The 168,875-nt window shown below is 68.8% G+C and carries 170 protein-coding genes, 4 tRNA genes and 5 pseudogenes; 56 read left to right on the top strand and 123 right to left on the bottom strand.

The window, feature by feature from the left end:
* Positions 1-175: 175 nt before the first annotated feature.
* The 4 genes from glmM to ACWGJY_RS06710 form a co-directional block, all read right to left on the bottom strand.
* Positions 176-1,534, bottom strand: a complete 1,359-nt coding sequence (glmM, locus tag ACWGJY_RS06725) for a phosphoglucosamine mutase (RefSeq protein WP_453259679.1) — start codon at positions 1,532-1,534, stop codon at positions 176-178.
* A 138-nt stretch (positions 1,535-1,672) separates the two neighbouring features.
* The gene (gene rpsI, locus ACWGJY_RS06720) at positions 1,673-2,185 is read right to left on the bottom strand and encodes a 30S ribosomal protein S9 (RefSeq protein WP_018090882.1); all 513 of its coding nucleotides are present in this window, start codon (positions 2,183-2,185) and stop codon (positions 1,673-1,675) included.
* A gap of 43 nt (positions 2,186-2,228) precedes the next feature.
* On the bottom strand, positions 2,229-2,672 hold the full coding sequence (rplM, locus tag ACWGJY_RS06715) for a 50S ribosomal protein L13 (protein ID WP_042155907.1): 444 nt from the start codon (positions 2,670-2,672) through the stop codon (positions 2,229-2,231).
* A 412-nt stretch (positions 2,673-3,084) separates the two neighbouring features.
* On the bottom strand, positions 3,085-4,719 hold the full coding sequence (locus ACWGJY_RS06710; protein WP_453259678.1) for an ABC-F family ATP-binding cassette domain-containing protein: 1,635 nt from the start codon (positions 4,717-4,719) through the stop codon (positions 3,085-3,087).
* Between the two features lie 56 nt (positions 4,720-4,775).
* Between ACWGJY_RS06710 and ACWGJY_RS06705 the strand changes: the two genes are divergently transcribed.
* Positions 4,776-5,648, top strand: coding sequence for a hypothetical protein (locus tag ACWGJY_RS06705; protein ID WP_453259677.1), 873 nt, complete (start codon positions 4,776-4,778; stop codon positions 5,646-5,648).
* 61 nt (positions 5,649-5,709) lie between these two features.
* Here the strand turns inward: ACWGJY_RS06705 and truA are convergent, their stop codons facing one another.
* The 32 genes from truA to rpsJ form a co-directional block, all read right to left on the bottom strand.
* Positions 5,710-6,573 carry a tRNA pseudouridine(38-40) synthase TruA gene (gene truA, locus ACWGJY_RS06700; RefSeq protein ID WP_453259676.1) on the bottom strand — a complete coding sequence of 288 codons (864 nt, stop codon included), beginning with the start codon at positions 6,571-6,573 and terminating at the stop codon, positions 5,710-5,712.
* Between the two features lie 157 nt (positions 6,574-6,730).
* Entirely contained in the window at positions 6,731-7,198 is a 468-nt protein-coding gene (gene rplQ, locus ACWGJY_RS06695) for a 50S ribosomal protein L17 (protein WP_392379742.1), read from the bottom strand.
* A gap of 139 nt (positions 7,199-7,337) precedes the next feature.
* Positions 7,338-8,360: a DNA-directed RNA polymerase subunit alpha gene (locus ACWGJY_RS06690; RefSeq protein WP_003956430.1), complete on the bottom strand. Its 1,023-nt coding sequence runs from the start codon at positions 8,358-8,360 to the stop codon at positions 7,338-7,340.
* Between the two features lie 109 nt (positions 8,361-8,469).
* A complete protein-coding gene (gene rpsD, locus ACWGJY_RS06685) occupies positions 8,470-9,096 on the bottom strand; it encodes a 30S ribosomal protein S4 (protein ID WP_453259675.1) in 627 nt (208 codons plus the stop codon).
* Between the two features lie 26 nt (positions 9,097-9,122).
* Positions 9,123-9,527, bottom strand: a complete 405-nt coding sequence (rpsK, locus tag ACWGJY_RS06680; protein WP_004571845.1) for a 30S ribosomal protein S11 — start codon at positions 9,525-9,527, stop codon at positions 9,123-9,125.
* Between the two features lie 96 nt (positions 9,528-9,623).
* On the bottom strand, positions 9,624-10,004 hold the full coding sequence (gene rpsM / locus ACWGJY_RS06675; protein WP_453259674.1) for a 30S ribosomal protein S13: 381 nt from the start codon (positions 10,002-10,004) through the stop codon (positions 9,624-9,626).
* 195 nt (positions 10,005-10,199) lie between these two features.
* Entirely contained in the window at positions 10,200-10,313 is a 114-nt protein-coding gene (gene rpmJ, locus ACWGJY_RS06670) for a 50S ribosomal protein L36 (protein WP_003956441.1), read from the bottom strand.
* A gap of 60 nt (positions 10,314-10,373) precedes the next feature.
* On the bottom strand, positions 10,374-10,595 hold the full coding sequence (infA, locus tag ACWGJY_RS06665; protein WP_003956442.1) for a translation initiation factor IF-1: 222 nt from the start codon (positions 10,593-10,595) through the stop codon (positions 10,374-10,376).
* 207 nt (positions 10,596-10,802) lie between these two features.
* The gene (map, locus tag ACWGJY_RS06660; RefSeq protein ID WP_453259673.1) at positions 10,803-11,645 is read right to left on the bottom strand and encodes a type I methionyl aminopeptidase; all 843 of its coding nucleotides are present in this window, start codon (positions 11,643-11,645) and stop codon (positions 10,803-10,805) included.
* Between the two features lie 122 nt (positions 11,646-11,767).
* Positions 11,768-12,424: an adenylate kinase gene (locus ACWGJY_RS06655; RefSeq protein WP_453259672.1), complete on the bottom strand. Its 657-nt coding sequence runs from the start codon at positions 12,422-12,424 to the stop codon at positions 11,768-11,770.
* Positions 12,424-13,737, bottom strand: coding sequence for a preprotein translocase subunit SecY (gene secY, locus ACWGJY_RS06650; RefSeq protein WP_453259671.1), 1,314 nt, complete (start codon positions 13,735-13,737; stop codon positions 12,424-12,426). The genes ACWGJY_RS06655 and secY overlap by 1 nt, the downstream gene beginning before the upstream one ends.
* A gap of 227 nt (positions 13,738-13,964) precedes the next feature.
* The gene (rplO, locus tag ACWGJY_RS06645; RefSeq protein WP_453259670.1) at positions 13,965-14,420 is read right to left on the bottom strand and encodes a 50S ribosomal protein L15; all 456 of its coding nucleotides are present in this window, start codon (positions 14,418-14,420) and stop codon (positions 13,965-13,967) included.
* Between the two features lies 1 nt (position 14,421).
* Positions 14,422-14,604, bottom strand: a complete 183-nt coding sequence (gene rpmD / locus ACWGJY_RS06640; RefSeq protein ID WP_052859629.1) for a 50S ribosomal protein L30 — start codon at positions 14,602-14,604, stop codon at positions 14,422-14,424.
* Complete coding sequence (gene rpsE / locus ACWGJY_RS06635) at positions 14,604-15,206, bottom strand: 30S ribosomal protein S5 (protein ID WP_393906380.1); 603 nt, start codon at positions 15,204-15,206, stop codon at positions 14,604-14,606. The genes rpmD and rpsE overlap by 1 nt, the downstream gene beginning before the upstream one ends.
* A gap of 46 nt (positions 15,207-15,252) precedes the next feature.
* Positions 15,253-15,636, bottom strand: coding sequence for a 50S ribosomal protein L18 (rplR, locus tag ACWGJY_RS06630; RefSeq protein ID WP_453259669.1), 384 nt, complete (start codon positions 15,634-15,636; stop codon positions 15,253-15,255).
* Positions 15,637-15,639: 3 nt separating this feature from the next.
* Positions 15,640-16,179 (bottom strand): 50S ribosomal protein L6, encoded by a 540-nt coding sequence (gene rplF / locus ACWGJY_RS06625; RefSeq protein WP_453259668.1) that lies wholly within the window; start codon positions 16,177-16,179, stop codon positions 15,640-15,642.
* A gap of 22 nt (positions 16,180-16,201) precedes the next feature.
* The gene (gene rpsH / locus ACWGJY_RS06620) at positions 16,202-16,600 is read right to left on the bottom strand and encodes a 30S ribosomal protein S8 (protein ID WP_127151657.1); all 399 of its coding nucleotides are present in this window, start codon (positions 16,598-16,600) and stop codon (positions 16,202-16,204) included.
* 238 nt (positions 16,601-16,838) lie between these two features.
* Positions 16,839-17,024 carry a type Z 30S ribosomal protein S14 gene (locus tag ACWGJY_RS06615; protein WP_004571834.1) on the bottom strand — a complete coding sequence of 62 codons (186 nt, stop codon included), beginning with the start codon at positions 17,022-17,024 and terminating at the stop codon, positions 16,839-16,841.
* Positions 17,025-17,026: 2 nt separating this feature from the next.
* The gene (gene rplE / locus ACWGJY_RS06610; protein ID WP_030074789.1) at positions 17,027-17,587 is read right to left on the bottom strand and encodes a 50S ribosomal protein L5; all 561 of its coding nucleotides are present in this window, start codon (positions 17,585-17,587) and stop codon (positions 17,027-17,029) included.
* Entirely contained in the window at positions 17,587-17,910 is a 324-nt protein-coding gene (gene rplX, locus ACWGJY_RS06605; protein WP_453259667.1) for a 50S ribosomal protein L24, read from the bottom strand. The genes rplE and rplX overlap by 1 nt, the downstream gene beginning before the upstream one ends.
* A gap of 3 nt (positions 17,911-17,913) precedes the next feature.
* Positions 17,914-18,282, bottom strand: coding sequence for a 50S ribosomal protein L14 (gene rplN / locus ACWGJY_RS06600; RefSeq protein ID WP_003992364.1), 369 nt, complete (start codon positions 18,280-18,282; stop codon positions 17,914-17,916).
* Positions 18,283-18,388: 106 nt separating this feature from the next.
* Entirely contained in the window at positions 18,389-18,670 is a 282-nt protein-coding gene (gene rpsQ, locus ACWGJY_RS06595; protein WP_006604882.1) for a 30S ribosomal protein S17, read from the bottom strand.
* The gene (gene rpmC, locus ACWGJY_RS06590; protein WP_030074787.1) at positions 18,670-18,894 is read right to left on the bottom strand and encodes a 50S ribosomal protein L29; all 225 of its coding nucleotides are present in this window, start codon (positions 18,892-18,894) and stop codon (positions 18,670-18,672) included. Before rpmC ends, rpsQ begins: the two co-directional genes overlap by 1 nt.
* Positions 18,894-19,313 (bottom strand): 50S ribosomal protein L16, encoded by a 420-nt coding sequence (gene rplP, locus ACWGJY_RS06585; protein WP_006604880.1) that lies wholly within the window; start codon positions 19,311-19,313, stop codon positions 18,894-18,896. Before rplP ends, rpmC begins: the two co-directional genes overlap by 1 nt.
* 5 nt (positions 19,314-19,318) lie before the next feature.
* Complete coding sequence (gene rpsC, locus ACWGJY_RS06580; RefSeq protein WP_127151659.1) at positions 19,319-20,146, bottom strand: 30S ribosomal protein S3; 828 nt, start codon at positions 20,144-20,146, stop codon at positions 19,319-19,321.
* Positions 20,146-20,493: a 50S ribosomal protein L22 gene (gene rplV / locus ACWGJY_RS06575; RefSeq protein WP_037839423.1), complete on the bottom strand. Its 348-nt coding sequence runs from the start codon at positions 20,491-20,493 to the stop codon at positions 20,146-20,148. The genes rpsC and rplV overlap by 1 nt, the downstream gene beginning before the upstream one ends.
* 43 nt (positions 20,494-20,536) lie before the next feature.
* Positions 20,537-20,818: a 30S ribosomal protein S19 gene (gene rpsS / locus ACWGJY_RS06570; RefSeq protein WP_018090899.1), complete on the bottom strand. Its 282-nt coding sequence runs from the start codon at positions 20,816-20,818 to the stop codon at positions 20,537-20,539.
* 12 nt (positions 20,819-20,830) lie between these two features.
* Entirely contained in the window at positions 20,831-21,667 is an 837-nt protein-coding gene (rplB, locus tag ACWGJY_RS06565) for a 50S ribosomal protein L2 (protein ID WP_018090900.1), read from the bottom strand.
* A 39-nt stretch (positions 21,668-21,706) separates the two neighbouring features.
* Positions 21,707-22,030, bottom strand: a complete 324-nt coding sequence (rplW, locus tag ACWGJY_RS06560) for a 50S ribosomal protein L23 (protein ID WP_006604875.1) — start codon at positions 22,028-22,030, stop codon at positions 21,707-21,709.
* Positions 22,030-22,680, bottom strand: coding sequence for a 50S ribosomal protein L4 (gene rplD, locus ACWGJY_RS06555; RefSeq protein WP_453259666.1), 651 nt, complete (start codon positions 22,678-22,680; stop codon positions 22,030-22,032). The genes rplW and rplD overlap by 1 nt, the downstream gene beginning before the upstream one ends.
* A gap of 8 nt (positions 22,681-22,688) precedes the next feature.
* Positions 22,689-23,333, bottom strand: coding sequence for a 50S ribosomal protein L3 (rplC, locus tag ACWGJY_RS06550; RefSeq protein WP_030986140.1), 645 nt, complete (start codon positions 23,331-23,333; stop codon positions 22,689-22,691).
* A gap of 14 nt (positions 23,334-23,347) precedes the next feature.
* Positions 23,348-23,656 (bottom strand): 30S ribosomal protein S10, encoded by a 309-nt coding sequence (gene rpsJ, locus ACWGJY_RS06545; RefSeq protein WP_014054162.1) that lies wholly within the window; start codon positions 23,654-23,656, stop codon positions 23,348-23,350.
* Positions 23,657-24,158: 502 nt separating this feature from the next.
* Here rpsJ and ACWGJY_RS06540 point away from each other — a divergent pair.
* Positions 24,159-24,336 (top strand): annotated as a pseudogene (locus ACWGJY_RS06540) (ATP-binding protein); the annotation flags it as partial.
* 64 nt (positions 24,337-24,400) lie between these two features.
* Complete coding sequence (locus ACWGJY_RS06535) at positions 24,401-25,120, top strand: hypothetical protein (RefSeq protein ID WP_453259665.1); 720 nt, start codon at positions 24,401-24,403, stop codon at positions 25,118-25,120.
* A 329-nt stretch (positions 25,121-25,449) separates the two neighbouring features.
* Here the strand turns inward: ACWGJY_RS06535 and ACWGJY_RS06530 are convergent, their stop codons facing one another.
* The 5 genes and pseudogenes from ACWGJY_RS06530 to ACWGJY_RS06510 form a co-directional block, all read right to left on the bottom strand.
* The gene (locus tag ACWGJY_RS06530; RefSeq protein WP_453259664.1) at positions 25,450-25,974 is read right to left on the bottom strand and encodes a hypothetical protein; all 525 of its coding nucleotides are present in this window, start codon (positions 25,972-25,974) and stop codon (positions 25,450-25,452) included.
* Positions 25,975-26,227: 253 nt separating this feature from the next.
* Complete coding sequence (locus tag ACWGJY_RS06525) at positions 26,228-26,728, bottom strand: lactococcin 972 family bacteriocin (RefSeq protein ID WP_453259663.1); 501 nt, start codon at positions 26,726-26,728, stop codon at positions 26,228-26,230.
* Between the two features lie 327 nt (positions 26,729-27,055).
* Positions 27,056-27,333 (bottom strand): annotated as a pseudogene (locus ACWGJY_RS06520) (hypothetical protein); the annotation flags it as partial.
* A 145-nt stretch (positions 27,334-27,478) separates the two neighbouring features.
* Positions 27,479-27,685 carry a DUF397 domain-containing protein gene (locus ACWGJY_RS06515; protein ID WP_453259662.1) on the bottom strand — a complete coding sequence of 69 codons (207 nt, stop codon included), beginning with the start codon at positions 27,683-27,685 and terminating at the stop codon, positions 27,479-27,481.
* Entirely contained in the window at positions 27,685-28,569 is an 885-nt protein-coding gene (locus ACWGJY_RS06510; RefSeq protein ID WP_453259661.1) for a helix-turn-helix domain-containing protein, read from the bottom strand. The genes ACWGJY_RS06515 and ACWGJY_RS06510 overlap by 1 nt, the downstream gene beginning before the upstream one ends.
* 158 nt (positions 28,570-28,727) lie before the next feature.
* On the opposite strand from ACWGJY_RS06510, the gene ACWGJY_RS06505 reads away from it, so the two are divergent.
* The 3 genes from ACWGJY_RS06505 (at position 28,728) to ACWGJY_RS06495 (ending at position 31,042) form a co-directional block, all read left to right on the top strand.
* Entirely contained in the window at positions 28,728-29,201 is a 474-nt protein-coding gene (locus ACWGJY_RS06505) for an ATP-binding protein (protein WP_453259660.1), read from the top strand.
* Positions 29,202-29,433: 232 nt separating this feature from the next.
* Positions 29,434-30,405: a helix-turn-helix domain-containing protein gene (locus ACWGJY_RS06500; protein WP_453259659.1), complete on the top strand. Its 972-nt coding sequence runs from the start codon at positions 29,434-29,436 to the stop codon at positions 30,403-30,405.
* Positions 30,406-30,454: 49 nt separating this feature from the next.
* On the top strand, positions 30,455-31,042 hold the full coding sequence (locus ACWGJY_RS06495) for a Uma2 family endonuclease (protein ID WP_453259658.1): 588 nt from the start codon (positions 30,455-30,457) through the stop codon (positions 31,040-31,042).
* An 11-nt stretch (positions 31,043-31,053) separates the two neighbouring features.
* On the opposite strand, the gene ACWGJY_RS06490 is transcribed toward ACWGJY_RS06495, so the two are convergent.
* Positions 31,054-31,254: a hypothetical protein gene (locus tag ACWGJY_RS06490; protein WP_453259657.1), complete on the bottom strand. Its 201-nt coding sequence runs from the start codon at positions 31,252-31,254 to the stop codon at positions 31,054-31,056.
* A gap of 372 nt (positions 31,255-31,626) precedes the next feature.
* On the opposite strand from ACWGJY_RS06490, the gene ACWGJY_RS06485 reads away from it, so the two are divergent.
* From ACWGJY_RS06485 to ACWGJY_RS06470, 4 genes are read left to right on the top strand one after another with little or no spacing between them, the layout of a single operon-like run.
* Positions 31,627-33,363 (top strand): YwqJ-related putative deaminase, encoded by a 1,737-nt coding sequence (locus ACWGJY_RS06485; protein WP_453259656.1) that lies wholly within the window; start codon positions 31,627-31,629, stop codon positions 33,361-33,363.
* 30 nt (positions 33,364-33,393) lie between these two features.
* Complete coding sequence (locus ACWGJY_RS06480) at positions 33,394-33,870, top strand: SUKH-3 domain-containing protein (protein WP_453259655.1); 477 nt, start codon at positions 33,394-33,396, stop codon at positions 33,868-33,870.
* The gene (locus tag ACWGJY_RS06475) at positions 33,863-34,252 is read left to right on the top strand and encodes a YwqJ-related putative deaminase (RefSeq protein WP_453259654.1); all 390 of its coding nucleotides are present in this window, start codon (positions 33,863-33,865) and stop codon (positions 34,250-34,252) included. The genes ACWGJY_RS06480 and ACWGJY_RS06475 overlap by 8 nt, the downstream gene beginning before the upstream one ends.
* 7 nt (positions 34,253-34,259) lie before the next feature.
* Positions 34,260-34,850, top strand: coding sequence for an SUKH-3 domain-containing protein (locus ACWGJY_RS06470; RefSeq protein WP_453259653.1), 591 nt, complete (start codon positions 34,260-34,262; stop codon positions 34,848-34,850).
* Positions 34,851-35,115: 265 nt separating this feature from the next.
* On the opposite strand, the gene tuf is transcribed toward ACWGJY_RS06470, so the two are convergent.
* The 15 genes from tuf to ACWGJY_RS06395 all read right to left on the bottom strand — a co-directional run bounded on the left by tuf (position 35,116) and on the right by ACWGJY_RS06395 (position 53,877).
* On the bottom strand, positions 35,116-36,309 hold the full coding sequence (gene tuf / locus ACWGJY_RS06465; protein ID WP_453259652.1) for an elongation factor Tu: 1,194 nt from the start codon (positions 36,307-36,309) through the stop codon (positions 35,116-35,118).
* Positions 36,310-36,464: 155 nt separating this feature from the next.
* Positions 36,465-38,585, bottom strand: a complete 2,121-nt coding sequence (gene fusA / locus ACWGJY_RS06460; protein ID WP_330317515.1) for an elongation factor G — start codon at positions 38,583-38,585, stop codon at positions 36,465-36,467.
* A gap of 39 nt (positions 38,586-38,624) precedes the next feature.
* A complete protein-coding gene (rpsG, locus tag ACWGJY_RS06455) occupies positions 38,625-39,095 on the bottom strand; it encodes a 30S ribosomal protein S7 (RefSeq protein WP_085925683.1) in 471 nt (156 codons plus the stop codon).
* 2 nt (positions 39,096-39,097) lie between these two features.
* Positions 39,098-39,469, bottom strand: coding sequence for a 30S ribosomal protein S12 (rpsL, locus tag ACWGJY_RS06450; protein WP_003948652.1), 372 nt, complete (start codon positions 39,467-39,469; stop codon positions 39,098-39,100).
* A 392-nt stretch (positions 39,470-39,861) separates the two neighbouring features.
* On the bottom strand, positions 39,862-40,341 hold the full coding sequence (locus ACWGJY_RS06445; protein WP_453259651.1) for a DUF1707 and DUF4190 domain-containing protein: 480 nt from the start codon (positions 40,339-40,341) through the stop codon (positions 39,862-39,864).
* A 230-nt stretch (positions 40,342-40,571) separates the two neighbouring features.
* Positions 40,572-44,471, bottom strand: a complete 3,900-nt coding sequence (locus ACWGJY_RS06440) for a DNA-directed RNA polymerase subunit beta' (RefSeq protein ID WP_018090913.1) — start codon at positions 44,469-44,471, stop codon at positions 40,572-40,574.
* A 96-nt stretch (positions 44,472-44,567) separates the two neighbouring features.
* A complete protein-coding gene (gene rpoB / locus ACWGJY_RS06435; RefSeq protein WP_453259650.1) occupies positions 44,568-48,053 on the bottom strand; it encodes a DNA-directed RNA polymerase subunit beta in 3,486 nt (1,161 codons plus the stop codon).
* Between the two features lie 621 nt (positions 48,054-48,674).
* Entirely contained in the window at positions 48,675-49,061 is a 387-nt protein-coding gene (gene rplL / locus ACWGJY_RS06430) for a 50S ribosomal protein L7/L12 (protein ID WP_453259649.1), read from the bottom strand.
* Between the two features lie 84 nt (positions 49,062-49,145).
* Positions 49,146-49,697 (bottom strand): 50S ribosomal protein L10, encoded by a 552-nt coding sequence (gene rplJ, locus ACWGJY_RS06425; RefSeq protein WP_453259648.1) that lies wholly within the window; start codon positions 49,695-49,697, stop codon positions 49,146-49,148.
* Positions 49,698-50,012: 315 nt separating this feature from the next.
* Positions 50,013-50,876 (bottom strand): hypothetical protein, encoded by an 864-nt coding sequence (locus ACWGJY_RS06420; protein ID WP_453259647.1) that lies wholly within the window; start codon positions 50,874-50,876, stop codon positions 50,013-50,015.
* A 148-nt stretch (positions 50,877-51,024) separates the two neighbouring features.
* On the bottom strand, positions 51,025-51,741 hold the full coding sequence (gene rplA, locus ACWGJY_RS06415) for a 50S ribosomal protein L1 (RefSeq protein ID WP_340484989.1): 717 nt from the start codon (positions 51,739-51,741) through the stop codon (positions 51,025-51,027).
* A gap of 80 nt (positions 51,742-51,821) precedes the next feature.
* Positions 51,822-52,256 (bottom strand): 50S ribosomal protein L11, encoded by a 435-nt coding sequence (gene rplK, locus ACWGJY_RS06410; protein ID WP_453259646.1) that lies wholly within the window; start codon positions 52,254-52,256, stop codon positions 51,822-51,824.
* 168 nt (positions 52,257-52,424) lie between these two features.
* A complete protein-coding gene (gene nusG, locus ACWGJY_RS06405) occupies positions 52,425-53,327 on the bottom strand; it encodes a transcription termination/antitermination protein NusG (RefSeq protein ID WP_453259645.1) in 903 nt (300 codons plus the stop codon).
* Between the two features lie 73 nt (positions 53,328-53,400).
* Entirely contained in the window at positions 53,401-53,697 is a 297-nt protein-coding gene (gene secE, locus ACWGJY_RS06400; protein ID WP_453259644.1) for a preprotein translocase subunit SecE, read from the bottom strand.
* 107 nt (positions 53,698-53,804) lie between these two features.
* Positions 53,805-53,877: transfer RNA gene (locus ACWGJY_RS06395), tRNA-Trp, on the bottom strand.
* Between the two features lie 182 nt (positions 53,878-54,059).
* Between ACWGJY_RS06395 and ACWGJY_RS06390 the strand changes: the two genes are divergently transcribed.
* Both ACWGJY_RS06390 and ACWGJY_RS06385 read left to right on the top strand, forming a co-directional pair.
* On the top strand, positions 54,060-55,298 hold the full coding sequence (locus ACWGJY_RS06390) for a pyridoxal phosphate-dependent aminotransferase (protein ID WP_453259643.1): 1,239 nt from the start codon (positions 54,060-54,062) through the stop codon (positions 55,296-55,298).
* A 240-nt stretch (positions 55,299-55,538) separates the two neighbouring features.
* Positions 55,539-56,558, top strand: coding sequence for an adenosine deaminase (locus ACWGJY_RS06385; protein ID WP_453259642.1), 1,020 nt, complete (start codon positions 55,539-55,541; stop codon positions 56,556-56,558).
* 79 nt (positions 56,559-56,637) lie between these two features.
* Here ACWGJY_RS06385 and ACWGJY_RS06380 read toward each other — a convergent pair whose 3' ends face one another.
* From ACWGJY_RS06380 to ACWGJY_RS06355, 6 genes are all read right to left on the bottom strand, one after another.
* The gene (locus tag ACWGJY_RS06380; RefSeq protein WP_453259641.1) at positions 56,638-57,693 is read right to left on the bottom strand and encodes a UDP-N-acetylmuramate dehydrogenase; all 1,056 of its coding nucleotides are present in this window, start codon (positions 57,691-57,693) and stop codon (positions 56,638-56,640) included.
* A 60-nt stretch (positions 57,694-57,753) separates the two neighbouring features.
* Positions 57,754-58,188, bottom strand: coding sequence for a MaoC family dehydratase (locus tag ACWGJY_RS06375; RefSeq protein ID WP_453259640.1), 435 nt, complete (start codon positions 58,186-58,188; stop codon positions 57,754-57,756).
* A 1-nt stretch (position 58,189) separates the two neighbouring features.
* Positions 58,190-58,642, bottom strand: coding sequence for an FAS1-like dehydratase domain-containing protein (locus ACWGJY_RS06370; protein ID WP_453259639.1), 453 nt, complete (start codon positions 58,640-58,642; stop codon positions 58,190-58,192).
* An 84-nt stretch (positions 58,643-58,726) separates the two neighbouring features.
* Complete coding sequence (gene rpmG, locus ACWGJY_RS06365; RefSeq protein ID WP_006604855.1) at positions 58,727-58,891, bottom strand: 50S ribosomal protein L33; 165 nt, start codon at positions 58,889-58,891, stop codon at positions 58,727-58,729.
* Positions 58,892-58,980: 89 nt separating this feature from the next.
* Positions 58,981-59,053: transfer RNA gene (locus tag ACWGJY_RS06360), tRNA-Met, on the bottom strand.
* 46 nt (positions 59,054-59,099) lie between these two features.
* Positions 59,100-59,172 (bottom strand) — tRNA-Thr (locus ACWGJY_RS06355).
* Between the two features lie 182 nt (positions 59,173-59,354).
* Between ACWGJY_RS06355 and ACWGJY_RS06350 the strand changes: the two genes are divergently transcribed.
* On the top strand, positions 59,355-60,617 hold the full coding sequence (locus ACWGJY_RS06350) for an amidohydrolase family protein (protein ID WP_453259638.1): 1,263 nt from the start codon (positions 59,355-59,357) through the stop codon (positions 60,615-60,617).
* Between the two features lie 76 nt (positions 60,618-60,693).
* Positions 60,694-61,362 (top strand): NAD(P)H-binding protein, encoded by a 669-nt coding sequence (locus tag ACWGJY_RS06345; RefSeq protein WP_453259637.1) that lies wholly within the window; start codon positions 60,694-60,696, stop codon positions 61,360-61,362.
* 300 nt (positions 61,363-61,662) lie between these two features.
* Here ACWGJY_RS06345 and ACWGJY_RS06340 read toward each other — a convergent pair.
* Positions 61,663-61,744: transfer RNA gene (locus ACWGJY_RS06340), tRNA-Tyr, on the bottom strand.
* 189 nt (positions 61,745-61,933) lie between these two features.
* Between ACWGJY_RS06340 and ACWGJY_RS06335 the strand changes: the two genes are divergently transcribed.
* Positions 61,934-62,422 (top strand): YajQ family cyclic di-GMP-binding protein, encoded by a 489-nt coding sequence (locus ACWGJY_RS06335; RefSeq protein WP_018090929.1) that lies wholly within the window; start codon positions 61,934-61,936, stop codon positions 62,420-62,422.
* 111 nt (positions 62,423-62,533) lie between these two features.
* Here the strand turns inward: ACWGJY_RS06335 and ACWGJY_RS06330 are convergent.
* The 3 genes and pseudogenes from ACWGJY_RS06330 to ACWGJY_RS06320 all read right to left on the bottom strand — a co-directional run.
* A pseudogene (locus ACWGJY_RS06330) lies at positions 62,534-62,823 on the bottom strand (YccF domain-containing protein); the annotation flags it as partial.
* A gap of 111 nt (positions 62,824-62,934) precedes the next feature.
* Complete coding sequence (locus tag ACWGJY_RS06325; protein WP_453259636.1) at positions 62,935-63,327, bottom strand: YccF domain-containing protein; 393 nt, start codon at positions 63,325-63,327, stop codon at positions 62,935-62,937.
* Between the two features lie 159 nt (positions 63,328-63,486).
* Entirely contained in the window at positions 63,487-63,963 is a 477-nt protein-coding gene (locus ACWGJY_RS06320; protein ID WP_453259635.1) for an NUDIX domain-containing protein, read from the bottom strand.
* Positions 63,964-64,073: 110 nt separating this feature from the next.
* Between ACWGJY_RS06320 and ACWGJY_RS06315 the strand changes: the two genes are divergently transcribed.
* The 4 genes from ACWGJY_RS06315 (at position 64,074) to ACWGJY_RS06300 (ending at position 67,098) form a co-directional block, all read left to right on the top strand.
* On the top strand, positions 64,074-65,285 hold the full coding sequence (locus ACWGJY_RS06315) for a helix-turn-helix domain-containing protein (RefSeq protein ID WP_453259634.1): 1,212 nt from the start codon (positions 64,074-64,076) through the stop codon (positions 65,283-65,285).
* A gap of 173 nt (positions 65,286-65,458) precedes the next feature.
* The gene (locus ACWGJY_RS06310; protein ID WP_453259633.1) at positions 65,459-65,848 is read left to right on the top strand and encodes an ATP-binding protein; all 390 of its coding nucleotides are present in this window, start codon (positions 65,459-65,461) and stop codon (positions 65,846-65,848) included.
* 202 nt (positions 65,849-66,050) lie between these two features.
* Positions 66,051-66,287, top strand: coding sequence for a DUF7848 domain-containing protein (locus tag ACWGJY_RS06305; RefSeq protein WP_453259632.1), 237 nt, complete (start codon positions 66,051-66,053; stop codon positions 66,285-66,287).
* Between the two features lie 472 nt (positions 66,288-66,759).
* Positions 66,760-67,098, top strand: a complete 339-nt coding sequence (locus ACWGJY_RS06300; RefSeq protein WP_453259631.1) for a hypothetical protein — start codon at positions 66,760-66,762, stop codon at positions 67,096-67,098.
* A gap of 345 nt (positions 67,099-67,443) precedes the next feature.
* Here ACWGJY_RS06300 and ACWGJY_RS06295 read toward each other — a convergent pair whose 3' ends face one another.
* Entirely contained in the window at positions 67,444-67,896 is a 453-nt protein-coding gene (locus tag ACWGJY_RS06295) for an RICIN domain-containing protein (RefSeq protein WP_453259630.1), read from the bottom strand.
* A gap of 970 nt (positions 67,897-68,866) precedes the next feature.
* A complete protein-coding gene (locus ACWGJY_RS06290; protein WP_453259629.1) occupies positions 68,867-69,640 on the bottom strand; it encodes a GntR family transcriptional regulator in 774 nt (257 codons plus the stop codon).
* Between the two features lie 169 nt (positions 69,641-69,809).
* Here ACWGJY_RS06290 and ACWGJY_RS06285 point away from each other — a divergent pair, with 169 nt between their 5' ends.
* The 4 genes from ACWGJY_RS06285 to ACWGJY_RS06270 all read left to right on the top strand — a co-directional run bounded on the left by ACWGJY_RS06285 (position 69,810) and on the right by ACWGJY_RS06270 (position 75,557).
* Positions 69,810-70,172 carry an SCO3933 family regulatory protein gene (locus tag ACWGJY_RS06285; RefSeq protein WP_453259628.1) on the top strand — a complete coding sequence of 121 codons (363 nt, stop codon included), beginning with the start codon at positions 69,810-69,812 and terminating at the stop codon, positions 70,170-70,172.
* Entirely contained in the window at positions 70,172-71,659 is a 1,488-nt protein-coding gene (locus ACWGJY_RS06280) for an FtsK/SpoIIIE domain-containing protein (RefSeq protein ID WP_453259627.1), read from the top strand. Before ACWGJY_RS06285 ends, ACWGJY_RS06280 begins: the two co-directional genes overlap by 1 nt.
* 312 nt (positions 71,660-71,971) lie before the next feature.
* The gene (locus ACWGJY_RS06275; protein ID WP_453259708.1) at positions 71,972-73,354 is read left to right on the top strand and encodes a replication initiator; all 1,383 of its coding nucleotides are present in this window, start codon (positions 71,972-71,974) and stop codon (positions 73,352-73,354) included.
* A 229-nt stretch (positions 73,355-73,583) separates the two neighbouring features.
* A complete protein-coding gene (locus ACWGJY_RS06270) occupies positions 73,584-75,557 on the top strand; it encodes a recombinase family protein (protein ID WP_453259626.1) in 1,974 nt (657 codons plus the stop codon).
* Here the strand turns inward: ACWGJY_RS06270 and ACWGJY_RS06265 are convergent.
* The 12 genes and pseudogenes from ACWGJY_RS06265 to ACWGJY_RS06210 form a co-directional block, all read right to left on the bottom strand.
* Positions 75,538-75,654, bottom strand: a pseudogene (locus ACWGJY_RS06265) (YccF domain-containing protein); the annotation flags it as partial. The gene ACWGJY_RS06270 and the pseudogene ACWGJY_RS06265 overlap by 20 nt on opposite strands.
* 123 nt (positions 75,655-75,777) lie before the next feature.
* Positions 75,778-76,641 (bottom strand): zinc metalloprotease HtpX, encoded by an 864-nt coding sequence (htpX, locus tag ACWGJY_RS06260; protein WP_453259625.1) that lies wholly within the window; start codon positions 76,639-76,641, stop codon positions 75,778-75,780.
* A 236-nt stretch (positions 76,642-76,877) separates the two neighbouring features.
* The gene (locus ACWGJY_RS06255) at positions 76,878-78,431 is read right to left on the bottom strand and encodes an NADH-quinone oxidoreductase subunit N (protein WP_453259624.1); all 1,554 of its coding nucleotides are present in this window, start codon (positions 78,429-78,431) and stop codon (positions 76,878-76,880) included.
* Positions 78,431-80,125 (bottom strand): complex I subunit 4 family protein, encoded by a 1,695-nt coding sequence (locus tag ACWGJY_RS06250; RefSeq protein ID WP_453259623.1) that lies wholly within the window; start codon positions 80,123-80,125, stop codon positions 78,431-78,433. Before ACWGJY_RS06250 ends, ACWGJY_RS06255 begins: the two co-directional genes overlap by 1 nt.
* Positions 80,126-80,224: 99 nt before the next feature.
* Entirely contained in the window at positions 80,225-82,222 is a 1,998-nt protein-coding gene (locus ACWGJY_RS06245) for an NADH-quinone oxidoreductase subunit 5 family protein (protein ID WP_453259622.1), read from the bottom strand.
* Positions 82,219-82,581, bottom strand: coding sequence for an NADH-quinone oxidoreductase subunit NuoK (gene nuoK / locus ACWGJY_RS06240; protein WP_453259621.1), 363 nt, complete (start codon positions 82,579-82,581; stop codon positions 82,219-82,221). The genes ACWGJY_RS06245 and nuoK (ACWGJY_RS06240) overlap by 4 nt, the downstream gene beginning before the upstream one ends.
* Positions 82,581-83,204, bottom strand: a complete 624-nt coding sequence (locus tag ACWGJY_RS06235; protein WP_453259620.1) for an NADH-quinone oxidoreductase subunit J family protein — start codon at positions 83,202-83,204, stop codon at positions 82,581-82,583. Before ACWGJY_RS06235 ends, nuoK (ACWGJY_RS06240) begins: the two co-directional genes overlap by 1 nt.
* Positions 83,201-83,875 carry a 4Fe-4S binding protein gene (locus ACWGJY_RS06230; protein ID WP_453259619.1) on the bottom strand — a complete coding sequence of 225 codons (675 nt, stop codon included), beginning with the start codon at positions 83,873-83,875 and terminating at the stop codon, positions 83,201-83,203. The genes ACWGJY_RS06235 and ACWGJY_RS06230 overlap by 4 nt, the downstream gene beginning before the upstream one ends.
* Positions 83,872-84,840, bottom strand: a complete 969-nt coding sequence (locus tag ACWGJY_RS06225; protein ID WP_453259618.1) for a complex I subunit 1/NuoH family protein — start codon at positions 84,838-84,840, stop codon at positions 83,872-83,874. The genes ACWGJY_RS06230 and ACWGJY_RS06225 overlap by 4 nt, the downstream gene beginning before the upstream one ends.
* Entirely contained in the window at positions 84,837-86,297 is a 1,461-nt protein-coding gene (locus tag ACWGJY_RS06220) for an NADH-quinone oxidoreductase subunit C (protein WP_453259617.1), read from the bottom strand. The genes ACWGJY_RS06225 and ACWGJY_RS06220 overlap by 4 nt, the downstream gene beginning before the upstream one ends.
* Positions 86,294-86,956 (bottom strand): NADH-quinone oxidoreductase subunit B, encoded by a 663-nt coding sequence (locus ACWGJY_RS06215; RefSeq protein WP_453259616.1) that lies wholly within the window; start codon positions 86,954-86,956, stop codon positions 86,294-86,296. The genes ACWGJY_RS06220 and ACWGJY_RS06215 overlap by 4 nt, the downstream gene beginning before the upstream one ends.
* Complete coding sequence (locus ACWGJY_RS06210) at positions 86,947-87,348, bottom strand: NADH-quinone oxidoreductase subunit A (protein ID WP_453259615.1); 402 nt, start codon at positions 87,346-87,348, stop codon at positions 86,947-86,949. The genes ACWGJY_RS06215 and ACWGJY_RS06210 overlap by 10 nt, the downstream gene beginning before the upstream one ends.
* A gap of 503 nt (positions 87,349-87,851) precedes the next feature.
* Between ACWGJY_RS06210 and ACWGJY_RS06205 the strand changes: the two genes are divergently transcribed.
* The 6 genes from ACWGJY_RS06205 (at position 87,852) to rarD (ending at position 96,163) form a co-directional block, all read left to right on the top strand.
* Positions 87,852-89,153: a sensor histidine kinase gene (locus ACWGJY_RS06205; RefSeq protein ID WP_453259614.1), complete on the top strand. Its 1,302-nt coding sequence runs from the start codon at positions 87,852-87,854 to the stop codon at positions 89,151-89,153.
* A gap of 253 nt (positions 89,154-89,406) precedes the next feature.
* The gene (locus ACWGJY_RS06200; RefSeq protein WP_453259613.1) at positions 89,407-90,720 is read left to right on the top strand and encodes a sensor histidine kinase; all 1,314 of its coding nucleotides are present in this window, start codon (positions 89,407-89,409) and stop codon (positions 90,718-90,720) included.
* A 176-nt stretch (positions 90,721-90,896) separates the two neighbouring features.
* A complete protein-coding gene (locus tag ACWGJY_RS06195; RefSeq protein ID WP_453259707.1) occupies positions 90,897-91,556 on the top strand; it encodes a LuxR C-terminal-related transcriptional regulator in 660 nt (219 codons plus the stop codon).
* Positions 91,557-91,850: 294 nt separating this feature from the next.
* Positions 91,851-93,803, top strand: a complete 1,953-nt coding sequence (locus tag ACWGJY_RS06190) for a 2-oxoacid:acceptor oxidoreductase subunit alpha (RefSeq protein WP_453259612.1) — start codon at positions 91,851-91,853, stop codon at positions 93,801-93,803.
* Positions 93,796-94,890, top strand: coding sequence for a 2-oxoacid:ferredoxin oxidoreductase subunit beta (locus tag ACWGJY_RS06185; RefSeq protein WP_453259611.1), 1,095 nt, complete (start codon positions 93,796-93,798; stop codon positions 94,888-94,890). Before ACWGJY_RS06190 ends, ACWGJY_RS06185 begins: the two co-directional genes overlap by 8 nt.
* A 244-nt stretch (positions 94,891-95,134) precedes the next feature.
* Positions 95,135-96,163, top strand: coding sequence for an EamA family transporter RarD (gene rarD, locus ACWGJY_RS06180; protein WP_453259610.1), 1,029 nt, complete (start codon positions 95,135-95,137; stop codon positions 96,161-96,163).
* Here rarD and ACWGJY_RS06175 read toward each other — a convergent pair.
* The 6 genes from ACWGJY_RS06175 to ACWGJY_RS06150 form a co-directional block, all read right to left on the bottom strand.
* Positions 96,153-97,025, bottom strand: a complete 873-nt coding sequence (locus tag ACWGJY_RS06175; protein ID WP_453259609.1) for an ABC transporter permease — start codon at positions 97,023-97,025, stop codon at positions 96,153-96,155. The two genes, rarD and ACWGJY_RS06175, sit on opposite strands and share 11 nt — an antisense overlap.
* Positions 97,012-98,076 (bottom strand): ATP-binding cassette domain-containing protein, encoded by a 1,065-nt coding sequence (locus ACWGJY_RS06170; RefSeq protein WP_453259608.1) that lies wholly within the window; start codon positions 98,074-98,076, stop codon positions 97,012-97,014. Before ACWGJY_RS06170 ends, ACWGJY_RS06175 begins: the two co-directional genes overlap by 14 nt.
* A gap of 92 nt (positions 98,077-98,168) precedes the next feature.
* Positions 98,169-99,437, bottom strand: a complete 1,269-nt coding sequence (locus ACWGJY_RS06165; RefSeq protein ID WP_453259607.1) for a LolA family protein — start codon at positions 99,435-99,437, stop codon at positions 98,169-98,171.
* Positions 99,438-99,807: 370 nt separating this feature from the next.
* A complete protein-coding gene (locus tag ACWGJY_RS06160) occupies positions 99,808-100,821 on the bottom strand; it encodes a polyprenyl synthetase family protein (RefSeq protein WP_453259606.1) in 1,014 nt (337 codons plus the stop codon).
* A 564-nt stretch (positions 100,822-101,385) separates the two neighbouring features.
* A complete protein-coding gene (locus ACWGJY_RS06155) occupies positions 101,386-102,588 on the bottom strand; it encodes an FAD-dependent oxidoreductase (protein WP_453259605.1) in 1,203 nt (400 codons plus the stop codon).
* Positions 102,585-103,865: a carboxylate--amine ligase gene (locus ACWGJY_RS06150; RefSeq protein ID WP_453259604.1), complete on the bottom strand. Its 1,281-nt coding sequence runs from the start codon at positions 103,863-103,865 to the stop codon at positions 102,585-102,587. Before ACWGJY_RS06150 ends, ACWGJY_RS06155 begins: the two co-directional genes overlap by 4 nt.
* Before the next feature lie 275 nt (positions 103,866-104,140).
* Between ACWGJY_RS06150 and fahA the strand changes: the two genes are divergently transcribed.
* The 3 genes from fahA to ACWGJY_RS06135 all read left to right on the top strand — a co-directional run bounded on the left by fahA (position 104,141) and on the right by ACWGJY_RS06135 (position 106,669).
* Complete coding sequence (fahA, locus tag ACWGJY_RS06145; protein WP_453259603.1) at positions 104,141-105,343, top strand: fumarylacetoacetase; 1,203 nt, start codon at positions 104,141-104,143, stop codon at positions 105,341-105,343.
* Entirely contained in the window at positions 105,340-105,993 is a 654-nt protein-coding gene (locus ACWGJY_RS06140; protein ID WP_453259602.1) for a GOLPH3/VPS74 family protein, read from the top strand. The genes fahA and ACWGJY_RS06140 overlap by 4 nt, the downstream gene beginning before the upstream one ends.
* A gap of 172 nt (positions 105,994-106,165) precedes the next feature.
* Complete coding sequence (locus ACWGJY_RS06135; protein ID WP_453259601.1) at positions 106,166-106,669, top strand: hypothetical protein; 504 nt, start codon at positions 106,166-106,168, stop codon at positions 106,667-106,669.
* Positions 106,670-106,753: 84 nt separating this feature from the next.
* Here ACWGJY_RS06135 and nuoN read toward each other — a convergent pair whose 3' ends face one another.
* The 14 genes from nuoN to ACWGJY_RS06065 are packed head-to-tail and all read right to left on the bottom strand — an operon-like array spanning position 106,754 to position 123,024.
* Positions 106,754-108,406 carry an NADH-quinone oxidoreductase subunit NuoN gene (gene nuoN, locus ACWGJY_RS06130; RefSeq protein ID WP_453259600.1) on the bottom strand — a complete coding sequence of 551 codons (1,653 nt, stop codon included), beginning with the start codon at positions 108,404-108,406 and terminating at the stop codon, positions 106,754-106,756.
* On the bottom strand, positions 108,403-110,088 hold the full coding sequence (locus tag ACWGJY_RS06125; protein ID WP_453259599.1) for an NADH-quinone oxidoreductase subunit M: 1,686 nt from the start codon (positions 110,086-110,088) through the stop codon (positions 108,403-108,405). Before ACWGJY_RS06125 ends, nuoN begins: the two co-directional genes overlap by 4 nt.
* Before the next feature lie 3 nt (positions 110,089-110,091).
* Positions 110,092-111,975, bottom strand: a complete 1,884-nt coding sequence (gene nuoL / locus ACWGJY_RS06120; RefSeq protein ID WP_453259598.1) for an NADH-quinone oxidoreductase subunit L — start codon at positions 111,973-111,975, stop codon at positions 110,092-110,094.
* Positions 111,976-111,988: 13 nt separating this feature from the next.
* Entirely contained in the window at positions 111,989-112,288 is a 300-nt protein-coding gene (nuoK, locus tag ACWGJY_RS06115; protein WP_453259597.1) for an NADH-quinone oxidoreductase subunit NuoK, read from the bottom strand.
* Complete coding sequence (locus ACWGJY_RS06110) at positions 112,285-113,154, bottom strand: NADH-quinone oxidoreductase subunit J (RefSeq protein WP_453259596.1); 870 nt, start codon at positions 113,152-113,154, stop codon at positions 112,285-112,287. Before ACWGJY_RS06110 ends, nuoK (ACWGJY_RS06115) begins: the two co-directional genes overlap by 4 nt.
* Positions 113,151-113,741: an NADH-quinone oxidoreductase subunit NuoI gene (nuoI, locus tag ACWGJY_RS06105; RefSeq protein WP_453259595.1), complete on the bottom strand. Its 591-nt coding sequence runs from the start codon at positions 113,739-113,741 to the stop codon at positions 113,151-113,153. Before nuoI ends, ACWGJY_RS06110 begins: the two co-directional genes overlap by 4 nt.
* Positions 113,734-115,122, bottom strand: a complete 1,389-nt coding sequence (gene nuoH / locus ACWGJY_RS06100; protein WP_453259706.1) for an NADH-quinone oxidoreductase subunit NuoH — start codon at positions 115,120-115,122, stop codon at positions 113,734-113,736. The genes nuoI and nuoH overlap by 8 nt, the downstream gene beginning before the upstream one ends.
* Positions 115,122-117,653: an NADH-quinone oxidoreductase subunit G gene (locus ACWGJY_RS06095; RefSeq protein WP_453259594.1), complete on the bottom strand. Its 2,532-nt coding sequence runs from the start codon at positions 117,651-117,653 to the stop codon at positions 115,122-115,124. The genes nuoH and ACWGJY_RS06095 overlap by 1 nt, the downstream gene beginning before the upstream one ends.
* Positions 117,650-119,032 carry an NADH-quinone oxidoreductase subunit NuoF gene (gene nuoF / locus ACWGJY_RS06090; protein ID WP_453259593.1) on the bottom strand — a complete coding sequence of 461 codons (1,383 nt, stop codon included), beginning with the start codon at positions 119,030-119,032 and terminating at the stop codon, positions 117,650-117,652. The genes ACWGJY_RS06095 and nuoF overlap by 4 nt, the downstream gene beginning before the upstream one ends.
* Positions 119,032-119,883: an NADH-quinone oxidoreductase subunit NuoE gene (gene nuoE / locus ACWGJY_RS06085; protein WP_453259705.1), complete on the bottom strand. Its 852-nt coding sequence runs from the start codon at positions 119,881-119,883 to the stop codon at positions 119,032-119,034. Before nuoE ends, nuoF begins: the two co-directional genes overlap by 1 nt.
* A gap of 35 nt (positions 119,884-119,918) precedes the next feature.
* The gene (locus tag ACWGJY_RS06080) at positions 119,919-121,295 is read right to left on the bottom strand and encodes an NADH-quinone oxidoreductase subunit D (RefSeq protein ID WP_453259592.1); all 1,377 of its coding nucleotides are present in this window, start codon (positions 121,293-121,295) and stop codon (positions 119,919-119,921) included.
* The gene (locus tag ACWGJY_RS06075; protein ID WP_453259591.1) at positions 121,295-122,104 is read right to left on the bottom strand and encodes an NADH-quinone oxidoreductase subunit C; all 810 of its coding nucleotides are present in this window, start codon (positions 122,102-122,104) and stop codon (positions 121,295-121,297) included. The genes ACWGJY_RS06080 and ACWGJY_RS06075 overlap by 1 nt, the downstream gene beginning before the upstream one ends.
* The gene (locus ACWGJY_RS06070; protein ID WP_453259590.1) at positions 122,101-122,655 is read right to left on the bottom strand and encodes a NuoB/complex I 20 kDa subunit family protein; all 555 of its coding nucleotides are present in this window, start codon (positions 122,653-122,655) and stop codon (positions 122,101-122,103) included. The genes ACWGJY_RS06075 and ACWGJY_RS06070 overlap by 4 nt, the downstream gene beginning before the upstream one ends.
* A gap of 9 nt (positions 122,656-122,664) precedes the next feature.
* Complete coding sequence (locus ACWGJY_RS06065) at positions 122,665-123,024, bottom strand: NADH-quinone oxidoreductase subunit A (protein WP_006604811.1); 360 nt, start codon at positions 123,022-123,024, stop codon at positions 122,665-122,667.
* A gap of 726 nt (positions 123,025-123,750) precedes the next feature.
* Here ACWGJY_RS06065 and ACWGJY_RS06060 point away from each other — a divergent pair.
* Complete coding sequence (locus ACWGJY_RS06060; protein WP_453259589.1) at positions 123,751-124,548, top strand: C40 family peptidase; 798 nt, start codon at positions 123,751-123,753, stop codon at positions 124,546-124,548.
* Positions 124,549-124,728: 180 nt separating this feature from the next.
* Here ACWGJY_RS06060 and ACWGJY_RS06055 read toward each other — a convergent pair whose 3' ends face one another.
* Positions 124,729-125,184 (bottom strand): carboxymuconolactone decarboxylase family protein, encoded by a 456-nt coding sequence (locus ACWGJY_RS06055; protein ID WP_453259588.1) that lies wholly within the window; start codon positions 125,182-125,184, stop codon positions 124,729-124,731.
* Positions 125,185-125,430: 246 nt separating this feature from the next.
* On the bottom strand, positions 125,431-126,732 hold the full coding sequence (locus ACWGJY_RS06050) for a geranylgeranyl reductase family protein (RefSeq protein WP_453259704.1): 1,302 nt from the start codon (positions 126,730-126,732) through the stop codon (positions 125,431-125,433).
* Positions 126,733-126,891: 159 nt separating this feature from the next.
* Between ACWGJY_RS06050 and ACWGJY_RS06045 the strand changes: the two genes are divergently transcribed.
* A complete protein-coding gene (locus ACWGJY_RS06045) occupies positions 126,892-127,401 on the top strand; it encodes a GNAT family N-acetyltransferase (RefSeq protein ID WP_453259587.1) in 510 nt (169 codons plus the stop codon).
* Between the two features lie 29 nt (positions 127,402-127,430).
* Here ACWGJY_RS06045 and ACWGJY_RS06040 read toward each other — a convergent pair whose 3' ends face one another.
* The 5 genes from ACWGJY_RS06040 to ACWGJY_RS06020 all read right to left on the bottom strand — a co-directional run bounded on the left by ACWGJY_RS06040 (position 127,431) and on the right by ACWGJY_RS06020 (position 133,440).
* Complete coding sequence (locus ACWGJY_RS06040; RefSeq protein WP_453259586.1) at positions 127,431-128,132, bottom strand: demethylmenaquinone methyltransferase; 702 nt, start codon at positions 128,130-128,132, stop codon at positions 127,431-127,433.
* A gap of 68 nt (positions 128,133-128,200) precedes the next feature.
* Positions 128,201-128,767: a hypothetical protein gene (locus tag ACWGJY_RS06035; protein WP_453259585.1), complete on the bottom strand. Its 567-nt coding sequence runs from the start codon at positions 128,765-128,767 to the stop codon at positions 128,201-128,203.
* A gap of 7 nt (positions 128,768-128,774) precedes the next feature.
* Positions 128,775-129,974, bottom strand: coding sequence for a cyclic dehypoxanthinyl futalosine synthase (gene mqnC / locus ACWGJY_RS06030; RefSeq protein ID WP_453259584.1), 1,200 nt, complete (start codon positions 129,972-129,974; stop codon positions 128,775-128,777).
* 261 nt (positions 129,975-130,235) lie between these two features.
* Entirely contained in the window at positions 130,236-132,314 is a 2,079-nt protein-coding gene (locus tag ACWGJY_RS06025; RefSeq protein ID WP_453259583.1) for a protein kinase domain-containing protein, read from the bottom strand.
* A 226-nt stretch (positions 132,315-132,540) separates the two neighbouring features.
* Complete coding sequence (locus ACWGJY_RS06020; protein WP_453259582.1) at positions 132,541-133,440, bottom strand: menaquinone biosynthetic enzyme MqnA/MqnD family protein; 900 nt, start codon at positions 133,438-133,440, stop codon at positions 132,541-132,543.
* Positions 133,441-133,689: 249 nt separating this feature from the next.
* Between ACWGJY_RS06020 and ACWGJY_RS06015 the strand changes: the two genes are divergently transcribed.
* Positions 133,690-133,893 carry a cold-shock protein gene (locus ACWGJY_RS06015; protein ID WP_003984261.1) on the top strand — a complete coding sequence of 68 codons (204 nt, stop codon included), beginning with the start codon at positions 133,690-133,692 and terminating at the stop codon, positions 133,891-133,893.
* A gap of 282 nt (positions 133,894-134,175) precedes the next feature.
* On the opposite strand, the gene eccCa is transcribed toward ACWGJY_RS06015, so the two are convergent.
* Positions 134,176-138,132 (bottom strand): type VII secretion protein EccCa, encoded by a 3,957-nt coding sequence (gene eccCa / locus ACWGJY_RS06010; protein ID WP_453259581.1) that lies wholly within the window; start codon positions 138,130-138,132, stop codon positions 134,176-134,178.
* Between the two features lie 174 nt (positions 138,133-138,306).
* Here eccCa and eccD point away from each other — a divergent pair, with 174 nt between their 5' ends.
* The 13 genes from eccD to ACWGJY_RS05945 all read left to right on the top strand — a co-directional run bounded on the left by eccD (position 138,307) and on the right by ACWGJY_RS05945 (position 151,062).
* Positions 138,307-139,773, top strand: a complete 1,467-nt coding sequence (gene eccD, locus ACWGJY_RS06005) for a type VII secretion integral membrane protein EccD (RefSeq protein ID WP_453259580.1) — start codon at positions 138,307-138,309, stop codon at positions 139,771-139,773.
* Positions 139,774-139,858: 85 nt separating this feature from the next.
* Positions 139,859-141,406 (top strand): type VII secretion protein EccB, encoded by a 1,548-nt coding sequence (gene eccB, locus ACWGJY_RS06000; RefSeq protein WP_453259579.1) that lies wholly within the window; start codon positions 139,859-139,861, stop codon positions 141,404-141,406.
* Between the two features lie 69 nt (positions 141,407-141,475).
* On the top strand, positions 141,476-142,711 hold the full coding sequence (gene mycP / locus ACWGJY_RS05995) for a type VII secretion-associated serine protease mycosin (protein WP_453259703.1): 1,236 nt from the start codon (positions 141,476-141,478) through the stop codon (positions 142,709-142,711).
* Between the two features lie 214 nt (positions 142,712-142,925).
* Positions 142,926-143,384: a hypothetical protein gene (locus ACWGJY_RS05990; RefSeq protein WP_453259578.1), complete on the top strand. Its 459-nt coding sequence runs from the start codon at positions 142,926-142,928 to the stop codon at positions 143,382-143,384.
* Between the two features lie 17 nt (positions 143,385-143,401).
* Positions 143,402-145,093, top strand: coding sequence for a hypothetical protein (locus ACWGJY_RS05985; protein ID WP_453259577.1), 1,692 nt, complete (start codon positions 143,402-143,404; stop codon positions 145,091-145,093).
* A 40-nt stretch (positions 145,094-145,133) separates the two neighbouring features.
* On the top strand, positions 145,134-146,321 hold the full coding sequence (mycP, locus tag ACWGJY_RS05980; RefSeq protein WP_453259576.1) for a type VII secretion-associated serine protease mycosin: 1,188 nt from the start codon (positions 145,134-145,136) through the stop codon (positions 146,319-146,321).
* 158 nt (positions 146,322-146,479) lie between these two features.
* Complete coding sequence (locus tag ACWGJY_RS05975; RefSeq protein WP_453259575.1) at positions 146,480-146,842, top strand: WXG100 family type VII secretion target; 363 nt, start codon at positions 146,480-146,482, stop codon at positions 146,840-146,842.
* Positions 146,843-146,932: 90 nt separating this feature from the next.
* Positions 146,933-147,205 (top strand): WXG100 family type VII secretion target, encoded by a 273-nt coding sequence (locus tag ACWGJY_RS05970; protein ID WP_453259574.1) that lies wholly within the window; start codon positions 146,933-146,935, stop codon positions 147,203-147,205.
* A gap of 394 nt (positions 147,206-147,599) precedes the next feature.
* The gene (locus ACWGJY_RS05965; protein ID WP_453259573.1) at positions 147,600-148,055 is read left to right on the top strand and encodes a hypothetical protein; all 456 of its coding nucleotides are present in this window, start codon (positions 147,600-147,602) and stop codon (positions 148,053-148,055) included.
* Between the two features lie 8 nt (positions 148,056-148,063).
* Complete coding sequence (locus tag ACWGJY_RS05960) at positions 148,064-149,863, top strand: alpha/beta hydrolase (RefSeq protein ID WP_453259572.1); 1,800 nt, start codon at positions 148,064-148,066, stop codon at positions 149,861-149,863.
* Between the two features lie 61 nt (positions 149,864-149,924).
* On the top strand, positions 149,925-150,362 hold the full coding sequence (locus ACWGJY_RS05955) for a hypothetical protein (protein WP_453259571.1): 438 nt from the start codon (positions 149,925-149,927) through the stop codon (positions 150,360-150,362).
* A 234-nt stretch (positions 150,363-150,596) separates the two neighbouring features.
* A complete protein-coding gene (locus ACWGJY_RS05950; protein WP_453259570.1) occupies positions 150,597-150,734 on the top strand; it encodes a hypothetical protein in 138 nt (45 codons plus the stop codon).
* Between the two features lie 16 nt (positions 150,735-150,750).
* Positions 150,751-151,062, top strand: a complete 312-nt coding sequence (locus ACWGJY_RS05945; RefSeq protein WP_453259569.1) for a hypothetical protein — start codon at positions 150,751-150,753, stop codon at positions 151,060-151,062.
* Between the two features lie 64 nt (positions 151,063-151,126).
* On the opposite strand, the gene ACWGJY_RS05940 is transcribed toward ACWGJY_RS05945, so the two are convergent.
* A complete protein-coding gene (locus ACWGJY_RS05940; protein ID WP_453259568.1) occupies positions 151,127-151,345 on the bottom strand; it encodes a DUF397 domain-containing protein in 219 nt (72 codons plus the stop codon).
* Positions 151,326-152,177: a helix-turn-helix domain-containing protein gene (locus ACWGJY_RS05935; protein WP_453259567.1), complete on the bottom strand. Its 852-nt coding sequence runs from the start codon at positions 152,175-152,177 to the stop codon at positions 151,326-151,328. The genes ACWGJY_RS05940 and ACWGJY_RS05935 overlap by 20 nt, the downstream gene beginning before the upstream one ends.
* Positions 152,178-152,294: 117 nt before the next feature.
* Here ACWGJY_RS05935 and ACWGJY_RS05930 point away from each other — a divergent pair, with 117 nt between their 5' ends.
* Together ACWGJY_RS05930 and ACWGJY_RS05925 are read left to right on the top strand one after the other, a co-directional pair.
* Complete coding sequence (locus ACWGJY_RS05930) at positions 152,295-152,510, top strand: hypothetical protein (RefSeq protein ID WP_453259566.1); 216 nt, start codon at positions 152,295-152,297, stop codon at positions 152,508-152,510.
* 2 nt (positions 152,511-152,512) lie between these two features.
* Complete coding sequence (locus tag ACWGJY_RS05925; protein ID WP_453259702.1) at positions 152,513-152,887, top strand: ATP-binding protein; 375 nt, start codon at positions 152,513-152,515, stop codon at positions 152,885-152,887.
* A 100-nt stretch (positions 152,888-152,987) separates the two neighbouring features.
* Here ACWGJY_RS05925 and ACWGJY_RS05920 read toward each other — a convergent pair whose 3' ends face one another.
* Entirely contained in the window at positions 152,988-154,973 is a 1,986-nt protein-coding gene (locus ACWGJY_RS05920; RefSeq protein ID WP_453259565.1) for an AMP-dependent synthetase/ligase, read from the bottom strand.
* A 449-nt stretch (positions 154,974-155,422) separates the two neighbouring features.
* Here ACWGJY_RS05920 and ACWGJY_RS05915 point away from each other — a divergent pair, with 449 nt between their 5' ends.
* Positions 155,423-155,686, top strand: a complete 264-nt coding sequence (locus tag ACWGJY_RS05915) for a TetR-like C-terminal domain-containing protein (RefSeq protein ID WP_453259564.1) — start codon at positions 155,423-155,425, stop codon at positions 155,684-155,686.
* Positions 155,687-155,784: 98 nt separating this feature from the next.
* Here the strand turns inward: ACWGJY_RS05915 and ACWGJY_RS05910 are convergent, their stop codons facing one another.
* A complete protein-coding gene (locus tag ACWGJY_RS05910) occupies positions 155,785-156,474 on the bottom strand; it encodes a TetR/AcrR family transcriptional regulator (protein WP_453259563.1) in 690 nt (229 codons plus the stop codon).
* A 181-nt stretch (positions 156,475-156,655) separates the two neighbouring features.
* Between ACWGJY_RS05910 and ACWGJY_RS05905 the strand changes: the two genes are divergently transcribed.
* Complete coding sequence (locus ACWGJY_RS05905) at positions 156,656-157,534, top strand: alpha/beta fold hydrolase (RefSeq protein WP_453259562.1); 879 nt, start codon at positions 156,656-156,658, stop codon at positions 157,532-157,534.
* Positions 157,535-157,634: 100 nt separating this feature from the next.
* On the opposite strand, the gene ACWGJY_RS05900 is transcribed toward ACWGJY_RS05905, so the two are convergent.
* Entirely contained in the window at positions 157,635-157,979 is a 345-nt protein-coding gene (locus ACWGJY_RS05900) for a helix-turn-helix domain-containing protein (RefSeq protein WP_453259561.1), read from the bottom strand.
* Here ACWGJY_RS05900 and ACWGJY_RS05895 point away from each other — a divergent pair.
* Positions 157,938-158,582 (top strand): SDR family oxidoreductase, encoded by a 645-nt coding sequence (locus tag ACWGJY_RS05895; protein ID WP_453259560.1) that lies wholly within the window; start codon positions 157,938-157,940, stop codon positions 158,580-158,582. The genes ACWGJY_RS05900 and ACWGJY_RS05895 overlap by 42 nt on opposite strands.
* A gap of 586 nt (positions 158,583-159,168) precedes the next feature.
* On the opposite strand, the gene ACWGJY_RS05890 is transcribed toward ACWGJY_RS05895, so the two are convergent.
* From ACWGJY_RS05890 to ACWGJY_RS05870, 5 genes are all read right to left on the bottom strand, one after another.
* Positions 159,169-160,524 carry a dicarboxylate/amino acid:cation symporter gene (locus tag ACWGJY_RS05890; protein ID WP_453259559.1) on the bottom strand — a complete coding sequence of 452 codons (1,356 nt, stop codon included), beginning with the start codon at positions 160,522-160,524 and terminating at the stop codon, positions 159,169-159,171.
* 519 nt (positions 160,525-161,043) lie between these two features.
* Entirely contained in the window at positions 161,044-161,334 is a 291-nt protein-coding gene (locus ACWGJY_RS05885; RefSeq protein ID WP_453259558.1) for a DUF4229 domain-containing protein, read from the bottom strand.
* Positions 161,335-161,426: 92 nt separating this feature from the next.
* Positions 161,427-161,951 carry an N-acetyltransferase family protein gene (locus ACWGJY_RS05880; protein WP_453259557.1) on the bottom strand — a complete coding sequence of 175 codons (525 nt, stop codon included), beginning with the start codon at positions 161,949-161,951 and terminating at the stop codon, positions 161,427-161,429.
* Positions 161,952-162,072: 121 nt separating this feature from the next.
* Positions 162,073-163,236, bottom strand: a complete 1,164-nt coding sequence (gene mqnE / locus ACWGJY_RS05875) for an aminofutalosine synthase MqnE (RefSeq protein ID WP_453259701.1) — start codon at positions 163,234-163,236, stop codon at positions 162,073-162,075.
* A 263-nt stretch (positions 163,237-163,499) separates the two neighbouring features.
* Complete coding sequence (locus tag ACWGJY_RS05870; protein ID WP_261956973.1) at positions 163,500-163,958, bottom strand: Lrp/AsnC family transcriptional regulator; 459 nt, start codon at positions 163,956-163,958, stop codon at positions 163,500-163,502.
* A gap of 117 nt (positions 163,959-164,075) precedes the next feature.
* Between ACWGJY_RS05870 and ACWGJY_RS05865 the strand changes: the two genes are divergently transcribed.
* Complete coding sequence (locus ACWGJY_RS05865; protein WP_453259556.1) at positions 164,076-164,210, top strand: hypothetical protein; 135 nt, start codon at positions 164,076-164,078, stop codon at positions 164,208-164,210.
* Here ACWGJY_RS05865 and ACWGJY_RS05860 read toward each other — a convergent pair.
* Complete coding sequence (locus tag ACWGJY_RS05860; protein ID WP_453259555.1) at positions 164,207-164,935, bottom strand: UbiX family flavin prenyltransferase; 729 nt, start codon at positions 164,933-164,935, stop codon at positions 164,207-164,209. The two genes, ACWGJY_RS05865 and ACWGJY_RS05860, sit on opposite strands and share 4 nt — an antisense overlap.
* Positions 164,936-165,051: 116 nt before the next feature.
* Here ACWGJY_RS05860 and ACWGJY_RS05855 point away from each other — a divergent pair, with 116 nt between their 5' ends.
* Positions 165,052-165,645, top strand: coding sequence for a rhomboid family intramembrane serine protease (locus ACWGJY_RS05855; RefSeq protein ID WP_453259554.1), 594 nt, complete (start codon positions 165,052-165,054; stop codon positions 165,643-165,645).
* Between the two features lie 157 nt (positions 165,646-165,802).
* On the opposite strand, the gene mqnP is transcribed toward ACWGJY_RS05855, so the two are convergent.
* Both mqnP and ACWGJY_RS05845 read right to left on the bottom strand, forming a co-directional pair.
* Positions 165,803-166,705 (bottom strand): menaquinone biosynthesis prenyltransferase MqnP, encoded by a 903-nt coding sequence (gene mqnP, locus ACWGJY_RS05850; RefSeq protein ID WP_453259553.1) that lies wholly within the window; start codon positions 166,703-166,705, stop codon positions 165,803-165,805.
* Positions 166,702-168,162: a menaquinone biosynthesis decarboxylase gene (locus ACWGJY_RS05845; RefSeq protein ID WP_453259552.1), complete on the bottom strand. Its 1,461-nt coding sequence runs from the start codon at positions 168,160-168,162 to the stop codon at positions 166,702-166,704. The genes mqnP and ACWGJY_RS05845 overlap by 4 nt, the downstream gene beginning before the upstream one ends.
* Positions 168,163-168,250: 88 nt before the next feature.
* On the opposite strand from ACWGJY_RS05845, the gene ACWGJY_RS05840 reads away from it, so the two are divergent.
* Entirely contained in the window at positions 168,251-168,700 is a 450-nt protein-coding gene (locus ACWGJY_RS05840) for a PLD nuclease N-terminal domain-containing protein (protein WP_453259551.1), read from the top strand.
* Between the two features lie 19 nt (positions 168,701-168,719).
* Here the strand turns inward: ACWGJY_RS05840 and ACWGJY_RS05835 are convergent.
* Positions 168,720-168,875: pseudogene (locus ACWGJY_RS05835) on the bottom strand (IS5/IS1182 family transposase); the annotation flags it as partial.

The following is a 168,875-nucleotide window of genomic DNA, read 5'->3' as shown; positions in this document are numbered from 1 at the left end:
CGCACCACACAACCCCCCCCCCGCACCCCCGCCGCACGGCGCCCGCCCCCGCCCCCCCCCCCCCCCGGTCCCCCCCCCGCCCGGCGTGGCCCCGGCCCGGGGCGAGACCGGGGGTTCAGCGGCGGGAGGAACCCCCGGGCGGTTCAGCGGCGGCCGCGGCCACCGCCCCTGCCGCTCAGCCCAGCGCGGACTTGACCGCGTCGGCCAGCCGCTCGGCAACGGCCCGTGCCTGCTCGATGTCCGCGGCCTCCACCATCACCCGCACCAGCGGCTCCGTGCCGGACGGCCGCAGCAGCACCCGGCCGGTGGCGCCCAGCTCCCGCTCGGCCTCGGCGACCGCCGCGGTCAGCTGGGGAGAGGTGGTCACCCGCGACTTGTCGACGTCGGGGACGTTGATGAGGATCTGCGGCAGCCGCTCCATGACGCCCGCCAGTTCGGCCAGCGGCCGTCCGGTCGCGGCGACCCGGGCGCCCAGCATCAGACCGGTCAGCGTGCCGTCACCGGTCGTCGCGTGGTCCAGCACGATCACATGCCCGGACTGCTCACCGCCCAGCGCGAGGCCGTGCGCCTTCATCTCCTCCAGGACGTAGCGGTCGCCGACCGCCGTCTGGACCAGCTCGATGCCCGACCGCTCCATGGCGAGCTTGAAGCCCAGGTTGGACATCACGGTGGCGACGACGGTGTTCTTGCGCAGCATCCCCGCCTCGTGCATCCCGAGCGCCAGGACGGCCAGGATCTGGTCGCCGTCGACCTCGTTGCCCTCGCGGTCCACGGCAAGACAGCGGTCCGCGTCCCCGTCGTGCGCGACCCCCAGGTCGGCGCCGTGCTCGACCACGGCGGCGCGCAGCAGCCCCAGGTGGGTGGAGCCGCAGCCGTCGTTGATGTTCAGGCCGTCGGGCTCGGTGCCGATCGTGATGACCTCGGCGCCGGCCCGCGCGAAGGCCTCGGGCGAGACCCGCGCCGCCGCGCCGTGGGCGCCGTCGATGACGATCTTCAGCCCGTCCAGACGGTTGGGCAGGACGCCGACGAGATGGGCGACATAGTTGTCAAAGCCCTCGTCGTAGACGGTGACCCGGCCCACACCGGCGCCGGTCGGCCGCTCCCACGGCTCACCGGCGCTGTGCGCGCGGTAGGTCTTCTCGATCCGGTCCTCCAGCTCGTCGGCGAGCTTGTGGCCGCCGCGGGCGAAGAACTTGATGCCGTTGTCGGGCATCGGGTTGTGGCTGGCGGAGAGCATCACGCCGAGGTCCGCGCCGAGCGAGCCGGTCAGATACGCGACCGCCGGGGTCGGGAGCACGCCCACCCGCAGCACGTCCACGCCGGCGCTGGCCAGGCCCGCGACGACCGCGGCCTCCAGGAACTCCCCGGACGCGCGTGGATCGCGTCCGACCACCGCCACCGGCCGGTGACCTTCGAACGTGCCCACTTCCGCGAGCACATGCGCCGCAGCGACCGACAGACCGAGCGCCAGCTCCGCCGTCAGATCCGCATTGGCGACACCGCGCACACCGTCCGTGCCGAAGAGTCGTCCCACTGGTGTCCTCCGAGTAGATGAGCTTGGACCAGAGCATGAAGTCCAGGTATACGCCCCTGGTCCCGGATAGCCGAACGCCCCGGCAGCACGGAAGGTGCCACCGGGGCGTTCGCCAAGAGCTGCATGTGCAGCGCGCGGTTAGCGCTTGCTGTACTGCGGCGCCTTACGGGCCTTCTTCAGACCGGCCTTCTTGCGCTCGACCGCACGGTCGTCACGCTTGAGGAACCCGGCCTTCTTCAGCGCGCCGCGGTTGTTGTCCACGTCCGCCTCGTTCAGCGCACGGGCCACGCCCAGGCGCAGCGCACCGGCCTGGCCGGAGATGCCGCCGCCGGAGATGCGGGCGACCACGTCGTAGCGGTTGTCGAGCTCGAGCACCTTGAAGGGCTCGTTGACTTCCTGCTGGTGCACCTTGTTGGGGAAGTAGCCCTCAAGGGTGCGACCGTTGATCTTCCACTGGCCGGTGCCCGGAACGATCCGGACGCGGGCGATGGCGTTCTTGCGACGGCCCAGGCCGGCCGCCGGCTGCGGGTCGCCGAAGCGGGAGGCGAGGGACTCGGAGGTGTACTCCGACTCCACGACCTCGGTCTCAGTGGTGTATTCCTCGACGGCGTCGTCGTTCTCGATGACGGTCTCGGGAGTGGTCTCGGCCACGATGCTCCTCAGAATTCTCTGTCGTCTTAGGGGGTGGCCGGACTTACTGCGCGACCTGGGTGATCTCGAACGGGACCGGCTGCTGCGCAGCGTGCGGGTGCTCGGCGCCCGCGTAGACCTTCAGCTTCGAGAGCATCTGACGGCCGAGGGTGTTCTTGGGGAGCATGCCCTTGATGGCCTTCTCGACGGCCTTCTCGGGGTTCTTGTCGAGCAGCTCGTCGTAGCGGACGGAGCGCAGACCACCCGGGAAGCCCGAGTGGCGGTAGGCCATCTTCTGGGTCCGCTTGTTGCCGGACAGGTGCACCTTGTCGGCGTTGACGATGATGACGAAGTCACCCATGTCAACGTGCGGCGCGTAGACCGGCTTGTGCTTACCCCGCAGGAGGGACGCGGCCTGGCTGGCCAGACGGCCCAGGACAACGTCCTGCGCGTCAATGATGTGCCACTGGCGCTGGACATCGCCGGGCTTGGGGCTGAACGTACGCACGGTTAGCCTTCGCTTCTTCAGAGGTGGGGTATCCCCTGGCCGTGAGGCCTTGGGGAAGGGTCCTGTACTGGTCACCACAACCGACACACCAGCAGGAGCGGCACTACGGGTGACGCAACCCGATCGTCCGTCGCTGGTCATCGGCCCGGTGGACCGCGTAAGGGCCCCCTCACGTGAGATAGAGCAAGCCAATACGCATAACGAACAGGCAGAATACCGGCCCGGCCCCGGTGGGGTCAAAACGCCCCCCGAACCGGCGTACGGCACCGGCCCGCCGGCCCCTCCACGGTCACCGTGAGTACCGGCCGCCACACGGTCCCCCTCCGCACCGTCCCCACCGGCACCGGCAGCCGGCGCGCCACCGGTGCCCCCGGGACACCCGGCCGCGGCGCGCCCGCCGCCGCGCCACCCCCTAGCGCTCCCGCGCCACCCGCCGCTCGTCCCACACCGGCTCGGCGGTCTCCCGCACCAGCCCGTCCGAGCCGAACACCAGGAACCGGTCGAAGGAGCGGGCGAACCACCGGTCGTGCGTCACCGCCACCACCGTCCCCTCGTACGCCTCCAGCCCTTCCTGCAGCGCCTCCGCCGACTCCAGGTCCAGGTTGTCCGTCGGCTCGTCGAGCAGCAGGGCGGTCGTACCGGACAGCTCCAGCAGCAGGATCTGGAAGCGTGCCTGCTGGCCGCCGGAGAGCCGCTCGAAGCGCTGCTCGGCCTGCTTCTCCAGCTCGTAGCGGCGCAGCGCCGACATGGCCTGGCCCTTGTCCTTGGCGTGCTCGGTCCACAGGATGTCGAGCAGGGGGCGGCCCATCAGCTCGGGATGGGCATGTGTCTGGGCGAAGTGGCCGGGGACCACGCGGGCGCCCAGCTTCCAGGCACCGCTGTGCTCGACGGGACGGTCGGCGTCCCCCGCCAGCAGCCGCAGGAAGTGGGACTTGCCGGAGCCGTTGGAGCCGAGGACCGCGACCCGCTCGCCGTAGAAGATCTCCAGGTCGAAGGGGCGCATCAGGCCGGTCAGCTCCAGGCCCTCGCAGGTGATCGCCCGTACGCCGGTGCGCCCGCCGCGCAGCCGCATGGTGATCTCCTGCTCGCGCGGCGGCTCCGGCGGCGGCCCGGCCTCCTCGAACTTCCGCAGCCGGGTCTGCGCCGCTGCATAGCGCGAGGCCAGCTCATGGCTGACCGAGGCCGCCTGCCGCAGCGAGATCACCAGCTTCTTCAGCTGGGCGTGCTTCTCGTCCCAGCGCCGCCGCAGCTCCTCGAAACGGGCGAAGCGCTCCTTGCGGGCGTCGTGATAGGTGTCGAATCCGCCGCCGTGCACCCATACGTCGGAGCCCGCCGGCCCCGGCTCGACGCTGACGATCTTCTCCGCGGCACGGGCCAGCAGCTCCCGGTCGTGCGAGACGAACAACACGGTCTTCCGGGTCGTCCTCAGCTGCTCCTCCAGCCACCGCTTGCCCGGCACATCCAGATAGTTGTCCGGCTCGTCCAGCAGCAGCACCTCGTCCGTGCCACGCAGCAGCGACTCCAGCACCAGCCGCTTCTGCTCACCCCCGGACAGCGTGCGCACCTGCCGCCACTGCGCCTTCTCGTACGGCATCCCGAGCGCCGCCATGGTGCAGATGTCCCAGGCCGTCTCGGCCTCGTAGCCGCGTGCCTCGGCCCAGTCGCTGAGGGCCTGGGCATAGGCCATCTGCGCGGCCTCGTCGTCGCCGTCGGCGGTCATCATCGCCAGCTCGGCGGCGTCCACCGCTGCCGCGGCCCCTCTGATCTGCGGCTGGGCGACGGAGACCAGCAGGTCGCGCACCGTGCGCTCATCGCGTACGGAGCCCACGAACTGCGGCATCACGCCCAGCCCGCCGCTGACCGTCACCGCCCCGCCGTGCGGCTGCAGCTCCCCCGCGATCAGCCGCAGCAGCGTCGTCTTGCCGGCGCCGTTGGCCCCCACCAGCGCGACCGACGCGCCCTCCCCCACCCGGAAGGACACATCCCCCAGCAGGACCCTCCCGTCCGGCAGGTAGTACTCCAGATGTCCGGCCTCAAGATGTCCCATGAGCGGGATTGTCACCGGTCGTTCCGCATTCCACCAACCCCATTAGGATGCGCGGCATGAGCTTTGGGCAAGGGGGGCCGTTCGACGGCCCCGGGGGTTCTTCGTCGTCCACCCCGGACTGGGGCGCGCTCGCCGAGGAGAGCGAGGCACAGGCCCGCCGCAAACGCCGGCTGTGGATCGGGGGCGGGGCGCTGGCGGCCCTCGCAGTGGCCGGCATCGTCACCGTCGCCGTCATGGCCGGCGGCAGCGGCTCCCCGGGCGGCGGCCCGACGGCGGCGCCCACGGCGTCCGGCCAGACCGCGGTGCCGGACGACAAGCCGTCCTTCCCCGACGTCTCCGTGCCGCCCCCGCCCAACCCGCAGGACTTCATCTCCGACCCCAAGAAGGACACGGCGCCGCTCACCCCGGCCACCCTCTTCGCGCAGAAGAGCATGGTCGTCGGCGAGCACACCTACCCCCGCACCAACACCGCCACCACCAAGGACTGCACCGCCGGCGCCCAGGGACCGCTCGTCTCCTCGCTGTCCCACAACGGCTGCAAGCAGCTGCTGCGCGCCACGTACGCCAAGGACGGCGTCGCGGTCACCCTCGGCATCGCAGTCTTCGACTCGCCCGCGAAGGCCACCAAGGTCATGAACGAGAACCGGGCCAACCTCATGCCGCTGCCCGGCGGCGGTGTCCCCGCGGACTTCTGCCAGGGCACGAAGTGCCGGATGGCGGCCAATGCCACCGGCCGCTACGCCTACTTCACGATCGCCGGCTACCTCAACGGCAAGGACGTCACCAACACGGAGACCAAGGCCCGGCAGATCGCCCGGGACGGCGGCTCCTACGCGTTCACCCAGATCACCCAGCGCGGCAAGGACCAGGCCGCGAAGGCCGCCGAGCAGCAGCTGAAGGAAGCCCAGAAGAAGGCCGGTACGTCCTGACCGCCTCCGGTGGCGCCGCCCGTCCTGGCGGCGCCACCACCGAAGCCTCCCGGGCCGCCGGTCAGCAGCAGCCCCCGGCCCCGGCCCCGGGAAGCGTCCGCTTGTTCCGCGCCTCCTGGTTGCGCGCCATCAGCAGCTCATCGGCCGGGTAGCCGACCTCCTCCAGCGTCAGCCCGTGCGGCCGTACGACATGCACGGCGGAGTCCCGCACCCCCGCGGCCAGCACCTTCCCGGGCCACTCCACCGGCCGGTGCCCGTCCCCCACGAACAGCATCGCCCCCACCAGCGACCGCACCATGTTGTGGCAGAACGCGTCCGCCCGCACGGTCGCCGTGATGATCCCGTCCGCCCCCCGCGACCAGCTCAGCTCCTGCAGCGTGCGGATCGTCGTCGCACCCTCCCGCCGCTTGCAGTACGCCGCGAAGTCGTGCTCCCCCAGCAGCGGCCGCGAGGCCTCGTTCATCGCCTCGACGTCCAGCTCCCAGTCGTGCCACAGCACATGGCCCCGCAGCAGCGGATCCACGCCCCCGTGGTGATCGGTCACCCGGTAGGCATACCGCCGCCAGACCGCCGAGAACCGCGCATTGAACCCGTACGGCGCCTCGGCCAGCCGCCACACCCGCACATCCTTCGGGAGCCGCCCGGCCAGCCGCCGCAGCAGCCGGTCCCGGTGCTCGGCCCACACCGCCCCGGGCAGATCCACATGCGCCACCTGCCCCCGCGCATGCACCCCCGCGTCCGTCCGCCCGGCCACGGTGAGCTCATACGGCTCCCCGGACCGCGTCACCGTCCGCAGCGCGTCCTCGATCTCCCCTTGGACGGTCCGCCGCCCGCCGGCCTGCTTCGCCCACCCGGAGAAGTCCTTTCCGTCGTAGGAAAGATCCATCCGCACCCGGACGAACCCGGGCTCCACTTCATCGCTCACGTCAGCAATCCTCCCTCACCCCGTGGGCCGCCGGTCCGCGCGGGCGCACCCCGGGGACCCAGCGGTCCCGCCCGCCGCCGACGGGGCGGCGAGGCCCGCCCGCGCACGCGAAAGCGGGCCCGCCCCGAAGGGCGGACCCGCTCACGCAAGGCAGGACTCAGGCGTCCTTCGACTCCTCGGTCGCCTCGACGGCCTCGGCCGCCTCCGCGTCCTTGGCCGCACGCTTGGTCGCGGCCTCGGCCTCACCGGTGGCCTGCTGGGCCACGGTCAGCGCCTCCACCAGCTCGATGACGGCCATGGGCGCGTTGTCGCCACGGCGGTTACCGATCTTGGTGATACGGGTGTAGCCACCCGGACGGTTCTCGAACCGCGGGGCGATCTCCGTGAAGAGCGTGTGCACGACGCTCTTGTCCGAGATCAGCTGCATGACCTGACGGCGGTTGTGAAGGTCGCCCTTCTTCGCCTTGGTCACCAGACGCTCCGCGTACGGACGCAGACGACGGGCCTTGGCCTCGGTCGTCGTGATGCGGCCGTGCTCGAAGAGCGACGTGGCCAGGTTGCGCAGCATCAGGCGCTCGTGCGCAGCGCTGCCGCCCAGACGGGCACCCTTGGCGGGCTTCGGCATGGTGTATCTCCTTCATTGCTGCACCGGCCGTATCAGGTACCGGTGACAGTTCCCACGAGGCGGCCGCCCCGCGGAAGAACAAAAATCAAGCCCGTCCGGCGAGTGAGGACAACGCCTCAGCCGCAACGAAGCCGCAGGCTCAGTACTGCTCGGTCTCGACGAAGCCCGCATCGGCGTCGTCATCGGCGCCGAACGCGTCCGCGGCGGCGGTCGGGTCGAATCCGGGCGGGCTGTCCTTGAGGGCCAGGCCCATACCGGCCAGCTTCGCCTTGACCTCGTCGATCGACTTCGCACCGAAGTTGCGGATGTCGAGCAGGTCGGCCTCGGAGCGCGCCACGAGCTCACCCACGGAGTGGATGCCCTCACGCTTGAGGCAGTTGTACGAGCGGACCGTGAGCTCCAGCTCCTCGATCGGCAGCGCCAGATCGGCAGCCAGGGCGGCGTCCGTCGGGGACGGGCCCATGTCGATGCCCTCGGCGTCGATGTTGAGCTCGCGCGCCAGACCGAACAGCTCGACCAGGGTCTTGCCGGCAGACGCCATGGCGTCACGCGGCCGCATGGCCTGCTTGGTCTCGACGTCGACGATCAGCTTGTCGAAGTCGGTGCGCTGCTCGACACGGGTCGCCTCGACCTTGTAGGTGACCTTGAGCACCGGCGAGTAGATGGAGTCGACCGGGATACGGCCGATCTCCTGGCCCACCTGCTTGTTCTGGACGGCGGAGACATAGCCGCGACCGCGCTCGACGGTCAGCTCCATCTCCAGCTTGCCCTTGCCGTTGAGGGTGGCGAGGACCAGGTCCGGGTTGTGCACCTCGACACCGGCCGGCGGGGCGATGTCCGCAGCGGTGACCAGGCCGGGGCCCTGCTTGCGCAGGTACATCACGACCGGCTCGTCGTGCTCCGAGGAGACGACCAGCTGCTTGATGTTGAGGATGAGGTCGGTGACGTCCTCCTTGACGCCCGGCACGGTGGTGAACTCGTGCAGGACACCGTCGATGCGGATGGACGTGACCGCCGCACCCGGAATCGAGGACAGGAGGGTACGACGCAGAGAGTTGCCGAGGGTGTAGCCGAAGCCCGGCTCCAGCGGCTCGATCACGAACCGGGAGCGGTACTCGTCGACGACCTCTTCGGTCAAAGAGGGACGCTGAGCAATCAGCATGGTGTTCGATCCTTCAGTCGTGGACGCCCGCTATTTGACGTCCGCTGTACTGACAAGGGTACGGGCGGCACGGCGCATATCGCTCCGTACCGCCCCCACCCGTCAGCTCTTACTTGGAGTAGAGCTCAACGATCAGCTGCTCCTGCACCTGGGTGTCGATCACCTGGCGCTCGGGCATGCTGTGCACGAGAATCCGGAGGTTCGACGGGATCGCTTCCAGCCAGGCCGGAACGGTCCTGTCGCCGGCCTCGGCCTGCGCCACCGCGAACGGGGTCAGGTTCCGGGAGCTCTCGCGGACCTCGATGATGTCGTTCGCAGCCACCCGAGCCGACGGGATGTCGGTCTTGCGGCCGTTCACGGTGATGTGTCCGTGACGGACCAGCTGACGCGCGTGGTCACGGGACTTGGCGAAGCCGGCCCGGTAGACCACGTTGTCGAGACGAGTCTCAAGGATGCGCAGAAGGTTCTCACCGGTCTTGCCGGACTTCTGGTTCGCTTCCTTGTAGTAGTTCACGAACTGCTTCTCCAGGACACCGTAGATACGGCTGCACTTCTGCTTCTCACGAAGCTGGAGCAGGTACTCGCTGTCCTTGGTGCGCCCGCGACCGTGCTCACCCGGGGGGTAAGGACGGATCTCGATCGGGCACTTTGCGCTCTCGCACTTGCTCCCCTTGAGGAAGAGCTTCTGCTTCTCCCGACGGCAACGCTTGCAGTCGGCCCCGGTGTAACGCGCCATATTGTCTTGTCTCCTACTTCAGCTGGTCAGACGCGGCGGCGCTTGGGCGGGCGGCATCCGTTGTGCGGGGTGGGGGTGACGTCCTGGATCGAACCCACCTCGAGGCCGGTGGCCTGGAGGGAGCGGATCGCGGTCTCACGGCCGGAGCCGGGACCCTTGACGAAGACGTCGACCTTGCGCATGCCGTGCTCCTGCGCGCGGCGGGCGGCCGACTCGGCGGCCATCTGCGCGGCGAAGGGGGTGGACTTGCGCGAGCCCTTGAAGCCGACGTGGCCGGCAGAGGCCCAAGAGATCACGTTGCCCGTGGGGTCGGTGATCGAGACGATCGTGTTGTTGAACGTGCTCTTGATGTGAGCGTGCCCGTGGGCGACGTTCTTCTTCTCCTTGCGGCGCACCTTCTTGGCGCCGGCCGTACGGCCCTTCGGAGGCATTCATTACTCCCGTGGAGGTGGTCGGTCCTACAGCGAAGACCGCTTGCAGGGGCCTGAGGGGTGTCCCCCAGGGCACACAGTGCGTCCTGCTGAGGACTACTTCTTGCCCGGCTTCTTCTTGCCGGCGATCGCGCGACGCGGACCCTTGCGGGTACGGGCGTTCGTGCTGGTGCGCTGACCGTGCACCGGCAGACCGCGACGGTGGCGCAGACCCTGGTAGCAGCCGATCTCGACCTTGCGGCGGATGTCGGCCTGGATCTCGCGACGGAGGTCACCCTCGGTCTTGAGGTTGTTGTCCACGTACTCGCGGATCTTGACGAGGTCTTCCTCGGCCAGGTCGCGAACACGGGTGTTCGGGTCCACGTCGGTGGCGGCGAGGGTCTGCTGCGACAGCGTCCGCCCGATACCGAAGACGTAGGTGAGGGCGACCTCCACACGCTTTTCGCGCGGGAGATCAACGCCTGCGAGGCGTGCCATTGATGTGGCTCCTGATGGCTATTCGGAGGTCTTCCGCAGCACCGTTCCCGTAAGACTCTGCAGAATTACGAGCCGGGTCCCCGGCCTCCGAGCCGGGGGTGTCGTCCCACGCGAAATGCGGGGGTCGGGTGACTGCGTATGTACGTATGTGCTTGCGTCGCGCGAAAACTGCGAAATGCAGGTGGTCGGCGTGCGTCAGCCCTGGCGCTGCTTGTGGCGCAGGTTGTCGCAGATGACCATGACCCGGCCGTGGCGGCGGATCACCTTGCACTTGTCGCAGATCTTCTTGACGCTCGGCTTGACCTTCATGGGATGTGAGGTTCTCCGGGTCAGTGCCGTCACCCCACGGGAGCGGGGCGGCGACAAGATCTACTTGTAGCGGTAGACGATCCGGCCACGCGTCAGGTCGTAGGGAGAGAGCTCCACGACGACCCGGTCATCCGGGAGGATGCGGATGTAGTGCATCCGCATCTTGCCGCTGATGTGCGCGAGGACCTTGTGACCGTTCTGGAGCTCCACCTTGAACATGGCGTTCGGGAGGGACTCGATCACGGTGCCCTCGATTTCGATGGCACCTTGCTTCTTGGCCACGCTTCGCCCTTCGAATCGGCTACCTTGATCGACTATCCCGCACCTCGCCCTCGACCAAGAGGGCATACGGATGCACGAGAGCCGACGCGTTAGTCTACGTCAGCGCCCGGGAAAAGACGAATCCAGGATTATTGCCCACTCGGGAGATCCTTACGCCCACGGCCCGCCGGAGCGGCAGGCCCGGACCCTGGGGTTCTCCGCCGGTCCTCAGGACCGTGCGGCGGGGTCCGGCGCCACCGTGATGCCCAGTTCGGCCAGCTTGGCCTTGCCGCCGTCCGGCGCGGTCAGCACCAGCGGGCCGTCCTCGGTCAACGCGACCGAGTGCTCCCAGTGCGAGGACCAGCTGCCGTCGTTCGACTTGACCGTCCAGTCGTCGTCGAGGACGTGGGTCTTGGCGGTGCCGAGATTGACCATCGGCTCGATGGCGATGCAGAAGCCGGGCACCAGCTTCGGGCCGCGGCCGCGCTTGCGGTCGACGTAGTTCAGCAGATGCGGGTCCATGTGCATCTGCGAGCCGATGCCGTGGCCGCCGTAGTCCTCGACGATGCCGTACTTACCGCTCGCGGGGCGCGGCTGACGGCGGATGTAGCCCTCGATCGCCCTGGAGATGTCCACCAGCCGGTTGCCCTTGGCGACCGCCGCGATGCCGGCCCACATCGACTCCTCGGTGACCCGGCTCAGCTCGACCAGCTCCGCGGAGTGGCCGGAGCCGACGAAGGCGGTGTACGCCGCGTCGCCGTGCCAGCCGTCGATGATCGCACCGCAGTCGATGGAGATGATGTCGCCGTTCTGCAGCACCGTCCCGGTGTCGGGGATGCCGTGGACCACAACATCGTTGACCGAGGTGCAGATCGTCGCGGGGAAGCCGCCGTAGCCGAGGAAGTTCGACTTCGCCCCGTGCTCGGCGAGCACCTTGCGCGCGGCGTCGTCCAGGTCCTTGGTCGTGGCGCCGGGCACCGCGGCCTTCCGGGTCGCCGCGTGAATGGCGGCGACCACCAGCCCCGCCTCGCGCATCTTCGCGATCTGCTCGGGGGTCTTGATCTCCACCATTGCGGCTGGCGCCTTCCTGAACCGACTACAACGCATCTCCGGCGGCCGTCACGACCGCCCCGTACACGATACGGCCGCGGCCCCCTTGCGGGCACCGCGGCCGTATCGGAAGCCGTGTGCTGCTACGCGTCCCGGGGCGGCAGGGCCGCCATGGCACGCCGGGTGACCTCGTCGACCTTCCCCATCGCCGGGATCGTGACGACCAGGTCCTGGTTCTTGTAGTAGTCGATGATCGGCTCGGTCTCCGTGTGGTAGACCTCCAGCCGCTTGCGGACGGTCTCCTCGCGGTCGTCGTCACGCTGGTACAGCTCGCCGCCACAGGCGTCGCAGACGCCCTCGGCTTCCGGCTTGTTGTACTCGGCGTGGAAGACGTGACTGCTGTCGTTGCGGCAGATGCGCCGGCCGGCGATCCGCTTCACGACCTCGTCCTCGGGGACCTCCAGGTCCAGGACGGCGTCCAGCGTGAGGTTCTTGTCCTTGAGGTACTCGTCCAGCGCCTTGGCCTGGCCAAGATTGCGCGGGAAGCCGTCCAGGAGGAAACCGCCTGCCGCGTCGGGCTGCTCCATACGGTCTTCGGCCATCGCGATGGTGACCGAGTCGGGCACCAGGTTGCCGGCGTCCATGTACGACTTCGCCTCACGGCCGAGGGGCGTCCCCTGGCTGATGTTGGCGCGGAACAGGTCCCCCGTGGAGATGTGCGGGATCGCGAGGTTCTTGGCAAGGTACGCAGCCTGCGTACCCTTGCCGGCCCCCGGGGGTCCGACGAGGACGATTCGCATCAGCGGAGGAACCCTTCGTAGTTGCGCTGCTGAAGCTGGCTCTCGATCTGCTTCACGGTCTCCAGACCCACACCCACGATGATGAGGATGCTTGTCCCGCCGAACGGGAAGTTCTGGTTCGCGTTGAAGAGCACCAACGCCACTGTTGGTACGAGCGCGATCAGCCCCAGGTACAGCGAGCCCGGCCACGTGATCCGGTTGAGCACGTAGCTGAGGTACTCGGCCGTCGGGCGACCAGCCCGGATACCCGGGATGAAGCCACCATACTTCTTCATGTTGTCGGCAACTTCTTCGGGGTTGAAGCTGATGGCCACGTAGAAGAAGGCGAAGAATACGATGAGCAAAAAGTACGTAGCGATGTAGACCGGGTGATTTCCCTTGGTGAAGTTGGTGGCGATCCACGTCGCCCATGCCGCCTTCGACCCGCTGAACTGTGCAACGAGGGCCGGAATGTAGAGCAGCGATGACGCGAAGATGACGGGAATCACACCCGCCTGGTTCACCTTGAGCGGGATGTAGGTGGACGTACCGCCATAGGACCGGCGGCCGATCATCCGCTTCGCGTACTGCACCGGAATACGTCGCTGGGCCTGCTCGACGAAGACCACCAGGGCGACCATCGCCAGGCCCACCGCGATCACCGCGAAGAACTCGATCCAGCCGTCGGCGAGCTTGCCGGTGAGCTTGATCTGCCACAGCGCGCCCGGGAAGCCGGCCGCGATCGAGATGAACATCAGGATCGACATGCCGTTGCCGATACCGCGGTCGGTGACGAGTTCACCGAGCCACATGATCAGGCCGGTGCCTGCGGTCATCGTGATGACCATGGTGATGGTGGTGAAGATCGAGTCGCTGGGCACGATCTCGCTGGCGACCGGGCAGCTCTGGAAGAGCGCACCGCTGCGGGCGGTGGCCACCAGGCCGGTGCCCTGCAGGATGGCGAGCGCCACGGTCAGATAGCGGGTGTACTGGGTGATCTTCGCCTGCCCGGACTGCCCCTCTTTCTTGAGGGCTTCCAGCCGCGGGATCACCACAGTCAGCAGCTGGAGGATGATGCTCGCCGTGATGTACGGCATGATCCCCAGCGCGAAGATCGTGATCTGCAGCAGCGCACCACCGCTGAACATGTTCACCAGGGCGAACAATCCGCTGTTGCCTCCGGCCTGCTTCATGCAGGTCTCGACGTTCGCGTAATTCACCCCGGGGACCGGGACATGTGCGCCGATCCGGTAGAGCACCACGATGCCCAATGTGAACAGCAGCTTCTTGCGCAGGTCGGGCGTCTTGAACGCTCGGGCGAACGCGGTGAGCACGGTGCCTCCTGCGCCTCTCGCCTTGAATGCGAGAGGTGACGGTCTTGAGGATCGACGAATACTTGGCGGCCAAAAACCGCGCGGACTCGGCCCGCGCGGCGGGGGTCCGGGACCGGGGCCCCGGAAAACTACAGTCCATCCCACCTTACCGGCGACCGTACCCCCGTGGAACGACCAACCGGGGATGCCCAAACGATGGGCATCCCCGGTCAGTTGAACCGACGAACTCAGATGAGCTCGGTGACGGTGCCGCCGGCAGCGGCGATCTTCTCCTTGGCGGAGCCGGAAACGGCGTCAACCGAAACCTGCAGCGCCACGGAGATCTCGCCGGCGCCGAGCACCTTGACGAGCTCGTTCTTGCGCACCGCGCCCTTGGCGACCAGGTCGGCCACCGTGACCTCGCCACCCTGCGGGTAGAGCTCGGCCAGCTTGTCCAGGTTCACGACCTGGAACTGCTTGTGCGCGGGGTTCTTGAAGCCCTTCAGCTTCGGGAGGCGCATGTGGAGGGGCATCTGCCCGCCCTCGAAGCGCTCCGGAACCTGGTAACGGGCCTTCGTGCCCTTGGTACCACGACCAGCGGTCTTACCCTTGGACGCCTCACCACGACCCACACGGGTCTTGGCGGTCTTGGCGCCCGGGGCGGGCCGGAGGTTGTGGACCTTCAGCGGGTTGTTCTCCGCCATGTCAGTCGACCTCCTCAACCGTCACGAGGTGGCGGACGGTGTGCACCATGCCGCGGAACTCGGGGCGGTCCTCCTTGACAACCGAGTCGTGCAGGCGCTTGAGCCCGAGCGACCGAAGGGTGTCACGGTGGTTCTGCTTGCTACCGATGTAGGACTTCGTCTGCGTGATCTTGAGGTGCGCCATTACGCGGTCACCCCGGCACGCGCCCGCAGCAGAGCGGCGGGAGCAACGTCCTCCAGCGGCAGGCCACGACGGGCCGCGATCTCCTCGGGGCGCTGAAGGCCCCGAAGCGCGGTCACCGTGGCGTGCACGATGTTGATCGGGTTCGACGAGCCGAGCGACTTGCTCAGCACGTCGTGGATGCCCGCGCACTCCAGAACGGCACGCACGGGGCCACCGGCGATCACACCGGTACCGGGGGAAGCCGGCTTGAGCAGGACGACGCCCGCAGCCTTCTCGCCCTGGATGGGGTGAGGGATGGTGCCCTGGATACGGGGGACCTTGAAGAAGTTCTTCTTGGCCTCTTCCACGCCCTTGGCGATGGCAGCCGGAACTTCCTTGGCCTTGCCGTAACCGACACCTACGGTGCCGTCACCGTCGCCCACCACGACCAGCGCGGTGAAGCTGAAGCGACGGCCACCCTTGACAACCTTGGCGACACGGTTGATCGCGACAACGCGCTCAACATATGCGGTCTTCTCGGCGGCAGCGCCACCGTCGCGACCCTTCCGGTCCCGCCGCTCGCCGCCACCGGCACCGCTCCCGCGGCGCTGGGGTCCAGCCATTGGATTTACCTCTCTCTGTTACGTCCGCTAGCTCCGGAACCGGGGCTTAGAACTTCAGCCCGGCTTCGCGGGCGGCGTCGGCCAGAGCGGCAATCCGCCCGGCGTACTGCTTGCCACCACGGTCGAACACGACGGCCTCGACACCGGCGGCCTTGGCACGCTCGGCAACCAGGGAGCCGACCTTCTTGGCCTGAGCGCTCTTGTCGCCCTCGCCACCACGGATCGACGCGTCCAGGCTCGACGCCGAGGCCACCGTGTGGCCCGCAATGTCGTCGATGACCTGCGCGGTGATGCCACGGTTGGACCGCGTCACCACCAGACGCGGACGGTCCGGGGTACCCGAAATCCGCTTACGGATGCGGATGTGGCGCCGCTTCGCGGCGGCCCGCTTGTAAGCGTCGCCCTTGGCGATCTTCACACCGTATGCCATGGCTTACTTACCAGCCTTTCCGACCTTGCGGCGGATGACCTCGCCGGCGTACTTGACGCCCTTGGCCTTGTACGGGTCAGGCTTGCGCAGCTTGCGGATGTTCGCCGCAACCTCGCCGACCTTCTGCTTGTCGATGCCCTCGACGCTGAGCTTGGTCGGGGACTCGACCTTGAAGGAGATGCCCTCGGGTGCCTCGATCAGGATCGGGTGGCTGTAGCCCAGGGAGAACTCCAGGTTGGAGCCCTTCGCCTGGACGCGGTAACCGACACCGCTGATCTCGAGCGCCTTGCTGTAGCCCTGGGTCACGCCGGTGATCATGTTCGCCACCAGCGTGCGGGACAGGCCGTGCAGGGCCTTGTTCTGACGCTCGTCGTTCGGGCGGGTGACGCTGATGACGCCGTCCTCACCCTTGGCGACCTCGATGGGCGCCGCGACGGTGTGCGAGAGGGAACCCTTGGGGCCCTTCACCGCGACCGTACGGCCCTCGATGGTGACGTCCACACCAGCGGGAACCTGGATGGGCAGCTTGCCAATACGCGACATTAGCTATTCCTCCGTTCCCTGGTTACCAGACGTAGGCGAGGACTTCCCCACCCACGCCCTTCTTGCTGGCCTGCTGGCCGGTCAGGAGACCGTGGGACGTGGAGATGATCGCCACGCCCAGGCCGCCGAGAACCTTCGGCAGACTTGTGGACTTTGCGTAGACCCGCAGGCCCGGCTTCGAGATCCGCTTGATGCCGGCGATCGAGCGCTCGCGGTTCGGGCCGAACTTCAGCTCGAGGACGAGGTTCTTGCCCACCTCGGCGTCCTCGACGCGCCAGCCGGTGATGTAGCCCTCCTGCTGGAGGATCTCCGCGATGTGCGACTTGATCTTGCTGTGCGGCATCACGACGTCGTCGTGGTATGCCGAGTTCGCGTTACGCAGACGGGTCAGCATGTCTGCGATGGGATCAGTCATGGTCATGAATTGGCCTTCGGCCTCTCTCGCCGGGGTTTCCTATGTGCGCCATCCCTCTCCCCGATCAGAGTCGGGACGGGTGCGGCGCGGGGACCTACGGCGTAGTAAGCGACTTTATGCGGGCTCGGCCCGCGGTCGGTCTCGGGCGGCGGGGCCCCAAACCCTTCTACCCTACGGGAAAGAAGGGGTGGGGCGCCCACCGGCCGAATGCTTACCGAGAGCCCTGGTCATCCCAACTAGGGATTTACCAGGAGCTCTTGGTCACGCCCGGCAGCTCGCCACGGTGAGCCATCTCACGAAGGCACACGCGGCACAGGCCGAACTTGCGGTAGACGGAGTGCGGACGGCCGCAGCGCTGGCAACGCGTGTACGCGCGGACAGCAAACTTCGGCTTACGAGCCGCCTTAGCGATCAGAGCCTTCTTCGCCACGGTCAGTTCTCCTTGAACGGGAAGCCGAGGTGACGAAGCAGGGCGCGGCCCTCATCGTCGTTGGACGCCGTGGTGACCACGGTGATGTCCATGCCCCGCGTCCGGTCGATCTTGTCCTGGTCGATCTCGTGGAACATGACCTGCTCCGTGAGACCGAAGGTGTAGTTGCCCCGACCGTCGAACTGCTTCGGGGACAGACCACGGAAGTCGCGGATGCGCGGCAGCGCCAGCGACAGCAGGCGGTCCAGGAACTCCCACATGCGGTCACCACGGAGGGTGACGTGGGCACCGATCGGCTGGCCCTCACGCAGCTTGAACTGCGCGATGGACTTACGGGCCTTGGTGACGGCCGGCTTCTGTCCGGTGATCGTGGTGAGGTCGCGGATGGCGCCCTCGATCAGCTTGGAGTCGCGGGCGGCGTCGCCCACGCCCATGTTGACCACGATCTTGGTCAGACCGGGGATCTGCATGACGTTCTCGTAGGAGAACTCGTCCTTCAGCTTCCCGGCGATCTCTTCGCGGTAGCGCGTCTTGAGACGCGGCGCGTTGGTGGTGGCAGTCATCAGATGTCCTCACCGGTCCGCTTGGCAACGCGGATCTTGTTGCCCTCGTCGTCGAAGCGGTATCCGACGCGGGTGACGACCTTGTTTCCGTCCTTCTCCACGACGAGCTGAACGTTGCTCACGTGGACAGGGGCTTCGGTCGTCACGATGCCGCCGGTCTTCGAACCACGAGCGGACTGTCCGGCCTTGGTGTGCTTCTTGACCCGGTTGACACCCTCGACCAGGACACGGTCCTCGCGGGGGAAGGCCTGGATGACCTTGCCCTGCTTGCCCTTGTCCTTACCGGTGATGACCTGGACCAGGTCGCCCTTCTTGATCTTCATCGGTTACAGCACCTCCGGCGCGAGCGAGATGATCTTCATGAACTTCTTCTCGCGCAGCTCCCGGCCCACGGGGCCGAAGATGCGGGTGCCGCGGGGGTCGCCATCGTTCTTGAGGATGACGGCCGCGTTCTCGTCGAAGCGGATGTACGAGCCGTCCGGACGGCGGCGCTCCTTGACGGTGCGAACGATGACCGCCTTGATGACGTCACCCTTCTTCACGTTGCCACCGGGGATCGCATCCTTCACGGTGGCGACGATGACGTCACCGATGCCCGCGTAGCGGCGACCGGAACCACCGAGAACACGAATGCAAAGGATCTCCTTCGCACCAGTGTTGTCGGCGACACGCAGTCGCGACTCCTGCTGGATCACGTCTATCTCCTGTTTGTCTGCCGGTTCCCGGCAGGGGCGTCCTCTGACGAGTCGAGCCCCTGCCGAGCCTGGCGGAACTGTTCCTAGGGGGTCCCCCTAGGAGGGATTACTTGGCCTTCTCGAGGATCTCGACGATGCGCCAGCGCTTGGTGGCGGACAGCGGCCGGGTCTCCATCAGGAGGACGCGGTCGCCGACGCCGGCAGCGTTCTGCTCGTCGTGCGCCTTGAGCTTGTTGGTACGGCGGATGACCTTGCCGTACAGCGCGTGCTTGACGCGGTCCTCGACAGCGACGACGACGGTCTTGTCCATCTTGTCGCTGACGACGAGACCCTCACGGGTCTTGCGGAAACCGCGCTCGTTCGTCTCAGTCACATTCTTCTCGCTCATCAGGCGCTCTCCACCGTCTCGATGCCCAGCTCGCGCTCACGCATCAGGGTGTAGATCCGGGCGATGTCCTTACGGACGGACTTGAGCCGACCGTGGTTCTCGAGCTGTCCGGTCGCCGCCTGGAAGCGGAGGTTGAACAGCTCCTCCTTGGCCTCACGAAGCTTGCCGACGAGGTCCTCGTCATTCAGCTCGCGCAGCTCGGTCGCCTTGATACCGGCCGCCATCACGACTCACCTGCCTCGCGCCGCACAATGCGGCACTTCATCGGAAGCTTGTGGGCGGCGCGGGTCAGCGCCTCCTTGGCAACCTTTTCGTTCGGGAAGGACAGCTCGAACATCACCCGACCGGGCTTGACGTTCGCGACCCACCACTCCGGAGAACCCTTACCGGAACCCATGCGGGTTTCGGCCGGCTTCTTCGTGAGCGGGCGGTCCGGGTAAATGTTGATCCAGACCTTGCCGCCACGCTTGATGTGACGGGTCATCGCGATACGAGCGGACTCGATCTGACGGTTCGTCACGTAAGCCGGGGTGACGGCCTGAATGCCGTACTCACCGAAGGCCAGCTCGGTGCCACCCTTGGCCATACCACTGCGCTTCGGGTGGTGCTGCTTGCGGTGCTTGACCCTGCGAGGGATCAGCATGTCGGTCAGGCCTCCGTTCCGGGGGTCTCCGCCGGAGCAGCGGCAGCAGCCTCGGCCTTGGGGGCCTCGGCAGCGGCGCTCTGCTGCTGCGGCTTGCGGCCGCCGCGGCCACCGCGCTCGCCACCGCGACGCGGGCGGTCGTTGCCGCCACCGCGGGCCGGGCGGTTACCCGCACGGGCGGCAGCGTTCTCGGCGCGAACCTCGGCGATGTTCTTGACGTCGCCCTTGTAGATCCAGACCTTCACACCGATACGGCCGAAGGTGGTCTTGGCCTCGAAGAAGCCGTAGTCGACGTTCGCACGGAGCGTGTGCAGGGGCACACGGCCCTCGCGGTAGAACTCCGAGCGGGACATCTCGGCGCCGCCGAGACGGCCACCGCACTGGATCTTGATGCCCTTGGCGCCGGCCTTCATCGTCGACTGCATGCTCTTACGCATGGCGCGACGGAAGGAGACGCGGGAGGACAGCTGCTCGGCGACGGCCTGGGCCACCAGCTGAGCGTCCACCTCGGGGTTCTTGACCTCGAGGATGTTCAGCTGGACCTGCTTGCCGGTCAGCTTCTCCAGCTCGCCGCGGATGCGGTCGGCCTCGGCGCCGCGGCGGCCGATGACGATGCCCGGACGAGCGGTGTGGATGTCAACGCGGACGCGCTCACGGGTGCGCTCGATCTCCACCTTGGAGATACCGGCGCGCTCCATGCCCTTCGTCATCATGCGACGAATGGCGACGTCTTCCTTGACGTAGTCCTTGTACAGCTTGTCGGCGTACCAACGCGACTTGAAGTCGGTGGTGATGCCGAGCCGGAACCCGTGCGGGTTAACCTTCTGGCCCATTACCGGGTTCCTTCCTTGCTGCTGACGACCACGGTGATGTGGCTGGTCCGCTTGCGGATCCGGTAGGCACGGCCCTGGGCACGCGGACGGAACCGCTTCAGGGTCGGGCCCTCGTCGACATATGCCTCGGAGATGACGAGGCTGCCGGCGTCGGTGTGGTCGTAGTTGTGCGCGGCGTTGGCAATGGCGCTGTCGAGCACCTTGCCCACCGGCACGCTCGCGGCCTGCGGGGCGAAACGCAGGACCGCCTGAGCCTCCGTGGCATTCATGCCACGGATAAGGTCCACCACGCGGCGGGCCTTCATGGGCGTGACGCGGATGTACCGCGCCTGGGCCCTGGCTTCCATGGTTGTCCCTTCGGTGTCAGTCATAGTCTTCGCACTCCGCCGATCAACGACGCCGCGACTTGCGGTCGTCCTTCTCGTGGCCGCGGAAGGTGCGGGTCGGCGCAAACTCGCCGAGCTTGTGGCCGACCATCGACTCGGTGACGAACACCGGGACGTGCTTGCGGCCGTCGTGCACCGCGATCGTGTGGCCGAGCATGGCCGGGACGATCATGGAGCGGCGGGACCAGGTCTTGATGACGTTCTTGGTGCCGGCATCGTTCTGAACATCCACCTTCTTGGAAAGGTGGTCGTCGACGAAGGGCCCCTTCTTGAGACTACGCGGCATCTAAACCCGCTCCTAGCGCTTCTTGTTCGTCTTGCGGCGGCGGACGATGTACTTGTTGCTTGCCTTCTTCGGCGAGCGAGTACGACCCTCCTTCTGGCCCCAGGGCGAGACCGGGTGGCGACCACCGGAAGTCTTGCCCTCACCACCACCGTGCGGGTGGTCAACCGGGTTCATCACGACACCACGCACGGTCGGGCGGACGCCCTTCCAGCGCATACGGCCGGCCTTGCCCCAGTTGATGTTCGACTGCTCGGCGTTGCCGACCTCGCCGACGGTGGCGCGGCAGCGCACGTCGACCAGGCGGATTTCACCGGACGGCATACGAAGGTGAGCCATGCGGCCCTCCTTCGCCAGCAGCTGCACGGAGGCACCGGCCGAGCGGGCGAACTTCGCACCGCCGCCCGGACGCAGCTCGATCGCGTGGATCGTCGTACCCACGGGGATGTGGCGCAGCGGCAGGTTGTTGCCCGGCTTGATGTCGGCGCCAGGGCCGTTCTCAATCCGAGCACCCTGGGCCAGGCCACGGGGCGCGATGATGTAGCGCTTCTCGCCGTCTGCGTAGTGCAGCAGCGCGATGCGCGCGGTGCGGTTCGGGTCGTACTCGATGTGCGCGACCTTGGCCGGCACGCCGTCCTTGTCGTGACGACGGAAGTCGATCACTCGGTAGGCGCGCTTGTGGCCACCGCCCTGGTGGCGAACGGTCACACGACCGGCGTTGTTACGGCCGCCCTTGCTGTGCAGCGGGCGGACCAGCGACTTCTCCGGCGTGGACCGCGTGATCTCGACAAAGTCGGCGACGCTGGAGCCACGACGGCCCGGGGTCGTCGGCTTGTACTTGCGGATACCCATTTCTCAGTCCTCGTCCGATTCCGGACGACTCGGACTCCGTTAGGAGACCGGGCCGCCGAAGATGTCGATACGGTCGCCCTCGGCGAGGGTCACGATGGCGCGCTTGGTGTTGGCCCGCTTGCCGTAACCGGTACGGGTGCGCTTGCGCTTGCCCTGCCGGTTGATCGTGTTGACCCCGGTGACCTTGACCGAGAAGACCGCCTCGACGGCCTGCTTGATCTGGGTCTTGTTCGAGCCCGGTGCGACGATGAACGTGTACTTGTTCTCGTCCAGCAGGGCGTAGCTCTTCTCCGAGACAACCGGCTTGACGAGCACGTCGCGCGGGTCCGAGAAGGTCTTGCTGGTGACGACGGCCTCAGTCATCAGGCGTCGCTCCCTTCGGTCTCAGCGGCCTTGGGGCCAGACACGAAGGACTCGAAGGCGGCCTTGGTGAAGACCACGTCGTCGGAGACGAGCACGTCGTACGTGTTCAGCTGGCCCGGCTCCAGGATGTGAACCTGGGGCAGGTTGCGGGCGGACAGCCACGCGGCCTCGTCGCTGCGCTCGACGACCAGCAGCACGTTCTTGCGCTCGCTGACCTTGCCGAGGAGAGTCTTGGCGGCCTTGGTGGAGATGTCGCCCTCGACCACGCCGGCAACGACGTGGATACGGCTGTTGCGGGCCCGGTCGGTGAGGGCACCGCGCAGGGCGGCGACCTTCATCTTCTTCGGGGTCCGCTGGCTGTAGTCACGCGGCACGGGGCCGTGGACGACGCCACCGCCGGCGAACTGCGGCGCACGGGTCGAACCCTGGCGCGCGCGGCCGGTGCCCTTCTGGCGGTACGGCTTCTTGCCACCGCCGCGGACCTCGCCGCGAGTCTTGGTCTTGTGCGTGCCCTGACGGGCAGCGGCCAGCTGGGCGACAACGACCTGGTGGATCAGCGGAATGCTGACCTTGGCGTCGAAGATCTCCGTGGGGAGCTCGACGGTACCGGCCTTGTCGCCTGCCGGCGAAAGGATGTCAATGGTGCTCATCGGTTACCTCAGGCCCCCTTGGCCGCGGTACGGACCAGGACGAGGCCGCCGTTCGGACCAGGAACTGCGCCCTTGATGAGCAGCAGACCCTTCTCCGCGTCAACGGCGTGGACGGTCAGGTTCTGGGTGGTGACCCGCTCATTGCCCATACGGCCGGCCATCCGCATGCCCTTGAACACGCGGCCCGGGGTGGCGCAGCCACCGATGGAGCCAGGCTTACGGTGCACGCGGTGGGCACCGTGGGACGCCTTGCCGCCGTGGAAGCCGTGACGCTTCATGACGCCGGCGAAGCCCTTGCCCTTGCTCTTGCCGGTCACGTCCACCTTGACGCCGGACTCGAAGGTCTCAGCGGTCACTTCCTGGCCGAGGGTGTACTCACCGGCATCGGTGGTACGGACCTCGACAAGGTGGCGACGGGGGGTGACGTCGGCCTTCGCGAAGTGGCCCTTGAGGGGCTTGTTCACCTTGCGCGGGTCGATCTCGCCGAAGGCGATCTGGACGGAGTCGTAACCGTCCTGGTCATTGGTGCGCACCTGGGTAACGACACAGGGGCCGGCCTTGACCACAGTGACCGGGACGACACGGTTGTTCTCGTCCCAGACCTGGGTCATGCCGAGCTTCTCGCCCAGGATGCCCTTGATCTGCTTAGCCATCTCTTCCGCGCCTCTCAGAGCTTGATCTCGATGTCAACGCCGGCCGGAAGGTCCAGGCGCATCAGCGAGTCAACGGTCTTGGGCGTCGGGTCGAGGATGTCGATCAGGCGCTTGTGCGTGCGCATCTCGAAGTGCTCGCGCGCGTCCTTGTACTTGTGCGGCGACTTGATGACGCAGTACACGTTCTTCTCAGTGGGCAGCGGCACCGGGCCCGCGACCGACGCACCAGTACGGGTCACCGTCTCGACGATCTTCTTCGCCGAAGAGTCGATGACCTCGTGGTCGTAGGCCTTGAGCCGGATGCGGATCTTCTGTCCCGCCATGGCTACTTCGTAGTCCTGTCTCTCGTAAACGCTCTGGGACCCGATGCGCTGTGCTCCGTGAGGAGCACCGTCCCACCTCCGACCCCCGCGGTCGGGCGTGTCGCGCGCCTTCCGGAAAATCCCCACAAGGGGGATCCTTCTAGAAGGAATGCGTGGGGGTAGGACACCCACCGGGCGCCTGGCTGAGGCACCCCGCTGACGCTTCCCGGAAGATTCCCGTATTTCCGGCCCTGAGAAGGGACGACGAATACCTGGGACTCGCTTCCAGTCCTCCCGGCGGGAGGCGCGCAGCATCGGCACTCAACCGAGCAACCTGGACAGTGTGCCATACGCGCGACACAGCTGGCCAACTGAAGCGGGAGAGACTACCCGACCATCGGGCAGAACGGCGCCCCCTCGGGTGGTGCGCACGCGGAAATCTGCTGAGCGCCGACGACGTGGGCCTGGGCAAGACCACCCCTGTGCCCCTTCCGGCACCGGCGCCAGCACCCAGCGGTTCACCATCCAGATCCAGCTCTCCGCCACCCGCTGAGGCGCCCGGCTCGCCCGGCTGCTCGCGACCGAACAGCTCCGTTCCTGGGGGGGCTCCCCCTGGATGCCGCCGCCCATGTGTCGTCGGGGAGCTGGCCGCCAACGCGGCGCTCCACGGGCGCGTGCCGGGACGGGACTTCCGGCTCATCCCAAGGAGTACATCAGCGGCCCGTTCCCCACTTCCGGGCCCTAAGAGGAGAGAGGAAGAGTTCCGTGCCCGATATCTCCGCCGCATGGCAGCCGAGCGCCCTCCTGCGATCCCTGCTCTTTACAGACTTTGACGGTGAATCCGCCGACCCGGACGATGTAATCGCCGAGGCGCTCGACGGAGGATATGTCGAGCGTACCGATGGCCTCGTGGAAATCCTGCAGGACGAATCCGTAGACCCAATCGAACGGTTCCTTGCTTGCTGCGCATTGACTAGTTGGGCAGACCCAATTGGGTACGGGGCGGTCGTCACTGCTGCATCTGCTCCGGAGAACGTGGTCTGGAAAGACGCGTCGTACGACCGAATTCACAGCGAGGACGACACCTTCGGGCAACTCGCCCAAGCTGTCGGCAGCAGTGCAGACATGATCGATGAGCGGAGCAGCGCCGCAGATCGAATCGCGGCAGCCCGCACCCTGTTCAAGATCGTGGATCTCGTGCAGTTCGATCAGCACGTTAGCGCGATCCTGCGGCGCGATATCATTGGTTCCTGCCTGGACGATATCTGCGCAGCCATTGAACGTGGCATCGCGCGACTGGCGATCCGTAAGCAGCTCACCTTTGACCTCGGTTTCCAGATTGCCCTCCTCGTCGTCGCCATCGCACCTTTCGACGAGCCGATGTCCACGGAAGCGGCGCGCCGCCTTGCCGCAGCAGACCCCGGAGAGCGTGCACTCCGTGAACTGTTGTCAGCCAGAGCCTTCGCCATCTGTCGACAGGCGTGAGCCGTCTCCGACAGCCAACCCTTACTCCCATTCTTGTAGCGGTGCCAGAAGGCCTCAAAGGCATCAATGGATTTGCCATGGGCCCCCTCTACGACACATTTTTCTGCGTTGTTGCATGACGCTGCGACGTCATCGAAAGCAGCCGCGCCGCGTTTTTGATCAAGCCTCGGACAGCTCGCTTCGTGAAAGCGCGAGGCTAAGGCGCGACCGCGAGTGGGGGTGATGCGTAAGCGCTGTACCTTATCGCATTGCGGCGCAACCTGTAGTTGCGGCTGGACGCGCCGACGCGCGCACCGGGATTAGGGTGCCGTCCGCGAATTCAACTCAGCTCACCTCTCGGGCTTGTCGGCAATCAAGTCTTCAGATCTCGAAGAACGAGTACGTCGAGCGTGCCACCAACTCCAGATTGTGTGCCCCACCAGAGCGAACGCAACAGCCACTGCGATGAATCGAACAGCATTCCAGGTATTTGTGACAACCAAACCTTGCCCACGCGACTCCCCAGCCAAGCGCATAGAGGTCTCGTAAAAGGCTACGAGCGGAATAAGCAGCCGAAAGAAGAGACCACCAATGCCTGGCACTCGCGCGACGTTACCCAAGAGACCAAGAGGTGCCCCGAATACAAACGCCAGCACTCCCCATACCCCAATTTTAGAACCTGAACCTGAGGTGTCGGCTTGCAATCCGTCCGGGGCGGCGGCAAGAATCGAATCCTTAAATAGGTAGTAAGTAACCACCCCGATAGCCAGTCCAAGAGGCGCAAGAATGACTGATTCAATTTTGGATTGACGGAAATAGCCCACCAGAAATGCGTAACAGGCCCATGACCACCCGCCGGAGAAAATTACATCCACGACTACACTGGCGGGACTGTCCCACTTTCCAGCAAGAGGGCCTAGTAGGCCAAGCAGCAAACCAACCCCGAGTGGTGCTGCCAGCGACAAAGCACGAGCGCCCGGAAAGTTTCCGATTTCTCTTCCCCATCCAGTCTGAGCCCAAGCGGAGACAGCAGAGCCCTGGGTCCACACGGTTGCCCGTGTGGACCCAGAGTCGCACGCCAGCCCACCCCGCCTAGCAGGAATTCACCCCGCAACGCGGGGGTCGCATTTAAGCGTTATTGTAGTAGGCGTAGCAAGTATATGCCAGGCCAATGGTTACATTGGCGTAGGAAGTCGCGTTCTTCGCCACCCAGCCGCTTGAATAGTCGACGTTACGAACCCTCACTGTAGTAAGGTGGCCCGTATCCGCGCGGTAGTTCGAATAGCACTTCTTTCCATTCACACCCGCCGACTCCCACCCATAGCACCACGTGCCATGAGTGACTTCTTTGCAGGCATTTCCCAACGGCCGGACAACCGAATCGTTGATTTCGATCTTTACTACACCCCACTCAGAGGGGTTACCCAGATCCGCGGGCGGCTTCACCCCGTCGCCGCGTGTGTGGATTACGGGCTGCCCGGCCGTGAGACCGTCGGTGGCTTCAATTCCGGTATTACCGGTGGCGGTGTCACCCTGAGGGCTGTATGCAGCTGCCGGGGCGGCAAAGCTGCAAACCGCGAGCGCCACGCTCACAAAGACAAAAATTATCGCTCTTCCGAATTCCTTCACGATATCCCCCTGTTCGACCCTCGTGTGAGGTTTCGGAAGGATCCTCCATGCAGGAATGGCGGCAGTCAAGCAGATTGAACGTCGCCGAAAACTACTTTGACTGGTTCATGGACCCGACTTGGTGCACACTCTCCACCTTTCACCCGAATTTAGCGAATTGATTTCACCCTTCCCTCCAGTAGGAACTGTGACAGATGGCTTGATCTTTGCGCACCTACTCAACGGCTGTCCCGTAACTCAGCACGGAACTGGCCTCGATCCGTCAGTGGTGAGCGCCGCTTGAGCGTGGAGTCACTGAGGCTGAATTCGTGAGGGCGTGACTCAACGGCCCGCATTACGCGACAGCCACCGTCCACGCGCGGTGAGCCAGTCGAGGAACTTATGGGTGCCGCCGGCGGAGTCGGTGCGGATCAGTCCAGCAAGGCCTCGCCTGGGTCGTGCACCGTCCGTGGCTTGCACCACGGCACGAGCGCCGCCGACAACGCAGCATCCACGCCGCTCTTGCGGACCGTCTCCACCAGCAGGACAGCACCGGACTGCGAGACCACCGCACGGCCGTTGCCCTCAACTCGGACAGGCGGGTACGACCCGCTACGCTTCTTCACCCGGGAAGTGCTTCTCTCCCGGCGACGAGCAGGACCTTTGACAAGTCCTATCGTCCCAGCTCAGAGGCACTCCTCGCCTATTTGATCAGCCCTCGGACAGCCCCCTTCGTGAAAGCCCGAGGCTAGCCGTGGGGTCGGTCGGCGTTCAGCGCTCGGTCGTGTACGAGAGGAAGTCGGCCCATGCGCCGGGCGTGAAGCCGAGCCGAGGCCCCTGGGTGACCTTGGAGTCACGGACAAGGACCGTGCCGGGGGTGCAGGCGACCTCAACGCACTCGCTGCTGTTGCTGCTGTCGCTGTAGCTGCTCTTGAACCACTCCAGCGCGGAAGCGTCCCCGGCAGATGCCTTGCGCATCACGTCTCTCCCAGCACTCGCTCGATGAAGGCCAGCGACTCCCCTGGCGTGAGAGCCTGGGCCCGGATCATGCCATACCGCAGCTCAAGGATCCGGAGCTGTTTCAGGTCGGAGATTGCACGGCCAGCGAACGCCCCCTCGGAGCGCCCCACCGCCGTTCCGTCCCCGAACTTCAGCACCTGCGTCTCACCCTGCATTCCGGCGTGCTCCACTCGGGCGGTCGGCATGACCTGGATCGTGACATGCCGCAACTGCCCCACCTCCAGGAGACGTTCGAGCTGTCGGCGTAGCACCATTCTGCCTCCGAGCGGGCGGCGCAGTGTCACCTCTTCCTGCACGAAGCTCAGCGCAGGAGCAGGCGACCGCTCGAAGATGGACCGCCTGGCCACGCGACCGGCAACCGCCCGTTCGATCTCATCCTGCCCGTACGCGGGCTGCCGCATCTCAAAGAGTGCTCGCGCATAGTCATCCGTCTGCAATAGCCCGTGCAGATTGTGGTCGCCGTACGAGAGCAACTCGACCGCCCTGGCCTCCAGCTTCGCCAAGTCCCGCACCTTCTTCGGATACCGGGCCTCCGCCACATCCTGCTTCATCACGGCGAGCTTGCCGCCCGCCCCCAGCACCTCGTCCGCCCTGTCCAGGAGCTCCGGCCGGGGGATGCGGCGTCCGCCCTCCACCTTGTAGATCAGGTCCTCCCCGTACCCGATCGCCGCCCCGAACTCACCGGCCCGCAGCCCGGCCGCCTCACGCCACGCCTTGAGCTGGCGGCCCACCGTCGCCACCACCGCCGCCCCCGACTCGTCGTCCGGATCGACGTCCCAGCCCGGCTCGTCCGCCCCGCTGTCCACGTCGTCGCCGCCCACGTTCCCGCCGTCCACGCCCATCCGTGACCACCTCCGAGATCCCGTTCCTGGTCAACGCCCTCCCTTACCGCGATGTCACTCCCGACAGCCGGGACAGGACCGGACAAGCCCGGGACAGTCTCCGTACGCATGGGCGTCACCACTTCTCGCTGTGCACGCACATCACCACGCTGAGTGACATGAATCGAGAAATCACCCGCCCTGACAGCAGCACACGACAGTTCGCCATCCAGCTCTCCGCCACCCGCCGAGGCGCCCGGCTCGCCCGGCTCGCCCGGCTCGCCCGGCTGCTCGCGACCGAGCAGCTCCGTTCCTGGGGGCTCCCCCTGGATGCCGCCGCCCATGTCATCGGGGAGCTGGCCGCCAACGCGGCGCTCCACGGGCGCGTGCCAGGACGGGACTTCCGGCTCACGCTCACCGTCCACGGCGACACGCTCCGTATCGAGGTGACCGATGCACGCGCCGAACGGCTGCCCGTCCCCCTGGAGCAGACCGCCGACGGCACATCGGGGCGTGGCCTCCTGCTCGTCGAAGCGCTCGCCGACCGCTGGGGCGTGCTCTTGGGGCCCGTCCCCTGCAAGACGGTGTGGGCGGAAATCGACCTCTTCACCGGATCACATCTGCCGCGACCCGGTGGCGGACGACGCGGCTGAGCGCGACCCGGCGTTGCACGACATCAAGGAGTCAAAGACCGGAGGAAAAGTACCCTTCCCGACCCCTCCGGCCTCCCGTCACTCACTCGGGTGACATCGGCCAACTGGGCTGGATTTCGGGCGGGTTGACCGGCATATGCTCGCCGCGACAACTCCAGACATGCGACGGCCCCCGGCCGGGACTGCGAATCCCGATCGAGGGCCTGACCACCGAGGAAGTAGGAGCTTCCCGATGGCTTTGCAGCACCCTAGCGCGCCCTCGCGCGCCTCGTCAGCCGATCCCCGCCCGACCGCCCGATCCGGTGTCGTCCACCTCAACACCCGGCACACCGCCCGCTACACGGTCGTCGGCAATCACCTCGCCCAGCACCGCGAGCTCTCCCTCCTCGCGATCGGGCTCGCCTGCCACATCCAGTCGCTGCCCGCCGGCGCCCTGGTCGGCATCAAGTTCCTGGCCGCCCGCTTCCCCGAGAGCGAGCACCGCATCGCCGGAGCCCTGCGGGAGCTTGAAGCCCACGGCTACTTGAAGCGCACCCGGGAACGGCTTCCTGGCGGCAAGGTCGTCACCCGCACGGTCTCGTACAACCAGCCGAAAGCAGTCACCGCCGCGGTGCACGAACCGGCTCCACAGCCCACACCGACCGCGGAGCCCACACGCGCCGCCGAGCCCGCACGCGCTCCGGAGCCCGCACGCGCTCCGGAGCCCACACGCGCCCCCGGGCCCACACACGCCCCGGAGCCTGCGCCCGCACCCGTACAGCCGGCGGCGCCTGCACCCTCGCCGACGCCTGGCCCCGCCCCACAGGAACCGCTCCCCCAGCCGCACACCACCGACCCGGAGCGCCACCGCACCGCCGCCGCCCTCCTCGCCGAGCTGCGCCGCCACGAACCCCGGCTGCTGCTCGCCGAGCGGGACGTACGCCACCTGGCCCCGGCCGCAGCGGCCTGGCTGGAGCGCGGGGTCAGCCCCGATGCCCTACGCCGCACGCTGACCGCTCGCCTCCCAGGCGACCTGAAGCACCCGGCCGCCCTGCTCGCGCACCGCCTCACCGCGCTGCTGCCGGCGCCCCTGCCCACCGCGGTCGTACGTCCGGCCTTACGGCCCGACCCGTTCCAGACCTGCGAGAGCTGCGACCGCGCCTTCCGCGCTCCGGAGCCGGGGCACTGCCGCGACTGCCGAACCGACCAGAGAAAGGCCGCTTAGCATGACCGTGACGACCCTTGCCCGTGAGCACAGACGAGGAGCGCACGCCATGACCATCGCCCCGGACGATGCCCGGCGAGGCACTCATCTGTACCAGGTGATGAAGGCATTCGTTCAGTCGACGGACGACACCCTGCCGGGCAAATTCGAGATCACGAAGGAAGGGATCGTCCTCGACATGACGTCGCCCGTCAAGCCACACGAACTCACCGCGCTACGCCTCCGGAAACGCCTGGAAAAGGTCATGCCGGAAGAGCTCGTGGCTCACACGGGGGAACCGGATGTCGAAAACGAACCTGAGGGCATCATGCGTCGCCCTGACGTGATGGTGATCGCCGAAGCGGATATGGAAGGGGACGGGTCCTTCGACCCGCATACGCTCATCGCCGCCATCGAGATCGTCTCTCGCTCCAACCCGGACAACGACTGGGTGAGCAAGATGCGGGACTATCCACTGCTCGGCATCCCCCTTTACGTGATCTTCGATCCGCGCGAGGGGGCAGGAGCCGTCCTCTCCGACATCCACTCCACACCCGATGGCCCCCGGTACGCCACCCGCAAGGACTTCGTCTACGGCGAGGACGTCACCATCGGCGAGTGGACGATCTCGACCGACGGTCTGCCCCGCTATTCATAGGGCTCCCAGGGTCAGTCTTCCGGGCGCTGGATGACGAACTCGACGATCCGCTCCATCCGAGGAGCGGTCCCCAGCGCCGTCAGATCGCCCTTCACCACCACGTCGTCACCCACCCGATGGGCCTCGGCCGCCCGCTGGTAGTCCTGCTGCTCCAGTCTCATCCGCACCCGGCGGAAGCGGCCGTCGTCCCGGCCCTCGAAGGAGCCGGCCACGGTGGCCTGTCTCGGCCACCGCGACCGCCTCGGGCCAGTCATCGACCAGGCACTCGAAGAGGCCCGTCTGTGCAGCTCCGACCCGATGTGCGCGGAACACGACCCACGGATCCACAGCCGACTGCACGGCGCCGCCTGCCATGCCTGTCTCTTCGCCGCTGAGACCTCCTGTGAACGCAGAGGGCGCATCCAGAGGCAAGCAGAGCCCGGCCCAAGCGCTTTCTTGCCTCATAAGCAACTTGAGGAAGGATTTTCACTGCTGAGAAGATCTTGAAGGGGAGCAGACTTTCAACGGGGGGATTGCGCATGGGTGTAGTACTGCCTGGCTGGGCAGACGAAGTTCTTGACGTCATTGGGGTGTCGTGGCCGAATGTGGACGAAGACGACTACCGCGCTATGGCCGACGCCATGCGGGAGTTCGCCGACGACATCGACAGCGGCTCGAACGAAGCGCACCAAGCCATCCAAGGGCTGGTCTCGTCCGCGGGGGGCTCGCTCGCCGTAGAGGCCCTGAATACCCACTGGGGAAAGATCAACGGTACTCACCTGAGGAATCTGGGTGAGTGCGGCCGACTGACAGCCACAGCCTTGGACGGCGTGGCGCTGCTCATCGAGGGCGCCAAGCTCGGTGCGATCGTCCAACTGGGCATCCTCGCGGCAGAGGTCGTTGCCGCGCAGGCAGCCGCCCCGTTCACCCTCGGCCTCTCGGAGATCGGCGCTCTGGCGGGGACGCAGATCACTCGCCTCGCAGTACGGCGGATCTTCAAGGAGGTCTGCCAGCAGGTCGCCGAGCAAGTCATCAGCATCGCCCTGACGCCTGTCGAGGAAGCACTCGGCGCCATGGTCGGCGACCTGGTCGTGCAACTGGGCGCCAACGCTCTGGGAGTGCAGAGCGGTGTAGACCTCGGACATGCGGCACAGGCGGGCAAGGAAGGGTTCAAACAGGGCGTCCAGGACGCCAAGTCCTCGGCAAAGTCAGCCGCCGACAGCCCGATGGAGCTGCTGAGCGCCGGTGGCAGCAGTGGCGGGGGCGGCGGAGCCGACGGCAGCGGCGGCTTCAGCTTTGACCCCGACGAACACGACCGGGTGGTCACTGGACTGGAGAGTGCGGGCGGCACCTTCCGGAACAAGGCCGGCGGCAAAATCGGCAGAGCCAAGAGTCACCACGGCCGCACCCGCGGCAAAGACGCCATCGCCGACGCGGCAAACACGATGCTCGACAAGGTCATCGAAGGCATCGAGGACGGCGTCAAGAAGACCGCGAAGCATCTCGACGACAACATGACTCGCGGCGTCAAGCAGATGGCCAAGAACCATCACGAGAACGACCAGAAGCTCTCCGACCACTTCAAACGTCTAGGCAAGGACGACAAGAAGGAACCCCGGAGACCACAGCCCCCGAGCGGCGGCGGGCATGGTGGTGGCGCGAAGGGCGGCCAGGCCAGCCCCTCTGGTGGCAACCCCGACCACTGGCACGGACGGAGCGCGGGAGAAATGAGGCATCATCGCCGCGACCCCGTCGATGTGTCTCATCTGGATGAGGACGCCCGCATGGAAATGCTGAGCAATGAGTCACGACGCTTGGCCGATGACGCACGCGACGCTGACCCCAACAATCGGACACCGGGCGGTGACCGGAAAGTCGAGGGGTGCGCAGGGAGCCTGCTGCACAACGGAACGGTGACGTCGCACACCAGCACCAATAAGCGTAAGCCCATCATCACGCCGACAGTGAAGAAAATGATCGACAAGGGGGAGATGGAGAAACCAAAACCGCAGACGAATCCGGAGGCACATCCCGTAGTGCAGCAGGTCCTCGACGACATCGCGTCGGACCCGTCGATCGAACGGGGGCGAGGCCACGGAAACTGTGCCGAGGTCTCACTCATATCTGACCGTCTGCATCAGCTGGACCCAGACGGCACACAAATCACCACGCCCGAGCACGCCCGAGAGGCACTCGCCGGCAGCGCGATACATACCAGGCAGATCGGGGAGGAACGAGACCGGGAAACAGGTGAAATAAACTTGGGGCATGGCGACTACAAGGCGCCCTGCCGTTCCTGCGAAACAATGCTTCCCAGACTGGGCGTGCGGCCCCACAAGTAAAACCGCTCTGCAGCATGAAAGGATTCTATTATGTCATCCGGGCCAACGCATGAAGAAATCGATCAGCTCTTGACTGCCGCGGGATGGCATCCCGATCGCGATATGTCCGACAGGGTGCCGGAGCTGACAGAGTTCGTCATTGACGACCTCGCGTCCCATGACTGCCAAGTCGAACTGTTTCCAGAGGCGGAAGCCTTCCTTCGCTCCTACGGGTTCTTGACCGTAGAGTTCCCCTACAGCGCAGAGCGCACAGATCACTTCAACACCTGCGCCAAGTTCTGTAGCGACAAGGCCGAAGAGATCTCGGAGCTCATGGATGAGCTACAGCAACCAATTTTTCCCGTCGGATGGGACAAGGTGGAGAACGGGCTTGTAGTGATGACCCCCGCTGGACGCATGTTTTACCTTCATCACTCGGGCACATATTACGCAGGAACGGGAATCCATGAAGTGATCTCCAGCCTGTACACCGGACGCCTTCAACCTATCGAGGATTACCATGCCTAACGTCGTTCCCGGCGTTGCTTCATCCTTGCTCGTGGGCAATCACGTCGTGAGCCACACCAACTTGAGTGGCGACGGAGAACCCAACCTTCACCCCGCCGTGCAGGAGTACTTCGACGCACTTCCCGTTGCACAACAGGAGCCCTTCCTCGGGTACTGCGCGGAATCGGCATTGGTATCCGACCAACTCTGGGAAGTGGATTCCCGGCGTGCGGGACGGCCCCCGATCTCACTGGAGGAGGCAGCGCCGCACTTCGCCGGGGCAGCCATGGTCTCGAAGCTGATCCGGGAGCACGGGGACCCGGATCACGGCCGTCCCACCGTGCCGTGCAGTGCTTGCCAGCGTCTTCTTGACAAACTCGGCATCAGATTCATCGAGGGGTGACTGCGGCATGGACGCCGAGCAGCACGAGCGGGCGCTTCAAGGCGTCGTAGAAGTGTTGACCAAAGCCGGTTGGTCACCCGGCAGGGAAGCCGGCTCGTCGTGGCAACTCGCCGCCCTGGAAACCGTCAGCACGGTCAGCCACCAAGGCGGAGAGGCATGGGAGCTCTTTCCGGCCGCCGAGAAGGCGCTACAGGAGTTTCACGGAATCGAGCTGCTCCTTGCAGGACCCGGTCTTGAGGTAGCCCGGCACGGCCTGGTGGTCGATCCCCGAGAGGGCCGCTTCGCGCTGTCGGCAATGAGGGACCTCACGCAGCGCATCGGAAACAAGGCCTTCCCTTTCGGCTCCCACGGGGAGCAATCACTCATCGCGGTGGACGAACTGAGCAGGCTCTTTCTGCTGAATCACGGCGGCTGGTGGTTTCTTGGTGACTCGGTCTTGGCCGGTTTGGCGACGCTCATTCAGGGCCGACGCCCGCACCGTGTCCGTGCAGACGGGTCCTGGGGAGACGCACCGTCTCCGGGACCGACGGCGGCCTCCTCCGCCGGCCCCGCGGACGTCGTCCGGACCGAGAAGGGCATACAGCAGGCGTTCGGATAGATGCGAGGGGAGCGGAGCCCCTCCTGCCCCAGGTCGGGCTCGACCAGAGTTCCTGGCGCCCTCTCCGGGGCCCGCCGAGGCCATGCCCCTGAGGCTTTGTACCGACCCCGAGAACGGGCCGCTGCGGCACGTATCAGCCGTCTGGCCGCCCAGACGGAAAGCCTGCAACAGCACACCGAACGTCAAGGAGCCCCGCCCACCTGATGGTGGACAGGGCTCCTCGTAAGCTCCGGGGAGCTATGACCGGATCAACCGGATCAGCGAATTACTTCGTGATCTTGGTGACCTGGCCGGCGCCGACGGTCCGGCCACCCTCACGGATGGCGAACTTCAGACCCTCTTCCATCGCGACGGGCTGGATGAGCTCAACGGTCATCTCAGTGTTGTCGCCCGGCATGACCATCTCGGTGCCCTCGGGGAGGGTCACGACGCCGGTCACGTCGGTGGTGCGGAAGTAGAACTGCGGGCGGTAGTTGTTGAAGAACGGGGTGTGGCGGCCACCCTCGTCCTTCGACAGGATGTACGCCTGCGCCTCGAACGAGGTGTGCGGCGTGACCGAACCCGGCTTGATGATGACCTGGCCGCGCTCGACGTCCTCGCGCTTGATGCCACGGAGGAGCAGACCGACGTTCTCACCGGCCTGGCCCTCGTCGAGGAGCTTCCGGAACATCTCGATGCCGGTGACCGTGGTGGTGGTCTTCTCGGTCTTGATGCCGATGATGTCGACGGTCTCGTTGACCTTGAGGACACCACGCTCGATACGACCGGTGACAACGGTGCCACGGCCGGTGATCGTGAAGACGTCCTCGATCGGCATCAGGAACGGCTTGTCGACGTCACGCTCGGGCTGCGGGATCGACTCGTCGACGGCGGCCATGAGCTTGAGGACGGAGTCGCCCCACTCCTTGTCGCCCTCGAGCGCCTTGAGCGCCGAGACCTTGACGACCGGAACGTCGTCGCCGGGGAACTCGTACTCGGAGAGGAGCTCACGGACCTCGAGCTCGACGAGCTCCAGGATCTCCTCGTCGTCCACCATGTCGGCCTTGTTCAGGGCGACAACGATGTACGGAACGCCGACCTGGCGGGCCAGGAGCACGTGCTCCTTGGTCTGCGGCATCGGGCCGTCGGTGGCGGCAACCACGAGGATGGCGCCGTCCATCTGCGCCGCACCCGTGATCATGTTCTTGATGTAGTCCGCGTGACCGGGGCAGTCGACGTGGGCGTAGTGACGGCTCTCCGTCTGGTACTCGACGTGCGCGATCGAAATCGTGATACCGCGCTGGCGCTCCTCAGGAGCCTTGTCGATCTGGTCGAAGGCCGAGGCCTCGTTCAGGTCCGGGTACGCGTCGTGCAGCACCTTGGTAATGGCGGCCGTGAGGGTCGTCTTACCGTGGTCAATGTGACCGATGGTGCCGATGTTGACGTGCGGCTTAGTCCGCTCGAACTTCGCCTTCGCCACTGGTTCCTCCTGAAGTGGTTCTGTACGCCTTACTCATCGGCGCCAGGTGATCTTTGCTGGGATGCCGGCTGACGGGGCAATCCTCACGGTTTGCAGGGATTACCCCATCAGACGGTGTCAAGCCTAAAGCGTGTTCCGACTCTCGGGAGACGGAGCTATTCGCCCTTGGCCTTCGCGATGATCTCCTCGGCGACGTTCCGGGGAACCTCGGCGTAGGAGTCGAACTGCATCGAGTAGCTTGCGCGACCCGAGGTCTTGCTGCGGAGGTCGCCGACGTAGCCGAACATCTCCGACAGGGGGACCAGGCCCGTGACGAGCTTGGCGCCGCTGCGCTCCTCCATGGACTGGATCTGTCCACGGCGGGAGTTGATGTCGCCGATCACATCGCCCATGTAGTCCTCGGGCGTGGTGACCTCGACCTTCATCATCGGCTCGAGCAGGGCCGGGGAGGCCTTGCGCGCGGCCTCCTTGAAGGCCATCGAACCGGCGATCTTGAAGGCCATCTCCGAGGAGTCGACCTCGTGGAACGCACCGTCGAGCAGCGTGACCTTGACGCCGGTCAGCGGGTAGCCGGCGAGAACACCGAACTCCATGGCCTCCTGGCAGCCCGCGTCCACGGACGGGATGTACTCCCGCGGGATACGGCCACCGGTGACCTTGTTCTCGAACTCGTACCCGTCGCCCTCGAGGGGCGCGATCGCGATCTGCACCTTCGCGAACTGGCCGGAACCACCAGTCTGCTTCTTGTGCGTGTAGTCGAGACGCTCGACGGCCTTGCGCAGGGTCTCGCGGTAGGCGACCTGCGGCTTGCCGACGTTGGCCTCGACCCGGAACTCGCGCTTCATACGGTCGACCAGCACGTCGAGGTGCAGCTCGCCCATACCCGCGATGATGGTCTGGCCGGTCTCCTCGTCGGTGTGCACCTGGAACGAGGGGTCCTCTTCGGCGAGTCGCTGGATGGCGACACCCAGCTTCTCCTGGTCGCCCTTGGACTTGGGCTCAATGGCGACCTGGATGACCGGGGCCGGGAACTCCATCGACTCCAGGATGACCTGGTTGGCGGAGTCACAGAGGGTCTCACCGGTGGTGGTCTGCTTCAGACCCATGACGGCGACGATGTCACCGGCACCCACCGACTCGATCTCCTCACGCTTGTTCGCGTGCATCCGGTAGATCTTGCCGATGCGCTCCTTCTTGCCCTTCACCGAGTTCTGCACCTGCGAGCCGGCCTCAAGGCGGCCCGAGTACACCCGGATGAAGGTGAGCTTGCCCAGGTGGGGGTCGCTCGCAATCTTGAACGCAAGGGCGGCCAGCGGCTCGTCCTCGGACGGCTGGCGCTTGATGACCTCTTCCGGGTCCTTGACGGAGTGGCCTTCGATGGCCTCGACGTCCAGGGGGGAGGGGAGGTAGCGCACGACCGCGTCGAGCAGGGGCTGAACGCCCTTGTTCTTGAACGCGGTACCGCAGAACACCGGGGTGACGGTGGTGTTCTCGGCCTTGCCCGAAGCGATGGTGATCCGGCGGATCGCCGCGTAGAGCTGCTCCACGGTGGGCTCCTGGCCCTCCAGGTACAGCTCCATGACCTCTTCGTCGTTCTCGGCAACGGCCTCGAGCAGCTTGCCGCGCCACTCGTCGGCAGCCTCGATGTGCGTGTCCGGGATGTCGACGGTGTCGTACATCTCGCCCTTGGCGGCCTCGGCCGACCAGACCAGGGCCTTCATGGTGACGAGGTCGACGACGCCCTTGAAGTCCGCCTCGGTGCCGATCGGCAGCTGCATCACGATCGGGGTCGCGCCCAGGCGGTCCACGATCATGTCGACGCAGCGGTGGAACTCGGCACCCGTACGGTCGAGCTTGTTGACGAAGCAGATACGCGGCACGCCGTAGCGGTCCGCCTGACGCCAGACGGTCTCGGACTGGGGCTCGACACCGGCAACGCCGTCGAACACCGTCACCGCACCGTCCAGGACGCGCAGCGAACGCTCCACCTCGACGGTGAAGTCGACGTGTCCCGGGGTGTCGATGATGTTGATGGTGTTGTCGACGTCTTCCAGCGGCCAGTGGCAGGTCGTCGCGGCAGACGTGATCGTGATGCCGCGCTCCTGCTCCTGCTCCATCCAGTCCATCGTGGCAGCGCCGTCGTGGACTTCACCGATCTTGTACGAAACGCCGGTGTAGAACAGGATCCGCTCGGTGGTGGTCGTCTTGCCCGCGTCGATGTGGGCCATGATCCCGATATTGCGGACCTTGGCCAGGTCAAGCGAAGTGGTGGCCATAGTGGCTCAATCTTCTCTCGGTCTCGATGTGGGTTGCGACTACCAGCGGTAGTGCGCGAAGGCCTTGTTGGACTCGGCCATCTTGTGCGTGTCCTCACGCTTCTTGACCGAAGCGCCGAGGCCGTTGGAGGCGTCGAGCAGTTCGTTCATGAGGCGCTCGGTCATGGTCTTCTCGCGACGGGCGCGGGAGTAGCCCACGAGCCAGCGCAGCGAGAGGGTGCCGGCACGGCCGGGCTTGACCTCGACCGGAACCTGGTAGGTCGCGCCACCGACACGGCGGGACTTGACCTCAAGGGTCGGCTTGATGTTCTCGAGCGCGCGCTTGAGCGTGATGACCGGGTCGTTACCGGTCTTCTCGCGCAGACCCTCCATGGCGCCGTAAACGATGCGCTCGGCGGTGGAGCGCTTTCCGTTCAGCAGCACCTTGTTGATGAGGGAGGTCACCAGAGGAGAACCGTAGACCGGGTCGATGATGACCGGGCGCTTCGGGGCGGGGCCCTTACGAGGCATTCTTACTTCTCCTTCTTGGCGCCGTAGCGGCTGCGAGCCTGCTTGCGGTTCTTGACGCCCTGCGTGTCGAGGGAGCCGCGGATGATCTTGTACCGAACACCCGGCAGGTCCTTCACACGACCGCCGCGCACGAGCACGATCGAGTGCTCCTGCAGGTTGTGGCCCTCACCCGGAATGTAAGCGGTGACCTCGATCCCGCTGGTCAGACGCACACGCGCGACCTTACGCAGGGCCGAGTTCGGCTTCTTCGGGGTGGTCGTGAAAACACGCGTGCAGACGCCACGGCGCTGGGGCGAACCCTCGAGCGCGGGCGTCTTGTTCTTCTCGACCTTGTCCTGCCGGCCCTTGCGGACCAGCTGCTGGATCGTAGGCACCGTTTCTCCGGTTTCTGTGTGCCAGTCTCGGTAAAGCTAACCTGGAACATTCCCCGACCCACGCGGTCGGGTGTGTCGAATACTGCAGTCCGGTCCCTCGCTGGAACGAGTGAGGCGGCAGATTGCGGTGTCAAAACCCGGCTTCCGTGCTGTGGCTCTCCCGGCCGGGGGCCGAGGAGATTGCGGGCACGGCAGCCCAGGGACACCCCAGGCACAAGGTCAGAGCGTACCTACCGCATGGGCTGCGGTCAAAACAAATGCACACGCGAAGGACACGCCGGACTCCTCACGGCGTTGCGGCCACCGTAGTGCGAACCATGGCTGTACGGAAGAAGGCGCCACGCCCCTGCGGCGGCCCTCCCCCGACGGCCGCCGGCACCGTCGTACGCGTCCTAAAGACGGGTCGCGGCCAGCAGGACGGACACCAGGAGGAACAGCGCCCAGCCGCCGATCGCCAGCCAGCCCAGGACCAGCCCCGTGAGTGCCTGGCCGTCCCCGCGCTCTCCGGTCCGGCGCATCTCGGCCCGCGCCTTGTGCCCCAGGATCACGGCCGGGATCGCCGTCAGCCCCCAGGTCACCGGCGTCAGGATCCCGCAGACCAGCGCACCCGTCGCCGAGCTGTTGGTGTGCACCGGCGCCGGCATCTGCATCGGCATGAAGGTCGCCGGCACCGGCCGCTGCGGCATGAACTGTGCCTGCGGCACCGGCCCCTGCGGAAGGTCCGCCACCAGCATCTGCAGCTCGGCATGCGTCTGCGCCTGATAAGCCCGCGCGATCCGCTGCTCGTACTCCGGCTGCTGCAGGCGCCCCTCGGCAAAACCCGCCTTCAGTACATCGACCGCCCGCTCACGATCGGCGTGCGAGGCACGCATGACCGGCACCTGATTCGGCGGCTGAGCGGGCTGCCCACCCTGCCACGGCTGGAATGCCACCCCGCGAACCTCCCCCCGCTCGACAGTTCTCCCCATCTTCTCATCACAGACGCAGCAATGGCAGGACAAGTTCCCCCGCGCGGCCCCCGACCCGCAAGACGGCCGGACAACGCCGCAGGGCGGCCACCCCGTAAGGGATGACCGCCCTGTTGCTGTCCTACGGACCAGGCTTACTGGTTGTACGGACCGTAGTCGTAGTCCTCCAGCGGGACCGCCTGGCCGGAGCCGGTGCCGAAGGGCGAGTAGTCGATGTCGTCGTAACCGACGGCCGAGTACATCGCGGCCTTCGCCTCCTCGGTGGGCTCGACCCGGATGTTGCGGTAGCGGGACAGGCCCGTACCGGCCGGGATGAGCTTACCGATGATGACGTTCTCCTTGAGGCCGATCAGGGAGTCCGACTTGGCGTTGATCGCCGCGTCGGTCAGGACCCTGGTCGTCTCCTGGAAGGACGCCGCCGACAGCCACGACTCGGTGGCCAGCGACGCCTTGGTGATACCCATCAGCTGCGGACGGCCGGAGGCCGGGTGGCCACCCTCCGCCACGACCCGGCGGTTCTCACCCTCGAACTTCGTGCGCTCCACCAGCTCGCCCGGCAGCAGCTCCGCGTCGCCGGACTCGATGATCGTCACACGGCGCAGCATCTGCCGGATGATGATCTCGATGTGCTTGTCGTGGATCGCCACGCCCTGGCTGTTGTAGACCTTCTGGACCTCGCCGACCAGGTGGACCTGGACGGCACGCTGGCCGAGGATCCGCAGCACGTCGTGCGGGTTGACGGCACCCACGGTCATCGGCTGGCCGACCGTGACGTGGTCGCCCTCGCCCACCAGGAGACGGGCACGCTTGGAGACGCCGTACGCCATCTCGTCGCTGCCGTCGTCCGGGGTGACGACGACCTTCTTGGTCTTCTCGGTCTCCTCGATCCGGACGCGGCCTGCCGCCTCCGAGATCGGGGCGACACCCTTGGGCGTACGGGCCTCGAAGAGCTCGACGACACGCGGCAGACCCAGGGTGATGTCGTCACCGGCCACACCACCGGTGTGGAAGGTACGCATCGTCAGCTGGGTGCCGGGCTCACCGATGGACTGGGCGGCGATGATGCCGACCGCCTCACCGATGTCGACCAGCTTGCCGGTGGCCAGCGAACGGCCGTAGCAGAAGGCACAGGTGCCGACCGCGGACTCACAGGTCAGGACCGAGCGGGTCTTGACCTCCTCGACGCCCGCATTGACCAGCGCGTCGATGAGCACGTCACCGAGGTCGACGTTGGCCGGCGCGACGACCTTGCCGTCGACGACGACGTCTTCGGCCAGCATCCGTGCATAGACGCTGGACTCGACGTCGTCCGCCTTGCGCAGGACACCCGCGGCGTCCTTCGAGGCGATCCGCAGCTTGAGGCCACGCTCCGTGCCGCAGTCCTCCTCGCGAATGATGACGTCCTGGGAGACGTCGACCAGACGACGGGTGAGGTAGCCGGAGTCGGCGGTACGCAGAGCGGTGTCCGCCAGACCCTTACGGGCACCGTGGGTGGAGATGAAGTACTCCAGCACGGACAGACCCTCGCGGAACGACGCCTTGATCGGACGCGGGATGGTCTCGTTCTTCGCGTTCGACACCAGACCACGCATACCGGCGATCTGCCGCATCTGCATCATGTTTCCTCGGGCACCCGAGTCAACCATCATGAAGATGGGGTTCGTCTTGGGGAAGTTCTCGTTCATCGCCTCGGCGACCTCGTTGGTCGCCTTGGTCCAGATGTTGATCAGTTCCTGAGTGCGCTCGTCCTTGGTGATCAGACCGCGCTCGTACTGCTTCTGGACCTTCTCGTCCTGGGCCTCGTAGCCCGCGACGATGGCCTTCTTGGCCTCCGGCACGACGATGTCCGAGACCGCGACGGTGACGCCGGAACGGGTCGCCCAGTGGAAGCCGGCCGCCTTCAGGTTGTCGAGCGTCGCCGCCACGATGACCTTCGGGTAGCGCTCTGCCAGGTCGTTGACGATGGCGGAGAGCTGCTTCTTGCCCACCGAGTAGTCGACGAACGGGTAGTCCTCGGGCAGCAGCTCGTTGAAGAGCGCACGGCCCAGGGTCGTCCGCAGCCGGAAGCTGTCGCCCTGCTGCCACTCGGGCTCGCCCTCTTCCGGAACCGGCGGGGTCCAGCCACGGGGCGGGACGGTGCCGATCGGGAAGCGGATGTCGACCTTCGCCTGGAGCGAGAGCTCCTTGGCGTCGAACGCCATGATCGCCTCGGCGGCCGAACCGAACGCGCGGCCCTCACCGATGACCTTGCGCTCCTCTTCATCCGTGGTGAGGAAGAAGAGGCCGAGCACCATGTCCTGGGTCGGCATGGTGACCGGACGGCCGTCGGCCGGCTTGAGGATGTTGTTCGAGGACAGCATCAGGATGCGGGCCTCGGCCTGGGCCTCCGCGGACAGCGGGAGGTGGACGGCCATCTGGTCACCGTCGAAGTCCGCGTTGAACGCGGTGCAGACGAGCGGGTGAATCTGAATGGCCTTGCCCTCGACCAGCTGCGGCTCGAAGGCCTGGATGCCCAGACGGTGCAGGGTGGGTGCACGGTTCAGCAGCACCGGGTGCTCGGCGATGACCTCTTCGAGCACGTCGTAGACGACCGTGCGGCCGCGCTCGACCATGCGCTTCGCGCTCTTGATGTTCTGCGCGTGGTTGAGGTCCACCAGGCGCTTCATCACGAACGGCTTGAAGAGCTCCAGCGCCATGGCCTTGGGCAGACCGCACTGGTGCAGCTTGAGCTGCGGGCCGACGACGATGACGGAACGCGCCGAGTAGTCGACTCGCTTACCGAGCAGGTTCTGACGGAACCGGCCCTGCTTGCCCTTCAGCATGTCGCTGAGGGACTTCAGCGGGCGGTTGCCGGGACCGGTGACCGGACGGCCGCGGCGGCCGTTGTCGAACAGCGCGTCGACGGCCTCCTGCAGCATCCGCTTCTCGTTGTTCACGATGATCTCGGGGGCACCGAGGTCAAGGAGACGCTTGAGGCGGTTGTTGCGGTTGATCACGCGGCGGTACAGGTCGTTCAGGTCGGAGGTCGCGAAGCGGCCACCGTCCAGCTGCACCATCGGACGCAGGTCCGGCGGGATCACCGGGATGCAGTCCAGCACCATGCCCTTGGGGCTGTTGCGGGTCTGCAGGAAGGCGGAGACGACCTTGAGGCGCTTGAGCGCACGGGTCTTCTTCTGGCCCTTGCCGGTACGGATGATCTCGCGGAGGCGCTCGGCCTCCTCGTCGAGGTCGAAGGTCTCCAGGCGCTTCTGCAGGGCAGCGGCACCCATGGAGCCGTCGAAGTACGTGCCGAAGCGGTCCCGCAGCTCGCGGTAGAGCAGCTCGTCGCCCTCCAGGTCCTGGACCTTGAGGTTCTTGAAGCGGTTCCAGACCTCGTCGAGACGGTCGATCTCGCGCTGCGCACGGTCGCGCAGCTGCTTCATCTCACGCTCGGCGCCCTCGCGCACCTTGCGGCGCACATCGGCCTTGGCGCCCTCGGCCTCCAGCTCGGCCAGGTCGGTCTCGAGCTTCTTGGCGCGGGCCTCCAGGTCGGAGTCGCGGCGCTGCTCGATCTGCTGACGCTCGACGGAGACGTGCGCCTCCAGCGAGGGCAGGTCGCGCGTACGGCGCTCCTCGTCCACCCACGTGATCATGTAGGCGGCGAAGTAGATGACCTTTTCGAGGTCCTTGGGCGCGAGGTCCAGCAGGTAGCCCAGCCGGCTCGGCACGCCCTTGAAGTACCAGATGTGGGTCACGGGAGCGGCCAGCTCGATGTGCCCCATCCGCTCACGACGCACCTTGGCGCGAGTGACCTCGACGCCGCAGCGCTCGCAGATGATGCCCTTGAAGCGGACGCGCTTGTACTTACCGCAGTAGCACTCCCAGTCCCGGGTCGGACCGAAGATCTTCTCGCAGAAGAGTCCGTCCTTTTCGGGCTTGAGGGTGCGGTAGTTGATGGTCTCGGGCTTCTTGACCTCGCCGTGGCTCCACTGACGGATGTCGTCAGCGGTCGCCAGACCGATCCGGAGCTCATCGAAGAAGTTGACGTCGAGCACTATGCGTCAATCCCTCTCAGGGTTGTAAGTCTGTGGTCTGAAACGGGGGTCTTGGGGCCGACGGAGCCCGGCGGGCCGGGCTCCGTCAGACTCCCGTCAGACCTCTTCGACGCTGCTCGGCTCGCGCCGGGACAGGTCGATGCCGAGCTCCTCCGCCGCGCGGAAGACGTCCTCGTCGGTGTCGCGCATCTCGATGGACATGCCGTCCGAGGACAGCACCTCCACGTTGAGGCACAGGGACTGCATTTCCTTGATGAGCACCTTGAAGGACTCGGGAATGCCGGGCTCGGGGATGTTCTCGCCCTTGACGATGGCCTCGTAGACCTTCACGCGGCCGGTCACGTCGTCGGACTTGATCGTCAGCAGTTCCTGGAGGGCGTATGCGGCGCCGTAAGCCTCCAGCGCCCACACCTCCATCTCACCGAACCGCTGGCCACCGAACTGAGCCTTACCACCCAGCGGCTGCTGGGTGATCATCGAGTACGGACCGGTCGAACGCGCGTGGAGCTTGTCGTCGACCAGGTGGTGCAGCTTGAGGATGTACATGTACCCGATCGAGATCGGGTCCGGGAACGGCTCACCGGAGCGGCCGTCGAACATCCGGGCCTTGCCGGAGCCCTTGACCATCCGCTCACCGTCACGGTTGGGGATCGTCGACTCGAAGAGACCGGAGATCTCGTCCTCGCGCGCACCGTCGAACACCGGGGTGGCGACGTTGGAGCCGGGGGCGACCTCGTCGGCGGAGATGGAGTGGAGACGCTTCTGCCACTCCTCCTCGACACCCTCGACCTTCCAGCCCTGGCTGGCGAGCCAGCCGAGGTGGATCTCCAGGACCTGTCCCGGGTTCATTCGGGACGGGACACCCAGCGGGTTGAGGATGATGTCGACCGGGGTGCCGTCCTCCAGGAACGGCATGTCCTCGACCGGCAGGATCTTCGAGATGACGCCCTTGTTGCCGTGCCGGCCGGCGAGCTTGTCGCCGTCGGTGATCTTGCGCTTCTGGGCGACGTAGACGCGGACCAGCTGGTTCACGCCCGGGGGAAGCTCGTCGCCCTCTTCGCGGTCGAAGACGCGGACGCCGATGACCTTGCCGATCTCACCGTGCGGCACCTTCAGCGAGGTGTCGCGCACCTCGCGCGCCTTCTCACCGAAGATCGCGCGGAGCAGACGCTCCTCGGGGGTCAGCTCGGTCTCACCCTTGGGCGTGACCTTGCCGACGAGGATGTCGCCGGCGACGACCTCGGCACCGATCCGGATGATGCCGCGCTCGTCGAGGTCGGAGAGGACCTCCTCGGAGACGTTCGGGATGTCTCGGGTGATCTCCTCGGGGCCCAGCTTGGTGTCACGGGCGTCGACCTCGTGCTCCTCGATGTGGATCGAGGAGAGGACGTCGTCCTGCACGAGGCGCTGCGACAGGATGATCGCGTCCTCGTAGTTGTGGCCCTCCCACGGCATGAACGCCACGAGCAGGTTCTTGCCGAGCGCCATCTCGCCTTCGTCCGTGGACGGACCGTCGGCGAGGACCTGGCCCTCGATGACCCGCGCGCCCTCGTCCACGACGACCTTCTGGTTGAAGGAGGTGCCCTGGTTGGAGCGGGTGAACTTGGCGACGCGGTACGTGGTGTACGTGCCGTCGTCGTTGGCGACGGTGATGTAGTCCGCGGAGACCTCCTGGACCACACCGTCCTTCTCCGCCTTGATGACGTCACCGGCGTCGACCGCACAGCGGTACTCCATGCCGGTGCCGACCAGCGGCGACTCCGCCTTGATCAGCGGAACGGCCTGGCGCATCATGTTCGATCCCATGAGCGCGCGGTTGGCGTCGTCGTGCTCGAGGAACGGGATCATGGCGGTCGCGGCCGACACCATCTGGCGCGGCGAGACGTCCATGAAGTCCACCTCGTCGGCGGGGACGAGGTCGACCTCGCCGCCACGGCGGCGGACCAGCACACGCTGCTCGGCGAAGCGCATGTCGTCGCTGAGCTTGGCGTTGGCCTGGGCGATCAGGAAGCGGTCCTCCTCATCGGCGGTGAGGTAGTCCACCTCCTCGGTGACCTGGCCGTCGACGACCTTGCGGTAGGGCGTCTCGATGAAGCCGAAGACATTGACCCGGCCGTAGGAGGCCAGCGAACCGATCAGACCGATGTTCGGACCTTCGGGGGTCTCGATCGGGCACATGCGGCCGTAGTGCGAGGGGTGCACGTCACGGACGTCCAGGCCGGCCCGCTCACGGGAGAGACCACCCGGGCCCAGCGCCGACAGGCGGCGCTTGTGGGTCAGACCCGACAGCGGGTTGGTCTGGTCCATGAACTGCGACAGCTGGCTGGTGCCGAAGAACTCCTTGATGGAGGCGACGACCGGCCGGATGTTGATCAGGGTCTGCGGCGTGATCGCCTCGACGTCTTGGGTGGTCATGCGCTCACGCACGACGCGCTCCATCCGCGCCAGGCCCGTACGGACCTGGTTCTGGATGAGCTCGCCGACGTTGCGCAGACGACGGTTGCCGAAGTGGTCGATGTCGTCGGTCTCGACGACGATCGAGCGGCCGGACTCACCCATCGTCTCGGTCTCGCCGGCGTGCAGCTTGACCAGGTACTTGATCGTCGCGATGACGTCATCGGTGGTCAGCACACCCGCGTCGAGCGGCTCGTCGCCGCCGAGCTTCTTGTTGACCTTGTAGCGGCCGACCTTCGCGAGGTCGTAGCGCTTGGGGTTGAAGTAGAGGTTCTCCAGCAGCGTCTGCGCGGCCTCACGGGTCGGCGGCTCGCCCGGACGCAGCTTGCGGTAGATGTCGAGCAGCGCGTCGTCCTGGCCCTGGGTGTGGTCCTTCTCCAGGGTGGCGCGCATGGACTCGTACTCGCCGAACTCCTCGAGGATCTGCTCGGTCGTCCAACCGAGAGCCTTGAGCAGAACGGTCACGGACTGCTTACGCTTGCGGTCGATGCGGACACCGACCATGTCGCGCTTGTCGATCTCCATCTCCAGCCAGGCACCCCGGGACGGGATGATCTTGGCCGAGAAGATGTCCTTGTCGGACGTCTTGTCGATGGAGCTGTCGAAGTACACGCCCGGCGAGCGCACCAGCTGGGACACGACGACACGCTCGGTGCCGTTGATGCAGAAGGTGCCCTTGTTGGTCATGAGCGGGAAGTCGCCCATGAAGACCGTCTGGGACTTGATCTCGCCGGTCTCGTTGTTCGTGAACTCAGCGGTGACGAAGAGCGGAGCCGCGTACGTGAAGTCGCGCTCCTTGCACTCGTCGATGGAGTTCTTCGGGGGCTCGAAGCGGTGGTCGCGGAACGTCAGCGACATCGACCCGGAGAAGTCCTCGATCGGGGAGATCTCTTCGAAGATCTCTTCAAGACCGGACTTGGTGGGGACTTCCTGCCCACTCTCCAGCGCAGCCTCGACGCGACCCTTCCATGCGGCATTGCCGAGCAGCCAGTCGAAGCTTTCGGTCTGCAGCGCAAGGAGGTTCGGAACCCCGAGGGGCTCCTTGATCTTCGCAAAAGAGATGCGCAGCGGGGCGGTGCTGTCGCCGTTGTTCGTATTGGCAGTCGAGGCGTTGCGCGAGGCGGCCAAGAGGGGGTCCTTCCGAGGGCTCGGACTCACTACGCGCGTACCGGTCCCGAATCGAGCAGACTGAGGGAAAGCCCAGGTCAGGGCGTATCATTCAGCTTTGCTCGGGCTCGGGTATGCCCCTGGTGACGGGCAGGGAGCAGCTAACAGGCAGCGCAAAGGGTCAGTGTAGCCACTTGGCACACTGATGTCCAGAGCGAGTTTCCGGAGACCGGTTCAGCGCCGTGATACCGATCTTCTCCCTCCGGGAGGTCATGTCCTCCGCACCGGAGGAAGTCCTCGTTTGTTCGCCTCAATGCCCTGCGCCTGCCGAAAGCCCTGCGCCAGTGGCGCACACCGATGCTTCCCTCTTCGTCCGCGATCCATGCCTCGAACCCTGGATCGCTTCTGCGTCGCGTCCCGAGAATTGCGCGCCGCGTCCGGTTCGTCAAGGCCCCCCACCTCTGGGAGATCGTCACATGGGGGCACGTCCGGGCAACGAAGATCACCATACTCGCACGCAGGCGCGAGACAACGCAGCCGTGACGAGCACGCCGAAGGGCGACCACCCGCATGGGTGATCGCCCTTGGCTGGTGTCCTGAGCGCCTCAGGCGCCGTGGACGTGAGTCAGAGACTCAGTGGGGTCACTTGACCTCGACGGAGGCGCCGGCGCCCTTGAGGGCCTCGGCAGCCTTCTCGGCGGCAGCCTTGTCGACCTTCTCCACGACGGCCTTCGGGGTGCCGTCGACGAGGTCCTTGGCCTCCTTCAGACCCAGGGAGGTCAGCTCACGCACGACCTTGATGACCTGGATCTTCTTGTCGCCCGCACCGGTGAGGATGACGTCGAACTCGTCCTGCTCCTCGGCCTCGGCGGCGGCCGGGGCGCCCGGGGCACCGGCGGCGGCAACGGCGACGGGGGCAGCAGCCTCGACGTCGAACTTCTCCTCGAACAGCTTCACGAACTCGGAGAGCTCGATGAGGGTCATCTCTTCGAACTGCGCGAGCAGGTCTTCCTGGCTGAGCTTCGCCATGGTGGCGGTCCTTCCACTAATTCGGCTGGTGCCGGATGTACATGTCTGGCGGGCGTACTACGGGCCCGCTGGGCGTCCGAGTGACTACTCGGCAGCCTCGGCGGGAGCCGGCGTACCGGCACCGCCCTGCTCGACCTTGCTGCGAAGCGCGTCCGCGGTGCGGGCGAACTTCGTGAGCGGGGCCTGGAAGGTCGCCGCGGCCTTGGCCATGGACGCCTTCATGCCACCCGCCAGCTTGGCGAGCAGAACCTCACGGGACTCAAGGTCCGCAAGCTTCTTGATCTCGTCGGCGGACAGCGCCTTACCGTCAAGGACACCGCCCTTGATGACGAGAGCGGGGTTCTCCTTGGCGAAGTCACGAAGACCCTTCGCCGCCGTGACCGGGTCACCGGTCACGAAGGCAACAGCGGTCGAGCCCTTGAGGTGCTCGTCCAGCTGAATCCCGGCCTCCTTGGCCGCGATCTTGGTCAGCGTGTTCTTCACCACACGGTACTGAGCGTTCTCGCCGAGAGAACGACGCAGCTCCTTGAGCTGCGCCACAGTCAGTCCGGTGTAAGAAGTCACAACAGCTGCGTGGGAGTCACGGAGCTTCCCCGTGATCTCCGCAACGGCTGCGTTCTTGTCAGACGTCGCCATGAGCCTCGGCCTCCTTCCGGGTGATGAGGACCGCGCAGAAGGGGCTGGGCAAAACAAACGCCCCGGCGCAGGCGCACGGGGCGTACTCAACCGGAACGGAGTCCGTCCGGGAGTTCATCCTTACACACCTGCGCAGGCCGTCCGCAGCTAGCGGATCCTTCGGCCACCACACGTCCGGGACCGGACGCGCAGAGACAACCAGCGGTCTTTGGCTTCCGGGAAAAGATACGGGAGCGGACCGCGGTCAGGCAAATCGGCCCGAGCGGGGACATCGGTGCGCCCCCGCCCAGGCCAACGCAGGCTCCGCCGTGCCGGTCAGGCGCCCGGCGCGGTCGCCGTCCGGCCCGCCGGCGGCGGGGACACGTCGACCTTGGTTCCGTAGTCCGTGAAGAACGCCGTGGAGTTGCTCGGCTGCTTGCCGCCGAGCTTCTCGGTCTTCTTCACCAGCAGGTTGTCGGCGTCGATCCAGACGTCGAGCTGCTCGCTCTTCGCGCCGCCCTTCGCCAGCTGCTGCTGGACCAGGTCGCGGACCGACTTGCTGACCTTGCCGCTCAGCTGGTCCATCGTGACCGTGCCGGTGTAGTGCGTCGCCTGGACGCCGTTGACGTCCTCCTTGCCGACGGCCTTGGCCGTGCCGGAGGCGACCAGCAGCTCGATGGGCCGGCTGGGGTCGGCGTTCTGCAGCACGTCCTGGAACAGCGTGCCCGAGCCGCCCAGCTGCTTCGACAGGGCCGTGTACGTGTACTTCATCCAGGGCTTGCCGCCCGCACCCGGCATGGCCGCGCCCATGTCCAGGTACACGGCGTCCTTGGTGTAGACCGCCTTGACCGGCTTACCGGGGCTCCCCCCGGCGGCCATGGTGGTCTCCACGTTCATCTGCATGCCCTGCGTCCAGTCCAGCCCGCCCTTGGTGGACAGCGTCAGCCGGCCGCGGGGGGTGGTCGTGGTCGCGGAGCCGTCGATCTTCGCGGTCTTCTTGCCCTCGGTCGCCGTCCGGGCCGCCTTCAGCGCGTCCACCGGGTTCCGCGCCGGGTCCTGCTTCCCGCCCGCCGCGTCGCTGCTTCCGCCACCACTGCTCCCGCTGCCGGACGACTTGCCGCCGTCGTTGTTACAGGCGCTCAGGCCGCCCACCAGAATGACGGCACCCGCCACAGCGGCGGCAATACGCGTGCTCCGCACGTGAGGCTCCCCCTTAGATCTTCTTTCCGGACCTCGGGGCGACTGTAAAGGAGCCCACTGACCGCACATGCGTCAGGCCCCGTCTCTCCGTGGGGAGAAACGGGGCCTGACGCATGCATCACGCGCTACGAGGCGTCGATCAGGGAGATCAGACGGCCTCGTCCTCGACGAGGAGGTTGCGGGTGCGGTTGGCGTCCAGCGGGATGCCGGGGCCCATCGTGGTGGTGATGGTCGCCTTCTTGATGTAGCGGCCCTTGGCGGCGGACGGCTTGAGGCGGTTGATCTCCTCGAGCGCCGCGGCGTAGTTCTCCACCAGCTTGGTCTCGTCGAAGGAGACCTTGCCGATGATGAAGTGGAGGTTCGCGTGCTTGTCCACGCGGAACTCGATCTTGCCGCCCTTGATGTCGGTGACGGCCTTGGCGACATCCGGGGTGACGGTGCCGGTCTTCGGGTTCGGCATCAGACCACGCGGACCGAGCACGCGGCCGAGGCGGCCGACCTTGCCCATGAGGTCCGGGGTGGCGACGACGGCGTCGAAGTCCAGACGTCCCTTGGAGACCTCGTCGATCAGTTCGTCCGAGCCGACGATGTCGGCGCCGGCGGCTTCCGCGGCCGCAGCACGGTCACCGGTCGCGAAGACCAGGACCCGGGCGGTCTTACCGGTGCCGTGCGGGAGGTTCACGGTGCCACGGACCATCTGGTCGGCCTTGCGCGGGTCGACACCCAGACGCATGGCGACCTCGACGGTCGCGTCGAACTTGACGGAGGTGGTGTCCTTGGCGAGGCGGACGGCCTCGAGGGGGGCGTACACGCGCTCCCGGTCGATCTTCGCGTCCGCGTTGCGAAGAGTCTTGCTGCGCTTCACTTCTGCTCCTGGTGCAGTGGGGTGGAGTCGTGGTGCGGACCAGCGCCTGGTCCTGCCACGGGGTGCCGGAAGGCTGAGGATCAGCCCTCGACCGTGATGCCCATGGAACGGGCGGTGCCGGCGATGATCTTCTCGGCGGCGTCCAGGTCGTTGGCGTTCAGGTCGGGCATCTTGGTGGTGGCGATGTCACGGACCTGGTCGCGCGTGATCTTGGCGACCTTGGTCTTGTGCGGCTCGCCGGAGCCCTTGTCCACGCCCGCGGCCTTCAGGATGAGCTTCGCGGCCGGCGGAGTCTTGGTGATGAAGGTGAAGGAACGGTCTTCGTAGACCGTGATCTCCACCGGCACGACCATGCCACGCTGCGACTCGGTCGCGGCGTTGTAGGCCTTGCAGAACTCCATGATGTTGACGCCGTGCTGGCCCAGCGCGGGGCCGACCGGCGGAGCCGGGTTTGCGGCGCCGGCGCTGATCTGGAGCTTGATAAGCCCCGTGACCTTCTTCTTCTTGGGAGGCATGCTCTCTCCGGGTCCTAGTGAGAGGTGTTTCGCCGATCCATCCGGTCATCCGGATGGAGGCATACCGCACAACGATAACGGGTATAGTCGCGCGGCCAAAAACCGAGCAGGTCAGACCGGCTATGAGCCCGTCTGACCTGCTGGGTTCGGCTGGTGTTCCGGAAGAACCTAGTTCTTCTGGATCTGGTCGAAGCTCAGCTCGACCGGGGTCTCGCGGCCGAAGATCTCGACGAGGCCCTTGACCTTCTTCGAGTCGGCGTTGATCTCGTTGATCGTCGCCTGCAGCGTCGCGAACGGGCCGTCGGTGACGGTGACGGAGTCGCCCACCTCGAAGTCCAGCACCTGGACCTCGACCTTGCGGGACGGCGCCGGCTTGCCCTCGGCCGCGGCGGCCTCCTTGGCGGCCTTCTCCTCGGCCTCCGGGGCGAGCATCTTGACGATCTCGTCCAGCGTCAGCGGGTAGGGGTCGTAGGCGTTGCCGACGAAGCCGGTGACACCCGGGGTGTTGCGGACGACGCCCCAGGACTCGTTCGTCAGGTCCATGCGCACGAGGACATAGCCCGGGAGCTTGTTCTGGCGGATGGTCTTGCGCTCGCCGTTCTTGATCTGCGCGACCTCTTCCTGCGGCACCTCGGCCTGGAAGATGAAGTCCTCGACGTTCAGCGAGACGGCACGCTGTTCGAGGTTGGTCTTCACGCGGTTCTCGTAGCCCGCATAGGTGTGGATGACGTACCACTCACCGGGCAGACCACGGAGTTCGTCGCGGAGGGCGGCCACCGGGTCGACCGGCTCCTGCTCCTGCTCCTCGTCCTCGGCGACCTCTGCGGTGGCCTCGGCGTCCTCGGCGACCTCTGCGGTGGCCTCGGCATCCTCGTCGACGTGCACCGCGGCCGTTTCGGCGGGCTCGCCGGCGGCAGCGTCCTCGGCGTCGAGCTCATCGACCTCGTCGACGGCTTCGACGATCTCAAGTGCGGTGTCGTCGCCCTCGACCTCGGCCGAGGCAGCCGCGTCAACGTCGGCCGCTGCCGTCTCGGCGGAGTCGGCGGCGTCGTTCAGGTTCGGGTCAGACACGGTGGCTGCTTCTTCCTGGCTTCAAGGGGTTGAACATGCGAAAGGGGCGCCCGCTGAGGCGCCCTCCGCGGGATCAGCCGAAGACGTACCCGACGACTCGGTTGATTCCCAAGTCAATCACGGTTACGAGACCGATGATGATGACAACGAAGACGATCACCACGCTGGTGTACGTCGACAACTGGCTGCGCGTGGGCCAGACGACCTTGCGCAGTTCCGCGACGACCTGGCGGTAGAAAAGCGCGAGACGCGCGAAGGGGCCCTTCTTGCCGCGCTTGCCGCCACGGCGGGGCTTCTTCTGGGATTCCGCGGCTTCGTCCTCGGAATGACCGCGCTCAGGCATGTCGATGGAGCCCAGGGCGTCCGTCACTCGTCCTCACCTGAATCCGGGTCGTGGCCGTGCCGCGCCCGGTTGAGCCGCACGGCGGTGCATTTCATACGTACGCGTGCACGCACTGCGGTGGAGAGTGCGTCTAGCAGGGCCGGAGGGACTTGAACCCGCAACCGCTGGTTTTGGAGACCAGTGCTCTACCAATTGAGCTACGACCCTTTGTGGTTCCCCCAACCTACCGCATGCGGTCGGCTGCACTAAGTTCGTGCGCCGCGGCGATCTGTTGGGAGCCAACGGTCAGCGAGTGTACGTGCTTCGGAGCCGGGCGTCGAACAGGATCCCCCGGGCCGCGCCCGCGAAGCCGGGCGCCGGGCTCGTCAGCGGTCTGCAACGATGCATATATGAGCGCTGCAACCCCTTCCGCACCGTCCCCCACCGACCGCCGGGTCTCAGCCCGCGTCGGTTCGATCTCCGAGTCCGCGACCCTCGCCGTCGACGCCAAGGCGAAGGCCCTCAAGGCCGCCGGGCGTCCGGTGATCGGCTTCGGCGCCGGTGAGCCCGACTTCCCCACGCCCGACTACATCGTCGAGGCGGCGATCGAGGCCTGCCGCAACCCGAAGTACCACCGCTACACCCCGGCCGGCGGCCTCCCCGAGCTGAAGACCGCGATCGTCGCGAAGACACTGCGCGACTCCGGCTACGAGATCGAGGCCGCGAACGTCCTGGTGACGAACGGGGGCAAGCAGGCGATCTACGAGGCGTTCGCGGCGATCCTCGACCCGGGCGACGAGGTCATCGTCCCGGCGCCGTACTGGACCACCTACCCCGAGTCGATCCGTCTCGCCGGCGGTGTGCCGGTCGATGTGGTCGCGGACGAGACCACCGGCTACCGCGTGAGCGTGGAGCAGCTGGAGGCGGCCCGTACGGAGCGCACCAAGGTGCTGCTCTTCGTGTCGCCGTCGAACCCGACCGGCGCGGTCTACACCCGCGAGCAGGTCGAGGCGGTGGGCCGCTGGGCCGCCGAGCACGGCCTGTGGGTGCTGACCGACGAGATCTACGAGCACCTGGTCTACGGCGACGCCGAATTCTCGTCACTGCCGGTGGTCGTGCCCGAGCTGCGCGACAAGTGCATCGTCGTCAACGGCGTGGCGAAGACGTACGCGATGACCGGCTGGCGGGTGGGCTGGGCGATCGGCCCCAAGGACGTCATCAAGGCCGCCGCGAACCTCCAGTCGCACGCCACGTCCAACGTCTCGAACGTCGCCCAGGCCGCGGCCATCGCGGCGGTCTCCGGCGATCTGGCGGCCGTCGAGGAGATGAAGGTGGCCTTCGACCGCCGCCGTCGCACCATCGTGCGGATGCTCAACGAGATCGACGGGGTGCTGTGCCCGGAGCCGGAGGGCGCGTTCTACGCGTACCCGTCGGTGAAGGAGCTGCTGGGCAAGGAGATCCGCGGCAAGCGCCCGCAGAGCAGTGTGGAGCTGGCCGGGCTGATCCTGGAGGAGGCGGAGGTCGCCGTCGTCCCGGGCGAGGCCTTCGGCACCCCCGGCTACCTGCGGCTTTCGTACGCGCTGGGTGACGAGGACCTGGTCGAGGGCGTGTCCCGGATCCAGAAGCTGCTGGCGGAAGCCCGCCCGTAAGTCATCGCGCTTGCGCACGAGCGGTCTCCGGGGCTCCCCGGGGGCCGCTTGTGCGTTCAGGCAAGCGCTCATTCGGTGAACTCGGCTGCCTGCGCCAAGATCTACGGCAAGATCTTGGGGTGACTCCTCCCCCTGGCGTCAGGGGGCTTCTCATTCGGTCGCCATGGCGGCTTTCATGACGGACAAGCCCTGCCCGACACCTTACGGCACAGAGCGGAGCTTATCGACTACGGAGGGTATATGGAGACGGTTCGGGATGTCCGGCTTCTACCGAAGGCCCATCTGCACCTGCACTTCACCGGTTCGATGCGGTCCGCGACCCTGCTGGAACTCGCCGACAAGTACGGCGTCCATCTGCCGGAGGCGCTGCGCAGCGGCGAGCCGCCCGAGCTGCGGGCCACGGACGAGCGCGGCTGGTTCCGGTTCCAGCGGCTGTACGACATCGCGCGGTCGTGTCTGCGGGAGCCCGAGGACATCCGGCGGCTGGTGCGCGAGGCCGCCGAGGAGGACGTCCGCGACGGGTCGCAGTGGCTGGAGATCCAGGTCGACCCGACCTCGTACGCGCCGAGGCTGGGCGGGCTGATCCCGGCCCTGGAGATCATCCTGGACGCGGTGCACGGCGCCTCCCGTGAGACCGGGCTCGGCATCCGCGTCGTGGTCGCCGCGAACCGTATGAAGCATCCGCTGGACGCCCGCACGCTGGCGCGTCTCGCGGTGCGCTACGCCGACCGGGGTGTGATCGGATTCGGGCTGTCCAACGACGAACGCCGGGGTTTCGCCCGGGACTTCGACCGCGCCTTCGCCATCGCCCGGGAGGGCGGTCTGCTGGCGGCGCCGCACGGCGGTGAGCTGTCGGGACCGGCGAGCGTCCGGGACTGCCTGGACGATCTGCACGCCGGCCGGGTGGGGCACGGCGTACGGGCCGCGGAGGATCCCGTGCTGCTGCGCCGGCTGGCCTCACGCGGGGTGACCTGCGAGGTGTGCCCGGCGTCGAATGTGGCACTGGGGGTCTACGAGAAGCCGGAGGACGTGCCGCTGCGGACGCTCTTCGAGGCGGGCGTGCCGATGGCGCTGGGCGCGGACGATCCGCTGCTGTTCGGCGCGCGGCTGGCCGCGCAGTACGAGATCGCGCGCACCGCCCACGGCTTCACGGACGCCGAACTCGCCGAGTTGGCCCGGCAGTCGGTGCGCGGCTCGCGCGCCCCGCAGGACGTGCAGCAGCGGCTGCTGGCGGAGATCGACGCCTGGCTGGCCGCGTAGGGCGTCCGCGGAGGCCGCCGGGCCCCTACGGCGGCCAGGGCCCGCAGAGGCCGACGCGGCCCAGAGGCTCCGGCGCGGCCTAGAGGCTGACGCCGACGGTGACCGGTTCGTTGACGAGGGTGACACCGAAGGCCGCATGGACGCCGTCGCGGACCTCGCGGGCCAGTGCGAGCAGATCCTCGGTGGTGGCGCTGCCGCGGTTGGTGAGCGCGAGGGTGTGCTTGGTGGAGATGCGGGCCGGGCCGCTGCCGTAGCCCTTGGTGAAGCCGGCCCGGTCGATGAGCCAGGCGGCGGAGGTCTTCACCAGGCCCTCGCCGGCCGGGAAGGCGGGCGGGGCGACGTCGGGGCCGAGGCGGTCCTGGACGCGCCGGAGGAAGACGGCGTGCTCGTCCTCGGTGAGGATCGGGTTGGTGAAGAAGGAGCCTGCCGACCAGGTGTCGTGGTCCGCAGGATCGAGAACCATGCCCTTGCCGGCGCGCAGCGCCAGAACGGTCTGCCGGGCGACGGCGGCCGGGACCCGGTCGCCGGCCTCGACGCCGAGGGCACGGGCGGTCTCGGCGTACTTCAGGGGCGCGGAGAGGCCTCCGGCGTCCTCCAGGGCGAACCGCACCCGCAGCACCACGAACCGGTCGGGGTGCTGCTTGAAGCGGCTGTGGCGGTAGGAGAAGCCGCACTCCTCGCCCGGGATCGTGACGGTCTCGCCGGTACGGCGGTCGTAGGCGGTGACCTCGGTGATCGTCGAGGAGACCTCCTGGCCGTACGCACCCACGTTCTGGATCGGTGTGGCGCCGGCCGAGCCGGGGATGCCGGCCAGGCACTCCACGCCGGCCAGTCCGGCCTCGACCGTACGGGCGACCGCGTCGGACCAGTTCTCGCCCGCGGCGAGCGTGAGGGACGTACCGTCCAGGGCGAAGCCGCGGGTGGCGAGGCGCAGGGCCGTGCCGTCGAAGCCCTTGTCGCCGATGACGAGGTTGCTGCCGCCGCCGATGATCAGCAGCGGGGTCCCGGCCTGGTCGGCCGCGCGGACCGCCGCGATCACCTCGTCATCGGTGGTGGCCGTGACGAGGCGGGTGGCCGGGCCGCCGAGGCGGAAGGTGGTCAGCGGGGCGAGGGGCGCGTCGTGGAGTTCCTGCACGCGCCCAAGGGTACGGGGGCGGTCCGGCACTGCCCGGCGGCCGCCCCCGGAAGGAACGCCTCAGGCGAGACGGACCACGGCGCGGGACATGCCCAGCACCTTCTGGCCCGCACTCGTCGCGGTGAGATCGACGCGGACCGTACGGTCGTCGTCGTCCAGTTTGGCGGCCACCTTGGCGCTGACCTCGATCAGCGCACCGGTCTCGTCGTCGGGGACGACGACGGGCTTGGTGAAGCGCACGCCGTACTCGGCGACCGCGCCCGGGTCACCGGCCCAGTCGGTGACCACCCGGATCGCCTCGGCCATGGTGAACATGCCGTGGGCGATGACGTCCGGCAGCCCGACCTCCTTGGCGAACTTCTCGTTCCAGTGGATCGGGTTGAAGTCGCCGGAGGCGCCCGCGTACCGGACGAGCGTGGCGCGGCTCACGGGGAAGGTCTGCGCCGGGAGTTCCGTGCCGACCTCGACCTCGTCGTAAGAAATCTTGGCGGTCATCTCAGGCCTCCTTCGCGGCGCGGGCCACCAGCTTGGTGAAGGCCGTCACGACATGTTCGCCCGCCTCGTCGTGGACCTCACCGCGGATGTCGATGATGTCGTTGCCGGCCAGGGACTTGATGGCCTCGATGGTGGAGGTGACGCTCAGCCGGTCCCCGCTGCGCACCGGCCGGGTGTAGGCGAACTTCTGGTCGCCGTGCACCACCCGGCTGTAGTCCAGACCGAGTTGCGGATCCTCGATGACCTGCCCCGCGGCCTTGAAGGTGATCGCAAACACGAAAGTCGGCGGTGCGATCACATCGGAGTGCCCCAGCGCCTTGGCCGCTTCGGCGTCCGTGTAGGCGGGGTTGGTGTCACCGATCGCCTCGGCGAATTCGCGGATCTTTTCCCGGCCGACCTCGTACGGGTCGGTGGGCGGGTACGTGCGTCCGACAAAAGACTGGTCGAGCGCCATGGGCTCGCAACCTCCCTGTACTGATGGTGATAACGCCGTGAGGCCGCCCCCACCAATGGGGACGGCCTCACGAACGAGCCTGTGTTATCGCGTCTCGCGGTGCGCGGTGTGCGAGTTGCAACGGGGGCAGTGCTTCTTCATCTCAAGACGGTCCGGGTCATTACGCCGGTTCTTCTTGGTGATGTAGTTCCGCTCCTTGCACTCCACGCAGGCCAGCGTGATCTTCGGGCGGACGTCGGTGGCAGCCACGTGAGTGCTCCTTGGACGGACGGGCGGTCGGATTAACGCATAAAAGAGTAGCCGATCGGAGGACCGACCCCACAATCGGCTACTGTCAGTAGCGGTGACCGGACTTGAACCGGTGACACAGCGATTATGAGCCGCTTGCTCTACCGACTGAGCTACACCGCTGTGATGCGAGGGGACCCCGCCCGAAGACGGGAACCTCACACATCAGAGCCCCAATACGGAATCGAACCGTAGACCTTCTCCTTACCATGGAGACGCTCTGCCGACTGAGCTATTGGGGCGAGCGATGAAGACATTACACGGCCCGCCGCCAAACGTGAAATCCGTATCCGGGCCGTGCCCCAACGGCCCCGCGCACCACACCGGTACGACTATTTCGCGCCTGCGCGAAGCTCTCCCGGCAGCGCCCTAGGCTCGGAAGAACGCTGCGTGATCTTGCACGCCGGTGGCTTCGAGGAGCGCGATGTCCGACAGCAGTTCGCCGCAGCCCCAGCCGGGAAAGCCGGGCGGCGCCGGCCGGTACGCCAGGTCGGACAGCGGTGCGCTGGTTCTGTGCGGCGCCCGGCTCGCCGATGGCCGGACGGTGGACGTACGGCTCGGCGGCGGACGCATCGAGGCCGTCGGGACGGCCGGCAGTCTCGCCCCGCAAGGTGCCCGCGTCGACCTCGCCGGCTACCTCCTGCTCCCCGCCCCCGCCGAACCCCACGCGCACTGCGACACCGCCCTGACGGCGGACTCCGACGGCCCTGCCTCCGGCTCCCCCGAGGACGTCCAGCGGCGGACGACCGAGGCGGCACTGCTGCAGCTGGGGCACGGCGCCACCGCATCGCGCAGCCACGTCAGGATCGGTGACGTACAGGGACTGCGTTCGCTGGAGGCGGTGCTGCAGGCCCGCAGGTCGCTGCGCGGGCTGGCCGATCTGGCGGCGGTCGCGGTGCCGCGGGTGCTGACCGGGGTGGCCGGTGCGGACGGGCTGGCGATGCTGCGGGACGCCGCGAAGATGGGCGCCTCCGTCATCGGCGGCTGCCCGGATCTCGACCCCGACCCGGCCGGGTACGTCGAGACGGTCCTGGAGTTGGCCGGGGAGCACGGCTGTCCGGTGGATCTGCACACCGACGGCGACGATCCGGCGCGGCTGGCGCGGTTCGCGGCGATGGCGGGCGGGCTGCGGCCCGGGGTCGCGCTCGGGCCGTGCGCGGGGATGGCGCGGATGCCACGGAGCGTCGCGGCGCGGGTCGCCGAGCAGTTGGCGGCCGCCGGGGTCGCCGTCGTCTGTCTGCCGCAGGGCGACTGCACGGGACTGGAGCGGTACGGCTCACGGGTGTCGCGGCCGGCGCCCGTACGGCTGCTGCGGGCGGCCGGGGTGCGGGTGGCGGCGGGCAGCGGGGCGCTGCGGGACGTGGCCAACCCGGTGGGGCGCGGCGACCCTTTGGAGGCCGCCTATCTCCTGGCCTCGCTGGGTGAGGCCACGCCGGAGGCGGCGTACGAGACCGTGAGTGCGGCGGCGCGGGCGACCCTGGGCCTGCCGGAGGTACGCGTCGAGGCGGGCTTCCCCGCGGAGCTGCTGGCGGTGCGCGGGGAGCGGATCGCCGGGGTGCTCTCGCTGGCCTACAGCCGGATCGTGATCCACCGCGGGCGGGTGGTCGCGCGTACCAGTGCGGTGCGGGAGTACTGCGACTCGGCGGCGGAGGTGGCGCTGGAGCTGCCGCGGCAGTCGCAGCGCTGAGCCGCGGCGGCGAGAAGGCGGCGGCCACCGGCCGGTCCCGCACCGCGCGGCGGCCCTTCGGCGTACGGTCGGGATCATGCGCATTGTCATCGCAGGTGGACATGGTCAGATCGCGCTGCGGCTGGAGCGGTTGCTCGCCGGGCGCGGGGACGAGGTCGCGGGCATCATCCGCCGGCCGGAACAGGCCGGCGACGTGCTGGCCGCGGGGGCCGAGCCGGTGGTCTGCGACCTGGAGTCGGCGTCGGTGGAGGACGTAGCCCGGCACATGGAGGGCGCCGACGCGGCTGTCTTCGCGGCGGGTGCGGGACCGGGCAGCGGCGTCGAGCGCAAGGAATCGGTGGACCGCGGCGCGACGGTGCTCTTCGCGGACGCGGCCGAGGCGGCGGGCGTACGGCGCTTCCTCGTCATCTCCTCGATGGGCGCGGACCGCGAGCCCCCCGAGGGCACCGACCCGGTCTTCGCCGCCTACCTGCGGGCCAAGGCCGCCGCGGACACGGACATCCGGTCCCGCGCCGGCCTGGACTGGACGATCCTGCGGCCCGGCCGGCTGACGGACGACCCCGGAACGGGCCGGGTGAAGCCGGCCGAGAAGACCGGTCGCGGCGCAGTCCCCCGCGATGATGTCGCAGCCACCCTGATGGCGCTGCTCGACGAACCGGGCACCATCGGCCGGACGTTGGAGCTGATCAGCGGGGAGGTGCCGGTGGCGGAGGCGGTGCGGGCGGTGGCGGCGCACCGCGGGTAGCGCGCCGGCCGGGAGTACGGCGGCGCTGCCGGGCCCCGGTCCGCCGGTGCGGGCCGGGCCGGCCGGGGGCCGCTGACCGGCCTCCAGCGCAGGCCCGGACCGCGGCAGTTGCGGCACCGTGCAGGAGAAACGGACGCCGTACGGGCGAGGGGGGCGAGCGGGCTGAGGGGGCGAGCGGGCGCCGGGTGGCGTCGCCGACACGTGAACCGCTGGGCCACTCGGAGCGCCCCGGGAAGGAAAACGGCCAAGAAAACGGCCCCTGATCCGCATTTCTGCAGATCAGGGGCCGTTCACAACCTGTGGCGGCGCCAGGATTCGAACCTGGGAAGGCTGAGCCGGCAGATTTACAGTCTGCTCCCTTTGGCCGCTCGGGCACACCGCCTGGGTTTGCTGCCGAGAGAACCGCTGTGGGCGGTGCTCGGTGGCAACGACGTAAACCATACCCGATGGCTGGGGGTGGTTCGCCACTCGATTCGGGAGCGCTGGATCTTGGCCGGGTGGCTAGGCTTGGCAGGCGGTCCGGGGACGGGCCGCGCCCCTGACAGATCTACGTACGAGGAGCCAACTCAACATGGCCGACTCCAGTTTCGACATCGTCTCGAAGGTAGAGCGGCAGGAGGTCGACAACGCCCTCAACCAGGCCGCCAAGGAGATCTCGCAGCGCTACGACTTCAAGGGCGTGGGCGCGTCGATCGAGTGGTCGGGCGAGAAGATCGAGATGCGGGCCAACGCCGAGGAGCGGGTGAAGGCCGTACTCGACATCTTCCAGTCCAAGCTGGTCAAGCGCGGGATCTCGCTGAAGGCGCTGGACGCCGGCGAGCCGCAGGCCTCGGGCAAGGAGTACAAGATCTTCGCCTCGATCGAGGAGGGGATCTCGCAGGACAACGCCAAGAAGGTCGCCAAGATCATCCGCGATGAGGGCCCGAAGGGCGTCAAGGCGCAGGTGCAGGGCGACGAGCTGCGGGTCAGCTCGAAGAGCCGGGACGACCTGCAGGCGGTGCAGCAGCTGCTGAAGGGCAAGGACCTGGACTTCGCCCTGCAGTTCGTGAACTACCGGTAGCGGCCCGGCTTCCGGGTGCCACGGGATGGGGCGGCGCGCTTCGGCGTGCCGCCCCACCCGTGTGTCCGGGCCGGATGCGGGGAGCGGAACCGGGCCGGGGACCGGCCGCGGTCAGCGGGCGGCGAACGGCTCGTCGGTGGGGACGATGTCGCGGCCCAGGGGCATCAGGGAGATCGGGATCATCTTGAAGTTGGCGATGCCGAACGGGATTCCGATGATCGTCACGCACAGGGCGATGCCGGTGAGGATGTGCCCCAAGGCCAGCCACAGCCCGCGAAGATGATCCAGATGACATTGCCGATCGCCGAGCCGACGCCGGCGTCGTGGCGTACGACGGTCGTGCGGCCGAAGGGCCACAGGGCGTATCCCGCGATCCGGAAGGACGCGATGCCGAACGGGATGCTTCACTGACGGGCAGGATCGCGCAACAAAGCCGATCCGGTTCTCCGTCACGGTCTGACCAGGGGATTTGCCAGTGAGGGCGGGTGCACCGGGCACCCGTCCTCACCCATTCAGCGGGTCGCGAAGGGCTGCTCCGTGGGGACGATGTCGCGGCCCAGTGGCATGAGGGAGATCGGGATCATCTTGAAGTTGGCGATGCCGAACGGGATGCCGATGATCGTCACGCACAGGACGAGGCCGGTGACGATGTGGCCCAGGGCCAGCCACCAGCCCGCGAAGATGATCCAGATCACGTTGCCGATCATCGAGCCGGCGCCAGCATCGCGGCGCTCCACGGTCGTCCGACCGAACGGCCACAGGGCGTAGCCCGCGATACGAAAGCTGGCAATGCCAAATGGAATAGTAATGATCAAGACGCAGCAGATGATGCCCGCGAGGACGTAGCCGAGCGCCAGCCAGAAGCCGCTGAGGACCAGCCAGATGACGTTGAGGATGGTTTTCATGATCGGCAGCCTTCCACGGGCACATCGGAGAAACGATCTGCCCTGCTAGACGCACCCACACCGGTAAACCGTTGCGGGCGGTGACCCCCATCTCGAATGTCTCGCAACTGTGTGGACACGGCCACTCGCTGCCCGGTCACGTGACGCCAGCGGTCGCCCTCAGCTCGCGGGGAGCTGGCCGTGCTCAAGGTACTGAGGGTGTGCCTGCGCACGCGCCGCGATCGCTGCCTTCACCCGGCGAGCGAGACGAGGAATCAAGAGGTCGTCGAGCTCTTCGACCGGGTGGAACTCGGCGGCCAGCAGTTCGTCAGGTGCAAGGGTGATCGCGGCCACCTCGTCTGCGAGGAGCTGGCCGCCGTTGAAGACGTACAGAACCTTGTCACCCTCGGCATCGCTCGGCGCCCAGTCGACTACCAGCAACGGGCCGATGCCGGGACTGATGCCCAGCTCTTCCTTGACCTCACGACGGCAGGCGGCCAGCGGCGACTCACCATGCTCGATGTACCCGCCCGGGATCTCCCACTTCGGCTTGTACGACGGCTTGACCAAGAGGACCTGGTCCTGGTCGTTGAAGAACAGCGCGCCCGCTGCCATCCGAGGGGTCGCCATGCGCTGTTCCTGCTCGTTCTCGGCCATGTCGCCGACCCTATCGGCCGTCGTCTGGCGGTCGAGAGATGCCTTGGCCTCTGTCATTCGTTGTGCACAGCGTGTGACACTCAGTCGGGCATAGTGAGGGGAGCGCGGCCATGCGCGGCATGACTGACCATCTTGAGTTCGGCAAACGCGTGAAGTTCTACCGCAAGCGTCGGGGGCAGAGTCAGCTGCAACTCGGCGAACTGGTGAGGCGATCCGAAGACTGGGTGTACCGGGTCGAGTCCGGCCGGATTCCCGTGAACAACGTCAAGATGCTGGCGGATCTGGCCGATGCACTGCGCGTTCCCATCGAAGATCTGCAAGGTGTTCCGGTGCTGCTGGAGGACCACAACGGGTTCGTCGGCGGCGTGCCCGCCATACGAGCCGCGCTGATGCAGTCCCGGCGATTGGCCGGGTCACTGGTCGCCGACCGGGAACCGATGCGGCTGGAACGGCTGGCGGTGGAGGTCGCGGACGCATGGGAGCGGTATCAAGCCGGGGAATTCGCCGCGCTGGCCGAGCGGCTGCCCGGATTGCTGGCTGATGCGCGGCTCGCGATGAATGAGCGGGGGTCTGGGAACGAACGCGTTCAAGCGCTTCGACTGTTCGCGCTGACGTGCCATGTGGCGACGGCGGTACTGAGGAAGCTGGGCGAGACCAACTTGGCGTGGACGGCTGCGGATCAAGGTGAGATCGCGGCGCTTGAGTCGGGTGACCCCGCAGTCATCTTGTCTTTGAGGCGGGCAATCGCCCACGTCCAGCTCGGGGCGAGCATGGCGGCGGAAGCGGTGAACAGCACGCTGGACAGTACTGACGACCTGGAGCAGAACTGGTGGAAGTCCTCGCCGACGGCGTTGTCGTTGTACGGCTCACTGTTCCTCAACGGCTCCATGGCTGCCGCCCGGATGCGGAATCGGTCGATGACCGACTACATGATCGGCAAGGCTCAGGAGGCGGCCGACCGGCTGGGCACTGACGCGAATGAGATGTGGACTGCCTTCGGACCTGCGAACGTAGGGATCCATCGGCTGGCGACCGCTCTTGAGTTCCAGGACGTTCAACTGGCCGTGGCTATAGCGCCCACGGTGCGGGCGGTCGGTCTTCCCAAGGAGCGGCGGGCTCGGCTACGACTGGACGTCGCTCGCGCCTACGGGGAAGCTGGACAGACCGATGACGCGGTGGACAATCTCAAGCGGGCCTACGCCACTGCCCCGGAGCAGATGAGGGCCCACGAGTTCGCGCGAGACCTGGCACGTAGGCTGCACAAACGCACCCGGCGACGGGATGCGCAGCAACTCGCCGTCGCCCTCGGGGCGATCGCGTAACGCGACACCGAAGAAGAATCACGGACCCGGAATTTCCTTCCGGGTCCGCTGCTGTTTGAGGGCTTACCGTCACGCCATTCGACGTCCCGTTGGCGTCTGGAAGGCGGTGAGCGACGGTGAATCGCAGGGTGACGGTCGCCCGAAGAAGCACAACCGGGGCCGGGAGCCGGCTGGTGGTGAGCCGCTGGGCTCGGCATCCGCGCTGCGTCGCGCTGGCACGGGCTGAGTTGCGCCAGCTGCTGGCTCGTTGGGGTCTGGCCACGCTTACCGACGATGCCCTCTTGGTGCTGTCCGAGCTGCTGACCAATGCCGTGCGCCATGCACGTGTCTCCCGCGGTCGGGAGATCGAGACGCGGTTTTCCCGGGAGCCACGAGGCATTCGTATCGAGGTGCATGACGCTGCCCAGAACTGGCCGCAACCGCGTATGCCCGACGACTGCGGTGGCCGGGGTCTGACGGTCGTCGCCGAGCTGGCTGCTTGCTGGGGCACGGAAGTGCGGGATGGCGGCATCGGGAAAGCGGTATGGGCCGTTGTCGCGGTCCCCGGCGGAGGTGAGGCGTGATGGCGCGGTTGTCGGTGCTGAGGGTGCGGGATGGCGACATGGTGCGCGTCGGCGGTCGGTGGCGAGAGGTCAGGGGCGTCCGTTCCGGCCTTCGTGCGTCGGGGCGTCCTGCGGTGGTGCTGAGTTTCAAGGACGGGCCGTCGCTCCGTTTCGATGCCAGGGAAGAACTGGCCGTGTGTCGTGACGGACGGAGGCGGCGGTAATGGCGCTCACCAAGATCTGGCGCTTCGCGGACTGGGTGCTGAAGCTGGAGACGTCCGACAGCGTGCCGATATTCGAGATGGAATGCATGTCGTGCGACGCCACCTCAGAGGCGGCGGAGGAGCCGGGCAGCCCGCAGGACTGGGCGCTCAAGCACGCCGGGCGCACCCACCACAAACTGTTCCGCGCCGTGCACACCTGCTTCTTCCACGCCGTTCCGAAGACAGTGCGGGAGTGAGCACGCGCGCTGTGCTGCGCAGGCCTCGCCCTGCTGCCGTGGCCTGCGCAGCACAACCCTGAACCCCGCCTGACGGCTCCTGTGCCGCTCTCGTATCTGCACGGGAGCCACCAGGCGCCTGCCACACACCCCACTCCTACGAAAGGAAGGCGCCATGCCGCCGAACTGCCCCATCTGCGGGCCTCACCCCAACTGCCCCCACAAGCCGTGGGTGAGGTGACCCCGTCGCGACTGCCCTTTTGGGCATGCAACGGACACCGCGATGAGCGGCCCTGCGACGGGGTGCGGGTCCTCGCGCCCTAGCCGCGCCGATCCCCCGCCGTAGCGCGTTGTGCGCGCCAAATGTCCGTAATAGCAAGACCGGACCACCCCCGCGCCGGCCAGCAACCGGGGTGGTCCGGAGGGATCCGCGAGGACCCCGGTGCCAGATGGTACCGGGGCTCTCGTCGTGCGCTCGTGCGATTGCCCCTTTTTGATCAAGAACAAACCGCAAGGGTGGAAGGGGTGGCACGTGTTGTTCGGGCCGGGGGATGAGGCGTTCGGGTTCGAGGGTGAGCAGTTCGACCCTGACGCGATGCTCTGGGTGCGTGGGGTGGACTACGTAACCGGCTGGCGAGATGCGACGCAGGCGGCGGGGGAGCTGGGTGACGCGCTGACGGCGGCTGGTGTGGATGTGGCGGGAGCGAAGCTCCAGGCCAGCACGGCCACAGACGGTTCCGGGGTGGTGCGGCTGGAACTGTCGTCCGCGACTGCGCGGGAGGTGGCCAAGTTGGCGCGTGTGGCAGCTGCCCAGTGGCGTAAGGCGGGGTGAGGGGTAGGCGGTGCGGGACGCGCGGTGCCCGGCTGGTGCACTGTGGAAGCGCCGGTGGTCGTGGAGACTTTGGGCGGGAGCTGCCACGGGGCGAGAGAACAGGGGTCTTAGAAGCTGTTGTCTTTCCGAACCTGATGGCAGCGTATTCGCTGGTCAGGGATAGGGCTGGTGGTTCCGTGGGAGTGGCGACCTGTCGTGTCGTTGCTCCAAGGGAGGTTGCGGATGCCGTCGGCCTCCTTGCCGCGCCGGTCGGTGCCGCGGGAAGCGGGGCGCTGGGGCCCAGCTAAGGCCCCGGCAGCACCGGCCCAAGCCCACCGTGTCCAGCCCCGACCAGCGCTGTAGGAGTCAGCTCACGTAGAACTGCTGGATCGCCTCCCCCGTGCAGGGGTACAGGTGGAGGCGCGCGCCAGGCACGTTGCCGTCGATCGCAGTCAGGCACCAGCCTAGGTTAGTGCGGATCTCGTACCTCCCGCCTCCGGTGGGAACGAACCTGAACCTCTGGTTCGCGGCACCGTTGCAGTAGTACTGGATGACCCCGTACTGGTGACCGTTGCCCGGGATGTCCCAGCACTTGCCTGTGAACGTATTGACCTGTTGCTCATACAGGGAGCCGGAGTCGAAGCTGAAGTTCTGACTCCCCGCGCCCGTGCAGTTGTTCTGGACGAGCTGCGCGCCGTCCTGGGGGCTGCCGGCCGCGATGTCCAGGCACTCGCCGGCGTAGTTGATTACCCGGTGCCCAGCCGGGGCGCTCGCGGCTGCCGTCGCGGTCGCCGTCGACAGCGTTCCGGCCAGCGCCACCGCTCCTGCGGCGACCGCCGTCCATCGACGTGCCGCCGTCCAACCTCGTCGTGCCTTCATTCGGTCCTCCAAGGGTGATGGTTCCTGCGGTTCGGGTCCGGCACGAGTGCACCAGGGCTACCCGCAGCAGGACATCGCTGCCGGACGACGTCACCCGTCAGTGCCGTCCACACCACCGACGAGGGTGAAGCCGCAGCACACCTCCAAGAGGCGCGCTACGGCGCGCGCCCCAGGGGCTCGCCCCTCGGAAGATCACCGCCATTTGCGGCCGGTGACAGCGTTCTTACCGACACCCCAACTCGGTTGGCTTCGCAACCCCGCGCTACCAAGAGGCCCTGTTCCCCTGCCCCGGCCAGCTGCGATCACCCGATCGAGGCCCCCGTTCGAAGCCCACCCCTCAAGATCGGAACGACAACAGCTACTTACGCTGGCCGCGAATCGGGCTGGCACCTCTGATGAAGACACCGTTGCCGCACTGCACCTTGCCACCCACACCCCGCAGCCGAACGCGTCACCACCATGTCGCCGCGCTGAGCGGAGCGCCCATGACGGGCTCAGCCACAGCGCGGCAGCTGCCCGCTCCCCCTCGGCCACAGCCGGGCCGTTCGGTCTCCTCACGCGCCTGCATCGGTGACGGCGGGAGTACGGTGCCCAGCTTTCACGGCCGGGGCAGTGCGATCTCCAGACCCGCGCCCCCACCTCTCCCCTCGCAGCCAGCCGCCTTGGCGCGCGCAACGATGAGAGCGGCACTCGGCGGAGCGCCCGCCATGTGAGCCGCTCGATGGTTCTGCCGTGCCCGAGGCGTAGATGGAGTCTTCAGACGTTCAGGGCCGTGTTGGTGCGGGCGGTGGGCGTCCGCCGGGACCGGCCGGCAGGCCGCAGCCCGGCGGGGCGGCCTGACCGCCCGGCGCGCCAGGGGCGCGCCCTTGAGTAAGTGAAGACAGGTTTCGACAGACGCCGGGCGGCGGGCTCAGACGGCGTGGAGGGCGCGGGGGCTGTCGGCGGTGAGGTGGTAGGCGAGTTGGGCGCGGTCGGCGCCGGTGCGCAGCTCTTCGAGGATCAGGGGGCGGCGGTCGGTTCCGAGGGTCACGCGTGAGGCCTGGAGGATCGGGGTCGCATCGGGGACCCGTAGCGCGTCGCGTTCGTCGGGCAGGGGCATGCGGGCGCTCACGGTCTCGTCCCAGGTGAGCTTGTGCCCGGCCGCGGTGAGAAGGGCGTAGATCTGCTCCGGTTCGGTGTCCGGGGCGTCGCCGAGCTGGTCGGCCTCGTCGGCGGCCGTGGCGAACGGGATGAGCACGCGGTGCAGGGCGCGTGTGTCGGTGCCCGGGTCGGACAACAGCCGGTCGACGGCGAACAGTGCTTCCCCTTCGGCGAGTCCCAGTAGCGGGCCCGTGGTCGCCGTGGTCTTGGTCCGGTAGACGGTGGGGGCCTCGATCTGCTGCCAGTCGTGGTGGCCGGTGCGGAAGGTCTTGCCGCTGCGGGTGATGGTCCGCGCGATGTTCACCGCTGGAGCGGGGAGAGCGCGGACGTAGCTGCCCTTGCCGTGGATCACTTCGATCAGCCCTTCGGCGCGGAGCGCGGAGATGGCCTTTCGCACGGTCGGGCGGCTGACCCCGTACCGCTCGATGAGCTGGGCTTCGGAGGGGAGAGGGGCGCCGGGCTTGTACTCGCCTTCGACGATGCCGTTGCGGATCTCGGCGGCAACCTGCTGGTACAGCGCGCCGGGTCGCTGGATCTCTGCCATGGCGGGTCTCCTCATCACCTGTTGTCGGCTGTCGTGACGTTATCTGACGTCACTCGTAAGCATAAGTTCTTGCCCTGGCGGGTCAAGGTGTGCATAGTGGAGGCAACTCGTAAGTACGAGTGACGTCACATGACGTCCCATATCTGCACGGCCAAGGAGGCCCAGACTCATGCAGTCCATCCCTGTGGACACCTCTCGGCTCGGCGTACTGCGGTGCGCGGTCGAGCCTGAACCGAAGATCGCGGACTTCGAAACCAAGCAGGTCAAGAAGGACCGCGACGGAAACACCATCTACACCGTTGGCGTGACGGTCCGTCAGGACGGGCGTCGGGTCTCGGTGATCGAGATCGCCGTTCCCGGCGAGCCCAAGGGAGTCGTGGAAGGCACCGAAGTGCGCGTGACCGGCATGGAAGCCTTCGCGTGGGCCATGGGCGACCGGCACGGAATCAGCTTCCGAGCGTCCGCCGTCACCCCCGTACCCGTTGCGCCTGCCGCGGCTGCCGGCTCTGCGGGCAAGGGGGGTGGCGCCTGATGGGGTCGATCCTGTTCACCTGTGCCCTCGCGCTGCTGATCTGGGTGCTGGTCTTCGGCAACGAGCTGCAACGGCGGCAACCGCAGAGGCACTGGTACCTCGCCGCCTACCCCCTCACCGCGCTGCGCGTGGTGTTCACCTGGCGCCGGGTCGCCTACCTCAACGGCCTGACCGTCTCCCACAAACCGAACAGGCGCGTCCTGGGTGACCTGGAGGTCAAGGGCGAGCCGCTGCGCACACGCACCCCGCGCCTCTCCTTCCCGCGCGCCACACCGTACGGACTGGAAGCGCGCGTCCGGCTACATGCGGGGCAGACTCCGGCGCCCTTCCTCGCGTCGTCCGACGCTTTCGCGCACGCCTGGCGCGTCCATACAGTGCGCGTCGTCTCCCCGGAACGTGGCGTCGTGTTGATCACGGCAACGGCCCGTGACCCGTTGGAGCACACGGACCACCCCGCGGCGGGGTCGGCGGCGCTGCTGTCGGCGACGGTCGGCACGCTGGAGAGCGGCCGTGCCTGGGGGATGGACTTCCGGCGGGTGCCGCACTGGCTGATCGTCGGCGCAACGCAATCGGGGAAGTCCACGCTGCTGGCGCGGCTGGTCACCGAGCTTGCTCCGCAACCGGTCGCCCTGGTCGGTATCGACTGCAAGGGAGGCATGGAACTGGGCCTGCTGGAAATGCGGCTCTCGGCTCTGGCCACCTGCCGCAGCGAGGCGGTGACCGTGCTGGCCGCGCTGGTCACCGAGATGCAGGACCGCATGAGGACCTGCCGTTTTGCGGGGGCCCGCTCGATCTGGGAGCTACCTGAGAAGGCGCGGCCGGTCCCGGTCGTCGTGATCGTCGATGAGCTGGCGGAGCTGTACCTGACCAACGGCAGCAAGGAACAGCGCGCCGAAGCCGAGGAGTGCACGACCTACCTCTTGCGGCTTGCCCAGCTCGGCGCAGCCCTCGGCATGCACCTGGTGGTGGCCGGCCAACGCGTGGGCTCGGACCTCGGGCCCGGCGTCACCGCACTACGGGCCCAGCTCAGCGGCCGGATCTGCCACCGGGTCAACGACCCCGGCACCGCCGAAATGGCACTCGGCGACTTGAACAAGGACGCGGTAGTTGTCGCGCAGTCCATCGGTGAGGCCGAGCGCGGAGTCGCGGTCACCACCGGCGACATGGGCGGCTGGATGCGTGGCCGGTCCCATCTGACCACGCCGGCCGAAGCGCGAGCGGCAGCGGCGGAGTTCGCCAGGATGACGCCTCGTCCGCCGTTCCTGGCACACACCCGGAGGGGGGACGCTCGTATGACCGAGCAGTCAGCCGTACTGCTGGCCCTGGTCTTCGGGATCATCACCGTACTCCTCGTCCGCTCCCGCGACGTCAAGTGGTGGGAGGCGGCCCTGATCGGCCTGTTCGGCATGTACGTGGGCCAGACCCCCTTGGTCTTCGCCGCAGACGGCCTCGTGCACTGGTTCATCTCCATCGCCACCCGCACCTGACAACCAGAAAGACGCCAAGCGATGCCCATGTGCCGCGTCCGCTGCCCCGTCTGCAAGGGGCAGCGCTACCGCAAGACCCCCACTGGCCACCGGCGGCGCTGCCGCTGCTGCCGGGGCACCGGAACCATCCGCTAACCACCCACCCGACCCAGCCCAAGGAGTGATCGCCATGGACCCATCCCACCCAACCGCCACCATCCGCGCCGCCTCGGCGGCCCACCCCGGGAGGTCCCCACCATCACCGCCGAGACCACCTCGGCTGACCGGCGCGCCGCACTCAACCGCGCGGCGCGCCTCCGTCAGCTCTCCGAGATCGACCGCGATGCCATCCTGCTGGCCCAGGACTCGCAGTTTTCCCGTTGGCTCGCCCAGGTCACCGCTACCGGCGGCTGCGCCCACCCGATCCACCTCAAGGGCGCCACCACCACCCGCGACGGCGCGACCGGCGAGATCCTGCACCACTACGACACCGCGCACGAGCCGGGCGAGCGGCTGCTGGTCCGCTGCCGTAACCGCCGCGAGACCGTATGCGCCCCCTGCTCCCGCCTCCACGCCGGCGACACCTTCCACCTCGTCCGCGCGGGACTCGTCGGAGGCAAGACCGTACCGGCGGACGTACGGGAACACCCCCGGCTGTTCGTGACCCTCACCGCCCCCTCATTCGGGCCCGTGCACCGCGTCACCGCAGACAACGAGCGGTGCCACCCCCGCCGCAACGCCGGCCACTGCGAACACGGTCGGCCGCTCGGCTGCCCCGCCACCCACGACCCCGCCGATCCGCTCGCCGGACAATCCCTGTGCCCCGACTGCTACGACTACCCGGCCCACGTCCTATGGCACGCGCACGCCGGACGGCTGTGGAAGGCATTCACGGACAACCTCTACAACCACCTCGCCGCCCGCACCGGGCGCACCCGCACCGGCCTGCGCCGTGCGGTCCGCATCTCCTACGCCAAGGTCGCCGAGTACCAAAGGCGCGCCGCCCTCCACGTTCACGCGGTGGTGCGTCTTGACGGCGCGAACGGACCTGGTGATCCGCCACCGGCATGGGCGACTTCTGACGCCCTCGGCACCGCTGTACGTACGGCTACCGCGGCCGTTCACCTGTGTGCCGCGCACAGCCGGGCTCTGGGAGAACACGAACTGCGCTGGGGCTCCCAACTCGATGTCCGGCCGCTCCGAGCCTTCGGCGGAAGTGAAGGTCTGGCCGACGACGCCGTAGCCGCCTACGTCGCCAAATACGTCACCAAGGGCGCGGCCGAGACCGCTATCGGCCTGGATCACCCGATCACCAGCCCGGACGACATCACCGCGGGCCGGTTGTCAGCTCACGTCCGGACCCTTATCTCTACGTGCTGGAGGCTCGGCGGCCTCCCCGAGTTGGCGCCGTTGCGCTTGCGCGCTTGGGCTCACACCCTCGGCTACCGGGGCCACATCCTCACCAAATCTCGTGTCTACTCGACGACTTATGCAGCTCTGCGCGCCGAGCGTGCCGAGCACCAGGGCGCCACCACCAGGGAGCACGTCGCCGGCATTCCCGATGCCGTAACCGATGCGCACTGGCGCTATGCCGGATCCGGCCACTCCCCCGGTGCGGCCCTCATCGCCGCCGGTGTCGCCGAAGACCTCGCCCGCAGTCGCGAGATAGCGCAAGAGGAACGTATTTCAGACCGGCATTGGCGGTGGAGCGGTTGACGGGGGTCGGCATGCAACGAGTTGAGGTAGTGCTCAAGAAGGGAGAGAAGCTAACTCCAGCTGAGTGGCAGCGACTTTTGCGGTTGCTCTTCGGCTCCAGCACACGCAGCGCGGGCAATATCCGATAGTCCCAACTCAGCCTCAGTTCTGGGCGATACGCTGTCGTACAACAAAGCGCCCCGGCGACGGCTGCAACCGTCCCGGGGCTGGCCGACTGGTAGGAGTCGACATGGCCAATAGAACCACACTGAAGCGCGGAGCAACCGATGTAGCCTCCCGCGCGGTCGCCGGGCGTACCCTCAGGGCGGTTGACTACCTCCGGGTGTCAACCGAAGAACAGCGGAAGGGCTACGGCGTCGCGAGCCAGGGCCGGAAGACTGCCAAGTACATTGCGAGCAAGCAATGGGAGCACGTCGACACATATGTCGACGACGGCGTCAGCGGAAGCCTGGCTGCGGAAGACCGCCCCCACCTCAACCAGCTGATGGCAGACGCCCACGACCGCGCTTTCGACGTAGTGGTCGTTAAAGAAGGGCGCGCGATCGGACGTAACGGGCGCGCCTTCTGGCGGTGGGTCTGGGCGCTGGAAGATATCGGCATCTTCGTCGCCATCTCGGAAGACGACATCGACAACACCACTGCCGGTGGCCGCAAGGAAATGCGGCGCCAAGCGGACTACGCCGAAACCGAGTGGGAAACGATCCGCGAGCGCACGCAGGGCGGCCTTCAAGAAAAGGCGGAAGACCCGAACTCTCCGCACATCGGGGGGCGGCCTCCTTACGGCTACCGAATCGAGGATCAGGGAAAGGTCGGGCTCTCACGTCTCGTCATCGACTCGGCGGAGGCCGCGGTGATCGGCCGTGTTCATGATCTGGTGGTGAACGACGGACTGAACTTGCGGCAGGTCGCGATCCGGCTGAACGCCGAGGGTGTCACTACTCGCTCCGGGCGACCGTGGTCCCGCGAAAATCTCCGCGACCGGATCATGTCGCGCGCGGTGCTCGACGGGGTGATGCTGTTCCGCGGCCACCACGCGGCGACCGATGCCGACGGCAACACCGTGTGGGGGGACCGTGTCGTCATCCCCCTCCCCCGCATCCTCGCCGAAGGGGAAGCGGCGGCGCTGCGTCGAGGGGTGGTTTCGACAGCCAAGAAGAGTTCCGGCAACCGTGCCTTCTACCCCGTGTCCGGCCGGGTCATCGGCCTGTGCGGGGCTCCTTACACCGGGCACAGCCGCGAATCGATGGAGCCGAGAGGTCGCTTCTACCGGTGCAGCGGGAAGAAGGACAAGGACCTCACGGCTGAGGTGTGCGAGTGCTCGTACATCAACGCCCCGGCCCTGGAATCCGCAGTGTGGGCCGAGATCGTGAAAGCACTCGGTGACTCCAACAAACTGGAAGAACTGGCGGCCGAATGGGTGGGCATGGCCGACGGCGACGTCTCGGCGCACGAACAGCGCATCGCTGACCTCGATCAGCAGATCGCGCGTCTTGACTCCTCCATCACGGCAGTGATCGTCGCCACCGCCAAGAGCACGGCCGGGCAGGACGACGCTCCTCAGGCCATCCAGGCCGCCACCGATGCCCTGCAAACCGAGCGTGCACAGTTGCAGGCCATGCGCGACGATGCGGCCGACTGGCTGGCGGAGAAGGAAGCCGCGGGAAACAGGGCTCGTGAGCTGGCGGAGATCGCCAAGATGGCTCGCGAGGAACTCGCCGCAGTGGATGCGCACCGGCAGGCGGACTACATGTCGCTGCTCAAAGTGCAGGTGTTCATCACGGGGCCGGTACCCGTGCGCAAGGGCGGCGTGCCCTGCCCCGTCCAGCGGTGGTACCGGTCGGCGGGCCTCACCACGGTTCCGGCCGCCGAACTCTCCGACGCCGACTGGGAACGGATCGCGCCTCTGCTGCCGAAGGGGCGCCGGGACACCGTCCGCCGTTCGGTGAACGCGATCTTCTGGAAGGCCCGTACCGGGGAGTCGTGGAACGCAGTTCCCTCCGAGACCGCCCGACCGCACTCGGCCGCCTGTCACTTCCTGGCCTGGTCCAAGAACGGCACCTGGGCCCGGGTCTCAGCAGCGCTCAACGGGACCGCCCAGTGCCCGCTGCCCGCCGATGAGTTGCTGCCTCCTATGCGGGTAGAGGTGGAGCTCGACCCGCGTCTGATGCTGCTACCCGAGGAACTATCCCGAACGGGATGGTGATGATCAGGATGCAGCAGATGATGCCCGCGACGACGTAGCCGATCGCCAGCCACAAGCCGCTGAGGACCAGCCAGAGGACGTTAAGGATGAACTTCATGATCGGCAGCCTTCCACGGGCACGACGGAGAATGTCTCTGCCGTGCCAGACGCGCTGAGCCGGGTGAACCGTTGCACTCATGATGCGACGGGCGCCTGGTGACGGCCACCGGTCCCCGGGGGGTCAGGGGCGGCGGCCCGCCAGCTGTTCGAGGCGGGCGATACGTTCGTCCATCGGGGGGTGGGTGGAGAACAGCCGGGACAGGCCGTCGCCCGGCCGGAACGGGTTGGCGATCATCATGTGGCCGGCGGTTTCCAGGCGCGGCTCGGGCGGGAGCGGCAGCTGCCGGGTGCCGGCCTCCAGCTTGCGCAGGGCGGAGGCCAGGGCCAGCGGGTCGCCGGTGAGCTGGGCACCGGAGGCATCGGCCTGGTACTCGCGGGAGCGGCTGACGGCGAGCTGGATGAGCGAGGCCGCGACCGGCCCGAGGATCATGACCAGCAGCATGCCCAGGAGGCCGGGGCCCTCATCGTCGTCGGAGCGGCCTATGGGGATCAGCCAGGCGAAGTTGACGAGGAACATCACGACGGAGGCCAGCGCGCCCGCGACGGAGGAGATGAGGATGTCGCGGTTGTAGACATGGCTGAGCTCATGGCCGATGACGCCGCGCAGCTCGCGTTCGTCGAGCAGCTGGAGGATGCCGTCGGTGCAGCAGACCGCGGCGTTGCGGGGGTTGCGGCCGGTGGCGAAGGCGTTGGGCGCCTGGGTCGGGGAGATGTACAGGCGCGGCATGGGCCGGCGGGCCGTGGTGGAGAGCTCACGGACCATGCGGTAGAGCTGCGGTGCCTCGAACTCGCCGACCGGGCGGGCGCGCATCGCCCGCAGGGCCAGTTTGTCGCTGTTCCAGTACACGTAGGCGTTGGTGCCCAGGGCGACGACGACGGCGATGATCAGGCCCGTACGGCCGAACAGGCTGCCGATGACGATGATGAGGGCGGACAGTCCCCCGAGGAGTACGGCGGTCCTGAGCCCGTTGTGCCGGCGGTGCACCGTACGCCCTCCAAGCGGTGCGGCAGGGGAACCCTGTGCTGCGTTTCTCCACTCTCCGGTGGACCCTTACTCACTGGTCAACGCGAGATGAGGGAGCCTGGTTCCCCGGTGCCCGGGAGGCGGGCCGGGCGGGGCGCCCGGTGGCGGCCGGTGGGGCGTACCGCCGTACGGATGCCGGGGGCCGGTGCGGGACGGGCAGGGCGGGCGGGACGGGTCCGGGCGGCCGCGCCCGGCCGTCAGAGCAGCGAACCGGAGGCGAAGCGCAGGACGAGCTGCGGGGCGCCGGAGAGGGCGATGCCGAGGACGGCGGCGAGCGCGATGGCGGTGGCGAGGGGCGCCGGGACCCCGGCGTGCGGCGGCTGCCCCGTGCGCGCGGCCTCGGACGCCTCGGCGTCCTCCGCGGCCTCCGCTTCCCCGGCTCCCCGGAAGAGGAGCGTGGTCCACTGCAGGTAGTAGTAGAGCGCGATCACGACATTGACGGCCATGATCACCGCGAGCCAGGCCAGTCCCGCGTCGACGGCCGCGGAGAACACCGTGACCTTGGCGAACAGGCCGATGACGCCGGGCGGCAGACCGGCCAGGCAGAGCAGGAAGAAGCCGAGGGCGAGCGCTGCCAGGGGGCGGCGGGCGTACAGGCCCCGGTAGTCGGTGAGGCGGTTGGCGGGGTGCGTACGGGCCACCAGGGCGGCGACGGCGAAGGCGCCGAGGTTCACGACCGCGTACATCAGGGCGTAGGCGACGGTGGAGCCGATGGCGCGCGCCGGGTCGTGGAGGTAGCCCGCCGCCGCGATCGGGACCAGGAGGTAGCCGGCCTGGCCGACCGAGGACCAGGCGAGCAGGCGTACGGCGCTGTGGGCGCGGCGGGGGTCCTGGCGCAGGGCGGCGACATTGCCGACGGTCATGGTGAGCGCGGCGAGGACGGCCAGTGCCGGGCCCCAGACGTGCGCGTACGAGGGGAAGCCCTGGACCGTGACGAGGATCAGGCCGGAGAAGCCGACGGCCTTGCCGACCACGGAGAGGTAGCCGGCGACGGGGAGCGGCGCGCCGACGTAGGTGTCCGGCACCCAGAAGTGGAACGGGGCGGCGGCCGTCTTGAAGGCGAACCCGACCAGGGTGAGGGCGGCTCCGGCGCTCGCCAGGGTGGCCAGGCGCGGGTCGGGGAGGGCGGCGAGGGCGTGCGCCACCTGGGAGAGGTGCAGGCTGCCGGTGGCCGCGTACAGGAAGCTCACGCCGAGCAGCATCACGGCGGTGGCCGTCACGGAGGACAGGAAGAACTTGAGGGCGGCCTCGGAGGAGAGCCGGTCGCCGCGGCGCAGCCCGACCAGGGCGAAGGCGGGCAGCGAGGCGACTTCGAGGGCGATGACGAGGGTGGCCAGGTCCCTGGAGGCGGGCAGCAGGGCCGCGCCGGCCGCCGAGGACAGCAGCAGGAACCAGTACTCGCCGGCGGGCAGGTCGCAGTCCTTGAGGGTGTCGATGGACAGCAGGGCGGTCAGCAGCGCCCCGCCGAGCACCAGGAACTGGATGACCAGGGCGAACGGGTCGGCCACATAGCTGCAGACGTCGGGGTGGCCGGGCAGGCAGAAGGTGCGGCGGTCGCCGTTCAGGAGGGGCAGCAGGGACAGCGCGGCGAGCGCGAGGCCCGCCGTCGCGATCCACCCCAGCAGCGGCTTGCGGGCCGCCGGGAGGAAGAGGTCGGCGACGAGGACGACCAGGGCGACGGCCGCGGCGAGGGTGGGCGGCGCGAGGGCGAGCCAGTCGACGGACTGGACCAGAGAGGTGACCGTGCTCATCACTTACCGCCTCCGAGGAGCTGCTGGACGGCCGGGTCGGTGAGGCCGAGGAGGGCCGCGGGCCACAGTCCGGCGAGGACGGTGAGGACGGCGAGGGGGGTCCAGGCGGCGTACTCGTAGCGCGCGAGGTCGGGGATGACGGGGGCCGGTGCGGCCGGGACCACCGTGACCGCTTCGGCCGCGGTGGCGGTGCCTTCCTCGATCGCCGGGACGGCTTCCGCGACCGTCGGGGTGCCGCCCATGCAGACGCGGCGGACGACGAGCAGCAGATAGGCGGCGGTCAGCAGGGTGCCGAGGCCGGCCATCACCATGAACGTCAGGAAGGCGGGGCGGCTGAGGCCGGCGGCCGGCCGGAAGGCGCCGAACATTGCCAGCATCTCGCCCCAGAAACCGGCCAGCCCGGGGATGCCCAGCGAGGCGACCGCCCCGAAGGCGAGCAGGCCGCCGAAGCGGGGGGCCTTGCCGTAGAGGGCGGCGCCGGTGCTGCCCGAGAGGGCGTCGAGGTCGGTGCTGCCGTAGCGGTCCTTGAGCGCGCCGACGAGGAAGAAGAGCAGGCCGGTGATCAGGCCGTGGGCGATGTTGGCGAACAGCGCGCCGTTGACGCCGGTGGGGGTCATGCTCGCGATGCCGAGCAGCACGAAGCCCATGTGGCCGACGGAGCTGTAGGCGATCAGGCGCTTGAGATCGCCCCCCGCGCCCTTGCGGACGAGGGCGAGGCAGGCGAGCGAGCCGTAGATGATGCCGACGGCGGCCAGCGCGGCGAGGTACGGCGCGAAGGTGTGCATGCCCTCGGGCGTGATGGGCAGCGCGATCCGTACGAACCCGTAGGTGCCCATCTTCAGCAGGACGCCGGCCAGCAGCACCGAGCCGACGGTGGGGGCGGCGGTGTGGGCGTCGGGCAGCCAGCTGTGCAGCGGCCACATGGGGGACTTGACGGCCAGTCCGATGCCGATCGCGAGCACCGCCAGCAGCTGGACCGTGTGGCTGAGCTGGCCTTTCGGCCCGTTGTCAGTGGCGAGTGCCACCATGTCGAACGTGCCGGATTTCACGCCGATGAGGAGGAGGCCGAGCAGCATCACGACGGAGCCGAGCAGCGTGTAGAGGATGAACTTCCAGGCCGCCGCCTGCCGTTGTGCGCCGCCCCAGCGGGCGATGAGGAAGTACATCGGGATGAGGACCGTCTCGAAGGCGAGGAAGAACAGCATCAGGTCGAGGACGGCGAAGGTGGCGAGGGTGCCGGCCTCAAGGGTGAGCAGCAGGGCCACAAACGCCTTGGGAGACGGGCCCCGATGGGCACGCGTAGCGCGCAGCGCTTCCTTCGGAGGGCGGTGCTGGGTGACGGGCGGGTGGAAGTAGCTGTAGAGCGCGCAGAGAAAGGTCAGCAGCGCGGTCAGCACGACAAGGGGGAGCGAGATGCCGTCGATGCCGAGGTGGATGCGGATGTCCAGCGCCGGGATCCAGCTGATGTCGGTGGTGGCCTGCATACGGGCCGGGTGGTCGTGGTCGAAGCCGATGGCCAGCGCCAGGGCGGCGGCGAACACGACGCCGGTGACGGTCACGCCGTGGCGCAGTACGGCCTGGTCGGGGTTGCGGCCCCGGAGACCGGGGGGCGCTGGGAGCAGGGCGCCGACCGCTCCCAGCAGGGGGAGGACGACGACCGCCACGAGGAGGTACTGCAGAGCGGTGGGGTTCACGGGTCAGGCCCTCCTCAGGGTTCCGGCTCCGGCGAGCCCGGCCGTACGGGGTGCCGGACGGTGGCGCGGGGTGGGTGCACCGGGGGTGTGCGGCATCGGTCAGGCTCCCGTGCCCGTAGCGACGAGGACGGCGGCGACGGCCAGCACGAGCGAGCCCGCCAGCAGCGCGGCGAGGTACGTCTGCACGTTTCCGGTCTGGGCGCGGCGGACCGCGGCGCCCAGCAGACGGGGTGCGGTGCCCGCGCCGCGGACGTAGGTGTCGACGACCTCGCGGTCGAGGAAGCGGACGAGTGTGGCGGCGGCGCGTACGGGCCGGACGAAGAGGGCGGAGTAGACGGCGTCGAGATGGAAGCCGACGGCCGCGTGGCGGTGCAGCGGGCCCAGGAGGAGACGGCCGGGGTCGGCCGGGTCCGGGGCGGCGGCGTTGTCCCCGTAGACCGGGGTGTGGATGTCGATGGCCACCTCCTCGGCGAGCGCGGGGGTGGCGTCCGCAGCTGCGGCGACCGCACCGAGGGGGGTGCGGGCGGCGAGCGTGGTGGTGTGCCGCCAGGCGGCATAGGTGACCAGGCCGCCGACGAGGGCGATACCGGTGCCCAGGACGGAGGTGGTCAGGGTAGGTGCAAGCGAACGCCCGTCGAACCAGCCGGGCAGGAAGGGGGCGGCGAGGCCGAGCGCGACGGTCGGGACGAAGAGCACCCACAGGACGGCGTTCATGGCGACCGGCTGCGGGCCGTGGTCGGGGACTTCGGCGCCCTTGCCCTTGAAGGCCAGCAGCCACAGGCGGGTGGCGTAGGCCGCGGTGAGCAGGGCGGTGAGCAGTCCGGAGACCAGTACGGTCCAGCCGGCCGCGCCGGGGATGCCGTGCGCGGCGCCGGTGGCGGCGTGTTCGGCGGCGCCCAGGACGGCTTCCTTGGAGAAGAAGCCGGCGAACGGCGGGATCGCGGCGAGCGCGAGCAGCGCGACGGTCACCGTCCAGTAGGCGTCCGGGATGCGCCGGGCCAGGCCGCTCATCCGGGACATGGCGGCCAGCGAGTTGGTGCCCGCGGCGTGGATGATCACGCCCGCGCCGAGGAAGAGGAGGGCCTTGAACGCACCGTGCGAGATGAGGTGGAAGACGGCGGCGCCGCGGTCGCCGACGGCCAGCGCGCCGAGCATGTAGCCGAGCTGGCCGACCGTCGAGTAGGCCAGGACGCGCTTGATGTCGTCCTGGGCCAGCGCGGCCAGGCCGGAGCCGACCATGGTGATCGCGGCCATGACGGCGAGGACGACCAGCGCGGCCGCGGAGGCGGCGAAGACGGGGAGGAGACGGGCCACCAGATAGACACCGGCCGCCACCATCGTCGCGGCGTGGATCAGCGCGGAGACCGGCGTCGGGCCGGCCATCGCGTCCGGCAGCCAGGTGTGCAGCGGGAACTGCGCCGACTTGCCCGCGACGCCCGCCAGCAGCAGCAGCGCGATCAGCGTCGGGTGGTCCAGGCCGCCGGCGGCGACGGAGCCGAGGATGCCGGTGATACGGAACGTCCCGGCGTCGGTGGCCAGCGCGAAGATGCCGAACAGGAAGGGGACGTCGCCGAGCTTGGTGACCAGGAACGCCTTGAGGGAGGCGGAGCGGGCCGCCTCGGTCTCCCAGTAGTGGCCGACGAGGAAGTAGGAGCAGATGCCCATGACTTCCCAGCCGACCAGCAGCACCATCAGGTCGCCGGTGTAGACGACCAGCAGCATCGCGGAGGTGAAGAGCGAGACCAGCGCGGCGTAGGAGGGGTAGCGCGGATCCTCGCGCAGATAGCCGGTGGAGTAGATCTGCACACAGGTCGCCACGACACCGACCAGGACGGCGATGAGCGCGGCGAAGCCGTCGATGTGCAGGGCCAGGTAGAGGGGGATCGAGCCGGTCGGGGTGAACTCGGTGGCGACGTCGGTGGCCGGGCCGGTGCCCTGTCCGACGGCGACGCACACGGTGAGCGCGGCCGCGGCCAGCGTCGGCAGCACGGCCAGCGGCCGGACGAAGCCGGGCGCGCGACGTCCCAGGAGGAGGCCGGCGACGGCCCCGAGGAAAGGCAGGAGGGGAACGAGTACGGCGGTGGTCGTGAGGGTCACGCGGCGGCCTCCGCCGTGGTGTCCGGCTGCGGGTCCCCGTCCGCGGCACCCGGCTTCTCGGCGAGGTCACGGAGCCGGTCGATGTCGGAGCTGCCGCGGTTGCGGTAGACGAGCAGCACGATCGCCAGGCCGATGCCGATCTCGGCGGCGGCGATGGCGATGGTGAAGAGGGTGAGGGCCTGGCCGGTGTGCAGGGTGTCGCGCAGCCAGACGTCGAAGGCGACGAGGTTGAGATTGACGGCGTTGAGCATCAGCTCGACGGACATCAGCACCAGGACCGCGTTGCGTCGGGCGAGCACGCCGTACAGCCCGGTGCAGAAGAGGAGGACGGCGAGGACGGCCGGGTAGACGAGATGCATCAGCGCTGCTCCTCTCGCGGGGCGGGGGGCGCGGGGGCGCGGAACGCCCCGTCCTTGAGAGCCGCCGCCCCGGGCTTGCCCTCGCCCGTCTTGCGCGACAGCACGATCGCCCCGACGAGCGCGGCCAGCAGCAGCACGGACAGCGCCTCGAAGGGCAGCACCCAGTACTGGAACAGGCTGCGGCCGGAGACTTCGGCGGTGCCCTGCGCGGCGCCGTCGAGGTTGACCCAGGTGGCGCGGAAGGCATCCACGACGACCCAGACCAGCGCGGCGGCCGAGGCGAGGGCCACCGTGAGCGCGGCCCAGCGGTTGCCCGAATCGGCGTCCGGGGAGCGGCCGATGGGCGCCTTGGTGAGCATCAGCCCGAAGAGCAGGAGGACGACGACCGAACCGACGTAGATCAGCACCTGCACCCAGGCGATGAACTCGGCCGTGAGCAGCAGGTATTCGACGGCGATCCCGCCGAGGGCGACGACCAGCCAGAGGGCGGCGTGCACCAGCTGCCGGGTGGTGACGGTGACGACGGCCGCGCCGAGGGTGGCGATACCGACGAGGACAAAGGCGATCTCGACACCCGTGGCCGAGAGGAAGCCATGGCCGGCTGCGGTGGCGGCGAGCGTCACGTTCCCTCCCCTGGGGTATCCGGTCGGTTCTGGTCTTCTGCCTGGTCCGGGGCCTGGCCCGGGGCCTGGTCCGGGGCCTGGTCCGGGGCCTGGCCCGGCGCCTGGCCCGGCGCCTGGCCCGGCGCCTTGGCCGCTTCGGCTTCGGCCTGCTGCCGGGCAGCGAGCTTGTCCGCGGCCTTGCGCGCGGCGGCGAGCTCCTTGGGCTCCTCGGCCGCCGGGTCGAGCGCCGGCGGCTCCGGCACCGTCCACATCCACTCGCGGAGCTTGTCGCGCTCATGGGTCAGCTCGCGGATGTCCGTCTCGGCGTACTCGAACTCCGGTGACCAGAAGAGCGCGTCGAAGGGACAGACCTCGATGCAGATCCCGCAGTACATGCACAGCGCGAAGTCGATCGCGAAGCGGTCCAGCACATTGCGGCTGCGCTCCCGGCCTCCGGGGGCGGCCGGCGGCACCGTCTCCTTGTGGGAGTCGATGTAGATGCACCAGTCCGGGCACTCCCGGGCGCACAGCATGCAGACCGTGCAGTTCTCCTCGAACAGCCCGATGACGCCACGGGTCCGGGGCGGCAGGTCGGGCTGGACGTCCGGGTACTGCGCGGTGACCGATCGTTTCGTCATCGTCCGCAGGGTGACGGCCAGCCCCTTGGCGAGGCCGGATCCGGGGAAGCTCATGACGAGATCACCACCTTGACGACGCCGGTGACGGCGATCTGGGCGAGGGCGAGCGGGATGAGGACCGTCCAGGCGAGCTTTTGCAGCTGGTCCTCGCGCAGCCGCGGGTAGGTCACCCGCAGCCAGATGACGATGAAGGCGAGGAGCACGGTCTTCAGCAGCGTCCACAGCCAGCCCAGGCCGTCGGCACCGAACGGGCCGTGCCAGCCGCCGAGGAAGAGGACGGAGGTCAGGGCGCAGAGGACGACGATGCCCGCGTACTCGGCGAGCAGGAAGAGCGCGAAGCGCAGCCCGGTGTACTCGGTGTACGCACCGAAGATGATCTCCGAGTCGGCGACCGGCATGTCGAACGGCGGCCGCTGCAGCTCGGCGAGCCCCGCGGTGAAGAAGACGACGCCGCCGACGATCTGCCACGGCACCCACCACCAGTGGAAGGCCTCGACGATGCCCGGCAGCGAGAGCGTGCCGGCCGCCATCGCGACGGAGGCCGCCACGAGCAGCATCGGCAGCTCGTACGCGAGCAGCTGCGCGGCCGTCCGCAGGCCGCCGAGCAGCGAGAACTTGTTGGCCGAGGCCCAGCCGGCCATCAGCGAGCCGAGCACGCCGACGCCCATGACGGCGAGGACGAAGAAGATCCCGGCATCCAGGGCCTGTCCGACGGCATGGTGCGGGCCGATCGGGATAGCGACCAGGACCAGGAGGTACGGCAGCAGGGCGACGGCGGGCGCGAGCTGGAAGATCCGCCGGTCGGCGCCGGCCGGGACGATGTCCTCCTTCTGCGCGAACTTCACCCCGTCGGCGACCAGTTGGGCCCAGCCGTGGAACCCGCCCGCGTACATCGGGCCCAGCCGGCCCTGCATATGGGCCATGACCTTGTGCTCGGTCTGCCCGATGACCAGGGGGAAGACCAGAAAGACGACGAAGACGGCGATGAGGCGCAGCCCGATGTCGAGAGCGTCGCTCATGGGGTGTCGCCTCCTGCCGGGTCTTGGGGGGTGTCCTGCTGGGGTCGGGGGGTGTCCTGCTGGGGTTGGGGGGCGGGGGCCGGGTTCGGCTTCGGCTCGGATGCGGTCTGCGGACCGAGCTCCGGGGTCGGCTCGGGTTCCGGTGCCGCCTCCTTCGCAGGCGCTGCCTTCTCCTCCGGCGCCGCCTTCTTCTCGGGCTCGTCGAAGGCGGGCCGGGCATGGTGCCAGGGCGCGTCCGAGGAACGCGGGGCCGTCTCCTTCGCGGAGGCCGCCGCCGGGCCTTCCTTGGCCGGGGTCTCCTTGGCCGGGGTCTCCGCCGACGGGACCTCATCGGGCGAGGCCGTGCCCGAAGTGGCCTTGGGCGCGGCCATCCCGGACGTCTCTTCGGCCCCGGCCGCCTCCGCCGCCGCCCGCCGCTGGGCTGCCGAGCCCTCGCTCGCCGACCGCGTACGCCGGGCCGGACGCTCCGCCCGCCCGGGACGTCCCTCGGCCACCGGGGTCTCGGCCACCGGGGTCTCGGCCACCGGTGTCCCGGCCGACTCCGCCGCCGTCTGCTGCTGGCCGGCCGAACCCGCGCTCGCGGTCCGCGTACGCCGGGCCGGACGCTCGCCCGCCGCCGCACCGGCACTACCGGCACCACCGGCCGCACGTGCACCACCGGCCGCCCGCACACCCCGCGCCGGACGCGCGGGCGCAGGCGGCAGCTGGCCCTTCAGCGGGCCCCACTCGTTCGGGTCCGGGACGCCCGGGGGCAGCATCTGACGACGCTTGGGCCCGCCGTGCTCGGACTCCCCCGGCTCCTTGGCCCCCGGCCACGCCTTGGCGACCCGCGCCGCCAGCACGAAGTCCTTGCGCAGCGGGTGCCCCTCGAAGGTGTCCGGAAGCAGCAGCGGTACGAGGTGCGGATGGCCGGTGAAGTCGACGCCGAACATCTCGTGGGTCTCCCGCTCGTGCCAGCCCGCACCCGCGTACACGCCGACGGCGGTGGGCAGCACGGCAGCCTCGTGCGGCACGGTCGTCCGCACGATCAGCCGGTGGACGGTGCCGGGACGCGCCACCTCCACGAGATGCGCACAGATCCGGAAGCCGGTGCCGGGCTCGTCGACGGCGCTCAGCCAGTCGAAGTAGCGGCAGCCGAGCCCGTCGCGGGCGGCCGTCAGCGCGGTGAGCCAGCCGTCCGCCGGGACGTCGACGGTCAGCAGGTCGTACGCCAGCTCCGCCGTGGCCCCGGCTCCGAAGATCTCGCTCGTGGGCCGCGGCAGCCAGCCGACAACGGGCTCGGCGACGGACTGTTCCGGCTGCTCGGGCTGCTCCGGCTGCTCCGGCTGCTCGGGGGTCTCGGTCGGCTGCCCGGGGGTCTCCGTCGGCTGCGCGGGCTGCTGGGGCTGCTCGGGCTGCTCCGGGGTCTCGGTCGGCTGCCCGGGGGTCTCCGTCGGCTGCTCGGGCTGCTCGCTCATCGAGGCTCCTCCCCCGGCGCCTTCGGATCGTCCGCCGGCTCCGGCGCGGGCGGTGTGACCAGCCCGCTGCGCAGTGCGGCCGCGGAGGGCCGGGCGGCGCCGCCCGTCGCGTACCGCTCCCCCAGCGACTCGCGCGCGATCTTCTCCTGAAGCTTGAGGATGCCCTGCAGCAACGCCTCGGGGCGCGGCGGGCAGCCCGGTACGTACACATCCACCGGGATGATCTGGTCGACGCCCTTGGTGACCGAGTACGAGTCCCAGTAGGGGCCGCCGCAGTTGGAGCAGGCGCCGAAGGAGATGACGTACTTCGGCTCGGGCATCTGCTCGTAGAGCCGCTTGACCGCGGGCGCCATCTTGTCGGTGACCGTGCCGGAGACGACCATCAGGTCTGCCTGGCGGGGGCCGGGTGCGAAGGGGATCACGCCGAGCCGGATGAAGTCGTGCCGTGCCATGGACGCGGCGATGAACTCGATCGCGCAGCAGGCGAGACCGAAGTTGAAGACCCACAGGCTGTAGCGGCGGCCCCAGTTGAGGACCACCTTCATCGGTTCGGGCGCGAGCCGGGCCAGGGCTCCCAGGCGCCGCGGCTCCGGCAGGAACTGCGGAGCGGCGCCCTCGGACGCGGCTGCGGAGCTGTGGGAGGCGGGGGTCACGTCCATTCCAGGACGCCCTTCTTCCATGCGTAGAGCAGGCCGACGGTGAGGAAGCCGAGGAAGATGAACATCTCCACGAGCGTCACACCACCGAAACCGGGGGCGGCGAAGATCGTCGCCCAAGGGAACAGGAAGATCGAGTCGACGGCGAAGACGACGTAGAGGAAGGCGTACACGTAGTAGCGGACCTGGGTGTGCGCCCAGCCCTCGCCGACCGGGTCCACGCCGCACTCGTACGTCAGCAGCTTCTCGGGCGTCGGCACCACGGGCCGCAGCAGCCGCCCGGCACCGAAGGCCACCGCGACGAAGAGCACCCCGATCACGGCGATGATGCCGACGACCGAGTAACCCTGGAAATAGTCCGCGGCGACGGTGGTGCGTACGGTCGCGTCCGGCACGTCCGCCCCTCGCTCCCTGACTGCGCTTGTTCAAACGACTTAGACGATCTGTACGCACGGGAGTCTAGGCCCTGCCCCGGCCGCGCCCCGCAGCCGCGTCGTCGCGGACGGTGGGCTTGTCCCTACTTCGCCCTACCTGGGCGGCAGGGAGCGGGGACGGTTGTCTCAGAAGGCGTCTCACGGACCGGACGAACCGGGGTGGTGCGGGCGGGACGGTCCGCCCTGTGCCTGGCCATCGGGACGGAGTGCCGTAGGGGCCGGCGGGGCGGAGGAGGGTCCGTGAGCCGCGGAGGGTCCGTAAGCGGGGGAGGGTCCGTATGCGGAAGGGGCTCCGTAAGACGTGGGACGGACCGGCCCCGGGGCGGACACGGGTGGGCACGGCGGACACGGGTGGCACGGCAGGCACCGGTGGGCACGGCAGGCACCGGTGGTGGGGAAAACCCCACCCCCACCACCCCAGCCACCCCATGGCACACGGAGCGGCCACCGGGCAGTCTGGGCGCATGACGGACAGATCCCGGCCCCGTGCTGCTGATGTTGCTGATGAGGGCTCTGACGGTGCCCCGCCACCGCCGCCCAGAGGGGCACTCAGCGGCACGACATGGCGGGAGATCGCCTACCTGCTGTCCAATCTCCCGTTGGACGTCGCCGGGTTCGTGGTGCTGGTGGTCTGGCTGGCCCTCGGGGCCGCGCTGTCCGTCACCGTGATCGGGCTGCCGCTGCTGGCGAGCGGCCTGGTGGCGTGCCGGAAGTACGGGAAGCTGGAACGGGCGCGGGCGCGGGCCCTGCTCGGGGTCCAGGTGGCGGAACCGAGTCCGCTGCGGGTCCGGGAGCGGGGGTTCCTGCCCTGGCTGTGGACGTGTCTGAAGGACCCGGTCGCCTGGCGGCATGCACTGTTCGCGTTCCTCCGGCTGCCATGGGTCGTGTTCACCTTCTCGGTGACCCTGGTCTCGTTCTTCGTGGCGTGGCCGGCGCTGCCGTGGCTGGCTCGCTGGCTGTCCAACGTGGACCGCGCCATGGTGCGCGGACTGCTCTCGCCCTCCGACGAGTTGGAGCGGCGGATCGTTGAGCTGGAGTGGGACCGGGTGACGGTCACCGACACCGCGGCCGCCGATCTGCGGCGCATCGAACGGGATCTGCACGACGGCGCACAGGCCCGGCTCGTGGCGCTCGCCATGGGGCTCGGACTGGCGAAGGAGAAGCTGCTGGAGGGCCGGGCCGACGAAAGCGTGGCGGCGATGGTGGACGAGGCGCACGGCGAGGTGAAGCTCGCGCTGCAGGAGCTGCGGGATCTGGCCCGGGGCATCCATCCGGCGATCCTCACCGACCGCGGACTGGGGCCCGCCCTGGCCTCACTGGCCGGACGCTGCACGGTGCCCGCCACCACGGCCGTGGACCTGGACGAGCGGCCCGCACCCGCCATCGAGGGCATCGTCTACTTCACGGTCTCCGAGCTGCTGCAGAACATCTCCAAGCACAGCGCGGCGCGGCAGGCGTCCGTCGAGGTGTGGCGGGTCAGGGGGGGCGGGCCCGCAGAGCCCTCGGACAAGGGCGGTGGCGGGCGACGGGCGGGCGACCGGCTGCTGATCCAGGTGGCGGACGACGGAAAGGGCGGGGCGCGGCTGGACGGCGGCAGCGGGATGGCCGGGCTCGCCGAGCGGCTGGGCTCGGTGGACGGGCTGTTCGTGCTGGATTCGCCGGTGGGCGGGCCCACCCGGGTCACGGCGGAGCTGCCGTGGCGGGCGCGGACGGACGCGGGGACGGGGCCGAAGACCGGCCCCGGGGCGGGACCGGGAGGCCGCTGACGGGCCGCCGTCAGCCCGGCCCGGCGTGTCCGGCCGGCCGAGGCGTGTCCGTCCGGCCGAGGGCGGGTGGTGGCGGCCTCAGCTCCGGGGGGGGGTGGGGAAAACCCCCGGCGAAGACTGCGACGACCCTCATGGTGCGGGGGACGCCGGAGGCGGACCCTGGTCACAGCGGAAATACGCCGCACGGCCTGCAGTTGAGGCAGCGGATCACGACAGGGCAAGGGCCGCATCCGGCAGAACGGACGACGAGACGATGGACACCGCATACGCACCGCCTCCCCGCGGCTCCCGTGTGCCCGTGGGGCTGCGCGCCCCGTTCTCCGGGCGCACCTGGCGGGAGTTCCTGTACCTCTTCCTCAGCCTCCCGATGTCCATCGTGATGTTCACCTACGCGCTGGTGGTGACGACACTGGGCGCCGGTCTGCTGGTCACGTTCCTCGGCATCCCGGTGCTGGCGGGCGGTCTGGCCGGCGGCCGTGCGCTGGGCGGTCTGGAGCGCGCGCGGGCCCGTGCGCTGCTGGAGCTGGACGTCGCCGATCCGGAGCCCGTCCGGCCCTCCAAGGCGACGCTGATGGGGTGGGTCGGGGCCGTACTGAAGAGCGGGGCGTCCTGGCGGCACCTCCTCTACTCCCTGCTGCACTTCCCGTGGGCGCTCTTCTCCTTCATCTTCTCGGTGACGTTCTGGACCGTCGGCTGGGGGCTGCTGACCTCTCCGCTGTGGTGGTGGACGCTCCCCGCGGACGCCGCCCGGCCGGAGATCCAGATGTGGAGTGACGGCAGCGGCCACGGCATCTCGCTCGACACTCCGGCGGGCGCCGCGGCCACCAGCGGGGCCGGGCTGCTGCTGGTGCTGGCCGGGCCGTGGGTGATCCACGGGCTGACGCAGATGGACCGGGTGATGGTCCACGGCCTGCTGGGGCCCTCCTCCCTCGCCACCCGCGTTTCGCAGCTGGAGTCGGACCGTGGGGTGGTGGTGGACACCGCGGCGGCCGATCTGCGGCGCATCGAGCGCGATCTGCACGACGGCGCACAGGCCCGGCTGGTCTCGCTCGCCATGGACCTGGGCCTGGCCAAGGAGAAGCTGGCACAGGATCCGCAGGCCGCCGCGAAGATGGTGGACGAGGCGCACGGCGAGGTGAAGATCGCGCTCCAGGAGCTGCGGGATCTGGCCCGCGGCATCCACCCGGCGATCCTCACCGACCGGGGTCTCGGCCCGGCGCTGTCCGCGCTGTCCGCACGGTGCACGGTTCCGGTGACGGTGACCGTGGACCTGGATCACCGGCCGGCCGCGGCGATCGAGGGCATCGCGTACTTCACCGCCTCCGAGCTGCTGCAGAACGTCTCCAAGCACGCCCGCGCCACCAGCGCGACGCTGGACGTCTGGCACACCGCCGACCGGATCATGGTGCTGGTCGCCGACGACGGCCGGGGCGGCGCGCACACCGGCACCGGCACCGGCCTGGCCGGCCTCGCCGAACGGCTGGATGCGGTCGACGGCCTGCTGATCGTGGACTCTCCGGCCGGCGGCCCGACCTGCGTCACCGCCGAGCTGCCGTGGCGCGGGTGACGGCCGGACCGCCGTCGCACGAGTGATCGAAAATCCGCCACGGCACGGGTGCTCCTGCGCCATCTCCGCCCTTGATCCCCTCATCCCTCTCGCCGTCGTCCGAATGCTGGGATGCTGAAGCCCGGCAGGGGTGGGATGCGATGAGGTGTGGGGGAATCTAAGCCGTGGAGGACAAGGTGCGCGTGGTCATCGCCGAGGACTCGGTGCTGCTCCGGGAGGGCCTGACCCGGCTGCTCACCGACCGGGGGCACCAAGTCGTGGCGGGTGTCGGGGACGCCGAGGCGCTGATCAAGACGATCGGGGAGCTGGCGGACGAAGGGGCGCTGCCGGATGTGGTGGTGGCGGACGTACGGATGCCGCCGACGCACACCGACGAAGGGGTGCGGGCCGCGATCCGGCTGCGCCGGGACCACCCCGGCCTCGGGGTGCTGGTGCTCTCGCAGTACGTCGAGGAGCAGTACGCGACGGAGCTGCTGGCCGGTTCGAGCCGGGGCATCGGCTATCTGCTCAAGGACCGGGTGGCCGAGGTGCGGGAGTTCGTCGACGCGGTGGTCCGGGTCGCCGGGGGCGGGACGGCGCTGGACCCGGAGGTGGTGGCGCAGCTGCTGGGCCGCAGCCGTAAGCAGGATGTGCTGGCCCATCTGACCCCCCGGGAGCGGGAGGTGCTGGGCCTGATGGCCGAGGGCCGGACGAACTCCGCGGTCGCCCGGCAGCTGGTGGTCAGCGACGGTGCGGTCGAGAAGCACGTCAGCAATATCTTCCTGAAACTGGGCCTGTCGCAGAGTGACGGGGATCACCGCAGGGTGCTGGCGGTGCTCACCTACCTCAACGGCTAGCGGTCTGACACCCTGTCAGATAGCCCGCCCGAGGCGTTTCCCACCGAGGACCAGGACTTTGGTCGTAGAACCAATGGACGAGTCCGGAGCGTCATGAACGGGGGGCCACGGGGGTGGTGATTTCATGACAATACACACCAGACCGGTGTCTCGTAGGAACATCCAGCATACGAGCGACCCAGGGAAGGCCACCCTTACCCACGTACGATGCTTATGGGACAACCGGTCGGTACGACACGTCCCAAGCCCTGCCTCCGGCGGGGACGCCGCACCCCTCGAGGGAGGTCCGAAGCAGTGACCAGCCAGGTCAGTAGCACAGCCGAGCAGACCGACGCAGCGCTTGTCGGGGAACAGCGCGCTTCCGGTGACGGCGGCGAAGGCAAAGAAGTCCGACGCCTCGACCGGGTGATCATCCGGTTCGCCGGTGACTCCGGTGACGGTATGCAGCTCACCGGTGACCGGTTCACCTCCGAAACCGCGTCGTTCGGTAACGACCTGTCGACGCTGCCGAATTTCCCCGCCGAGATCCGGGCGCCCGCCGGGACCCTGCCGGGCGTCTCCAGTTTCCAGCTGCACTTCGCCGACCATGACATCCTCACGCCCGGTGACGCGCCGAATGTGCTGGTGGCGATGAACCCGGCCGCGTTGAAGGCGAATATCGCGGATGTGCCGCGGGGCGCGGACATCATCGTCAACACCGATGAGTTCACCAAGCGCCCGATGGCGAAGGTCGGGTATGCGACCAGTCCGCTGGAGGACGGCTCGCTGGAGGCCTACCACGTCCATCCGGTGCCGCTGACGACGCTGACGGTCGAGGCGCTCAAGGAGTTCGGGCTCTCCCGCAAGGAGGCCGAGCGCAGCAAGAACATGTTCGCGCTGGGGCTGCTGTCGTGGATGTACCACCGGCCGACCGAGGGCACCGAGACGTTCCTGCGGGCGAAGTTCGCGAAGAAGCCGCAGATCGCGGAGGCGAATGTCGCGGCCTTCCGGGCGGGCTGGAATTTCGGTGAGACGACGGAGGATTTCGCCGTCTCCTACGAGGTCGCGCCGGCCACGAAGGCCTTCCCGACCGGCACCTACCGCAATATCTCCGGGAACCTCGCGCTGTCCTACGGGCTGATTGCGGCGGGCCGGCAGGCGGATCTGCCGCTGTATCTGGGCTCGTACCCGATCACCCCGGCCTCCGACATCCTGCACGAGCTGTCCAAGCACAAGAATTTCGGTGTGCGCACCTTCCAGGCGGAGGACGAGATCGCCGGAATCGGTGCGGCACTGGGCGCCGCGTTCGGCGGTGCGCTGGCGGTGACGACCACCTCGGGCCCCGGTGTGGCGCTGAAGTCGGAGACGATCGGTCTGGCGGTCAGTCTTGAACTGCCGCTGCTGATCGTGGACATCCAGCGCGGCGGCCCCTCGACGGGCCTGCCGACGAAGACCGAGCAGGCCGATCTGCTGCAGGCGATGTACGGCCGCAACGGCGAGGCCCCGGTGCCGATCGTGGCGCCGAAGACCCCCGCCGACTGCTTCGACGCGGCGCTGGACGCGGCCCGGATCGCGCTGACCTACCGCACCCCCGTCTTCCTGCTCTCCGACGGCTACCTGGCCAACGGTTCGGAGCCGTGGCGGATCCCCGACGTCGGCGAACTGCCGGATCTGCGGGTCCAGTTCGCCTCGGGCCCCAACCATCAGCAGGCGGACGGCACCGAAGTCTTCTGGCCGTACAAGCGCGACGAGCAGACGCTCGCCCGGCCCTGGGCGGTGCCGGGCACACCGGGTCTGGAGCACCGTATCGGCGGCATCGAGAAGCAGGACGGCACGGGCAACATCTCCTACGACCCGGCCAACCACGACTTCATGGTGCGCACCCGCCAGGCGAAGGTCGACGGCATCGACGTCCCCGACGTCGAGGTCGACGACCCGACCGACGACAGCGGCCGGGGCGCCACGACCCTCGTACTGGGCTGGGGGTCGACCTACGGGCCGATCACCGCGGCGGTACGGCGCGTCCGGGGCGCCGGGGAGCGCATCGCCCAGGCTCATCTGCGCCACCTCAACCCCTTCCCGCGGAATCTCGGCGAGGTCCTGGCGCGTTACGACAAGGTGATCGTGCCGGAGATGAACCTCGGACAGCTCGCCACGCTGCTGCGCGCCAAGTACCTCGTCGACGCGCAGTCGCACACCCAGGTCAGCGGAATGCCGTTCAAGGCCGAGCAGCTCGCGGAGGTCTTTAAGGAGGCCATCAATGACTGAGACGATCGCGGAGGGGTCCTCGCAGATCGAGGCGCTCTCCCTGGTACCCAAGGCCGACGCCAAGCAGTCCATGAAGGACTTCAAGTCCGATCAGGAAGTGCGCTGGTGCCCCGGCTGCGGTGACTACGCCGTCCTTGCCGCCGTACAGGGCTTCATGCCCGAGCTCGGCCTGGCCAAGGAGAACATCGTCTTCGTCTCCGGCATCGGCTGCTCCTCCCGTTTCCCGTACTACATGAACACCTACGGGATGCACTCCATCCACGGCCGCGCCCCCGCCATCGCCACCGGCCTGGCCTCCTCACGGCGTGACCTGTCCGTCTGGGTCGTCACCGGCGACGGCGACGCGCTCTCCATCGGCGGCAACCACCTCATCCACGCCCTGCGGCGCAACGTCAACCTCAAGATCCTGCTCTTCAACAACCGGATCTACGGCCTGACCAAGGGCCAGTACAGCCCCACCTCCGAGGTCGGCAAGATCACCAAGTCGACGCCGATGGGCTCGCTGGACGCCCCCTTCAACCCGGTCTCGCTGGCGCTGGGCGCCGAGGCGTCCTTCGTCGCGCGCACCGTCGACTCCGACCGCAAGCACCTCACCTCGGTGCTGCGCGAGGCCGCCGCCCACCCGGGCACGGCGCTGGTGGAGATCTACCAGAACTGCAACATCTTCAACGACGGCGCCTTCGAGGTCCTCAAGGACAAGGAGAAGGCCGAGGAGGCCGTCATCCGCCTGGAGCACGGACAGCCGGTCCGCTTCGGCCCCCTGGCTCCCGACGGCTTCGGCTCCAAGGGCGTGGTCCGCGACCCGGCCACCGGCGACCTCAAGGTCATCGACGTACGGGAGGAGGGCACCGGCGGCGTGCTGGTGCACGACGCACACAACCCCTCGCCCACCACGGCCTTCGCGCTCTCCCGGCTCGCCGACCCCGACACCCTGCACCACACCCCCATCGGGGTCCTGCGCAGCGTCAACCGGCCGGTCTACGACACCCTCATGTCCGACCAGCTCGACGACGCCATCGAGCAGAAGGGCAAGGGCGACCTCGCCGCCCTGCTGACCGGCAACGACACCTGGACGGTCGTCGGCTGACGGTCCGTCCACGGCAGAGACGGCCGGCCCGGCAGGAACCGTCAGCGGTTTCCCGGGCCGGCCGCCGCAGCGGGCTGCCGGCGTACACCGGCGTGCCGGGCGGACCGGTCGCCGGGGCGAGCACAGAGGCCCCTTCTGTCATGCCTGTCATGCCTGTCATGACCGTATGGCAAGACAGGCATGACAGCCGGGCCGGGCGGCGCTACTTTCGCAGCGGCGGCGAAGCATCCTGAGGAGGTCCCCCTTGCAGCCTCGAAGCGATCGGCGTGCCGGACTCGGCTACGGTCTCGCCGCCTACACCATGTGGGGCCTGCTGCCGCTGTACTGGCATCTGCTGGACGCCGCCTCGCCGTCCGAGATCCTGGCCCATCGCATGGTGTGGTCACTGCCCGTCGCCGTCGTCATCCTGGCCGTGCTGCGCCGCTGGTCCTGGATCGGGCCGCTGCTGCGGCAGCCCGGAAGGCTCGGGCTGATCCTGGTCTGCGCCGTGGTCATCTCGGTGAACTGGTTTCTCTACATCTGGGCGGTCAACACCGGGCACGTCCTGGAGGCGTCGCTCGGCTACTTCATCAATCCGCTGGTCAGCATCGCCTTCGGCGTCCTGGTGCTGCGCGAGCGGCTGCGGCCGCTGCAGTGGACGGCGGTGGGGATCGGCCTGCTCGCCGTGCTCGTGATGACCGTCGCCTACGGCAAGGTGCCCTGGATCGCGCTCACCCTGGCCTTCGCGTTCGCGACGTACGGACTGGCCAAGAAGGGCATCAAGCTCGACGGGATCGAGGGCTTCAGCGCCGAAACGGCCCTGCAGGCGCTGCCCGCGCTGGGCTTCCTGGTCTTCCTCGGCCTGCGCGGCGAGTCCGGCTTCCTCACCGGCGGGGCGGTCCAGGCGCTGCTGCTCGCGGGCTGCGGTGTCGCGACGGCGGTGCCGCTGATCTGCTTCGGCGCCGCGGCGGTGCGGCTGCCGCTGACGACGGTCGGGATGTTGCAGTATCTGGCGCCGACCTTTCAGTTCGTGCTGGGGCTCACCGTCTTCCACGAGACGATGCCGCCGGAGCGCTGGGCCGGGTTCGCGCTGGTGTGGCTGGCGCTGGCGGTGCTGACCTGGGACGCGCTGCGCACCGCAGGGCGGGCGCGGACGGCACTGGCCGCTGCCGCGGCCCGCGCGGGCGAGGCCACCGCCCAACAGGCCACGCAGACGGCAGGGACCGCACAGAGCACACAGACGGCACAGACGGCAGGGACGGCAGAGCCGCAGCCTCCCGGCATCACGCAGTGATGTCCCGGGTGGTGAAGCGCGCCCAGGCCGCCGAGCCGAACACCAGGGCGTACAGCGCCTGCAGGCCGATGTTCTTCTGCAGCTGGTCCCAGTAGACGGGGTCGCGGAGCAGGTCCGCGAACGACAGCCAGTAGTGCGGGAAGAGATAGGGCTGGATCGCGTGCAACTGCGGGATGGTGTCCAGGATCTGCACGGTGATCAGCAGCCCGACCGTCGTCGCCATGGCGGCGATACCGCTGGTGGTGAGGGCCGAGACGAACAGGCCGACGGCGGCCACCCCGACGAGGGACAGCGCCACCACGACCGCGATGGCCAGCGCCCGCAGCAGCCCCTCACCGAAGGAGACGGAGGTGCCCGAGAGCAGGGTGACCTCGCCCAGGGGGAAGAGCAGCGCGCCGGTCAGCAATGCGGAGAGCGCCACGACGAGGGTGCCCACCAGACAGAACGTCAGGGTCGCGGCGTATTTGACCAGCAGCAGACGGGTGCGGCCCGCGGGGGCGACCAGGAGATAGCGCAGCGTCCCGCCGTGCGCCTCCCCGGCGAGGGAGTCGCCCGCGATCACGCCGATGGCCATCGGCAGGAAGAAGGGCAGCGTCACCGCGAGCGAGGTGAAGACCAGGAAGAGGCCGTTGTTGGTGATCTGGGAGAGGAACGCCGGGCCCCCCGGCCCGCCGCCACGCCCCGGCCCGCCGTCGCCGGTCTCGATCTTGACGGCGATACCGACCAGGACCGGTACGCCCGCGAGCACCGCCAGCAGCGCGAGGGTGCGCCAGCGCCGGAACGTCATCCCGATCTCGCTGCGCAGCAGACCCAGTGACCACAGCAGCCGGGGTGCGCGCGCTGCCGCCTCAGCCTGCGACATCGAAGCCCTCCCCGGTCAGCTGCACAAACACATCCTCCAGCGAGGCGCGCTCGGTACCGAAGCCGCGGACCCGTACACCGGCGTGCACCAGCGCGGCGTTGAGATCCGCCAGGTCCAGCGGCGGCCCGCCGTCCGGCGCGCCCAGGGGCGTGTCCGTATCCGGCAGTTCGCCCGTCACCCGGTCGTCGGTCACCTCCACACCGGTCAGGCCGTGCTCCTTCAGGACGCGGACCGCCTCGCCCGGGTCGGGGGTGGTCACCGTCAGCCGGCCGCGTCCCCGTGAGTCGAGGACCGTGGCGGAGAGGTCGGCGACCGTGCCCTGGGTGATCAGCCGGCCGCGGGCCATCACCGCAGCATGGGTGCAGACCTGCTCGATCTCGTCGAGGAGATGGGAGGAGAGAAAGACGGTGGTGCCGTCCGCCGCGAGTCCGCGGACCAGGGCGCGGATCTCCCGTATGCCCTGGGGGTCCAGGCCATTGGTCGGCTCGTCGAGCACCAGCAGTTCACGGGGCTGGAGCAGAGCCGCGGCCAGCCCGAGACGCTGCTTCATGCCGAGGGAGTAGGCACGCGCCTTCTTGCCGGCCGCGGCGGCCAGCCCCACCCGCTCCAGCGCACGGCCGACCCGCTCGGCACGGGTACGGGGATCGGCGGCCGGGTCGGCGGCGTCGAACCGCCGGAGGTTGTCCCGCCCGCTGAGGAAGCCGTAGAGCGCCGGGCCCTCGATGAGGGCGCCGACCTTCGGGAGCACCCGGCGGACCGCGCCGGGCATCGGCTGCCCGAGCACCCGGGCGCTGCCGGCGGTGGCGTCGATCAGGCCCATCAGCATGCGGATGGTGGTGGTCTTGCCGGAGCCGTTGGGGCCGAGGAAGCCGAAGACGCTGCCGCGCGGTACGGCCAGGTCGAGGCCGTCGACGGCGAGCCGGCCGCCGCGGTACGCCTTGGTCAGCCCCCGCGTCTCGATCGCCGGGTCCCCGGCCGGCACCCGACGGGGGCCGGGCCGGCCGGCGGGCGGACGAGCCCCGTCGGGCCCTGCGGCGGGCGGCTGTGGCATCGGCTCCCCCAACGTCGTACGGATGGGCCCACGGGCCGCGCCGCGCCACCCGCTGAGGGGTGGCGCGGCGGTCCCGCGGCTGCGGTGGCCCGTTACTTGGCGGCGTCGGCCGCGTCGATCAGAGCCTGCTTGTCGACGGCGCCGACGTAGACCGTGCCGTGGTCCGTGATCAGGGCGTTGACCAGGCGGGTGCTGAAGACCCGGCCGGAGCCGAAGGAGCCGTGCACCTTCTCGCCGAGGCTGTCCAGGAACTTACCGGCGTCGCCGCCGGCGCCCTGGCCGCCCTTGCCGGCGGGCAGGCCGGTGCCGTTGCCCTTGATCGTGGCGATGGACGTCCAGCCCTTGCCGAGGACGTTCAGCCCGCCCATGTCCTTCTTGGCGTCCTTCATGTCCTTGTGGGGCGGGGCGTTCCTGCCGTGCTCGCGCTGCGCCTTCGCCCGCTCCTTGTCGCCGTCGACGACCTTGGCGCCCTTGGGCGGGGTGAAGGAGAACGTGCTCGCGGCGGGCTTGGCGAAGTCGACGTTCGTGTAGCCGACGTCGACGGCGGCCGCGCCACCGCTCTTGGGGGTCAGGGTGAACTTCAGCGGCACACCGTTGGCGGCGTCCACCGCGACCCGGATCGAGCCGACCGTCGAGGCGGCCTGCTTGGGCTTGATCAGCAGCTGGTAGGCGTCCCGCCCGGCGACCTTGGCGGTGCCGTCGACGGTGACCGAGGTCGTGTCGCCGGCCGCCTTCAGGGCCTGCTTGGCGAGGTCCTGCGGGGTGGCGTTCTTCAGGTCCTCGGGGAGGCCCTTGGGCGCCCGGTGGTGCTTGCCGGGCCGGCCGGTGTCGGGCGCGGTGCTGTGCATGGCGGTGTTGCTGCCGCTGTCGTAGGCCCAGATCTCGTTGCCGTTGTGGATCAGGCTGTACTCGGCGGCCTTGTCGACGATCGACACCCGCTGCTTTTCCGGGCCGTCGGCCGCGACGCGCAGCGTGTGCGCACCGGATGCCAGCTCCATCAGCTTGTTCTGGGGCGATGCGGAGGCGCTGTCGCCGCCCTTGCCGCCGCCCTGGGCCCCGCCGAAGCCGCCCGCTCCGCCACCGGCGCCCGGCAGGGAGGGCAGCCCGAGGTCCGTGGTGACCCGCACCGTCCCGGAGAGCTGCTGGACATCCGACTTGGCGATCTTGGCTATCAGGTCCTGTGCCGAGATCTTCGGCAGGTCCGGAGAACCGGAGCCGGCGAACGCCGGGACCAGCCCGATCGTGGCCGCCGCCAACCCCGCCACCGCGACCGGTACGCCGTACCGCACCGCCTTACGGCGCCCCGGGGAGCGCCCCCCGTCCCATCCTTCGGTGACCTGCGTCGGTTCGTTCCGTGGCATCTGCCCTACCTCCGTCGTGTGCGGCGGTTGCTGCGCTGTCCACTCGTCCACCCCTGGGGCTGATTGTGACCCGTCCGCCGCGCTCTGGTGCTTTCCATCTCACCAAATCCCGGCGCGGATAACGTCACCCCGCGGGAGCAACTCGTCCTACTGCTGAGGTATGACACACGCTCATCTCAGGGCGCAGTCCGTACAACAGGAGTCTGACCATTCCCTAGGGGACGGGTGGCGGACACCCCGGGATGCACGGACGGGATTCCGGGGATGGACGGGCTCCCGGGGATGGACGGGCTCCCGGGGATGGACGGGCCGACTCCCGGGGACGGACGGACTGCCGGGAATGCGGGGCGGGCTGCGGAGGGGGAGCGCTTCAGCCCGCCCGGTGCACCACGGCGTCGCAGAGCCCTTCGAGGGCCGCCTTCGCCGTGCAGGACCGCAGCGGGGCCAGCATCGCGCGGGCCTCCTCGGCATAGCGCACGGTGTCGCGGCGGGCCTCTTCGAGCGCCGGGTGGGCGCGCAGGCCGGCCAGCGCCTCGGCGTGCCGGGCGTCGTCGGTGAGGTCGCCGGCCAGCAGCTCGCACAGGGCGCGGTCCTCGGGCGTAGCGGCGTCGCTCTCGGCGCGGGCCCGCAGATGCAGCACGGGCAGCGTCGGAATGCCCTCCCGCAGGTCCGTACCGGGCGTCTTGCCCGATTCATGCGAATCGCTGGCGATGTCCAGTACGTCGTCGGCGAGCTGGAAGGCGGTGCCCAGCCGCTCGCCGTACTGGGTGAGGATGTTGACCGTCGACTCCTCGGCGCCCGACATCATCGCGCCGAAGCGGCAGGCGACGGCGACCAGCGAGCCGGTCTTGCCGGCCAGGACGTCCAGGTAGTGGCTGATGGGGTCACGGCCGTCGCGCGGGCCCGCGGTCTCCAGGATCTGGCCGGTCACCAGGCGTTCGAACGCCTGGGCCTGGATCCGGACCGCCTCCGGCCCGAGGTCGGCGAGGATGTGCGAGGCACGGGCGAACAGGAAGTCGCCGGTCAGCACCGCGACGGAGTTGCCCCAGCGGGCGTTGGCGCTGGCCACCCCGCGGCGCACATCGGCCTCGTCCATCACGTCGTCGTGGTACAGCGTCGCCAGATGCGTCAGCTCCACCACGACCGCGGAGGGCACCACACCCGGGCTGTAGGGGTCACCGAATTGGGCGGCCAGCGTCACCAGCAGCGGACGGAACCGCTTACCGCCCGCACGCACGAGGTGCTGCGCGGCTTCGGTGATGAACGGCACGTCGCTCTTGGTGGCCTCCAGCAGGCCCTCCTCGACAGCCGCCAACCCGGCCTGGACATCGGCCTCAAGAGCCTGGTCCCGCACGCTCAGCCCGAAGGGCCCGACGACGGTCACGAGGGGTACTCCTGTCTGCTGACGATCAAACTGAATGTCGATCTGTCGCTGTCTCCACCGTTGGCCAGCGTATCCGGTCGCAGTTCGATCACCGTGAGCGCCCGCCCCCAGAACCGCCCGGGAAGCACAGCGCCCCCCGGTCGGCAGGTTCTGTGTCACCCGTTGACGCGAGTGTGGCGCGAGAGCGTGGGGCCGGCAACGACAAGAGTATTTCCGGCCTCCTTCTTCTCGGGCAAGACCGGCCATCCGGCGCGGGCACGACACGGCCATTCCGGCGCGGGCACGGCCCGGCCCGCCGCGGCCGCCACGGTCCTGAACACCCGCGCCCCGGCCCGGAAGCCCGCCGCCGCTTGTCCCCCGCTCGCCCCGCCGCCGACGCCGGCCACACGCCCCCGCCGCCGACGCCGGCCCCACGCCACCGCCGCAGGGGCGGCCCTCGGCGGCAGCACACGGTGTGCCGTCCCGCGAAATCACCGCGGCGCAGCATGACTTCCCTCACCGGACAGGGGCCAGGGGCCAGGGGCCCCGCCGGGACCGCCGGCCCCGGCCTCCGCCCCGGCCGCCTCACCCGTATGCCCGCGCCACCGCCCGTGCCAGCCGCGGCGAGGCGAACTCCGTGCCGCACACGAAGCGCATCACCGGCCCGAACGAGGCGGCCGCCGGCAGCCCCGTGAAGTACAGCCCCGGTACGGACGAGCCGAAGCCGGCGTCCAGCAGCGGCCCGCCGGCCCGCGTCACGATCCCGGTGCGCAGCCCCTGGCCCAGGAAGTCCAGCGCCGCCAGATCCATCCGGTATCCCGTCGCGGCCAGCACATGGTCGGCGGCGAGTTCCCCGCCCTGCCCGTCGGCGCCGCGCAGCGCCAGCACGGGGCGGCCGTCACGGACCGTGGCCCGGACGATCCGCCGCCCCTGGGTCACCTGCACCCGGCCGGTGAAACGGTCCCGCAGCCACCACGCGCCCAGCGGGCCCAGCACCCGCCGCACCAGATACCGCCGGGCGGGCACCGGCAGCCGGCGGAAAGCACCGGCGTGGTGCGTCAGCGCATACAGCGACCAGGCGTTGCCGAACGGCGACGATGGCCGCAGCCGGGGCTGCCGGTCCGGCGGCGCGCCGAAGCCCACCGCGGCGGGGCCGCGCGCCACCACCCGTACGGACGCCGCGCCCGCCTCGGCGAGCAGCACCGCGCTCTCCAGCGCCGACTGCCCGGCGCCGATCACGACGACCTGCCGGCCGGCCGGCGCGGACAGGTCGTGGTGCTGTGAACTGTGCGAGACCGGCCCGGTGGCGGACGGCCCGTCCGGGATCGCGGCGGCGAGTTCCGGCGGCAGGTGCGCCAGCCCGCTCAGGCCGGTGGCCACGACGACCGCCCGCGCGCCGACCTGTTCCCCGCTGTCCAGTTTCAGCTCGAAGCCGTCGTCCCGGCGGTCGACCGAGACCACCTTGACCTGTTCCAGACCGGGCACCAGCCGCTGCTGCACCCACTGGCCGTACCGGACGAACGTCTCGACGGGGATGAGGTCCCAGTCGGACACGTAGGGGCCCTCCCCCGTCGCCGCGCAGAAATCGCCGAGGGCGTGTCCGGGCTGCGGGGCGTCGATGCCGGAGGCCGCCGGCGTCGACTTGAGCAGCATGCCCGCGGGCATCTGCGTGCGCCAGCTCGCCATCGGCTGCCCGAAGACCCGCACCGGCAGGCCGCGCGCCCGCAGATGCGCGGCCGTCGACAGGCCGTACGGGCCGGCCCCGATGACCGCTACCGGAGTGCTCACTTCGGTCCCTCCCCTTGCCTGGATGATGACTCGGTACCCGCCCGGCGGGCCGCCCGGCGCAGCTGCACCAGATGTCTGGCGCCGGGCCCGACGGACCGCGCGAGCATCGTGAAGAACGGCAGCGGGTCATCGCCCGCGAACCACGCAAGCTCGGTGCCGGAGGCCCGCGCCGGAGCGTGCGGCGCACGGGAGCCGCTGCGCCGGTACGCGAGCTGCGCGGGCAGATCGACGTTCTCCACGACGAAGCGCCGCCCGTTCCGCTGCGCGCCCCCGGGGACGGCGCGCCCGGTGAGATCCAGATGCTGGGCACGGACGACGTCCACCCCGGCCGTGTTCTCGAAGAGCCGGAACTGGGCGCCCATCCGGGGATTGAAGTCCAGCAGCTTGTACCGGCCGTCGCGGCGGTCGAACCGCCAGTCCAGATCGGCGGTCCCGGTGAACCCGATGTGGTGGCTGAACTCCGCCGTGAGGGTGGCCAGTTCCGGGTTGTCGACGACATACGCGCAGGCCGTCATGCCGGCGTGCGGCGGCCAGGAGCGCACCTTGACGCCGGTGAACAGCGCCAGCGGCGACCGGTCCGCGCCGAAGCAGGCGTGCACGATCCAGTCCTCGGCCTGCTCCCGCGGCAGATACTCCTGCAGGATCACGCCCGGCCGCGGACCCCAGTCACGGGCCAGGTCGAGCAGCTGGTCCGGTCCCCCGATCCGGGTCGTGCCGCGGACGGCGGGCCTTGCGCGCCGTACGAACGCCTCGCGGTTCTTGGCCACCACCGGGAAGCGCGCCCGCCCGGCGTACGCCTCGATGTCCGCGTACGAGCGCGGGAAGACGGCGGCGGGCGAGGGCACCCCGTGCGCGGCACACAGTTCGTGCAGGCCCTGCTTGCTGGCCAGCCGCCGCGGCAGCCCGGAGGCGACCCGGGGGAAGAGGAACGCCCCGGCGAGCGCCCCGGCGTGCTCGGCTATCAGCACGGCCGCCTCCTCGTCGGTGGGGATCAGCAGCGCCGGCCGGCCGATCCGCCGGCCGATCCGCAGCAGTCCCCTCACCAGCCGCTCCGGGTCCTCCCGCCCGGTGGTCGGCCAGACGAAGCGGCCGCGGAGGTAGCGGGAGGCCGCCGCCGGTGTGAAGCGGTCCTCCGTCACGGCGTACATAGGCACGCCGAGCCGCCCCAGACTGCGGATCGCCCCCACGCCACCGTGGTGCAGGGGATAAGCCCCGATCTTCACGATCAGCCCCGGAACACTCCGGTCGACCGCGAGCCGTGTGCCACTGCGAGCCACGTGTCCCCCCAACGGAACTCCCCACCCCGGCCCGTACCAGGAAAGGAAGCTAGGCCCGAATTGCGCAGCACAGCAAGGCTTTTCCGGACATTGCCGATGCTTGGGGGCGCAGCACCCGGCGCGTCCGCCGTCCATGTGCGTACGCATCCACGCCCTCGCGCCCCATGACCGCCCCACCGGCCCCCTCCCGGCCGTACGCTGATCGACGGCCCCACCGGCCTGCGGGCCACCCGGCCCGCCCGCCCACCGGCGACGACGAACGCGAGGAGCTGTCCATGCCCGAGCAGAGCCCGTTCGACCTGGCGGAAGGCGATCCCTTCGGCCCGCACAACCTGCCCTACGGCGTCTTCAGCACCCCCGACGCGCCCGGCCAACGTCGCCTCGGCGTCCGCTACGGCACCCACGTCCTCGATCTGAGCGCCCTGCCGAGCGCGCTGCCCGCCGCCATCCATCCGCACGCCGAACTGCTCGCGGCCCCGAACCTCAACCCGCTGCTGGCCGCCGGCCGGCCCGTCTGGCAGCAGATCCGGGCGGCCGTCCGCAGCGCCGTGACCGACCCCGCGCACCGCGACGAGGTGGCCCCGCTGCTCCATCCGCTGGCCGGGGTCACACTGCACCTCCCCTTCGAGGTCGCCGACTACGTCGACTTCTACGCCAGCGAGCACCACGCCACCAACGTCGGCCGGATCTTCCGCCCGGACGCCGCCGCGCTGACCCCCAACTGGAAGCATCTGCCGATCGGCTACCACGGCCGGGCGGGCACGGTCGTGGTCAGCCAGACCCCGGTCGTCCGGCCGCACGGCCAGCGCAAGGCGCCCGCGGACGACGCGCCCACGTTTGGCCCCTCCCTCCGCCTCGACATCGAGGCCGAGGTCGGCTTCGTCGTCGGCACGCCCTCCACGCTGCACGAGCCCGTCGCGCTGGGCGCCTTCCGTGACCATGTCTTCGGCGTCTGCCTCCTCAACGACTGGTCCGCACGCGACATCCAGGCCTGGGAGTACGTGCCGCTCGGCCCGTTCCTCGGCAAGTCCTTCGCCACCTCCGTCTCCGCCTGGATCACCCCGCTCGACGCCCTCGACGAGGCCCGTACGCCGCCGCCCGCCCGGGATGTCCCGCTGCTGCCCTACCTCGACGACGCGGACGCGGAGCCCGGCGGCATCGACCTGCGGATCGAGGTACGCATCAACGGCGAGGCCGTCTCCCGGCCGCCGTTCTCCACCATGTACTGGACGGCCGCCCAGCAGCTCGCCCATATGACCGTCAACGGCGCCTCGCTGCGCACCGGCGATCTCTTCGCCTCCGGCACCGTCTCCGGGCCCGACCCCGACCAGCTCGGCTGTCTGCTCGAACTCACCCAGGGCAAGGGCCCCTACCTCCAGGACGGCGACGAGGTCACCCTCACCGCCTGGGCGCCCGGCCCCGGGGGCGCCCGGATCGGCCTGGGCGAGGTCACCGGCCGCATCCTGCCCGCCGTATGACCGACGCGCCGCTCACCCTCCCGGAGGAGCTGCTGCTGCTCGCCCTCGACCCGGTCCGCGGCCGCTCGCTGAACCCCACCAAGTACCTGCGGTACGGGCTGGCCGGCGCGGCGCTCGCGGAGCTGGAGGAGGCCGGACGGATCTCCGCCGAGGGCCGCGACCGGGTCATGGTGACCCATCCGCTGCCGCTGGGCGATCCGGTGCTGGACGGCGCGCTGGCGGCGCTGCCGGGCCCGGCCAAGCAGCGCCGGGGCGTGCGGGCGCAGCGCTGGGTGCGCAGCACCGGCCGGCCGGTGCACGAGCTGTGTCTGCGCCGGCTGGAGGAGCGCGGCGCGCTGCGCAGGGAGACCCGGCGCGCCCTCGGGCTCTTTCCTTACGAGCGCTTCCCGGCCGGGGCGGTGGACCTCATCGGCCCGGCCCGGGACCGCTTCGCCGCGGCGCTCGGAGCCGGGTTCCCGGACCGCCGCAGTCGGCTGCTCGCCGCACTGGCCTCGGCGACCGACCTGGACCGCAGACTCCTGCCGAGCCGGGAGTACCGCCCCGTACGGCGCGAGATGAAGCGGCTGGCGCGGGAGATCTGGACGGTGCATGCGGTGGAGCGCGCGGTACGGCAGGACAAGGAGGCGGCGTCGAATGCGGCCTCCGGCTGAGCCGGACCGGGAGGTCCGGGGTGTCCCCGCTCGCCGGCTTCCGCCCCGCCCTGTGTCACAGCCCCACACCATGTCCGTACCGGCGTTGCCGCAATCCGGACCACGCCACGGACCGCTGTCCCAGACCGCTGCTAGCCTCACGTCTCCCTGTCCCACAACGGAGGAGACGTACGTGCGCAAGGCAGCGCAGATCGCCGGGGCGGCAGCCATCGCCGCGATGCTGCTCAGCGGCTGCGGAAGCAGCGGCGGCAACGGCGGCAACAGCGGCAACGGCGGCGACAGCAAGCCGGGCAAGACGCCCGAGGCCGCGCCGTCGAGTCCGGGAGGCGCCGGCGAGTCCGCGGGCGCGGGCGGGGTCGAGGGCGCCTGGAAGTCCGGCTCGGGCAGCAGCCCACTGGTCCTGGTGATCAGCAAGGGCACCGTCGCCTTCAGCAACGGGCACAAGTCCGCCTGCCTGGGCAAGGTCCAGGAGATGGCCGGGGTGACCATGGCCGCGGTCAAGTGCACCGACGGGGACACCACCCGCACCATGGGCACCTTCAAGCCCGGCTCCGACGGCAAGACCCTGACCGTCGACTGGAAGAACGGGCCCACCGAGAAGTACACCAGGTCCAGCGACGGCAGCGTGAAGATCCCCGACATGCCGCAGCTGCCGAGCGGTATGCCCAAGAGCTGACCGCCCGCCGTACCGCGAACGGCCGCCGCCCGGAATCCCCCGAGGGCTCCGGGCGGCGGCCGCTGCCGTACGGGCCGCCGGTCCTCAGCGCACGAAGACCGCGGCCTGGCCGGCCAGTTCGAGGAAGTACTGCGGCGCCAGGCCGAGTACCAGGGTGGCCGTGACGCCGACGGCGATGGCCGTGGTCGTCAGCGGGCTGGGCACCGCGACGGTCGGGCCGTCCGCCTTGGGCTCGTTGAAGAACATCAGCACGATGACGCGGATGTAGAAGAACGCGGCGATGGCCGAGGAGAGCACACCGACCACCACCAGCCAGCCCGCGCCGCTCTGCGCCGCCGCCTTGAAGACCGCGAACTTCCCGGCGAACCCGGAGGTCAGCGGGATACCGGCGAAGGCCAGCAGAAAGACCGCGAAGACCGCGGCCACCAGCGGCGACCGCCGGCCGAGCCCGGCCCACTTGGACAGCGCAGTGGCCTCACCGCCCGCGTCCCGCACCAGGGTGACGACGGCGAAGGCGCCGAGCGTCACGAAGGAGTAGGCGGCGAGGTAGAAGAGCACCGAGGAGATGCCGTCCTTGCTGGTGGCGATGACACCGGCGAGGATGAAGCCGGCGTGCGCGATGGAGGAGTAGGCCAGCAGCCGCTTGATGTCGGTCTGGGTGATGGCGACGATCGCCCCGCCCAGCATCGTGATGATCGCGACGCCCCACATCACCGGCTCCCAGTCCCAGCGCAGGCCCGGCAGGACGACATACAGCAGACGCAGCAGCGCGCCGAAGGCCGCGACCTTGGTGGCCGCCGCCATGAAACCGGTGACCGGGGTCGGGGCGCCTTGGTAGACGTCCGGGGTCCACATATGGAAGGGGACCGCGCCGACCTTGAACAACAGCCCCATCAGCACCAGCGCCGCACCGATCAGCAGCAGGGCGTCATTGCCCATCGTGCCGGCCAGCGCCGGATCGATCTGCTTGGCGCCGTCCGAGACCACCTCGGCGATCCCGGCGTAGCCGACCGTGCCCGCGTAGCCGTACAGCAGGGCCACGCCGAACAGCAGGAATGCCGAGGAGAAGGCGCCGAGGAGGAAGTACTTCAGCGCGGCCTCCTGCGACAGCAGCCGCTGGCGGCGGGCCAGCGCACACAGGATGTACAGCGGGAGGGAGAAGACCTCCAGCGCGATGAAGAGCGTCAGCAGATCGTTGGCCGCCGGGAAGACCAGCATGCCGCCGACCGCGAAGAGCACGATCGGGAAGACCTCGGTGGTGGTGAACCCGGCCCTGACGGCGGCCTGTTCGGCGGCGCCGCCGGGGACCGCCGCGGGCTGTGCGGCGAAGGAGTCCACGGGGTTGCCGTGCGCCGCCGGGTCGAGCCGGCGCTCGGCGAAGGTGAAGACGGCGATCATGGACACCAGCAGGATCGTGCCCTGCAGGAACAGCGCCGGGCCGTCGACGGCGATGGCCCCCATGGCGGCGATATGCGCCTTGGACGAACCGAAGCCGCCGGCCGCCAGGCCGATCACCGCGGCGAACGCGGCGGCCAGCGCCACCACGGTCAGCAGCAGCTGGGAGTAATAGCGGTTGCGGCGCGGCACGAAGCCCTCGACGAGGATGCCGAGCACCGCCGCACCGAGGACGATCAGCGTCGGCGACAGCTGGGTGTACTCGATGTGCGGCGCCGGGATCTTGCCCGGTGCGCCGGCCGCCACTGTCCACAGGCTGTGGACACTTGCCACGGAACTCACTTCGCGGCCTCCACGTCTTGATCACGCACGGCGTGGCCGGGCCGGCCTCCGCCGGGCACGGCGTCCACCTGCACAGTGGGCTTGGGGTCCTTCTTGTCCACGACGGACAGGGTGTGGTTGACCGCCGGGTTGACCAGGTCGGTGAGCGGCTTGGGATACACCCCGAGGAAGAGCAGCAGCACGATCAGCGGCGCCACCACCACCAGCTCCCGCACCCGCAGGTCCGGCATGCTCTTCACCTCGGCCTTCACCGGACCGGTCATCGTCCGCTGGTAGAGGACGAGGACGTACAGCGCGGCGAGGACGATGCCGAGGGTGGCGATGATGCCGATCACCGGATAGCGGCTGAACGTGCCGACCAGGACCAGGAATTCGCTGACGAACGGCGCCAGTCCGGGCAGCGACAGGGTGGCGAGGCCGCCGATGAGGAACGTACCGGCGAGGAGGGGGGCGACCTTCTGGACGCCGCCGAAGTCCCCGATCAGACGGGAGCCGCGGCGGCTGATCAGGAAGCCGGCCACCAGCATCAGCGCGGCGGTCGAGATGCCGTGGTTGACCATGTAGAGCGTCGCGCCGGCCTGGCCCTGGGACGTCATCGCGAAGATGCCGAGGATGATGAAGCCGAAGTGGGAGATCGAGGCGTAGGCGATCAGCCGCTTGATGTCCCGCTGGGCGACCGCCAGCAGCGCGCCGTACAGCACGCTGATCAGCGCGAGAACGAGGATGACCGGGGTGGCCCAGCTGCTGGCTCCGGGGAAGAGCTGGAGGCAGAAGCGGAGCATCGCGAACGTGCCGACCTTGTCCACCACCGCGGTGATCAGCACCGCGACCGGAGACGTCGTCTCGCCCATGGCGCCGGGCAGCCAGGTGTGCAGCGGCCACAGCGGCGCCTTCACCGCGAAGGCGAAGAAGAAGCCGAGGAAGAGCAGCCGTTCGGTGCCGGTGGCGATGTGCAGCCGGCCCGCCGCCCGCGCCTCGACGATCTGCTGCAGCGAGAAGGTGCCCGTACCGAGCTGGTGGGCGGTGACCGCATAGAGGCCGATCACCGCGGCCAGCATGATCAGGCCGCCGGCGAGGTTGTAGAGCAGGAACTTCACCGCGGCGTACGACCGCCGGCTCGCGGCCTGCTCCTCGCCGTCCCCGCCCGCCCGGTCCCCGAAGCCGCCGATGAGGAAGTACATCGGGATCAGCATGGCTTCGAAGAAGAGATAGAAGAGGAAGACGTCGGTGGCCTCGAACGAGATGACCACCATCGCCTCGACGGCCAGGATCAGCGCGAAGAAGCCCTGGGTGGGCCGCCAGCTGTAGCGCTGGGGCGTGCCCGTGGCGGAGCCACTGTCGGACGCTGTCTCCAGGGGGTCGGCGTCATGCCAGCCGGCCAGGATGACGAACGGGATCAGCAGGGTGGTCAGCGCGATCAGGGCGACCGCGATGCCGTCCACGCCGAGTTCGTAGCGGACGCCGAAGTCGCTGATCCAGGCGTGCGATTCGGTGAGCTGGAAGGGGCCCTTGGCACCGGGGTCGAAGCGGAACGCGACCACCAGCGACAGCGCGAAGGTGACCAGCGAGAACAGCAGCGCGAGCCATTTGGCCGCGGTGCGCTTGGCGGCGGGCAGCGCGGCGGTGGCGATCGCACCGATCGCCGGCACCACGGCCACCACCGTCAGCAGGGGAAACGACATGGCTCAGACACCCCTCATCAGCAGGGTCGCGGCGACGAGAACGGCGGCCCCGCCCAGCATCTGGACCGCGTACGAACGGACGAATCCGGTCTGCAACCGGCGCAGCAGGCCGGAGAGTCCGCCCATCGAGGCCGCCGTGCCGTTGACCGCGCCGTCCACCAGGGAACGGTCCACCTGGACGAGTGTGGTGGTGAGGTGGCCGCCGCCGCGGACGAAGACGACATCGTTGAAGTCGTCCTGGAGCAGATCGCGGCGGGCGGCCCGGGTCAGCAGCGAGCCGCGCGGGGCGAGCGCCGGAACGGGCTTGCGGCCGTACATCAGCCAGGCGATGCCGACCCCGATGACCAGCACCACCATCGTGGCGGCGGTGACGGTGGTGGCGCTGACCGGGGAGTGGCCGTGCGCGAACGAGGTGACCGGCTCCAGCCACTTCACAAAGGCCTCGTTGATGCTGAACAGCCCGCCCGCGAAGACCGATCCGACGGCCAGCACGATCATCGGGATCGTCATGACCTTCGGCGACTCGTGCGGATGCACCTCGTCGGGGTTCCAGCGCTTCTCGCCGAAGAACGTCATCAGCATCACCCGGGTCATGTAGAACGCAGTGATCGCGGCGCCCAGCAGGGCCGCGCCGCCGAGGATCCAGCCCTCGGTGCCGCCCCGGGCGAACGCCGCCTCGATGATCTTGTCCTTGGAGAAGAAGCCGGACAGCCCCGGGAAGCCGATGATCGCCAGATAGCCGAGCCCGAAGGTGACGAAGGTGACCGGCAGGTACGTTCGCAGGCCGCCGTAACGGCGCATGTCCACCTCGTCGTTCATGCCGTGCATCACGGATCCGGCGCCGAGGAAGAGACCCGCCTTGAAGAAGCCGTGGGTGACCAGATGCATGATCGCGAAGGCATAGCCGATCGGGCCGAGGCCGGCGGCCAGGATCATGTAGCCGATCTGCGACATCGTCGAACCGGCCAGCGCCTTCTTGATGTCGTCCTTGGCACAGCCGACGATCGCGCCGTAGAGGAGGGTGACCGCACCGACCACGACGACCGCCAGCTGGGCGGTCGGCGCGGCGTTGAAGACCGCCCCGGAGCGGGTGATCAGATACACCCCGGCAGTGACCATCGTGGCGGCGTGGATCAGGGCCGAGACCGGGGTCGGGCCCTCCATCGCGTCGCCGAGCCAGGACTGCAGCGGCACCTGCGCCGACTTGCCGCAGGCGGCCAGCAGCAGCATCAGCCCGATGGCGGTCAGCTTGCCCTCGGAGGTGGCGCCGGTGGCGGCGAACACCGGCCCGAAGGCAAAGGTCCCGAACGTCGTGAACATCAGCATGATCGCGATGGACAGGCCCATGTCGCCGACCCGGTTGACCAGGAAGGCCTTCTTGGCGGCGGTGGCCGCGCTCGGCTTGTGCTGCCAGAAGCCGATGAGGAGGTACGAGGCGAGGCCGACGCCCTCCCAGCCGACGTACAGCAGAAGGTAGTTGTCGGCGAGGACCAGCAGCAGCATCGCCGCGAGGAAGAGATTGAGATAGCCGAAGAAGCGGCGGCGCCGCTCGTCGTGCTCCATATAGCCGATCGAGTAGATGTGGATCAGCGATCCGACACCGGTGATCAGCAGCACGAAGGTCATCGACAGCTGGTCGAGCTGGAAGGCGACATCGGCCCGGAAGCCGCCGACCGGGATCCAGCTGAACAGATACTGATGCAGGGTACGGTCCTCGGCGCCCCTGCCGAGCAGGCCGGCGAAGAGCACCACCCCGACGGCGAACGACGCCACCGCGAACAGCGTGCCGATCCAGTGGCCGGTGCGGTCGAAGCGTTTTCCGCCGCACAACAGCAGGGCCGCACCGACCAGCGGTGCCGCGACGAGCAGCGCGATCAAGTTCTCCACTTTGTGCGACCCCTTACAGCTTCATCAGGCTGGCGTCGTCGACCGAGGCCGTATGACGGGTGCGGAAGATCGACACGATGATCGCCAGGCCGACGACGACCTCGGCCGCCGCGACGACCATCGTGAAGAAGGCGATGATCTGGCCGTCCAGATTCCCGTGCATCCGCGAGAAGGTGACGAAGGCGAGATTGCAGGCGTTGAGCATCAGCTCGATGCACATGAACACCACGATGGCGTTCCGCCTGATCAGCACCCCGGCCGCGCCGATGGTGAACAACAGGGCGGCGAGATAGAGGTAATGGACCGGGTTCATTTCTTGGCCTCCTCCTTGCGCTCCTTCGGCGTCGCGTCACCGGACGACGAGGGCCGGGGCTCCTCGGGACCCCGGCCCAGCCAGTCTTCGGAGCGCTCTTCCAGCGCCTTCAGCTCGGCGAGCGACTCCCCGGAGACATCGCGGATCTGGCCGCGCTCCCGCAGCGTCGGACTGACGCTCAGCTCGGACGTGGTGCCGTCGGGCAGCAGGCCCGGGATGTCGACGGCGTTGTGCCGGGCGTAGACGCCCGGGGCGGGCAGCGGAGGTACCTGCTTGCCCTCGCGGATGCGCGCCTCGGACTGCTCGCGCTGGGACTTGGCGCGCTCCGTGCGCTCCCGGTGGGTGAGCACCATCGCGCCGACGGCCGCCGTGATCAGCAGCGCGCCGGTGATTTCGAAGGCGAAGACGTACTTGGTGAAGATGAGCGCGGCCAGGCCCTGCACATTGCCGCCGGCGTTGGCCTCGCCCAGGCCGTTGAACTCCTTGAGCGAGGCGTTGCCGATGCCGGCGATCAGCAGGATGCCGAAGCCGAGGCCCAGTCCGGCGGCGAGCAGGCGCTGCCCCTTGAGCGTCTCCTTGAGGGAGTCCGCGGCCGTGACACCCACCAGCATCACGACGAACAGGAACAGCATCATGATCGCGCCGGTGTAGACGACGATCTGCACGACGCCGAGGAAGTACGCGCCGTTGGCCAGGTAGAAGACCGCCAGGACGATCATGGTCCCGGCGAGCGAGAGGGCGCTGTGCACGGCCCGCTTCATCCAGATCGTGCCCAGCGCGCCGCTGACGGCGACGATGCCCAGGATCCAGAACTGCACGGCCTCTCCGGTGGAGGTCGTGGAGGCCGCGGCGGCGAGGCCGGTCATGCGTCCGCCTCCTTGTCCTGGGCGTTCCCGTCGGCCTTCTCGCCCTTGGAGACCGCGACCTGACGGACGGTCCCCGGGGCGGCCTCGGTCACCAGGCCCTGGTAGTAGTCCTTCTCCGTCATGCCCGGGTAGATCGCATGCGGTGAATCGACCATCGTCTCCTCCAGGCCCGCGAGCAGCTCCTGCTTGGTGTAGATGAGCGATTCACGGGACCGGTCGGCGAGTTCGTACTCATTGGTCATCGTCAGCGCGCGGGTCGGGCAGGCCTCCACGCACAGGCCGCACAGGATGCAGCGCAGATAGTTGATCTGGTAGACGCGTCCGTAGCGCTCGCCCGGGGAGTAGCGCTCCTCGTCGGTGTTGTCCGCGCCCTCGACGTAGATCGCGTCCGCCGGGCAGGCCCAGGCGCACAGCTCGCAGCCGATGCACTTCTCCAGCCCGTCCGGATGGCGGTTGAGCTGGTGCCGGCCGTGGAAACGCGGCGCCGTCGGCTTCTTCTCCTCCGGGTACTGCTCGGTCAGCCGCTTCTTGAACATGGCCTTGAAGGTCACGCCGAAGCCGGCCACGGGGTTCTGGAACTCAGGCACCGTCGCCCCCCTTTCCGTCGTTTCCGATTCCGTCACTGACAGTGTCCGCCCCGCCACTGACAATCAGCTCGCGCTCATGGCGCGGCCGGCGCCGCGGCACGGGCGGCAGGCTCTGTCCGGGCAGCGGCGGCACGGGGAAGCCGCCGGCCATCGGGTCGAAGGCCCCGTCGCCGTCCGTCTCCTCCTCCGCTTCACCGCGCCGGAAGAAGTCCACGAGGAGGGAGATCAGCAGCAGCGTGACGGCGCCGCCGGCGACATAGAGCACGATCTGGGAGAAGTTGTAGCCCTCGTTCTTCAGCGCCCGGACGGTGGCGACCAGCATCAGCCAGACCAGCGAGACCGGGATGAGCACCTTCCAGCCCAGCTTCATGAACTGGTCGTAGCGCACCCGGGGCAGGGTGCCGCGCAGCCAGATGAAGAAGAACAGCAGCAGCTGCACCTTGAGGGTGAACCAGAGCAGCGGCCACCAGCCGTGGTTGGCGCCTTCCCAGAAGGTGGAGACCGGCCAGGGTGCCCGCCATCCGCCCAGGAACAGGGTGATCGCGACCGCCGAGACGGTGACCATGTTGACGTACTCGGCGAGCATGAACATTGCGAACTTGATCGACGAGTACTCGGTGTTGAAGCCGCCGACGAGGTCGCCCTCGGACTCCGGCATGTCGAACGGCGCGCGGTTGGTCTCGCCCACCATCGCGACGATGTAGATGATGAAGGACACCGGCAGCAGCAGGACGTACCACCGGTTCTGCTGCGACTCCACGATGGTCGACGTCGACATCGACCCGGAGTAGAGGAACACCGCCGCGAACGACATGCCCATCGCGATCTCGTACGAGATCATCTGCGCGCACGAGCGCAGCCCGCCGAGCAGCGGATAGGTCGAACCGGACGACCAGCCGGCCAGCACGATGCCGTAGATACCGACCGAGGCCGTGGCCAGGATGTAGAGGATGCCGATCGGCAGGTCGGTCAGCTGCATCGGGGTGCGGACGCCGAAGATCGAGATCTCGTTGCCGGCCGGCCCGAAGGGGATCACCGCGATCGCCATGAAGGCCGGGATGGCCGCCACGACCGGCGCGAGGATGTAGACCACCTTGTCGGCCCGCTTGACGACCAAGTCCTCCTTCAGCATCAGCTTGATGCCGTCGGCCAGGGACTGGAGCATGCCCCAGGGACCGTGCCGGTTAGGGCCGATGCGCAGCTGCATCCAGGCGACGACCTTGCGTTCCCAGACGATCGAGAACAGCACCGTCAGCATCAGGAACGCGAAGCAGAAGACCGCCTTGATGACGACCAGCCACCACGGGTCGCGGCCGAACATCGACAGGTCTTCCTGGGCCAGCGCGCCGCCGGCCGCGGCGAGTTGATCGAGCTGCTGCATCATGCGTCCACCTCCTCGGCCGGCTCCGGGGTGCCCGGGACGGCGGAGATCTTCACCAGGTCACCGGGTTGCGCCCCGGTGTCGGCGGCGACGCCACCGCCCGTGGAGTTGAGCGGCAGCCACACCACCCGGTCGGGCATCGGTGTGACCCGCAGCGGCAGGTGGACCGAGCCCGCCGGTCCGGTGACCGCCAGCAGGTCGCCGTCCTTGACCCCGGTCTCCTGCGCGGTGGCCTGCGACAGCCGGGCGAGGGCGGCGTGCCGGGTGCCGGCCAGCGCCTCGTCGCCCTCCTGCAGCAGCCCCTGGTCCAGCAGGAGCCGGTGCCCGGCGAGTACGGCCTCGCCGCTGTCGGGGCGGGGCAGCGGGCGCCCGGACTCCAGGGGCTCGCTCGCGTACGGGCCGTCCCAGCCGCCGAGCCGGTCCAGTTCGCGGCGCACGGAGCCGACGTCCGGCAGCCCGAGGTGGACATCGAGCGCGTCGGCGAGCATGTGCAGCACCCGGGAGTCCGGCAGCAGATGCCGGCGGGTCATCTGGTCCGGCTTGAGGGCGGCCTCGAACTGCCGCGCCCGGCCTTCCCAGTTGAGATAGGTGCCGGCTTTCTCGACCACGGCCGCCACCGGGAGGACCACATCCGCCCGGTCGGTGACCTGCGAGGGCCGCAGCTCCAGGCTGACCAGGAAGCCGACCTCGTCCAGGGCGGTCAGCGCACGGGCCGGGTCCGGAAGGTCCGCGACCTCGACGCCCGCCACGAGCAGCGCGCCGATCTCACCGGCCGCCGCGGCCTCGATGATCTGGCCGGTGTCCCGGCCGTGCCGGTGCGGCAGCGCGGCCACGCCCCAGGCGGCGGCGATCTCGTCGCGGGCCCGCGGGTCGGTGGCCGGCCGGCCGCCGGGCAGCAGACCGGGCAGCGCGCCCGCCTCGACGGCGCCGCGTTCGCCCGCCCGCCGCGGGATCCACACCAGTCGGGCGCCGGTGGCGGTGGCGGCGCGGACAGCGGAGGTCAGCGCGCCGGGCACCGCCGCCAGCCGCTCGCCGACGACGATCACCGCGCCGTCGGCCCGCAGCGCCTCGGCCGCGGCCTGCCCCGCGCCCTCCAGGCCGACGCCGCCCGCGAGCGCCGTCAGCCATTCGGTCTCGGTGCCGGGCGCGGCCGGCAGCAGCGTGCCGCCGGCCTTGATCAGCCCACGGGAGGCATGGCCGGCCAGCCCGTAGGTGCGCTGTCCGCTCTTGCGGTGCGCCTTGCGCAGCCGCAGGAAGACGCCGGGGGCCTCCTCCTCGGCCTCGATACCGGCCAGCAGGACGGCCGGTGCCTGCTCCAGCGCGGTGTAGGTGACGCCTTGGCCGTCCAGGTCATGCCCGCGCCCGGCGACCCGGGACGCCAGGAAGTCGGCCTCCTCGGCGCTGTGCACCCGCGCCCGGAAGTCGATGTCGTTGGTGCGCAGCGCGATCCGCGCGAACTTGGCGTAGGCGTAGGCGTCCTCGACGGTCAGCCGGCCGCCGGTCAGCACGCCCGCGCGCCCACTGGCCGCGGCCAGTCCGCGGGCCGCCGCCGCCAGCGCCTCGGGCCAGCTCGCCGGCTCCAGTTCACCGGACTCCGGGTGGCGTACGAGGGGGTGCTCCAGCCGGTCACGCTGCTGGGCGTACCGGAAGGCGAACCGCCCCTTGTCGCAGATCCACTCCTCGTTGACCTCGGGGTCGTTGGCCGCCAGCCGCCGCATGACCTTGCCGCGCCGGTGGTCCGTACGGGTCGCGCAGCCGCCCGCGCAGTGCTCGCACACCGACGGCGAGGAGACCAGGTCGAAGGGGCGGGAGCGGAAGCGGTAGGCGGCGGAGGTGAGCGCGCCGACCGGGCAGATCTGGATGGTGTTGCCGGAGAAGTACGACTCGAAGGGGTCGCCCTCGCCGATGCCGACCTGCTGGAGGGCGCCGCGCTCGATCATCTCGATCATCGGGTCGCCGGCGATCTGGTTGCTGAAGCGGGTGCAGCGCGCGCATAGCACGCACCGTTCGCGGTCCAGCAGCACCTGGGTGGAGATCGGCACCGGCTTGGCGAAGGTGCGCTTCTTGCCCTCGAAGCGCGACTCCGGGTCGCCGACCTGCATCGCCTGGTTCTGCAGCGGGCACTCGCCGCCCTTGTCGCAGACCGGGCAGTCCAGCGGGTGGTTGATCAGCAGCAGCTCCATCACCCCGCGCTGGGCCTTCTCCGCCACCGGGGAGGTCAGCTGCGACCTGACCACCATGCCGTCGGTGCAGGTGATGGTGCACGAGGCCATCGGCTTGCGCTGGCCCTCGACCTCGACGATGCACTGCCGGCAGGCGCCCGCCGGGTCGAGCAGCGGGTGGTCGCAAAAGCGCGGGATCTCGATGCCGAGGAGTTCGGCGGCACGGATGACCAGCGTCCCCTTGGGGACGGAGATCTCGATGCCGTCGATCGTCAGGGTGACGAGGTCCTCCGGCGGGACTGCCGCCGCGCCGCCCCCGGTGGGGCCCGTGGCGGAGCCGCTGTTCGATCCCGTGGTCGTGACGGTCATGCTTTCACCCCCAGGTGAGCGTCGTTGTCGGCCCACAGGGTCGACTTGGCCGGGTCGAAGGGGCAGCCCTTGCCGGTGATGTGCTGCTCGTACTCCTCGCGGAAGTACGCCAGCGAGGAGAAGATCGGCGAGGCGGCGCCGTCACCGAGGGCGCAGAAGGACTTGCCGTTGATGTTGTCGGCGATGTCGTTCAGCTTGTCGAGGTCGTCCATCCGGCCCCGGCCGGCCTCGATGTCGCGCAGCAACTGCACCAGCCAGTAGGTCCCTTCGCGGCAGGGTGTGCACTTGCCGCAGGACTCGTGCGCATAGAACTCGGTCCAGCGGGTGACCGCCCGTACGACACAGGTGGTCTCGTCGAAGCACTGCAGCGCCTTGGTGCCGAGCATCGAGCCGGCCGCGCCGACGCCCTCGTAGTCGAGGGGGACATCGAGGTGCTCGTCGGTGAACATCGGCGTCGAGGAGCCGCCCGGCGTCCAGAACTTCAGCCGGTGGCCGCGGCGCATCCCGCCGCTCATGTCCAGCAGCTGGCGCAGGGTGATCCCCATCGGGGCCTCGTACTGGCCGGGGTGGGTGACGTGGCCGCTGAGCGAGTAGAGCGTGAAACCCGGGGACTTCTCGCTGCCCATCGACCGGAACCAGTCCTTGCCCCTGTTCATGATCGCGGGAACCGAGGCGATGGACTCGACGTTGTTCACGACAGTGGGGCAGGCGTAGAGGCCGGCCACCGCCGGGAAGGGGGGACGCAGCCGGGGCTGTCCGCGACGGCCCTCCAGGGAATCGAGCAGCGCGGTTTCCTCACCGCAGATGTACGCGCCGGCGCCCGCGTGCACGATCACGTCCAGGTCGAGCCCCGAGCCGAGGATGTTCTTCCCGAGGTAGCCCGCCGCGTAGGCCTCGCGCACGGCCTCGTGCAGCCGGCGCAGGACGGGGACGACCTCGCCGCGCAGATAGATGAAGGCGTGGTGCGACCGGATCGCATGGCAGGCGATCACGATCCCCTCGATGAGGGAGTGCGGGTTCGCGAAGAGGAGGGGGATGTCCTTGCAGGTCCCGGGCTCGGATTCATCGGCGTTGACGACCAGGTAGTGCGGTTTGCCGTCGCCCTGCGGGATGAACTGCCACTTCATCCCGGTCGGGAAGCCCGCGCCGCCGCGGCCGCGCAGCCCGGAGTCCTTGACGTAGGCGATGACGTCGTCCGGGGGCATCGCGAGCGCCTTGCGCAAGCCTTCGTAGCCCTGGTGCCGACGGTAGGTCTCCAGCGTCCAGGGTTCGGGCTGGTCCCAGAAGGCGGACAGGACCGGCGTCAGAAGCTTCTCGGGGTTGGTCTCCCCGCCGGCCTCCGGCCGGGAGGCACCCCCGTGTTCGGCTGCCACGGTCATCACTCCCCCTCCTCTGCTGTGGGACCGGCCGGGTGCTGCGGATCCGAGGCCGAGGTCTGCTGCGGTGCGTCGTGGGAGCTGGGGTGGCCCGCGGGCGGCTCGTCGGCGGGGGAGCCGGACGGGGCCTCGTCGGCCGGGCCGTCGGTGGTGGTGCGCGGCGCGATGACGTGGTCGGCGCCGCGGCCGGGGGCGGCTTCGCCCTTGGCGAGCCGCAGCCCGATCAGCGAGGCGGGGCCCGCTGCGCCGGTGGCCTCGACGGCGCCCGGCCGCTCGTCCGGGAAGCCGGCGAGCATCCGGGCCGTCTCCTTGAACGTGCACAGCGGTGCGCCGCGGGTGGGCCGGACGCTGCGGCCGGCCCGCAGGTCGTCGACCAGTTGCCGGGCGGACTGCGGCGTCTGGTTGTCGAAGAACTCCCAGTTGACCATCACGACCGGGGCGAAGTCGCAGGCCGCGTTGCACTCGATGTGTTCGAGGGTGACGGCGCCGTCCTCGGTGGTCTCGCCGTTGCCGACGCCGAGGTGCTCCTTGAGCTCGTCGAAGATGGCGTCGCCGCCCATCACCGCGCACAGGGTGTTGGTGCAGACCCCGACCTGGTAGTCGCCGCTCGCCTTGCGGCGGTACATGGAGTAGAAGGTCGAGACCGCGGTGACCTCGGCGGTGGTGAGGTCGAGCAGCTCGGCGCAGAAGCGGATGCCGGTGCGGGTGACGTGCCCCTCCTCGGCCTGGACGAGGTGCAGCAGCGGCAGCAGCGCCGAGCGCGAGCCGGGGTAGCGGGCGATCACCTCCTTGGCGTCCGCTTCGAGCCGGGCCCGTACGTCCGCCGGGTAGTCAGGAGCGGGGAGCGCGGGCATTCCCAGCTGCACGTCGTGGTTTGCCTCGGTGGAGTTCACCGGTCGACGCCTCCCATCACGGGGTCGATGGACGCGACGGCGACGATGACGTCGGCGACCTGGCCGCCCTCGCACATCGCCGCCATGGCCTGCAGATTGGTGAAGGACGGGTCGCGGAAGTGCACCCGGTAGGGGCGGGTGCCACCGTCGCTGACCGCGTGCACGCCCAGCTCGCCCTTGGGTGACTCGACGGCGGCGTAGGTCTGTCCCGGCGGAACCCGGAAGCCCTCGGTCACCAGCTTGAAGTGGTGGATCAGGGCCTCCATCGAGGAGCCCATGATCTTCTTGATGTGGTCGAGGGAGTTGCCGAGGCCGTCCGGGCCCAGGGCCAGCTGGGCGGGCCAGGCAATCTTCTTGTCCGCGACCATCACCGGGCCGGGCGCCAGCCGGTCCAGGCACTGCTCGACGATCCGCAGCGACTGGCGCATCTCCTCCAGCCGGATCAGGAACCGGCCGTAGGCGTCACAGGTGTCGGCGGTCGGCACCTCGAAGTCGTAGGTCTCGTAACCGCAGTACGGCTGCGTCTTGCGCAGATCGTGCGGCAGTCCGGCGGAGCGCACGATCGGCCCGGTGGCGCCGGTGGCCATACAGCCGGCCAGATCGAGATAGCCGATGCCTTCCATCCGGCCCTTGAAGACCGGGTTGCCGGTGGCGAGCTTGTCGTACTCGCCGATGTTCTTGCGCATCTTCTTCACGAACTCGCGCACCTGGTCGACCGCGCCCGGGGGCAGGTCCTGCGCGAGGCCGCCGGGGCGGATATAGGCGTGGTTCATCCGCAGGCCGGTGATCAGCTCGTAGAGATCGAGGATCAGCTCACGGTCGCGGAAGCCGTAGATCATGATCGTGGTGGCGCCCAGCTCCATCCCGCCGGTGGCGATCGCCACCAGGTGGGAGGACATCCGGTTGAGCTCCATCAGCAGCACGCGGATGACCGTGGCCCGGTCGGGGACCTGGTCGGTGATCCCGAGCAGATTCTCCACGGCCAGGCAGTACGCCGTCTCGTTGAAGAAGGGGGTGAGGTAATCCATCCTCGTGACGAAGGTGGTGCCCTGCGTCCAGGTCCGGTATTCGAGGTTCTTCTCGATACCGGTGTGCAGATAGCCGATGCCGCAGCGGGCCTCGGTGACGGTCTCGCCGTCGATCTCCAGGATGAGCCGGAGCACACCGTGGGTGGAGGGGTGCTGCGGCCCCATGTTGACGATGATCCGCTCGTCGTCGGACTTCACGGCGGCGGCCGCGATCTCGTCCCAGTCGCCGCCGGAGACGTTGTAGACGGTGCCCTCGGTGGTCTCCCGGGCCAGGGACTCGGTCGTGTCGAAGTCGCTGGAGGTGCGGTGGCCGTCCGGGGAGTGGGAGTGCGGTGCAGTAGTCATCAGCTGTACGACCTCCGCTGGTCGGGAGCCGGAATCCGGGCGCCCTTGTACTCGACGGGGATGCCGCCGAGCGGGTAGTCCTTGCGCTGCGGGAAGCCCTGCCAGTCGTCCGGCATCATGATCCGGGTCAGCGCCGGGTGGCCGTCGAAAACGATTCCGAAGAAGTCGTAGGTCTCGCGCTCGTGCCAGTCGTTGGTCGGATAGACCGCCACGAGCGAGGGCACGTGCGGGTCGGCGTCCGGGGCGGACACCTCCAGCCGGATGAGCCGGTTGTGGGTGATCGAGCGCAGGTGGTAGACGGCGTGCAGCTCGCGGCCCTTGTCGCCGGGGAAGTGCACCCCGCTCACGCCCGTGCACAGCTCGAAGCGCAGCGCCGGATCGTCGCGCAGGGTCCTGGCGACCACCGGCAGACAGCTGCGCTCGATATGGAAGGTCAGCTCACCGCGGTCCACGACCGTCTTCTCGATGACGTTCGCGGGGATCAGCCCCTGTTCGTCGAGGGCGCCCTCCAGCTCGTCGGCGATCTCGTCGAACTCCCCGTAGCCTCCCCCGCTCTCGTCTCCGGCCGAGCGGGAGGTGCCCCCCTCGCCGCGGGGCCCGCCGTACGGCCGCCGGCTCGCCCCGGGCAGCCGGACGGTCCGTACGAGGCCGCCGTAGCCGGTGGTGTCGCCGCCGTTTTCGGCGCCGAACATGCCGCGGCGGGTGCCGATCACCTCGCCGGTGTCGTCGCGCTGCGCGGGAACGGCTTCGTCCTGGCCGTTCTGGCCGTTCGGCTCGTCGGGACGCCCGGGGTTCTTCTGCTCACTCACCGCAGCAGCCCCTTCATCTCGATCAGCGGAAGCGCCTTGAGCGCCGCTTCCTCCGCCTCGCGGGCGGCCTGCCGCTGATTGACCCCGAGCTTGGTGTTCTGGATCTTCTGGTGCAGCTTGAGAATGGCGTCCATCAGCATCTCGGGACGCGGCGGGCAGCCCGGCAAATAGATGTCAACGGGAACAATGTGGTCGACGCCCTGCACAATCGCGTAGTTATTGAACATTCCGCCCGATGAGGCGCACACCCCCATGGAGATCACCCACTTCGGGTCCGGCATCTGGTCATAGACCTGCCGCAGGACGGGCGCCATCTTCTGGCTCACCCGGCCGGCCACGATCATCAGATCCGCCTGCCGTGGTGAACCGCGGAAGACCTCCATCCCGAAGCGGGCGAGGTCATAGCGCCCGGCGCCGGTCGTCATCATCTCGATGGCGCAGCAGGCCAGCCCGAAGGTGGCGGGGAAGACCGATGATTTGCGTACCCAGCCCGCGGCCTGCTCGACAGTGGTCAGCAAAAAGCCGCTCGGCAGCTTCTCTTCAAGTCCCATGTGTGACCCCTAGTCCCATTCCAGGCCGCCACGACGCCAGACATAGGCGTAGGCGACGAAGACGGTGAGCGCGAAGAGGAGCATCTCGACGAGCCCGAACAGCCCCAGGGCGTCGAAGGTGACGGCCCAGGGGTAGAGGAAGACGATCTCGATGTCGAAGACGATGAAGAGCATCGCCGTCAGGTAGTACTTGATCGGGAAGCGACCGCCACCGGACGGATGTGGCGTCGGCTCGATTCCGCACTCGTACGCCTCGAGCTTGGCCCGGTTGTAGCGCCTGGGCCCGACGAGGGTGGCCATCACGACGGAGAAGATCGCAAAGCCTGCCCCGAGGGCTCCCAGTACGAGGATGGGCGCGTAAGCGTTCACCGTCCTCGCTCCCTTCAGTCGACGATGACTGGATGGCGGTCCGCTCGGGCCCTGTGACCGCCCCACGGAGATCGTGCACATGTGAGGCAGTTCACAAGCCCGAACCGCCAGCATCTTATGCCCGTCGGTCTGTGATCTGCGACACGGGAGTGAACAACGTCTTTGTGATCTCCACCACCCGGCGAAGGATCATGAAGTCGGATGAGCGGTGATCTTCATACGTGAAGCGCGCGAGTGATCACGAGAGGTGACAATCGTCAGGGTTACCGCTGGTCAGGGCGGGGTTGCCATTATCAAGTGGTAGCCGCTATGGGCAAATTGGCGCCGGGTGCGGCCAACTGCTATACGCGGGTGGCCCGTAGGCGTGATCCGCTCGCGACCGGGCCGTGATCACCGGTTCGTGCTTCGCTTCACGAGCGGCCGCACCGGTATCAGGTCACGGGAACATAACGGACACTCAAGAGTGACCTATCCCACGCTATTTCAGGCACTAAGTCCTTGACGCCCGGGAAGCCTTGGCGTGGCGGATGGGGAAGTGATAGGCCCCCGTCACCCCCGCGGCGGGCAGCAAATGCCATGCGTAGGAACATGATCGCGAAATTCGGACACCCCCTCGCCGGCTCCGCGGGCGGTCAAAAGTCCGTTCTATTCGCCGCGTACACGTCAAGTGTGGCGCACTGCACCTTTCTTGGCAGCAACCTGTGGCTCCTGATAGCCGTTATTGCCATGTCCCCGAACGCACTCATACCCAGCCACCGGAAGCCCCGCCGTTCCGCGTCCTCGCGGGCCCTGCGTGCGGGCGTGACCGGTGGCTTCCTCACCCTTGCGGTGACCGGCGCCACCGTCCCGGCCAACGCCGCGGAAAAGCCCGTCTCTGAAACCCAGGAGATGCCGACGATCACGACGGCGCTGGCCACCAGCGCCGCCAAGAGCGCCGACACCGCCCAGCAGGTCGCGTTCAACTACGAGCGCCAGGCGCTCCAGGACGACGCGTTCTCCAAGGCCTCCAAGGCCGCGGAGAAGGACAAGGCCGAGGCCGTGAAGCAGGCCAAGGCCAAGGCCGAGGCCAAGAAGAAGGCCGAGGAAGCCCGCAAGGCCAAGGAAGCCGCGCAGGCCCGTGCCTCGCGCTCCTCCGAGCGGTCGACCCTGTCCGCCCCGTCCACCGCCACCGGCAGCACCGCCGCCCTCGTCGCCTTCCTGAAGGCGCAGCTCGGCAAGGCCTACGTGATGGGTGCCACCGGCTCGTCGTCGTACGACTGCTCCGGCCTGACCCAGGCCGCGTTCCACCAGATCGGCGTCGACCTGCCGCGGGTCTCCCAGGCCCAGTCCACCGCCGGCACCCAGGTCGGCCTGGACAACCTCCAGGTCGGCGATCTCCTGTACTGGGGCAGCGCGGGCAGCGCCTACCACGTCGGTGTCTACGTCGGTAACGGCAACTTCATCGGCGCCCAGAACCCGAGCACCGGCATCGTCGAGCGCCCGCTCAGCTACGACATGCCGACCGGCGCGGTGCGCGTCCTCTAGGACCGCCGCGTTCCTGGTGCCTCGTGAGGACCGTCTCTTCCGCCGCTCGGGAGGGACGGTCCTTCGGCACGCCGGCATCCGGCAGGCCGGCAGCGGCCCGCCGGATGCACCGACGGGCCGCCGGGACTCTTCAGGGCCGTCGCCGGCCCGCCGGCCGCAACGGGCCGCCCCCGGGCACGGTTACCAGCCCGCCCCCGCCGGCTGCTTGATGGTCGCGTTCAGCCGGTTGAAGAGGTTGGTGATACCGATGGCCAGGATGATCGCCGACAGCTGCCGCTCGTCGAAGTGGCCGGCGGCGGCGTCCCAGATGTGGTCCGGAACCGGGTCGGAGCTGTCGGCGAGCCGGGTGGCGGCCTCGGTGAGGGCGAGGGCGGCGCGCTCGGCGTCCGAGAAGTACGGCGCCTCCCGCCAGGCCGCGACCGCGAACAGCTGGTCATCGCTGACGCCCGCCTTCCTGGCGTTCTTCACGCCCCCGTCGACGCAGAAGCTGCAGCCGTTGATCTGGCTCGCGCGCAGATGCACCAGCTCCAGCGTGGCCTCCGGCACCCCGCCCTGGCGGGTCGCCTTGACCACGTCGAGGAGGGGCTGCAGGGCCTCGGGGAGGACCATCGCGGGGTTCTTCATCCGTGCGTCCATCACTGCTCTCCTTGAGAAATCTCGTCGTCACTGCGCTGTCGTGACTGCACAGTCGTGACTGCACAGTCATCACTGCGCTCTCGTGACTGCGCTGTCGTGACTGCGCTGTCGTCACTGCACTGACGGATTCCGTCCGGAGAATGTGACAGCGGCGGCCCGGGAGTTTTTCCCGAGCCGCCACCAGGACCCTCACCCGAGCCCGCGTCAGGGCCACCACCAGGCCTTTCGCCCGGTGTGGCCCCCGTGTCAGGCCTTCGGCGCGACCTTGCTCAGACCATTGATGATGCGGTCCATCGCGTCACCGCCCGTGGGGTCGGTGAGGTTGGCGAGCATCTTGAGGGTGAAGCGCATCAGCAGCGGGTGGGTCAGGCCGCGCTGGGTGGCGATCTTCATGACCTTGGGGTTGCCGATGAGCTTCACAAAGGCGCGGCCGAGGGAGTAGTAGCCGCCGTAGGTGTCCTTGAGGATCTTGGGGTAGCGCTGGAGGGCCAGTTCGCGCTGTGCGTACGTGGCGCGGGCGTGCGCCTGCACGATGACCTCGGCGGCGATCGCGCCGGACTCCATGGCGTAGGCGATGCCCTCACCGTTGAACGGGTTGACCAGCCCGCCCGCGTCACCGACCAGCAGCAGGCCCCTGGTGTAGTGCGGCTGGCGGTTGAAGGCCATCGGGAGCGCGGCGCCGCGGATCGGGCCGGTCATGTTCTCCGGGGTGTAGCCCCAGTCGGCGGGCATCGAGGCGCACCACGCCTTGAGGATCTCGCGCCAGTCCAGCTCCTTGAAGGCGGAACTGGAGTTGAGGATGCCGAGGCCGACATTGCTCGTGCCGTCGCCCATGCCGAAGATCCAGCCGTAGCCGGGCAGCAGCCGGTCCTCGGCGCCGCGGCGGTCCCACAGTTCGAGCCAGGACTCCAGGTAGTCGTCGTCGTGGCGGGGCGAGGTGAAGTACGTCCGCACGGCCACGCCCATGGGCCGGTCCTCGCGCCGGTGCAGGCCCATGGCCAGCGAGAGCCGGGTGGAGTTGCCGTCGGCGGCGACGACCAGCGGGGCGTGGAAGGTGACCGGGGTCGTGTCCTTCGCACCGGCCCCGGCCTCGCCGAGCTTGGCATGGACGCCGGTGATGTGACCGGTCAGCTCGTTGACGATCGGCGCACCCACATTGCAGCGCTCGTAGAGCCGCGCGCCGGCCTTCTGCGCCTGCCGGGCCAGCTGCTCGTCGAAGTCATCGCGCTTACGGACCAGGCCGTAGTCGGGGTAGGAGGCCAGCTCCGGCCAGTCGAGCTGGAGGCGGGAGCCGCCGCCGATGATCCGCAGGCCCTTGTTGCGCAGCCAGCCCGCTTCCTCGGAGATGTCGATGCCCATCGCGACCAGCTGCTTGGTGGCCCGGGGCGTCAGCCCGTCACCGCAGACCTTCTCGCGCGGGAAGGCGGTCTTCTCCAGAAGGAGCACGTCCAGCCCGGACTTGGCGAGGTGGTAGGCGGTCGCCGAGCCCGCGGGCCCGGCACCGACGACGATCACATCCGCACTGTGCTCCGAGCGGGCTGTGGTCACGGAATCGGTCACGGACGCGGACTCGGTCACGGCGAAGTCTCCCGGAAGTCGATATCTGGATATCTGGGTGCCGACCGGCACTGGGCACGTGCAGTCTATGGGGGCCGTGGTGATCAGAACCTGAAGGGTTGTGCCGTGAACTCCGTGAACACCCCGCCCGTGAACCGACCGCTCCCCGCCGTCGAACTGCGCGTGCCCACCGAGGAGGACGCGTGGAACTGGCACCGGGTCTTCGACGACCCGGACGTCATGGAGTTCTACGGTGGCGTACCGGCCGAACCCTCCGTGTACGAGGAGCTGACCGCGCGCCAGCGCAGGCACCACGCCGAGCTCGGCTTCTGCCTGTACACGCTGCTGGATCCGGCGGACGGCGCGGTCATCGGCTTCACCGGCGCCCAGCCGTGGCCGCGGGACTGGGGCCCGGCGGGCGAGATCGAGATCGGCTGGCGGCTCGGCCGCGCGTACTGGGGCAAGGGCTATGCCACGGCCGCGGCGCAGGCGACGCTGGCGTCGGTACGCACGGCCGGAATCCGCCAGGTGGTCGCGATGGTGGATGCGCACAACGCGCGGTCGATCGCGGTGACCCGGCGGCTGGGAATGCGGCGGGCGGAGCCCGTGATCACGCCGCGGGGGAACCGGACGGCGTACTGCCACCGGCTGGATATCTGAGCGGTACGGCGAGCCCGGCGGGCCGGCCGTCAGCTGTCGGCCGGCCTGCGTCCCCGGTGCAGCGCCACGATGCCGCCGGTCAGATTGCGCCAGGCCACCTCGGTCCAGCCCACGCCCTGCAGCCGGGCGGCGAGTTCGGGCTGGTTCGGCCAGGTGCGGATGGACTCGGCGAGATAGACGTAGGCGTCCGGGTTGCTGCTGACCGCGCGGGCGACCGGCGGCAGCGCACGCATCAGATACTCGGTGTAGACGGTCCGGAACGGCGCCCAGACCGGCTCGCTGAACTCGCAGATCACGACCCGGCCGCCGGGCTTGGTGACCCGGTACAGCTCGGCCAGCGCGGCGTCGGTGTCCTGGATGTTGCGCAGCCCGAAGGAGATGGTGACGGCGTCGAACACCCCGTCAGCGAACGGCAGCCGGGTGCCGTCGCCGGCCGTGAACGGCAGCCACGGATGCCGCTTCTTGCCCTCTCCCAGCATGCCGACGGAGAAGTCGCACGGCACGACATAGGCACCGGTCCGGGCGAACGGCAGCGAGGAGGTGCCCGTACCGGCCGCGAGGTCGAGCACCCGCTCGGCGGGCCGGGCGGCCACCGCGCGGTCCACCTCCTTGCGCCACTGCCGCGCCTGCCCCAGGGAGAGCACGTCGTTGGTGAGGTCGTACCGCGCCGCCACGTCGTCGAACATCGCGGCGACTTCGTGCGGCTGCTTGTCCAGGGATGCTCGGGTCACCCGGCCATTGTCCACCGTGCCGGGGCCGGCGCCCGCACCGGGCACGGCCGGACCGCCGGGTGGCGGATTCAGCGGCGGCGGAAGACGAGACGGCCGCGGAGTGCGGTGGCCAGAGCGCTGCCGTCCGCGGCGAGGACGGCGAAGCGGGCGGGGCCGCCGGGCACCAGGGCGCGCGGGATACGTCCGCCCAGTTCCTGCAGGCCGGAGCGCTCCACGACCGTGCGGACCGCGGGGCGGGCGAACGGCCCGGTCAGCGCCGTGGTCCCGCCGGCCATCAGGCGTTGCAGTCCGCGCCGGGCACTGGCGCCCCAGCGGGCCTCGGTCATGCCGAGGGCGGCGAGCGCCGCGCCGGTGACCGGTTCGCTGCCGAGGGTGTCCGCCTCGCGCGGGTCGGGGTGGTAGGCGGCCTCCAGCAGGGCGGCGGCGTCCGGTTCGTAGCGGCCGGGCGTCAGCACACCGTCCCACTCCCGGACCCGGGCCCGCGCGCCGTACTCGGCGAACAGCTCGTCGAACGGTCCGACGGCGGCGAGGCGGTCGCCCATGACGACGACCGCGTGCCCGGCGTCGTCGGGACGGTCATGATCCGGACGGTCCACGACCGGCCGGACCGCCCGCGCCCGGTGAATCGTCAGCACGGCAGGCTCAGTTGGCCTCGACGAGCTTCAGCTCCGGATGCGCCGTGCCCCCCTCGATCGCCGTCGACGACAGATGCGAGACGACCTTGTCGTCGACCGGGTCGTGGGCCGGGTCGTCGTGCACGACCAGGTGCTCGTACGTGGTGGCGCGCTGCGCCGGGACCCGGCCCGCCTTGCGGATCAGGTCGATGATCTCCCTGCGGTTGGAGCGGTGCTTGGCGCCGGCCGAGGAGACCACGTTCTCCTCCAGCATGATCGAGCCGAGGTCGTCCGCACCGTAGTGCAGCGACAGCTGGCCGATCTCCTTGCCGGTGGTCAGCCAGGAGCCCTGGATGTGCGCCACGTTGTCGAAGAAGATCCGGGCGATGGCGATCATGCGCAGGTACTCGAAGAGGGTGGCCTGCGTCTGGCCCTTCAGGTGGTTGTTCTCCGGCTGGTAGGTGTACGGGATGAAGGCGCGGAAGCCGCCCGTACGGTCCTGGACGTCGCGGATCATCCGCAGGTGCTCGATCCGCTCGGCGTTGGTCTCGCCGGTGCCCATCAGCATCGTGGAGGTCGACTCCACGCCGAGCCGGTGGGCCGCCTCCATGATCTCCAGCCAGCGCTCGCCGGACTCCTTCAGCGGCGCGATGGCCTTACGGGGGCGGGCGGGCAGCAGCTCGGCGCCGGCACCCGCGAAGGAGTCCAGGCCGGCGGCGTGGATGCGCTGGATCGCCTCCTCGACGGACACCTTGGAGATCCGGGCCATGTGCTCGACCTCGGACGCGCCGAGGGAGTGGATGACCAGCTGCGGGTACGCCTTCTTGATGGCCGAGAAGTGCTCTTCGTAGTACTCGACGCCGTAGTCCGGGTGGTGGCCGCCCTGGAACATGATCTGGGTGCCGCCCAGTTCGACGGTCTCCGCGCAGCGGCGCAGGATGTCGTCGAGATCGCGGGTCCAGCCCTTGGCGGTGTCCTTGGGCGCGGCGTAGAAGGCACAGAACTTGCAGGCCGTCACGCACACATTGGTGTAGTTGATGTTGCGCTCGATGATGTACGTCGCGATGTGCTCGGTGCCCTCGTAGCGGCGGCGGCGCACGGCGTCGGCCGCCTGGCCCAGCGCATGCAGCGGAGCGGAGCGGTACAGGTCGAGCGCTTCCTGTGGCGTGATGCGGCCGCCCTGCGCGGCGCGGTCGAGTACGGACTGGAGGTCGGCGTTCTCGGTCACCGGGGCGTCCCTTTCGCAGGCGGGCATCACGAACTGAACCAGCGTACGTCAGGGGTCCGACAGCCACGCCGCCGGTCGGCCGACGCTCTTCGGCCCGTCCCCGGCCGGAGGCGGGCCGGGAACCGGCCGGGGGCGGGCGGGCGGGTCGGTGGCTTGTCCCGATGCCTCGTCCCGGCTTCCCGTCCCGGCTTCCCGCCCCAGCTCCCTGTCCGTACTTGATCGGTCTTGGTCGGTCTTGGTCAGTGCTTGGTCAGTGCTTGGTCAGTGCTTGGCCAACGTCGCCTTGGGCGTGCCGCCCGCATCGTCGTCCGAGGCGAAGCCGAGCGTGCCGTCCTTGCCGAGCGTGTACGTCACACGGGACTTGTTGCCCGTACAGCCGGGCCCCTGCTTGCCGTCCGGCTGCTCCATGAGCACCAGCCGCTGTTCCGTGGCCGATTCCAGCTTCGCCTTCGCCCGGCACTTCACCAGCACCGCGTCGTAGGTGGTGTGGATGACGTAGTCGCCCTTGCCGCCCGGCGTGATGGCGCTGGTGATCGTGCCGTTGGGGATGCCGTGCACCGTCGTGACGCTGCCCGACCAGGTGCCGAGGAAGGCCTTCGCCACCGTGGCCCGGCCGGTGCCCGGGTCCCCCGGACGGGTGGGCCGGGCCGTCGGCGGGCCGCCGGCCGGCGGCTTGGCGCCCTGCTGCGCCCCGCTGTCCGTGCCGCCGCCGGTGCCCGGCATCAGCCGGAAGACGAACCCGGCCGTCGTCGCGACGGCGAGCGCACCGGCCACCGACAGCACCAGCGTGCAGCTCATCCGCCGCGGCCGGTCCTTGCCGGTGACCACACCGGACAGCGCGATCCGCCGCTCCTTGGGAGCGGCCGGCGGCGCCCCGGTGGGCAGTTCGGCGATTCCGGGGGCACCGGCCGGCGGACGGTCCGGGCCGGTTGCCGCGGGGTGGCCGGCACGGGCCGGCGCGGGGTGGCCGTGCTCCGCAGTCGCGGGATGACCGTGGTCCACCGCCGCCGGGTGGCCGTGGCCGGTTGCCGGCGGATGACCGTGACCCGCCGTCGCGGGATGACCGTGGCCGGTTGCCGAGGCGGACGGTGCACCGCCGGCCGCCGGCCAGGACGCCGGCTGCGGCGGAGGGCCGGGCGGCCGGGCGGGGAGGCCGGGAAGGCCGGAGGCGCCTGGCGGAGGGCCGGGAGGCCCGCCCGGAAGCACACTGTCGAACGGCACCAGCCCGGACGCCACCCCGTACGAAGGGTCCGGCATTCCCGACGCCACCCCGTGCGACGGCTCCGACGTCCCGGGCACCGCCCCGTACGAAGGGTCCGGGGGCCCGAACGCCCCGCCTGGCGCCCCGCCCGCCGCGCCGGTGGGATTCCCGGCCGAGGCCGGGGCCCCGGCCTCGGCCGCCTCCGCTTTCTCCCCCTCCTCCCCCTCCTTCGCCACATCGAGATTCAGCAGCTCCACCGCCTGCCGGCTGACGCGCTCGACCAGCGGACCGGGCAGCCACCCCGTCCGCACCAGCCCCGCGGCGCCACCGCTGCCCTCCCCCGCGAGACGGGCCGCCAACGCCTCCGGAGCGGGACGGTCCACGGGGTTCTTGGCCAGGCAGCCGGCCACCACCTCCCGTAGTTCACCGATGAGTTGGGAGCCCAGCTCGGGCTCCTCGTGCACGACCTTGTAGAGCATCACGGCGGACGAATCACCCGAGAACGGACTCACGCCGGTCGCCGCGAAAGCCAGCACCGCACCGAGCGAGAAGACATCGGCGGCGCCCGCAGCCCCCTTGCCGAGGATCTGCTCGGGCGCCATATAGCCGGGCGAGCCCACCGGGACCCCCGTCGAGGTCAGCGACGCGGTGCCCTCCGTGGCGCGCGCGATCCCGAAGTCGATCAGCAGCGGCCCGTCGAGCGTCAGCAGCACATTGGACGGCTTGACGTCCCGGTGCACCAGCCCGAGCGCATGCACCGCGGCCAGCGCCTCGGCCAGCCCGGCACCCAGCGCCCGTACGGAATGCCCGGCCAGCGGCCCGGAGCCGGCCACGGCCTGCGCGAGCGAGGGCCCGGCAACATAGCCGGTGGCGATCCAGGGGACGTCCGCGTCCGGATCGGCGTCCAGCACCGGTGCGGTCCAGGCGCCGCCCACCCGCCGCGCCGACTCGATCTCCCGCCGGAACCGCGCCCGGAACTGGTCGTCCGCGGCGAAATGCGCATGGACGGCCTTCACGGCGACGGTACGCCCGCCCGCGCTGCGCCCGAGATAGACCCGGCCCATCCCGCCCGAGCCGAGCCGGCCCAGCAGCCGGTACCCGCCCAGGACCCGTGGATCGCCCGCTGCCAACGGCTCCATGGCGCCTCCCCCTCGATACGGCGCCCCCAGCTTATGGCTCAGGCCCCGCCAGACCCCCGGAACTCTGCCCCCGGAAGCACCCCGGCAACGCCCCCGGCACGGGGGCGTTGCCGGGGGCGCCGGCTCCGGAGCCCGACGGCTCCGGAGCAACGGCACCTACCCGACAGCGCCGGAGCAAAGGCACCGAGGCAACGGCTCCACGCCCACCCCCGCACCCACCGGCCGACTACCCGGCCGGCCGCTCCAGCAGCGACACCTTCACATCGGCCGGGAACCCGGTCGTCGGCCCGACCCGCCGGGCGAACTCCGTGACCCCGCCCAGCTGCTCGGGCCCGAAGCGGAAGTCGAGCGTGGTGAAGTAACGCTCCAGGAGCGGCTCGTCGAAGGTCTCCCAGCGGGCCGCCTGCTCGGCGACCTTGGCGACCTCCTCCAGCGACAGATCGCGCGAGGCGAGAAACGCCTCGTGCACCTTCTGCACCACGACCGGCTCGCGCTCCAGGTACTCACGCCGGGTCGCCCAGACGGCGAAGACGAACGGCAGGCCCGTCCAGTCCTTCCACATCTGGCCGAGGTCGTGCACCTCCAGGCCCAGCCGCGGCCCGTCGTGCAGATTGGCGCGCAGCGCGGCGTCACCGATCAGCACCGCCGCGTCCGCCTCCTGCATCATCACACCGAGGTCCGGCGGGCACGTGTAGTAGTCGGGCCGCACCCCGATCTTCTCGGCCAGCAGCAGCTGCGCCAGGCGCACCGACGTACGCGAGGTCGAGCCGAGGGCGACCCGGGCACCGTCGAGCTGGTCCAGCGGCTTCTGCGCAACGATCACGCAGGACATCACCGGGCCGTCGCAGCCGACGGCGAGGTCGGGGAAGGCGACGAGGTCATCGGCGGCGCGCAGGAATTCGACGAGGGTGATCGGCGCGATGTCGAGCTCCCCCCGGACCAACTGCTCGCTGAGCTTCTCCGGCGTGTCCTTGGTGAGGTCCAGATCGAGCAGGGTGCCCGTACGGGCGAGGCCCCAGTAAAGGGGCATGCAGTTCAGGAACTGGATGTGGCCCACTCGCGGCCGGCTGCGACGGCGGCCGGCGTCGGCTCCCGCGGGTGCGTCTCCGAAGGTTGAATTGTCCACATGCGGAGGCTAGACCCGTCTCCCACGGGGCAGCGCGGCGGGGCGGCGTATGGACGTTAGTGCGGTCGGTTAAACGTGATCTTTGGCTCTTCCGCCTCAGGAGCAGCACATGCTACGCTCAGCGCAAGTTGCAGTTTGGTTTCCCTTGCAGTACAGAGCCTGCGGAGCATGTGACCCCGCAGGCTCTCGTAGTTTCAGACTTCTTTGCAGGTTCTGGAGCAGGGCAACCCTTTGGCCCAAGGAGGGCTTATGGCTACCGGAACCGTCAAGTGGTTCAACGCTGAAAAGGGCTTCGGCTTCATCGCCCAGGACGGCGGCGGCCCGGATGTCTTCGTCCACTACTCGGCGATCAACGCCTCTGGTTTCCGCTCCCTGGAGGAGAACCAGCAGGTGAACTTCGACGTCACGCAGGGCCCGAAGGGTCCGCAGGCGGAGAACGTTACGCCGGTCTAAGTTGCCCGGCCCGGAATTTCTTCCAGGTCGCCCCTAGCAGTACCCAAGGAGCCCCGCTCCGCCACTTCGGTGGCGAGCGGGGCTCCTGCCTTTTATGCGCCGACAGTGGCTTGAATGGCGCCTACATGAACTTTTGCCGTCCGGTACATGACGCGCCCGAATGGCAGATGCAATACGGAATTGCTGCGGCATTGAGCGCGGTGGTCCGTGTGTCACCCCGGCACCGGGGCAGGGTTCCGGCGGGGCAACGGAATAGCGGTCCGGCGCGCCCGTTTGATTTCGCTACCGATCAGGCAGCCAGCCCAGCTGCACCAGGGGCGTGCCCCGCTTGCGGGACACGAAGTGGGCGCGGCCCGGGGGCATGGGATGGGGACGGGTGGTGCCGAGAACGTCCCCTTCATGGGGGTCACCGGAGAGGATCAGGCCCTGGGCGCCGAGTTCCTTGATGCGCTGAAGGAAGGGCTCGAAGAGCGCGCGGGAGACTCCGGCGGTGGTGCGGGCGACGAGGAAGTGGATGCCGGCATCGCGGGCGAAGGGGAGGTGTTCGGTGAGGACGGCGAGGGGGTTGCCGGTGGACGAGGTGACCAGGTCGTAGTCGTCGATGACGACGAAGAAGCGGGGGCCGGTCCACCAGCTGCGGTCGCGGAGCTGCTGGGGGGTGACGTCGGGCCCCGGACGGCGGCGCTCCATGAGACCGGCGAGGGCCTCCATATGGCCGGTGAGCGCCGTGTCGGTGGCGGCGTATTCGAGGAGATGGCCCGGGGAGACGGCGCCGAGCAGGGTGCGCCGGTAGTCACCGACGACGATCTTGGCCTCGTCGGCGGTGTAGCGCTCGGAGATCTTGTACGCGAGGTGGCGCAGGGCCGCGGTCTTGCCGGACTCGCTTTCACCGAAGACGAGCAGGAAGGGATCGGTTTCGAAGTCGACATAGACCGGTTCGAGGCTGGTCTCGCCGATGCCGATGGGGATGCCACGGTCCGGGTGAGCAAAGCCCTCAGGCAGGTGGCCGGCGGCGACCTTCCGGGGAAGGAGCCGGACGGCGGGGGCCGGCGGGCCCTGCCAGGCCTCCGCGGCCTGCCGGACGAACGCGGCAGTGGCATCGGCGAGTTCGGTGCCGGCGCTCCCCGAGTCGATGCGCGGTTGGGCCGCCATGAAGTGGAGTTTGCCGGGGGTCTGGCCGCGGCCGGGGACGCCGGCGGGGACATTGGCGGCGGCCTTGCGGTCGAATTCGGAGTCAAAGGGGTCGGCGAGACGGAGTTCGAGGCGGCCGAGGAGCTGGTCCTTGAGGGCGGCGCGTACCTCCATGTGCCGGGAGGCTGTGAGGACGACGTGGATACCGAAGCCCAGGCCGCGCGAGGCGATGTCGGTGACGACCGGTTCGAGCATCTCGTACTCGTCCTTGAAAGGACCCCAGCCGTCGATGAGGAGAAAGACGTCGCCCCAGGGCTGGTCGGGGAACCCGCCTTCGGCGCGCCGGCGGCGGTAGGTAGCGATGGTGTCGATGGTGTGGGCGCGGAAGAACTCCTCCCGCCGGGCCAGGATGCCCGCCACCTCCGCGACGGTACGGCGGATGCGTTCGGGGTCGAGGCGGGAGGCGACGGAGCCGACATGCGGCAGGTCCGCCATCGAACTCAGGGCGCCGCCGCCGAAGTCGAGTCCGTAGAACTGCACTTCCCCAGCGGTGTGGGTGAGGGCGAACGAGCCGATGAGGGTGCGCAGCAGGGTGGATTTGCCGGACTGGGGGCCGCCGACGACCAGGAGGTGGCCGGTGGCTCCGGAGAAATCGTGGGCAAGGATTTCCCTGCGCTGCTCGAAAGGCTTGTCGACCAGGCCGAGGGGGACGGTCAGCCCGCCCGTGGAGCGGTAAGACGAAGCATGCAGGCCACGTTCGGCCGTGGCCGCCAGGGCAGGGAGAAGCTGGTCGAGGGCGGGGGCCTTGTCCAGGGGCGGCAACCAGACCTGGTGGGCGGCGGGCCCCTGGCCTTCCAGCCGGCCGACGATCACGTCCAGAACCGTGTCGACGAGAGCGCCCTCAAGCGCGGGACGGGAGCCCGCGCCCGGGGCCGTGTCCGGCTGCGGCGCGACATCGGCCGGCGGGACGTGCGGCGCCTGGAAGAGCGCGGCACACCGCTGGACGGGGTGCGCGCCCTCCTCCGCGCCATCGGCACCCGAGCGGTACGTCCCGGACACATAGGCGGCCTTGAAGCGGATCATCTCGTCCGTGCCGAACTTGAGATAGCCGGAGCCGGGGACGGAGGGCAGGTGGTAGGCGTCCGGGACGCCGAGGGCGACGCGGGATTCGGCGCCGGAAAAGGTGCGCAGGCCGATGCGGTACGAGAGGTAGGTGTCCAGACCGCGCAGGCGGCCTTCCTCCAGACGCTGGGAGGCCAGCAGGAGATGAACGCCCAGGGAGCGGCCGATTCGGCCGATCTGGATGAACATCTCGATGAAGTCGGGCTTTGCGGTGAGCAGTTCACTGAACTCGTCAATGACGATGACGAGCGAGGAGAGCGGGTCCAGGGGGTGCCCGGCGGCACGGGCCCTTTCGTAGTCGTGGATATTGGCGAAGTTGCCCTTCTGGCGCAGGAGTTCCTGGCGGCGCTGGAGTTCGCCGCGGATGGAGTCGCCCATACGGTCGACCAGCGAGAGGTCGTCGGCGAGGTTGGTGATCACGGCGGCGACGTGCGGGAGGGCGGACATCCCGGCGAATGTGGCGCCGCCCTTGAAGTCCGCCAGTACGAAGTTCAGGGTCTCCGAGGAGTGGGTGACGGACAGCCCCAGGACGAGGGTGCGCAGGAGTTCGGACTTGCCGGAGCCAGTGGCGCCAACGCACAGGCCGTGCGGGCCCATGCCGTTCTGCGCGGCCTCCTTGAGGTCGAGCATGACCGGCCGGCCGGCCTCGTCGACGCCGATGGGGACGCGCAGGCGTTCGGCCTGGGAACGGGGGCGCCAGGTGCGGGCGGTGTCGACCGAGGCGGGGTCGCCCAGGTCGAGCAGATCGGTGAAGTCGAGGTTGGCGAGCAGCGGCTCGTCGTCATCGTCGCCGTCGATCCGCAGCGGGGCGAGCCGGCGGGCGAGGGTGTCGGCACGTTCGAGGGACAGCATGTCGGGAGTGCCCTCGTAGACGGAGACCGCGGATTCCAGGCGTAGGCGGGCGGGGCGGACGTGTACGGACAGACCGCCGCGCGGTTCGTCGAGTTCGCCCGGGACGACCTCGACGACCGTGACGCCCTGGAGGCCCTCGGGGGCGGCGAAGGCTGAGTCCGGGGGAACCATGCCGCCGTCCAGGACGATCACGAGGTGCGGCCGGTCCAGCAGCGGCGGGGCCTCCCGGCTGAAGCGCGGGCGGTCGGCCAGCCGGTCGCCCAGGAGGGTTTCGAGTTCGGCGAGGTCGTCGCCGAAGAGCCGTTTGGTGCCCGCACCGTCCAAGGAGCCGGGCAGCTGGGCGTGCGGCAGCCACTTGGTCCACTCCCACCGGGCGAGGGCACCGGGGGCCGCAACCACGGCGACCATGAGGTCCTGCGGCGAGTGCAGCGTGACGAGTTGGCCGATCAGGGCCCGTGCGGCGCCATGGGCGGACTCCGGGTCGCCGGATACGGTCAGGTGGTAGAAGGCGCGCATCGACACCGCGACCGGCATGTGTGACAGCGAGCCATGGGTCATGAGGAAGCGCTGCATGACACCCGCGGTGAGCGGTTCGAGCTCGTCGACGGGCGCGGTGTCGGGAGCGATGAGGGGGGTGGCGAGCTGCTGGGTGCCCAGGCCGATACGGGCCTGGCCGAAGTCGGCGTCACCGATCCGCCGTTCCCAGATCCGGCTGCCTTCGGCTACCACCGCCCACAGCTGGTCGGGAGCGGGGTGGAGGTAGTGCTGAGCGTTGCGCTGCGCTGCTGCCGTACGGCGGATCCTGCGCCGGGTCTGGGCCAGATACTTGAGATAATCACGGCGACTTTGCGCCATCTCTCCCTGGGTGCCCCGGCGGTAACGGACGACCTGTGCGATCACCATGCCGAGCGTCGAGGCGAGCATCAGCGCACCCATGATGCGCATGAAGTCGGGCATGCCCGGCATGAAGAAGAACACCACCGACGAGCCCATGCCGATCATCGGCAGGAGTTGCATCAGCACGCCCTCCTGCTGGCCACGCGGCAGTTCCGGCGGTGATGCAAGCCGTAACTCCTCCGTGGAGATGACAGGCGGCAGCGCCCGCGGCGGACGCTTGACGACGATCTGGCTCACCGCGCACCAATCCCTCGGCGCGGAAGGGAAATCTCCGTACCGCTCACCCCCCTGGCGACGGCGCCTTCCGCATCGGACGATCCTACTGCCGACTAATGTGGCCAACGGGGAAGGATCATGTGTCACGACCGGCCGGGCGCGGACCCGGGCGGCGAACAGGGGGAAGAATTGCGCATGAGCGTGGGGACCGGTTTCCGCAGGGTGACCGTGGTCGCGCCCGACAGCCGTATCGACGTGGCACTGCCCGAGAACATCGCGGTCTCCGACATCTATCCCGAGGTACTGCGGCTGACCCGTCAGACCCAGCCCGCGGACACGCCGACCGGCTACTACCTGTTCCGGAGCGACGGCACCGCGCTGGACAGCTCCCGCTCGCTCGCCGACCAGCGTGTCGTCGACGGCGAGATGCTGCATCTGCGGCCCTTCGCACAGTCCCTCCCGCCGGCCGTCTTCGACGATGTCTCCGATGCCGTGGCCTCCGCCGTCGCCCGGGACAGGCGTCTGTGGAACGACGGGATGCTGCGAGGCGCCGGCCTGGTGGGGGTGGGCGTGCTGCTGGCCCTCGTGGGAATCGTGCTGTGGTGCGCCGATCCCTTACGTCACGACATGCACAGCCTGCCCGGGGTGATCGCCGCCGTCGCCGGGCTGCTGGTGGCCGCGTTCGCAGGCGTACGGGCCCGCGTCTACCGGGACCAGCCGTCGGCCGTCGCGCTGGGCCTGGGAGCGCTGCCGGCCGTGTGGAGCGCGGGCTCGGGGATCGTCGGCCCCGGCGCCGGCCAAGGGGCCGGACGACTGCAATTCCTGTTGGGCTGCATCGCCGCGCTCGTCGTCTCCGTCGCGCTGGTCGCGCTGTCGCCGAAGGGCGATGCCCCGTTCATTGCGGCCACGTTCGTGACGGCTGTCGGCACCCTCTCCGCCTTCCTCGCCATCGTCACCGAGGCCCCGGCCTCCCGGACCGCGGCCGTCTGCCTCCCGGTGGCCATCGGGCTGATGGCCTTTCTGCCCGCCCTCGCCACACGTCTGGCCAGGCTCCCCATCGGCTACGCCACACCGCGCAGCCTGGCCGAGCGGGAGGCGGGCGCAGGTCCGGGCGCGGCGATGTCCGCCAGGGACCTCGTGGACGTGGACGGCATCGCCGCACAGTCGCGCCGCGGCCATGAACTGCTGCTGGGGCTGCTGGGAGGCTGCTGCGCGGTGGTCATCGCGGCCGCGGCCGTCCTAGGCCTGTCGGAATCGGCATGGGGGCGTCTGCTCACTCTCGCCGCCGGCCTGGCCACACTGCTGCGGGCCCGGCTCTTCCGCTACACCGCGCAGGTTGCCTGCGTGATCATCGCGGGGTTCGGCGCGCTGGCACTGCTCGTCCTGGGGATGGCACTCGCTCCGCCGGCCGGCGCGCTCACCGACTTCGCCACGGGCGACCGTGCCCAGCTCGACATCCGCACCATCTGGTTGGCGCTCGCCCTGGCAGGCGGTGTGGCGCTGCTGACCCTGGTGGCACTGACCGTGCCGAAGCGGGGGCTCACACCCTTCTGGGGGCGCGCTCTCGATCTCACCGACGGGCTGCTCCTGCTGTCCCTGATGCCGCTGTGTCTGGCGGTCCTGGACCTGTACGGCCGGGCACGCAGCATGACCAGCGGGTGAGGTGCGGACGTCGGCGCCGGCGGTCGGGCCCGGAAGAAAAACGACCGCGCACTCGGGGTAACGGTCTCAGGGGGAACTCAGCACCATGGCATCACGGCGGGACGAGCTCAACGGCTACACCTTCGCCAAGAAGCGACTCGTGGCCGCTTTCCTGCAGCCCTCTCCGGACCGTACGGACGAGGGGGCCCCGAACCCGCTGCGCGCCGTGCTTCCCGGTCTGGTCATCGCCGCGCTCGTGCTCGCGGGCTTCGGTGCCTGGGGCATGTTCCGGCCGCAGGCCCCCAAGGGCTGGAACAAGCCGGGCGAACACGTCCTCCTGGGCAGCCAGTCGGCCACCCTCTACGTCGTGCTCACCACGGACGGCACGTCACAGCTCCACCCCGTCCTCAACATGGCCTCTGCCCGGCTGCTGCTGAACACCGACCGGTTCGACGTCCTCAAGATCGATGAGCATGAGCTCGACAACGGGACCATCCCGCACGGCCCCACCCTCGGCATCCCGTACGCCCCGGACCGTATCCCGGAGGCCCCGGAAGCGCAGAAGAGCAAGCGCTGGGCGGTGTGCGAGCAGCCGGGCAGCAACGGCAAGGCCGTGCAGAAGGCCACGTTCCTCTTCGCCGCCCGCGACGAGCACAAGGTGGAGGGCCCGGGCCGGCTGCGCGGCGGCCAGGTGCTCTACGTCCAGGAGACCGGCGCACAGGGCGCCCGCTATCTGGTCGACCCCCAGGGCACCAAGTACCTCATCGACGGCGGCAACTCCGGCAAGGGCTCCGAACTGCTGCTGCGCGCGCTGGTGGGGAGCCGGCAGCCCCAACAAGTCACCAAGGAATGGCTTGCCACGTTCCACGACGGCATGCCGATCGCCTTCCCCGCCCTTCCACAGTCCGTCGGCCGGCGGGCCGGCATCAAGGGCCTGGGCGCCCACGAGGACCAGGTCGGCATGGTGCTCCGCGCCACAACGGGCTCCGGAGCGCAGCAGTACGTCGTACTGCCCGGCGAGGTCCGACCGGTGTCGGACTTCGTCGCACGGCTGCTTCTCTTCTCCCCGCAGACCGGCCGGCTACAGCAGCGCAACGAGCCCACAGAGGTGGACGCGCAGTCCTTCACCCCGAAGAGCGGGAACCTCTTCGCGGAGAAGAAGTGGCCGCAGTTGGCCGCTGTGCAGGCCAACACCGCTGCGGCGCCGGGCCGGCGGAACACGGTCTGCAACGTGCTGCGCGAGGTCTCCCCGGACGGCGGCACCCAGCTCAGCACCTGGGCCGGAACGGACTATCCCCAGCCGGTCGTCAACGGCGGGACCAGCGCATATGTGACGCCCGGAACCGGCCTGTTCTACCAGCAGATCCAAGCCGGGGACGGGACGTCGGGACTGAACTTCCTTGTGACGGACACCGGCCTGCGGTACGGCGTACAGGCGAACAACGACAGCAGCGCGAAGCCCTCCGGCATCGGTTCGGACGCCAAGGACACCGGGCAGAGCCGCGCCACGCAGCAGCAGGAGACCCACCGGGCGCAAATGCTGCTTGGTTACAAGGACATCAAGCCCGTGCGCGTCCCGGCGAACTGGTCGCAGTTCCTGCCAATGGGCCCTCGGCTGGACACCAACGCCGCACGGCAGCCGCAAGGCTCGTAGGGAAACGGAGTCACCACGGTGCGGAGGAAGGCAACCGCGGCCTGGAGCACGGGCGCGCTGATCGTGGCGATGGCCGCCGCCCCTGCGACGGCGGCAGGACCAGAGGACACCACGCCGGTACCGGAAGGGAACGGCGCCTGCACCTTCCCCATGAAGCAGCAGATCAAGGAGCGGCCGTGGGCCCTGCAGCGGATCCTCTTCGACCGCCTGTGGCAGGACACCAAGGGCCGTGACGCACAAGGCCACCGGGTCCGGGTCGCAGTGATCGACACGGGCGTCGACACCACGAATCCGCAGCTCGCCGACGCCGTCGAGGCCAAAAGCGGCTGGGACTTCCTCGGCAAGAGCAAAGACGCGGACCCCAAGGCGCCGACGAACGGCACCTACGACCCGGTGGGCCACGGCACCAAGGTCGCGGGCATCATCGCGGCCCGCCCGCGCGCCGGCACCGGCTTCGTCGGCCTGGCCCCGGAGGCACTCGTCATCCCCCTCCGCCAGAACGACGAGAAGGGCACCGGAAACGTCGGCACGCTGGCCGCCGCCATCGAGAAGGCCGTGGCCACAGATGCCGACATCATCAACATCTCCCAGGACACGACAGAGCCCGTCCCGGCGGACTCCCGGCTCGCCCAGGCGGTCCGCGAGGCACGGCGGAAGAACATCGTCGTGGTGGCCTCCGCCGGCAACGACGGCTTCGACGGCCGCCTCAAGAAGACCTATCCGGCGTCGTACCCGGGCGTCCTGGCCGTCGCCTCCTCCGACCGCAACAACGAGCGTGCCGCCTTCTCCCAGAGCGGCGACTTCATCGGCGTCGCCGCTCCCGGGGTGGACGTGGTCTCCACCGTCCCCAAAGGCGGCCAGTGCGTCGACAACGGCACCAGCTTCTCGGCTCCCTATGTAGCCGGCATCGCGGCCCTCCTGCGGGCCAAGCACCGCGACTGGAAGGAGTACCAGATCGTCGCCCAGATCGAGCAGACTGCCGAGCGCTCCGTCAACGGCCGCGACAACCTAGTGGGCTGGGGCGTCGTCGACGCGGTACGCGCCCTGACCGAGGACGACCACCCCATCGACCGACCGACCGCGGATGACGGCCCGCCCCGGGCCACTCCCCCGGACCCGGTCACCCTCGCGGACGGCGAGACTCCGCAGAAACGGATGGAGCGATATGCGACATACGGACTGGGGGCCGGGGGCGTCGCGGTGGCGGTCATCGCGGGAGTTGCGGTCATCCGACGGGACGTACGCAGGCAGGCGGCTGCCTCTGCGACGGCAACGGGAGCGGCTGCGCGACAAGTCAATGAGTAGCCGTACTCAGATTCCCGGGGAATAGGGCTACTTGATCTCAAACCCGGCTGCCACTGCGTTCGCCCCGGGCTCTCGGTGAGGGTGCCCGCCATTGGCGAATTCTCAACGGTACCGGCTCAACACTACCGGTCGTTGCCAGAGGTGGTGACTAGAGTGGCTCCTGAATTTCCTGACGTACGGGGGAGCCACGGTGGGGGCTGAGGAGAACACAAGCGTGCAGGTGAGCGGGGCGGCGGCCGGCGCCGGAGGCGGGTCGCTCAACGTCGATCCCGAAGAGCTGAAGAAGCTGAAACAGCGCGTGGACGACCTGCTGGACCAGCTCAAGGGGTCAAATGCGGATCACCGTGCGCTCGGCCAACGCAAGATTGCTCCGTCCTCCTTCGGCCAGGGATTCATCGAGGCGCAGGGCCTCGCGGACACCTACGAAAAAGTGTTGTCCCAACTTGAGGCATTCTCAAAAGTATTCGGCGACCAGATCGAGGCACTGAGCCTCGGAACCGAGTTCATCGGCCGGGACTACGAAGCGGTGGATGCCGACGTACGGAACCGCCTGGCCGCGATCCAACGTCGTACCCAAGGCCTCTACAAGGCACCACAGCCCAAGCACCAGCCCGCCGGCTCCACCGGCCCGGAGCTGGGCGACGGCCGGTCCGCGGGCCCCGACGGCATCTGAGGCAAGGGGGGAACGACATGGCAGAGAACACCGAGCTCTTAGGCGTTTCGGGCTGCACCAACTTCGAGGACGCGTCCCACCAGGCCCTCTACTCCATGGTGGCCGACGGCGACCACATGCACATCGTGGTGATGGGAACGGACCTGGTCGACGCAGGCAATGAGATCGCCAGAATCACCAAAGACCTCGAGGCATACGCCAAACAGGTCCACTGGCAAGGCGAAGGCGCCCAAGCTTTCGACGACTGGACCAGAGCAACCGCCGCGGAAAGCCGCAAACTGGGCCACTACGCCACAAATACCGGCCACGCAATGGTCGATGCCGCAACCGCACTGGGCCAGGCCAAACTGATGCCCAAGCCTCCCGAGCTGAGGAACTTCGCAGAGGCGGAAAGCGGAAAGGTGAGCGGGGTCACCGCCCTCACCAAGGACCCGGCTAGGGAAGAAGCCATCGCCGAGATGAACCGGCTGGCGTCTTACTACCGGACGGCCCAGGAGAAGATCGCGCGGCAGGAGACTCCCAACTTCCGGCCGGCTTCGGGGTTTGTGCCGGAGCCGCCGCTGGAGGACGATCGCGTCAGCAACAGGCAAGTCTTGGACCGGTCGGCCACCAACGGAGGTACGAACGAGCCCGGCAGGGCTGGTGTTGCTTCGTCGTCGGGCAACAGCGGTGTGGAGCGGCACGGAGGGGCGTCCCGGTCGCCGCGCGAACACCTGCAGCACGACCGGCAGGTGGGTACGTCAGTCGACTCCACCGCACCCGTCACTCCCACCCAACCCTCGCCGCCACGCTTGGGCCCCTCCCCCCACCAGCCTGGGGGCTCCGACGGCTTTCCCGGGGTCCCTCCCAGCTCCACGACGTTCCCCGGGGAAACAAAGATCCCCGGCGGTCGCGGAGGGGCAGAACCCAGCTCGCAGAGCCCGATAGGCCGTCGAGCCGCGGCATCAAATAGGCCGGGCAAGTCCACAGGGGATGGCATCGTCGGTGGTACCGCCCAGCGCGGCAACACGTTTCCCGGACGTCCGCATTTGCCGGGAGGAACTGTCATGGGCGAAGAACATGGCATGAACACACCCCGTCCTGCCGGGCCCGGAGCGCTTCCTCCCGCCAAAGGAAGTGGAATGGCGCAGCGAGATGTGGGAAGTTCCGGTCAACGCTTCGCCCCCCAGCGGGGAGAGGCTATGGACAGGACACATGGCCCGGTCATGGGTGAAGAACGCAGTGCGGCGCGTGGTCTCCAGGGGGGCAGTTTTCCAGGTAACACTGGTAACAGCATCAGACCGGACGTGCGCGGCGTCCCGGGGCGCCGTCTGGCCTACGAGCCTGGCGGCAGCGTAGGCGGGTCCGGTGCGCTGGTAGCAGGAAACGAGCAGGGCTCCGCCGTACCTGTCCCGATGAACGGCAAGAACAACTCGGGAAGCGCTGCCACAGGGACGGCTACGGGAATGCCGTCGGCCGCAGGCCGCAAATCGGAGTCGGGACAGGCGGTCGGACGAACCCAGATGCCACGTGGCCGGACGAACGACTTCACGCCGGGCGGCTCAGGATTGTCGCGGGCCACCACCCAGTCCAACGGCGTGCTGCCCATGACAGGGTCCCCCTCGCAACGCAGGAATGCCACCTCCGGTCAGCGGCCGGACTACCTCAGGGAAGACGACGAGACATGGACGGCACAGCACTCGCAAGCGGTGCCGCCGGTGATCGAATAAGCCTGACCCGGTCGCGCAACGGAGGAGGAGGCACCGCACTGTGAGTCGTGCAGCACATCACGTGCAGAGGAAGAGCCGGGCGTCGGTAGCTGCGCTCACCTGCCTCACCACACTGACCGTGGGCTTGCTCGCCCCAACGGCCTCTGCTGCGGACAAGAGGCCGCGCCAGTGGTACCTAGATGCGATGCAGGCAGAGCGCATGTGGCAGACCAGTACTGGAGAAGGCGTTTCCGTGGCCGTGATCGACAGCGGTGTCAACGATTCGGTCGCCGAGCTACGTGGCCAATTAAGCCCCGGCAAGGACTTCTCGGGACAAGGGCGCGGCGCAGACTACGACGATGAGGGCCATGGCACAAGCATGGCAATGATCATTGCCGGCCAGCGCAGCGGAAGCGGCACCTGGGGGCTCGCGCCAGGAGCAAAAATCCTCCCCATCAGGAGCATCAACGGGGACTGGTCTTCCAACATGGCGAAATCCATTCGCTATGCAGCAGACCAGGGCGCGAAGGTTATCAACATCTCCCAAGCCGGGACAGCCGCTGCCGAAACTGAGGCGGCACTGCAGCCGGCGATCGATTACGCGAACAAGAAGGGGAGCTTGATCTTTGCGGGTGTGGGAAACGAAGGAGCGAAGGACAATCTTCCTCGCTATCCCGCCAGTCTTCCCGGAGTTGTCGGCGTCGGCGCCGTCGACAGATCTCTGAAAGTAACCAAGTTCTCGACCCACGGGCCGCAGGTAGCCCTGGCCGCGCCCGGAGTCGGCATTCCCACTCGTTGCACGAAGGAGCTCCTGGGCTGCACAGAAGAGGGCACCAGCGACGCCACCGCCATCGCCTCGGCCTCCGCCGCCCTGATCTGGTCCGCCCACCCCGCCTGGACCAACAACCAGGTCCTGCGGGTCATGATGGAGACCGCCGGCAAGCCGGAGGACGGCAAGGTCCCGAGCGAGTACCTCGGCTACGGCATCGTCCGCCCCCGGAAGGTGCTGCTGGACAAGGAAGGCGATCCCGGCCCCGCCGACATCAACCCGCTGCTTGCCGCCCGCGAAACCGGCGCACCGCCCAAGACCCCGCAGTCGAGGGCAGACAACTCAGCGGCCGGTGCAGCACAGAAGCCGGCCGATCACCCGGACAGCTCACCGGTCTGGCCCCTCACTGCCGGACTGGCCGCAGCAGTCGCGGCCCTGACAGCCGGCGGACTGATCACCGTCCGGCGACGACGGACGTAACGGCGGACGCAACACAGCTCAACGACCAGAACTCTGGTTGCTCACGCCACGAGCAACCAGCGCAGAAACCCGCATCTTTCGAGATACGGCCAACAATCCGAGCTGAACACCAGACCTATCACTCAGCTCTGTAACCCACTCATGGGGGAAGGTGGATCATGGCAGGGAATACCGCACTTACCTATGCGGAGATCGAAAAGCTCAAGAGCGAGATCCAGAGCGGCAGTCAGGCGATGTCGTCCCAGCTGCGGACGCTGATCAACGCCATCTCCGCCGTCGAGTCGGCGTGGACCGGCCAGGGCGCCAGCGCCTTCAAGCAGGCCCAGAACGCCCTCAACGAGGACCACGCCGCCCTGCGCCGCATGCTCGACGGCATCAACGACGCGATCGCCCAGACGGGCACCACCAGCCAGTCCAACGACTCCGAGGTGCTCTCCAGCTTCCGCGGCATCGACGTCAACGGCGGCGCGCCCGGCGGCCAGCTCAACACCGGCTCCGTCAGCGGCATCAGCAACTACTGAGCACCTCCACCTGGAAGCACCAGGTAAAGCGACATCCACCAATCAGCCACCAGCAGTGGGGGAGAAATGGCCGGCGACGAGAACCTTCGGGTGACATACGGCGCGGTAGAGCAGACCGCCGCCGATATCGAGCGTTCCGCCAAGGAGCTGCAGGCCGAGCTCGACAAGATCTGGGGCGCGGTCAAGCGCGTCTCCAACTCCTGGGAAGGCGAGGCCCACCAGGCCTTCCAGGCCGCAGAACGGCAGTGGAACAGCCGCGCGAACCACATCCAGAGCACCCTGCACGAGGTCGCGACCAAGATCCGGTCCGGCAGCGCGGACTATCGGGCGACGGACCGTCGAGCTGCCGGATTCTTCCAGTAGCAGCAGGCTGCCGGCACGACTTGGGGTGGGTACGGTGCGTGCCCACCCCAAGGCCTCATGGTGGTGCACGCTTTGCACCATCGGGAACGCCACAAGGCTGATCGCTTGTGGTGGGCGGGGCAGAGATGGGGCAGCGGCGACATACAGAGGGCACCTGCCTCACCCCCGTTCTGCTCGTGCCCACGACAGTCGCCGCATACCGGTAGCCCTGACAGAAACCGGCGCCGGCAGTTGCCTTGAGCACAGCGAGGGCCCACGTGTATCGGGACCGCCGCCCACGTGAACGTTCGCCCCGCACTCCACATGGCTCATAGGTAGCCGTACTCAGGAGAGGGGTGCGGCATCACCGTAGGCTCTCTGTCATTACACGCAACGATGACGACGGGGGAACAGCGTGTCCTGGGATGAGGAATGGGCCGCGCTCAAGCAGCAGGCGTCGGACAACGCCGGCATGAAGCTCGCCAGTGCGGACGGGCACGGTCGACAGCACGGTTCGGGCGACGGCTGGGGCGACTTGAAATCGACGAAGGCCGCCTGGACTAGAGCAGGCCATGACGTCCAGTCGTTACGCGGGAACATCAAGAAGGCCCTGGCGAAACTGGAAGCGGAGCAGCAGGGCGCCGGCTCCGGCAGCGTAGTGCAGAGCGCTGCGGCACAGCAGGATGTCTACCGCTCCTGGAAGCGGTACTTGGAAGCCCTGAGCGGCCGGTGCGGCGCGATCCAGGATCGGATGGAGAAGGCGGGCGGCGAGCTGTACGAGAACGACGCAGCCGTCAAGAACTCGTTCAGCAAGCTCTCCCACCAGTACGAGGACACCCCCGCAGTCGGTGGCCGGCAGCAGGGGAAGTGAACTGAGCCATGGACTACTCGACGCTCAGGAACCTCAAGACATCCGAGTTCGAGGACGCCGCGGACGGATACCGCGCCGCCAGCCATATGGCGAGCTCCGCCAAGGACGCGCTTGAGCAGCGGATCAACGTCAAGTTACGGGAGTCACTCTCCGGCAAGGCTGCGGAGGCCGCTCTCATGCAACTCCGCGCGCTGGCAAAGGACTTCCACTACACCCAGGTGGAGTGCGGCGTCATCAGCACCGCGCTCAACGCCCTTGCCGTCGACCTGCAGACCGCCAAGAAGAAGCTCGATGCGGCGGTGGCGGATGCGGAGGGCGAGAAATTCACCGTGGAGAAGGACGGGTCCGTCACCTACCCGGCAGCGGGTGACGAGTACCGGGGCAAGACCCCGCCGGGTGGCAGGGCGAACGGTGTCACGGACGAGACAGCCAAGGCGCTCAACCGGCAGGCGGCCCACTTTGATCCCAATCCCAACTTCGCCCGGGCACAGGCCTACGCCGACCGCATCACCGCAGCCCTCGAAGAAGCCACAGCGGCCGACGAGAAATGGGCCCCCAAACTGCGGAATCTCAAAGCTGACGACGATCTGACCGTCTCCGCCGCGGACTGGGTCGACGCCAAGAAGGACACAGGCGGTGTCCGCGACGGCGCCGAGCGCTATCTGGACGGCATCAAGGAACCGCCCAAGCACGGCGACCCGGAGGACAACGTGGAGTGGTGGAAGCACCTGTCCGCGGATGAACGGGACGCCTACATCTCCCTGCATCCCGCGAGCATCGGGGCGATGAACGGCCTGCCCGCCGATGCTCGCGATGAGGCCAACCGGACCGTCCTCGCGGAAACACGTGGTCAGTACGAGATGAGGCTGGCTGCACTCACCAAGGCGGAGCCACCCGAGTTCGAGAGCTTCGGGGCCCGCGGCGACATGAAAATAAGCCAGAAGTGGCTGGATTGGCGCGACAAGAAGGAGAGTCTGGACGGGAAATTGAAGGGAATGCGGGCCATTCAGGACCGTTTCGACCGGACCGGCCAGGATGGACTCCCCGAGGCATACCTCCTGGGGTTCGCCCCTGACGGCGAAGGCAACGGCCGGGTTATTCTCGCCAATGGCAATCCCGATACAGCTGACCACACCGCCATCTACGTCCCCGGCACGACGACGGATATATCGACGATCGGCGAAGATTCCGGCGACACGCCTTCAGACCTCAAGCGGAGTGAGTACCTTTGGGGCGAGAGCAACAAGCTCGCCCCGGGGAAGGAAATCTCCACGATCACCTGGTTCGATTACGACGCCCCGGACAACATCTACCGGGAGGCCATGCAGGACAAGTTCGCGGAAAAGGGTGCACCAAGACTCCACGAATTCCTCGAAGGCAACAGATTGGCCCATCAGTACGCGACCGGCAGCCACGGCCACACCACTGTCATGGGGCACAGCTACGGCAGCACGCTGATCGGCGATACAGCCAAGACCGCAAGCTGGAATGAGACGCCTATACCTGCAGACGATGTCATGGTCGCCGGCAGCCCCGGCATGCAGGCGGCCCACGCCGCGGACCTCGGTATCAACCCAAAGCACATGTGGGCGATGGGCGGTGATTGGGACGACTGGCTCGTCCGGGAGGGTGGTAAGAATGTGGGCCTCGGCGGCAACCGGACCGTCCCCACAGATGCGGAATTCGGCGGAAACATCATGAAGAGCGACGCAGGAGGTCACGGCGCATTCTGGGACAAGGGTTCAGTCAGTTTGAAGAACCAGGCAGCTGTCGTCACCGGAAAATATCACATGGTGGATTATGACTAGGCGGATTCCACGAACAATACAGGCGCTCCTGGCGTGCGCACTGATGGCGGGATGCTCACAAATGAACGAAGACAATCTAAAGGTGCGAGGTGCCGAGGAAATCAAGGAGAGCACCGAGAAGACTTCCAGCGAGATCCTGGATCTCATCGGCCTGAAGGGGAAGGTGACGAAACCGGGGCCGTTCACCATGCCGTGCTCGGGGCAATCAGGAGGCGTGTACAGGGCCCACCACCCATGGAGCCTGTACGGCGTTCCGGTCGACGACATGAAGCAAGCCATGGATCGACTGAGGAAGGGGCTCCCCAAGAAGGGGTGGAAGATCGTCAAGGATGGTTTTGACGGTAGCCCATCAAAAGCTCCGCAGATTGTTGCTAACTCCAAGGGTGAAGAATTCTCCGTCGACATCAGGCTGCATGACGAGCGAAAATACGGAAACGACCCCTCGCTGATCGAAGTCACGGTCGAATCCGCGTGCTTCAAGACCAAGAAGCCCGATTAGCCTCTGGACACTGTCGCCGGGATAGCGGGACAGGAGGTGCAGCGGGTGCCGTCCTGAGCACCCCTGCCTGGTACCGCTTCTTCCCCGGACGGCCACGCATCGACGATGGCCCGTGAAGATGGCGGTCTGTGCTCAAGCCTCAATGCGAGACCAGCGCTGATTGGGTGGCGCTCATGACAAAGCGATCACGGAAAGTGGTCACATCGGAACATGGCGCGGCCTACCGTGGGCAGAATGAGCGAGCAGTTGCCCCCGCAGAAGCCCTGCCCCGACTGCGCCGGCAGAGGCACCGTGGTCTGGGAGACGCCGGCCGGCGATGAGGTCACCACGCAGTGTTCCGGGTGCGGCGGCACCGGAACCGTTCTGGCGTAGAGGAGGCGGAGGCGGCATGGCGGCCTTCAGCAGGAACGGGAAGCCGGTCGGCCTGGACGCGCAGTACGTCGGCAGGCTGCCGTGCGCGACATGCGGGATACGGTCGATGAAACTGCCCGGCCGGCAGGGCGGGTTGTGCATTCCCTGCTATGCGGATGAGTGCGCGGCCGCGGGGCGTCGCGCGGCGACGGCCGGTTCCTGGGTGGCGGCGAGTTTCGTCGGGGACCCGTGCCTCGCCTGCGGATCGCGGTCCGTGGACGCCAACGGCTGGGCGTTCTGGTGCAATTCCTGCGAGATGCAGACGGCGGTGGCCCTGCCCCCGCGGTGAGAGGCTCCTCGGAGCCCCGCGCGGGCGGGGCAGGGTGTCCGGTGTTGCGCGTTGCGCAGACGACTCAGGCGCTGAGCGAGTCATCCTTGACGGCCGCCAGGAAGCGGCTCCAGGCGGCGGCGGGGATGACGAGGGCCGGGCCGTGAGGAGCCGTTTTGGAGTCCCGGACCGGGACCAGGCCGGGGAAGTTGGCGGCAGTCTCGACACACTCGCCGCCGGTGCCGTTGCTGTAGCTGCTCTTGCGCCAGAGCGCGGAGCTCAAATCAAGCTCGGTGCTTGCCATTTCGGTACTCCTCAGCCGCTGCATCGATCATGGCCAGGGACACCTCAGGCGGCAGTGCGGCGGCCCTGAGCAGATCGTACGACTGCCGGTACTGCTTCACGAGCGCCGGGTAGTCGATGAGTTGGCCGCTGTGCAGTCCTTCCGTGTACACCACGGGAGGTGCGTCCGGGAAGGTCATCGTCCGGGTCATGCCCATCATGTACGGGTGAGCAGCTGCGGCTTCCGGCACGATCTGCAGAATGGACCGCGTCGCCCTGACCACATCCGCAATATGCTCCAACAACGCCGCCATCTGCTCTGGTGGAAGAACCCGGCGGCGGATCACATTCTCGTCCAGGATCGCCCAGAACGCTGGTGGCCTCTCCCGCTGGAACAGTTCCGCCCGCTTCAGCCGTGCGGTGACCTTCAGCTCGACGTCGTCGTCCGAGGTCCGAGGCATTGCCGCTCGCGTAAGCGCCCGCGCGTATGGCGCCGTCTGCAAGAGCCCGGGGACGAACATCGGAGCCCAGTCCTCGATCGTCTCCGCGTACGGCTCCATCTCCGCAACATCCGCGAAGTGCTCGGCATGCCCCGATTGCCGAGCCTTGCGCGCATCTTCACACCGCCGCTCGAAAAAGCCGTCCGTCCCGAGCTTTTCGTCGACGTGCTGTGCCAGATCCAGCGGCATCCGCCGCTCACCACGTTCGATCTGGCTAAGGAACGGGACACCCCTGTAGCTCCCGTCCGCCAGATGTTCGAGCGTGAAACCCGCAGCTTCCCTCTTGTAGCGCAGCTCGGCGCCATAGAAGGACGGAACGTTCGCCGAGGCGTCGGGATCTTTACGAGGAGGCATAACTCACCGCCGTTTGTTGCCGGTTGCTCTGCGCAACCCGATTCCCTTCCACGCTACGCCGAGTGACGTCACGCTGTGAGCAGTTCGTCACCATGCGCTCAGGAAGGCGTACGCCCCATGCCCAGCCCCACCCACCACCACGACGACGTGCAGGACTGCATCGAGCTGCTGCGTACCGCGCTCAAGGACAACGGGATCACGCTGCCGTCCCTCGGGATTGACCTGCCGGGGTTTGCCGGCAGTTATGCGGTCCCGCTCGTCGCGCTCGGTAACTGCAATACGGCCACCGCCCGCAAGCTGGCCGAAGCGCTCCGTAAGGCAGCCGCGCGGTGAGCATGTCTTCCGAGCCGCTCACGCTGAAGCTGCTGGCCTTACCCAAGGAAGTGCCCGCGCTGCGGCGCACCGTGCGCGAGCACCTGGGCGACTCGTGCGCCGAGATCCAGCTCTGCGTCAGCGAAATACTCGGCAATGTGATCCGGCACGTCGGGGAGGGCACCCCGGTCGTCGTCCACATCAGCGGCGAGGCCGGCGGTCACACCCGGGTGGAGGTCACCGACCCCGACCCGCGGGCGCTCCCCGTACGGCTGCGGGCGACCGGCGAAGACGAGTGCGGGCGGGGTATGGCGCTGATCGAAGCCGTCTCGCTGCGGTGGGGTGTGCGGCAAGAAATCGGACACAAGACCGTCTGGTGCGAACTCAGCGGGACGTAGCACCGCAACAACGCACGTCAGACCCCGTGCCACCTCCCCCACAGAGGTGACACGGGGGTTCCAGTTTGACGCGCCGAGGGCGCCGTCTCCAGAGCGGGAGTCACCTGCTTTCGTAAAGGCCCGCTATGTCTTTGGCGAAATCGCGGGCGACGGCGGCGCGGCGGAGCTTCAGGGACGGGGTGAGATATCCGGTTTCCTCGCTGAAGTCCACCGGGAGGACGGCGAAGCGGCGGATGGATTCGGCGCGGGAGACCAGTTCGTTGGCGTCGTCGACGGCGCGCTGGATGTCGGCGAGCAGGTGCTCGTCGTGGACCAGCTGCCGGGGCAGGATGTCCTGTTTCTTATGCATCTGGCACCAGTGGGCCAGGCCGTCCGGCTCCAGGGTGATCAGTGCGGTGATGTAGGGGCGGTTGTCGCCGATGACCAGGCACTGGCCGACGAGGGGGTGCGAGCGGAGGCGGTCCTCCAGGGGGACGGGGGCGACGTTCTTGCCGCCCGTGGTCACGATGATCTCCTTCTTGCGGCCGGTGATCGTGAGGTAGCCGTCGGCGTCGAGGGCGCCGAGGTCACCGGTGGCGAGCCAGCCCTGCTCGGTGACGGGGCGGGCCGCGCCGATGGCCGCGTCCCAGTAGCCGGAGAAGATGTGGCCGCCGTGAAGCAGGACCTCGCCGTCGTCGGCGATGCGTACGGCGCTGCCGGGAATCGGCCAGCCGACCGTGCCGATCCGGGGGCGGAGGGGCGGGGTGACGGTGGCGGCGGCGGTGGATTCCGTCAGGCCGTAGCCCTCGAAGATCTCGATGCCGGCACCGGTGTAGAAGGCGGCGAGCCGGTGGCCGAGGGGTGAGCCGCCGGAGAGTACGTAGCGGACCCTGCCGCCGAGGGCGGCGCGGATACGGCGGTAGACGAGCGGTTCGTAGAGCTTGCGGGCGGCTTTGAGGGCGACGCCGGGGCCGGCGCCCGTCCCGTGCTCCTTGGCCTCGACGGCCTCACCGTAGGAGCGGGCGATGCGGGCCGCGCGGTCGAAGGAGGAGGCGCGGCCCATCTTCTCCGCGGTGGCGCGGCCGGTGTTGTAGACCTTCTCCAGGACGTACGGGACGGCGAGGAGGAAGGTCGGCCGGAAGCCTGCCAGGTCGGCGAGCAGGTCGTCGGTCCGGATGCTGGGGGCGTGGCCGAGACGGACCCGGGCGCGCAGACAGCCGACGGCGACCATCCGGCCGAAGACGTGTGAGAGGGGCAGGAAGAGGAGGGTGGCGGCGGGCTCCTCGCTGACCGATGTGAAGACGGGGTGGAGGAGTTCGACGGAGTTGTCGACCTCGGCGAAGAAGTTGGCATGGGTGAGGGCACAGCCCTTGGGGCGGCCGGTGGTGCCGGAGGTGTAGATGAGGGTGGCGAGGTCGTAAGGGCCCACGGCGGCACGGCGCTCGTCCACCACCGAGTCCGGCAGGGCGCGGCCGGTGGCGACGAGCTGGGAGACGGCGCCGGTATCGAACTGCCAGAGGTGGTCGAGGCCGGGGAGTTCGGCGCGCAGACCGCTGATCAGACGGGTCTCGTTGACGTTCTCCACGACACAGGCGCGGGCACCGGAGTCGTGCAGGATCCACTGCGCCTGGCGGGCGGAGGACGTGGGGTAGAGGGGGACGGTGACCAGGCCGGCCGCCCAGGCGGCGAAGTCGATGAGGGTCCACTCGTAGGTCGTACGGGCCATGATCGCGAGCCGGTCGCCGGGGCGGAGGCCGTGCGCGATCAGACCCTTGGCGACCGCCCGCACCTCGACGGCGAATTCCGCGGCGGAGATGTCACGCCAGGTGCCGCTGGGTTGTTTGCGGGCCAGGACGATGTCGGCGGGGGCCTCGATGGCGTTGGTGAAGGGGATGTCACCGAGCGAGCCGCTGTGTACGGGCGGGGCGAGTGGGGGGACGTAGACCCCTCGGACGGTGCCGTTGACCAGGCTCTTTTGTGGCTCTACGAGGGTGGGGGCGAGGGCGCGGGTGGGGATGGGGGCTGGAGCGGGGTGCGGTGCAGGGGTGGCGGAGGCGTTGGCTGGGGCGGCGGGTGATCCGGCGGCTGCACTTTCCTGGCTGAACACGAGCGGGTCCTCGTTTCTCCTGTGGAGTGCGGGGAGCATCGGCGTCGTCGTCGTGTCCGAACATCCGCTGGGACCGGTCGAGTTGCGGCAGCACGGGGACGGCAGTCGCGACCGGTGGCGGACGGCTCGTCCCCGGCGAGGGAATCCGTGGGACTCTTCCTCGACCCAGCTCCTGACCCGACAGTAACCTTACTTTGAAGTAAAAGTACGCGAGGACCAGGAGTTGGCCAATGCCCGATGACCACCTTCGTCTCACCAATTCCTGAGCCGGCCGCCCCCTTGCCCACCGTTGCGGCCGCCACCCCGTTCCGCCGGGTGGAGGCTGACCCGCACACCCCCGGCCTCCCGTACACCCTGGGCCTCCCGCACACCCCCGACCTCCCGCTCGCCGCCCGGCCGATGAGCGCTCGCGCCTTCCCGCTGCCGCCGGCCGGTCCGTTCCGGGTCCGGTGTCCCCTGTTCCGCTCGTGGTGGAGGAATGCACCGGCAAAGCCGGCCGGGAGGCGATGGCACCCGTCCTCGACCGGGCAGCGCGGCGCGGGGAACTCGATCCGTCCCGCCTCCCCGCCCGGGTGGCCGCCCTGCCCTTCGCCCTCGCGGTCGGCGAAGTCCTGATCACCCACCGCACCCCGCCGGAAGCCACCCTCATCGAAGTGGTGGACCAGGTCTTCCTCCCCTTGGTCGCCCACTACTGCGCAGGGCCGACTCCCTAGCTAGGACCTGTCTTCAGTCAGGACCTGTCTTCAGCTAGGGCCTGCCTTCAGCTAGGGCCTGCCTTCAGCTAGGGCCTGCCTTCAGCTAGGGCCTGCCTTCAGCTAGGGCCTGCCTTCACAGTCCTGCCGGGCGCCCACCGTTCGCCGCCCGTCAGCCGGCCGAGGCCCGCCCAGACGAAGTTCATCATCGTGGCCGCCGTGTCCTTCGCCGAGGGATACTCGCGCTCGCCCGAAATCCCCTCGTCCGTACGGACATTGGCCCACTCGGCGAGTGACTCGGCCGCGCCGACCAGGGCATGGGCGAGCCCGGCGACCTCTCGTTCGGCCAGTTCGCCGGCACAGCCCGCTTCCTTTGCAGCCGCACCGATCAACTCCTGGACGAATGCGACGATTTCCGCCCGCATCGCGGCCGCTTCGCGGGCGAACGGCTCACCGTGCGTCCACGCCTGCTGATGGAGTACGGCCCAGCCGTCCGGGTGCTCGGCGGTGTGCGCGAAGAACCCCTTCAGACCGCTCCACAGCTGCTGGTCGGCCGTCCCTTCCGGCTCGACCGCCGCCGTCACGGCCGCCACCAGCGCCGCCGACTCCCGCCGGATCACCATGCTGAACAGGTCTTCCTTCGAATTCAGGTAGAGATAGACCAGCGGTTTGGAGACCCCGGCCGCCTCGGCGATCTCATCCATCGAGGCCGCCCGATAACCACGCCGTGCGAACGTCAGCACCGCGGCGTCCAGCATCTGCTGCTCCCGGACAGCACGCGGCACCCGCTTGCTCTTCACAGCTCCCACCCTGAATGCCCCTCCATCCCGCCCCTTTACTGCAAAGTAAGTTTACGATCTTCGCTCCCTGCCCCTCCCCTCTTGACGCGTTCCTGTTGGCAGCGAGACGATACGTCTCGTTCCGAACCAACGCGATAATCCTGCGACCACTGCAATGCCCCTGCGACCACACCCCTGGAGGGCAGCCCCCATGCAGCAGTTCATCGACGCCGCTCCCGGCATCCGCCTCTGGACCGAGCAGCGCGGCGCCGCCGATGCAGCCCCTTTGCTGCTGATCATGGGCGCCCGCGCAAGCGGAGTCAGCTGGCCGGATCCCCTGGTCGACGCGCTTGCCGCGCACCACCGGGTCATCCGTTACGACCACCGCGACACCGGCCGCTCCACCTGGCCCTTCGAGGAAGCGCCCTATCGGATCGCCGATCTCGCCGCTGACGTGATCGCGGTCCTGGACGGGCTGGGAGTCGGCCGGGCTCATGTCGTCGGCATGTCATTGGGCGGCATGCTGGCCCAGATGGTGCTCGCCGACCACCCCGACCGACTGCTCAGCGCCACTCTCATCGGCACCAGCGCCCTCAGCAGCACCCCGTACACCCGCCCCGACGGCAGCACGGTCCCCGTCGACGAGCTGCCGGGCATCGCGCCCGAGGTCCTGGAGCTATGGGCCCGTCCGGTCGAGGACCATGGCCGGGAGGCCGAGATGCAGCGCCGGATCGAACACTGGCGGGTACTCGCCGGTGACCAACTTCCCTTCGACACCGACTCTTTCCGCACTCTTGAACACCGCGTCATCGAGCACACCGGTCACCACCGCACGAGCACCGCGCACGGGCGTGCGGAGCACGACGGCATGCTCCGTACGGACCGGCTCGCGCGGAACGAGGTGCCGACGCTCGTGATCTGCGCGCCCGCCGAGCCGGTCTTCCCGCCGCCGCACCCCCAGCACCTCGCACAGTGCATCCGTGGCGCGTCCGTCGCCGACATCCCGGGGATGGGCCATGCGCTGCCGCCCGCCGTATGGGAGCCGCTGACCACGGCGATCCTGAGCCATACGGGAGCAACGAAGCACTGACGTCCAAAGCCACCCGTCCGCTCCACACCGCCAAGCTCGCTGCCCCGCACGGCAACCGCCTGCCCACCGGCACGCAGTTGCCGTGCGGGTTCGACGACGGTCACACGAAAGCCGTACCGCTCCAGCCAGTAGGCCATGGCGGTTCCGGCGATGCCCACGCCGGAGACCCGGATCGAGTTGGTGCGCGAGCGGTGCCGTCGGATGTGGAACCGCTACACCGAACGACGGGACGGGACCCCTTCGAGAGCTGCCGCGGCATGGCTCCGGAGCCACTGTGACGGGTAGTCACCGTCCACGCGAGCGTGCCACCGTTGGTCGACCGGCAGGCTCGGCAGCGCGAGCGGAAGCTCATGCGGGCCCGCCGCAGACGCCCCAGAGCGCGGCTGGTCGCCGGCACCGACAGATGCAGGCGCTCCGCCGCCGCGGACACGCTGCCGGTGTCCATGAGCGCGTCGAAGACGCGCAGCAGATTGAGGAGGGTCTCGACCTGCTCGTGAACAACGCCGGCGGCCTCGCACCCGGAGACGACGACCCGAGCCACCTCGGCGGATTCGCCACGATCGACGACGCCGCCTGGGTCCGTACCCTTGAACTCAACCTGCTCAGCGCTGTCAGCGTCACCCGGTCCTTCGTGCCGTCCTTGCTGCGCCGCGGCGGAGTGATCGTCAACGTCTCCTCGATCGGGGCCCGGATCGCCCACCCGCCGATCGACTACGGCGTCGCCAAGGCCGGACTGACCAATCTCACCAAGGCGCTCTCCGAGGAGTACGCCTCACACGGGATGCGCGCGGTGACGGTCAGCCCCGGGCCGACGCGCACGAGGAACTGGACGGACGCGGACAGTCTCGCCGGCGCCCTTGCGCGGTCGCGCGGGATCGGGCAGGACGAATTGCTCGCCGGTCTCCCGCAGGACGCGGGCATCAGCATCGGCCGGATCATCGAGCCGGAGGAGGTCGCGGCGACGATCGTGTTCCTCGCCTCTCCGCGGGCGGGTGCCATCACCGGAAGCGACATCCTCGTCGACGGTGGGGTCATCAAGACGGTCTGATGGCCGGGATGAGCTGGTTTCGGATACGAGTTGCGAAAGCAGCGGCGGAGATCCCGCTCGATGACAGATGGCGTCCGCGGCTCGCGTCACAGTAGCGGGGCGCGGTCAGGGTGTGCGCCGTGATCTGGGTACCCCGGCAGGGGGCGCCTCCTGCGCGGGCGGCCCGGTGGGGAGTCTTCGTGCGCCCATCGAGGTCAGTGCGCGCCGCGTTCCCCTGGGAGATCCCGTCAGGAGCAGTAAACCGGCATGGTCCGAGCGTGAGCTGCCGGTGTTCTTCAGGCAATGGCGCACTGAAGGGAAGGACGAGGGCCTCTCACCGGACAACTACCTTGACTTCGAGGGTGGCCTGCGTTTCGTCCTGGCCGCAGCCTGGCTGTTCTGCCCCGAGACTGGGTCCAGCAGGTGCACCCCCAGCACCTGGTGCCGCTCCGCCGGCCCCACCTGCCCACCACCGCCAAGCCGTGCGTCTGTGCCGGCGGCCGGCCCACGGTGCGAGCCGCGGCCGAGCGAATGCCTTCGGCACCAGACATGGATGCGTCCCGCCCTTGCAAAGAAGGTCGGGACGCATCCACGCGGCAAAGTCAGGTCATGCGGCAGCAATCGCCGGAACCTTCTCCTCCACGTCGTCAGCAGTGGCCCCGTTCAGGCCGATGCTCTGCGCGCCGTTGTACGCATCGCGGTCGAGGATCCCCTCACGCGCTGCCACCAGCAACGTGCATACCGATTGTCCAGCAACGTTGGTGGCCGTACGCATCATGTCCAGGATCGGGTCGATGGCCATCAGCAGACCGACGCCCTCCAGGGGCAGGCCCAGCGTGGACAGGGTCAGCGTCAGCATGACCGTCGCGCCGGTCAGACCGGCGGTGGCGGCGGAGCCGATGACGGAGACGAAGGCGATCAGGACGTAGTCGCCGATGCCCAGGGGGACGTCGAATATCTGGGCGATGAAGATCGCGGCGATCGCCGGGTAGATCGAGGCGCAGCCGTCCATCTTGGTCGTCGAGCCGAACGGCACCGCGAAGGAGGCGTATTCACGCGGCACGCCGAGGCGCTCGGTGACCTTCTGGGTGACCGGCATGGTGCCGACCGACGAGCGGGAGACGAAGGCCAGCTGGATGGCCGGCCAGGCGCCGCGGAAGAACTGCAGCGGGTTGACCTTGGCGACGGTCGACAGCAGCAGCGGGTAGACGCCGAACAGCACCAGGGCGCAGCCGGCGTAGATGTCGACGGTGAAGGTCGCGTACTTGCCGATCAGGTTCCAGCCGTACGTCGCGATGGCGTTGCCGATGAGGCCGACGGTGCCGATCGGGGCGAGGCGGATGACCCACCACAGGGCCTTCTGGAGCAGTTCGAGGACGGAGCGGCTGATCGTGAGGACCGGCTCGGCCTTCTCGCCGAGCTGGAGGGCCGCGATGCCGGCGACGGCCGCCATGAAGACGATCTGCAGGACGTTGAGCTCGGTGAACGGCGTGATGATGTCGGTGGGGACGATGCCGGTCAGGAAGTCGATCCAGGAGCCCGCGTGGTCGGGGAGCTTGCCGTCCTTGGGGGTCAGGCCGGTGCCCGCGCCGGGGTGGGTCAGCAGGCCGATGGCCAGGCCGATCGCGACGGCGATCAGCGAGGTGGCCATGAACCACAGCAGCGTGCGGGTGGCGAGCCGGGCGGCGTTGTTGACCTGCCGCAGATTGGTGATCGACACCAGGATCGCGAAGAAGACCAGCGGGGCCACGGCCAGCTTCAGCAGCTGGACGAAGAGGTCGCCGATGTGCTCCAGCGTGGTGGTGAGCCAGCCGATGTCACCGCTCTTGGCGATCCAGCCGAGCAGCACGCCCAGGGCGAGGCCGGCCAGGATCTGCACCCAGAACGGGATCTTGGGTATACGGGAGGACTTGGGGGTCTGGGGGGCCGGTGAAGACTCGGCGGTCTCGGCAGACGTGGACAACGGACACACTCCGGGGACAGATAAGACGTCGGGACGGCGAAAAGAAGCGCCGGGAAGGTGAGCGGCTGCGGAACAGCCGCGAAGGGGGCCTCTCCCGCCCGGAGGGTGAGGGAGAAGATCTCCGGCCACTGAGGAGAGAGGTCAGCGGCGGCAACAGGCCGCGGACATACAGCGGCAGAGATCGACGTGCAGGCGCGCCACGAGCGGAGTGCTCATGGGGAACGGAGGCGCGGCTGCTGTCTTCATGGCACGTACATTAACACTTGAACTTTGAGGAACCCAAAGAAAATCTTTGAGTTCCGGGGAGGCCCGCGCACCGGACCGGTCGTCAACAACGCGACAGGCGCCCGGCCATGGCGCGGAGTCCATGGCGCCGGGCGCCTGTTGTGAAGGAGTGCTGTGAGGCGTCTTACATAAAGGTCCAGGCCCTTCCCGCGGCCCGCCTTTTATGCAGTCCGTCCCCCACCGCGGTCTGTCCCCTGCTATCCGTCCCCTACTGCTGTCCGTCCCCTACTGCAGTTACTGCAGTCCGTCCTCCTGGCTGGCGTTCGCCGCGAGGCGCTCGCGCTGCCGGTCGACCTTGGCGACGAGCTGCTCGGACATCCGGTCCCGCTGCTTGCGCAGCAGCACAAAGCTGAGCGGCGCGGAGATCACGATGGCGAGCATCAGCATCCAGACGGTGTTGGAGGCGCCGACGGCGAGCGGAATGATGTGCGCGTACGCCAGCAGCCACACCACGGCGAACGAGGCGACGAAGAGGCCGATGCGAAGGGTGGTGTAGCGGAGCGTGGCGAAGTTGTGGCTACTCACGGATGGGACCTTCTCCTCAACGGCAACCTAAAGGGTCTGCATCCAGTCAAGCACAGCGCTTCGGGCGATCTTCGCGGCCCCCGCCGCTCACCTCAGGCCAGCTCCAGCCACATGGTGACGTCGTCCCGGAAGTCGCCGTCGGCGACCTTGATCGCGCCGGGGACCCGGCCGGCCTCCTGATACCCGCAGGACGTGTAGAACCGGCTGATGCCGGTGCCGCCGCGGCAGGTGAGACGGATGCCGGAGATGCCGTCGAGGGAGCGGGCGGCGTCGGCCACCGCGGCCATCAGCTGCCGGCCGACCCCCTGGCCCTGGACGGACGGGTGGACCATGACGGTGTAGACCCACAGCCAGTGCTTCATCAGGCGGTGGCGGTTGAGGGACAGAAATGCCGCGGCCAGGACCCGGCCGTCCGCGGCGCGGCCCACCAGCAGGCGGGTATGGCCCTCGGACATGGACGCCAGGTGCCGGAGCAGCTCGGGGCGGATGTCGTCCTCGGTCACCGGCGGCACAAATCCGACGGCGCCGTCGGCGTTGGACACATCGGCCCACAACGCACATATCCCGTCGCGGAGTTCGGGGGTGACGGAAGGGTCCAGGTCGAAACGCACGTTCATGACCCGGACCCTAACTCCCGCCACCGACAGCGGCCCCTGCCTGCTCAGATGCCTGCCCAGATGCCTGCCCAGATGCCCTGTTGGCTCAGATTCCCGCCCAGATGCCCGCCCAGGCGCCTGCTCAGACGCGCATCGGCTGGGGCGATTCGCGGCGGTCGGCGTCCGGGCCCGGGTACTCGCGGATGGCCTCGTAGCGGGTGTTGCGCTCGACGGGGCGGAAGCCGGCGTCGCGGATCAGGTCGAGCAGGTCCTCACGGGTCAGCTTGTTGGGCGTCCCGTAGTTGTCCGCGTCGTGCGTGATCTTGTACTCGACGACCGAGCCGTCCATGTCGTCCGCGCCGTGCTGCAGCGCGAGCTGGGTGGTCTGCAGGCCGTGCATGACCCAGAAGCACTTGACGTGCGGGACGTTGTCGAAGAGGAGGCGGGAGACCGCGAAGGTCTTCAGGGCCTCCGCGCCGGTCGCCATCGTCGTGCGCGCCTGGAGCTTGTTGCGGACCTTGCCGTCCTGCATGTCGACGAAGTCGTGCTGGTAGCGCAGCGGGATGAAGACCTGGAAGCCGCCGGTCTCGTCCTGGAGCTCACGCAGCCGCAGGACGTGGTCGACGCGGTGGCGGGGCTCCTCGATGTGCCCGTACAGCATCGTCGAGGGGGTCTTGAGGCCCTTCTCGTGCGCCAGGCGGTGGATGCGCGACCAGTCTTCCCAGTGGGTGCGGTGGTCGACGATGTGCTGCCGCACCTCCCAGTCGAAGATCTCGGCGCCGCCGCCGGTCAGCGACTCCAAGCCGGCGTCGATCAGCTCGTCGAGGATCTCGGAGGCGGACAGCCCCGAGATGGTCTCGAAGTGGTGGATCTCGGTGGCGGTGAAGGCCTTGAGGGAGACGTCCGGGAGGGCTTCCTTGAGGGCCTTGAGGGAGCGCGGGTAGTAGCGCCACGGCAGGGTCGGGTGCAGACCGTTGACGATGTGCAGCTCGGTGAGGTTGTCGTTCTCCATCGCCTTGGCGAGGCGGACGGCCTCCTCGATGCGCATCGTGTACGCGTCCTTCTCGCCCGGCTTGCGCTGGAAGGAGCAGTAGGCGCACGACGCGGTGCACACATTCGTCATGTTGAGGTGACGGTTGACGTTGAAGTGGACGACGTCGCCGTTCTTGCGCGTGCGCACCTCGTGGGCGAGGCCGCCCAGCCACGCCAGGTCGTCGGACTCGTAGAGGGCGATACCGTCCTCGCGGGTCAGCCGCTCCCCGGCGTGGACCTTCGCCTCCAGCTCACGCTTGAGGCCCACATCCATCGACGCAGCCATCCGGTCGCCTCCCAGTCTCTGCCGTATCGGTGCCGTTTCGGTGCCGGAAACGGGCTTCGCCGAGCCTACTCCCCCGTGGTAGGGACGGACGGGGCCCCCTTCGCACGCCCGCCCGCCGGCGGGTACCGGCCGTCCCCGGCCCCCCTCCGCCCTGGTTCAGCCTCGCCGGCTTCGTCAGCCTCGGCCGGCCTCGCGGGCCCATCCAGCCTCTTCAGCCTCGCGGGCCATCCAGCCTCGTCGGCCTCGTCGTGCTATTCGGCCTCTTCGGGCAGTTCGCCGACGCGGTTCTCCCACTTGGTGGAGAGCACGATCGTGGTGCGCGTACGGGAGACACCCTTGGTGCCGGACAGCCGCCGGATGGTGCGCTCCAGGCCGTCCACGTCGCCCACCCGCACCTTGAGCATGTACGAGTCGTCGCCGGCGATGAACCAGCAGTCCTCGATCTCCTCGAGGTCGCGCAGCCGGCGCGCGACGTCCTCGTGGTCGGCCGCGTCCGACAGCGAGATGCCGACCAGTGCGGTGACGCCGAGGCCGAGCGAGGCGGCGTCGACCGTCGCGCGGTACCCGGTGATCACACCGGCCGCTTCGAGGCGGTTGATCCGGTCCGTGACGCTGGGCCCGGAGAGGCCGACGAGCCGGCCGAGCTCCGCGTACGAGGCCCGGCCGTTCTCGCGAAGTGCCTGGATGAGCTGCCTATCCACCGCGTCCATGCCCTCAAGCCTTCCAATCTTTACGCATTTTCGGGTTCTGCATGTAGAATCTAAGGCATACAGGGCCTTGACCCTGCGAATCTTTCAGACGATCAAAGACGATCAGGAGTTGTCACCGTGTACTCGATCGAGATGGCCTATGCCCGCATGCGTGAGCTGCAGGACCAGGCCAATCGTTCACGTGCCCACCAGGCCGCGGCACCGCGGACCCGCCGCCTCTTCGGCCGCGCCGCCGCAGCGAAGAAGCGCTAGCGAGCGTCCGGGGCCTCCTCCGCTTCCTTGGAGCCGCCCCGCAGCTCCCCCTCCCAGCGCCGGTACAGCCCGTGCGGCACCTCGGCCGCATCGAGCACCCGGCCGGCGACGAAGTCCACCAGATCCTGGATGTGCGTCGCCCCCGCATAGAACGCCGGTGAGGCGGGCAGCACCACGGCGCCCGCCTCGTCCAGCGTCACCAGATGCTTCAGCGTCGGACCGTTCAGCGGAGTCTCGCGCACCGCGACCACCAGCCGCCGCCGCTCCTTGAGCGTCACGCTCGCCACCCGCTGCAGCAGATCCTTCGAGAGCCCGAGCGCCACCCCGGCCACACACGCCGTACTCGCCGGGACGATCAGCATCCCCTTCACCGGATACGAGCCCGACGAGGGCCCGGCCGCCAGATCCCCGGCCGGCCAATACCGCACATCCGCCAGGTCCGCCTCCGTCACCGGAAACGTCAACGGCTCGCCATCGGCCCCGCGCGCCAGCCATTCCCGCAGGTCGGCGCGCCAATGAGCGTCCCGGAACGCAATGCCGGTCTCGTCCAGCAGGGTCAGCCGCGACGCCCGGCTGACGACCAGGTCCACCGCCTCCCCGGCGGCAAGCAATCCGCGCAATACGGACGCGGCATACGGCGTCCCGGACGCGCCGGAGATCCCCACGACCCACGGACGGCGTCGGCCGGGGCCCTGCTTGCTCGTGTTGTTGTGCGGCGGCTCCACGCATCGAGCCTATCCGGCGGAACCACGGACCCCGTCACGGCCGTTCTTACGGGTACGCCCCTTGCGGAGCCCCGCCGAGGGCCACCCCGCCGGGGGACGAGAAGGGACGGCCTCGGATGACCTCACGCGCGAAGCCCGCGATCTGCCTGATGCTGGGCTGGGTCGCGCTGCTCTGGCTGCTGGAAGGCATCGACGTCGCCACCGGCGGCGCCCTGGACAGCTTCGGCATCCAGCCGCGCGAGCCCGCCGAACTGGTCGATGTGGTGCCCGCCGCCTTCCTGCACTTCGGCTTCGGCCATCTCGCCGCGAACACCCTGCCGTTGCTGCTGCTCGGCTTTGTCGCCGCGCTGCGCAGCGGGGTGCGCCGGCTGCTCGCCGTGGCCTTGCTGATCATCCTCGCCAGCGGGCTGGGCGTCTGGTTCACGGCCGCGCCGGGCAGCAACACCGCGGGCGCCTCCGGTGTCGTCTTCGGCCTCTTCGGCTATCTGCTGGTGCGCGGCTTCATCGAGCGCAAGCTCCTCGACATCGGCATCGGCCTGGTCATCGGCGCGCTGTACGGCTCGATCCTGTGGGGCGCGCTGCCGACCGACAGCCAGATCAGCTGGCAGGGGCATCTCTTCGGTCTGATCGGCGGAGTACTGGCGGCCTTCGTCTTCCGGGAGCGCGCTCATGGCGAGGTGACCGGCCCCGCTGTCGGACCCCTCACCTAGCCTCGGAACGTACGGGAGCCGCGGGGGCGCACCACAACACACCGCCTCGCCCCCCACACGCGCGGCGCGCCGGACCCGGACCGTCAGGCCGCGCGACAACTGCCGGCCCCCAGGCCGTCAGTGCCTCAGGCCGTCAGTCCCTCAGGCCACCAGCCGCTCAGGCCGTCAGCCCGCGCACCAGCAGGTCCAGCAGCGCACAGACGAAGAGCGCAATCCCGATGAACCCATTGACCTGGAAGAATGCCCGGTTCAGTCGGCTCAGGTCGTGCGGCTTCACGATCGTGTGCTCGTACAGGAAGGCCGCCGCCACGATCACCAGACCCAGCCAGAAGAACACGCCCGCGCCGGTCGCCACCGCGTACCAGACGAAGAGCCCCGTCGTGACGAGGTGACAGCCGCGCGCCCCCCAGATCGCGGCCGGGATGCCGAACCGGGCCGGCACCGACTTCACACCGGCCTCACGGTCCGTCGCCACGTCCTGGCAGGCGTAGATCAGGTCGAATCCGCCGATCCACACGCCGACCGCGAGGCCGAGGATCACCGCCTCCCACGACCAGGACCCGGTGATCGCGAGCCAGGCGCCGATCGGCCCCATCGCCTGGGCGAGGCCCAGGATCGCCTGCGGGAAGTTCGTGAACCGCTTGCCGTACGGATAGACCACCATCGGCACCACCGCGACGGGCGCGAGCGCCAGGCACAGGGGGTTGAGCAGCGCCGCCGCGCCCAGAAAGACGACGAGCGCGATCAGCGCGCCCGTCCATGCCGACTTCACCGACACTGCGCCGGTGACCAGCTCCCGCTGCGCGGTGCGCGGATTGCGGGCATCGATCTCGCGGTCGATGATCCGGTTCGCGGCCATCGCGAACGTCCGCAGGCCGACCATGGCGACGGTGACGAGCAGCAGCCGGCCCCACTGGAGGTGCCGGTCGTCCTCGTACATCGCGGTCAGCGCGGCGATATAGGCGAAGGGCAGTGCGAAGACCGAGTGCTCGATCATCACGAGGCGCAGAAAGGCCTTGGTGCGGCCCGGCTGCGGAACTGCCGCGGATGCGCTGCTCACGAGAGTCCGTACTCCTTCCAGCGGCGGTCGACCATCGCCGCCGTCCGCGGGTCGGACTCGACCATGTGAGGCCAGCCGCCGTCTCGCGTGTAGCCCTCCTCGGGCCACTTCTCCGTCGCGTCGATGCCCGCCTTGCCGCCCCAGAACTGCTGGTAGGAGGCGTGGTCGAGATGGTCGACGGGACCTTCGACGACCGTGAGGTCGCGGGCGTAGTCGGTGTTGCCCAGCGCCCGCCAGGACACCTCGTGGAGGTTGTGCACATCGCAGTCCGCGTCCACGACCACGATCAGCTTGGTCAGCGACATCATGTGCGCGCCCCAGATGGCGTGCATGACCTTCTGGGCGTGCTTGGGGTACTTCTTGTCGATCGAGACGATCGCGCAGTTGTGGAAACCGCCGGACTCCGGCAGGTGGTAGTCCACGATGTCCGGGACGATGATCTTGAGCAGCGGCAGGAAGAACCGCTCCGTCGCCCGGCCCAGCGGCCCGTCCTCCGTCGGTGGACGCCCCACGACGATCGACTGGAGCAGCGGCCGCTTACGCATCGTCACACAGTCGATGGTCAGCGCCGGGAACGGCTCCTGCGGCGTGTAGAAACCGGTGTGGTCGCCGAACGGGCCCTCGGGCAGCATCTCGCCCGGCTCCAGCCAGCCCTCGATGACGACCTCGGCATGCGCCGGGACCTGAAGCGGCACGGTCTTGCAGTCGACCATCTCGATCCGCTTGCCCTGGAGGAAGCCCGCGAAGAGGTACTCGTCGATGTCACCGGGCAGCGGGGCGGTCGAGGCGTACGTCACGGCCGGCGGGCAGCCGAAGGCGATGGCGACCGGCAGCCTCTCCCCGCGCTTGGCGGCGACCTGGTAGTGGTTGCGGCTGTCCTTGTGGATCTGCCAGTGCATGCCGATGGTGCGCTTGTCGTGGCGCTGCAGGCGGTAGAGGCCCAGGTTGCGCACGCCGGTCTCGGGGTGCTTGGTGTGCGTCAGCCCCAGGTTGAAGAAGGAGCCGCCGTCCTCGGGCCAGGTGAACAGCGCCGGCAGCCGGTCCAGATCGACGTCGTCGCCCTGGAGCACGACCTCCTGGACGGGGGCACTGTCCGCCTTCACCTTCTTCGGCGGCACATGCGTCATGCCCGCGAGCTTGCCGAACGCCTCGCGCACCCCGACGAAGCCCTGCGGCAGCTCCGGCTTGAGCAGTCCGCCGATCTTGTCGCTGATGTCCTCGTACGCCTTGAGGCCGAGCGCCTTCAGCAGCCGGCGGTCGGTGCCGTAGACATTCATGGCGAGCGGCATCGCCGAGCCCTTGACGTTCTCGAAGAGCAGCGCCGGGCCACCGGACTTCTGCACCCGGTCCACGATCTCGCCGACTTCCAGATACGGGTCGACCTCGGCCTTGATGCGCTTGAGGTCGCCTTCCCGCTCCAGCGCGCGCAGGAACGAGCGAAGATCGTCGTAAGCCATGCCGTCCAGTATCGGGTACGCACTACCCTGGACGGGTCACCGGGCCCCGCCGCGGGCCCGCCGTCGCGTGCAGGGGGCCCGTTCCGCAATGCTCAGGTATCTGCCGTTCCTCCTGGTGCTGGCACTGTGGATCTACGCATTCATCGACTGCCTGAACACCCCCGAATCCCAGGTGCGCGGTCTGCCCAAGGTCGTCTGGGTGCTGGTCATCCTGCTCTTCGGTGAAGTGCTGGTCGGCCCGGTCGCCTGGCTGTTCGCGGGCAAGCAGCGGCGTCCGGTCACCGGCGACGGCTCCCCCGCGCAAGGGCACCGCAACCACCGCACGAAGTTCGTCGCGCCGGACGACAACCCCGAGTTCCTCCGCTCCCTCCAGGACGGGAACAAGGACGGGAACAAGGACGGGAACAAGAAGGACGAGGCGCTCCTCAAGGACTGGGAGGCCGATCTGCGCCGCCGCGAGGAGGAACTGCGGCGCAAAGAAGGCAAACCAGGCGAAGCGAACGGCCCGGACGACACCCAGCCGCCCGCCAAGGGCTAGGGCCTGTGTGTGGTTGTGATCAATCAGTTGCCTGCAGGAGGTCATTGACCCAGATCATCGAGGCGCGGAGGTGGAGGCCGGCGAGGTAGCTCTCGGGCGTCTTGTCATATCGAGTCGCGATGCCCCGCCAAGCCTTCAGCTTGTTGATCAGGCGCTCGACGGTGTTCCGCTCCTT

The sequence above is a fragment of the Streptomyces sp. NPDC054765 genome, assembly GCF_053612065.1.
Note: the sequence above shows the minus strand (reverse complement) of the source record. Positions and strands in the feature narration are given on the sequence as shown.

Excerpts from the sequence above, each read along its gene's own strand:
- ACWGJY_RS06710 (WP_453259678.1), bottom strand. The coding sequence starts at position 4,719 with ATGGGACATCTTGAGGCCGGACATCTGGAGTACTACCTGCCGGACGGG.
- ACWGJY_RS06705 (WP_453259677.1), top strand. The coding sequence starts at position 4,776 with ATGAGCTTTGGGCAAGGGGGGCCGTTCGACGGCCCCGGGGGTTCTTCG.
- rplQ (WP_392379742.1), bottom strand. The coding sequence starts at position 7,198 with ATGCCGAAGCCCGCCAAGGGTGCCCGTCTGGGCGGCAGCGCTGCGCAC.
- ACWGJY_RS06690 (WP_003956430.1), bottom strand. The coding sequence starts at position 8,360 with ATGCTGATTGCTCAGCGTCCCTCTTTGACCGAAGAGGTCGTCGACGAG.
- rpsD (WP_453259675.1), bottom strand. The coding sequence starts at position 9,096 with ATGGCGCGTTACACCGGGGCCGACTGCAAGCGTTGCCGTCGGGAGAAG.
- rpsK (WP_004571845.1), bottom strand. The coding sequence starts at position 9,527 with ATGCCTCCGAAGGGCCGTACGGCCGGCGCCAAGAAGGTGCGCCGCAAG.
- rpsM (WP_453259674.1), bottom strand. The coding sequence starts at position 10,004 with ATGGCACGCCTCGCAGGCGTTGATCTCCCGCGCGAAAAGCGTGTGGAG.
- rpmJ (WP_003956441.1), bottom strand. The coding sequence starts at position 10,313 with ATGAAGGTCAAGCCGAGCGTCAAGAAGATCTGCGACAAGTGCAAGGTG.
- map (WP_453259673.1), bottom strand. The coding sequence starts at position 11,645 with ATGGTGGAGATCAAGACCCCCGAGCAGATCGCGAAGATGCGCGAGGCG.
- ACWGJY_RS06655 (WP_453259672.1), bottom strand. The coding sequence starts at position 12,424 with ATGCGAATCGTCCTCGTCGGACCCCCGGGGGCCGGCAAGGGTACGCAG.
- rplO (WP_453259670.1), bottom strand. The coding sequence starts at position 14,420 with ATGGCGGAGAACAACCCGCTGAAGGTCCACAACCTCCGGCCCGCCCCG.
- rpmD (WP_052859629.1), bottom strand. The coding sequence starts at position 14,604 with ATGGCGCACCTCAAGATCACGCAGACGAAGTCCTACATCGGTAGCAAG.
- rpsE (WP_393906380.1), bottom strand. The coding sequence starts at position 15,206 with ATGGCTGGACCCCAGCGCCGCGGGAGCGGTGCCGGTGGCGGCGAGCGG.
- rplR (WP_453259669.1), bottom strand. The coding sequence starts at position 15,636 with ATGGCATACGGTGTGAAGATCGCCAAGGGCGACGCTTACAAGCGGGCC.
- rplF (WP_453259668.1), bottom strand. The coding sequence starts at position 16,179 with ATGTCGCGTATTGGCAAGCTGCCCATCCAGGTTCCCGCTGGTGTGGAC.
- rpsH (WP_127151657.1), bottom strand. The coding sequence starts at position 16,600 with ATGACCATGACTGATCCCATCGCAGACATGCTGACCCGTCTGCGTAAC.
- rplE (WP_030074789.1), bottom strand. The coding sequence starts at position 17,587 with ATGACTGCCACCACCAACGCGCCGCGTCTCAAGACGCGCTACCGCGAA.
- rplX (WP_453259667.1), bottom strand. The coding sequence starts at position 17,910 with ATGAAGATCAAGAAGGGCGACCTGGTCCAGGTCATCACCGGTAAGGAC.
- rpsQ (WP_006604882.1), bottom strand. The coding sequence starts at position 18,670 with ATGAGCGAGAAGAATGTGACTGAGACGAACGAGCGCGGTTTCCGCAAG.
- rpmC (WP_030074787.1), bottom strand. The coding sequence starts at position 18,894 with ATGGCGGCCGGTATCAAGGCGACCGAGCTGCGCGAGCTGAATGACGAG.
- rplP (WP_006604880.1), bottom strand. The coding sequence starts at position 19,313 with ATGCTGATCCCTCGCAGGGTCAAGCACCGCAAGCAGCACCACCCGAAG.
- rpsC (WP_127151659.1), bottom strand. The coding sequence starts at position 20,146 with ATGGGCCAGAAGGTTAACCCGCACGGGTTCCGGCTCGGCATCACCACC.
- rplV (WP_037839423.1), bottom strand. The coding sequence starts at position 20,493 with ATGGAAGCCAGGGCCCAGGCGCGGTACATCCGCGTCACGCCCATGAAG.
- rpsS (WP_018090899.1), bottom strand. The coding sequence starts at position 20,818 with ATGCCGCGTAGTCTCAAGAAGGGGCCCTTCGTCGACGACCACCTTTCC.
- rplB (WP_018090900.1), bottom strand. The coding sequence starts at position 21,667 with ATGGGTATCCGCAAGTACAAGCCGACGACCCCGGGCCGTCGTGGCTCC.
- rplW (WP_006604875.1), bottom strand. The coding sequence starts at position 22,030 with ATGACTGAGGCCGTCGTCACCAGCAAGACCTTCTCGGACCCGCGCGAC.
- rplD (WP_453259666.1), bottom strand. The coding sequence starts at position 22,680 with ATGAGCACCATTGACATCCTTTCGCCGGCAGGCGACAAGGCCGGTACC.
- rplC (WP_030986140.1), bottom strand. The coding sequence starts at position 23,333 with ATGGCTAAGCAGATCAAGGGCATCCTGGGCGAGAAGCTCGGCATGACC.
- rpsJ (WP_014054162.1), bottom strand. The coding sequence starts at position 23,656 with ATGGCGGGACAGAAGATCCGCATCCGGCTCAAGGCCTACGACCACGAG.
- ACWGJY_RS06515 (WP_453259662.1), bottom strand. The coding sequence starts at position 27,685 with ATGCGCAAGGCATCTGCCGGGGACGCTTCCGCGCTGGAGTGGTTCAAG.
- ACWGJY_RS06510 (WP_453259661.1), bottom strand. The coding sequence starts at position 28,569 with ATGGGCGTGGACGGCGGGAACGTGGGCGGCGACGACGTGGACAGCGGG.
- ACWGJY_RS06505 (WP_453259660.1), top strand. The coding sequence starts at position 28,728 with ATGAATCGAGAAATCACCCGCCCTGACAGCAGCACACGACAGTTCGCC.
- ACWGJY_RS06500 (WP_453259659.1), top strand. The coding sequence starts at position 29,434 with ATGGCTTTGCAGCACCCTAGCGCGCCCTCGCGCGCCTCGTCAGCCGAT.
- ACWGJY_RS06495 (WP_453259658.1), top strand. The coding sequence starts at position 30,455 with ATGACCATCGCCCCGGACGATGCCCGGCGAGGCACTCATCTGTACCAG.
- ACWGJY_RS06480 (WP_453259655.1), top strand. The coding sequence starts at position 33,394 with ATGTCATCCGGGCCAACGCATGAAGAAATCGATCAGCTCTTGACTGCC.
- ACWGJY_RS06475 (WP_453259654.1), top strand. The coding sequence starts at position 33,863 with ATGCCTAACGTCGTTCCCGGCGTTGCTTCATCCTTGCTCGTGGGCAAT.
- ACWGJY_RS06470 (WP_453259653.1), top strand. The coding sequence starts at position 34,260 with ATGGACGCCGAGCAGCACGAGCGGGCGCTTCAAGGCGTCGTAGAAGTG.
- fusA (WP_330317515.1), bottom strand. The coding sequence starts at position 38,585 with ATGGCCACCACTTCGCTTGACCTGGCCAAGGTCCGCAATATCGGGATC.
- rpsG (WP_085925683.1), bottom strand. The coding sequence starts at position 39,095 with ATGCCTCGTAAGGGCCCCGCCCCGAAGCGCCCGGTCATCATCGACCCG.
- ACWGJY_RS06445 (WP_453259651.1), bottom strand. The coding sequence starts at position 40,341 with ATGCGTGCCTCGCACGCCGATCGTGAGCGGGCGGTCGATGTACTGAAG.
- rplL (WP_453259649.1), bottom strand. The coding sequence starts at position 49,061 with ATGGCGAAGCTCAGCCAGGAAGACCTGCTCGCGCAGTTCGAAGAGATG.
- rplJ (WP_453259648.1), bottom strand. The coding sequence starts at position 49,697 with ATGGCGACGTCTGACAAGAACGCAGCCGTTGCGGAGATCACGGGGAAG.
- rplK (WP_453259646.1), bottom strand. The coding sequence starts at position 52,256 with ATGCCTCCCAAGAAGAAGAAGGTCACGGGGCTTATCAAGCTCCAGATC.
- ACWGJY_RS06390 (WP_453259643.1), top strand. The coding sequence starts at position 54,060 with ATGAGCGCTGCAACCCCTTCCGCACCGTCCCCCACCGACCGCCGGGTC.
- ACWGJY_RS06385 (WP_453259642.1), top strand. The coding sequence starts at position 55,539 with ATGGAGACGGTTCGGGATGTCCGGCTTCTACCGAAGGCCCATCTGCAC.
- ACWGJY_RS06375 (WP_453259640.1), bottom strand. The coding sequence starts at position 58,188 with ATGACCGCCAAGATTTCTTACGACGAGGTCGAGGTCGGCACGGAACTC.
- ACWGJY_RS06370 (WP_453259639.1), bottom strand. The coding sequence starts at position 58,642 with ATGGCGCTCGACCAGTCTTTTGTCGGACGCACGTACCCGCCCACCGAC.
- ACWGJY_RS06350 (WP_453259638.1), top strand. The coding sequence starts at position 59,355 with ATGTCCGACAGCAGTTCGCCGCAGCCCCAGCCGGGAAAGCCGGGCGGC.
- ACWGJY_RS06345 (WP_453259637.1), top strand. The coding sequence starts at position 60,694 with ATGCGCATTGTCATCGCAGGTGGACATGGTCAGATCGCGCTGCGGCTG.
- ACWGJY_RS06335 (WP_018090929.1), top strand. The coding sequence starts at position 61,934 with ATGGCCGACTCCAGTTTCGACATCGTCTCGAAGGTAGAGCGGCAGGAG.
- ACWGJY_RS06325 (WP_453259636.1), bottom strand. The coding sequence starts at position 63,327 with ATGAAAACCATCCTCAACGTCATCTGGCTGGTCCTCAGCGGCTTCTGG.
- ACWGJY_RS06320 (WP_453259635.1), bottom strand. The coding sequence starts at position 63,963 with ATGGCCGAGAACGAGCAGGAACAGCGCATGGCGACCCCTCGGATGGCA.
- ACWGJY_RS06315 (WP_453259634.1), top strand. The coding sequence starts at position 64,074 with ATGCGCGGCATGACTGACCATCTTGAGTTCGGCAAACGCGTGAAGTTC.
- ACWGJY_RS06305 (WP_453259632.1), top strand. The coding sequence starts at position 66,051 with ATGGCGCTCACCAAGATCTGGCGCTTCGCGGACTGGGTGCTGAAGCTG.
- ACWGJY_RS06290 (WP_453259629.1), bottom strand. The coding sequence starts at position 69,640 with ATGGCAGAGATCCAGCGACCCGGCGCGCTGTACCAGCAGGTTGCCGCC.
- ACWGJY_RS06285 (WP_453259628.1), top strand. The coding sequence starts at position 69,810 with ATGCAGTCCATCCCTGTGGACACCTCTCGGCTCGGCGTACTGCGGTGC.
- ACWGJY_RS06280 (WP_453259627.1), top strand. The coding sequence starts at position 70,172 with ATGGGGTCGATCCTGTTCACCTGTGCCCTCGCGCTGCTGATCTGGGTG.
- ACWGJY_RS06270 (WP_453259626.1), top strand. The coding sequence starts at position 73,584 with ATGGCCAATAGAACCACACTGAAGCGCGGAGCAACCGATGTAGCCTCC.
- ACWGJY_RS06255 (WP_453259624.1), bottom strand. The coding sequence starts at position 78,431 with ATGAGCACGGTCACCTCTCTGGTCCAGTCCGTCGACTGGCTCGCCCTC.
- nuoK (WP_453259621.1), bottom strand. The coding sequence starts at position 82,581 with ATGCATCTCGTCTACCCGGCCGTCCTCGCCGTCCTCCTCTTCTGCACC.
- ACWGJY_RS06230 (WP_453259619.1), bottom strand. The coding sequence starts at position 83,875 with ATGAGCTTCCCCGGATCCGGCCTCGCCAAGGGGCTGGCCGTCACCCTG.
- ACWGJY_RS06225 (WP_453259618.1), bottom strand. The coding sequence starts at position 84,840 with ATGAGCGACGCTCTCGACATCGGGCTGCGCCTCATCGCCGTCTTCGTC.
- ACWGJY_RS06220 (WP_453259617.1), bottom strand. The coding sequence starts at position 86,297 with ATGAGCGAGCAGCCCGAGCAGCCGACGGAGACCCCCGGGCAGCCGACC.
- ACWGJY_RS06215 (WP_453259616.1), bottom strand. The coding sequence starts at position 86,956 with ATGGACGTGACCCCCGCCTCCCACAGCTCCGCAGCCGCGTCCGAGGGC.
- ACWGJY_RS06205 (WP_453259614.1), top strand. The coding sequence starts at position 87,852 with ATGACGGACAGATCCCGGCCCCGTGCTGCTGATGTTGCTGATGAGGGC.
- ACWGJY_RS06200 (WP_453259613.1), top strand. The coding sequence starts at position 89,407 with ATGGACACCGCATACGCACCGCCTCCCCGCGGCTCCCGTGTGCCCGTG.
- ACWGJY_RS06185 (WP_453259611.1), top strand. The coding sequence starts at position 93,796 with ATGACTGAGACGATCGCGGAGGGGTCCTCGCAGATCGAGGCGCTCTCC.
- ACWGJY_RS06175 (WP_453259609.1), bottom strand. The coding sequence starts at position 97,025 with ATGTCGCAGGCTGAGGCGGCAGCGCGCGCACCCCGGCTGCTGTGGTCA.
- ACWGJY_RS06170 (WP_453259608.1), bottom strand. The coding sequence starts at position 98,076 with ATGCCACAGCCGCCCGCCGCAGGGCCCGACGGGGCTCGTCCGCCCGCC.
- ACWGJY_RS06165 (WP_453259607.1), bottom strand. The coding sequence starts at position 99,437 with ATGCCACGGAACGAACCGACGCAGGTCACCGAAGGATGGGACGGGGGG.
- fahA (WP_453259603.1), top strand. The coding sequence starts at position 104,141 with ATGCCCGAGCAGAGCCCGTTCGACCTGGCGGAAGGCGATCCCTTCGGC.
- ACWGJY_RS06140 (WP_453259602.1), top strand. The coding sequence starts at position 105,340 with ATGACCGACGCGCCGCTCACCCTCCCGGAGGAGCTGCTGCTGCTCGCC.
- ACWGJY_RS06125 (WP_453259599.1), bottom strand. The coding sequence starts at position 110,088 with ATGTCGTTTCCCCTGCTGACGGTGGTGGCCGTGGTGCCGGCGATCGGT.
- nuoK (WP_453259597.1), bottom strand. The coding sequence starts at position 112,288 with ATGAACCCGGTCCATTACCTCTATCTCGCCGCCCTGTTGTTCACCATC.
- ACWGJY_RS06110 (WP_453259596.1), bottom strand. The coding sequence starts at position 113,154 with ATGACCGGCCTCGCCGCCGCGGCCTCCACGACCTCCACCGGAGAGGCC.
- nuoH (WP_453259706.1), bottom strand. The coding sequence starts at position 115,122 with ATGCAGCAGCTCGATCAACTCGCCGCGGCCGGCGGCGCGCTGGCCCAG.
- ACWGJY_RS06095 (WP_453259594.1), bottom strand. The coding sequence starts at position 117,653 with ATGACCGTCACGACCACGGGATCGAACAGCGGCTCCGCCACGGGCCCC.
- nuoF (WP_453259593.1), bottom strand. The coding sequence starts at position 119,032 with ATGACCGTGGCAGCCGAACACGGGGGTGCCTCCCGGCCGGAGGCCGGC.
- nuoE (WP_453259705.1), bottom strand. The coding sequence starts at position 119,883 with ATGCCCGCGCTCCCCGCTCCTGACTACCCGGCGGACGTACGGGCCCGG.
- ACWGJY_RS06080 (WP_453259592.1), bottom strand. The coding sequence starts at position 121,295 with ATGACTACTGCACCGCACTCCCACTCCCCGGACGGCCACCGCACCTCC.
- ACWGJY_RS06070 (WP_453259590.1), bottom strand. The coding sequence starts at position 122,655 with ATGGGACTTGAAGAGAAGCTGCCGAGCGGCTTTTTGCTGACCACTGTC.
- ACWGJY_RS06060 (WP_453259589.1), top strand. The coding sequence starts at position 123,751 with ATGTCCCCGAACGCACTCATACCCAGCCACCGGAAGCCCCGCCGTTCC.
- ACWGJY_RS06055 (WP_453259588.1), bottom strand. The coding sequence starts at position 125,184 with ATGGACGCACGGATGAAGAACCCCGCGATGGTCCTCCCCGAGGCCCTG.
- ACWGJY_RS06025 (WP_453259583.1), bottom strand. The coding sequence starts at position 132,314 with ATGGAGCCGTTGGCAGCGGGCGATCCACGGGTCCTGGGCGGGTACCGG.
- ACWGJY_RS06015 (WP_003984261.1), top strand. The coding sequence starts at position 133,690 with ATGGCTACCGGAACCGTCAAGTGGTTCAACGCTGAAAAGGGCTTCGGC.
- eccD (WP_453259580.1), top strand. The coding sequence starts at position 138,307 with ATGAGCGTGGGGACCGGTTTCCGCAGGGTGACCGTGGTCGCGCCCGAC.
- eccB (WP_453259579.1), top strand. The coding sequence starts at position 139,859 with ATGGCATCACGGCGGGACGAGCTCAACGGCTACACCTTCGCCAAGAAG.
- mycP (WP_453259703.1), top strand. The coding sequence starts at position 141,476 with ATGGCCGCCGCCCCTGCGACGGCGGCAGGACCAGAGGACACCACGCCG.
- ACWGJY_RS05985 (WP_453259577.1), top strand. The coding sequence starts at position 143,402 with ATGGCAGAGAACACCGAGCTCTTAGGCGTTTCGGGCTGCACCAACTTC.
- ACWGJY_RS05975 (WP_453259575.1), top strand. The coding sequence starts at position 146,480 with ATGGCAGGGAATACCGCACTTACCTATGCGGAGATCGAAAAGCTCAAG.
- ACWGJY_RS05960 (WP_453259572.1), top strand. The coding sequence starts at position 148,064 with ATGGACTACTCGACGCTCAGGAACCTCAAGACATCCGAGTTCGAGGAC.
- ACWGJY_RS05955 (WP_453259571.1), top strand. The coding sequence starts at position 149,925 with ATGAACGAAGACAATCTAAAGGTGCGAGGTGCCGAGGAAATCAAGGAG.
- ACWGJY_RS05950 (WP_453259570.1), top strand. The coding sequence starts at position 150,597 with ATGAGCGAGCAGTTGCCCCCGCAGAAGCCCTGCCCCGACTGCGCCGGC.
- ACWGJY_RS05945 (WP_453259569.1), top strand. The coding sequence starts at position 150,751 with ATGGCGGCCTTCAGCAGGAACGGGAAGCCGGTCGGCCTGGACGCGCAG.
- ACWGJY_RS05940 (WP_453259568.1), bottom strand. The coding sequence starts at position 151,345 with ATGGCAAGCACCGAGCTTGATTTGAGCTCCGCGCTCTGGCGCAAGAGC.
- ACWGJY_RS05935 (WP_453259567.1), bottom strand. The coding sequence starts at position 152,177 with ATGCCTCCTCGTAAAGATCCCGACGCCTCGGCGAACGTTCCGTCCTTC.
- ACWGJY_RS05930 (WP_453259566.1), top strand. The coding sequence starts at position 152,295 with ATGCCCAGCCCCACCCACCACCACGACGACGTGCAGGACTGCATCGAG.
- ACWGJY_RS05925 (WP_453259702.1), top strand. The coding sequence starts at position 152,513 with ATGTCTTCCGAGCCGCTCACGCTGAAGCTGCTGGCCTTACCCAAGGAA.
- ACWGJY_RS05905 (WP_453259562.1), top strand. The coding sequence starts at position 156,656 with ATGCAGCAGTTCATCGACGCCGCTCCCGGCATCCGCCTCTGGACCGAG.
- ACWGJY_RS05895 (WP_453259560.1), top strand. The coding sequence starts at position 157,938 with ATGCAGGCGCTCCGCCGCCGCGGACACGCTGCCGGTGTCCATGAGCGC.
- ACWGJY_RS05900 (WP_453259561.1), bottom strand. The coding sequence starts at position 157,979 with ATGGACACCGGCAGCGTGTCCGCGGCGGCGGAGCGCCTGCATCTGTCG.
- ACWGJY_RS05880 (WP_453259557.1), bottom strand. The coding sequence starts at position 161,951 with ATGAACGTGCGTTTCGACCTGGACCCTTCCGTCACCCCCGAACTCCGC.
- mqnE (WP_453259701.1), bottom strand. The coding sequence starts at position 163,236 with ATGGATGTGGGCCTCAAGCGTGAGCTGGAGGCGAAGGTCCACGCCGGG.
- ACWGJY_RS05870 (WP_261956973.1), bottom strand. The coding sequence starts at position 163,958 with ATGGACGCGGTGGATAGGCAGCTCATCCAGGCACTTCGCGAGAACGGC.
- ACWGJY_RS05855 (WP_453259554.1), top strand. The coding sequence starts at position 165,052 with ATGACCTCACGCGCGAAGCCCGCGATCTGCCTGATGCTGGGCTGGGTC.
- ACWGJY_RS05845 (WP_453259552.1), bottom strand. The coding sequence starts at position 168,162 with ATGGCTTACGACGATCTTCGCTCGTTCCTGCGCGCGCTGGAGCGGGAA.
- ACWGJY_RS05840 (WP_453259551.1), top strand. The coding sequence starts at position 168,251 with ATGCTCAGGTATCTGCCGTTCCTCCTGGTGCTGGCACTGTGGATCTAC.